This window comes from Flavobacterium odoriferum (genome assembly GCF_025499515.1).
Classification (GTDB): Bacteria; Bacteroidota; Bacteroidia; order Flavobacteriales; family Flavobacteriaceae; genus Flavobacterium; species Flavobacterium odoriferum.
Window position 1 is genome coordinate 1 of the sequence record NZ_JAMKFA010000010.1, and the last position, 230,686, is coordinate 230,686.

The 230,686-nt window shown below is 31.4% G+C and carries 217 protein-coding genes, 3 tRNA genes and 1 other RNA gene (1 of these 221 cut by a window edge); 124 read left to right on the forward strand and 97 right to left on the reverse strand.

What is annotated here, in order from left to right; genetic code table 11:
* On the reverse strand, positions 1 to 2,617 hold a 2,617-nt coding region (locus M9Q43_RS08460; RefSeq protein WP_262318500.1), incomplete at its 3' end, for an HYR-like domain-containing protein.
* Between the two features lie 16 nt (positions 2,618 to 2,633).
* Positions 2,634 to 3,101 (reverse strand): hypothetical protein, encoded by a 468-nt coding sequence (locus M9Q43_RS08465; protein ID WP_262318501.1) that lies wholly within the window; start codon positions 3,099 to 3,101, stop codon positions 2,634 to 2,636.
* Between the two features lie 317 nt (positions 3,102 to 3,418).
* Between M9Q43_RS08465 and M9Q43_RS08470 the strand changes: the two genes are divergently transcribed.
* From M9Q43_RS08470 to tnpA, 4 genes are all read left to right on the forward strand, one after another.
* A complete protein-coding gene (locus tag M9Q43_RS08470) occupies positions 3,419 to 3,910 on the forward strand; it encodes a SixA phosphatase family protein (protein WP_262318502.1) in 492 nt (163 codons plus the stop codon).
* Entirely contained in the window at positions 3,903 to 5,999 is a 2,097-nt protein-coding gene (gene ppk1, locus M9Q43_RS08475; protein WP_262318503.1) for a polyphosphate kinase 1, read from the forward strand. Before M9Q43_RS08470 ends, ppk1 begins: the two co-directional genes overlap by 8 nt.
* Positions 6,000 to 6,012: 13 nt before the next feature.
* Positions 6,013 to 6,903 carry a Ppx/GppA phosphatase family protein gene (locus M9Q43_RS08480; protein ID WP_262318504.1) on the forward strand — a complete coding sequence of 297 codons (891 nt, stop codon included), beginning with the start codon at positions 6,013 to 6,015 and terminating at the stop codon, positions 6,901 to 6,903.
* A 119-nt stretch (positions 6,904 to 7,022) separates the two neighbouring features.
* Positions 7,023 to 7,484: an IS200/IS605 family transposase gene (gene tnpA, locus M9Q43_RS08485; RefSeq protein ID WP_262318505.1), complete on the forward strand. Its 462-nt coding sequence runs from the start codon at positions 7,023 to 7,025 to the stop codon at positions 7,482 to 7,484.
* An 80-nt stretch (positions 7,485 to 7,564) separates the two neighbouring features.
* Here the strand turns inward: tnpA and M9Q43_RS08490 are convergent, their stop codons facing one another.
* The 3 genes from M9Q43_RS08490 to M9Q43_RS08500 form a co-directional block, all read right to left on the reverse strand.
* Positions 7,565 to 8,131, reverse strand: a complete 567-nt coding sequence (locus M9Q43_RS08490; protein ID WP_262318506.1) for a DNA polymerase III subunit gamma/tau — start codon at positions 8,129 to 8,131, stop codon at positions 7,565 to 7,567.
* Between the two features lie 122 nt (positions 8,132 to 8,253).
* The gene (dnaX, locus tag M9Q43_RS08495) at positions 8,254 to 9,327 is read right to left on the reverse strand and encodes a DNA polymerase III subunit gamma/tau (protein ID WP_111565815.1); all 1,074 of its coding nucleotides are present in this window, start codon (positions 9,325 to 9,327) and stop codon (positions 8,254 to 8,256) included.
* 114 nt (positions 9,328 to 9,441) lie between these two features.
* Entirely contained in the window at positions 9,442 to 9,750 is a 309-nt protein-coding gene (locus M9Q43_RS08500) for a hypothetical protein (protein ID WP_262318507.1), read from the reverse strand.
* Between the two features lie 117 nt (positions 9,751 to 9,867).
* Here M9Q43_RS08500 and rnpB point away from each other — a divergent pair.
* An RNA gene (rnpB, locus tag M9Q43_RS08505) (RNase P RNA component class A) lies at positions 9,868 to 10,191 on the forward strand.
* A gap of 8 nt (positions 10,192 to 10,199) precedes the next feature.
* Here rnpB and rsmD read toward each other — a convergent pair.
* Genes rsmD through M9Q43_RS08520 form a run of 3 tightly spaced genes read right to left on the reverse strand, consistent with a single transcriptional unit; the run spans position 10,200 to position 12,332 of the window.
* Complete coding sequence (rsmD, locus tag M9Q43_RS08510) at positions 10,200 to 10,778, reverse strand: 16S rRNA (guanine(966)-N(2))-methyltransferase RsmD (protein WP_133607069.1); 579 nt, start codon at positions 10,776 to 10,778, stop codon at positions 10,200 to 10,202.
* Entirely contained in the window at positions 10,775 to 11,587 is an 813-nt protein-coding gene (locus M9Q43_RS08515) for a DUF3822 family protein (protein WP_262318508.1), read from the reverse strand. The genes rsmD and M9Q43_RS08515 overlap by 4 nt, the downstream gene beginning before the upstream one ends.
* Positions 11,571 to 12,332 (reverse strand): hypothetical protein, encoded by a 762-nt coding sequence (locus M9Q43_RS08520; RefSeq protein ID WP_262318509.1) that lies wholly within the window; start codon positions 12,330 to 12,332, stop codon positions 11,571 to 11,573. Before M9Q43_RS08520 ends, M9Q43_RS08515 begins: the two co-directional genes overlap by 17 nt.
* A 123-nt stretch (positions 12,333 to 12,455) precedes the next feature.
* On the opposite strand from M9Q43_RS08520, the gene M9Q43_RS08525 reads away from it, so the two are divergent.
* Genes M9Q43_RS08525 through kdsB form a run of 3 tightly spaced genes read left to right on the forward strand, consistent with a single transcriptional unit; the run spans position 12,456 to position 15,219 of the window.
* Positions 12,456 to 13,880, forward strand: coding sequence for an ATP-dependent DNA helicase (locus M9Q43_RS08525; protein ID WP_262318510.1), 1,425 nt, complete (start codon positions 12,456 to 12,458; stop codon positions 13,878 to 13,880).
* A gap of 3 nt (positions 13,881 to 13,883) precedes the next feature.
* Positions 13,884 to 14,447 carry a DUF4126 domain-containing protein gene (locus M9Q43_RS08530; RefSeq protein WP_262318511.1) on the forward strand — a complete coding sequence of 188 codons (564 nt, stop codon included), beginning with the start codon at positions 13,884 to 13,886 and terminating at the stop codon, positions 14,445 to 14,447.
* A gap of 43 nt (positions 14,448 to 14,490) precedes the next feature.
* Positions 14,491 to 15,219 carry a 3-deoxy-manno-octulosonate cytidylyltransferase gene (kdsB, locus tag M9Q43_RS08535; RefSeq protein ID WP_262318512.1) on the forward strand — a complete coding sequence of 243 codons (729 nt, stop codon included), beginning with the start codon at positions 14,491 to 14,493 and terminating at the stop codon, positions 15,217 to 15,219.
* Here kdsB and M9Q43_RS08540 read toward each other — a convergent pair.
* Both M9Q43_RS08540 and M9Q43_RS08545 read right to left on the reverse strand, forming a co-directional pair.
* Complete coding sequence (locus M9Q43_RS08540) at positions 15,216 to 15,920, reverse strand: potassium channel family protein (RefSeq protein WP_262318513.1); 705 nt, start codon at positions 15,918 to 15,920, stop codon at positions 15,216 to 15,218. The two genes, kdsB and M9Q43_RS08540, sit on opposite strands and share 4 nt — an antisense overlap.
* Positions 15,920 to 16,582 carry a spermidine synthase gene (locus tag M9Q43_RS08545; protein ID WP_262318514.1) on the reverse strand — a complete coding sequence of 221 codons (663 nt, stop codon included), beginning with the start codon at positions 16,580 to 16,582 and terminating at the stop codon, positions 15,920 to 15,922. The genes M9Q43_RS08540 and M9Q43_RS08545 overlap by 1 nt, the downstream gene beginning before the upstream one ends.
* A gap of 55 nt (positions 16,583 to 16,637) precedes the next feature.
* Between M9Q43_RS08545 and M9Q43_RS08550 the strand changes: the two genes are divergently transcribed.
* Together M9Q43_RS08550 and M9Q43_RS08555 are read left to right on the forward strand one after the other, a co-directional pair.
* Positions 16,638 to 17,195: a 1-acyl-sn-glycerol-3-phosphate acyltransferase gene (locus tag M9Q43_RS08550; RefSeq protein ID WP_262318515.1), complete on the forward strand. Its 558-nt coding sequence runs from the start codon at positions 16,638 to 16,640 to the stop codon at positions 17,193 to 17,195.
* A 118-nt stretch (positions 17,196 to 17,313) separates the two neighbouring features.
* Complete coding sequence (locus tag M9Q43_RS08555; protein WP_262318516.1) at positions 17,314 to 18,351, forward strand: hypothetical protein; 1,038 nt, start codon at positions 17,314 to 17,316, stop codon at positions 18,349 to 18,351.
* A gap of 51 nt (positions 18,352 to 18,402) precedes the next feature.
* Here the strand turns inward: M9Q43_RS08555 and M9Q43_RS08560 are convergent, their stop codons facing one another.
* Positions 18,403 to 18,864 carry a helix-turn-helix domain-containing protein gene (locus tag M9Q43_RS08560; protein WP_262318517.1) on the reverse strand — a complete coding sequence of 154 codons (462 nt, stop codon included), beginning with the start codon at positions 18,862 to 18,864 and terminating at the stop codon, positions 18,403 to 18,405.
* A 301-nt stretch (positions 18,865 to 19,165) separates the two neighbouring features.
* On the opposite strand from M9Q43_RS08560, the gene M9Q43_RS08565 reads away from it, so the two are divergent.
* Genes M9Q43_RS08565 through M9Q43_RS08575 form a run of 3 tightly spaced genes read left to right on the forward strand, consistent with a single transcriptional unit; the run spans position 19,166 to position 21,410 of the window.
* Positions 19,166 to 20,320 carry a M14 family zinc carboxypeptidase gene (locus M9Q43_RS08565; protein WP_262318518.1) on the forward strand — a complete coding sequence of 385 codons (1,155 nt, stop codon included), beginning with the start codon at positions 19,166 to 19,168 and terminating at the stop codon, positions 20,318 to 20,320.
* A 57-nt stretch (positions 20,321 to 20,377) separates the two neighbouring features.
* A complete protein-coding gene (locus tag M9Q43_RS08570) occupies positions 20,378 to 20,857 on the forward strand; it encodes an Lrp/AsnC family transcriptional regulator (protein ID WP_262318519.1) in 480 nt (159 codons plus the stop codon).
* A 43-nt stretch (positions 20,858 to 20,900) separates the two neighbouring features.
* On the forward strand, positions 20,901 to 21,410 hold the full coding sequence (locus M9Q43_RS08575; protein WP_262318520.1) for a DinB family protein: 510 nt from the start codon (positions 20,901 to 20,903) through the stop codon (positions 21,408 to 21,410).
* Between the two features lie 39 nt (positions 21,411 to 21,449).
* Here M9Q43_RS08575 and M9Q43_RS08580 read toward each other — a convergent pair whose 3' ends face one another.
* The 4 genes from M9Q43_RS08580 to aroB form a co-directional block, all read right to left on the reverse strand.
* A complete protein-coding gene (locus tag M9Q43_RS08580) occupies positions 21,450 to 21,809 on the reverse strand; it encodes a DNA primase (protein ID WP_262318521.1) in 360 nt (119 codons plus the stop codon).
* 87 nt (positions 21,810 to 21,896) lie between these two features.
* Positions 21,897 to 22,871, reverse strand: a complete 975-nt coding sequence (locus tag M9Q43_RS08585; RefSeq protein ID WP_153200232.1) for a deoxyhypusine synthase family protein — start codon at positions 22,869 to 22,871, stop codon at positions 21,897 to 21,899.
* 11 nt (positions 22,872 to 22,882) lie between these two features.
* Entirely contained in the window at positions 22,883 to 24,292 is a 1,410-nt protein-coding gene (locus M9Q43_RS08590) for an arginine decarboxylase (protein WP_262318522.1), read from the reverse strand.
* A gap of 289 nt (positions 24,293 to 24,581) precedes the next feature.
* Complete coding sequence (gene aroB, locus M9Q43_RS08595; protein WP_262318523.1) at positions 24,582 to 25,649, reverse strand: 3-dehydroquinate synthase; 1,068 nt, start codon at positions 25,647 to 25,649, stop codon at positions 24,582 to 24,584.
* Positions 25,650 to 25,744: 95 nt separating this feature from the next.
* On the opposite strand from aroB, the gene M9Q43_RS08600 reads away from it, so the two are divergent.
* A complete protein-coding gene (locus M9Q43_RS08600) occupies positions 25,745 to 26,911 on the forward strand; it encodes a proline dehydrogenase family protein (RefSeq protein ID WP_262318524.1) in 1,167 nt (388 codons plus the stop codon).
* A gap of 20 nt (positions 26,912 to 26,931) precedes the next feature.
* Here the strand turns inward: M9Q43_RS08600 and M9Q43_RS08605 are convergent, their stop codons facing one another.
* Both M9Q43_RS08605 and M9Q43_RS08610 read right to left on the reverse strand, forming a co-directional pair.
* Positions 26,932 to 28,185 carry a DEAD/DEAH box helicase gene (locus M9Q43_RS08605; protein WP_262318525.1) on the reverse strand — a complete coding sequence of 418 codons (1,254 nt, stop codon included), beginning with the start codon at positions 28,183 to 28,185 and terminating at the stop codon, positions 26,932 to 26,934.
* A gap of 69 nt (positions 28,186 to 28,254) precedes the next feature.
* Positions 28,255 to 29,283, reverse strand: coding sequence for a formimidoylglutamase (locus M9Q43_RS08610; RefSeq protein ID WP_262318526.1), 1,029 nt, complete (start codon positions 29,281 to 29,283; stop codon positions 28,255 to 28,257).
* A 123-nt stretch (positions 29,284 to 29,406) separates the two neighbouring features.
* Here M9Q43_RS08610 and M9Q43_RS08615 point away from each other — a divergent pair, with 123 nt between their 5' ends.
* Complete coding sequence (locus M9Q43_RS08615; protein ID WP_262318527.1) at positions 29,407 to 30,285, forward strand: hypothetical protein; 879 nt, start codon at positions 29,407 to 29,409, stop codon at positions 30,283 to 30,285.
* Positions 30,286 to 30,343: 58 nt separating this feature from the next.
* Here the strand turns inward: M9Q43_RS08615 and crcB are convergent, their stop codons facing one another.
* Both crcB and hutI read right to left on the reverse strand, forming a co-directional pair.
* Positions 30,344 to 30,721, reverse strand: coding sequence for a fluoride efflux transporter CrcB (crcB, locus tag M9Q43_RS08620; RefSeq protein WP_262318528.1), 378 nt, complete (start codon positions 30,719 to 30,721; stop codon positions 30,344 to 30,346).
* 1 nt (position 30,722) lies between these two features.
* Positions 30,723 to 31,958: an imidazolonepropionase gene (gene hutI / locus M9Q43_RS08625; protein WP_262318529.1), complete on the reverse strand. Its 1,236-nt coding sequence runs from the start codon at positions 31,956 to 31,958 to the stop codon at positions 30,723 to 30,725.
* A 71-nt stretch (positions 31,959 to 32,029) separates the two neighbouring features.
* Between hutI and corA the strand changes: the two genes are divergently transcribed.
* Entirely contained in the window at positions 32,030 to 33,100 is a 1,071-nt protein-coding gene (gene corA, locus M9Q43_RS08630; RefSeq protein WP_262318530.1) for a magnesium/cobalt transporter CorA, read from the forward strand.
* A gap of 85 nt (positions 33,101 to 33,185) precedes the next feature.
* The gene (locus M9Q43_RS08635) at positions 33,186 to 33,356 is read left to right on the forward strand and encodes a hypothetical protein (protein ID WP_200778624.1); all 171 of its coding nucleotides are present in this window, start codon (positions 33,186 to 33,188) and stop codon (positions 33,354 to 33,356) included.
* 71 nt (positions 33,357 to 33,427) lie between these two features.
* Here M9Q43_RS08635 and M9Q43_RS08640 read toward each other — a convergent pair whose 3' ends face one another.
* The gene (locus tag M9Q43_RS08640; RefSeq protein WP_262318531.1) at positions 33,428 to 35,881 is read right to left on the reverse strand and encodes an outer membrane beta-barrel family protein; all 2,454 of its coding nucleotides are present in this window, start codon (positions 35,879 to 35,881) and stop codon (positions 33,428 to 33,430) included.
* A gap of 74 nt (positions 35,882 to 35,955) precedes the next feature.
* Positions 35,956 to 36,297 (reverse strand): arsenate reductase (glutaredoxin), encoded by a 342-nt coding sequence (gene arsC, locus M9Q43_RS08645; RefSeq protein WP_262318532.1) that lies wholly within the window; start codon positions 36,295 to 36,297, stop codon positions 35,956 to 35,958.
* A gap of 44 nt (positions 36,298 to 36,341) precedes the next feature.
* Between arsC and M9Q43_RS08650 the strand changes: the two genes are divergently transcribed.
* Positions 36,342 to 37,307, forward strand: coding sequence for a CPBP family intramembrane glutamic endopeptidase (locus M9Q43_RS08650; protein WP_262318533.1), 966 nt, complete (start codon positions 36,342 to 36,344; stop codon positions 37,305 to 37,307).
* Positions 37,308 to 37,333: 26 nt separating this feature from the next.
* Positions 37,334 to 38,389, forward strand: a complete 1,056-nt coding sequence (locus M9Q43_RS08655) for an AMP-binding protein (RefSeq protein WP_262318534.1) — start codon at positions 37,334 to 37,336, stop codon at positions 38,387 to 38,389.
* Here the strand turns inward: M9Q43_RS08655 and M9Q43_RS08660 are convergent.
* The 6 genes from M9Q43_RS08660 to prfB form a co-directional block, all read right to left on the reverse strand.
* On the reverse strand, positions 38,376 to 39,992 hold the full coding sequence (locus M9Q43_RS08660; RefSeq protein WP_262318535.1) for a M1 family metallopeptidase: 1,617 nt from the start codon (positions 39,990 to 39,992) through the stop codon (positions 38,376 to 38,378). The genes M9Q43_RS08655 and M9Q43_RS08660 overlap by 14 nt on opposite strands.
* A gap of 51 nt (positions 39,993 to 40,043) precedes the next feature.
* Positions 40,044 to 41,711 carry an RluA family pseudouridine synthase gene (locus tag M9Q43_RS08665; RefSeq protein ID WP_262318536.1) on the reverse strand — a complete coding sequence of 556 codons (1,668 nt, stop codon included), beginning with the start codon at positions 41,709 to 41,711 and terminating at the stop codon, positions 40,044 to 40,046.
* Between the two features lie 71 nt (positions 41,712 to 41,782).
* Complete coding sequence (locus M9Q43_RS08670; RefSeq protein ID WP_262318537.1) at positions 41,783 to 43,411, reverse strand: acyl-CoA carboxylase subunit beta; 1,629 nt, start codon at positions 43,409 to 43,411, stop codon at positions 41,783 to 41,785.
* 94 nt (positions 43,412 to 43,505) lie between these two features.
* Positions 43,506 to 44,504, reverse strand: coding sequence for a UDP-3-O-(3-hydroxymyristoyl)glucosamine N-acyltransferase (gene lpxD, locus M9Q43_RS08675; protein ID WP_262318538.1), 999 nt, complete (start codon positions 44,502 to 44,504; stop codon positions 43,506 to 43,508).
* Between the two features lie 111 nt (positions 44,505 to 44,615).
* Complete coding sequence (locus M9Q43_RS08680) at positions 44,616 to 45,884, reverse strand: PorT family protein (RefSeq protein WP_262318539.1); 1,269 nt, start codon at positions 45,882 to 45,884, stop codon at positions 44,616 to 44,618.
* A gap of 30 nt (positions 45,885 to 45,914) precedes the next feature.
* Positions 45,915 to 47,013, reverse strand: a protein-coding gene (gene prfB / locus M9Q43_RS08685; RefSeq protein WP_262318540.1) for a peptide chain release factor 2 whose coding sequence is annotated in 2 segments (ribosomal slippage) — positions 45,915 to 46,949 and positions 46,951 to 47,013 — 1,098 coding nt in all. Because the reading frame shifts where the segments join, the coding sequence is not laid out codon by codon here.
* 154 nt (positions 47,014 to 47,167) lie between these two features.
* Here prfB and M9Q43_RS08690 point away from each other — a divergent pair.
* Both M9Q43_RS08690 and M9Q43_RS08695 read left to right on the forward strand, forming a co-directional pair.
* The gene (locus M9Q43_RS08690; protein WP_262318541.1) at positions 47,168 to 48,193 is read left to right on the forward strand and encodes a threonine aldolase family protein; all 1,026 of its coding nucleotides are present in this window, start codon (positions 47,168 to 47,170) and stop codon (positions 48,191 to 48,193) included.
* Positions 48,194 to 48,271: 78 nt separating this feature from the next.
* The gene (locus M9Q43_RS08695) at positions 48,272 to 49,045 is read left to right on the forward strand and encodes a sulfite exporter TauE/SafE family protein (protein ID WP_262318542.1); all 774 of its coding nucleotides are present in this window, start codon (positions 48,272 to 48,274) and stop codon (positions 49,043 to 49,045) included.
* Here the strand turns inward: M9Q43_RS08695 and M9Q43_RS08700 are convergent.
* Positions 49,038 to 49,361 carry a YbaB/EbfC family nucleoid-associated protein gene (locus M9Q43_RS08700; RefSeq protein WP_262318543.1) on the reverse strand — a complete coding sequence of 108 codons (324 nt, stop codon included), beginning with the start codon at positions 49,359 to 49,361 and terminating at the stop codon, positions 49,038 to 49,040. The two genes, M9Q43_RS08695 and M9Q43_RS08700, sit on opposite strands and share 8 nt — an antisense overlap.
* A gap of 64 nt (positions 49,362 to 49,425) precedes the next feature.
* On the opposite strand from M9Q43_RS08700, the gene M9Q43_RS08705 reads away from it, so the two are divergent.
* Positions 49,426 to 51,561 carry a S9 family peptidase gene (locus tag M9Q43_RS08705; RefSeq protein WP_408611250.1) on the forward strand — a complete coding sequence of 712 codons (2,136 nt, stop codon included), beginning with the start codon at positions 49,426 to 49,428 and terminating at the stop codon, positions 51,559 to 51,561.
* Between the two features lie 138 nt (positions 51,562 to 51,699).
* Complete coding sequence (locus tag M9Q43_RS08710) at positions 51,700 to 52,740, forward strand: PLP-dependent cysteine synthase family protein (RefSeq protein ID WP_262318544.1); 1,041 nt, start codon at positions 51,700 to 51,702, stop codon at positions 52,738 to 52,740.
* A 70-nt stretch (positions 52,741 to 52,810) separates the two neighbouring features.
* Here M9Q43_RS08710 and M9Q43_RS08715 read toward each other — a convergent pair whose 3' ends face one another.
* The 5 genes from M9Q43_RS08715 to gcvT all read right to left on the reverse strand — a co-directional run bounded on the left by M9Q43_RS08715 (position 52,811) and on the right by gcvT (position 58,876).
* Positions 52,811 to 53,554, reverse strand: coding sequence for a hypothetical protein (locus M9Q43_RS08715; RefSeq protein ID WP_262318545.1), 744 nt, complete (start codon positions 53,552 to 53,554; stop codon positions 52,811 to 52,813).
* 67 nt (positions 53,555 to 53,621) lie between these two features.
* Positions 53,622 to 54,725: a protein kinase domain-containing protein gene (locus M9Q43_RS08720; protein WP_262318546.1), complete on the reverse strand. Its 1,104-nt coding sequence runs from the start codon at positions 54,723 to 54,725 to the stop codon at positions 53,622 to 53,624.
* A 127-nt stretch (positions 54,726 to 54,852) separates the two neighbouring features.
* A complete protein-coding gene (locus tag M9Q43_RS08725) occupies positions 54,853 to 55,572 on the reverse strand; it encodes a YebC/PmpR family DNA-binding transcriptional regulator (protein ID WP_262318547.1) in 720 nt (239 codons plus the stop codon).
* Positions 55,573 to 55,756: 184 nt separating this feature from the next.
* Positions 55,757 to 57,781, reverse strand: coding sequence for a S41 family peptidase (locus tag M9Q43_RS08730; protein ID WP_262318548.1), 2,025 nt, complete (start codon positions 57,779 to 57,781; stop codon positions 55,757 to 55,759).
* A gap of 12 nt (positions 57,782 to 57,793) precedes the next feature.
* Positions 57,794 to 58,876, reverse strand: a complete 1,083-nt coding sequence (gene gcvT, locus M9Q43_RS08735; RefSeq protein WP_262318549.1) for a glycine cleavage system aminomethyltransferase GcvT — start codon at positions 58,874 to 58,876, stop codon at positions 57,794 to 57,796.
* Positions 58,877 to 59,039: 163 nt separating this feature from the next.
* Here gcvT and hutH point away from each other — a divergent pair, with 163 nt between their 5' ends.
* On the forward strand, positions 59,040 to 60,542 hold the full coding sequence (gene hutH / locus M9Q43_RS08740) for a histidine ammonia-lyase (RefSeq protein WP_262318550.1): 1,503 nt from the start codon (positions 59,040 to 59,042) through the stop codon (positions 60,540 to 60,542).
* A gap of 40 nt (positions 60,543 to 60,582) precedes the next feature.
* On the opposite strand, the gene M9Q43_RS08745 is transcribed toward hutH, so the two are convergent.
* The 6 genes from M9Q43_RS08745 to M9Q43_RS08770 form a co-directional block, all read right to left on the reverse strand.
* Entirely contained in the window at positions 60,583 to 60,978 is a 396-nt protein-coding gene (locus M9Q43_RS08745; RefSeq protein WP_262318551.1) for a hypothetical protein, read from the reverse strand.
* Positions 60,979 to 60,982: 4 nt separating this feature from the next.
* Entirely contained in the window at positions 60,983 to 61,342 is a 360-nt protein-coding gene (locus M9Q43_RS08750) for a DUF1304 domain-containing protein (protein ID WP_262318552.1), read from the reverse strand.
* A gap of 2 nt (positions 61,343 to 61,344) precedes the next feature.
* Positions 61,345 to 61,926, reverse strand: coding sequence for a TMEM175 family protein (locus tag M9Q43_RS08755; RefSeq protein ID WP_262318553.1), 582 nt, complete (start codon positions 61,924 to 61,926; stop codon positions 61,345 to 61,347).
* The gene (locus tag M9Q43_RS08760; RefSeq protein ID WP_262318554.1) at positions 61,923 to 62,105 is read right to left on the reverse strand and encodes a GldL-related protein; all 183 of its coding nucleotides are present in this window, start codon (positions 62,103 to 62,105) and stop codon (positions 61,923 to 61,925) included. Before M9Q43_RS08760 ends, M9Q43_RS08755 begins: the two co-directional genes overlap by 4 nt.
* 1 nt (position 62,106) lies before the next feature.
* Positions 62,107 to 63,474, reverse strand: a complete 1,368-nt coding sequence (gene rimK, locus M9Q43_RS08765) for a 30S ribosomal protein S6--L-glutamate ligase (RefSeq protein WP_262318555.1) — start codon at positions 63,472 to 63,474, stop codon at positions 62,107 to 62,109.
* Between the two features lie 80 nt (positions 63,475 to 63,554).
* Positions 63,555 to 66,104: an ATP-dependent Clp protease ATP-binding subunit gene (locus M9Q43_RS08770; RefSeq protein ID WP_262318556.1), complete on the reverse strand. Its 2,550-nt coding sequence runs from the start codon at positions 66,102 to 66,104 to the stop codon at positions 63,555 to 63,557.
* A gap of 255 nt (positions 66,105 to 66,359) precedes the next feature.
* Here M9Q43_RS08770 and gyrA point away from each other — a divergent pair, with 255 nt between their 5' ends.
* The 11 genes from gyrA (at position 66,360) to M9Q43_RS08825 (ending at position 78,833) form a co-directional block, all read left to right on the forward strand.
* Positions 66,360 to 68,915, forward strand: coding sequence for a DNA gyrase subunit A (gyrA, locus tag M9Q43_RS08775; RefSeq protein ID WP_262318557.1), 2,556 nt, complete (start codon positions 66,360 to 66,362; stop codon positions 68,913 to 68,915).
* A gap of 55 nt (positions 68,916 to 68,970) precedes the next feature.
* On the forward strand, positions 68,971 to 70,077 hold the full coding sequence (locus M9Q43_RS08780; RefSeq protein ID WP_262318558.1) for a tetratricopeptide repeat protein: 1,107 nt from the start codon (positions 68,971 to 68,973) through the stop codon (positions 70,075 to 70,077).
* A 100-nt stretch (positions 70,078 to 70,177) separates the two neighbouring features.
* Positions 70,178 to 71,413 carry an HD domain-containing protein gene (locus M9Q43_RS08785; protein ID WP_262318559.1) on the forward strand — a complete coding sequence of 412 codons (1,236 nt, stop codon included), beginning with the start codon at positions 70,178 to 70,180 and terminating at the stop codon, positions 71,411 to 71,413.
* Between the two features lie 120 nt (positions 71,414 to 71,533).
* The gene (lpxD, locus tag M9Q43_RS08790) at positions 71,534 to 72,556 is read left to right on the forward strand and encodes a UDP-3-O-(3-hydroxymyristoyl)glucosamine N-acyltransferase (RefSeq protein ID WP_262318560.1); all 1,023 of its coding nucleotides are present in this window, start codon (positions 71,534 to 71,536) and stop codon (positions 72,554 to 72,556) included.
* 9 nt (positions 72,557 to 72,565) lie between these two features.
* Entirely contained in the window at positions 72,566 to 73,954 is a 1,389-nt protein-coding gene (locus M9Q43_RS08795; protein ID WP_262318561.1) for a bifunctional UDP-3-O-[3-hydroxymyristoyl] N-acetylglucosamine deacetylase/3-hydroxyacyl-ACP dehydratase, read from the forward strand.
* Between the two features lies 1 nt (position 73,955).
* Positions 73,956 to 74,741 carry an acyl-ACP--UDP-N-acetylglucosamine O-acyltransferase gene (gene lpxA, locus M9Q43_RS08800; protein WP_262318562.1) on the forward strand — a complete coding sequence of 262 codons (786 nt, stop codon included), beginning with the start codon at positions 73,956 to 73,958 and terminating at the stop codon, positions 74,739 to 74,741.
* A 41-nt stretch (positions 74,742 to 74,782) separates the two neighbouring features.
* Positions 74,783 to 75,349 (forward strand): elongation factor P, encoded by a 567-nt coding sequence (gene efp / locus M9Q43_RS08805; protein WP_262318563.1) that lies wholly within the window; start codon positions 74,783 to 74,785, stop codon positions 75,347 to 75,349.
* A gap of 100 nt (positions 75,350 to 75,449) precedes the next feature.
* On the forward strand, positions 75,450 to 76,391 hold the full coding sequence (locus tag M9Q43_RS08810; protein WP_262318564.1) for a UDP-3-O-(3-hydroxymyristoyl)glucosamine N-acyltransferase: 942 nt from the start codon (positions 75,450 to 75,452) through the stop codon (positions 76,389 to 76,391).
* Complete coding sequence (locus tag M9Q43_RS08815; protein WP_262318565.1) at positions 76,381 to 76,743, forward strand: hypothetical protein; 363 nt, start codon at positions 76,381 to 76,383, stop codon at positions 76,741 to 76,743. Before M9Q43_RS08810 ends, M9Q43_RS08815 begins: the two co-directional genes overlap by 11 nt.
* An 84-nt stretch (positions 76,744 to 76,827) precedes the next feature.
* Positions 76,828 to 77,700 (forward strand): succinate--CoA ligase subunit alpha, encoded by an 873-nt coding sequence (sucD, locus tag M9Q43_RS08820; protein WP_111565769.1) that lies wholly within the window; start codon positions 76,828 to 76,830, stop codon positions 77,698 to 77,700.
* A gap of 71 nt (positions 77,701 to 77,771) precedes the next feature.
* Positions 77,772 to 78,833: a hypothetical protein gene (locus M9Q43_RS08825; RefSeq protein ID WP_262318566.1), complete on the forward strand. Its 1,062-nt coding sequence runs from the start codon at positions 77,772 to 77,774 to the stop codon at positions 78,831 to 78,833.
* Positions 78,834 to 78,891: 58 nt separating this feature from the next.
* Here M9Q43_RS08825 and M9Q43_RS08830 read toward each other — a convergent pair whose 3' ends face one another.
* Positions 78,892 to 80,076 (reverse strand): cytochrome-c peroxidase, encoded by a 1,185-nt coding sequence (locus M9Q43_RS08830; protein ID WP_262318567.1) that lies wholly within the window; start codon positions 80,074 to 80,076, stop codon positions 78,892 to 78,894.
* Between the two features lie 135 nt (positions 80,077 to 80,211).
* On the opposite strand from M9Q43_RS08830, the gene fabG reads away from it, so the two are divergent.
* The 23 genes from fabG (at position 80,212) to hisIE (ending at position 105,971) form a co-directional block, all read left to right on the forward strand.
* Positions 80,212 to 80,958, forward strand: coding sequence for a 3-oxoacyl-[acyl-carrier-protein] reductase (fabG, locus tag M9Q43_RS08835; RefSeq protein WP_262318568.1), 747 nt, complete (start codon positions 80,212 to 80,214; stop codon positions 80,956 to 80,958).
* A 67-nt stretch (positions 80,959 to 81,025) separates the two neighbouring features.
* The gene (locus M9Q43_RS08840; protein WP_262318569.1) at positions 81,026 to 83,053 is read left to right on the forward strand and encodes a hypothetical protein; all 2,028 of its coding nucleotides are present in this window, start codon (positions 81,026 to 81,028) and stop codon (positions 83,051 to 83,053) included.
* 84 nt (positions 83,054 to 83,137) lie between these two features.
* On the forward strand, positions 83,138 to 85,096 hold the full coding sequence (locus M9Q43_RS08845; RefSeq protein WP_262318570.1) for an LTA synthase family protein: 1,959 nt from the start codon (positions 83,138 to 83,140) through the stop codon (positions 85,094 to 85,096).
* A gap of 134 nt (positions 85,097 to 85,230) precedes the next feature.
* On the forward strand, positions 85,231 to 85,668 hold the full coding sequence (locus M9Q43_RS08850; RefSeq protein ID WP_262318571.1) for a thioredoxin family protein: 438 nt from the start codon (positions 85,231 to 85,233) through the stop codon (positions 85,666 to 85,668).
* Positions 85,665 to 86,648 carry an FAD:protein FMN transferase gene (locus tag M9Q43_RS08855; RefSeq protein WP_262318572.1) on the forward strand — a complete coding sequence of 328 codons (984 nt, stop codon included), beginning with the start codon at positions 85,665 to 85,667 and terminating at the stop codon, positions 86,646 to 86,648. Before M9Q43_RS08850 ends, M9Q43_RS08855 begins: the two co-directional genes overlap by 4 nt.
* On the forward strand, positions 86,649 to 86,858 hold the full coding sequence (locus M9Q43_RS08860; RefSeq protein ID WP_262318573.1) for a DUF4266 domain-containing protein: 210 nt from the start codon (positions 86,649 to 86,651) through the stop codon (positions 86,856 to 86,858).
* Positions 86,859 to 86,867: 9 nt separating this feature from the next.
* A complete protein-coding gene (locus M9Q43_RS08865) occupies positions 86,868 to 88,199 on the forward strand; it encodes a DUF3570 domain-containing protein (protein ID WP_262318574.1) in 1,332 nt (443 codons plus the stop codon).
* 9 nt (positions 88,200 to 88,208) lie between these two features.
* Positions 88,209 to 88,874, forward strand: coding sequence for a response regulator transcription factor (locus M9Q43_RS08870; protein WP_262318575.1), 666 nt, complete (start codon positions 88,209 to 88,211; stop codon positions 88,872 to 88,874).
* 1 nt (position 88,875) lies between these two features.
* Positions 88,876 to 89,760: a cation diffusion facilitator family transporter gene (locus M9Q43_RS08875; RefSeq protein WP_262318576.1), complete on the forward strand. Its 885-nt coding sequence runs from the start codon at positions 88,876 to 88,878 to the stop codon at positions 89,758 to 89,760.
* A gap of 2 nt (positions 89,761 to 89,762) precedes the next feature.
* A complete protein-coding gene (locus M9Q43_RS08880) occupies positions 89,763 to 91,154 on the forward strand; it encodes a HAMP domain-containing sensor histidine kinase (RefSeq protein ID WP_262318577.1) in 1,392 nt (463 codons plus the stop codon).
* Positions 91,155 to 91,236: 82 nt separating this feature from the next.
* Positions 91,237 to 91,611, forward strand: coding sequence for a hypothetical protein (locus tag M9Q43_RS08885; RefSeq protein WP_262318578.1), 375 nt, complete (start codon positions 91,237 to 91,239; stop codon positions 91,609 to 91,611).
* A 91-nt stretch (positions 91,612 to 91,702) separates the two neighbouring features.
* Positions 91,703 to 96,040 carry a CusA/CzcA family heavy metal efflux RND transporter gene (locus M9Q43_RS08890; RefSeq protein ID WP_262318579.1) on the forward strand — a complete coding sequence of 1,446 codons (4,338 nt, stop codon included), beginning with the start codon at positions 91,703 to 91,705 and terminating at the stop codon, positions 96,038 to 96,040.
* A 7-nt stretch (positions 96,041 to 96,047) separates the two neighbouring features.
* Positions 96,048 to 97,160: an efflux RND transporter periplasmic adaptor subunit gene (locus M9Q43_RS08895; protein WP_262318580.1), complete on the forward strand. Its 1,113-nt coding sequence runs from the start codon at positions 96,048 to 96,050 to the stop codon at positions 97,158 to 97,160.
* Positions 97,161 to 97,198: 38 nt separating this feature from the next.
* Positions 97,199 to 97,900 carry a VIT1/CCC1 transporter family protein gene (locus M9Q43_RS08900; RefSeq protein ID WP_262318581.1) on the forward strand — a complete coding sequence of 234 codons (702 nt, stop codon included), beginning with the start codon at positions 97,199 to 97,201 and terminating at the stop codon, positions 97,898 to 97,900.
* Between the two features lie 32 nt (positions 97,901 to 97,932).
* The gene (locus tag M9Q43_RS08905) at positions 97,933 to 98,436 is read left to right on the forward strand and encodes a hypothetical protein (RefSeq protein ID WP_262318582.1); all 504 of its coding nucleotides are present in this window, start codon (positions 97,933 to 97,935) and stop codon (positions 98,434 to 98,436) included.
* Between the two features lie 254 nt (positions 98,437 to 98,690).
* The gene (gene hisG, locus M9Q43_RS08910) at positions 98,691 to 99,548 is read left to right on the forward strand and encodes an ATP phosphoribosyltransferase (RefSeq protein ID WP_262318583.1); all 858 of its coding nucleotides are present in this window, start codon (positions 98,691 to 98,693) and stop codon (positions 99,546 to 99,548) included.
* A 47-nt stretch (positions 99,549 to 99,595) separates the two neighbouring features.
* Positions 99,596 to 100,870, forward strand: a complete 1,275-nt coding sequence (gene hisD, locus M9Q43_RS08915) for a histidinol dehydrogenase (RefSeq protein WP_262318584.1) — start codon at positions 99,596 to 99,598, stop codon at positions 100,868 to 100,870.
* Positions 100,867 to 101,916, forward strand: coding sequence for a histidinol-phosphate transaminase (gene hisC / locus M9Q43_RS08920; protein WP_408611252.1), 1,050 nt, complete (start codon positions 100,867 to 100,869; stop codon positions 101,914 to 101,916). The genes hisD and hisC overlap by 4 nt, the downstream gene beginning before the upstream one ends.
* Positions 101,909 to 103,045 carry a bifunctional histidinol-phosphatase/imidazoleglycerol-phosphate dehydratase HisB gene (gene hisB, locus M9Q43_RS08925; protein ID WP_262318586.1) on the forward strand — a complete coding sequence of 379 codons (1,137 nt, stop codon included), beginning with the start codon at positions 101,909 to 101,911 and terminating at the stop codon, positions 103,043 to 103,045. Before hisC ends, hisB begins: the two co-directional genes overlap by 8 nt.
* The gene (gene hisH, locus M9Q43_RS08930; protein WP_262318587.1) at positions 103,045 to 103,626 is read left to right on the forward strand and encodes an imidazole glycerol phosphate synthase subunit HisH; all 582 of its coding nucleotides are present in this window, start codon (positions 103,045 to 103,047) and stop codon (positions 103,624 to 103,626) included. The genes hisB and hisH overlap by 1 nt, the downstream gene beginning before the upstream one ends.
* A 122-nt stretch (positions 103,627 to 103,748) precedes the next feature.
* Positions 103,749 to 104,474 (forward strand): 1-(5-phosphoribosyl)-5-[(5-phosphoribosylamino)methylideneamino]imidazole-4-carboxamide isomerase, encoded by a 726-nt coding sequence (hisA, locus tag M9Q43_RS08935; RefSeq protein WP_262318588.1) that lies wholly within the window; start codon positions 103,749 to 103,751, stop codon positions 104,472 to 104,474.
* A gap of 69 nt (positions 104,475 to 104,543) precedes the next feature.
* Positions 104,544 to 105,299, forward strand: a complete 756-nt coding sequence (hisF, locus tag M9Q43_RS08940) for an imidazole glycerol phosphate synthase subunit HisF (protein ID WP_262318589.1) — start codon at positions 104,544 to 104,546, stop codon at positions 105,297 to 105,299.
* Between the two features lie 72 nt (positions 105,300 to 105,371).
* On the forward strand, positions 105,372 to 105,971 hold the full coding sequence (gene hisIE / locus M9Q43_RS08945) for a bifunctional phosphoribosyl-AMP cyclohydrolase/phosphoribosyl-ATP diphosphatase HisIE (protein ID WP_262318590.1): 600 nt from the start codon (positions 105,372 to 105,374) through the stop codon (positions 105,969 to 105,971).
* 5 nt (positions 105,972 to 105,976) lie between these two features.
* Here the strand turns inward: hisIE and M9Q43_RS08950 are convergent, their stop codons facing one another.
* Both M9Q43_RS08950 and M9Q43_RS08955 read right to left on the reverse strand, forming a co-directional pair.
* Positions 105,977 to 106,393 (reverse strand): hypothetical protein, encoded by a 417-nt coding sequence (locus M9Q43_RS08950; RefSeq protein ID WP_262318591.1) that lies wholly within the window; start codon positions 106,391 to 106,393, stop codon positions 105,977 to 105,979.
* Positions 106,394 to 106,400: 7 nt separating this feature from the next.
* Entirely contained in the window at positions 106,401 to 107,051 is a 651-nt protein-coding gene (locus M9Q43_RS08955) for a hypothetical protein (RefSeq protein WP_262318592.1), read from the reverse strand.
* 72 nt (positions 107,052 to 107,123) lie between these two features.
* On the opposite strand from M9Q43_RS08955, the gene M9Q43_RS08960 reads away from it, so the two are divergent.
* Positions 107,124 to 107,513, forward strand: coding sequence for an acyl-CoA thioesterase (locus M9Q43_RS08960; protein WP_262318593.1), 390 nt, complete (start codon positions 107,124 to 107,126; stop codon positions 107,511 to 107,513).
* The gene (locus tag M9Q43_RS08965; RefSeq protein ID WP_262318594.1) at positions 107,513 to 108,184 is read left to right on the forward strand and encodes a DUF2461 domain-containing protein; all 672 of its coding nucleotides are present in this window, start codon (positions 107,513 to 107,515) and stop codon (positions 108,182 to 108,184) included. Before M9Q43_RS08960 ends, M9Q43_RS08965 begins: the two co-directional genes overlap by 1 nt.
* Here the strand turns inward: M9Q43_RS08965 and M9Q43_RS08970 are convergent.
* From M9Q43_RS08970 to M9Q43_RS08995, 6 genes are all read right to left on the reverse strand, one after another.
* Positions 108,181 to 108,576 carry a glyoxalase gene (locus M9Q43_RS08970; RefSeq protein WP_262318595.1) on the reverse strand — a complete coding sequence of 132 codons (396 nt, stop codon included), beginning with the start codon at positions 108,574 to 108,576 and terminating at the stop codon, positions 108,181 to 108,183. The two genes, M9Q43_RS08965 and M9Q43_RS08970, sit on opposite strands and share 4 nt — an antisense overlap.
* Before the next feature lie 89 nt (positions 108,577 to 108,665).
* Entirely contained in the window at positions 108,666 to 109,928 is a 1,263-nt protein-coding gene (locus tag M9Q43_RS08975; RefSeq protein WP_262318596.1) for an OmpA family protein, read from the reverse strand.
* A 69-nt stretch (positions 109,929 to 109,997) separates the two neighbouring features.
* A complete protein-coding gene (locus M9Q43_RS08980) occupies positions 109,998 to 111,245 on the reverse strand; it encodes a mechanosensitive ion channel family protein (protein WP_262318597.1) in 1,248 nt (415 codons plus the stop codon).
* Between the two features lie 3 nt (positions 111,246 to 111,248).
* The gene (locus tag M9Q43_RS08985) at positions 111,249 to 111,533 is read right to left on the reverse strand and encodes a DUF3817 domain-containing protein (RefSeq protein ID WP_262318598.1); all 285 of its coding nucleotides are present in this window, start codon (positions 111,531 to 111,533) and stop codon (positions 111,249 to 111,251) included.
* Complete coding sequence (locus tag M9Q43_RS08990) at positions 111,530 to 112,138, reverse strand: YqaA family protein (RefSeq protein WP_262318599.1); 609 nt, start codon at positions 112,136 to 112,138, stop codon at positions 111,530 to 111,532. Before M9Q43_RS08990 ends, M9Q43_RS08985 begins: the two co-directional genes overlap by 4 nt.
* Positions 112,139 to 112,251: 113 nt before the next feature.
* The gene (locus M9Q43_RS08995; protein ID WP_262318600.1) at positions 112,252 to 112,620 is read right to left on the reverse strand and encodes a hypothetical protein; all 369 of its coding nucleotides are present in this window, start codon (positions 112,618 to 112,620) and stop codon (positions 112,252 to 112,254) included.
* Positions 112,621 to 112,800: 180 nt separating this feature from the next.
* Here M9Q43_RS08995 and M9Q43_RS09000 point away from each other — a divergent pair, with 180 nt between their 5' ends.
* From M9Q43_RS09000 to M9Q43_RS09020, 5 genes are read left to right on the forward strand one after another with little or no spacing between them, the layout of a single operon-like run.
* Positions 112,801 to 114,720 (forward strand): DUF294 nucleotidyltransferase-like domain-containing protein, encoded by a 1,920-nt coding sequence (locus M9Q43_RS09000; protein WP_262318601.1) that lies wholly within the window; start codon positions 112,801 to 112,803, stop codon positions 114,718 to 114,720.
* A 3-nt stretch (positions 114,721 to 114,723) separates the two neighbouring features.
* On the forward strand, positions 114,724 to 115,332 hold the full coding sequence (locus tag M9Q43_RS09005; RefSeq protein WP_262318602.1) for a 3'-5' exonuclease: 609 nt from the start codon (positions 114,724 to 114,726) through the stop codon (positions 115,330 to 115,332).
* Between the two features lie 9 nt (positions 115,333 to 115,341).
* Complete coding sequence (locus tag M9Q43_RS09010) at positions 115,342 to 115,956, forward strand: GDSL-type esterase/lipase family protein (protein WP_262318603.1); 615 nt, start codon at positions 115,342 to 115,344, stop codon at positions 115,954 to 115,956.
* The gene (locus M9Q43_RS09015; protein ID WP_262318604.1) at positions 115,953 to 116,327 is read left to right on the forward strand and encodes a hypothetical protein; all 375 of its coding nucleotides are present in this window, start codon (positions 115,953 to 115,955) and stop codon (positions 116,325 to 116,327) included. Before M9Q43_RS09010 ends, M9Q43_RS09015 begins: the two co-directional genes overlap by 4 nt.
* 2 nt (positions 116,328 to 116,329) lie before the next feature.
* Positions 116,330 to 116,512: a hypothetical protein gene (locus M9Q43_RS09020; protein ID WP_262318605.1), complete on the forward strand. Its 183-nt coding sequence runs from the start codon at positions 116,330 to 116,332 to the stop codon at positions 116,510 to 116,512.
* 58 nt (positions 116,513 to 116,570) lie between these two features.
* Here M9Q43_RS09020 and acs read toward each other — a convergent pair whose 3' ends face one another.
* The 11 genes from acs to M9Q43_RS09075 all read right to left on the reverse strand — a co-directional run bounded on the left by acs (position 116,571) and on the right by M9Q43_RS09075 (position 128,745).
* Positions 116,571 to 118,478 carry an acetate--CoA ligase gene (gene acs, locus M9Q43_RS09025; protein ID WP_262318606.1) on the reverse strand — a complete coding sequence of 636 codons (1,908 nt, stop codon included), beginning with the start codon at positions 118,476 to 118,478 and terminating at the stop codon, positions 116,571 to 116,573.
* 110 nt (positions 118,479 to 118,588) lie between these two features.
* Complete coding sequence (locus M9Q43_RS09030; RefSeq protein WP_262318607.1) at positions 118,589 to 120,484, reverse strand: acetate--CoA ligase; 1,896 nt, start codon at positions 120,482 to 120,484, stop codon at positions 118,589 to 118,591.
* A 98-nt stretch (positions 120,485 to 120,582) separates the two neighbouring features.
* Entirely contained in the window at positions 120,583 to 121,257 is a 675-nt protein-coding gene (locus M9Q43_RS09035; protein WP_262318608.1) for a hypothetical protein, read from the reverse strand.
* The gene (locus tag M9Q43_RS09040) at positions 121,247 to 121,555 is read right to left on the reverse strand and encodes a hypothetical protein (protein ID WP_262318609.1); all 309 of its coding nucleotides are present in this window, start codon (positions 121,553 to 121,555) and stop codon (positions 121,247 to 121,249) included. Before M9Q43_RS09040 ends, M9Q43_RS09035 begins: the two co-directional genes overlap by 11 nt.
* Before the next feature lie 12 nt (positions 121,556 to 121,567).
* Positions 121,568 to 121,942: a response regulator transcription factor gene (locus M9Q43_RS09045; RefSeq protein WP_262318610.1), complete on the reverse strand. Its 375-nt coding sequence runs from the start codon at positions 121,940 to 121,942 to the stop codon at positions 121,568 to 121,570.
* A gap of 6 nt (positions 121,943 to 121,948) precedes the next feature.
* Positions 121,949 to 124,642 carry an ATP-binding protein gene (locus tag M9Q43_RS09050; RefSeq protein WP_262318611.1) on the reverse strand — a complete coding sequence of 898 codons (2,694 nt, stop codon included), beginning with the start codon at positions 124,640 to 124,642 and terminating at the stop codon, positions 121,949 to 121,951.
* The gene (locus M9Q43_RS09055; protein WP_262318612.1) at positions 124,635 to 124,829 is read right to left on the reverse strand and encodes a hypothetical protein; all 195 of its coding nucleotides are present in this window, start codon (positions 124,827 to 124,829) and stop codon (positions 124,635 to 124,637) included. Before M9Q43_RS09055 ends, M9Q43_RS09050 begins: the two co-directional genes overlap by 8 nt.
* 92 nt (positions 124,830 to 124,921) lie before the next feature.
* A complete protein-coding gene (locus M9Q43_RS09060; RefSeq protein WP_262318613.1) occupies positions 124,922 to 126,670 on the reverse strand; it encodes a sodium:solute symporter family protein in 1,749 nt (582 codons plus the stop codon).
* Between the two features lie 24 nt (positions 126,671 to 126,694).
* On the reverse strand, positions 126,695 to 126,955 hold the full coding sequence (locus M9Q43_RS09065; protein WP_262318614.1) for a DUF4212 domain-containing protein: 261 nt from the start codon (positions 126,953 to 126,955) through the stop codon (positions 126,695 to 126,697).
* Positions 126,956 to 126,979: 24 nt separating this feature from the next.
* Positions 126,980 to 128,227, reverse strand: a complete 1,248-nt coding sequence (locus tag M9Q43_RS09070; RefSeq protein WP_262318615.1) for a hypothetical protein — start codon at positions 128,225 to 128,227, stop codon at positions 126,980 to 126,982.
* Between the two features lie 98 nt (positions 128,228 to 128,325).
* The gene (locus M9Q43_RS09075) at positions 128,326 to 128,745 is read right to left on the reverse strand and encodes an IS1/IS1595 family N-terminal zinc-binding domain-containing protein (RefSeq protein WP_262318616.1); all 420 of its coding nucleotides are present in this window, start codon (positions 128,743 to 128,745) and stop codon (positions 128,326 to 128,328) included.
* Between the two features lie 244 nt (positions 128,746 to 128,989).
* On the opposite strand from M9Q43_RS09075, the gene M9Q43_RS09080 reads away from it, so the two are divergent.
* The 11 genes from M9Q43_RS09080 (at position 128,990) to M9Q43_RS09130 (ending at position 140,109) form a co-directional block, all read left to right on the forward strand.
* Positions 128,990 to 129,595 carry a flavin reductase family protein gene (locus M9Q43_RS09080; protein WP_262318617.1) on the forward strand — a complete coding sequence of 202 codons (606 nt, stop codon included), beginning with the start codon at positions 128,990 to 128,992 and terminating at the stop codon, positions 129,593 to 129,595.
* A 40-nt stretch (positions 129,596 to 129,635) separates the two neighbouring features.
* Positions 129,636 to 131,930 carry an oxidoreductase gene (locus M9Q43_RS09085; RefSeq protein WP_262318618.1) on the forward strand — a complete coding sequence of 765 codons (2,295 nt, stop codon included), beginning with the start codon at positions 129,636 to 129,638 and terminating at the stop codon, positions 131,928 to 131,930.
* A gap of 27 nt (positions 131,931 to 131,957) precedes the next feature.
* On the forward strand, positions 131,958 to 132,311 hold the full coding sequence (locus M9Q43_RS09090) for a four helix bundle protein (RefSeq protein WP_262318619.1): 354 nt from the start codon (positions 131,958 to 131,960) through the stop codon (positions 132,309 to 132,311).
* Positions 132,312 to 132,328: 17 nt separating this feature from the next.
* Positions 132,329 to 133,909, forward strand: a complete 1,581-nt coding sequence (locus M9Q43_RS09095) for an AMP-binding protein (protein WP_262318620.1) — start codon at positions 132,329 to 132,331, stop codon at positions 133,907 to 133,909.
* Between the two features lie 17 nt (positions 133,910 to 133,926).
* Entirely contained in the window at positions 133,927 to 134,346 is a 420-nt protein-coding gene (locus M9Q43_RS09100; protein WP_262318621.1) for an acyl-CoA thioesterase, read from the forward strand.
* A gap of 79 nt (positions 134,347 to 134,425) precedes the next feature.
* Positions 134,426 to 135,406, forward strand: a complete 981-nt coding sequence (locus M9Q43_RS09105; RefSeq protein ID WP_262318622.1) for a carbon-nitrogen hydrolase family protein — start codon at positions 134,426 to 134,428, stop codon at positions 135,404 to 135,406.
* A gap of 3 nt (positions 135,407 to 135,409) precedes the next feature.
* Positions 135,410 to 136,660: a serine hydrolase domain-containing protein gene (locus M9Q43_RS09110; protein ID WP_262318623.1), complete on the forward strand. Its 1,251-nt coding sequence runs from the start codon at positions 135,410 to 135,412 to the stop codon at positions 136,658 to 136,660.
* A gap of 24 nt (positions 136,661 to 136,684) precedes the next feature.
* The gene (locus M9Q43_RS09115) at positions 136,685 to 137,797 is read left to right on the forward strand and encodes a cupin domain-containing protein (protein WP_262318624.1); all 1,113 of its coding nucleotides are present in this window, start codon (positions 136,685 to 136,687) and stop codon (positions 137,795 to 137,797) included.
* Positions 137,798 to 137,882: 85 nt separating this feature from the next.
* Positions 137,883 to 138,791, forward strand: a complete 909-nt coding sequence (locus tag M9Q43_RS09120; RefSeq protein WP_262318625.1) for a fumarylacetoacetate hydrolase family protein — start codon at positions 137,883 to 137,885, stop codon at positions 138,789 to 138,791.
* 88 nt (positions 138,792 to 138,879) lie between these two features.
* The gene (locus M9Q43_RS09125) at positions 138,880 to 139,626 is read left to right on the forward strand and encodes a maleate cis-trans isomerase family protein (RefSeq protein ID WP_316044629.1); all 747 of its coding nucleotides are present in this window, start codon (positions 138,880 to 138,882) and stop codon (positions 139,624 to 139,626) included.
* A complete protein-coding gene (locus tag M9Q43_RS09130; RefSeq protein ID WP_262318626.1) occupies positions 139,627 to 140,109 on the forward strand; it encodes a HEPN domain-containing protein in 483 nt (160 codons plus the stop codon).
* A gap of 3 nt (positions 140,110 to 140,112) precedes the next feature.
* On the opposite strand, the gene M9Q43_RS14200 is transcribed toward M9Q43_RS09130, so the two are convergent.
* Positions 140,113 to 140,322: a matrixin family metalloprotease gene (locus tag M9Q43_RS14200; RefSeq protein ID WP_408611253.1), complete on the reverse strand. Its 210-nt coding sequence runs from the start codon at positions 140,320 to 140,322 to the stop codon at positions 140,113 to 140,115.
* A gap of 15 nt (positions 140,323 to 140,337) precedes the next feature.
* Entirely contained in the window at positions 140,338 to 140,730 is a 393-nt protein-coding gene (locus M9Q43_RS09135; RefSeq protein WP_262318627.1) for a hypothetical protein, read from the reverse strand.
* A 60-nt stretch (positions 140,731 to 140,790) separates the two neighbouring features.
* On the opposite strand from M9Q43_RS09135, the gene M9Q43_RS09140 reads away from it, so the two are divergent.
* Positions 140,791 to 141,366, forward strand: a complete 576-nt coding sequence (locus M9Q43_RS09140) for a Crp/Fnr family transcriptional regulator (RefSeq protein WP_262318628.1) — start codon at positions 140,791 to 140,793, stop codon at positions 141,364 to 141,366.
* Between the two features lie 67 nt (positions 141,367 to 141,433).
* Complete coding sequence (locus M9Q43_RS09145) at positions 141,434 to 142,156, forward strand: sterol desaturase family protein (RefSeq protein WP_262318629.1); 723 nt, start codon at positions 141,434 to 141,436, stop codon at positions 142,154 to 142,156.
* 188 nt (positions 142,157 to 142,344) lie between these two features.
* Here M9Q43_RS09145 and M9Q43_RS09150 read toward each other — a convergent pair whose 3' ends face one another.
* The 8 genes from M9Q43_RS09150 to M9Q43_RS09185 all read right to left on the reverse strand — a co-directional run bounded on the left by M9Q43_RS09150 (position 142,345) and on the right by M9Q43_RS09185 (position 148,517).
* The gene (locus tag M9Q43_RS09150; protein ID WP_262318630.1) at positions 142,345 to 143,442 is read right to left on the reverse strand and encodes a slipin family protein; all 1,098 of its coding nucleotides are present in this window, start codon (positions 143,440 to 143,442) and stop codon (positions 142,345 to 142,347) included.
* 344 nt (positions 143,443 to 143,786) lie between these two features.
* Positions 143,787 to 143,854, reverse strand: a tRNA-Leu gene (locus M9Q43_RS09155).
* A 506-nt stretch (positions 143,855 to 144,360) separates the two neighbouring features.
* Positions 144,361 to 144,434 (reverse strand) — tRNA-Arg (locus M9Q43_RS09160).
* A 5-nt stretch (positions 144,435 to 144,439) separates the two neighbouring features.
* A tRNA-Asn gene (locus M9Q43_RS09165) sits at positions 144,440 to 144,511 on the reverse strand.
* A gap of 747 nt (positions 144,512 to 145,258) precedes the next feature.
* Positions 145,259 to 146,146 (reverse strand): hypothetical protein, encoded by an 888-nt coding sequence (locus M9Q43_RS09170; protein ID WP_262318631.1) that lies wholly within the window; start codon positions 146,144 to 146,146, stop codon positions 145,259 to 145,261.
* A 12-nt stretch (positions 146,147 to 146,158) separates the two neighbouring features.
* Positions 146,159 to 147,217, reverse strand: a complete 1,059-nt coding sequence (locus M9Q43_RS09175) for a nucleotidyltransferase domain-containing protein (protein WP_262318632.1) — start codon at positions 147,215 to 147,217, stop codon at positions 146,159 to 146,161.
* Between the two features lie 8 nt (positions 147,218 to 147,225).
* Positions 147,226 to 147,981, reverse strand: coding sequence for a nucleotidyltransferase domain-containing protein (locus tag M9Q43_RS09180; RefSeq protein ID WP_262318633.1), 756 nt, complete (start codon positions 147,979 to 147,981; stop codon positions 147,226 to 147,228).
* Between the two features lie 68 nt (positions 147,982 to 148,049).
* Positions 148,050 to 148,517 carry a phosphatase domain-containing protein gene (locus M9Q43_RS09185; protein WP_262318634.1) on the reverse strand — a complete coding sequence of 156 codons (468 nt, stop codon included), beginning with the start codon at positions 148,515 to 148,517 and terminating at the stop codon, positions 148,050 to 148,052.
* Positions 148,518 to 148,634: 117 nt separating this feature from the next.
* Here M9Q43_RS09185 and M9Q43_RS09190 point away from each other — a divergent pair, with 117 nt between their 5' ends.
* A complete protein-coding gene (locus M9Q43_RS09190; RefSeq protein WP_262318635.1) occupies positions 148,635 to 149,648 on the forward strand; it encodes a helix-turn-helix transcriptional regulator in 1,014 nt (337 codons plus the stop codon).
* A gap of 13 nt (positions 149,649 to 149,661) precedes the next feature.
* Here M9Q43_RS09190 and M9Q43_RS09195 read toward each other — a convergent pair whose 3' ends face one another.
* Entirely contained in the window at positions 149,662 to 150,468 is an 807-nt protein-coding gene (locus tag M9Q43_RS09195) for an alpha/beta hydrolase (protein ID WP_262318636.1), read from the reverse strand.
* Between the two features lie 125 nt (positions 150,469 to 150,593).
* Positions 150,594 to 152,570 (reverse strand): alpha-ketoacid dehydrogenase subunit alpha/beta, encoded by a 1,977-nt coding sequence (locus M9Q43_RS09200; RefSeq protein WP_262318637.1) that lies wholly within the window; start codon positions 152,568 to 152,570, stop codon positions 150,594 to 150,596.
* A 488-nt stretch (positions 152,571 to 153,058) separates the two neighbouring features.
* Between M9Q43_RS09200 and M9Q43_RS09205 the strand changes: the two genes are divergently transcribed.
* From M9Q43_RS09205 to M9Q43_RS09260, 12 genes are all read left to right on the forward strand, one after another.
* The gene (locus M9Q43_RS09205; protein WP_262318638.1) at positions 153,059 to 154,012 is read left to right on the forward strand and encodes an isopenicillin N synthase family dioxygenase; all 954 of its coding nucleotides are present in this window, start codon (positions 153,059 to 153,061) and stop codon (positions 154,010 to 154,012) included.
* A gap of 231 nt (positions 154,013 to 154,243) precedes the next feature.
* Positions 154,244 to 154,639 carry a GxxExxY protein gene (locus M9Q43_RS09210; RefSeq protein ID WP_262318639.1) on the forward strand — a complete coding sequence of 132 codons (396 nt, stop codon included), beginning with the start codon at positions 154,244 to 154,246 and terminating at the stop codon, positions 154,637 to 154,639.
* A 151-nt stretch (positions 154,640 to 154,790) separates the two neighbouring features.
* Positions 154,791 to 155,123: a translation initiation factor gene (locus tag M9Q43_RS09215; protein WP_262318640.1), complete on the forward strand. Its 333-nt coding sequence runs from the start codon at positions 154,791 to 154,793 to the stop codon at positions 155,121 to 155,123.
* A gap of 64 nt (positions 155,124 to 155,187) precedes the next feature.
* Positions 155,188 to 156,054: a nucleoside phosphorylase gene (locus tag M9Q43_RS09220; protein ID WP_262318641.1), complete on the forward strand. Its 867-nt coding sequence runs from the start codon at positions 155,188 to 155,190 to the stop codon at positions 156,052 to 156,054.
* 99 nt (positions 156,055 to 156,153) lie between these two features.
* Complete coding sequence (locus M9Q43_RS09225) at positions 156,154 to 156,708, forward strand: GNAT family N-acetyltransferase (RefSeq protein ID WP_262318642.1); 555 nt, start codon at positions 156,154 to 156,156, stop codon at positions 156,706 to 156,708.
* Between the two features lies 1 nt (position 156,709).
* The gene (locus M9Q43_RS09230; RefSeq protein ID WP_262318643.1) at positions 156,710 to 157,207 is read left to right on the forward strand and encodes a hypothetical protein; all 498 of its coding nucleotides are present in this window, start codon (positions 156,710 to 156,712) and stop codon (positions 157,205 to 157,207) included.
* A 15-nt stretch (positions 157,208 to 157,222) separates the two neighbouring features.
* On the forward strand, positions 157,223 to 158,068 hold the full coding sequence (locus tag M9Q43_RS09235) for a substrate-binding domain-containing protein (RefSeq protein WP_262318644.1): 846 nt from the start codon (positions 157,223 to 157,225) through the stop codon (positions 158,066 to 158,068).
* Between the two features lie 27 nt (positions 158,069 to 158,095).
* Positions 158,096 to 159,025 (forward strand): transglutaminase-like domain-containing protein, encoded by a 930-nt coding sequence (locus tag M9Q43_RS09240; RefSeq protein ID WP_262318645.1) that lies wholly within the window; start codon positions 158,096 to 158,098, stop codon positions 159,023 to 159,025.
* A gap of 39 nt (positions 159,026 to 159,064) precedes the next feature.
* A complete protein-coding gene (locus tag M9Q43_RS09245; protein WP_262318646.1) occupies positions 159,065 to 159,646 on the forward strand; it encodes a hypothetical protein in 582 nt (193 codons plus the stop codon).
* A gap of 11 nt (positions 159,647 to 159,657) precedes the next feature.
* The gene (locus tag M9Q43_RS09250) at positions 159,658 to 160,200 is read left to right on the forward strand and encodes a hypothetical protein (RefSeq protein ID WP_262318647.1); all 543 of its coding nucleotides are present in this window, start codon (positions 159,658 to 159,660) and stop codon (positions 160,198 to 160,200) included.
* Positions 160,201 to 160,225: 25 nt separating this feature from the next.
* The gene (locus M9Q43_RS09255) at positions 160,226 to 160,648 is read left to right on the forward strand and encodes a VOC family protein (protein ID WP_262318648.1); all 423 of its coding nucleotides are present in this window, start codon (positions 160,226 to 160,228) and stop codon (positions 160,646 to 160,648) included.
* Between the two features lie 63 nt (positions 160,649 to 160,711).
* The gene (locus M9Q43_RS09260; RefSeq protein WP_262318649.1) at positions 160,712 to 161,455 is read left to right on the forward strand and encodes a DUF3667 domain-containing protein; all 744 of its coding nucleotides are present in this window, start codon (positions 160,712 to 160,714) and stop codon (positions 161,453 to 161,455) included.
* Positions 161,456 to 161,479: 24 nt separating this feature from the next.
* On the opposite strand, the gene ung is transcribed toward M9Q43_RS09260, so the two are convergent.
* Positions 161,480 to 162,142, reverse strand: a complete 663-nt coding sequence (gene ung, locus M9Q43_RS09265) for a uracil-DNA glycosylase (RefSeq protein WP_262318714.1) — start codon at positions 162,140 to 162,142, stop codon at positions 161,480 to 161,482.
* 83 nt (positions 162,143 to 162,225) lie between these two features.
* Here ung and M9Q43_RS09270 point away from each other — a divergent pair, with 83 nt between their 5' ends.
* The 3 genes from M9Q43_RS09270 to M9Q43_RS09280 all read left to right on the forward strand — a co-directional run bounded on the left by M9Q43_RS09270 (position 162,226) and on the right by M9Q43_RS09280 (position 165,050).
* Positions 162,226 to 164,394: an endonuclease MutS2 gene (locus M9Q43_RS09270; protein ID WP_262318650.1), complete on the forward strand. Its 2,169-nt coding sequence runs from the start codon at positions 162,226 to 162,228 to the stop codon at positions 164,392 to 164,394.
* Positions 164,395 to 164,410: 16 nt separating this feature from the next.
* A complete protein-coding gene (locus M9Q43_RS09275; RefSeq protein ID WP_262318651.1) occupies positions 164,411 to 164,833 on the forward strand; it encodes a thiol-disulfide oxidoreductase DCC family protein in 423 nt (140 codons plus the stop codon).
* Positions 164,834 to 164,906: 73 nt separating this feature from the next.
* Positions 164,907 to 165,050: a hypothetical protein gene (locus M9Q43_RS09280; protein ID WP_153208057.1), complete on the forward strand. Its 144-nt coding sequence runs from the start codon at positions 164,907 to 164,909 to the stop codon at positions 165,048 to 165,050.
* Positions 165,051 to 165,161: 111 nt separating this feature from the next.
* Here the strand turns inward: M9Q43_RS09280 and M9Q43_RS09285 are convergent, their stop codons facing one another.
* Entirely contained in the window at positions 165,162 to 166,040 is an 879-nt protein-coding gene (locus M9Q43_RS09285) for a T9SS type A sorting domain-containing protein (protein ID WP_262318652.1), read from the reverse strand.
* A gap of 140 nt (positions 166,041 to 166,180) precedes the next feature.
* Positions 166,181 to 167,245 carry a chorismate synthase gene (gene aroC / locus M9Q43_RS09290; RefSeq protein WP_262318653.1) on the reverse strand — a complete coding sequence of 355 codons (1,065 nt, stop codon included), beginning with the start codon at positions 167,243 to 167,245 and terminating at the stop codon, positions 166,181 to 166,183.
* Between the two features lie 123 nt (positions 167,246 to 167,368).
* Between aroC and M9Q43_RS09295 the strand changes: the two genes are divergently transcribed.
* Both M9Q43_RS09295 and M9Q43_RS09300 read left to right on the forward strand, forming a co-directional pair.
* Positions 167,369 to 168,181 carry a hypothetical protein gene (locus M9Q43_RS09295; RefSeq protein WP_262318654.1) on the forward strand — a complete coding sequence of 271 codons (813 nt, stop codon included), beginning with the start codon at positions 167,369 to 167,371 and terminating at the stop codon, positions 168,179 to 168,181.
* A 65-nt stretch (positions 168,182 to 168,246) separates the two neighbouring features.
* Positions 168,247 to 168,738, forward strand: a complete 492-nt coding sequence (locus M9Q43_RS09300) for a porin family protein (protein WP_262318655.1) — start codon at positions 168,247 to 168,249, stop codon at positions 168,736 to 168,738.
* Positions 168,739 to 168,777: 39 nt separating this feature from the next.
* Here M9Q43_RS09300 and M9Q43_RS09305 read toward each other — a convergent pair whose 3' ends face one another.
* The 14 genes from M9Q43_RS09305 to M9Q43_RS09370 form a co-directional block, all read right to left on the reverse strand.
* Complete coding sequence (locus tag M9Q43_RS09305) at positions 168,778 to 169,215, reverse strand: protease complex subunit PrcB family protein (RefSeq protein WP_262318656.1); 438 nt, start codon at positions 169,213 to 169,215, stop codon at positions 168,778 to 168,780.
* Positions 169,208 to 170,344, reverse strand: coding sequence for an N-acetyl-alpha-D-glucosaminyl L-malate synthase BshA (gene bshA / locus M9Q43_RS09310; RefSeq protein ID WP_262318657.1), 1,137 nt, complete (start codon positions 170,342 to 170,344; stop codon positions 169,208 to 169,210). Before bshA ends, M9Q43_RS09305 begins: the two co-directional genes overlap by 8 nt.
* Positions 170,345 to 170,346: 2 nt before the next feature.
* Positions 170,347 to 171,132 (reverse strand): DUF6090 family protein, encoded by a 786-nt coding sequence (locus M9Q43_RS09315; protein ID WP_262318658.1) that lies wholly within the window; start codon positions 171,130 to 171,132, stop codon positions 170,347 to 170,349.
* A 15-nt stretch (positions 171,133 to 171,147) separates the two neighbouring features.
* The gene (locus tag M9Q43_RS09320; RefSeq protein WP_262318659.1) at positions 171,148 to 171,603 is read right to left on the reverse strand and encodes a DUF1801 domain-containing protein; all 456 of its coding nucleotides are present in this window, start codon (positions 171,601 to 171,603) and stop codon (positions 171,148 to 171,150) included.
* 33 nt (positions 171,604 to 171,636) lie between these two features.
* Complete coding sequence (locus tag M9Q43_RS09325; protein WP_262318660.1) at positions 171,637 to 174,525, reverse strand: glycoside hydrolase family 3 N-terminal domain-containing protein; 2,889 nt, start codon at positions 174,523 to 174,525, stop codon at positions 171,637 to 171,639.
* Positions 174,526 to 174,607: 82 nt separating this feature from the next.
* Positions 174,608 to 175,090, reverse strand: coding sequence for an ABC transporter ATPase (locus M9Q43_RS09330; protein WP_262318661.1), 483 nt, complete (start codon positions 175,088 to 175,090; stop codon positions 174,608 to 174,610).
* Positions 175,091 to 175,092: 2 nt separating this feature from the next.
* Positions 175,093 to 175,704, reverse strand: a complete 612-nt coding sequence (locus M9Q43_RS09335; RefSeq protein WP_262318662.1) for a hypothetical protein — start codon at positions 175,702 to 175,704, stop codon at positions 175,093 to 175,095.
* 4 nt (positions 175,705 to 175,708) lie between these two features.
* Positions 175,709 to 176,365, reverse strand: a complete 657-nt coding sequence (locus M9Q43_RS09340; RefSeq protein WP_262318663.1) for a hypothetical protein — start codon at positions 176,363 to 176,365, stop codon at positions 175,709 to 175,711.
* The gene (locus tag M9Q43_RS09345) at positions 176,365 to 177,156 is read right to left on the reverse strand and encodes a (Fe-S)-binding protein (RefSeq protein ID WP_262318664.1); all 792 of its coding nucleotides are present in this window, start codon (positions 177,154 to 177,156) and stop codon (positions 176,365 to 176,367) included. The genes M9Q43_RS09340 and M9Q43_RS09345 overlap by 1 nt, the downstream gene beginning before the upstream one ends.
* A 41-nt stretch (positions 177,157 to 177,197) precedes the next feature.
* Positions 177,198 to 177,644 carry an LNS2 domain-containing protein gene (locus M9Q43_RS09350; RefSeq protein ID WP_262318665.1) on the reverse strand — a complete coding sequence of 149 codons (447 nt, stop codon included), beginning with the start codon at positions 177,642 to 177,644 and terminating at the stop codon, positions 177,198 to 177,200.
* Positions 177,645 to 177,666: 22 nt separating this feature from the next.
* Entirely contained in the window at positions 177,667 to 178,992 is a 1,326-nt protein-coding gene (locus M9Q43_RS09355; RefSeq protein WP_262318666.1) for a (Fe-S)-binding protein, read from the reverse strand.
* Between the two features lie 11 nt (positions 178,993 to 179,003).
* A complete protein-coding gene (locus tag M9Q43_RS09360; RefSeq protein ID WP_262318667.1) occupies positions 179,004 to 179,957 on the reverse strand; it encodes an MlaD family protein in 954 nt (317 codons plus the stop codon).
* Positions 179,958 to 179,991: 34 nt separating this feature from the next.
* Positions 179,992 to 181,107 (reverse strand): N-acetylmuramoyl-L-alanine amidase family protein, encoded by a 1,116-nt coding sequence (locus M9Q43_RS09365; RefSeq protein WP_262318668.1) that lies wholly within the window; start codon positions 181,105 to 181,107, stop codon positions 179,992 to 179,994.
* Between the two features lie 2 nt (positions 181,108 to 181,109).
* A complete protein-coding gene (locus tag M9Q43_RS09370; protein WP_262318669.1) occupies positions 181,110 to 182,198 on the reverse strand; it encodes an N-acetylmuramoyl-L-alanine amidase family protein in 1,089 nt (362 codons plus the stop codon).
* A gap of 86 nt (positions 182,199 to 182,284) precedes the next feature.
* Between M9Q43_RS09370 and M9Q43_RS09375 the strand changes: the two genes are divergently transcribed.
* Positions 182,285 to 184,954, forward strand: coding sequence for a putative LPS assembly protein LptD (locus M9Q43_RS09375; RefSeq protein ID WP_408611251.1), 2,670 nt, complete (start codon positions 182,285 to 182,287; stop codon positions 184,952 to 184,954).
* 24 nt (positions 184,955 to 184,978) lie between these two features.
* Complete coding sequence (locus M9Q43_RS09380; RefSeq protein WP_262318671.1) at positions 184,979 to 185,359, forward strand: RidA family protein; 381 nt, start codon at positions 184,979 to 184,981, stop codon at positions 185,357 to 185,359.
* A 36-nt stretch (positions 185,360 to 185,395) separates the two neighbouring features.
* Here the strand turns inward: M9Q43_RS09380 and glmM are convergent, their stop codons facing one another.
* Positions 185,396 to 186,793, reverse strand: a complete 1,398-nt coding sequence (gene glmM / locus M9Q43_RS09385; RefSeq protein WP_262318672.1) for a phosphoglucosamine mutase — start codon at positions 186,791 to 186,793, stop codon at positions 185,396 to 185,398.
* Positions 186,794 to 186,895: 102 nt separating this feature from the next.
* On the opposite strand from glmM, the gene M9Q43_RS09390 reads away from it, so the two are divergent.
* The 6 genes from M9Q43_RS09390 (at position 186,896) to M9Q43_RS09415 (ending at position 195,124) form a co-directional block, all read left to right on the forward strand.
* Positions 186,896 to 187,489 carry an acyl carrier protein phosphodiesterase gene (locus tag M9Q43_RS09390; RefSeq protein WP_262318673.1) on the forward strand — a complete coding sequence of 198 codons (594 nt, stop codon included), beginning with the start codon at positions 186,896 to 186,898 and terminating at the stop codon, positions 187,487 to 187,489.
* A gap of 49 nt (positions 187,490 to 187,538) precedes the next feature.
* Entirely contained in the window at positions 187,539 to 189,356 is a 1,818-nt protein-coding gene (locus tag M9Q43_RS09395) for a chloride channel protein (RefSeq protein ID WP_262318674.1), read from the forward strand.
* Between the two features lie 184 nt (positions 189,357 to 189,540).
* Positions 189,541 to 190,503, forward strand: a complete 963-nt coding sequence (locus M9Q43_RS09400) for a Fic family protein (RefSeq protein ID WP_262318675.1) — start codon at positions 189,541 to 189,543, stop codon at positions 190,501 to 190,503.
* An 82-nt stretch (positions 190,504 to 190,585) separates the two neighbouring features.
* A complete protein-coding gene (uvrA, locus tag M9Q43_RS09405; protein ID WP_262318676.1) occupies positions 190,586 to 193,420 on the forward strand; it encodes an excinuclease ABC subunit UvrA in 2,835 nt (944 codons plus the stop codon).
* A gap of 25 nt (positions 193,421 to 193,445) precedes the next feature.
* Entirely contained in the window at positions 193,446 to 194,120 is a 675-nt protein-coding gene (locus M9Q43_RS09410) for an alpha/beta hydrolase-fold protein (RefSeq protein ID WP_262318677.1), read from the forward strand.
* 278 nt (positions 194,121 to 194,398) lie between these two features.
* Positions 194,399 to 195,124, forward strand: coding sequence for an LOG family protein (locus tag M9Q43_RS09415; RefSeq protein WP_262318678.1), 726 nt, complete (start codon positions 194,399 to 194,401; stop codon positions 195,122 to 195,124).
* A 40-nt stretch (positions 195,125 to 195,164) separates the two neighbouring features.
* Here the strand turns inward: M9Q43_RS09415 and M9Q43_RS09420 are convergent, their stop codons facing one another.
* Both M9Q43_RS09420 and M9Q43_RS09425 read right to left on the reverse strand, forming a co-directional pair.
* Entirely contained in the window at positions 195,165 to 195,470 is a 306-nt protein-coding gene (locus tag M9Q43_RS09420) for a hypothetical protein (RefSeq protein ID WP_262318679.1), read from the reverse strand.
* A gap of 268 nt (positions 195,471 to 195,738) precedes the next feature.
* Entirely contained in the window at positions 195,739 to 197,724 is a 1,986-nt protein-coding gene (locus M9Q43_RS09425; RefSeq protein ID WP_262318680.1) for an endonuclease, read from the reverse strand.
* 256 nt (positions 197,725 to 197,980) lie between these two features.
* On the opposite strand from M9Q43_RS09425, the gene M9Q43_RS09430 reads away from it, so the two are divergent.
* The 13 genes from M9Q43_RS09430 to M9Q43_RS09490 all read left to right on the forward strand — a co-directional run bounded on the left by M9Q43_RS09430 (position 197,981) and on the right by M9Q43_RS09490 (position 215,587).
* Positions 197,981 to 200,704, forward strand: a complete 2,724-nt coding sequence (locus tag M9Q43_RS09430) for a gluzincin family metallopeptidase (protein WP_262318681.1) — start codon at positions 197,981 to 197,983, stop codon at positions 200,702 to 200,704.
* A gap of 183 nt (positions 200,705 to 200,887) precedes the next feature.
* Positions 200,888 to 203,290, forward strand: a complete 2,403-nt coding sequence (locus M9Q43_RS09435) for an alpha-ketoacid dehydrogenase subunit alpha/beta (RefSeq protein WP_262318682.1) — start codon at positions 200,888 to 200,890, stop codon at positions 203,288 to 203,290.
* Between the two features lie 206 nt (positions 203,291 to 203,496).
* Entirely contained in the window at positions 203,497 to 204,897 is a 1,401-nt protein-coding gene (locus M9Q43_RS09440; protein ID WP_262318683.1) for an anthranilate synthase component I family protein, read from the forward strand.
* 180 nt (positions 204,898 to 205,077) lie between these two features.
* Positions 205,078 to 205,641: an anthranilate synthase component II gene (locus M9Q43_RS09445; protein WP_262318684.1), complete on the forward strand. Its 564-nt coding sequence runs from the start codon at positions 205,078 to 205,080 to the stop codon at positions 205,639 to 205,641.
* 92 nt (positions 205,642 to 205,733) lie between these two features.
* Complete coding sequence (gene trpD, locus M9Q43_RS09450; RefSeq protein WP_262318685.1) at positions 205,734 to 206,726, forward strand: anthranilate phosphoribosyltransferase; 993 nt, start codon at positions 205,734 to 205,736, stop codon at positions 206,724 to 206,726.
* Between the two features lie 2 nt (positions 206,727 to 206,728).
* Positions 206,729 to 207,514 carry an indole-3-glycerol phosphate synthase TrpC gene (gene trpC, locus M9Q43_RS09455; RefSeq protein ID WP_262318686.1) on the forward strand — a complete coding sequence of 262 codons (786 nt, stop codon included), beginning with the start codon at positions 206,729 to 206,731 and terminating at the stop codon, positions 207,512 to 207,514.
* On the forward strand, positions 207,511 to 208,152 hold the full coding sequence (locus tag M9Q43_RS09460) for a phosphoribosylanthranilate isomerase (protein ID WP_262318687.1): 642 nt from the start codon (positions 207,511 to 207,513) through the stop codon (positions 208,150 to 208,152). The genes trpC and M9Q43_RS09460 overlap by 4 nt, the downstream gene beginning before the upstream one ends.
* A complete protein-coding gene (gene trpB / locus M9Q43_RS09465; protein ID WP_262318688.1) occupies positions 208,136 to 209,332 on the forward strand; it encodes a tryptophan synthase subunit beta in 1,197 nt (398 codons plus the stop codon). Before M9Q43_RS09460 ends, trpB begins: the two co-directional genes overlap by 17 nt.
* A gap of 105 nt (positions 209,333 to 209,437) precedes the next feature.
* Positions 209,438 to 210,199 carry a tryptophan synthase subunit alpha gene (gene trpA, locus M9Q43_RS09470; protein ID WP_262318689.1) on the forward strand — a complete coding sequence of 254 codons (762 nt, stop codon included), beginning with the start codon at positions 209,438 to 209,440 and terminating at the stop codon, positions 210,197 to 210,199.
* A gap of 83 nt (positions 210,200 to 210,282) precedes the next feature.
* Positions 210,283 to 210,840 carry an NfeD family protein gene (locus M9Q43_RS09475; RefSeq protein WP_262318690.1) on the forward strand — a complete coding sequence of 186 codons (558 nt, stop codon included), beginning with the start codon at positions 210,283 to 210,285 and terminating at the stop codon, positions 210,838 to 210,840.
* Positions 210,841 to 210,852: 12 nt separating this feature from the next.
* On the forward strand, positions 210,853 to 212,373 hold the full coding sequence (locus M9Q43_RS09480; protein WP_262318691.1) for a flotillin family protein: 1,521 nt from the start codon (positions 210,853 to 210,855) through the stop codon (positions 212,371 to 212,373).
* 85 nt (positions 212,374 to 212,458) lie between these two features.
* Positions 212,459 to 213,364 carry an ABC transporter ATP-binding protein gene (locus M9Q43_RS09485; RefSeq protein ID WP_262318692.1) on the forward strand — a complete coding sequence of 302 codons (906 nt, stop codon included), beginning with the start codon at positions 212,459 to 212,461 and terminating at the stop codon, positions 213,362 to 213,364.
* Positions 213,365 to 215,587: a redoxin family protein gene (locus M9Q43_RS09490; RefSeq protein WP_262318693.1), complete on the forward strand. Its 2,223-nt coding sequence runs from the start codon at positions 213,365 to 213,367 to the stop codon at positions 215,585 to 215,587.
* A gap of 68 nt (positions 215,588 to 215,655) precedes the next feature.
* Here M9Q43_RS09490 and yaaA read toward each other — a convergent pair whose 3' ends face one another.
* From yaaA to M9Q43_RS09520, 6 genes are all read right to left on the reverse strand, one after another.
* Positions 215,656 to 216,414: a peroxide stress protein YaaA gene (gene yaaA, locus M9Q43_RS09495; RefSeq protein ID WP_262318694.1), complete on the reverse strand. Its 759-nt coding sequence runs from the start codon at positions 216,412 to 216,414 to the stop codon at positions 215,656 to 215,658.
* Between the two features lie 97 nt (positions 216,415 to 216,511).
* Complete coding sequence (locus M9Q43_RS09500; protein WP_262318695.1) at positions 216,512 to 216,880, reverse strand: methylglyoxal synthase; 369 nt, start codon at positions 216,878 to 216,880, stop codon at positions 216,512 to 216,514.
* 85 nt (positions 216,881 to 216,965) lie between these two features.
* Positions 216,966 to 217,817, reverse strand: coding sequence for an N-acetylglucosamine kinase (locus M9Q43_RS09505; RefSeq protein WP_262318696.1), 852 nt, complete (start codon positions 217,815 to 217,817; stop codon positions 216,966 to 216,968).
* Between the two features lie 68 nt (positions 217,818 to 217,885).
* Positions 217,886 to 218,896 carry a type I glyceraldehyde-3-phosphate dehydrogenase gene (gene gap / locus M9Q43_RS09510; protein WP_262318697.1) on the reverse strand — a complete coding sequence of 337 codons (1,011 nt, stop codon included), beginning with the start codon at positions 218,894 to 218,896 and terminating at the stop codon, positions 217,886 to 217,888.
* Between the two features lie 27 nt (positions 218,897 to 218,923).
* Positions 218,924 to 219,910: a 6-phosphofructokinase gene (gene pfkA, locus M9Q43_RS09515; RefSeq protein WP_262318698.1), complete on the reverse strand. Its 987-nt coding sequence runs from the start codon at positions 219,908 to 219,910 to the stop codon at positions 218,924 to 218,926.
* Positions 219,911 to 220,044: 134 nt separating this feature from the next.
* Positions 220,045 to 224,493: a translocation/assembly module TamB domain-containing protein gene (locus M9Q43_RS09520; RefSeq protein ID WP_262318699.1), complete on the reverse strand. Its 4,449-nt coding sequence runs from the start codon at positions 224,491 to 224,493 to the stop codon at positions 220,045 to 220,047.
* Between the two features lie 159 nt (positions 224,494 to 224,652).
* Here M9Q43_RS09520 and tsaD point away from each other — a divergent pair, with 159 nt between their 5' ends.
* The 7 genes from tsaD to M9Q43_RS09555 all read left to right on the forward strand — a co-directional run.
* Entirely contained in the window at positions 224,653 to 225,675 is a 1,023-nt protein-coding gene (tsaD, locus tag M9Q43_RS09525) for a tRNA (adenosine(37)-N6)-threonylcarbamoyltransferase complex transferase subunit TsaD (protein WP_262318700.1), read from the forward strand.
* A 4-nt stretch (positions 225,676 to 225,679) separates the two neighbouring features.
* Positions 225,680 to 226,384: a 16S rRNA (uracil(1498)-N(3))-methyltransferase gene (locus M9Q43_RS09530; protein WP_262318701.1), complete on the forward strand. Its 705-nt coding sequence runs from the start codon at positions 225,680 to 225,682 to the stop codon at positions 226,382 to 226,384.
* Positions 226,377 to 227,015: a DUF4159 domain-containing protein gene (locus tag M9Q43_RS09535; RefSeq protein WP_262318702.1), complete on the forward strand. Its 639-nt coding sequence runs from the start codon at positions 226,377 to 226,379 to the stop codon at positions 227,013 to 227,015. The genes M9Q43_RS09530 and M9Q43_RS09535 overlap by 8 nt, the downstream gene beginning before the upstream one ends.
* A 281-nt stretch (positions 227,016 to 227,296) precedes the next feature.
* Positions 227,297 to 228,259, forward strand: coding sequence for a zinc metalloprotease (locus M9Q43_RS09540; protein WP_262318703.1), 963 nt, complete (start codon positions 227,297 to 227,299; stop codon positions 228,257 to 228,259).
* 75 nt (positions 228,260 to 228,334) lie between these two features.
* A complete protein-coding gene (locus tag M9Q43_RS09545) occupies positions 228,335 to 229,429 on the forward strand; it encodes an AI-2E family transporter (RefSeq protein ID WP_262318704.1) in 1,095 nt (364 codons plus the stop codon).
* A 2-nt stretch (positions 229,430 to 229,431) separates the two neighbouring features.
* On the forward strand, positions 229,432 to 230,610 hold the full coding sequence (locus M9Q43_RS09550; RefSeq protein WP_262318705.1) for a class I SAM-dependent methyltransferase: 1,179 nt from the start codon (positions 229,432 to 229,434) through the stop codon (positions 230,608 to 230,610).
* A 5-nt stretch (positions 230,611 to 230,615) separates the two neighbouring features.
* Positions 230,616 to 230,686: the start of a hypothetical protein gene (locus M9Q43_RS09555; RefSeq protein WP_262318706.1), read on the forward strand. The gene runs 499 nt beyond the window's last position; the window shows 71 of its 570 coding nt (coding positions 1-71); it begins with the start codon at positions 230,616 to 230,618; the stop codon falls past the right edge of the window.

Sequence of the window (230,686 nt, forward strand, 5' to 3'; positions counted from 1 at the left end):
TATAAGTATACGTTACATTTCCTTCACAAGTTGGATTAGCAGAAATCGAAGGAGCCGAAGCCACTAACACATTTCCACAATTATCAGTTACCACAGGAACCGAAGGCGCTACAATATCCGCAGCACAAGCCACAGTTGATGACGTATTTGCAGGAAGCGTGAAATCATTATTTTCGATAGTGAAAGTATGTACCCAATTGTGCGTATTTCCTTCACAATCTGTGAAAGTATAAGTATACGTTACATTTCCTTCACAAGTTGGATTAGCAGAAACCACAGGAGCCGAAGCCACTAACACATTACCACAATTATCCGTTACCACAGGAACCGAAGGCGCTACAATATCCGCAGCACAAGCTACAGTTGAAGCAGTATTTGCAGGAAGCGTGAAATCCGTAAGTTCAATTGTAAATACTTGATTTAAATTAACAGTAATACATGATGTAGAAACTGTATAATTTCTATTTACGATAGTTGGACAAGTTCCAGAAATTACATCTACATATGTTATATTGTAACTTAAAGCGTTATTTGAAACACTTCCACCGATGTTAATAAAATCTTGTAATGTTATTGTTACAGGAGTTGTGCTAAATGGCAATATTGTTATTGCACCTGTTCCACATCCATTAATTGTTGAAGAAGCAGGTGAAGTTATTGTAGGGATATCATCTATAACAATTGAAAATCTGTAATGACATCCATTTGAATTTGGTGGAACGGCATAGTAAATATTTGTCCCAATACTATTTGGAAATGGATTGCTTGAAGTATATTCAGTAGTTGAAGACGTTACAGGATATGAATTATAAAATTGTGTTCCATTTGGATAATTTGATGCAATCGAATTAAATGGAATTGTAACGGTGGTGCCACAATAATTAAATTCTAAAGACACATTTGTATTTTGGCAGTTTTGACTGATATAGTCAGTTGCATCAATACTAACTGAAATTGGATCAGTAATTGGATCACCCACACAAAGTCCTGAATTTACATATCCTTGAATAAAAGGTTGGTTTGTAATTGCAATTCCAGTAAGAGCACCAACTCCACTAATAAATCCTTGAAGTGTAGTGCTTGGAATACAGAATTGATTTTTAAGTAAAAAACAATCTTCTGTAATTTTTATTTTGTATTTTAATTCTCCAAGTATATCAGATGGACTAGCTGGAACGGGAAGAGTACCAATATCCCAAATTAAGGCTCCTGAAGGTCCTATTGCAGGATTAAAATATAAATTATTTGGAGTAGGTAATGGACTAAAATTAATTGTACCGCTTTGACTTCCATTTACAAAAGTCGACATATATGGAATCTCAATTCTTATTTGAGTATTATTAATTGCGTCTGTACCTTCATTTAAAATTTTAATTGAATATTCAATTTCTTCGCCAGGTAAAACAGTTGTTGTACTTGTTGCAGGTAATCCATTAATAGTTACCAATGACATTACACCTTCAGCTTCTGGAATATATGCATCTACTGCCATTGCAGCCATAAAAATTACATATGTATCCTGTGTTGAACCATACCTAAGTGTTGTTGATGTTTGATTATTAGCAATAACTGAGTTTCCTGGGTTAGGAATATTAAACATAGAAATATCTAATCCAGTATTGTTTGAAAGGTTCGGGTTTCTAGTATTTCCTCCAGTTTGAATTGATGAATTGAAAAAGTTATTTGTTCCATTTCCAGAATGATTTAATGCTTGCCAATTGTTATCACTTGATCGAAGAATGTTAAAATAATCACCACTAATACTACGATCACCTTCACCAGCCATTAATCCAAGTTTTACATTAACCTGACCGGTTTGTACTGCATTAAACCCAGAAATAGGAATTTGATGACTCACAGTTGTACTTCCTTGAACATAGGCGTGTCCATCAAAAACAGTAATATCACGCCATCTCATTTTAGAATTTTCATAAATAACAATAATTCCCCAACCACCATAATATCCAGTAGAACCACCATTCCCTTCGACAAGAGCAATATCTGCAACAGTATATTGACCTAGACCATTTGTTTTTACATATTCTGTAATTTCAGCAAAAGCAGAATACATAAAACCATCATTATTTTGTGGATAGTAGATATCGTTTGTACCTGCAGTAATTTCAGTATATGAGCTTGATAATGGACCTTTTAATTGTACTTTTCGTTTGTTAAATGTTTTAGTAATAGAATTTTTTGTAACATCAAAAGTATCAGGACTATTTGATCCATTTGAAGCTCTACCAGTCCAATATAATCCTGCAAAAACAACTTTTGAACATTCAGGAATTGCTCCATTTTCGTTTGAGAATGTTAAATTAGCTGAAGATGAATTAAAAGTATTAGCATCTCCATCCACATCCACATAGCGCATATTATTATTACTATTTGGCTCATTATCATCATAAGTGTTTAAGGTCAAATTCGTATTTCCAATTAATGAGAAATCTCCTTTAACATGATAAATAGATGTTGACGGACTAGCAACTGGTTCTCTTGGTGTAAAATTAACTCTTACTTGAGCCATTCCAAAGTAGCTAAATGACAAGAAGAACAAAGCACAAAACAATGCTTTATTTTCTGTCAATTTTTTAGAAACGTAGTTTTTTGGATACATGATATACTATATAAAATTATTCAGGAATGCTTATTTGATAAGAAATTAAAACTTGCGGATTATTCATTATAATCAAACTTGGAATATTTCCGTTGATTGCATTAGTTTCTATGATTAGATGAACAATTTCTAAATTTGAAAATTGATTTAAAGCATTCAAATTAATTGAAGAAATTGGTGTAGAAATTCGCACAATACAATTTTTAATATTTTGAATTTGTGCTTTATTTACTTGATTTAAATTTGAGAGATTCAAATAATCAATATCTAAAGTATTGCTGTCTTGGGATGTCTTGTTTAAAGTATGATTATTTGAAAACTGAATACTATTTGAATTTAAAATAGCACTAATTTTAGCTTTTTCTTTACTGTTTAACACGGATTCATTATAGTTATAAATCTCTTGAGCACTAGAAGTTTCATAACATACTAAGAAAAATAATGTCATTAAAAAATGACACTTGAATTTTGATATACTTTCCATAACACTAATTTTAAAATTAAGAATTATAGTAAGTCTTGTAAAAAGGTTAGATTGGGGTAGTAAAAAAATAGATTATTTAAGTAGTTAAGGGGTAACTATTTAAAAATCTTACACTTATGAATTTTATATATTAAATAAATGTAAGAATCTTATTAAATTCACATGGCTAAATTACTTAAAATCTATTATTTTCAAATATGTTGTAGTAGTTTTTCGACAAAGTGATTAAAATCATCTATAAAGTCACTTAAAATTCGTAGAAACGATTGCTATAACATAAAAAAAAATGATTAATTTAATCATCTAAATGGGATAATATGAAAAATTTAATTTTAATTAGACATTCAAAGTCAAGCTGGGACACACCTGTGCAAGATATAGACAGATCAATTTCAGCACGCGGCATTAAAGACGCACATTTAATTGCTTCAAAATCAGTTGATATTGTTCCGAAATCTTACATAGTTTGGAGTAGTAAAGCTAAACGCACTACTGAAACTGCCTATATTTTTTCACAATATCTTTCTATACCATTAGAAACGATACATTTTACAGCTGATTTATATACGTTTGATGATAAAAAATTGCATCAAATCATAAAAAAATGTAAAAATGAGCATGATAGCCTAATTCTTTTTGGACATAATGAAGCTATTACAAATTTTGTTAATAAATTTGGAGACCTTTACATAGATAATGTTCCAACATCTGGTTTGGTTGCTTTGCAGTTTGATTCTGATGATTGGGAAAATTTAAGTAAAGGAAAAACTATTACAACCTTATTTCCAAGCCAATTTAAAAATGACTAATACAGATTATAATTATATAGACCGCGAAAAAAGTTGGTTAACATTTAATGCTCGTGTACTTCAAGAAGCTAATGATGAAAACGTTCCATTATTAGATAGATTTCGATTTTTAGGAATTTTCTCCAATAATTTAGATGAATTTTTTAGAGTACGATATGCGGCAATTCGTCGTATGAGTCTTGAATCAACTGAAACAGAGAAAATTTTAGGTGTTCCAGCTGAACAATTATTGAAAGAAATTACAGAAATTGTCATTGAACAGCAATCAGAAAGTTTACGAATTTTAAGCGAAATCGAGAAAAAACTCGAAAAGGAAAATATTTTTATTATCAGTGAAAAAGATATTTCTAAAGATCAAGAAAACTTTATTCACGATTATTTCATTCAAAAAGTTAGTCCAGCTGTAGTAACCATAATGTTGAATGATTTGGAAGAATTTCCACTTTTAAAAGACACTTCGGGTTATTTGGCGGTTAAACTGATAATGAAATCTAAAGAAAAGTCAGATTTAAATTCCAAAGAAATTCGTTATGCAGTAGTAGAAATTCCTAATACAGTGAATCGATTTGTAGTGCTCCCTTCAAATTCTGAAAAGCAATACATTATTTTATTGGATGATGTTATTCGTTACAATTTAAACAATATTTTCAACATTTTTGATTACGAAAGCATCTCAGCACACATGATAAAAATTACACGTGATGCCCAGTTAGAATTTGATAGTGACTTGAGTAAGAGTTTGATTGAAAAAATTTCGTCTTCGGTAAAAGAACGTAGAGTAGGTGAGCCAGTTCGTTTTGTATATGATCAAGCAATTGGAAAAGATACGTTAGAGTTTTTCTTGAAAGGAATGAAAATCGATAGTTCTGATAGTATTATTCCTGGCGGAAGATATCACAATCGTAGAGATTATATGAATTTCCCAAATTTAGGAAGATACGATTTGTTGTATAGAGAAAATGTTCCGCTTCCGGTTCCAGGCTTATCGTTAGAAGGAAGTATTTTAGAGAAAATCAAGAAGAAAGATTACTTATTATACGCACCTTATCAATCGTTTTCATATATCATTAAATTTTTGCGTGAAGCCGCTTTAGATCCTAAAGTAGCTTCCATAAAAATTACATTATATCGTTTGGCTAAGAATTCACAAATCGTAAGTTCTTTGATTAATGCCGCTAAAAACGGAAAAAAAGTAACCGTTCAAATCGAATTACAAGCGCGTTTTGATGAAGAAAGTAATATTTCTTATTCAGAACAAATGCAAACCGAAGGAATTGAATTAATTTTTGGTGTTAAAGGTTTAAAAGTGCACAGTAAAATTTGTGTCATCGAACGCATTGAAGAAGGAAGAGTGAAACGTTACGGATTTATTTCAACTGGAAATTTCAATGAAAATTCGGCAAAAGTGTACACAGATGTTACTTTGTTTACAAGTAATACCGAGATTTTAAAAGATGCTGCAAAGATTTTTGATTTCTTTGATGTGAATTATCGCGTCCATCGTTACAAACATTTAATTGTATCGCCTCATTATACAAGAAGTCGTTTTAACAAATTAATTGAAAGAGAAATCTTAAATGCAATTTCAGGAAAAGAAGCATACATTAAGTTGAAAATGAATAGTATTTCCGACTTTAAAATGACGGATAAATTATATGAAGCTAGCAAAGCAGGAGTAAAAATTCAGTTAATTATTAGAGGAATTTGTTGTTTGAAACCAGGCGTAAAAGGTTTGAGCGAAAATATTGAAGCTATAAGTATTGTAGACAATTACTTAGAGCATTCGCGAATTTATATTTTTGGAAATAATGGAAATCCAGATGTGTTTATTTCTTCTGCTGATTTTATGACTCGAAATTTAGATGCAAGGGTTGAAGTAACTTGTCCTATTTATGATGAAGAGATTAAAAAAGAACTAATTGAAACATTCGAAATAGGTTGGAAAGCCAACGTTAAAGCTCGTATTCATTCAGATGATTTAAAAAATGTATATAGAAAACGCGGTGATGAAAAAACATTCAGAGCACAATTAGAAATGTACAATTATTACCAAAAAAAGCTTGATGTAATAGCCGAAAGCGTTCAATAATTACATAAATAATATGATTACAATAAAAAAATATGCGGCTATCGATATCGGTTCCAATGCCATGAGGTTGTTGGTAACTAATATCGTAGAGCAAGAAGGTTGCGCTCCTCAATTCAATAAAAGTTCCTTAGTTCGTGTTCCCATTCGTTTGGGTCAAGACGCGTTTACGGTTGGCGAAATTTCGGAAGAAAATATCGACCGAATGGTTGATGCCATGAAAGCTTTTAAACTATTAATGAAAGTTCATAAAGTAGAACAATATCGTGCTTGTGCCACTTCAGCCATGCGAGAAGCCTATAATGGAAAAGAAGTTGCCGAAATCATTAAGAAAAAAGCCGATATTAAAATTGATATTATTGATGGTAAAAAAGAAGCAGCTATTATTGCCGCTTCCGATTTAAAACAATTCATAACTTCTGATAAAGCGTATTTATATGTAGATGTTGGTGGTGGAAGTACCGAATTCTCTCTGTTTTTTGAAGGAAAAATTATTGCTTCGAAATCGTTTAAAAATGGAACCGTTCGTTTGTTAAATGAAATGGTGAACGATATCGTTTGGCAAGAAATGGAAAAATGGATTAAAGCCAACGTAGAACCATTCGAAAATATTACGTTAATTGGTTCTGGTGGAAACATCAACAAATTATTCAAATTATCTGAGAAAAACCAAGACAAACCACTGTCATACATGTATGTGCAATCGCAATATCAAAAGTTGAACAGCATGACATACGAACAACGTATTGCCGATTTAGGTTTAAATCCAGATCGCGCCGATGTAATTATTCCAGCAACACGTATTTATCTAAACGCCATGAAATGGAGTGGCGCAAGACATATTTACGTTCCAAAAATTGGATTATCAGATGGTATCGTGAAAGCGATGTATTATGGGAAGATTTAATTATTCACATCGGGACGACATATTGGTAGATAAAAAAATATAGAAATCAACACAAGTCCCGTAGGGACGACATATTGGTAGATTTTGGACAACAATCGGTAAATAATATTTATTTATTTATGGCAAACACATACACACAAATTCACATCCAATTTGTTTTTGCGGTAAAATATCGAAGCGGATTAATTCATTCGTCATTCAAAGATGAATTATATCAATATATTACAGGAATTATCAAAGCAAATAATCATAAGATGTTAGCCATTAACGGAATGTCAGACCACATTCATATTCTAATTGGAATGCGTCCAACACAATCTATTTCCGAATTAATGCAAATCATTAAAGCCAATTCATCTAAATGGATTAACGAAAAAATGTTTTTGAAAGTAAAATTTGAGTGGCAAGAAGGTTACGGTGCATTTTCATATTCTAAATCACATGTTCAAAATGTAATCAATTATATTCAGAATCAAGAAGAGCGTCATAAAACGAAATCATTTCAAGAGGAATATTTGGAATTTTTAGAAGCTTTTGAAGTGGATTATGATGAGCGTTACATTTTTAAAGAACCAATTTGATGTCATCCCTACGGGATTTTAGAAACGGTTAGTTATTAGTTACCAATATTTCATCCCTAACGGGATTTTTAAAAATTAAACTAAACATCCAAATCAAACGTCTTTCTCAACAATTCAATCGTAGGGTTAATTTGTTTTAAACGCTCAAATTTTTCTTGTGGTGTAAAAGCGTATTTGTTTTCAACCGTTTCATTTACAACGACTTCAATTGTAATATCGTGGTTGTGTAATTTTCCTCTTAAATAACCTATTAATTCATGGCAACCTGTTAAAAACTCCTCTTTTGTACTTTGATTAGGAAGTTCTAAAGTAATAGTGGTTCCGTTTAAGGTTGGATCGTTCATTTGCATGTAAGTCGCCATTAAACGTTTTCCGCTATCGGTCATTTTTTGAGCAAACTTGTTCCATTGCAACAACATATCAGTTTCGTTAAAAACTTCCGAAGGCAATTCTTCTTTGTGCTTTTGATGCTGATTTTGTTGTGCTTCTAAGTCTTTTTTAGCTTTTATACTCGCTAATGAAAGTGCCGAAACTTTAGTTCCCGTTGGATTTAAATTCGTTAAAACCGGTTTTGGAATTTCTGGAACAATTGGAGCAACTACTTCATTTTCAACTTGAGGAATTTCTGCAACGATAGGTTCGTTCACAACGGTTTCTGCAACTACAACAGGTTTTGATTCCTTAGTTGGAATTTGTGCTTTAATCGTTGGAACTTCAGTAATAGAGTAGGAGTTGTTCTTGTAATAAGTAGCTGGAATGATAAATTTAGCTACTTTTTTTTTTCTCCATCAAAAGTGATAGAGGCTAATTGCATCAAACAAAGTTCAACTAAAAGTCGCTGATTTTGACTGACTTTAAATTTCAAATCGCATTCGTTTGCCAATTCAATTCCTTTAATTAAAAAGTCATGCATAGCTTTGTGTGATTGTGCTGCATATAAGGCTTGTGCTTGTTCGCCAGCTTCTAATAAAGGTAAAGTAGCAGGATTTTTACAAACCAATAAATCTCTAAAATGCGATGCTAAACCTGCAATAAAATGATGACCATCAAAACCTTTTGCTAAAATATCATTGTAAGCAACTAATAAATCTGGAATTTTATTTTCTAAAATTAAATCGGTGATTCTGATGTAATATTCAAAATCTAATACGTTTAAATTTTCGGTAACGGCTTGTCTGGTAAGGTTTTTTCCGCAATATGAAACTACTCTGTCAAAAATTGACAAAGCATCACGCATAGCACCATCAGCTTTTTGAGCAATAATGTGTAATGCATCATCTTCGTAAGCAACACCTTGTTCTTTAGCAATTTCGGCTAAATGTTCTTTAGCATCTTTAACTGTAATTCTTTTGAAATCAAATATTTGACAACGCGATAAAATCGTTGGAATAATTTTATGTTTTTCAGTAGTCGCTAAAATAAAAATGGCGTGTTTAGGTGGTTCTTCTAATGTTTTTAGGAAAGCGTTAAAAGCAGCTTGAGAAAGCATATGCACCTCGTCGATGATATAAACCTTATATTTTCCAGTTTGTGGAGGTATTCTCACTTGGTCGATAATACTTCTAATATCATCTACACCATTGTTTGAAGCCGCATCTAATTCGAACACATTAAACGAAAAATCTTCATACGGATCATCATAACCTTCTTGATTGATTTTTCGAGCTAGAATTCGAGCACAAGTAGTTTTTCCAACCCCACGAGGTCCTGTAAATAATAAAGCTTGCGCTAAGTGATTGGTTTCAATAGCATTCAACAAAGTATTGGTAATAGCCTGCTGACCGACAACATCTTTAAATGTTTGCGGACGGTATTTTCTGGCAGATACTATAAATTGTTCCATACGAATTATTGATTTACAAATATAGGTTGTGAAATTCCAAAAAGCAAGTTCCAAATTCCAATTTGAAAAGAATCTTTATAAAAGTTATTCACAATTTACTAAGAAAAATTGGGATTATAAATGGGTGTCGTTTCTGTTTTTTATTACTAATTTTGAAATAAAATGTGCATTTTCATCTACTGAATTTGCAGAAGAACCTGTCACAAAAACACCTTTTAGTCCAAATTTTGAAACAATAGCATAAACAATTGAGCTATCATCTGGACTTGAATTTCCTTCGTATTGATAAATTTGATTTACAATATAATTTTCTGGATGTAAAATAATTTCTTCTGAATTTTGATTAAAATCGTATGTAAAACCTTCTTTTCTCAATTGTTTTAATGCAACTGAAACAGATGCGTACTTATATATATTTGTCATGATATTGATTGTTAAGGGCATATAAATTTACAGTTTTTAATTTGGGCAAATACCCTATAAAACGTTAAACTCTTTGAATAAAAGTTAAAAAACCAATATATTTTATTGTAAGTTTGCACCGCAGACCGCCTTATCGTTCCCGATTTATCGGGAGAGGAAAGTCCGGACACCAAAGAGTAGCATAGCGGGTAACGCCCGTCCGTTGAAAGGCGAGGACAAGTGCAACAGAAAGTATGTACAGGTAATGCTGTAGTGAAACCAGGTAAACTCTATGCGGTGAAATGTCAAGTATATCAGCAGTTTCTGAGTAATCAGAATAAGGGCGACTCGTCCGATGTTGAAGGGTAGGCAGCTTGAGCTAAGCAGTAATGTTTAGTCTAGATAAATGATAAGGCTCCGATTTATCGGAGACAGAATCCGGCTTATAGGTCTGCTTTTTTTTGAAGATTTTACCCTTCATCTTCCTCTTCAATATCTTCTTCTTCGTCGCTTTCAAATTCATAAAAAGAAAATACCGAACCACCATAACTTTTTGAAAAAGAGAAATTTGTTAGGTGTTCTAGTTTTGTATGTTTGGAATGTTCTACAATCAACATACCTTCTTCGTCTAAAATTTCGTTTTCAAAAATAAGTTGAATAATTTTTTCAAAATTTTCCTGACCTAAATCATAAGGAGGATCAGCAAAAATGATATCATAACTTGTTTTGCTTTTTTCTAAGAATTTAAAAACATCACTTTTAATGACGCTGATATCTAAATCTAAATCGGTTGAAGTTTTTTTAATGAAATTTACACAACCCATATCGCCATCAACACTTGTAATTGGTCCAGCACCACGAGAAGCAAATTCGTAACTGATATTACCAGTTCCAGCAAATAAGTCGAGTACTTTTAATCCATGTAAATTAAAATAGTTATTCAAAATATTAAACAACGATTCCTTACACATGTCGGTTGTAGGACGAACAGGTAAATTTTTAGGTGCAACTAATCTACGCCCTTTGTGTTTTCCGGAGATAATTCTCATGAATGGTATAATATAAAGTGATTTCTTAAAGCAGTAGGAGTTACTTCTAAAATTGAAGCTTTACTAGTAACATCTAATAAACTACAATTTCTAATGTATTGGAAAGCTATTTTAAAACAAGCGTCGTCTTCAGAACAATTTCCTAATATTTGAACCAAAATAGTTTCAGGATTTAGCTGTAATTGCTCACAAGTAAACAAAATATAGTAAATAAAATCTTCTGGTGTTTTGTATTGGAATGAATTAAAAAGAATCAATTGTTGATTTTTCACCACAATTAGTTCAAAGTGTTCTTTTTGTACGTGAACAAATACTTGCTTTTCTTCTTTATTTTTAGATAAATCTAATAGTTGTTTTACCAAAATAGAATTTGCATTTTGGTATTCAAAAGTTTCATATTGATCTAATAAGAAGTTGTTGATATTAACGAAAGGTACATAAATGTTATTCATTTCATAAGGAAAAACAACATCATAGGTAAAAAAATCGGTTTCAAAAACTTTGGTATTGTATTGCAAATAACTCGCTAAAAAGTCAGCATCAAATAATGAAGTTGGCACAAAGGTATTTAAGTTGTTGTTATGTAAAACAACAATTTCATCATATGGCTTTGTTAAAATTGAATTATCTACAAACGAACGCCAAAGTTGTTCTTCGACTACTTTGTTTTTCTCAAAAGCGATTTCGGCGGTGTGCAGAACTTTATTGGTAAACAAATCAAAGACACAAAAAGAAAGTCCACTCAAGGAAACCTGAATGGACAACTTTTTGTATGTTTTTTGAGTAATGTCGTTATTCGTTACTACCATATTTTTTTGGCCAGTTTCCTGTAAGACTAACTTCTTCTAATGAACCTAAAATGATTTCTTTACCATTAATTTCGTCAATAGATTCAACTTTATTTTCATTTTTAACTAACTCTTGATCTAAATCTTTTAATAAAGCATTTTTATCAATTTTGGCTTGAAAAACAGAAATATTCATATCGTTTCTATTAACTAATTTAGTTTTCATTGTAACAGGAACTTCAAAATCTCCAACTTTTACAATATTAAGTCTTTTGTAACGATCAGAATTTTTAAATAAAGAATCTTTTACAGAAACACTACCTAATTTTTCAGTAATTACAATGTCTTTATAAAAACCACCTACACCATCAGCACCAACAGTGATACCAAAAGCAGCATTTTTCGCAGCATCAATTACAGCAGTATCTCTACGAGAAATAATGTCAAATTTTTGAGTTTCCACAAATTTAACTAACTCATCAAAACTATCCGCATATTTACCATAAACAGATTTGTAGCCTAATTGTGTTTTTTTAATATCTAACATTGTGTTAACTGCAGTTTGAAATCTCTCTTCTTTTGTTTTATCAAAATTGATTGGTTTCATTACAGAAGCATAAATTAAATACACTAAGAAAAAAGAAACACCCCATAATAATATAGAAACTATCTTTCTACTTCCAGGAGTGACAAATTTATCAATTAGCTTAACCAACACAAGGATTAAAACAATCAATACGACTAAATAAATAGCAATTTCTAACATTTGATTCTAAAATTTTTTAGTTAAATAGGTACGCAAATCTACAATTTTTTTTTCTTTAGAAAAGAATTTCTTGTAAAAATCATCAGTATCTTTGAAAAATTAATATTAGCGAAACATTTTTTAATGACTTATAAGCTGTTTTACAATTTATTACGAGAAAATTTTTTATTTGAGCCTACTTTAAAGCAAGATATTTTTCTTCAAAAAATTGCCGATTTTTTACTTAATTCTACTCCAGATGACATTTTTGTTTTAAAAGGTTATGCCGGAACAGGAAAAACTACCATAATTTCTAACGTAATTAATTCTATTAGTAACGTAGAAATGAAGTGTGTATTGTTGGCACCAACAGGTAGAGCAGCAAAAGTCATCAGTAATTATTCCGGAAAACCAGCATTTACAATCCATAAGCGAATTTATTATCCTAAAAAAAATAAAACAGGAGGCATTAGTTTTACCCTGCAACAAAATAAATTTAAAAACACCTTATTTATAGTTGATGAATCTTCTATGATTTCAGACACTTCTCAAGATTCTAAATTATATGAAAATGGTTCCTTGTTAGACGATTTGTTTTTTTATGTAGAAGCTGGAAAAAATTGCAAATTACTATTAATAGGAGATACCGCTCAGTTGCCGCCCGTTAATATGACTATAAGTCCAGCTTTAGACATTGATTCACTTTCTTTACATTATCAAAAAAATGTACATCATATCGAATTTGATGAAGTAATGCGTCAATCTGAAAATTCGGGAATTTTATACAATGCTACGCAATTACGCGAATTGTTACATTCTCATTTTATTGATACGTTTCAATTTAAATTAAAAGGATTTAAAGATATTATCCGTTTGCAAGATGGATATGAAATTCAGGATGCGATTCATGGTGCTTATGATAATTATGGAATAGAAGACACTGTTTTTATTGTTCGTTCAAATAAAAGAGCAAATCAATACAATCAGCAAATTAGAACTTCAATTTTATCAAAAGAAAGCGAAATTTCTACAGGCGATTATTTAATGGTTGTAAAAAATAACTATTTTTGGTTGAAAGAAGAATCGGAAGCGGGTTTTATTGCAAATGGCGATATTGTTGAAATTTTGGAGATTAGAAAAATTCAAGAATTGTACGGCTTCAAATTTGCAACTGTAAAAGTTAGAATGGTTGATTATCCTAATCAAGCTGCTTTTGACACTATCATAATGTTAGATACAATTATGAGCGAATCACCTTCGTTAACGTATGAAGAATCAAATAAATTGTATCAAGAAGTGTTATTGGATTATGAAGACGAGCGTCAGCAATATAAAAAACTGCAAAAAGTAAAAGAAAATGAGTATTTCAATGCCTTGCAAGTTAAATTTTCTTATGCGATAACGTGCCATAAATCGCAAGGTGGACAATGGAAAACGGTTTTTGTAGAGCAACCTTATTTGCCAAATGGTATAGATATTGATTATGTGAGATGGTTGTACACTGCCATTACACGTGCAGAAGAAAAACTGTATTTAATAGGATTTAAAGATGAATATTTTCACAATTAAGCTATGTTAGAAACGATAATTAGTGTTTGTCTTGGGATAGGATTAGCCGCTTCGGCTGGTTTTAGAGTGTTTGTACCTTTGTTTGTACTAAGTTTAGCCACACATTTTGGATTCGTTCCTGTGGGCGATTCGTTTGTTTGGATTGGAAGTTTAACAGCAATTATTTGTTTGGGAATAGCCACAATTGTTGAAATTTTGGGTTATTACATTCCGTATATTGATAATTTATTGGATACACTTGCTGTTCCTTTGGCAGGAATAGCCGGAACGGTTGTGATGGCTTCCACTTTAGTCGATTTAGATCCTATGATAACGTGGGGATTAGCTATCATAGCTGGTGGCGGAACCGCTACAGCAATTAATTCGGCAACAGCAGTAACAAGAGCAACATCAACTGTAACTACTGGCGGAATTGGAAATCATTTAGTTTCCACAACAGAAACTGCAACTGCATCTTTTGTGTCGGTTTTAGCTATTTTCTTGCCTATTGTTGCTTTTATTGTGGTTATCCTTATTATTTTTGTCGGGATTAGATTGTTTAAACGATTTTTTGTTTCGAAAAAGTAACTTTTAAACTTCTAAACATTTAAACTTTTAACCTTTTATTCTAATGAAAATCATCGCTGTAATTCCTGCTCGTTATGCATCCACACGTTTTCCTGCAAAATTAATGCAAGATTTAGGTGGCAAAACGGTAATTCTTCGTACTTATGAAGCTGCAGTTTCTACCAATTTATTTGATGATGTTTTTGTGGTAACCGATTCCGATTTGATTTTCAACGAAATAATTTCGAATGGAGGAAAAGCCATCATGTCAGTTAAAGAACACGAAAGCGGAAGCGACAGAATTGCAGAAGCAGTTGAAAACATGGATATTGATGTTGTAATTAACGTGCAAGGCGATGAACCATTTATCAACAAAAAACCGTTAGAAGAGTTAATCGAAGTTTTTAAAAACGATACTGAAAAGAAAGTCGATTTGGGCTCATTGATGTTTCAAATTACTGATAAAGAAGAAATTAACAATCCAAATAACGTAAAAGTTATAACTGACCAACAAGGTTTTGCGTTATACTTTTCTCGCTCGGTTATTCCGTTTCCAAGAGAAGAAAATGCAGGTGTTCGTTATATGAAACACATCGGAATTTATGCTTTTAGAAAAGAAGCTTTGATGGATTTTTACCGTTTACCTATGTTATCATTAGAAGCTTCTGAAAAATTAGAACAGCTTCGTTATTTAGAATACGGAAAACGTATTAAAATGTTAGAAACTTCGCACGGAAGCATCGGAATTGACACTATTGAAGATTTAGAAAAAGCACGAAAGTTATTATCTTAAATTTCTTCGTCATCAAAATAGCCTTTACTTTTTACTTTTGTTGAGAAAAAATTTAAAAACAAAATTACAAACGATAAAAAGAACAACGCTTGAAGACTTACCAATACTTTTCCAAAAATGGTAATAGGGTAGTAATCTCCAAAACCAATTGAATTTGAGCTTATTAAACTAAAATAAACCGAATCAAACCAGTGTTCAAAAGGTTTGTTCATATTGTTTCCTAAAGTATATAAAACCGCAAAAGAAACCACAATTTCAATGTAATTAAAAAACAATAATAGCATTGAACGTTTATATGAACGAGGTCTAGAAAATAAATCGGATGCAAAAATTAAAGTTGGAATGTATAAAACAGTTTCTAGTAGTACAAAAACCAATACCCAAATCATATAATCATGATTTTGCCATCCATTTATCAAAATTAAAAAAGGAAACAATACCTTTGCCAAAACATATAAATCTAAAGCCAAATCTTGATATTCGTGACCTATTTTACAAGCAAAGTACTTGATGTAAATACCAGGAAATAATAACTGAGAAGACGATAAAAATAAACGAACAATTTTCTCAATACCATTATCATCTTGATGATCGTTGTTCCAAATAGATTTTATATTCAAAATTCGTTTTTGAATAGGGTTGTATTTTGGAGTGTAATTATGATTTACTTTACCAACTAATAATTTTTTAAAAAAGTTCATTAAGCCAATTTTTTAATGGTAAATAATTCGTTGTGTACTTCAATTTTTGGATACAATCTAACAGAATAGTTGTTGTCAAATTTACTTTTATAAACAGCGTTTCTTCTTCTGTCTTGGTAATCTAAAACCATAGTATTAAATAAGATAAAACCATTCACCTTAAGTAAAAAGTTAATTCGATTAATAAAAAAATCTTCAAATAAAAAATTAGGCATTGTAGTATCTTGAAAAATATCAATCACAATTAAATCATATTTTTCTTTGGTTTTTAAAACAAATTCAAACGCATCTTCAATTATAATTTCCACATTTTTATAGTTGTTTAAACCAAAGTATTTGTTGGCAATTTCTATTGCAGTAGCATCAATTTCAACTCCAGTAATTTTACCTTTAAACTTAATGTCATTTTTAATTGTTTCAATAACACTTCCGCCTGCAACTCCAAGAATTAATATGTTTTCAAATGTATTAATACGTTCGTAACCAATGTATTTTAAACCTTTTTTAAGCACACGTTGTAAGCTACCAAAAGAATAATTCGTGTTTTCAGAATCTAAAACTAAATATCCATTATTCCAGGTAACTTCCAGATTTTTACTGAATTCCGATTTCTTTTGATAGATTTTAACAGGTAAAATATAGCTTAATAAACGCTTTATCATTTGCTTTTGTTTGTAATCGTAAATATAATTTTATTTTTGTGTCAAATTAACTCAAATGAAACAAATTATATACAAATTTATTTTCTGTAAAATTTTCGGATGGAAAGTAGTTGGAACTATTGCTCCAGAAGTTAAAAAATGTGTATTAATAGCGGTTCCACACACTAGTTGGTGGGATTTTTTCCTTGGAATTTTCTCTCGTGGAATTCTAAATATTGAAATAAATTATGTAGCCAAAAAAGAGCTATTTGTGTTTCCATTCAATTATTTTTTCACTTGGACTGGAGGAACACCTTTAAATCGCCAAAAAAATGAGAACAAAGTAGATACAATCGCAAAAATATTTCAAGAAAAAGAAATTTTTAGATTAGCTATTGCACCAGAAGGTACTCGAAAAAAAGTAACCGAATGGAAAACAGGCTTCTATTACATGGCTTTGAAAGCAAATGTTCCAATTATTCCTGTTGCTTTTGATTATGGTAAAAAAGAAGTGGTTTATAACAAACCTTTTTATCCTACAGGAAATATTGAAGAAGATATTAAATTTTTAGAATCTTATTATGTTGGTGTAATTGGAAAAATTCCAGAATTAAGTTATGTTCCTAAAAAATAATTAAAACCAACTTATTGATTTACAGGTATTATTTAATAATTTTTTAAAATATTCATCTAATTTAAAACCAAGAATAATAGTTTTTCGTACATAAAAGAAATTCAAAAACTTTTAACAAATGAAAAAACTATTATTCCCTTTAGCAATTATTGCAATCTCATTTGCATCTTGTAGTGATGATGATTCTATGCCAACTCCAGTTGATCCAACACCTGTTGATCCAACACCAACACCAGCAGTAGAATTAAAACTTTTTACGTCAAGTAATACATCTGGTGCTATTTCATACACTGATTTATTAGCAACTACACCAACTCCAAAAAGTTTCTCAGTTTCTTCAACAGATTCTGATGGAATTTTTTACGATCCGTTTAAAGATCAAGTAATTCTTGCATCACGAACTAATAATAGAGTAGATGCTTACACTGGTTTTAGAAATTCAATTATAACTTCGTCTACAGCATTATCATTAGGATTTTCTTCTGTTTCAGATTTTACAAATGCTCGTGAAATTGCTGTTTCTGGTGATAAAGTAGTTGTTACACAAGATCAAAATGCTGGAAATGGAAATATCAGTAAATTTTATGTGTACCAAAGAAATACATCTGGTTTTACGCTTTTAAATACTTACACAGTAGATATTAAACTTTGGGGAATTCATTTAGAAGGAGAAACTATGTATGCAATTGCTGATAATACAAGTGATTTGGTTGTATATAACAATTTCTTTGCAAATGCTACAGGAACAATTACCGCTTCAAAAAGAGTTACTATCGAAGGATTGGTAAGAACTCACGGAATAACGTATTCAAATCAAGATAATGTAATGGTTTTATCAGATGTTGGCTTGGCTTCAAGTGCTACAGATGGTGGATTAATCGTAATTAACAACTTTTCTTCTGTTTTAAGTGCAACTGCTAATATGGGAACAATTGCTATGAGTAACCAAGTTAGAATTTACGGACCAAACTCTTTATTAGGAAATCCAGTTGACGTTGCTTACGATCATGTTACAAATGACATATATGTAGCAGAACGTTTAAATGGAGGTGGACAAGTATTGAAATTTGCTTTTCCAACAACTAATGGAGATTTTGCACCACAAACAGCGAGAAACGAAGCTGGCGTAACAGCAGTGTATTTATTGAGAAGATAATGTGTTGATTTTTAATTTGAATGTTAAAAGCTCTATTTTATAGAGCTTTTTTTATGGCATATAGTTTTTAAAAGTTCCGTCTTTGTAAAAAATCACAATGCGTTCGATAGTGCCAGAAGTATTTGCAGTAGGAGTGTGGTGATTAATTTCTGTGGGCTGTATTTCTTTTTCAAAATTTTTACTAGCTGTAGCCGAAAATAAATCAGGTGATTCTAATTCGGTTTGAATAAATGGAGTTTCAATTGGGGCTGATTTTACTTCTTCAAAATGATTTGAAGTATTTTCAGATTTTGGAAATGTACCTTTTCCGTTTAAAATCCAATACAAATCTACTTCCGGAAAAACCTCAATCACTTTGATAATAAAATCTAAACTTGGTTTATTTCTACCCGAGAGTAGGTGAGACAAACTTGAACGTTGCACACTGATTTTATCAGCAAAAGCAGAAGCAGATAAATTGTAATAATCGAGGATTATTTCCAAGCGTTTAATAAAGTCATCAATGTTTACCATTGTAAATAGGATTAAAATTTCAATCAATTACAAATGTAAACAAACAAGACTAATAAAACAAGTTTACAAATGTAAATAACGACATCTAAATTGAATATTAAGTTTAAGTATTAAATATTAAATCACTGATAAATAATATTTTAATCCTTACTTATATTAATTTACATTTTTGTAAACAAGCACAAGATATTGTACTTATCCTGGCAAAGAAAAGTGTTTACAAAAGTAATTTTAAGAATGATTTTAGTTGTTTACAATTGTAAATATAAAGTTGTTTACATTTGTAACACAATATAAAGCCATGGATAGTTTACAATTAGCAACAGAATATTTAGAACCAAAACTGAAAGGAAAATATATTCATTTAGATGTTATTTTTCCTTTATTAGAATCATTTAAAAATGTGTTTGAAATAACTGAAATTGGAAAATCAGTTCAGCAACGATCAATTTATCAAGTTCAAATTGGGACCGGAAAAACTAAGATTCTGATGTGGTCGCAAATGCACGGCAACGAACCAACAACAACTAAAGGACTATTTGATTTTTTTAATTTCCTTTCAAAGGATTCAGAATTAGCACAACAAATTAAAAATAAGTATACCTTATTATGTATTCCAATGCTTAATCCTGATGGTGCGTTTGCTTACACGCGTGAAAACGCTAATTCGGTTGATTTAAATAGAGATGCCTACTTGGCTTCACAACCCGAAATGAAGCTTTTAAGAATCTTATATGAAGAGTTTAAGCCTGATTATTGTTATAATTTGCATGATCAGCGCACTATTTTTGGTACTGAGGGTTTTAATCTTCCAGCTACAATGTCTTTTTTAGCGCCAGCTTTTAATAATGATAGAGATTATAATGAGGTACGAATGAAAGCTATCGTTATAATAAATAAGATGAATAGAGCATTACAAGAGTATATTCCTTATCAAATTGGGCGTTTTGATGATAGTTATAATGTAAATTGTACAGGAGATTATTTTACAACACAGAATACGCCAACAATTTTATTTGAAGCAGGATATTTTCAAATGGATTACGATAGAGATGAAAGTAGAAAATATGTTTTTATTTCGCTTTTAAGTTCGTTATTAGATAATTACGAAAACGTTATAGTTGATAATGAATTGGATAATTATTTAAGAATTCCTCAAAATAACAAAAGATTTTTTGATTTTATTTATAAAAATGTCAAAATTATTGACAATAGTGTTGAAAAAATAATTAACTTTGCCGCTCAATATGATGAAGTTTTAGAGAATAACGAAATTTATTTCAAAGCTAAAATTTCAAAAGTATCTGATTTAGAAGAATATTCTGGTCATACTGAATATGATTGTGAATCAATGCTATTTTCAGAAAATGGAATAAATATTCCTGAAATTGGAAAAGAAGCAAATTTTTATTTAAATAATTTAACAGAATTTAACAATGGTATGAAAATTATTTAATAAATTCGCATCAATATTGATAAAAAGTCAAATATTTAACATTTATTATAAGCACTTATGAGTAAGTTTCGTTTGGATGAAGTAGATCATCAAATTTTGGACATGTTAATTGATAACACAAGGGTTCCATTTACAGATATTGCAAAAAAGTTATTAATTTCTGCAGGAACTGTTCATGTCAGAGTTAAAAAGATGGAAGATGCAGGAATCATTCAAGGTTCTTCGTTGACATTAGATTATGAAAAATTAGGTTATTCTTTTATTGCTTACGTAGGTGTGTTTTTACATAATACTTCGCAAACTAAATTTGTTTTAGAAAGAATTAACCAAATTCCTTATGTGACTGTTGCTCACGTAACTACTGGAAAATTTAATATTTTCTGTAAAATTAGAGCAAAAGATACTAAACATGCTAAAGAAGTTATCTTTATGATTGATGACATCGAAGGTGTTTACAGAACAGAAACAATGATTTCTTTAGAAGAAAGTATCAACGATAAAAAACGTTTGATGCACACAATTTTTAAAGAACTTTAATATATCAAGCCTCTTACAGAGGCTTTTTTTATACCTTATAATAATGAAAAATTTACAAACAAACGAGTATGTTCCATATCAAATGAATTATATTAAATTGGTTTCGGATCAAAATATTTTAAAAGGTTTGATTAATCAAAAAGAAGAAATGATTCATTTTTTTAAATCAATTCCTGTTTTTAAACAAGAATATAAATACGAAGAGGGTAAATGGACAATCAAAGACCTTTTATTACATTTAATTGACGCAGAGCGAATTTTTACTTACAGAGCTTTGCGAATTGCAAGAAATGATACAACTGCTTTACCTGGATTTGAAGAAAATGATTACGTAATTAGTGCAAATGCTAATGAACGTGAATTTGAGAGCTTATTAAAAGAATATATTATTGTTAGAGAGGCTACAATTAGTTTGTTTGAAAATCTTTCAGAAACTGATTTGTTAAAACTTGGAACAGCTTCTAACGCGAGTGTATCTGCTAGAGGAATTGGGTATTGTATTTTAGGACACGAATTGCATCATAAAAATATTATTATAGAAAGATACTTATAGTAAAAAGGGAAATCATACTTTGATTTCCCTTTTTTTATATTAATCTTCATCGTCAATATCTTCTGGATCATCAGAATCGTTTACATTTTCTTCTTCCTCTTCATCCTCCTCGTCATCTTCAATATCAAGCTCTTTTAGACCAACAATTTTGTCTACTACAACTTCTTCTTCGATAATATCATCTTCGTCATAGTTTTCAATTCGGTCAGATAGTTTTGTACTTACTTTTACTAAAAATATAGTATCTGTTGTACGAACCTCTACAGCCTCAATTGTCTCATTTTTAGCGTTCTTAAAACGTATGATGTCTGAATCATCATATCCATCTGGAAATTTCTCAACTAGTAAGGTTAAGATTTCATTTGTTAATTTTGCGTAATCAACAATAACTCTTTTCATTGGGTAGTTTTTAATCTTGTATTTTGTTCAAATGTACTATCCTAAAACTATATTTTCAAACAATTTGAAATATTTTTTTCAAAAATTTTACCACCCTAAAATGTAAGCAAACATTAATGGTGCAACTATCGTAGCATCAGACTCTACGATGAATTTTGGTGTGTGAATATCTAATTTACCCCAAGTAATTTTTTCGTTTGGAACAGCCCCAGAGTACGAACCATAACTTGTTGTTGAATCAGAAATCTGACAGAAATAGCTCCAAAACGGCACATCATGCATTTCCATATCTTGATATAACATAGGAACTACGCAAATAGGGAAATCTCCTGCAATTCCTCCACCAATTTGGAAGAAACCAATTCCTTTTCCTGCACAATTTTTTGGATACCAATCTGCTAACCACATCATGTATTCAATTCCGCTTTTCATTGTAGTAGCTTTGAATTCACCTTTGATACAGTAAGAAGAGAAAATGTTACCCATTGTACTGTCTTCCCATCCTGGAACTACAATTGGTAAGTTTTTTTCAGCAGCAGCTACCATCCAAGAATCAGCAGGATCAATTTCGTAGTATTGTTTTAATACTCCAGAATTAATCATTTGGTACATAAATTCGTGTGGAAAATAACGTTCTCCTTTAGAATCTGCATTATTCCAAATATCAAATAAATGCGATTGTAATCTTCTAAATGCTTCTTCTTCTGGAATACACGTATCAGTTACACGATTATAATGATTTTCTAATAAATCCCATTCTTCTTGTGGTGATAAATCTCTGTAATTTGGAACTCTTTTGTATGAATTATGAGCTACCAAGTTCATGATATCCTCTTCTAAATTAGCTCCAGTACAAGAAATAATATGTACTTTATCTTGACGAATCATTTCGGCTAACGATTTTCCTAATTCAGCTGTACTCATCGCACCTGCTAAAGTAATCATCATTTTTCCGTTGTCTAATAAATGTTCTTCATATCCTTTTGCTGCATCTACTAAAGCTGCAGAGTTAAAGTGAAGATAATGTTTTTCTATAAACTGACTAACTGGTCCTTTGCTCATTATTTCTTATTTTATTGTTCTTTTCTTTTGTTGTAACCTAAAATTTCTAAAACGTCTTCTGCTTTTTGTTGTTCCGAAAAAACTTCGGTAGCTATAATTCCGTTTTTATCTTTATCAATTAAAATGTGTTTTGGTTGTGGTAAAATACAGTGACTTAATCCACCAAAACCACCAATTGTTTCTTGATATGCTCCAGTGTTAAAGAATCCGATATATAAAGGTTTCTCTTTGTTGTATTTTGGTAAATAAACAGCATTCATGTGTTGTTCTGAATTGTAATAATCGTCTCCATCACAAGTTAATCCTCCTAACAATACCCGTTCATAAGTGTCATTCCATCGGTTAACGGCTATCATTACAAAGCGTTTATTAATTGCCCAAGTATCAGGTAGCGTCGTTATGAAAGAAGAATCAATCATATTCCAGTTTTCACGGTCATTTTGTTTCTTTTGGTATAAAACTTGGTACAACGCACCGCCAGCTTCACCTACAGTAAACGAACCAAATTCTGTGAAAATATGTGGAACAGGAACTTCTGCTTCGTCACAAGCAATTTTGATTTGATTTAAGATTTCGTCTACCATATATTGGTAATCATAATCAAATGCTAACGAATTTTTAATTGGAAAACCTCCTCCAATATTCAAACTGTCTAAAGTTGGACATTCTTTTTTCAAAGCAATGTACACTTTCATACATTTTAATAATTCGTTCCAATAATATGCAGTATCACGAATACCAGCATTAATAAAAAAGTGAAGCATTTTTAATTCAACTTTCTTATTTTCAGCGATTTGCTTACGGTAAAACGGAACAATATCTTTATAACCAATTCCTAAACGAGACGTATAGAACTCAAATTTTGGTTCTTCTTCTGCAGCAATACGAATTCCGATTTTAAATTTACCGTCAATTTCTTCTTGTAATAAATCTAATTCTTCAAAATTATCAATTACTGGAATCGTATTTTTATGTCCGTTGTTGATTAAACGTGCAATATTAGTTACATACTGATCGCGTTTGAAACCATTACAAACAATAAAAGTGTTTTTATTGATTTTTCCTTCTTCCATTAATGTTTCTACAATATTAATGTCGAAAGCAGAAGAAGTTTCAATGTGAATGTTATTTTTTAAAGCTTCATTTAAGATAAATTCGAAATGAGAACTTTTTGTACAATAGCAATAGAAATATTTCGCATCATAATCGTGTTTTTCCATGGCATTTCTAAACCACATTTTTGCACGGTTGATGTTTTGCGAAATTTTAGGTAAATAAGTAAACTTCAATGGAGTTCCATATTCTTCAACCAATTTCATTAAATCAATACCATGAAATTGAAGTTCATCTTTATTTAGAGTAAATTCTTCTTGAGGAAAATAAAAAGTTTGATTAATTAAGTCGTAATATTTTGTGTTCATTTTGAAAATTTGGATTAAATTAAAAGTTACAAATTGGTTTTTAATCACAATTTTCAAACCCTAATATTGGCAAAGCGAATTAGTAATTTTTCACTAAAAGCCTTTGATATTTCAAACAAATCGATAATATGAAAACTAAAAATAGAAAAAAAGAATCGCCCAATTATAGAGATGTCAGCATTTCTATTATCGAGTGTTCTATTGAAATTTGATTGTTTTTTGTTTCCTTTCATTAGGGCAAAGTTAAAAAATAAAATGGCTAATAAATAAAGAAAAAATAAAAAAATAATTACACAGAATAATCTTCAAAAGCTTTGTAAATCAATTCGTTATCTGATTCTTGATTGATTTTAATTTTTCCAATTCCGTCAAGTAAGGCGAATTGAACTTTTCCAAACTCATTTTTTTTGTCAAAAATCAGCAGTTCAATGATTTTTTCGATATCGATTTGTGAGAATTCAACTCGTTCAAAAATATCATTAATAATGTATTTAATCTCCTGATATTCTTCTTTTGTTAGTAATTCTTTTTCTCTGGAAATAAAGCTTTCTAATATCATTCCAACTGCAATTGCTTCGCCATGAAGTAAACTTGTTTTGCTGTCATTTTCTAAGAAATAGCTCTCAATTGCATGACCTAAAGTGTGACCAAAATTCAATGATTTTCTAATTCCATTCTCAGTTAAATCTTCACAAACAATCTCGTTTTTTATTTGAATTGATTGGTGAATTAATTGGTTTAAATCCTCTGTTTGTAAGTTTTTTAGGTTTTTAAATTTATCCCAATATTTTTTATCGAAAATCAATCCATGTTTCAGCATTTCTGCTAAACCAGAACGCATTTCGTTTTGAGGTAACGTACTTAAAAATTGCGTATCAACAATCACAGCTTTTGGTTCTCGAATGATTCCAATTTGATTCTTTAAATTTCCTAAATCGACACCATTTTTTCCTCCAATTGAAGCATCAACCATAGAAAGTAAAGTTGTTGGAATATTAATAAAGTCAATTCCTCTTTTAAATGTACAAGCAACAAATCCACCCAAGTCAGAAATTACACCACCACCTAAATTAATAAGAATACTTTTTCTATCACCACCTAAATCCGACAAGGCGCCCCAAACTTCTGTACAAGTAGCAATGTTTTTGTGAATTTCGCCAACTTCCAATTCGATGATTTCAATTTCGATTTCAGTTGCCAAATTGTTTAACAAATGTGGTAAACAATATTGCGATGTATTTTCGTCAACTAAAATAAAAATCTTAGAATAGTGAGAAGGTTTTAGCATTTCTGCTAAAGTTTCATATCCTTTAGAATCAAAGTAAACACTATAATTGTTGGCTGTAATTGTTTGCATGTAAAAAGCTTGAATTTTATTGCAAAATAAGGCATTTTTTATTTAAAATTCGTAAAAACTGATGTATATTTGTGTCGCTTTTTATCAAAAATATCATGAATAAAATATTTGACAATACACAAGTTGCTTTTTCTTTAAAAAGTGATACCGAACTAGAAAGAGCTTACTTTCTTTTTAAATTAATTGCAAGTCAACCACTTGTAAAAATTGGAACTGCCGTTACTAATTTCGCACTAAAAGCCCATTTACCTGTTGAAGGATTAATTCGTTCAACTGTTTTTGATCATTTTTGTGGTGGTGTAAATGAGGTTGATTGCTTAAAAGTAGTTGATAATATGTTTACCAAAGGAGTTTCATCAGTTTTGGATTATTCTGTGGAAGGTAAAGAAGAAGAAGCTCAATTTGATGCAGCTTTAGAAATGACTTTAAAAACGATTGAATTTGCTAGAGAACGTGAAGCAATCCCGTTTGCGGTTTTTAAGCCAACTGGTTTTGGTCGTTTAGATTTATATGAAAAAGTAGGAGAGAAGACAGTTTTAACAGAAGCTGAACAACAAGAATGGAATCGAGTAATTTCACGTTTTGATTTAGCTTGTAAAACAGCACATGAAAAAGACGTTTTGTTATTAATTGATGCGGAAGAAAATTGGATGCAAGATGCTGCAGATGCTATTGTTGCTGACATGATGCGTAAATATAACAAACAAAAAGCCATTGTTTTCAATACGTTACAAATGTATCGTTGGGATAGATTAGACTATTTGAAAAGTTTGCACGATCAAGCAAAATCAGAAGGTTTTTACATTGGAATGAAATTAGTTCGTGGTGCTTATATGGAAAAAGAGAATGATAGAGCGGCAGAACGTGGTTTAAAATCTCCAATTTGTGTTTCTAAAGAAGCTACAGATATTAATTATGATGCAGCGGTTTTATACATGATTGAAAACATTGATAAAATGGCAATTTTTGCAGGAACCCATAACGAAGAAAGTTCTTATAAGTTAATGCAATTAATGGCTGAAAAAGGAATTGCGAAAAATGATAAACGCATCTTCTTTGGTCAATTATTAGGAATGAGTGATAACATCAGTTTTAATTTAGCTGAAAACGGTTACAATGTAGCTAAATATTTACCATTTGGTCCTGTAAGAGATGTTATGCCTTACTTAATAAGAAGAGCAGAAGAAAATACTTCAGTTGCTGGACAAACCAGTAGAGAGTTAACGTTGATTAAGAAAGAGAAGGAAAGAAGAAAGTTATAAATTAAAACAAAAAACGTTGGTTAATACCAACGTTTTTTGTTTTTCTTAGAAGCTTCCGATTTTCTTGAGTTTGAATTCGGATTCATTTTGTTTTTATTTCTTAAATCAGGCTTTGCATCTGGATTTATTTCTTCATCACGCCAAGTGTATTGATGGTCTGTTACCACTTTAACTTTCATGCGAATTAATTTCTCAATATCTAACCAATATGCTTTTTCATCTTTTCCACAAAAAGAAATCGCTAAACCTGAATTTCCTGCACGACCTGTTCGTCCAATTCTGTGTACATAGGTTTCAGAAATATTTGGAATATCAAAATTAATTACAAACGGAAGTTGCTCAATATCAATTCCTCTGGCAGCAATATCTGTAGCTACTAAAATATCAATTTCTTTATTTTTGAATTGTTCCAGAACTCGCTGACGCGCATTTTGCGATTTATCACCATGAATGGCTTCTGCTTTAATGTGTGCTTTTTTCAACACTTTAACAATATTGTCAGCACCATGTTTGGTTCTTGTAAAAACTAAAGCATTACTCAAACTTTCTTCAATAATTAATTGTTTTAATAACAATCTTTTATCGTCTTTATTTACAAAATATACTTTTTGAGATACATTTTCAGCTGTAGATGAAATTGGTGTTACCGAAATATATTTTGGTTTAGTTAAAAAAGTATCGGCTAATTCTCTAATTGCTAATGGCATCGTTGCCGAAAAAAGCAAGGTTTGTCTGTTATCGGGTGTTAATTTGATGATTTTTTTTACATCATTAATAAAGCCCATGTCTAACATTTGATCGGCTTCGTCTAAAACCAAATGGTGCATATGATTTAAATCGATAAACCCTTGTTTATGAAGGTCTAAAAGTCTTCCAGGCGTTGCTATTAAAACATCAATACCGCTTTTTAATTCATTTACTTGCGACATTTGATTTACACCACCAAAAATAACTAACGATTTAACATTAGTATATTTTCCGTAGGTTTTAAAACTTTCGTCAATTTGGATAGCTAATTCACGAGTTGGCGTAACCACAAGTGTTCTAATGTGCTTTGCTTTTTTTGCAGAACCAACTATGCGGTGAATTAAATTTAAAATAGGAATGGCAAACGCACCTGTTTTTCCAGTTCCTGTTTGAGCACAAGCCACTAAATCTTGTCCTAATAAAATTTCAGGAATGGCTTGTTCTTGGATAGGAGTAGGATTAGTGTATCCTTCTTCTTCCAATGCTTGTTGTATGTTGTTGTATAATTTTAAATCGTTAAATGTCATATAATATTATTAGTCCTATTGAACTTTCAATAAGAGTACAAAGGTAGTGTTTTAATTTTTGATGTAGAATTAAGCTTTTGCTTTCATAAAATCAGTAATCATTGAAGCAATTAATTTTCCTGTTAAATGATTATTTTTTGAATCATCAAGTTCAGGAGCACCTTCACAAATATGTAAATAAGAAGCGTTTTGATGTTTGCCAAAGTAGTATAAATAATGACGAGCTTTATCTACACTAAAACCACTCAATGTCATAGCACTTGAAGGAATGTTTGGAATAGCGTCTAAATCAAGTTCAATACCAAAAGGTTCATTTTTAATGAATTCTAATGCATTTTCAAGTTCGGTTTCAAAGTTTTTTTCGCGTTTTACTTCAATTTCTTCATAGGTAACAAATTTTACTCTTGAAGTTAATTCTTTCAATGTATTGAAAACACTTTTTGAAACAAAATTTTCATGCAAACCAAAAACGAAATATTTCTTTAAAAAACCATCTTCATAGGCGTAGCTAAATCCATTTCCTGAATGTCTTCCTTCTAAAATCCTAAAATCGGTATGGGCGTCAAAGTTAATTGCATTTACAGGTTTTCCTTTAGCAAGAGCTAATCCTTTTATGTTTCCATAAGCGTTATTGTGTCCACCACCAATAATAATTGGAATTTTTCCTGCTTTTACAATTTGGTGTACAACATGAGAAACTTCAGCATCAATTTTTTCAACTAATTTAAAAAGCTCTTTACGTTCTTCTTTAATTTTTGAATCTAACGATTGTGCCGCTTCAATTTCAGAAGTTATATCTAAGTGTCCTAAAACCAAAAGATTACTTCCTTTACAAAACTTATTATGTTGAATGTTTACTAAACTATTTAATGCACTTTGGTAGGCTGTAGCTGTTCCTGGTCTTCCTAAATTAGCTCTAACGCCAATGTCTTCTGTAATCCCAAAAAGCACAAATTTTGCTTCACAAGAAGCCATAAATTCTAAAATATTAGTATCTTTAGGAACAGTAATTATTTTTTCTCCAAACTTTATTTCACCACTTCTGTGATGTGTAATTTTTGCTAATTCATTTTGATTAAGCAAGATAATATTTTCCATAAAATGTTTTAAAAAGCCTTTCAAATGTACTATTTTAAAATAAATTTCGTTATATAAATACCAAAAATACTTTTTTTAGTCGTACTTTTGGTGAACAATTTAACCTACGAACAAACAATTACAATGGAAAACAAATCAAACAATTCAGGACTTAAAGCAGCGATAGTTGTTTTAGCTTTATTACTTTTAGGGAGCATTGGCTATATTTACAAGTTAACAACCGACAACAAAGAGACGGTTAACACCCTTACAACTGAAAAAGAAACATTAGCAGAAGAATTAAAAGCAAAAATTGCTGAGTATGATGTAATGATTGCCGATAATACTGCTTTAAAAGATGAGCTCCAAGCTGAACAAGCAAAAATGGTAGAACTTTTAGAACAAGTTGAAAAATCCAAGGGAGATGTGGCTGCAATGGCTAAATACAAAGCTTCTTATCTTAAATTAAAAGGTGAGATGGATAATTTAGTTGCTGAAAACAAACTTTTAAAAGAAGAAAATGTAACGTTGACTTCAAGTTTGGATAGTACAAAAGTGGTTTTAGATGATGCAAAAAAGTTTAATGACACTTTATTAGTTCAAAACGAAGGATTAACTAAAACCGTTGAAAAAGGTTCTAAATTGGCTGTTTTAAACTTAAAAGTTTTAGCAGTTAAAGAAAGAAGTTCAGGAAAACAAATTGAAACAGATAAAGCAGGAAGAGCAGATAAATTAAAAGTAAGCTTTTTAATTGCTGAAAATCAAATTGCTAAAACAGGAAACAGAGAATATTATGTTCAAATAATTGACAGTAAAAATAATATTTTAGGTGAAAAGAAAACAATTCCAGCAGGTGATAAAACTTTAACGTATAGTTTTATTACAACTGTAAAATACGAAAACAAAACAGTTCAAGTAAATGAAGAAGTTGCGGGTAAAGATTTTGCTGCAGGAACTTACTTTGTAAATGTATTTGATAAAAATTCTGAATTAGTATCAAAAACAAGTTTTAATTTGAGATAATATCCCCTAAATTTTCTCAATAGAAAATCCCGATAGAATTAATTTATCGGGATTTTTTTTATAAAAATTTTGAAAGATAATTACCAATTCCAACTGCGGTTATGGTTAAAATTATCGAAGTAATAATATATAAGTAAGCCATTACTTGTTGATTATTTTGAAATAAATTATAATTTTCAATTGCAAAACTTGAAAAAGTTGTAAATCCACCACAAAAGCCAACAATCAATAAAAATTTTAACGGATGATTTTCAGGAAAATATTTTGAGATATATCCAATAAATAATCCAATTAATAAACTTCCAAAAACATTCACCAATAAAGTGCTTATTGGAAATGAACTTTGAAAATATTTTGTGGTTATCCAATGCGTCAAATAGCGAAAAACACTCCCAACTGCACCGCCAATCCCAACAAATAAAATTGTTTTTAGCATATTAAATAAATTTTCCTTCAATCATTATTTTATCAATCAAATTTGTACCAAATGCATAAGGTAGTTGGTAAAAACTCATTATTGGTTTTGTAATAATAAGATTTGCTTTTTTACCTTTTGTGATACTTCCGTGAGTTTCTGAAATTCCCATAGCATAAGCTCCGTTGATAGTTGCAGCGTTGATAACTTCTTCAGGTGTCATTTTCATTTTGATACAAGCGGTTGCTACTACAAAATTCATATTTCCAGATGGCGTGGTGCCAGGATTGTAATCTGTAGCCAAAGCTAATGGCAAACCTGCATTCATCATTTTACGAGCTGGCGTGTAGGGAATACTAATAAAATAAGAACAACTTGGCAAAGCAACTGGCATTGTTTTACTGTTTTTCAACACTTCAATATCTTCATCGGTTACAATTTCTAAATGATCAACTGATAAAGCTCCATTTTCTACACAAGCTTTGATTCCTTCAATTGCTGTAAATTGGTTGACATGAATTTTTGCTTCGAGACCATATTTTCTTCCAGCTTCCATGATTTTTATTGTTTCGTCTACCGAAAAATAACCTGTTTCTAAGAAAGCATCAATATAATCAGCTAAATTTTCGGAAGCAATTTTAGGTAACATTTCATTGATAATCAAATCGATATAAGCCGAATGATTTTCTTTGTATTCAAGAGGAAAAGCATGTGCACCAAGAAATGTAGCTTTTATCGCAATTGGATAATTTTCTTTTAAACGTTTAATAACTCGAAGCATTTTCAATTCGCCTTCAACCGTTAATCCATAACCAGATTTGATTTCTACCGCACCAGTTCCTTGTTGCATAACTTCTTCTAAACGCAATTTTGATTGCTCGTAAATATCGTCTTCTGAAGTTTCGTTTAGGTTTTTAGCCGAATTCAATATTCCGCCACCACGATTGGCAATTTCTTCGTACGACAAACCATTAATTCTATCTACAAATTCTTGAATTCTATTTCCTGCGTAAACTATGTGAGTGTGACTATCTACCCATGTTGGTAAAACCACTTTACCAGTAAAATCAATAATTTCAGCATTTGGAATAGTCGGACAATTTTCCATAGGACCAAAATCGGAAATTAAATTATCATTAACTAGGAGAAAAGCATTGTCAATTTTAGGCAAAATAGCCATATCTGAACCAGAAATTTTGTCAATGTGATTTTCTCTAACTTGTAAAAGTTCTTTTATATTGATGAATAATGTTTGCATTAAAAATAAATTTGAGTAAAAATACTTCTCATTTTTAAAAACTCCTATCTTTATGTCAAAATTTATTTGTTTTGAGAAAAATTAAATATAAAAAAGGAAGAAAAGTTCATCCAAGTACATTGGAATATACTGGTAGTCATAAAGATACGCCAACAGAAATTCAGTTATTCGTTTATAATGCTGATGATGTTACCGAAATACAGCAACTTCATGTAGATGAAATTCAAGATACTATTGATACTTCCAAGGTTAATTGGCTTAACATTCATGGATTGAACGAACCTGAAATTATTGCAAAAATTGGTGAAAAATTTGAAGCTGATAGCTTTATAATTGGAGATATTTTGAATACTACTAAGCGAACAAAACTAGAAGAATATCACAATATTCTATTTTTTAATGTGAAATCGCTTTTGCCAATTGAAAATTCAGATAATATTAATTACGAACAAATTAGTTTTATTTTGAAAGACAATGTTTTGTTGTCGTTTCAAGAAAAAAGAAGTGATTTTTTTACTCATATTCGCGAACGAATTAGAACCAATTCGGGAGTGGTTAGAACCAAAAGAGCTGACTTTTTGTTGTATTTATTGTTAGATGCAATTATTGAAAATTTTTACATTACAATCGAAAGTGAAGAAGATAGAGTAGACGAAATTATAAATCTTTCAAAATCCAGCACAAAGCCGGAAGTTTTAGAATTGATTGAAAAACATCGGGATAATTTTAATTTCTTGAAACGCTCTATTATTCCTTTGCGTGATTCGTTATATTCGATTAAGAGCATGAAAGATGACGATGTGTTTAATGATATTCAGGCCGAAAATTATTCTTTTTTTTCAAGATTACATCAAAAATGTTTGGAACTTTTAGAACAAATTGAATCCGATTTAATTACGTTAGAAAGTGCATCGAGTTACTTTTTTTCGGCTCAAAATCATAAAATGAATGAGGTAATGAAATCATTGACAGTGGTTTCTATGTTTTTCTTGCCTTTAACGTTCATTGTAGGTGTTTATGGTATGAACTTTAAGTATTTTCCTGAGTTAGAGTGGGATAATGGTTATTTCATCATTTGGGGTGTTATGATATTAGTGGTTTTGTTCATGTTTGTTTATTTTAAAATGAAAAAGTGGTTTTAAAAGCTGTAAAATAATTAACGTTTATATTGTTCAAAATAAATATTCCACTTATCTTTGACAAGAATTCATAAATTCCGGAAAAATCATGTTTGAATTTCAACAGTACCTAGGTTTTTTACTTTTCTTAACCATTTTAACTATTGGTTTTTGGTTGATGATATTCTTAGTAGGATTTGTTCACTATTGGTTGGGCGGTGCTATCATGGAGTTGATTAAAGAGAAAAGAGCTAAAAGACAAGCTGAACTAGAAAATTAATTTTTTAGTTTTTAAAAATAAAAAGTCCCGAATTATCGGGACTTTTTTTTATTGCTTTTGTTGAGTAAAAATTAAGGTCTACCCATAAAATCACCATCACCACCATTGTCTTCACGTTTTGGTTGTCTGTCTCTTTCGTTTTTCTGTTTGTTAAAACGATACGTAAACGATAACATAATTTGACGTTCTCTCCATTGCATTTCGCTATATGAACTTACTACATTAGGAATCTCAGTTTCCATAATTCTTTTTCTTGAATTAAAAACATCACTAACATTTAATGCAATTGTTCCTTTGTCTTTTAAAATATCTTTACTAAAAGCTAGGTTCATTGAAGCTACACCTAAGGATTTTCCTTGTGCGTTTGATTGAGGTGCATTGTAAGTTCCGTTTGTTTGCCAATCAATTTTGTATGGTAATGTAACTTTAGAGCTAATTCTAGTAAACCAAGTTAAAGCTACATTGTCAAAATTTTGGGTAATTGTATTTCCTAAGTAATCAACATATGAATAATCTCCTTGTGTTTCATTTCTAAATGCATTGAAATTTCCATTCAATCTCCACCATTTGTATGGTGAGTAATTTACGTTAAATTCAAAACCTGCTCTGTATTCTTTTGCTAAGTTAATTGGCGTACTCAAAATTACCGGAACACCATCAACAAATAAACCAGATTCTTTTCTAATGAACTGGAATGAATCATTGGTAACATTAATATATGCAGAGGTGTTAAAGGTTACCTTGCTCCATTTTTTCAAATAACCTAAATCAATAGCATCTGTTAATGATGGATCAATATCTGGATTTCCTTGAAAAACATTGATATTACTTGATAATGAAGAAACTGGATTTAAGAAACGACCTCTTGGACGATTAATTCTTTTGCTGTAGCTTAAACTTAATGAACTACTTTCAGAGAATTCGTAGTTTAAGGTTGCAGAAGGGAATAAATTATTGTATTTTTTAGTGTTATAATCATTTAATGACAATGAATTTACTTCTATATGACTGTCTTCAAAACGTAATCCAAAGAAATAAGAAAACTTATTAATTTTTGAACCATATTGTGTGTAAAGTGCATTTACATTTTCTACATATTCTAATTTATTTGAAAAATCGGAATTATCTGGAGTTACTATAAAATCGGTTAAATTGTTTTGGAAACTACCTCTATAACCAGCTTCAAATCTTCCATTCTTCCCAATTGGTAATACATAATCTAATTGGAATAAGTTACGTTGTTGGTCATTTTTATTCGTAGTACCTTCTGTAGTTAGAGTAGAAGTATCTCCTAAAATTTGGTCATAAATTGTAGCATCTTCATTTTCTCTATTTTGAGAAATTGCAACATCTACAGTTAATTTGTGATCTTCTTTTTTGAAGTTTTTAGTAAAATTAGTTGAATATTCTATACTAAATTCATCACTGGTTTGATCATTTAAACGATTTCTAACAAATGTTGGGTTAAATGCTGCATCGTAATTATAGAAATATACATCATCTGGATTTTCACCTTTGTTTTTTCGAAAAGTAACTGCATTTGTCCATGTTGCCGATTTTGTAATATTCAAATCAGCACCAAAATTAACATTAAAACCTTTGCTTAATCTATCGTTTGTTCTTCTTTCATTGATAAATCGACTTGTTGAACCATCTGAATTGAAATATTCGGCATCCACCTTTGTGTTCCCAGGATTGGTTCTGTAGTTATATCCAATGTTTGAAAACAAATTAAAATTATCTGTTTTCTTGTTTAAATTTGCACTTACACCATAAGTTTCTGGATCACCAGCATTTACCATAATTGAACCGTTTAAACCATTGGCTTTCCCTTTTCTGATTACAATATTGATGATTCCACCACCACCTTCAGCATCATAACGTGCTGACGGATTGGTAATTACTTCTACTTTTTCAACAGCATCTGCAGGTAATAATTTTAAAGCATCAGCAATATTAATTCCTGCTAAACCCGATGGCTTTCCATCGATTAATATTTTTACATTCTCATTACCACGCAAAGCAACAGTCCCTTCAGCATCCACTGTTACTGATGGTACATTATCTAAAACATCACTAACCGTTCCGCCTTTGACCATCATGTCTTTACCGACGTTGTAAACGCGTTTGTCTAATTTTATTTCTACTGTAGATTTCTCAGCAATTACAACCACATCATCAAGTTGTGCAGCATCGGCTTCCATTGAAATTATACCTAAATCTGTATTTGAAGTAAACTCTTTTTGAGGAATATTTACATTTTTGAAAGAAATAAATTCGGCTCTTGCATTGTAACTACCGGCATTAATTTCAAATTTAAAATTACCATTTTCATCAGTAATTCCTCCTGATAATTGCTTGCTTTTTGCATTTTCAAAAATCACTGTTGCATATTCTAAAGGCTGGTTGCTTCCTTTTTCAATGACTTTACCAGAAATGGTGATTTTTTTTGATTCAGGTCTTTGTGCTAATACTATTGTACTTATAAATAAACTAAGTACCAATAAAAGGTTTTTCTTGTTCATAAAGGGTTTTTCTACTAAGACTGCAAAAATAGTCTTAGGTTTAAGCTTACTTTCCTAAATGTTTGTTAAAACTGCTATAGTAATTCGTTAATCTTTTCTTTTGGGCGTGCAATAATTGCTTTATTTCCAATTACAACAATTGGGCGTTCAATTAATTTTGGGTGTAATAATAAAGCATCAATAATTTCTTCATCTGTAAGTTGTTTGCCTTTGTAGTTTTCAATCCAAATGGTTTCTTTGGTTCTAACCAATTCTAAAGGTTTGATATTTAGTTTTTTGATAACTTCTTTCAGCTCATTTTTTGTAAAAGGTTCGTCTAAATATTTTTTGATTGTGAACGATTTATTCAAATTTTCAATTTCGCACAAACCTTCTCTCGATTTGGTGCATCTTGGATTGTGGTAAATGGTAATCATTTCGTATTTTTGTTTAGAATTACACAAAAGTAATCGTTTCTACTATGTTTATAGCACAAGGTTTTAAAAAAGATAGTGAGTTTTGGAAATATTTGTTAGGTTCTCTTATTGTCTTTATTGCTTCAATAATGGGACAAGTTCCTTTATTGTTGGCTATTTTAGTTAAAAGTTTTACTTCGAAGAAAATGCCATCTGCGGAAAGTGATATATATAAACTATTTGAACCAAATTTACTTTTGTTTTTAATACTGATTTCGTTTGTTTTTGCGCTAGTTGGTTTATACTTTGTTGTTAGGAAATTACATAATCAATCGTTTATTTCTGTTGTTACTTCGAGAAATAAAATAGATTGGAAACGCGTGTTTTTTGCATTTGGTATATGGGCTTTGTTTTCATCTTCAATGATAGTTACATCTTATTTTGTTGATCCTTCCGAAATAAAGTTACAGTTTAATTTGATTCCGTTTTTGATTTTAGCAGTAATCACTTTGGTTTTGATGCCCATTCAAACCAGTACTGAAGAGTTGGTTTTTAGAGGTTACTTGATGCAAGGTTTTTTTAATTTAGCAAGAAATAAATGGTTTCCGTTAGTAATGACTTCTGTGATTTTTGGAACGATGCATATTTTTAATCCCGAAGTGCAAAAAATGGGGTATCTAATTTTGGTATATTATATTGGAACTGGACTCTTTTTAGGAATTATTACTCTTATGGATGAAGGAACCGAATTAGCATTAGGCTTTCATGCAGCAAATAACATGATGGCAGCTTTGTTGATTACTTCCGATTTTACAGTTTTTCAAACGCATTCTGTGTTTAAAGATTTATCTGAACCATCGTTGGATTATGAAGCGTTTTTACCTGTGTTTGTAATCTATCCTCTATTGATTTTCTTGTTTTCAAAAGTTTATAAATGGAAGAATTGGAATGAAAAACTTATTGGAAATCATAAAAATTTACAGTTTCAAGAACTGGAACAAATTCAAGTTCAAAATCAAGAAAAAGAATAAAATTATACCACTTTTAACAATAGAAAATGATGCCAAACTATAAAAATATTCATAATAGATTTAAAATTAATGGTTTTCATTTAGACAAAGAAGCATTGTTTCAGTTAGCCTATAGCTATATTAAAGAAGGCGTTCAATTTGAAAAAGAATTTGGTGAATTTTTATTGGATTGGATTGATAATAAAGATACAATTGAACTGATGACTTCGGGTACCACTGGAATCCCAAAACTAATTACTTTACAAAAACAAGCAATGGTTAATTCGGCAATTGCCACAGCTGATTTTTTTAATTTGCGTCCTGGTGATAAAGTACTACATTGTTTGCCAACAAGATATATTGCAGGAAAGATGATGTTTGTACGATCAATTATTGTTGGTTTAGAAATGGATTTAATTGCTCCAACATCGCATTTAGATGATTTATTACCTTCAAAAAAATATGATTTTGTAGCTTTAGTTCCTATACAAGCGCAAGCGGGTTTAGATAAATTGAATCAGTTTAAGAAAATCATTATTGGTGGTGCCAAATTAACAGACACATTAGCGCATCAATTAAAAAGTTGCAATGCTGAAATTTATGAAACGTATGGTATGACAGAAACCATTACGCATATTGCCGCAAAAAGAATAGGAACTGAGTATTTTGAAACTTTACCAAATGTTTCTATTTCTAAAGATGATAGGAGTTGTTTGGTTATTCACGCGCCAAATATTGTTGCCTCAACAATTGTTACTAATGACTTAGTAGAAATTTGTAGTGAACACAAATTCAAATGGTTAGGACGTTTTGATAACGTAATTAATAGTGGCGGAATTAAGTATTTTCCTGAACAAATAGAAGCTAAATTGGCTTTAAAAATTAATCAACGTTTTTTTATCGCAGGATTACCAGATGATAATTTAGGGCAAAAGATTGCCTTATTTATTGAAGGTGAAGAATTTCCTTTGGAAGCTAATATTTTCAATGAATTAGAAAAATTTGAGCGCCCAAAAGAAATTCATTTTATACTTCATTTCATCGAAACGAATAATAAATTAAAACGTTTTGAAATGGTTGAAAATCAAATTAATTCGCTTTAATGTAGAATTGATCCGTTAGTACTTTCAAATCTTCAAAGCTTGCGATAACTTCACCTGCTTTTTTCCATTCGTTAGTAGCATTTAATCTTACTTTTTTGTCACCAATCATAATATCAACAGGCATTTCAAAATTTGGTTCTTCTGTTTTCCAACGGTATTGAAATCTGTTTTTGTAACCCTTAATTTCTAATTGAGGAATGCTTTTATAATTCAAATATTGATTAAAAATTGGTGTCAAGTTTCTGCCAGTTTCAGCATTAAAAAATGCAATAACTGTTGGTGTATCAATAATTTGTTTTTTATACGTTTCAGAATATTTCAACAATATTGCCCACCATTTTGTATCGTTATTTACTACGTGGCGCAATGTGTTTAACAGTAATGAACCTTTGTAATACATATCACCAGAACCTTCTCTGTTTACACCAAACTGACCAATAATAGGTTTGTCGTTTCTAACGTTTTTTGATTGCCCATTGATGTATTTCATAGCGGCATCATACCCTTGAGTACATTCTACAAAAACGGTTTCGGTATAGGTTGTAAAACCTTCGTGGATCCACATATCAGCAATATCTTTACTAGTGATACTGTTTCCAAACCATTCATGACCTGTTTCGTGAATGGTAATGTAATCAAATTTCATCCCAACACCTGTTCCTGACATATCAAAGCCCATGTAGCCTTTTTTATACTTGTTTCCATAAGCAACAGCACTTTGGTGTTCCATTCCTAAATATGGTGTTTCTACTAATTTATAGCCGTCTTCCCAAAAAGGATATTTTCCAAATTTAGATTGAAAGCAATCCAACATTGGTTTTACATCGTCTTCAAAATGCTTTCTAGCTTTTTCCTCATTTTCACGTAATACATAATAATCTAAATCTAAACCGTTGTGATTGTCATGAATGTGCACATAATCACCAATATTTAAGGTAATATTATAGGTGTTAATTGGGTTTTTTACTTCCCAATCCCAACGTGTGAAATTGTTTGCTAATTTCTCCGAACCTAAAAAACGTCCGTTTGAAACATTCATTAATCCATCAGGAACTGCAACTTTTACAGAAGCTCCATTGTCAGGTTCATCGGTTTGTGTGTCTTTTACTGGATACCATAAACTTGCACCAGTTCCTTGCACCGCAACTCCAATCCAAGGTTGTTTTTTTGTATCGGTAGAAAACACAAATCCTCCATCCCATGGAGCGTTTTTAGCAACTTTGGGGTTTCCTTGATAATATATTTTAATATTTTGTGTACTTCCTTTTGGTAATTCTGAAGGGAATTTCACAAAAACAGCATCAAATTCTCGCTTGTACGTGAGTTTTTTTGTATTCCAAACAATAGAATCAATCTGCATGTTTTCAAATAAATCAATTTGAATTTTAGATGTATTGTCTACAACTTTAAAAATAATTTCGTTGTTTCCTTCTATTTTTTTAGTTCTCGGTAATACTTGAATATCAAGATTGTAACGCTGTACATCAAAACAAGTTCTTTCAAAGCGTAATCCACCTTGCAAGGTATCTCTACGAGTAGTTTCTTGAGCTGAAATTTGTTGAAATCCTAAGCCAACAAAGGCTAACAAAAGTAGTTTTTTCATATTGTAATAGTTCTATTGTAAATATAAGTAGATAGAATTAGAAAAATGTTACTAAAATTCCGATTCTTTTTGAATTGTGAGTTCCTCTCTTGAAATTGGATGTATAAAAGTCAAACTTTCCGCATGTAAATGCAAACGATTGGCTTTTTTTCCATACAAATCATCACCTACAATTGGAGTTTTTAAACCCAATTCATGTGAAGCATGTACTCGTAATTGATGCGTTCTTCCCGTAATAGGATAGAAGTAAACCAGAGTTTGGTTATTTCTAACTTGAATTTTTTCCCATTTAGTTTGCGCTGGTTTTCCGTGTTCGTAACAAACTAATTGTCTTGGTCTATCGTCCAAATCTACGCGAAGCGGTAAATCGATAAAACCTTGCTCTTCAGTTAAAATTCCATCTAATAAAGCAACATAGCGCTTTTTAATAGTTCGTTTGATGAACTGACTTTGTAATTTTATATAGGTTTCTTCGTCTTTTGCAATTAACATCAAACCCGAGGTCGACATGTCTAAACGATGCACAATGAGAGGACCTGTTGCATTTGGATATAAATCTTTTATTCTTTGATAAACAGAATCAGATATAATTTTTCCAGGTACAGATAGAAATTCAGCGGGTTTGTTAATCACGGCTAAAACTTCATCTTCGTAAATAATCTCAATATTTTTTCCTTCCGCTGGATTTTCTTGAAATGGATTTGCTTCCATATCCAAACCATTTAGCATGTGTGACATTAATATTGGTTCGCACTTGCTTTTACAAGCTGGATAAAATTGTTTGTGCTTACGAATTTCCGATTTTGGCGATTGTCCCCACCAAAATTCAGCCATAGCAATGGGTTTTAAATTATGTTCGAAAGCGTAATGTAATAATTTTGGAGCAGCACATTCTCCAGCTCCAGCAGGTGGATTATTGTTGAAGATTTCTCCAATGCTTTTTCGTTCGCCAAATTGGTTTAAAAACGAATATTCAGCAAATAATTTTTGTTGCAAAGCACCCGATTTTTGTCGGCGCTCTTCTTTTAGTTGATTGATTTTATCTAAAAATAAATTGACTTCTTTTTGTGCCTTTTCGATTTGAAAATTCCAATATTTCGTCATTTTTTTGAGTAAAATGCTTTCTTTTTTACTTTCTTCCGAAAGTTCGAATTCTAATTGTTCGATTTCAGATGAAGATAAATTGGTGAATGAAATTCGTTTTTCATCACGTTCCAACTTTAATCTTTTGATTTTATCTTTCTGATTTTGAATATCGGTTAAAGCTTCAATTTTCGTAACGTCTAATTGATTTTTCTTATTATAAAGTTCGTCTGAATTTTCTAAAATTTCGATTTTACGATTGATTGCATTTAAAACTTCTTCTTCTTTTCGGAAAAAACCATTTTCTTGCAACATATCAAAAATCGTCGGGACAAAATAGGGAAGATGATTAACACCCGCCAATTTCCCAGAAAAAGCCCATAAATAGCCAATTTCATTTTCTTGATTCTGACAAACTAAAACGCCAAACATTTTTCCAATTACTAAACCTTCTTGATTTTCTTTCAATCCGAAATTATGTTCAAAATCAGATTGTGTTTCTAAATACGATTGCAATTCAGTTGCAGCAATCATGCTTAGTTCATGAGGTTCGTAATAAAAAGGGAACGTGAATTTTTCAGGTAAAGAAATACCTGAAATATTGGTTTTGAAAGATTGGAAAAATTTTTTTTTCATAAAAAAGCCACGAATGCACAAATATAAACATTCGTGTATTCGTGGTTATTAAGTTTTTAAATTTTTGTTTATTACACCTGAATTACTCCTAAATTAAATTGCTTTTCAATAGGAGCATGGTTAGCCGCTTCAATTCCCATAGAAATCCAATTTCTGGTTTCTAAAGGATCAATGATAGCGTCTGTCCACAAACGAGAAGCTGCATAGTAAGGTGAAACTTGTTCGTCGTAACGGGCTTTGATTTTATCGAATAACTCTTTTTCTTTTACTTCATCAATTACTTCGCCTTTTGCTTTTAAAGAAGAAGCTTCAATTTGTGCTAATACTTTTGCTGCTTGCGTTCCGCCCATAACGGCTAATTCTGCACTTGGCCAAGCGAAAATTAATCTTGGATCGTAGGCTTTTCCACACATAGCATAATTTCCAGCTCCGTATGAATTTCCGACAATTACAGTAAATTTAGGAACTACCGTATTTGCCATCGCGTTTACCATTTTAGCACCATCTTTGATAATTCCTCCATGTTCTGATTTGGATCCTACCATAAATCCGGTAACATCTTGTACGAATACTAATGGAATTTTCTTCTGGTTACAATTGGCAATAAAACGTGTTGCTTTATCAGCCGAATCCGAATAAATTGCTCCACCAAACTGCATTTCACCTTTGGCATTTTTCACAATTTTACGTTGGTTAGCAACAATTCCAACTGCCCAACCATCGATGCGAGCGTAAGCTGTGATTAAGGTTTTTCCGTAATCGCCTTTATATTCGTCAAATTCTGAATTATCTACCAAACGTTTGATGATTTCATACATATCGTATTGGTCAGCTCTTGATTTTGGTAAAATTCCGTAAATATCTTTTGGTTCTAAAGCTGGTTTTTCTGCTTTCACACGATTGTATCCTGCTTTATCGAAATCACCAATTTTGCCTACGATACTTTTAATTCTGTTTAAAGCATCTTTGTCATCCTTAGCTTTATAATCTGTAACACCTGAAATTTCGCAATGTGTTGTTGCTCCACCAAGCGTTTCATTATCAATAGTTTCTCCAATAGCTGCTTTCACTAAGTAACTTCCAGCTAAGAAAATACTTCCAGTTTTATCTACAATCATGGCTTCATCGCTCATAATAGGTAAATAAGCTCCACCAGCCACACAACTTCCCATTACAGCGGCAATTTGGGTAATTCCCATGCTGCTCATGATAGCATTGTTTCTAAAAATACGACCAAAGTGTTCTTTATCTGGGAAAATTTCGTCTTGCATTGGTAAATATACACCAGCCGAATCCACTAAATAGATAATTGGCAAGCGATTTTCCATGGCAATTTCTTGAGCGCGAAGATTCTTTTTTCCAGTAATTGGAAACCAAGCACCTGCTTTAACTGTAGCGTCATTAGCCACAACAATACATTGTTTTCCAGAAATAAATCCGATTTTTACAACAACTCCTCCAGAAGGACAACCACCGTGTTCTTTATACATACCGTCGCCAACAAAAGCACCAATTTCAATGCTTTTTGCTTTTTCATCCAAAAGATAATCGATGCGTTCGCGTGCTGTCATTTTTCCTTCAGCATGTAATTTTTCGATACGTTTTGGTCCGCCACCTAATTTAACTTGGGCGAATCGGTTTTTTAAATCGGAAAGTAAAAGTTTGTTATGATCTTCGTTTTTATTGAAATTAATGTCCATTTGGGTTTTGTTGTTTTATTGGTTGGCTAAAATACAAAATCCATCTGAAAAATAAATTCTTTAGATGGATTTAGTCTTAATTTTTAACTGATGTTTATTTTTTTGAATCGTTTACCATTCTTTTTAAAATTGCCCATTGTCTTAGTGCGTCTTTAGCATCAATTGCTGGATATCCTAACATTGTCTTACCTGCTTCAACATCGGCAGCAACACCAGAACCAGCGCCAATAATTGCGCCATCTCCAATAGTTGTATGGTCTTTAATAGAAGCGCTTCCTCCAATGATTACGCCATTTCCAAGTGTTACAGAACCCGCTAATCCACTATTTCCAGCCATAATACAGAACATTCCTAATTTAGAATTGTGTCCGATTTGAACTAAATTGTCAATTTTACAGCCATCACCTAAAATAGTTGAACTGAATTTACCTCTATCTACAGATGAATTAGCACCAATTTCTACATTATTTCCGATAATTACATTTCCAATTTGTGGAATTTTTACCAATCCTTTTTCAGGATCTGGTCGGAAACCAAAACCATCAGCTCCAATAGTTGCATTAGGATGAATAATACAATCGTTTCCAATATGACAACGTTCTCTGACAACAGCTCCTGGCCAAAGTGTAGTATTTTTGCCTATAGTACATTCGTCTAAAATGATTACATTTGGATACAAAATAGAATTTTCTCCAATTTTTACATTTGGACCAACATAACAATTTGCCCCAATTTTTGTACCATCACCAATTTGAGCAGTTTCGTCAATTGTTGCAGTAGGATGAATATCTGTTTTAAAAACGGGTGGAGGAGGAGCAAAAAGGGTCAAAACTTGCGACATTGCTAAATCGGCATTTTTTACTTTAATGAACGCTCTGTTTTCTTCTGGTTCGATTGAAATATCTTCGTTTACAACTGCTACACATGCTTTTGAAGTAGCCCAAAATTTCTCGTATTTTTTATTTCCAATGAATGATATTTCAGTTTCATTGGCTATTTCTAGTTTTTCGGGTGCTGTAATTTTTGTAGTTATTGAACCAACGATTGTTCCTTTAAGAACTTCATTGATTTCTTCAATTGTAAATTGTTTCATTAGTTAGTTTATTGGGTTTAGTTTTGCCGAATATATAAAAAGATTTTAGTTTTTTTTAATATTGTATAAAAAAATCCGAATTTCAACAACTGAAATTCGGATTCTTAAAAATCATAAAAATTGATACCTTAAGTTAAGTGAAAAATTTTTATAGTCAGCTTTATTTTCTTGATTTGCTTTCTCTAATATTTGAGTATTGCTAAATAGTCTTGATTCTATAGAGTATTTTTTATAGTTAAAGCCAATTCCAAAGGCTAAATTGTTTAGATTAGAAAACACATCCATATTTGCCGAAGTACTAAAACTATACTTAACACCATTAGTACCATTATTTATTTTTACATTGTATAGTCCATTTATAAAAATACTAAAATTATTATTCAAATAAAAATAATGTCTTAAACCAATTGGTATTTGTATATAATTATACTTTAATTCTACTTCTTGTTCATCTAAAGATGGAGAAAATTTGGCATAAAGTTTTTTTGATTTTTTATAGCTATTATAAGAAGGTTCAATTATTATTGACCATTTATTATTATTAAAAGGTAATATTAATTCGGCTTCAAAACCAAAACCTATACCATATAATGAACCAAAGTTTGCTGAGTAATCAGCACTTCCATATTTGGTTAAATTTGCTGAATGAAAATTATTAATAAGAGATGCTTTTAATTTGAATATTGGTTTATTCCCATTTTCAAATTTTTTAAAACTTGCATTTTCACATTCATTGTATTTTTCAAAGAAATTTGATAAAGTTGATTTTGAATACTCTAATTTACTAATATCATCTCTAGAATTATTGCAATTAACATTTAGGTTTAGTTGTTTTCTATAAATTCTATTGTAAAGTATTGTTGAATTTGGAATGATGTTATCAAGACCTTCCTTTTTATTAGCATTATAATCTTCTTCATCTGCTAAATAGGCTAAAAAGACCAATTGTTCTATATTAATTTTATCTGTTGAATAAAAGAACTTTTCAATCCCATTTTCATAAAAATAGTATAATGATGCTTTACCTTCGATTATTACTTTTAGAAGTACATCCTCACTTTTAAAATGAGGTGTTTTTGAATTATTTGTAAGTTGTCCAGATTTAACCGATGATTTTTCAATATCTACATTAAACCTTTTGAATTTTAACTTATTTTCAATCTCAAATTCTGAAATCTGAGAAGCATTTATTTCAATTGAATTTTCTTCTAAATTTGATTTAAAATCAATTGAATTTGGAGAGTTTTTCCAATCAGTATTCTTGATATAACCTTCTGTTTTTATACCATTTAAATTTATATAATATCCTTTTTCGAAATTTGTTTGTGCGGATAATAAACCACATACGCAAAGAAGAATTGTAATAAAGAGATGTTTCATTTTTTTATAATTTTTGAGTTTTTAAAAATTTTAGTTATCTTCTTTCTGTCCCATCATCATTAAATAGGCTTTTAAGAAATTATCGATATCACCGTTCATAATTCCCTCAACATCGCTGGATTCATATCCAGAACGAACGTCTTTAACTAATTTATAAGGATGCATCACATAATTTCTAATTTGTGAACCCCATTCGATTTTCATCTTACCAGCTTCGATATCGCTTCGTTGTGCTTGTTGTTTTTTTAGCTCAATTTCATACAACTGCGATTTCAACATTTGCATTGCTCGTTGACGGTTGTCTTGTTGCGAACGCGTTTCTGAACACTGAATTTGAATTCCCGTAGGCTTGTGGAATAATTGTACTTTGGTTTCTACTTTATTAACGTTTTGTCCACCAGCACCGCTCGAACGAGAAGTAATGATTTCAATATCTGCTGGGTTAATTTCAATTTCAATAGAATCATCCACCAAAGGATATACATAAACTGAAGCAAATGAAGTATGGCGTTTCGCATTACTATCAAAAGGAGAAATTCGCACCAAACGATGTACACCGTTTTCGCCTTTTAAATAGCCAAAAGCAAAATCGCCTTCGAATTCTAAGGTTACAGTTTTAATTCCCGCAACATCACCTTCTTGAAAGTTTAATTCTCTGATTTTATAGCCTTGTTTTTCGCCCCACATTAAATACATTCGCATTAACATAGAAGCCCAATCACAACTTTCGGTACCACCAGCCCCAGCAGTAATTTGCAGTACGGCACTCATGCTATCTCCTTCATCGGAAAGCATGTTTCTAAATTCTAAATCTTCAATGTGATTTAAAGTTTGTTGGTAAAGTGTTTCAACTTCTTCTTCGGTAACATCGCCTTCTTTGAAAAAATCCATCATAATCTGAAGTTCTTCAGAGAATTCTAATCCTTTGTTATAATCTTCCACCCATTTCTTTTTCGTTCGTAGGTTTCGGATAATAATTTCGGCTTCTTTGGCGTTGCTCCAAAAATCGGGAGCGAAGGTTTTTTCTTCCTCGTTAGTTATTTCAATCGTTTTGGCATCAATGTCAAAGATACCTCCTTAACGCACCAAGGCGATCAATAATATCTCTGACTTGTTCTGTATTTATCATAAATATTGTAGTTTTGTTTTGAAATGGGATGCCCTAGCCCCGATAGTAGTGGAAATCCTTTTTGTTTTTTCTAAAAAAAAATAAAAAGATTGCAACGGATAGCGGGAATTAGCTCCTAAAAATTTTTATCAAAAATAAGGTATCTGATTGATATATGGAAATAAATTTAGTGAGTGATACGGTAACCAAGCCTTCAGTGGAAATGTTGAACGTAATGTTTAACGCAAAAGTTGGTGATGATGTATATAAACAAGACCCAACAGTCAATGAGTTAGAGGAAACTTTGGCCGATTTGTTTGGAATGGAAGCTGCCTTATTTTTTCCTTCGGGAACTATGGCAAATCAGACAGCGATTAAGTTGCATACTCAGCCTGGCGAACAGGTAATTTGTGATAAATACTCGCACATTTATCATTATGAAGGTGGTGGCGCATCATTTAATAGCGGAGTTTCATGTTGTTTGGTAGATGGAAATCGAGGAATGATTACCGCCGATTTAGTTAAAAATGGAATCAACGATCCTGAATTTTATCACGCCCCATTAACTTCGTTAGTAAGTATTGAAAATACAACAAATAAAGGAGGCGGCGCTTGTTATGATTTACAACCATTACAAGAAATTAAACAAGTTTGCATCGACCATAATTTGAAATATCATTTAGACGGTGCGCGTTTGTGGAATGCTATGGTAGCAAAAAAACAACATCCGAAGCATTTTGGCGAATTGTTTGACACGATTTCGGTTTGTTTATCTAAAGGATTGGGCGCGCCAGTTGGTTCGGTTTTGCTAGGAAGTAAGGCGGATATGCATCGTGCTTTGCGTATTAGAAAGATTTTTGGAGGGAATATGCGTCAATCGGGATATTTGGCTGCGGCTGGATTATTTGCGTTACAAAATAATATCAGTCGTTTAGAAATTGACCATAGAAGAGCGAAAGAATTAGGAAGTTTGTTAGAAAAAATGCCTTGGGTTGCCAATGTGGAACCCGTGGAAACCAATATTTTGATTTTTGGTTTGCAACCTTTTGTAGATGAAAAGATTTTCATGGAAAAATTGAAACAAAAAGGGATTGCTATTAGTTCGATGGGACATGGAAAGCTAAGAATTGTAACGCATTTGGATTATAAAGAAGTCATGCACGAATATGTAATGGAAGTTTTCTCTAAACTAACTTTTTAATTTTTGGAACACAGATTTAAGAAATTAGAATAATTTGTAAAATTAAACCTGAAACTTGAAACCTGAAACAATAATTTTATGGAAATCATAATCATATCAATTGTTGCCTTTTTAACTGCTATTCTAACCTTTTTCTCAGGTTTTGGATTGGGAACTTTATTGACTCCGGTTTTCATGTTGTTCTTTCCAGTTGATATTGCGATTGGTTTGTGTGGATTAGTGCATTTTGCCAACAATTTATTCAAGTTTTTCTTGGTTGGGAAACACGCTAATAATGAAGTTTTACTAAAATTTGGAATTCCTGCAATTATTGCCGCTTTTGTGGGTTCTTGGTTGTTGTTGCAAATTTCCGATTTAGAACCTTTGTTTAGTTATTCCCTTTTTGGAAAAGAATTAGACGTTTTTCCAGTGAAATTCATCATTGCCATTTTATTAGTGATTTTTGCCCTTTTAGACTTGATTCCGTTTTTAAGTAAATTAGAATTTGGAAAAGATAAATTGCCTTTAGGTGGAATTTTAAGCGGATTTTTTGGTGGACTTTCGGGGCATCAAGGGGCTTTGCGAAGTGCGTTTTTGATTAAAGCCGGTTTATCCAAAGAAAGTTTCATCGCTACAGGAATTGTAGTTTCAATGTTTATCGATTTTACCCGATTGAGTGTTTACGCTTCTAAAATTACCACTTATACTTTGTATGAAAATAAAGTATTGTTGATTTCGGCTACACTTTGTGCTATTACGGGAGCGTATTTGGGTAACCAACTTTTAAAGAAAGTTACCCTAAAATTTCTCCAAGTTTTTGTAGCTGTTTTGTTGCTTTTAGTAGCAATCGCTTTAGGAATGGGAATTATTTAAACATATCCATTCCTGGAATGTTTGGCATGCCTTCTTTTGCCACAGCAGCTAATTCTGTTTCGTGAACGTTTGTAGCTTTTTCAATGGCTTTGTTTAAAACGTTAACTAAATAATCTTCAAGCATTTCCTTGTCTTGAAGTAAGTCATCACTTACGGTAATGTTTTTGATTTTTCGATTAGCTGTTAAAGTAACTTCTAGTAAGCCATCATTACTTTTTTCATCAATTAAAACAAAGTCTAAACGCTTCTTTGTTTCTTCTACTTTTTGTTGGGTTTCTTTAAGTTTACCCATCATGCCCATAATATCTCCAAACATAATTTTAATTTTTTTATTCCGACAAAAATACTAAATTAGCAGTTAATAATTATTGTAAAACTTCATGAAAAAAATCACGTATTTCCTTTTAGGTTGTGTTATTTTTGCTCCAGTTCACAGTCAAAATAAAACAAAAAAAATGTCTGATAAATTACAGCCACCAGTTGCTAAAATTGTTCCAAAAACATTAGAAAAGCACGGTGATAAAAGAATTGATAACTATTATTGGTTAAACGAAAGAGAAAACCCAGAAGTTATTGATTATTTGAATAAAGAAAACGAATATTACCAAAAATCAACGGCTCATACCAAACAATTACAAGACGAATTGTTCTTAGAAATGAAAGGTAGAATTAAGGAAGATGATAGTTCAGTTCCTTATTTTTATAACGGATATTACTACATTACACGTTATGAAACGGGTAAAGATTATCCAATTTATGCTCGTAAAAAAGGCAGTTTAGATGCTAAAGAAGAAATTTTGTTTGACTGCAATGAAATGGCAAAAGGACATTCTTATTTTAACTTAGGCGGTTTAAATATTAGTGAAGATAATAAATGGGCTGCTTTTGGAGTGGATTTAGTTTCGAGAAGACAATATACGATTCAAATTAAAAACTTAGAAACAGGTGAAATTCTTCCAGTGAAATTAGAAAACACAACAGGAGGTTCTACTTGGGCTGGCGATAACAAAACGTTGTTTTACACTCGTAAAGATGCTCAAACGTTACGTTCTGATAAAATTTACAAACATACTTTAGGAACTGATGCTTCGGCTGATACCATGGTTTTTCATGAAAAAGACGATACATTTGGCACGTTTGTTTACAAAGAAAAATCTAAAAAATATTTGGTGATTGGTTCTTCAAGTACTTTGACTTCTGAGTACCAAATTTTGGAATCTAAAAATCCTAATGGTGAATTTAGAATTTTCCAAAAAAGAACACGCGGATTAGAATATTCGATTTCGCATTATGGTGATAGTTTCTATATCGTAACCAATAAAGACAAAGCAACGAACTTCAAATTAATGAAAACACCAGAAACAGCGACTTCTGCTGAAAACTGGAAAGATTTAATTGGACACAGAAAAGATGTTTTATTAGAAGGAATCGAAATTTTTAAAGATTATTTAGTGGTTGAAGAACGTTCAAATGGTTTGAATAAAATTCAAATTCGTCCTTGGAATGGAAAAGGTGAGTATTATTTACCATTTGAAAGTGAAACCTATACAGCTTACACTACAACTAACGTTGATTTTGATACTGAAATTCTTCGTTATGGTTACCAATCTATGGCAACACCATCTTCTGTTATTGATTTCAACATGAGAACTCAGGAGAAAAAAGTATTGAAAGAGCAAGAAGTATTGGGTGGAAAATTCGACAAGAACAATTACATCGAAGAAAGAGTTTGGGCAACCGCAATTGACGGAACTAAAGTGCCAATCTCTATGGTCTACAGAAAAGGAATCAAAAAAGATGGTAAAAATCCATTGTTGTTATATGCTTATGGTTCTTATGGTGCTACTATGGATCCTTATTTTTCATCCACTCGTTTGAGTTTATTGGATAGAGGATTTATCTATGCGATTGCGCACATTAGAGGAGGCGAGGACTTAGGAAGAGAGTGGTATGAGAACGGAAAACTTTTGAAAAAAATTAACACTTTCACCGATTTTATTGACTGTTCGAAATTTGTTATTGCAGAAAAATACACTTCGGCATCACATTTGTATGCAGAAGGAGGATCGGCTGGTGGTTTGCTAATGGGAGCAATTGTTAATATGGCACCAGAATTATACAACGGAGTAATTGCACAAGTTCCGTTTGTAGATGTGGTTACCACCATGTTAGATGATACAATTCCGTTGACAACTGGAGAGTATGACGAATGGGGAAATCCGAACGAAAAAGTATATTATGATTACATGCTTTCGTATTCGCCTTACGACCAAGTTAAAAAACAAGATTATCCAAATATGTATGTGTCTACAGGGCTTCACGATTCGCAAGTGCAATATTTTGAACCTGCAAAATGGGTGGCAAAATTGCGTGTAATGAAAACTAATGACAAACAATTATTCTTAGATACTAACATGGATGCAGGACATGGAGGAGCTTCAGGACGATTTGAAGCACTTAAAGAATTAGCTAAAGAATTTGCATTTTTGTTAGATTTAGAAAAAATTAAGAAGTAGTTAAACTTTTTTTGTTAAATTTGCAAGGTTTTAGGAGTGCCAAAATAAGCCTTCTTATACAACCTAATTTTTATGAATAAGTAATTCAATTTGAGTTAACTGCCTCATATTCAATTTAAAAAACAAATATTATCTTCTATGAAAGATGAAATAAAAGCCTATAATAATGTTTTAGAATTAATTGGAAATACGCCATTAATTAAATTAAGTAAGGTTACAGCAGACATGTCTGGTGATTTTTATGCAAAAGTTGAAGCTTTTAATCCAGGACATTCTACAAAAGACCGCATCGCATTATACATTATTGAAGAAGCTGAAAAAAGAGGAATTCTAAAACCTGGTGATACCATTATTGAAACCACTTCTGGAAACACTGGATTTAGTTTAGCAATGGTAAGCATTATCAAAGGTTATGATTGTATTTTAGCTGTGAGTTCAAAATCATCAAGAGACAAAATTGATATGCTGCGTTCTATGGGTGCAAAAGTTTATGTTTGCCCAGCACACGTATCAGCAGATGACGACCGTTCTTACTACAATGTTGCTAAACGATTGCACGAAGAAACAAAAGGTTCGGTTTACATTAACCAATATTTTAATGAACTTAATGTAGATGCACATTACAAGTCTACTGGTCCAGAAATTTGGGAACAAACTGCTGGACAAATTACGCACTTAGTTGCATGTAGTGGAACTGGAGGAACTATTTCTGGAACCGCACGTTTTTTGAAAGAAAAAAATCCAAATATTAGAATTTTAGGAGTTGATGCTTTTGGTTCGGTTTTAAAAAAATACCATGAAACAAAAGAGTTTGACAACGATGAAATTTATCCGTACCGTATTGAAGGTTTAGGTAAGAATTTAATTCCAACAGCAACCGATTTTGATATCATTGATAAATTCATCAAAGTTTCAGATGAAGAAAGTGCACACACTACAAGAGAATTAGCTAAGAAAGAAGGTTTATTCGTAGGATATACATCTGGAGCAGCTTTTCAAGCGGTGAAACAATATGCTGAAGAAGGAGAATTTGACGAAAATAGTAAAGTAGTTATCATTTTCCCAGATCATGGTTCACGATACATGAGTAAAGTATTTAGCGATGATTGGATGAGCGAACAAGGTTTCTTTGATTCAGTAAATCAAGAAGCTGCTTTAAAAATTGAAATTATCAAGTAATTTGATTTTAGATATATAAAAAAATCCCAATTGCAAGATTGGGATTTTTTTTGTTTAGAGAATTTGAGTTCTATTTACTTTTCATAAACTGATTGATTAATTGTATTGTTATAAAAATAATAATATATATTACTATCCTTACCCAAGTTTTGTCTTTAGCGTTATTTCTTTTAATTTCTTCTACATAATCATCTACATCATAAACGCGAAAATTATAGGTCTTTAAAATTTCATCAGCTTCTTCCAAGTTCAATTCGACTCCTAATCTTCTTTTTGTAATACCAAAGGTAAATTCCTCCATTAAATTTGGCTCGCTATAATAATCATCTTCATTTCCTGTATGGTCTAAATCCCAAAATAATTCATCTTCAATTTGTATAGCATCTTTATAGAGTAGATTTTCTTCTTCAAATTTTTCTCCAAATTCTATTTTTTCTTCTTGAGAAACAATTTTTAATCTGGTTTTCTTTCCTTTTTGTATTAGACTGTATGCATGAAAGTCACTAACACTATGGCAAGCCACTGCTAAAATCTCAGAATTTAGAAACAAACTTGAAATATTCTTTTCACCTTCGGTAAGATCTAAGTTGTTGTTTTCTGATAAAAAGTATTCGGTTAATTTGTAGTCATCACAGATAACGATATTATCATTAATATTTCCAATACAAATTTTATTTTTTGTACCTAATGCTGTTTCAAAGTCAACAGTATCCACTTTCTTTATTGTACGAAATCCTGCTTTTTTAAGTAGTAATTCATCATTTGAAAACTTATTGTTGTTTTCTATTATGACTAATGATATTTTCCAACCCATAGTGTGGATTTTTTATTGTTTTTTGTTTTGTGGGCACGGAATGCAATTCTGTGCTATCGGGGTGTTTTTATTCTAACAGCAACTCTTCTAGCTCTTTATTGTTATCTTCAACAAAAGGCATTAATTCATCAATTTTTTTCCATTTCAAAAATTTAGAAGTAAACCAAATCCTAAAATTATATTCGTATGGACCTTCAAAAGTTTTTCCCGTATTTGTAATCCATAAACTCCAATCAAGAAGTCCAACTTGTTTTAGTGAAAAAAATTTTGGACTAAAGTGATTTTTTAAATCAGTTTCAATCTTTAATCTTCTTGTATCATGATATTGAATTTTTATTCCATTTTTAATGTTTTCAAGATATTTTTCTTCTTTTTCAGTAAGTTGAGAAATATGTTTATTTGGAATTTTTTGATTTTTACTTTCAATTGCCATATGCAACTGATTTAAAGTAGTTAATTTGAAAAGATTTGATAATACATTTAAAGATTTGTCATTAATCAATGATAGGTCAAAACTAATTTCATCAAACAATTCAATTTCTTTTTTTAAACCTTTAAATGTTTTGATAGATTGGCAATAATTATAAATAATTTCAAACCTTTTTTTGTCTGATTCTTTACATTTTGAATAAAATTCACCAACTATTCTCTTAAAATCATCAAGGTCTTTACTTTGGTTTATTGTTTTTGGTAAATTATAATCCCACCATAAAAAATCAATAATTTTTAAATAGCCAAAATCATTTATTAAAATATTCTCATTATGTAAATCACTATGAAATATTTCAAAATTGTGAGCTTTTTCCATTCCAGAAGCCAATTGTAATGTTAAATCTAAAAGAACTTCATAGATTATATATTCTCGGTTATCTAAAAAATTTTGAAGAGATTGTCCTTCAATAAAATCCATTATATAGCAGCTTTTTGTGGAAGTTGAAGTCTTACCGGTCGCAAGGTAGTAAACAGTAGCAATTTCAGGTTCTCCAGAAAGAAGTGCAAGTTTTTTGAATTCAGTTAGTAAATAAACGTCATCTGAATCATCATAATATGAAATAAATTTTGCAATTAATTTTTTACCTGTAGATTCATCTTTAAATTTATATGTAGTTTCTTCTTTAAGACATTCTACATTGTCTAATTGAAAAATTTTCGTTTGTCTAAAATCGTACATTTCGTTTTTTTAAAATTACGCCTAACTTGTAAATAGTATCACAAAATTATTACTTTTTATAATGCTAATATATAAAAAAATCCTCACAATTTCTTGCGAGGATTTCGTATATAAGATAGAAAAAGAATTACTCAGCGCTTTCTTGCATCGTGTGATATACGTTCATTACGTCATCGTCTTCTTCAATTTTTTCTAATAGTTTTTCAACATCCGCTACTTGGTCTGGTGTTAATTCTTTTGTTATTTGTGGTATTCTTTCAAATCCAGAAGATAAGATTTCTAAACCACGAGATTCTAATTCTTTTTGAATTGTTCCAAAGCTTTCAAAAGGAGCGTACATTAAAATACCGTCTTCGTCAGCAAAGATTTCTTCTACACCAAAATCAATCATTTCTAATTCTAATTCTTCCACATCTTGTCCTTCTGCCGGAATTCTAAAATTACATGTATGATCAAACATAAATTCAACCGAACCTTGTGTTCCAAACGTTCCGTTGCATTTGTTAAAGTAACTTCTAATGTTAGCAACTGTTCTGTTGTTGTTATCAGTAGCGGTTTCAATTAAAATCGCAATTCCGTGTGGTGCATAACCTTCAAACAACACTTCTTTAAAGTTAGCCGTGTCTTTATCCGAAGCTTTTTTAATAGCGCGTTCTACGTTATCTTTAGGCATATTAGCAGCCTTCGCATTCTGAATTACCGCTCTTAAACGTGAGTTGGTTTCAGGATTTGGTCCGCCTTCTTTAACGGCCATTACAATATCTTTTCCTATACGTGTAAACGTTTTAGCCATTGCTGACCAACGTTTCATTTTACGGGCTTTTCTAAATTCAAACGCTCTTCCCATTACTATATACTATGTTTCTTGTTAGAAATTATTTAATTAATTTTTTGCAAAATTAAACTTTTTTATCGGTTGAACAAGTATTAATCATTTGGAACATGACAAGAAATAAATTGTTCGCCAGTTGTGTTTCATTGATTAATCATGTTGTTTCTATCTTGTGTAAATTTGCTGTTGATTTATATTGCTAATGTGTTAAATCATAAATAATTGTAATGGCTTCAAAGACGCGAGCGTTTTTCTGCAATTCTTTCATTTTTTCAGCATTATTAGTTTTGAAATAGCTATCAAATTTTATTTTTTCGGCTTCAATCGAAGTGTTTTTAATTAAAAAACCAAACATCTTATCGTTGATTTTTTTCGTTTCTGTGTATAAATCATTAGAACGATGTACCTCATCAAAAACAGTATTAAAAGTTAATAGTAACGGTTTTCTTTCGGCTTTAATGAACGTTTCTAATTTGCCATTTAACGATTCAATTTCTTTAAAATATGCACTTTCGAGCACTCGATGTTTACTTTTTTGAATGATAGGCTCAAAGTTGTTGGTGTGTTTTTTAAAACTCAATTTTGGAACAATACTATCGTTTGCTAAAACTTGTTTGTATTGCGATTCTTTTGGCATGAAATTTTCAAACAATAACGGAAGTTTTACATCAGGAATTAATCCAGTGTTTTGATGACTTTTTCCTGTAATTCTGTAAAACTTTTGTCCTGTAATTTTGATGAAATCCTTATTTTCATACGAATCTTCAAATGGAATTATACTTTGTGTTGAAGCTTTTCCATACGTTTCATTTCCAATAATTATTCCTCTATTGTAATCTTGAATCGCATTTGCAAAAAATTCACTTGCCGAAGCAGAAAATCCGTTTACAATAACCACTATTGGACCACTATAAACCACTCCACGATTAAAATCTTTTAGTGTTTCAATGTTGTTATATTTATCATGAACTAAAGCAACTGGACCAATATCAATAAACATTCCAACCATTTTTATGGCTTCGGTAATGCTTCCGCCACCATTATTGTCTAAATCGATGATGATTCCGTCAACTTTATCTTCTTGAAGTTTGATGATTTCTCTAGCAACATCATTTGATAGATTATTGCTTCCTTCTTCATCACTATAAAAACTTGGAATTTTTATATAACCAACTTTAGCTTTGTTTTCAACAATGAAGCTATAGGCTAAATTTTCCTCAGTTTTCATTATCTTTTTTTCGAGCTTCGCATTAAAAATATCGCCTGTTTTTTTTCTGAACGTAAATTCTAAAATAGTATAATTATCTGAAGAAATTAACTCAGAAACTTTATCGATAGTTGCACAACTAATGGCAAAATCGTCTTTGTCGTGTTTAATTTTTAAAAGCTGGTCTCCGCTATCGATTTTTCCATATTCAAAAGCTGGGCTGCCTGGAATAATTTCGGCAACTAATAAATTTTCATTATCATCAAATTCAAAATTAATTCCCACAGAACTACTACTAGCTGTTACAGTCGACATAAAACTTTCTTTTTCAGAATAGTTAAAATAGGAGGTATGTGGATCAAAATAACTGGAATAGGCTAATAAAAAACTGTCATAAAAAGAATCATAAAATGAAGAATCATCTTTTATAAGGCTATTTAGAATACATTTTTTGTTTTCAAAAATTTTTGTTTTTGATGTTTCGGCAATTTTATCAAAATTATTTACTAGAGAATCTTTGTTTTTACTTTGCTCTGCAATATCAATTAGAATATCATAAGTAACACTTTTACGAATAAAATTTTTCATTCGCTCTTCGTTTTTGATATACTGTCTATTTTTACTGATAAAAAATAAAGTATCTTTTGTATTATAAACAATGTTTTGCTTTTCTAAAGCTTCAATCATTGCTAAATTTCGTTGTAATGCATTTTTGTAAGTAAGTGCAATTTCATCTAAGAATGAACAATCTTTTGCAGCAATATAGTTGTCTATTTTAAATTTATGACGACTTAGTTTTTTTTCTTCAGCAATTGTGAAAAAGTTTTTGTCTTGGTCTAAGATTTCAAAAAAAGCATCATAAACATTTGCCGATAAACTATCGTCTATTGGCTTCATTTTATAATGATTTACTTTAAGTAGAGAATTTATTTTTTTTATTTTTTCACAGGCTTTTCCAGCGTTTTGGGCATAAAGTCCACACTGAAAAAGCACTATGAAATATAAAATTTTATTCATCAACAAGCGTGACTATTTTTTATAAAATGGCATTTTAACCACTTTTGCTTTGATGTCTTTATTTCTAATTCTGATATAAATTTCAGAATCTGGCGTTGACAATTCTGTTGGAACATAACCCATTCCGATAGCAATTCCCATAGAAGGTGATTGCGTTCCAGAAGTTACAATTCCGACTACATTTCCATTAGCATCAGCAATTTCGTAATCGTGACGAGGAATTCCTCTTTCTACCATTTCGAAACCAACTAATTTACGAGAAACACCCGCTTCTTTTTGTTTCTTTAAGTTTTCTGAATTCGTGAATTCTTTGTCGAATTTTGTAATCCATCCTAAACCAGCTTCTAATGGAGAAGTTGTATCGTTGATATCGTTACCGTATAAACAGAATCCCATTTCTAAACGTAACGTATCACGTGCTGCTAATCCAATTGGTTTAATTCCGAAGGCTGCTCCAGCTTCAAAAACTTTGTTCCAAATGTATTCTGCATCTTCGTTTTTAAAATAAATTTCAAATCCACCCGAACCTGTATAACCTGTAGCAGAAACAATTACATCGCTTTTTCCAGCAAATTCACCAATTTGGAATGTGTAATATCCCATATTAGTTAAATCGATAGAAGTTAAGGATTGCATAGCCTCTGCAGCTTTTGGTCCTTGAATTGCTAATAAAGAATATCCTTCAGAAAGATTTTGCATATCTACACCTAAATCATTGTGTGAAGAAATCCAATTCCAATCTTTTTCAATGTTTGAAGCATTCACAACTAACATATAATGATTGTCAGCAATTTTATAAACGATTAAATCGTCAACAATTCCGCCTTCGTTATTTGGTAAACAAGAATATTGTGCTTTTCCATCAACTAATTTAGAAGCGTCATTTGAAGTTACTTTCTGAATTAAAGCCAACGCATTTTCTCCTTTTAAGAAAAATTCTCCCATGTGAGAAACGTCGAAAACACCAACGCCATTTCTAACGATTTCGTGTTCTGCATTTACTCCTTCATATTGCACAGGCATATTGTATCCTGCAAACGGAACCATTTTAGCTCCTAAACTTTCGTGAATGTGCGTTAACGCTGTATTTTTCATGATTTAGTGTTGAATATTTTAAGACTGCTAATTTATTGAAAAATCTTAAAAATAGCATTAGAATTGGTATAAATAGTAAGCAATATTTATTTTTTGTTAATATTGATAATAAATCTTGCATTTTAACAATTGTTTGCGGAATTTTGGACTTTAAATTTTTGACATGGAAACCATACATTATATAAGTTCAGATTTATTATCAATAGAAACTATTAACGAAGTTGTATTTCAAGGTAAAACATTAGCTCTTTCAGAAGAAGCTGTTGTTAACATTGAAAAATGCCGAAAGTATCTAGATGATAAGATGCAATCGAATTCTGATCCAATTTACGGTATTAACACTGGTTTTGGTTCATTATGTAATGTAAAGATTTCGAATGAAAACTTATCAAAGCTTCAAGAAAACCTTGTGAAATCTCACGCTTGCGGAACGGGTGAAGAAGTGCCTCATGAAATTGTAAAAATCATGTTGTTGCTTAAAATTCAATCGTTAAGTTATGGACATTCTGGTGTTCAGTTAGTAACCGTGCAACGTTTGATTGATTTTTATAACAATGATATTTTACCCGTAATTTATACGCAAGGTTCATTAGGAGCTTCGGGCGATTTAGCTCCGTTAGCGCATTTATCGTTGCCATTATTAGGAGAAGGCGAAGTGTATTTAGATGGTTTCAGACAGCCTTCAGCTAAAGTATTAGAGAAATTTGGTTGGGAACCAATCGTTTTACAATCAAAAGAAGGTTTAGCTTTATTGAATGGAACGCAATTCATGAGTGCTTATGGAGTTTATTGCTTAATAAAATCGCAAAAATTGTCTTATTTAGCCGATGTAATCGGAGCAGTTTCATTAGAAGGTTTTGATGGAAGATTAGAACCATTTACTGATTTGATTCACTTAGTTCGCCCACACAAAGGACAAATTCAAACGGCTGAACATTTTAGAGATTTATTAGAAGATAGCGAAATCATTGCGCAACCAAAAGTTCATGTACAAGATCCATATTCATTCCGTTGTATTCCACAAGTGCATGGTGCTTCAAAAGATACTATTGATTATGTAAAGAAAGTATTCCGTACTGAAATCAACTCTGTTACAGATAATCCAAATATTTTTGTTGGAGAAGATTTGATTATTTCAGGTGGAAATTTCCACGGACAACCATTGGCATTAGCTTTAGATTTCTTAGGAATAGCGTTATCAGAATTAGGAAGTATTTCGGAAAGAAGAACCTATCAATTGATTTCTGGATTAAGAGGTTTACCAGCGTTTTTAGTGAACGATCCAGGATTGAATTCAGGTTTTATGATTCCACAATATACAGCGGCAAGTATCGCTAGTCAAAACAAACAATTAGCAACTCCAGCAAGCATTGATAGTATTGTTTCGTCAAACGGACAAGAAGATCACGTGAGTATGGGAGCAAACGCAGCAACAAAAACATTAAGAATAGTTGAAAATATTGAGCGCATTTTAGCCATTGAGTTATTAAACGGTTCTCAAGCCTTAGAATTCAGAAGACCTTTACAATCGAGTGCATTTATTGAAAGTTTTGTGAAATCATATAGAGAAGAAGTTTCATTTGTGTCAGAAGATAGAATTTTACATTACGATATTGAAAAATCGGTTTCTTTTTTGAATAGTTTTCAAATTGAAATGGAAGATTAAGATAAAAAAAATGCTATTGGATAACAATAGCGTTTTTTTTTTATTCTAAAAGAAACAATTCACTTTCCATTGAAAAAGCTTTAATATCAGGAATTGTTGCTCGCATCACGTATGATTTTTCTTTGGTTTCGACAATTTCTACTTTAATTAAATATTTAAAATCGGCATTTCGTTTTAAAGTTTCTTCAGTTGCTTTTAACATGTAACTGCAATCGTCAATCCAATCAACTTGGAAAGAATACTTAGATTCAGCTCCTTCGATTTCTTCAGTTTGAATGGTTCCTTTTCGTTTAATGATGTATGTTGTTCCAGTAGTTTTGTCTACTAATTTGAATGTTCCGTTTTTAAATTTTTTGCAATCTAATTTTTGAGCAGAAGCTTCTTGTGGAGTAAAAATTAAAAAGATAAATACAAAAAAAGCGATTAATTTTTTCATTGAATTAAAATATAAGAGTTAAAATTGTGATAATTGCAGGAAGTGCTTGAATAAAAAATATTTTTTTAGAAGCAGAATAAGCACCATAAATTCCAGCTATTGTTACACAACTTAAAAAGAATATAGCTACATTTATGCTCCACATTTTGTTTGAAATAAATAGTGACCAAATTAACCCAGCTGACAAAAAGCCGTTATATAATCCTTGATTAGCTGCTAAAACTTTTGTTTTTTCGAATAAATCTTCGGGAATAGTTCGGAATACTTTTTTAGCTTTTGTGGTCCAAGCAAACATTTCCAACCATAAAAAATATAGATGAAATAAAGCTATAGTTGCAATGAGTATTTTACTAATTAAATACATAATTATTTGTTTTCGTTAAAAGTGCGTTCAATTCTTTTGTCGGGAATTAACCAAATTAAAGCCACTAAAATGTAAATCGCTCCAGAGATTTCAACTGAATATTTCGTTAGAAAAACAGCAATCAAATATAAAACTACCGATAATTTTCCTTTGTAATCTTTTCCGATAGCATTTGAAAGAGCTGAATCTTTTCCGTGGTCAATTAAAATTAATCGTTGTAGAATAAAGTAGGCGAAAGCATTCATCAATAATACAATTTCGTATAACATCATTGGGAAAGAGGCAAAATGATGTTCTCCAATCCAAGCTGTTGTAAAGGGAATCAAGGATAACCAAAACAGTAAATGTAAGTTTGCCCAAAGTATTTTCCCATTTACATTTTTCAGTGAATGAATTAAGTGATGGTGGTTGTTCCAATAAATTCCGACATATATAAAACTTAATATATAACTTAGAAACTTATGCGATAATTTAGTAACGGCTTCAAAGGTAGTATCATTAGGTACTTTAAATTCCAAAACCATGATAGTGATTATAATAGCTAAAACGCCATCGCTAAAGGCTTCTAATCGGTTTTTGTTCATTTTGTGTTTTTAAGTAAAACAACTATTAATGTAATTAAAGCAATAGCTTCGGTTATCATTCCAATGGTTAACATAAAGTTAGCTCCAGGCCAATGCGTAATTTTAAATAAAGAACCAATTATTGTAATCGCCATCCCTAAAAGGAATAAAACCAACGGAACTGTATATTGCTTTTTCATATTATTTCCATTTAAAGTTTTTCTCAATTGCTTTAATCATTTCGCCTGCAATGTCTTTTTGAGTTGCACCTTCAATTCCTTCTAAACCAGGAGATGAATTTACTTCTAATAATAAAGGTCCTTTTGACGAACGAATAATATCAACTCCAGCTACTTTTAAATTCATAGCTTTTGCTGCTTTAATAGCAATTCTCTTTTCATCAGAAGTAATTTTTACTACAGAAGCAGTTCCGCCCATATGAATATTAGCTCTGAATTCTCCTGGAGCGGCTTCACGTTGCATAGCGGCTACTACTTTTCCATCTACAACAAAGAGTCTCAAATCTTTACCATTCGCTTCTTTAATGAATTCTTGAACTAAAATATTAGCGTTTAAACTCTTGAATGCGTTGATAACGGATTCTGCCGCTTTTTTGGTTTCTGCCAAAACGACACCTTTTCCTTGTGTTCCTTCTAGTAATTTTACAATTAAAGGTGAACCACCCACCATTTTAATCAAATCGTCAGTATCTAAAGGCGAATTGGCAAATCCAGTCGTTGGAATATCAACTCCGTTGTTTAATAATAATTGTAGTGAAAACAGTTTATCTCTCGATTGTGTAATAGCAGAAGCGTTATTTAAAGCAAATACTTTTAAAGCTTCAAATTGACGCGTTAAGGCACAACCATAATACGTCATACTAGGACGAATTCTTGGAATTACGGCATCAAAATCGTTTAGAACTTTTCCTCCACGGTAATGAATTTCAGGTTTTGTTGCGTCTAATTTCATGTAGCAGTATTTCAAATTTAAGAAATGCATTTCATGACCTCTTAATTCGCCTGCTTCTAAAATTCGTTTGTTGCTATATAATTCTGGATTACTTGCTAATAAACCAATTTTTAAACCTTTTTTAGATTCATTAGAAGCGTAATAATATTCTTTTAGTTTTTCGGTTGTAGGTTGACCCAACAAATAACGTTGTTCAGGGTCAACTAAAACACGTCCCGACATCGCTTCACGACCTAATAACATTCGGAAACCCATAGAATCACGGTTGGTAAGAGTAACCTCGATTTCCCAAGTTTTTCCACCAATCTCAAGTTTGGTTTTGATTACATAACGTTGTTCTCTAAAACCGCTCGAACTTTTAACGACTCTTTTATCAATTAAAGGAGCTTCACAATGAATTACTGCTTTTGCATTATTTTGAATTGGGTTGATGTCAAATTTAACCCAACTCTCACTATCTTTTTCAAACGTAACAATATTGATAGCATGTAATGCTGATGTTTTTGCACCAGAATCAACACGTGCTTTAATTGTTGGGATTCCTAAAGTAGGGAAGGAACACCATTCTTCGCTACCTACAATAACTTTGTCTAACATTTTTAAACGAATAAATTAAGAATCTAATGTAGTATTTTTTTTAATATAATTTTAAAATTGCATAAAATAAAAAAACCAAGCTATGAGCTTGGTTCTTCTAATTTTTTAATTTCTATTTTGAGTTCTTGAGCTGTTTCATCTAAGTCCATGAAAATTTGATCGCCTTCATGAATTTTTTGAGTAATAATCTCTTCAGCTAGAGCATCTTCAACATATTTTTGAATGGCTCTTTTTAACGGACGCGCTCCAAATTGCTTATCAAAACCTTTTTCAGCAATGTAATCTTTGGCTGCTTCAGAAAGCTTTAATGTATAACCTAAATCTTTAACTCTTAAATATAATTTATCCATTTCGATATCAATAATTTTATCAATATCTTCTTTTTCTAGAGCATTGAAAACAATTACATCATCAATTCTGTTTAAAAACTCAGGAGCAAAAGCTTTTTTCAAAGCGTTTTCGATAATTCCCTTTGAATGTTCTTCTGTTTGTGCTTGTTTTGAAGCTGTTCCAAATCCAACACCGGTTCCAAAGTCTTTCAATTGACGAGCTCCAACGTTAGAAGTCATGATAATAATCGTATTTCTAAAATCGATTTTACGACCTAAGCTATCCGTTAAATGTCCGTCATCCAAAACTTGAAGCATCATATTGAAAACATCTGGATGTGCTTTTTCAATCTCATCTAGAAGTACCACGCAATATGGTTTTCTTCTAACTTTTTCTGTTAATTGACCACCTTCTTCGTAACCAACGTATCCTGGAGGCGCTCCAACTAAACGAGAAATAGCGAATTTTTCCATGTATTCACTCATGTCAATTCGAACCAAAGCATCTTCAGAATCAAACAGTTCTTTTGCAATAACTTTTGCTAATTGTGTTTTTCCAACACCTGTTTGACCTAAGAAAATAAACGAACCAATTGGCTTGTTTGGATCTTTTAAACCAGCACGATTTCTTTGAATAGATTTTGCAATTTTTAACACTGCTTCGTCTTGCCCAATTACCTTACCTTTAATTAGTTCAGGCAAGTGAGCTAACTTATTACTTTCAGTTTGAGCAATACGATTTACAGGAATTCCAGTCATCATAGAAACTACATCAGCAACGTTGTCTTCTGTAACGGTAACTTTATTGTTTTTAGAATCTTCTTCCCATTGTTCTTGAGCAATAGCTAAATCTTTTTCGATGCGTTTTTCATCATCACGAAGTTTAGCAGCTTCCTCATATTTCTGCTTTTTAACGACCGTATTTTTCAGTTCGCGCACTTCTTCCAATTGACGTTCTAATTCCAAAATTTGCTTTGGAACATCAATATTAATAATGTGGACACGAGAACCTGCTTCGTCTAAAGCATCAATAGCTTTATCTGGAAGAAAACGATCGGTCATGTAACGATTTGTCAATTTAACACAAGCTTCAATTGCTTCTGGTGTGTATAAAACGTTATGATGGTCTTCGTATTTTGGTTTGATGTTATTTAAAATGGTAATTGTTTCTTCAACAGATGTTGGTTCTACAATTACTTTTTGGAAACGTCTTTCCAAAGCACCATCTTTTTCAATATATTGACGATATTCGTCCAATGTTGTAGCTCCAACACATTGAATTTCACCTCTTGCTAAAGCTGGTTTAAACATGTTAGAGGCATCAAGCGAACCTGTAGCACCACCAGCACCTACAATAGTGTGAATTTCATCAATGAATAAAATGATATCATCATTTTTCTCTAATTCATTCATTACCGCTTTCATTCTTTCTTCGAATTGTCCGCGGTATTTTGTTCCTGCAACTAAACTTGCTAAATCAAGTGTAACCACACGTTTGTTGAATAAATTACGAGATACTTTCTTTTTAATGATTCGCAAAGCTAAACCTTCAGCAATAGCCGATTTTCCAACTCCAGGTTCCCCAATTAAAAGCGGGTTGTTTTTCTTTCTACGGCTTAAAATTTGAGAAACACGTTCGATTTCTTTCTCACGTCCCACAACTGGGTCTAGTTTCCCTTCTTCTGCCATTTCGGTTAAATCACGACCAAAATTATCCAAAACAGGTGTTTTAGATTTTTTATTCGTTTTATTTCCAGAAGGAGGATTGTTAAAACCGCTATCTTTTAGGCTGTCATCTTGTCCTGAATCATCATTAAAAGATTCAGCTTTTGGCAAATTTTCTAAGTAATCGTCTTCGTTTGTCATCATGGCTGTATATTGTTCTTTAACGGTTTCGTAATCAATTTTAATTTTATTCATTAATTTGGTAGTAGGATCATTTTCATTACGTAAAATACATAATAATAGGTGAGCGGTACTAATTTCAGAATTATTGAATAGTTTGGCTTCTAAAAAAGTAGTTTTTAAAGCGCGTTCGGCTTGTCTTGTTAAATGTAAATTTTTCTTTTCAATATTTTGAATTCCGTTAGGATTGGCAGGACTTAATATTTCTACTTTTTTTCTTAAGTGAGATAAATCTACAGCCAAATTATTTAAAATATTTATTGCTTTACCATTTCCATCACGAAGAATGCCTAGCATTAGATGCTCAGTGCCAATGAAATCGTGACCTAAACGTAAAGCTTCTTCTTTACTAAAGGAAATTACATCTTTTACTCTTGGTGAAAAATTATCGTCCATACTGCATTTATAATATTAGTAAAAGTACAAAATTGTATAGGTAAAAGCAAAAACTATACCTAATAAACATACTATGTTGCTAAATGACAAAAAATAAATGTAAAATAAAAGAAAAAAGACTTTGATTTATAAGCAATTTGTAAACAAAATTGTTAATAAAATGTCTAAATAAGTCTCTAAAAATTTGTTGTAAAAGTTCAAAAAGCCGTATATTGGCACGTTTTAGTAATAATCATAATTTTAATATAAATACTTATGTCAGAAGGAGAAAAGTTAATTCCTATTAACATTGAGGAAGAAATGAAGTCAGCTTACATCGATTATTCGATGTCTGTTATTGTGTCGCGTGCACTTCCTGATGTTAGAGATGGTTTAAAACCTGTACACCGTAGAGTTTTATACGGAATGTATGAATTAGGAGTTCTTTCGAACAGAGCCCATAAAAAATCGGCAAGAATTGTTGGAGAAGTTTTAGGTAAATATCACCCACATGGTGACACTTCAGTATATGATGCAATGGTGCGTATGGCTCAGGAATGGAGCTTACGTTACTTAATGGTAGATGGTCAAGGTAATTTTGGTTCTGTCGATGGTGATAGTCCAGCAGCAATGCGTTATACTGAAGCCAGAATGAAAAAGATTTCGGAAGAAATGTTGGCAGACATTGACAAAGAAACAGTCGATTTTCAATTAAACTTTGATGATACGTTGCAAGAACCAACTGTTATGCCAACTAAAGTTCCTACTTTATTAATTAATGGAGCTTCTGGTATTGCGGTAGGTATGGCAACTAATATGGCGCCTCATAACTTAACGGAAGTTATTGATGGTACATTAGCTTATATTGATAATAATGATATCGAAATTGATGAATTAATCAATTATATAAAAGCACCAGATTTTCCAACAGGAGGAATTATCTATGGTTACGAAGGAGTAAGAGAAGCTTTCAAAACAGGTAGAGGGCGTATTGTTATGCGTGCAAAAGTTGGTTTTGAAGAAGTAAATGGAAGAGAAGCGATTATTGTTACCGAGATTCCATATCAAGTAAATAAAGCCGAAATGATTAAGAAAACGGCTGATTTAGTTAATGATAAAAAAATCGAAGGTATTTCAAATATTCGAGACGAATCGGATAGAAATGGAATGCGTGTGGTATATGAATTAAAACGTGATGCAGTTCCAAATGTAGTTTTAAATACACTTTATAAATATACACAATTACAATCTTCGTTCAGTGTAAATAACATTGCGTTGGTAAAAGGGCGTCCACAAATGTTGAATCTTAAAGATTTGATTTATCATTTCGTTGAACACCGTCATGATGTTGTAGTTCGTAGAGCGCAATATGATTTAAGAAAAGCAGAAGAAAGAGCTCATATTTTAGAAGGTTTAATCATTGCTTCTGATAATATTGATGAAGTAATCAAAATCATTAGAGCTTCTAAAGATGGTGATGAAGCTAGAACGAAATTAATTGAACGTTTCAAATTATCAGAAATTCAAGCACGTGCAATCGTAGAAATGCGTTTGAGACAATTAACAGGTCTTGAACAAGATAAATTACGTGCTGAATACGAAGAAATCATGAAATTGATTACGTATTTGAAAGAATTATTGGCAAGCAAAGAAATGAGAATGCAAGTAATTAAAGACGAATTAACAGAAATTAGAGATAAATATGGAGATGAGCGTCGTTCGCAAATTGAATATTCTGGTGGAGACGTTAGTATCGAGGATTTAATTGCTGATGAAAGTGTTGTAATTACGATTTCTCATGCGGGTTATATCAAACGTACGTCATTATCGGAATACAAAACTCAAAACAGAGGAGGTGTTGGACAAAAATCGGCTGGAACTAGAGATCAAGATTTCTTGGAGCATTTATTTGTGGCAACAAATCACCAATATTTAATGTATTTCACGCAAAAAGGTAAGTGTTATTGGATGCGTGTTTACGAAATTCCAGAAGGAACCAAAACAAGTAAAGGTCGTGCTATCCAAAACTTAATCAATATCGAGCAAGATGATAAAGTAAAAGCATTTATCTGCACTCAAGACTTAAAAGACCAAGATTATATCAATAGTCACTATGTAATTATGGCTACGAAACAAGGTCAAGTTAAGAAAACACCTTTAGAACAATATTCACGTCCACGTCAAAACGGAATTAATGCTATTACCATTAAAGAAGATGATGAATTAATCGAAGCAAAATTAACTACAGGAAACAGTCAAGTGTTATTGGCAGTTAAGTCTGGTAAATTAGTTCGTTTTGAAGAAGAGAAAACACGTCCAATGGGAAGAACTGCTTCAGGAGTTAGAGGTATTACTTTAGCCGATGAAAAAGACGAAGTAATTGGAATGGTTTCAATTGATAAAAACGATGTAACAGAATCTCAAATCTTGGTGGTTACTGAAAATGGTTATGGAAAACGTACTAAATTAGTAGATGATGATGGAGAAGATGTATACAGAATTACGAATCGTGGAGGTAAAGGTGTAAAAACTCTTAATATTACTGAGAAAACAGGAGCTTTAATTGCTATTAATAATGTAACCGATGCTGATGATTTAATGATTATCAACAAATCAGGATTAACTATTAGAATGATGGTTTCTGATTTACGAGTAATGGGAAGAGCAACGCAAGGAGTTCGACTAATTAACATTAAAGGAAATGATTCTATTGCTGCAGTTACCAAAGTGCTTCGAGAAGACGAAGAAATAGTTTTAGATGAAAATGGAGAAATTTCTGATGTTGAAAATGGCACAGATATTGATTCATCAGATGAAGAAACACAAGAATAAATAGAATAAAGCCCAAATTTATTTTGGGCTTTTGTTTAACCCAGATTTTAAAACAATGAAAAAATTAGTATTAAGTGCAACTCTTTTATTGTCTGTTGCCACATTTGCTCAAAAAGATGAGCTAAAAACATTAAAAAAGATTTATGCTAAAGAAACTATTTCTGAAAAAGATTTAGAAACTTATAAATCTACAAGTGATGCTTTACAAACTTTAGCAACTGAAGAAGCTGACAAAGTTTATGCAAAATTTTATAAAGTAATGTATCCAACAGTTGTTTTAGCATCCAAAGGAGACAAAGCAACTATTCAAGATCAAATGAAATTATACAATCCAGAATTCATTAAAGAGTATGGAACTGTTATAGATGAAACAATTGAGTTTGAAAAAAAATCAGGTAAAAAAGTTTACACTGATGAATTAATTTTAGAAAAAGCTGATTTTAAACAAGGTATCAACACACTTGCTTTGTCATTAAATAGTGCATCAAAATTTAAAGAAGCTTCGGCTGCTTTTTACAGTTTGTATACTTTTGATCCCAAAAACGAAGGCAAATCACTTCAAAATGCTGCAATCTTAGCAGTACAAGCAAATGACTATAAATTAGGACAAAAGCTTTATGAAGAACTTAATAATTCTGACTATCTAAAAAATGGTGTAATTTATACAGCTATTAACAAAGCTTCTGGTTCAGAAGAAGAGTTTAATTCAAAGGAAGAAAGATCAAAATATATCTCTTTAGGAACTCATGAAAAACCTAAAGATTCAAAAGTAAGCGCTAACAAATCAGAAGTTTTAAGAATATTATCAATTCTTTACACTCAAAACGGAGAGTTAGCAAAAGCAAAAGAAACATACGCAGAAGCGAGAAAATTATTGCCTAATGATGAAGAATTAAAAACTGGTGAATTCAATTTATATTTTAATGAAGGATATGCTGGATTAAAAGAAGAAGATAGACTAGTTGCGGAAATTAATGCTTCAACAAGTGATATAAAAAAATACAACAAATTGATGGATGAGCGTAAAGCAATGTTTCAAAAAACAATTCCTTCTTTTGAAAAAGCGTATTCAATTAACCCAACTGATGCCAATACCAAAAGTATCTTAAAAATGGCATATGAAATCACAGGTCAAGTTGAAAAAGCTAAAACAATAAACTAATAAGTTTTCTATTATATTTAAGGTGTTGGATAAATTCTAACACCTTTTTTATTTAGTCCTATTTTAAAATTCCTACATTTGTTATTCAAAATTTAACCTTGTGAGACAAACTAATAAACTCAAAATATTTAACGATCCTATTTATGGTTTTATTACCATTCCTAATTCTTTAATTTACGATTTAATTCAACATCCATATTTTCAGCGTTTACGTCGTATTTCACAAATGGGAATGTCGTATTTAGTTTATCCAGGAGCTCATCACACGCGCTTTCATCACGCTTTGGGTTGCATGCATATTATGCAAAAAGCTGTTCAAACCTTAAAATTTAAAGGAGTTTCAATTTCTGAAGTAGAAGAAAACGCTTTATATATTGCTATTCTTTTACATGATATAGGTCATGGTCCATATAGTCACGCAATGGAACATAGCATTGTTGAAGAAGTGCATCATGAAGAATTGTCTTTACTTTTTATGGAACAATTGAATAAAGAATTTGATGGAAAATTAAGTTTAGCAATTCAAGTTTTTAAGGGAGAATATCATCGCAAATTCATGTTGCAATTGATTTCAAGTCAATTAGATATGGATCGAATGGATTATCTAAAACGCGATAGCTTTTATAGTGGTGTAGCTGAAGGAAACATAAATAGTGACCGTTTGATTCAGATGATGAATGTAGAAAATGATGTTTTGGTAATTGAAGAGAAAGGAATTTATTCTGTTGAAAAATTCTTGGTTGCACGACGATTAATGTATTGGCAAGCTTATTTACACAAAACAAGTGTTGTGGCCGAATTAATTCTGACAAAAATTCTAAAAAGAGCTAAAGAACTAACACAAAAAGGAGTGGTTTTGCCTTGCAGTGAATCGCTTCAATTTTTCATGCAAAATAAAATTTTATTGATTAATTTTGATAAAAACACATTAGATAAATTTTCTTTTTTAGACGATTACGATGTTATGGGAGCAATTAAATCGTGGCAATTTAATGACGATTACGTGTTGCAAAATTTATGCCGAATGATATTAAATCGTGATTTACTAAAGATTCAAATAACTGAAGATAAACCTAACAAAGAGAGATTATTAGATTTAAAAAATAAATTCATTAAAAAGGTAAACATTTCAGAAAAAGAAGCAGATTATTTTGTGTTTAAAGGCAAACTGAAAAATCAGGCATATAGTAAATCAAGTGAACCTATTTACATACTTAAAAAAGATAAAAGTGTTGAAGATGTTGTAGAAGTTTCAGACCAAATGTATTTAAAAGCATTATCTAAAGAAGTAACTAAATATTACATTTGTTTTCCAAAAGTAGTGTTAGAATCTTAACATTTTAATTTAATTTTATATTTTTGCCAATATAAAACACTCAAATTTGTATATTTGATAGTTTGAGTAATTTTATAATTATAATTTCGTTCGTTTAACGAAATAAATAGTATCATTTAAATGAAGTTTACAGCAGCGCAAATAGCAGGTATTTTAGAAGGTGAAGTAGTAGGTAATCCTAATGCAGAAGTATATAAATTATCTAAGATTGAAGAAGGCACCGAAGGTTCTCTAACTTTTTTAGCCAATCCAAAATATATTAATTTCATTTATTCTACAAAAGCAACAGTAACTATTGTAAATAATACTTTTGAGCCAGAACAGGAAATTACAACCACTTTAATAAAAGTTGAAGATGCTTACAAATCATTTTCAAAATTATTAGAATATTACAATCAAGTAAAATTAATGAAATCGGGCATTGAGCAACCTTCTGTAATTTCAGATGGTGTTACTTATGGAAACGATTTATATTTAGGTAGTTTTTGCTACGTTGGAAAAAATGTTATCATTGGAAACAATGTCAAGATATATCCAAATAGCTTTATTGGTGATAATGTAATTATAGGTGATAATTGTGTTTTCTTTGCTGGCGTTAGAATATATTCTGAAACAGAAATTGGAAATAATTGTATCATTCATTCAGGAACAATTATTGGTTCTGATGGTTTTGGATTTGCTCCTCAAGAAGATGGAACGTATTCAAAAGTACCTCAAATTGGTAATGTAATTATAGAAGATAATGTAGAAATAGGTGCATGTACAACTGTTGATAGAGCAACATTGGGTTCAACCATTATTAGAAAAGGTGTAAAACTAGACAATCATATTCAAGTAGCCCATAATGTAGAAATTGGCGAAAACACTGTTATTGCAGCACAAACTGGTATTGCAGGAACTACTAAAATTGGTAAAAATGGCTTGATTGGTGGTCAAGTAGGATTTGCAGGACACTTATTAATAGGTGATAATGTAAAAATTCAAGCACAATCAGGAATTGGAAAAAATTTAGCAGACGGAGAAGTTGTCCAAGGAAGCCCAGCTTTCAATTATGGCGATTTTGCAAAATCATTCGTGCATTTTAGAAACTTACCAAAAATTGTAGCCGATTTAGAAGAATTAAAAAACAACAACAATAAATAGAGTTAAATTATGGTTAAACAAACGACCATTGCCAGTGAAATTTCATTAACTGGAGTTGGATTACATACAGGACAAGAAGTTACAATGACTTTCAAACCCGCACCAATTAACAACGGATTTACATTTGTTCGTGTTGATTTAGAAGGGCAACCTATTATTGAAGCCGATGCAAATTATGTAGTTAATACACAAAGAGGTACCAATTTAGAAAAAAGAGGTGTTATGATTCAAACACCTGAACACGTTTTGGCAGCAGTAGTTGGTTGCGATTTGGATAATCTTATTATCGAATTGAATGCATCAGAATTGCCTATTATGGATGGTTCGTCTAAATATTTTGTTGAAGCTATTGAAAAAGCCGGAATTGTTGAGCAAGATGCAGAACGAAAAGTATATGTAGTTAAAGAGGTTATTTCTTATTTAGATGAAGCTACAGGAAGTGAAATCACAGTAATTCCAAGTGATAATTATTGCGTAACCGCTATGGTTGATTTTGGTACTAAAGTTTTAGGCACACAAAATGCAACAATGAAAAACATTGCCGAATTTAAAACTGAAATAGCTGATTGTAGAACTTTTAGTTTTTTACATGAATTAGAAAGTTTATTGAACAATGGTTTAATCAAAGGCGGTGACTTAAATAATGCAATTGTTTATGTAGATAAAGAAATTTCTGCAGAAACAATGGAAAATTTAAAGAAAGCATTCAATAAAGAAACCATTTCTGTAAAAGAAAATGGAATTTTAGATAATCTAACTTTACATTATCCAAACGAAGCAGCTCGTCATAAATTGTTAGATATTGTTGGTGACTTATCATTGATTGGAACCAAAATTCAAGGAAAAATCATCGCTAACAAGCCAGGACATTTTGTAAATACTCAGTTTGCAAAAAAACTCTCAAAACTTATCAAGTTAGAAGAAAGAAATAATGTTCCGTCATACGATATAAATAAGGAACCTGTAATGGATATTCATGGAATCATGGATTTATTACCACACAGACCTCCATTTTTATTAGTTGATAAAATTCTTGAACTTTCTGATTCACATGTTGTGGGGTTGAAAAATGTTACAATGAACGAAGATTTTTTTGTCGGACATTTTCCAGGAGCACCAGTAATGCCGGGAGTTTTACAAGTTGAAGCAATGGCACAAACAGGTGGAATCTTAATTTTAAGTACAGTTCCAGATCCAGAAAATTATTTAACATATTTCATGAAAATTGACAACGTTAAATTTAAAAATAAAGTCCTACCAGGTGATACCTTATTCTTTAAGTGTGATTTAATTTCTCCAATTAGAAGAGGGATCTGTCACATGCAAGCTTATGCGTATGCAAATGGTAAATTAGTTTCAGAAGCCGAATTAATGGCACAAATTGTTAAAGTTAAATAGTATGAATCAACCGTTAGCATATGTGCATCCAGGTGCCAAAATAGCAAGAAATGTTGTAATTGATCCGTTTACAACTATACATAATAATGTTGAAATCGGTGAAGGAACTTGGATTGGTTCTAATGTTACCATTATGGAAGGCGCACGAATTGGGAAAAATTGTAACATTTTTCCAGGTGCTGTAATTTCAGCAGTTCCACAAGATTTAAAATTTGGTGGAGAAGAATCATTAGCTGTTATTGGTGATAACACAACAATTAGAGAATGTGTTACTATTAACAGAGGAACAGTGGCTTCTGGACAAACAAAAATTGGAAAAAATTGCCTAATTATGGCTACGGCACATATTGCACACGATTGCCATATTGGAGACAATGCTATTATCGTAAATGGCGTTGCTTTGGCAGGTCACGTTACAGTTGGTGATTATGCTATTATTGGAGGTTTAGCTGCTGTACATCAATTTATTTCAATTGGTGAACACGCTATGATTTCTGGAGGAAGTTTAGTTCGTAAAGATGTTCCACCATTTTCAAAAGCAGCAAAAGAACCTTTATCTTATGTAGGAATTAACTCTGTAGGATTGAGAAGAAGAGGTTTTTCAACTGAAAAAATTAGAGAAATTCAAGATATTTACAGAATTCTATACCAAAAAAATTACAACACAACTCAAGCATTGAGCATTATTGAAGCAGAAATGGAAGCAACACCAGAACGCGATGATATTATTCAATTCATCAGAAATTCTTCTCGTGGAATTATGAAAGGTTATACGAGTTCAATGTAATTTTCAAATAATAATAAAACAAACATCAAATTAAAATAAAAATGGCAAGTACATCAGATATTAGAAACGGATTATGTATCAAATACAATAACGATATTTATAAAATTATTGAATTTCTTCACGTAAAACCAGGTAAAGGACCAGCTTTCGTAAGAACAAAATTAAAATCGTTAACTAACGGAAAAGTATTAGATAATACATTTTCTGCTGGACACAAGATTGATGAAGTACGTGTTGAAACACATACATTTCAATATTTATATGCTGAAGGTGATCAATTTCACTTCATGAACAACGAATCATTTGAGCAAATTACGTTAGATAAAAAAGTATTAGATTCTCCAGATTTATTAAAAGAAGGAACAAACGTAATGATTCAAATTAACGCTGAAACTGAAGCGCCTTTATCAGTAGATATGCCAGCTTCTATCGTTTTAGAAGTAACTTATGCTGAGCCAGGAGTTAAAGGAAATACAGCTACAAATGCTACAAAACCAGCAACTGTTGAAACAGGAGCTACTGTAAACGTTCCGTTGTTTATCAATGAAGGAGATAAAATCAAAATTGATACAGCAACTGGAAACTACATGGAAAGAGTAAAAGAATAATTGAAAGTAAAAATTGAAGAGTAATTAGTAAATAGCCAAGTAACTAATTACTCTTTTATATTTTACTAATCACTATTTACTATTCATTAATCACTTATACATGAAATTTCCAAAAGTTTATCCTCTAAAAGAAATCGCCAAAATTATCAATTGTAATTTTGTGGGTGATGCCGATTTTCCAGTTCACGGTATGAATGAAATTCATGTGGTAGAACCCGGAGATATCGTATTTGTAGATCATCCTAAATATTATGACAAAGCACTTCAATCGGCAGCTACTATTGTTTTAATTAACAAAGAAGTAGAATGTCCAGAAGGAAAAGCATTGTTGATTTCAGATGATCCTTTTAGAGATTTTAATAAACTTACGAAGCATTTCAGACCTTTTCAAGCTTCTAATGCAGCGATTTCAGATTCAGCTAAAATCGGAGAAGGAACGGTAATTCAACCGAATTGTTTCATTGGACATAATGTTCAAATTGGTAAAAATTGTTTGATTCATGCCAATGTTACAATTTACGATAACACTGTAATTGGTGATAACGTAATGATTCATGCTGGAACTATTTTAGGAGCTGATGCTTTTTATTATAAAAAACGTCCAGAAGGTTTTGACCAATTATTATCAGGTGGGCGAGTAGTGATTGAAGATAATGTAGGAATCGGTGCTTTATGTACGATTGACAAAGGAGTTACAGGTGATACTACAATCGGCGCAGGAACAAAAATTGACAATCAAGTGCATGTGGGGCACGATACTGTTATTGGAAAAAAATGTTTAATTGCTTCACAAACTGGAATTGCAGGCTGTGTAGTTATTGAAGATGAAGTAACACTTTGGGGACAAGTTGGTACAACAAGTGGTATTACTATAGGAACAAAAGCTGTAATAATGGGACAGACAGGTGTAACTAAATCAGTTGATGGTGGAAAAACCTATTTTGGAACACCAATTGAAGAATCGCGTGAAAAATTGAAACAATTAGCGAATGTAAAACGTATTCCAGAAATTATTGAAAAATTAAAGCAAAATGACAAATAGAGAAAAAATCGAATTTTTATATAAAGAAGATGGAATCAGAGATAAACAATTTTTGAATACTCTAATTCATGATGATTTTAGATTAGAATGGGATAGTTCTTCAGGAAATTCTATTTTAGATAAAAATTTTATTTTAAATCTTAGCGAGGTTATAAATACCAATTATGAAATCTCTTATTTCGAAATTTCTCATTTAATCGAAGAGAACAATCAAATAGTTGTCAAGTACAACCATAAAGTTGCAACAATAGAAAACCCAAAAGAAATAATGCTAATTGCTAAAGTTGTTGCGATTTGGTCCTTTCAAGAAGGAAAAATCATGGATGGATACCTAATTAGCAAACCTAATTAAAAAAATACAATAAAAAATATGTGATTATTTGGTAAAAAACTTACTTTTGCATCACAAATTTAAACACAATTTAATTCATATATCATGAGCGTTTTAGTAAATAAAAATTCAAAAATAATTGTACAAGGATTTACAGGTAGCGAAGGAACTTTTCACGCTTCACAAATGATTGAGTACGGAACTAATGTTGTAGGTGGTGTAACTCCAGGAAAAGGTGGTTCAACACATTTAGACAGACCAGTTTTTAATACAGTTAAAGATGCTGTTGAAAAAGCAGGAGCTGATACTTCAATTATTTTCGTTCCGCCAGCATTTGCTGCTGATGCAATTATGGAAGCTGCTGAAGCTGGAATCAAAGTAATCATTTGTATTACTGAAGGTATTCCTGTTGCAGATATGATTAAAGCTTATGATTATATTAAAGGAAAAGATTGTCGTTTAGTTGGTCCTAACTGTCCAGGTGTAATTACTCCAGAAGAAGCTAAAGTTGGTATCATGCCAGGTTTCGTTTTCAAAAAGGGAACAGTTGGTATCGTATCTAAATCAGGTACTTTAACTTATGAAGCTGCTGACCAAGTAGTAAAACAAGGTTTAGGAATTACAACAGCTATTGGAATTGGTGGTGACCCAATCATCGGAACAACGACTAAAGAAGCAGTAGAATTATTAATGAACGATCCAGAAACTGAAATCATCATCATGATTGGTGAAATCGGAGGTCAATTAGAAGCCGATGCTGCTAAATGGGTTAAAGCTGACGGAAACCGTAAACCAGTTGTTGGATTCATCGCAGGTGAAACGGCTCCAAAAGGAAGAACAATGGGTCACGCAGGTGCAATCGTTGGTGGAGCTGATGATACAGCAGAAGCTAAAAAACGTATCATGAGAGAAAACGGAATTCATGTGGTAGATTCTCCAGCAGAAATTGGCAAAAAAGTAAAAGAAGTTTTAGGGTAATCTTTACTTCTTAAAAATATAAAGTCCTGATAATTCAGGACTTTTTTAATATATAAATTAATTTATTTAATATGAAAAAAATTACGACTCTTATTGTAGTATTACTTTTCGGTTTTGCAATGCAGGCTCAAGTAGCTATTTCTAAAAACCCATATTATGCAAAACCTTCAAAATTTGAAATGGAGAGATTTGATGATTTTAAAAACACTACAACCATATTTGTTTTAAATAATTTATATGATAAAAAACAATATGAAGATATGCTCAAATCCTTTTGGACAATTACTCCATATGAAGTTGTAAGTCTAAAAGATTTTAAATATCAAGATTACATAAGCGACAAATATTCTTTTTGTGTCATATCTGGTTTTACAAGTATTCAACCTGAAGGTATTCGAACAATATTCTCAATTAATTTATTTATTTTGGATATGGAGAAAGTATCAAAAAAAATTAAAGATTTAAAGGATAATGATTATTTTACTTTTCTTGATGATAAGAAAAAGAATTTAGCTTACATAGAATTAATTCCAAACGATAAAATTTGGAATTTGATTGACAGAAATAGTAGTACAGCAAATACTTTTGGAAGAGATTTTCATAGTTATTCCTATTTTAAGTCTAAAAAAAGTGAGTATGAACAAATGGTTTCTGACAAAATTCATAATGAAAATGTTTTTCATAATTATAATTTAGTAATGTTGAAGAACAATTTTCAAAACGTACAAAAATTATTATCAAATAAAACTTTTTGTGGTTTTTACGAAGAAAAAGTATCCTCAGAAGTTAAACAATTAAAGAAACAAATATTGTATTTACCTGAACATTTAAAAAAGGAATATCATACAAAACCAATTGAATATAAAGAATATAGTAAAGAAAAATTAGATAAAATATTAAGTCCATATCCTTATAAAATAGAATTTATCTCTGAAAAGGAATTGGAAACAAAAATATTGAATAATGAAGAATTTTATTATTTGAATTTTGGTTATTACTTGCGTTATTTTCAAATTGTAAACAGTAAAACTGGAGAAGTAATTTATAAAGTTTATCCAAATGGAATGATGAAAGCTAATCTAAAAGAGAGTGATTTTAAAGATTTAGCAAAGGCTATCAATAAACAGAAATAAATTAAATTTAAAACAAGAAATCCTGCAATTTGCAGGATTTCTTGTTTTAATATCTTTTTCAATTAAAAGGATTACTCCATTTAGTATTCGTATAAACATCCGTTCCTGAAAGTGTTCTTAAAAATGCAATTACTGCATTAACTTCAGTTGCTGTTAAATTTAATTGCTGTCCAACACCATTTGGAGTCAATCTTGGGTCTAGGTTGTTATTTCCGGGTGCTAAATTTATAGTTCCATAATGCCCGATTGCTGCCTGTAAAGTGGTTATTACACCAGTATGCATCATTGGTCCGTTTTGAGTTCCATCAGTTCTAATTAAATCGCGTAGGGAAGGGGCTCTTGTATTTTTAGTATCAATTCCTGTTCCTGCAATTGTTCCAATAATTCCGTTATTCAAAGTATTTGGATCTATATCAAACTCAGGTGCTCTATGACAACCCGCACAACCTAACCCGCCAGAAGTTCTTACTCCACTAGCATTAAATACAGGTGGTGTCAAAAATAAATTTTTTCCTTGATTTTCTTGTGCTGTAAAATTAGAGAAAGGTTGCCCATCATTTGCTGCCAAAGCTCTACCAGCATCGTATTTAGAATCAAAAGATTGAATACTTCTTATAAATTGCGCTAATGCATTCTGAATTTTAGCTTCTGTAATTTCTTCTGTTCCATATACGAATTTGAAAAGTTCTTTATAATAGCCAATTGCACTTAATTTTGTAAGTAATGCATCAAAATTTTCATCTCCATTTTCACCGCTAAATCCCATTTCACCATGATCTTTTATTGGCATTGTTGTTTGCGTTTCTAAATTTAAAGCACGTTCATCCCAAAAGAATTTTGTTTCTGATGCAAATCTCGAATTGATCAAACGCATTGAATGTCTTCCTGTTGTTCCATTTACTCCTGTGCTTGCTACATTCGTATCACTAAAAGCAAATTCTTGTTTATGACAACTTGCGCATGAAATTGTATTGTTTGAAGATAAATTTTTATCATAAAATAAGACTCTTCCTAAAGTGGCACCTTTGTCTGTAATTGCATTTCCTAATGAATTGTCTTTAATTATGTAAGAAGGAATCGTTTGATTGGCATAATTGGCTAAATTTTCTAAATCAATCGATGAGCCAAATTCAGCTTCCACAAAAGGATATGTTGCAATTTCTTCATAATTTTCATCTGAATTATTACTACATGAAGATAGCATTAAAGCAATCATGCAAAGCATTACTAGTTGATTTTTCATGAAATTTGTTTTTAAGTTAGTTTTTGTAAGACATCAATTATTAAAAATGGTTTAATTAAAAACATCTTATTTTTTATACTTTAAAATATTCCTATATTTGAACTTTATTTATAAACAAACTAACTATAATATACAATGAAATTATTAGAAGGAAAAGTTGCCATTATTACTGGTGCGAGCCGTGGAATTGGTAGTGGAATAGCAAAAGTTTTCGCACAACAAGGTGCAAATGTGGCTTTTACATATAGTTCGTCTGCAGAATCTGCAATGGCTTTAGAAAATGAATTAAACGCTTTAGGTATAAAAGCAAAAGGATATCAATCAAATGCGGCAGATTTTAGTGATGCGCATAAATTAGTAGATGATGTAATTGCAGAATTTGGAACAATAGATATTTTAATCAACAATGCCGGAATCACAAAAGACAATTTATTAATGCGCATGTCGGAAGAAGATTTTGATAAAGTAATTGAAATCAATTTGAAATCGGTTTTCAATATGACAAAAGCAGTTCAAAAAATCATGTTGAAAAACCGCAAAGGTTCAATCATTAACATGAGTAGTGTAGTAGGTGTGAAAGGAAATGCAGGACAAGCAAATTATGCGGCATCTAAAGCAGGTATGATTGGTTTTACAAAATCTATTGCATTAGAATTAGGTTCAAGAAATATTCGTTGTAATGCTATTGCGCCTGGTTTTATTGAAACTGAAATGACAGCAAAATTAAATGAAGATGTGGTTAAAGGTTGGAGAGAAGCTATTCCTTTAAAAAGAGGTGGCTCGCCAGAAGATGTTGCAAATGTTTGTGTTTTCTTAGGCTCAGAAATGAGTGCTTATGTAACTGGGCAAGTTATTAATGTTGATGGTGGAATGCTAACTTAAAAAGTGATTAGTGAATAGTAATTAGACGGCTATTCACTAATTACTATTCACTAATCACTTAAAAAAAATGACAACAAGCACAATTTTACTTCTCATCTTATCAGTAATTATTGCTGCTGGATTGTCGTTTTATCAATACTTATACAAAGTCAAAAATCAATCAAAATTGTATTGGTTTTTGGCTTTTTTGCGTTTTATTAGTTTGTTTTCGATCTTTTTATTGTTGATAAATCCGATTATTAGCCGAAAAATCAATGAAATAAAAAAGACACCTTTACCGATAGTTGTTGACAATTCCAAATCCATTTCTGAATTAAAAGCAACTAAGGAAGCAAACGAATTGTATCAGGAAATAACTGATAATAAAGAAATTGCAGAAAAATATGACGTGCAATTATTTTCATTTGATAACGAATTTAAGTCTCTTGAACAATTAGATTTTAAAGGAAATCAATCGCATATTGATGGTGTTGCCAAAAATTTAAAACAGTTATACAGAAACACCAATTATCCTGTTGTATTGTTTACCGATGGAAATCAAACCATTGGAAATGATTATGTGTTTAGTTTTCAGGAAAATACAAGTGTTTTGCCAGTTGTTTTAGGCGATACAGCTACGGTTTTTGACTTGAAAATTAATCAAATAAACGTAAATAAATACGCATTTTTAAAGAATAAATTTTCAGTTGAAGTATTCTTGCAATACAATGGAAATCAGCCTATTTCAACGATTTTTTCGATACAGAATGGTAATCAAACTATTCATAAACAAACCGTTAGTTTTTCGAAAGATAAAAGAGCACAATCTATTTCGGTATTGTTAAATGCGGATAAGGTAGGGATTGCAAAATATAAAGCAGTAATTTCTTCTAATATAAAAGAAAGAAACACATTTAATAATAACAAAAATTTTGCAGTTGAAGTAATTGATCAGCGTAGTGAAATTGCTTTAATTTCAGCAATAAATCACCCAGATTTAAGCGCTTTAAAGCGAAGTATAGAAGTTAATCAACAACGCAAAGTAAGCATATTTAAACCAAACGAAATCAAATCATTACAAAATTATAATGTTTTGATTTTATATCAACCAAATACTACATTTAAAGCTGTTTTTGAACAAAACAAATCAGCTCAATTAAATACATTTATCATTACTGGAACGGCAACCGATTTTAATTTTTTAAATCAAGCTCAAAATGATTTGTTGTTTAAAATGTCGGCACAAAAAGAAGATTATTTAGCAACTTTTGAGTCGAACTTTAATTTGTTTTCGCAATCAAATATTGGTTTTGAAAATTTTCCACCTTTGGAACATAATTTTGGAACAATTGCTACAAAAAGCAATATAAACACAATGCTTTCGGCACGAATTAGAAATGTACAATTGCAAAACCCATTGTTAACTTTTACCGAAAATGGTAGTAAAAGAAACGCTTATTTATTAGGTGAAAACATCTGGAGATGGCGATTGGAAAACAACTTAAACAAAAAATCATTTGATGATTTTGATTTATTTACCGATAAAATTATTCAGTTTTTGGTAACAAATGCTTCAAAAAAGAATTTGAATGTTACTTATGAAAGTTTCTATAATTCGGGCGAAAGCATTGAAATTACAGCTGAATATTTTAATAAAAACTACGAATTTGACGACAAAGCTCAACTAACCATTCAGGTTGTGAATTCAAAAACAAAATTGTCTAAAAAATACGATTTACTTAAATCTTCAAATAACTTTAAAGTTAATTTAGATGGTTTGGAAGCAGGAAATTATTCGTTTAAAGTAACCGAAAAGCAATCAAACAGTAGTTTTTCAGGAAGTTTTGAAGTTTTAGATTTTGAAATCGAAAAACAATTCGTAAATCCGGATAAATCGCGATTAGAACAATTAGCTTCCAACACAAACGGAACCATTTTTTATCCCAACCAAATAAATAATTTAATCAAATCGTTGCTTGAAAATGAAAATTATATCCCTATTCAAAAGGCAACCATCAAGAAATCGCCACTTATCGATTGGATTTGGTTGTTAATTTTAGCAATAATAACTTTGGCTACCGAATGGTTCACTCGTAAATACAATGGTTTGCTGTAGCTTAAGCAAAATTTAAGAAGTAATTAAGTTACACTTAAGACAATTTACTTTGCTTAAATTCAACTTTGTATAAAATTAATTTTTATGCAAGTTGCTTCATATTTATCTAAAAGATATGCTCTTTTACTTGGTTTTTCAGGTTGGTTTCTGTTGTTTTCATTGCTACTTAGAATAGTATTTTTGGTTTGGCAATTAAATGATTTAGAGCTTTCTATATTTAGTTTAATCAAAATTTTAGGAATTGGATTGTTTTTTGACATTGGTGTGCTGTCGTTTTTGTTTGTAATTAGCACCTTTTATATTTTATTAATTCCTCAAAAATGGATAGGTAGTAGGCTAGATAAACTCCTAATTTATTCAGGTTTTTCTTTAACATTATTCATTTTTGTTTTTACTTTTTTTGCCGAAATCACATTTTGGGAAGAATTCAAATGCAGATTTAATTTTGTTGCAGTAGATTATTTAATTTACACATTTGAAGTCGTACAAAACATTCACGAGTCGTATCCATTATATGTATTAATTCCATCAATGCTTTTGATAACTGGAGTTATTTTTTTCTATTTCTGGAAAAAACAGTTTTTCATTGAAACATTTAGCTCTAGAATTTCTTTCAAAAAACGAATAATTCCTTTTGGGGTATCTATAATTGTGATGTCTTTTTATACATTATTCATTACTAATTCAAGCGCAGAATGGTCAACAAATCGTTACAATAATGAAATTTCTAAAGCAGGAGTTTACTCTTTCTTTGCAGAATTAAGAAATAATAAATTAGACTTTAAAACATTTTATACTTCAATTTCCGACGAAGAAGCATTTAAAATTGTTAGAACAAACTTACAAGAAGAAAATGCAAGATTTATAGCAAATGACTTTTCAATAAAACGAAAAATAACAGATAGTTTGGACACGAATAAAAAACCAAACGTAGTTTTTATTTTGATTGAAAGTATGAGCGGAAGTTTTATGAGTGAATTTGGTAACCAAGAAAAAATCACACCATTTTTAGATAGTATTGCCAACAAAAGTTTATTCTTTAAAAATCTATATGCAACGGGAAATAGAACTGTTAGAGGTATGGAAGCGGTAACCTTATCAATTCCACCAACACCAGGTCAAAGTATTGTAAAAAGACCAAATAATGCTAATTTATATACTATTTCAAATGTATTTAAAAGCAAAAATTATCAATGTAATTTCTTTTATGGTGGTGATGGTTATTTTGACAACATGAATGCCTTTTATGGCGGAAATGGTTTTGATATTTATGATAGAGGCAGAGGTAGCATTTTAAGTGATGCAATTAAAACTACACGTCATAATATTGAAGATAATGAGGTTACATTTGAGAATGCTTGGGGTATTTGTGATGAAGATATTTACAATAAAATGATTAAAGTTGCAGATGAATATCATCAAAAAAACAAACCTTTTTTGAATTTTATCATGACAACATCAAACCATAGACCTTATACCTATCCAAGTAATAAAATTGATATTCCTTCAGGAACAGGTAGAAATGGTGCTGTAAAATACTCCGATTATGCATTGCAACAAATGTTTGCCAAAGCAAAAAACAAGCCTTGGTTTAAAAATACAATTTTTGTTTTTGTAGCAGATCATTGTGCAAGTAGCGCTGGAAAAGACGAAATTGATGTCAAAAATTATCAAATTCCAGCAATTATTTATGGGCAAAATTTAATTCAACCCCAAAAAGTAACAAAATTATGCAGTCAAATAGATGTTTTTCCAACACTATTTGGTCAATTGCATTGGAGTTATAAATCAAACTTTTTTGGAACAAATATTTTAACAAATACTTATAAAGAGCGTGCTTTAATAGGAACATACTTAAAATTAGCATGTAAAACAAATAACAATGTTGAAATTTTATCTAATCAAAAAAAGAATGCAAATTATAAGTGGAATCCAGTTTCAAATCATTTGCTTTTATTACCTGAAAAAAAATCAAAACTTTATGAAACAATTGCATGGTATCAAACGGCTGATTATCTATATTTGAATAACAAATTGAAGTAAACTTAATATTTACTTAAACCCTAAACCTAAATACAATATGTAAACATTTTTGCTGTTATTTTGTAATAGTATTTAAAGTAAAAATTATAAAAGCTATTCTCCATATAGTTAATGAATTAAAAAGTATGAAAAAGATGAAAAAAATCGCAATAATAACTTTCGTTTTCTTATCCAGTTTTAGTTTTGCTCAAGAATGGCAAACTAATTTTGAAGAAGCAAAAAAAATAGCAACAGAACAAGATAAAAATGTAGTAATCGTTTTTTCAGGTTCAGATTGGTGTGCGCCATGTATCAAATTAGATAAAAATATTTGGCAATCAGAAGCTTTTAAAAAAGAGGCAAAAGAAGAATGGGTTTTAGTTAAAGCCAATTTTCCAAGAAAAAAAGCAAATGAATTACCAAAAGAGCAAACGGAACATAACAGAAAATTAGCCGAAAAATATAACGTAGAAGGTAGTTTTCCATTAGTTGTAGTTTTGGATAAAAATGGAAAAGTATTAGGAAAAATGGGATTTAAAAACGTTTCTCCAGAAGAATATATCAAAATGATTCACGCATTAGAGAAAAAATGAGAGTAGTAACGATTCTTTTATTTGCTTTAGCAACAAGTAGTTCATTTGGTCAACAAATTTTTAAGAAAAAACAAAATTTGTTAGGAAGTCCATTTGAAATTACGGTTGTTGCTTCCGATTCAATTCAGGGAAATCAATACACTGATTTGGCTATAGCCGAAGTAAAACGAATTGAAAATTTAATTTCTGATTGGATTCCAACAACTCAAATTTCAAAAGTGAATCAAAATGCTGGAATTACTCCAGTTAAAGTAGATAAAGAAGTATATGATTTGGTTGAAAGAGCTACAAAAATTTCTAAATTAACTTCAGGAGCATTTGATATTAGCTATGCATCAATGGATAAAATTTGGAAATTTGACGGAAGCATGAAGGAAATGCCATCTTCAGAAGCTATTAAAAAATCGGTTGAAAGAGTTGGTTATCAAAACATAATTCTAAATCCAAAAGACACCACAATTTTCCTTAAAAACAAAGGAATGAAGTTAGGTCTTGGTGGAATTGGTCAAGGTTATATAGCAGATAAAATTAAAGTTTTACTTCAAGAAAAAGGGTGTAAAAGTGGAATAGTCAATGTTTCAGGCGATATCAATACTTGGGGAAAACAACCAAGTGGTGAACTTTGGACAGTAGGAATTGTAAACCCAATGAACAAAAACAAAGTATTTGCCACGTTTCCATTAGATGATAGTGCGGTCGAAACTTCAGGAAGTTATGAAAAGTTTGTTACGTTCAACGGAAAACGCTATTCGCACATTATTGATCCAAGAACAGGTTATCCAGCAAGCGGAATTGTAAGTGTGTCTGTTTTTTCAAAACAAACTGAATTAGCAGATGCTTTAGCCACTGGAATTTTCGTTTTAGGAGTAGAAGTTGGTTTAGATTTAATCAATCAATTAAACGGAATAGGTTGCATTATTGTTGATGATAAAGGCACAATTCACGTATCAAAAAATATAGACATTAAAAAATATCAGTAAATGAAAAAGATAATTTTAGTTGTAATAGTTGTTTTTTCAGCTATTTCATGCAACACCGTTAAAGAGTACGATAAACAATATATCAATGATCCAGAAATGAAACTTTCTGCCAGAAGTTCAGAGCGTTTTGAAACTACATTCCAAGTGTATCGCGAAGCGGCTTCTGGAGCAAATGGCGGAAAAACAGGTGGTGGTTGCGGATGTAATTAATTGAGAAAAATGAAAAATAAAATAACCCTACTATTTGCATTTTGTTCGCTAATTGGTTTTTCTCAAGAGAAAGATTCAACTGATGTAGCGTATAAAAAACGTGTATTAGAATCTATCGAGGTCGATTTTTTAATGAGTTATTACAAACAAGATGGAATTCATTCAGCTGTTTCTGGTGGAAAAGGTATGGAAGAATTAACAAATCTTACACCAACATTTGTAGTAGCAATTCCATTAAATGATGATGACGTACTAACTGTTGATGCAGGAATTTCAGCCTATTCTTCGGCTTCGTCTGGAAATATTAATCCGTTTGATAGCAATACACCAAGTCCATGGCAAGCGAGTTCTGGAGCTTCGGCACAAGATGTTTTAACGTCTTTGGTTTTAAATTATAGTCACAGTTCTGATGATAGAAACACTATTTGGAATGGTCACATCTCGGGTTCAGTGGAATACGATTATTCATCCATTGGTTTTGGTGGTGGAGTTTCAAGATTATTCAATGGGAAAAACTCCGAAGTTTCAGTTGCTGCAAACGTTTATTTAGACACTTGGAAACCTATTTATCCAAAAGAATTGCAAGATTTTGCTGATTTCAATGGAACTATTGGAGGAATTTATAGCGATTTCGTAATTACACCAGGTCCAGACCAATCTCCATCAGAAGTTTACAACCCTACTAATTTTAAATTTCAAGATCAAAAAAATAGAAATTCATTTGCATTGAGTTTAGGTTTTTCGCAAGTGGTAACTAAAAAAATACAAGGTTCGTTTTTCTTAGATGTTTTATATCAAAATGGATTACTTTCAACACCATACCAACGTGTTTATTTTGCTGACAAAGGCGATTTCTTCATCAATGAATTCCAATTAGCAGACGATATTGAGCGTTTACCAGATTCGAGATTCAAATTACCAATCGGTACACGATGGAATTTCTATTTGAATGAAAAATTAACGTTGAGAACTTATTATCGTTATTATTTCGATAATTGGGATATTACATCGCATACGCTAAATATTGAATTACCTTATAAATTGACCGAGAAATTTACTGTAATTCCAATGTACCGTTACTATTCGCAACAAAAATCAAAATATTTTGCGCCATATAAAGGTCATGTTTCAACTGATGAATATTATACTTCTGATTACGATTTGTCAACATTTAAGGCACATCAATACGGAATTGGCATCAGTTATACTGACATTTTTACCAATGCAAAAATTTGGAAGTTTGGACTAAAAAATATCGATTTACGATTTAATCATTACGATAGAAATGATGGTTTAAAAGCAAATATTGTTAGTTTCGGAATTAAATTTGTACAACAATAACAAGTTATTATGCATATTTTAATTGTAGAAGACGAAAAAGGAATTGTAGATTTTCTAAAGCAAGGTTTAGAAGAGGAAAACTACACCATTTCTACAGCTTTTGATGGTGCTGATGGTTTAAAAAAAGCAATAGAACTTCCGGTTGATTTAGTTTTATTAGATTGGATGCTACCAAAAATGCAAGGAATTGAAGTATGCAAAAACATTCGAAATGAAAAATCAAATTTGCCTATTATTTTTTTAACGGCTAAAGACACGGTTCAAGAAACTATCGAAGGATTAAAGGCTGGTGCAAATGATTATATCAAAAAACCATTTTCGTTTGAAGAACTTTTAGAACGAATTAAAATTCATTTTAGAGCAAAAGACGAAGCAAAAATATTAACTTTGGGTAATATTACAATTGATAAATCTAAATTTCAGGTTTTAGTAGATAATAACGAAATTTCATTGACACAACGCGAATTTGAATTATTAGAATATCTAATAAAAAACAAAGGAAGTGTTTGTACAAGAAACAAAATTATTGAAGATGTTTGGGACATTTATTTTGAATACGACACAGGTGTTATTGATGTTTTTATGAATGCAATTCGAAAAAAACTAAACTTAACCAAAGATCAAGACTTAATTAAAACCATTAGAGGAGTAGGATATATCGCAAACGATAATTAGCATGTCAAAAACCGAAACAGCTGTAAAAGCCACTTATTTTAGCATTATTGGAAACACTTTATTAGCTTTAATAAAAGGAATTACAGGCTATTTTGGTAATTCTTATGCCATGATTGCTGATGCAATTGAATCAACTGCTGATATTTTTGCTTCGTTTTTAGTGCTTTTCGGTATCAAATATTCTAATCGCCCTGCCGATAAGAATCATCCGTATGGTCATGGTAGGGCAGAACCTTTAATTACGTTTTTAGTTGTTGGGTTTCTAATCACTTCGGCAACTGTTATTGCTTACGAAAGTTTTCATAACATTGGAACTCCTCACGAATTACCAAAACCATTCACACTTTTTGTTTTAGGAGCTATTATTTTGTGGAAAGAAATTTCGTTTCAAATTGTAATGAAAAAAAGCATTGAAACCAATAGTAGTTCCTTAAAAGCAGATGCTTGGCATCATAGAAGCGACGCCATAACATCGGTTGCAGCGTTTATCGGAATTTCAATTGCGTTGTATTTTGGAAAAGGCTACGAATCTGCTGATGATTGGGCGGCTTTGTTGGCTTCTTTTTTAATTTTGTACAACTCTTATAAAATTTTCAGACCAGCATTAGGTGAAATCATGGATGAACATTTGTATCATGATTTAGAAGCTGAAATAAAAAGAATTTCTCAAACTGTTTCTGGTGTAATTTGTATCGAAAAATGCTTCATCAGAAAAGCCGGAATGAAATACCACGTGGATCTTCATGTAATGGTTGATGGCAATAAATCGGTAAAAGAAGGTCATGATATTGCTCATATTCTCAAAGACACATTACGGGAAAAATTAATAGAATTAGGTCATGTTTTAATACACATTGAACCAAATTTTGAATCCATCGAACGCTAATTATGTTATCTTTTTCATTTAAAAATAGAATTGCTTTTAACTACATTCTTAGTAGTTCAATACTTATTGCAATTGTTTTTCTTTCAATTTTTACCATCGTAAAATATAGTGTAAATCAACATATTAATGAAGAAATTCAGGAAGAATTGTACAAACATTTAGACGATGTTTCTACCGATTCTAATGATACCTATTTAATTCAGGTAGATCAATGGCGTGCAAGAGAACACAATTCAATTAGTGTTAATCCTGTTTTTGTCGAATTTTATGATAATAATAAACAACTCATTGACAAATCTCCTAATTTAAAAAATTCAAATGTTGAATTATTAGAAAATAGTAAAAACAATAAATTTTCAGACACCAAATTAAACGGAATTCCTATTCGACAAATTCAAACTCCAATTATTAATAAAGAAAAGGTAGTTGGTTATTTGGTAGTTGCAATGTCTTTAGAAGATTTTGAGATAGTTCAAATTCTGAAAAACATCTTATTAATTTCGTATCCTTTAATTTTAATTTTGCTTTTTTTAATTGCTCGATTTTTTGCTGGAAAAAGCATTAAACCTGTGAGTACAATTATTGATACTTCAAGTCAAATTACAAAAGACAACTTAAAAACACGAATTCCGCTTCCTGTAAATAAAGACGAATTGTATGTTTTATCGCAAAACATCAATAATCTTTTAGATAGAGTTGAAAATGCAATTGAACGTGAAAAACAATTTACTTCTGATGCTTCACATGAGTTAAGAACGCCATTAGCTGTTATGAAAGGCACTATGGAGGTATTGATACGAAAACCAAGAGATCAAAAAGAATATGAAGAAAAAATCAATTTTTGTATTACTGAAGTCGATCGCTTGAATCATATGGTTGACCAATTATTACTTTTGGCACGATTTGAAAACCAAAAACAAAATATTAAAAACGAGACCATTTATTTAAATGCTATTATTTTAGACAATTTAACGCGTTTTTCAAGTAAAATTGAAAATAAAAAACTCAAAGTAAATACTGAATTTTCAGAAGATTTTTATATCCAATCAGACAATTATTTGGTTTCTATTGTAATCAGTAATTTGATTTCCAACGCCATAAAATATTCAAATAAAAATGGAGAAATAAACATCAATTTAGTAAACAACAACAATCAAATATCATTTTCAATTGCAGATAAAGGGATTGGAATTTCACCAGTAGATATTGATAAAATTTTCAATTCTTTTTATCGTTCTGATGTTACTAATCATGCAGAAATAAAAGGAACTGGTTTAGGTTTGTCTATTGTAAAACGACTTTGCGATTTATTGAAACTGGAAATCGCAGTTGAAAGCAAGCTAAATCAAGGGACCACTTTTATTTTAAGTTTCCCTTTAGCCAAACTTAAGTAGCTCTTAAGTTTTTTCCTTTTTATATTCTTTACATTTGTATTGTAGTTTTTAGTATTTTTATAAAATGCTCAAATTGTATAAGATGAACAAATTAATTGCCTATTTCCTAATTTCAGTATTTATGTGTGCCAACACATCGATAGGGCAATTATTGAAAGTTCCAAATTTAATAGAACATTACAACGAGCATAAAAATGAATTAACTACAGATTCAATTTCATTTATTGATTATATTGTTTCGCATTATTCTAAAAACGCTGATAATAATCATGATCACGAAGATTTACCCTTTAAAACATTGGATAATTCGTCAAGCACATTATTCGCATTTTCTATAATTACCTATCAAATTCAAGTTGTTAAGCCTTTAATTTCTACTCAAAAGAAATTCTTTTATAATAAATCTTTTAAATCCAATTTGATTGCTTCAATTTGGTTACCGCCTAAATTATTCTAATATTTTGTTTTAATAATTGATTCATTTATAATGATTCAGTTGTGTTTATCTAAAAAGATAAGTACTATTTTTAATTATAAAATTTACTAAAATGTTAGAAAAAATTATAGCCTTTAGTTTAAAGAATAAACTTATTGTCCTTTTGTTTACACTTGGTGTTGTTGGATTTGGTTTGTTTTCTGTTTTCCAAATTTCAATCGGAGCTGTGCCTGATGTTACTAATAATCAGGTTCAAGTAATTACAACATCTCGCAATCTTTCTACTCAAGATATCGAGCAATATATTACGTATCCTGTTGAAATTGAAATGGCGAATTTGCCTGGTGTAACCGAAATACGTTCAATTTCAAAATTCGGATTATCTGTGGTAACGATTGTTTTTGAAGAAGAAATCGGAACGTATTTACCTAGACAATTAATTGCTGAAAAAATTAAAACTGCTACCGAAAAAATTCCAGAAGGTTTTGGAACACCAGAAATGGGACCAATTACAACTGGTTTAGGCGAAATCTATCAATATACCTTAGAAGTAAAACCCGAATTCAAAAATCAATATTCAGTTACCGATTTGCGTACGATTCAAGATTGGGTCGTAAAAAGACAATTATCAGGAATCAAAGGTGTAGTTGAAATCAATACTTGGGGTGGCTTTTTAAAACAATATGAAATTGCTATCAATCCTGCTAGTTTAAAAGCAATGAACATTTCTACTACTGATGTGTTTACGGCTTTAGAAAAAAATAATAGTATTGCCGGTGGTTCATATATTGAAAAAACCAATCAAAGTTATTTCATTCGTGGCGAAGGAAAAGTAAATTCCGTCCAAGATATTGAAAATATTGTCGTTAAAAACGACTCTGGTTTACCAATATATATTAAAGACATCGCCAAAGTACAATTTGGTCATGCCAATCGTTTTGGAGCAATTACCGGAAATGGAGAAGGAGAGAAGGTTCTTGGTCAAGTGATGATGCTAAAAGGCGGAAACTCAAAACAAGTAATTGAAGATGTAAAACATAGAGTTACAGAAATTGAAAAAACATTACCAGAAGGAGTTTATATCAACGGATTTTTAGAACGAAGTGAATTAGTAGGAAAAACTACATTCACCGTTGCTGAAAACTTGATTTTAGGTTGCTTAATCGTAATTTTTGTTGTGGTTTTATTGCTCGGAAATTGGCGTTCAGGATTGGTTGTTGCATCCGTAATTCCACTATGTTTGTTATTTGCAATTTCCTTTATGAATATTTTCGGAATTGATGCCAATTTAATGAGTTTAGGGGCGATAGATTTCGGAATCATAATCGACGGAGCCGTTATTATTGTTGAATTCATTGCTTTCCAAATTGCTCATAAGTCCAGACATTTAGTCGGTTTAGCGAAAGAAGAACGTCAGTTAGAAATTGACCAAATTACCTATAAAAGTGCATCTAAAATGATGAATTCGGCTATTTTTGGGCAGTTAATCATTCTTATCGTATTTATTCCAATTCTTTCCTTATCTGGTGTGGAAGGAAAAATGTTCAAACCTATGGCAATGACATTTAGTTTTGCTTTAGTTGGTGCGATGTTATTCTGTTTTACTTACGTTCCTGTTGTGGCTTCATTGTTTTTAAAACCGCAAGAAGAAAACCCAAAATCAATTTCAAATCGGTTAATTAACAAACTGAATTCTTGGTATTTACCTGTAATTACTTGGGCTTTAGGCAACACTAAAAAAGTACTTTACGGAGCTGTTGGTTTATTGTTTTTAGCCGTTGGATTGTTTGCAACTATGGGTGGTGAATTCATTCCAACGTTAGACGAAGGTGATTTCGTAATTCAACCTGTTTTAAAAACAGGAACATCACTTTCTAAAACTATTGAAACGACTACCAAAATTGAAAAAATAATTCTTAAAAATTTCCCAGAAGTTTCACAAGTAGTCAGTAGAATTGGTGCTGCCGAAGTGCCAACCGATCCAATGAGTATGGAAGAAAGTGATATTATCGTAAAATTAAAACCAAAATCTGAATGGGTTTCTGCTGATTCTAAAGATGAATTAGCTGATAAAATCAAAGCGGCTTTAGAAGAGAAAATTCCAAACATGGAAATCGAATTTACACAACCTATTGAAATGCGTTTCAACGAATTAATTTCGGGTTCTCGTTCCGATGTGGCCATTAAAATTTTTGGTGAAGATTTAGATATTTTAGCCAAAAAAGCACACGAAATCGAAAAAGCAATTAAAAATGTGGAAGGCGCATCGGATATTATCATCGAAAAAACGGAAGGTTTACCTCAAATGTTCGTCCAATACGACCGAAGTAAAATTGCTCGTTATGGCTTAAATATTGCCGATTTAAACGAAATGATTGCTTTAGGTTTCGCAGGAAAAACCGTTGGAAATGTATTTGAAGGTGAAAAACGTTTTGATATGGTTATTCGATTAGATAAAACCAACAGAACCGATATTGAAGACTTGCGAAATTTATATGTTTCCACTCCAAATGGCGAGCAAATTCCGTTAAGAGAATTAGCGTCTATCGAATATACAGAAGGACCAGCTAAAATTTCAAGAGACAACACCAATCGAAGAATTATTGTAGGAATCAATGTAAGAAACCGCGATTTACAAAGTGTTGTTGATGATGTGCAGCAAATTATCGAAACAAAAATTGATTTACCAACAGGCTATCGCGTTACTTATGGTGGTCAATTTGAAAACTTACAAAGTGCAAAAGCCCGATTGTTAATTGCCGTGCCAATTGCCTTATTTTTAATATTTATTTTGTTGCATTTTGCCTTTGGATCCATCAAAGAAGCTTTAATGGTGTATTCTGCAATTCCTTTATCAGCAGTAGGTGGGGTGTTATTTTTATGGATGCGAGATTTACCATTTAGTATTTCGGCAGGCGTTGGATTTATTGCATTATTCGGAATTGCAGTGCTAAACGGAATTGTACTAATTGAACATTTTAAAGAATTGAAACATAGTGGCATGAAAGATATGAACGAACTAATTTTAAAAGGAACCACCGATAGACTTCGACCAGTTTTATTAACTGCTGCTGCCGCAGCTTTAGGATTTTTACCAATGGCAATTTCATCATCGGCAGGAGCAGAGGTACAACGCCCGTTAGCTACCGTAGTTATTGGCGGATTGTTCACAGCAACACTATTAACAATGATTGTATTGCCAATTTTATTCAAAGTTTTTGATGAGAAAGAATTCAAAAAACCAAAATTCAAAAAACATGTAAGCGGAACTTATATTTTACTATTCTTATTGGGTACAAGCTTTGGTTTTGCTCAAGAAAATAATGCTGAACTAGATTCAATTATGGCTAAAGCTTTGCAAAATAATAAATTAGTAAAAGCTGGACAATTGCAAATTGATAAAGCAAATGCAACTATAAAAACGGCTTATTCTTTTGATAAAACGAATGTGTATTATAGTTATGACCAAAATAATTTGGCGCTAAATAACGAACCCTTAAAAGTATTTGGAGTGCAGCAATCATTTGCTTTTCCAACGGTTTATGGTGCTCAAAAAAAGGTCTATAAAGCCGAATTAGAAAGTCAAAAGTCTTCTTTCGAATTGCAGAAAAACAAACTCAAATTGGAAGTTTCAAAAGTATATCATCAAATCGTATATGTGCAACATCAAGAAAAATTGTATTTTTATTTAGATAGTTTGTACCAAAATTTCTCTAAAGCAAGCGACAGAAGATTTGAATTAGGCGAAACCAATTACTTGGAAAAAATAACAGCTGAAGCAAAATTTAGACAAATTAGAACCAAACTTTCGCAATTAGATAAAGAGAAAAAAGCACAATTAGAAGTATTACAAACTTTAGTGCAATCTGAGGAGAAAATCAATGTAAAAACGAATGAAATTAAGCCAATAAAAAATGTAATAAACACTTCAAGTAAAGAATTGTATAATTCTTATTTAGAAAGTGTTACAAATAAATATAAATCTAGTGAAAAACTCCAAAAGCAGAACTGGTTACCCGATTTAAACGTGGAATATTTTCAAGGAAGAAATAGCGGAATTTCGCAATCTTTATATGGATTTCAAGTAGGTATTGCTGTTCCAATTCTATTTAATGGGAATGTTGCTAAATCTAAAGTTGCCAAATTAGAAACACAAGCATGGGAACAACAAAAACAACATGAACTAATTAAGATTGATGCACACATCAATCAGAAAAACAGCGAATTAGAGCAATATAACCAAGCAATCGATTACTATAATCAATATGGGAAAAAAGTTTCTCAAGAGATTATTAAAGTAGCCAACATGAGTTACAAGCATGGTGAAATTGATTTTTTTCAATTCATACAAAGTTTAGAAAATGCAACCACAATTCAGGTTGATTATTTAGATGCCGTAAATCAATACAACAAAACACAATTAGACTTACAATATGTTAACATACAATAATTTACAAATGAAAAAACTATTTTACATAGCAACAATAGCATCACTTTTATTTTCATGCAAACAAGAAGTTGCAGAAGAAAAAGTAATTGATGACGGATTGATTACACTGACTGAAGCCCAATTTCAATCTTCAAAAATGGAAATTGGTTCACCAATAGAACAAGATTTCGAAGTTACAGTCAAATCCTCTGGAAAAATTGATGTTCCACCACAATATAGAGCTAAAGTAACGACATTTTTAGGCGGTTATGTAAAAGCTACCAAATTATTAGTGGGTGATAAAGTTGCAAAAGGACAAGCTTTAATTACCTTAGAAAACACCGATTATCTAGATTTACAAAAGGATTATGTAGAAGTTGCCGAACAAATTAACTATTTGAAATCCGAATTTGAACGTCAGAAAACCTTGTACAATGAAAAAATCACTTCACAAAAAAACTATCTAAAAGCAGAAAGTGATTACCGACAAGCAAAAGGAATGTATCAAGGCTTACGCGAAAAATTAGTGTTGTTAAACATCAATCCAGCTAACGTTGAGCGTGGAAAATTTACTTCACAAATTACAATTTCGGCACCCATTTCAGGTGATGTAACAGTAATGAATGCAAATGTTGGCATGTTTATGTCACCATCAGATGTTATTTTAGAAATTGTAGACACCAATTATTTACACCTGAATTTAAGCATTTTTGAAAAAGACATTTTACATGTAAAACAAGGTCAAAAAATCAATTTTAAAGTACCCGAAGCAAGTAAAGAACAATTCAGTTCTAACGTACAATTAGTTGGAAAATCGATAGAAAGTAAAGACAGAACTATTTCGGTTTTTGGTACACTATCACCAGAAATAAAAGGAAAATTATTATCAGGAATGTTTGTTGAAGCTAACATAATTACAGATGCTAAAAAAGGATTTGGCGTTCCATCTGATGCTATCATTACAGAAAATGACAAACATTATGTATTGGTTTTAAACAGTAAAACATCAGATTATAAATTCAAAAAAGTTGCTGTTACGGTAGGTGAAAAATCAGAAAAATTCATTGAAATTATGCCTGATGATAATGTTAATACTGAAACAAAATTACTCACAAAAGGAGTATTTGATATAATTAATTAAAATTTCAATTTATTGCATAAATTTTAAAATCAAATCAAATGATAACAATAGATAATTATTTAGACAATCATTACATACACAGAAGTAATTGGTTACGAGCTGCAGTTTTGGGAGCAAACGATGGAATAATTTCTATTTCCAGTTTAGCAATTGGTGTTGCCGCTGCAAGTTCAACTAGAGAACCAATTTTATTAGCAACAGTTGCCGGACTAGTTGCAGGAGCATTATCAATGGCTGCTGGCGAGTATGTTTCGGTTAGTTCGCAAACAGATACAGAAAAAGCAGATATTGAAAGAGAAATTAAAGAATTAGCAGAAATGCCTGAAGAAGAGCTAAGAATATTAGCTCAAATATATGAAAAAAGAGGTTTAAAAAAGGAAACCGCAATGCAAGTTGCCATCGAATTAACAGAAAAAGATGCATTAGCGGCTCATATTAGAGATGAACTAGGAATTAACGAAATTAGCCAAGCAAATCCAATACAAGCAGCTATTTCATCTGGCGCAGCATTTACCGTTGGTGGTGTTTTGCCGTTACTAGTGATACTTTTTGCACCAATAAAAAACATGGAATATTGGTTGTATGCTTTTACAATTATTTTTCTAATAGTATTAGGAAGTATTGCTGCAAAAACAGGAGGCTCAAGTATTAAAACAGCAATTTTAAGAATAACAATTTGGGGAACAATTGCAATGGTTTTATCGGCACTTGTTGGCTATCTTTTTGGGGTTAGAGTATAACATAAACTAATAAACTTTTAAAACATTTATATATGAACGACGCACATTTACACATGGTAGTAAACCATTTTCCAATTATTGGGATAATTCTTGGATTTGGTATTTTAGTTACAGGATTATTTTTAAAAAATAATTCCGTAAAAAACACAGCATATTGCTTATTTATTGTAGGAGCAATTTTTGCCGCAGTTAGTATGGCAACAGGAGAAGGAGCAGAAGAAATTGCTGAAAAATTACCTTCTGTAACTGATCAAATTATTGAAACACACGAAGAAATGGCAGAAAAATTAGCTATTGTTTTATATGCATTAGGTGTTATCTCATTATTTGGCTTGTTTTTAAATTATAAAAGCCATACAAAAGCAATTTTTGTTTCCTACATAGCGGTTGTAGTTGCAATTGTGGGTATGTTTTTTGGAAAACAAACAGGAACTTCAGGTGGCGAAATTCGTCATACTGAGATTAGAGAAAACACTGTAAACACAGCATCTGACATTCAAAATGAAATCCAAATAGAAGAAGGCGATGATCATTAAACAAAATATAAATTTTTAAAAAGTTTTGTTTATTCGAAAATTAAGTCGTTACATTTGCAGTGTTAAAATAACAGAAATTATGTTTTTAAATCAATTACATCATCACCATCATACCTCCGCTCAAGCGAAGTAATGATGCTATGTAATTAATCCATATAAATCAGAAACCCGTTTGAGTACATCAAGCGGGTTTTTTGTTAGTTAGTATTTTAAAAATCCCTTGGTGTACTCATTTTAAAATTAAAAAAATTAAAATGAACACGTTAAAAATTGCTATTCAAAAATCAGGTCGCCTTCACGATGAAAGTATTCAAATCTTAAAAGATTGTGGAATTTCAGTGTACAATGGAAATGACCAACTCAAAGTTACCGCTTCCAATTTTCCTTTAGAAGTGTATTATTTACGTAATTCAGATATTCCGCAATATTTGATTGATGGTGTAGTAGATATTGCTATAGTAGGTGATAATTTATTGGTCGAAAAAGGTCAAAATATTCAAATTGCAGAAAAATTAGGTTTCTCCAAATGTAAAGTTTCGGTAGCGGTACCAAAGAATTTCAACTACAATTCTATTCAAGATTTAAACGGATTACGCGTTGCAACTTCTTATCCAAAAACGGTTGTGGATTACTTTTCTTCGAAAGGAATTGCTGTAGACATTCACCAAATCTCAGGTTCGGTTGAAATTGCCCCAAATATCGGACTTTCAGATGCGATTGTAGATATTGTTTCAAGCGGAAGTACTTTATTTAAAAACGGCTTGAAAGAAGTAGAAGTAATCTTAAAAAGTGAAGCTGTTTTAGCTGTTTCTCCTCAAATTTCAGAAGAAGCCAAACAAGTAGTATCAAAACTTCAATTCCGAATTCAAGCGGTTTTACGTTCAAGAAAATCAAAATATATTTTAATGAATGTTCCAAATAAAAAAATCGTAGAAATCAGTAAAATTCTTCCTGTATTGAAAAGTCCAACAGTTATGCCATTAGCAGAAGAAGGTTGGAGTAGTGTTCACTCCGTAATTGATGAAGATAAATTTTGGGAAGTCATCGACCAACTAAAAGAAGCTGGAGCCGAAGGGATTTTAGTTTGCCCAATTGAAAAAATGGTTTTATAAAATAATAATTGTCACACTGAGCCTGTCGAAGTGTTAATATAAAAGAAATGAAAAAAATATACAACCCACAACCTGAAACTTGGTCAGAAATTTGCAAAAGACCCACCCAAACGTTCTCTGATGTAGAAGAAACGGTAAAGCAAATCTTCAAAGAAGTACAACAAAAAGGAGACAAAGCAATTTCAAAATATGCATCTTTTTTTGATGGAGTAACTTTAGAAAATATTCAAGTAACTCCAGAAGAAATTGAAAACGCAAAAAATGAAGTTTCAGCCAAATTAAAAGATGCAATTCAATTAGCAAAATCGAATATTGAACAATTTCACGCAGCTCAAAAAACGGATAAAATTGTGGTAGAAACTACTATCGGAGTTACGTGTTGGCAAGAAAAAAGACCAATTCAAAAAGTAGGCTTATACATCCCTGGCGGAACTGCTCCTTTGTTTTCAACGGTTTTAATGTTGGCAGTTCCAGCAAAATTAGCAGGTTGTCAAGAGATTGTATTGTGTTCGCCATCGGATAAAAATGGTAAAATCAATTCCGCAATTTTATATGCTGCTGATTTGTGTGGCGTAACAAAAATCTACAAAGTAGGTGGAATTCAAGCTATTGCCGGAATGACTTTCGGAACAGAAACGATTCCTCAAGTATATAAAATTTTCGGACCTGGCAATCAATTTGTAACAATTGCGAAACAATTTGCATCACAGAATGGAGTCGCTATTGACATGCCTGCTGGTCCAAGTGAATTATTAGTCTATGCAGATGAAACCGCCATTCCAAGTTTCGTAGCTTCTGATTTACTAAGTCAAGCTGAACACGGAAAAGATAGCCAAGTGATTTTGGTAACTACTAACAAAAACATTTTAAACGATGTAGAAGAAGAAGTATACAAACAATTAAAAGAACTTCCGAGACAAGAAATCGCTCAAGTAGCTATTAATAATTCTAAATTAATCTTCGTTGAAACCGAAAAGACAGCTTTATCGTTAATTAACGAATACGGCCCAGAGCATTTTATCGTATGTTCCAAGAATGAAGATTATTTCGTTGATGGCATTCAAAATGCAGGTTCGATTTTTATTGGAAATTATACTCCAGAAAGCGCAGGAGATTATGCTTCAGGAACCAATCACACTTTGCCAACAAACGGCTATTCCAAGAGTTATAGCGGTGTAAATCTAGATAGTTTCTTAAAAGCGATGACATTCCAAAAAATATCAAATGAAGGAATTCAAAACATTGGAAAAGCAATTGAAACTATGGCAGAAGCCGAAGGTTTAGAAGCTCACAAAAACGCCGTTTCATTAAGATTAAAATAACAGCTATGAATTTAGAAAACCTAATCCGAGAAAACGTAAAAAAACTGAGTCCCTATTCCTCAGCGCGCGACGAATTTGAACAGTTTACCAAACCAATGATTTATTTAGATGCCAACGAAAATCCTTTCACAAATGGTATAAATCGTTATCCTGATCCACAACAAAAAGACTTGAAAGCTGTAATTGCAGATAAAAAAGATATTTATATTGAAAATATTTTATTGGGAAATGGAAGTGATGAAGTGCTAGATTTGATTTTTAGAACTTTTTGTGAACCCAATAAAGATAACATCATTACATTGCCACCAACTTACGGAATGTATGGAGTTTTAGCAAATATCAACGCAATCGAAAATCGTGAAGTATTATTAAATGAAGAATTTCATCCCAATGTAGATGCGATTTTAGATGCAGTTGATAGTAACACAAAAGTCATCTTTTTGTGTTCGCCAAATAACCCAACTGGAAATTCATTTTCAGACGAATCTATTATTAAAGTTTTGAATAATTTTAATGGCTTGGTCGTTTTAGATGAAGCATATATTGATTTTTCATCTAACAAAAGTTGGTTAAATGAATTAAACGATTTTCCAAATTTAATCATCACTCAAACTTTATCAAAAGCGTATGCAATGGCAGGTTTACGAATTGGAATTTTGTACGCTTCAAAGCCTATTATTTCAGTTTTAAGCAAAATAAAGCCACCTTATAATGTAAATATTCTTTCACAAGAAACTGCTGAAAAAAAATTATTGCAAAGCACACTAAAAGCTCAGGTTAGAAAAATTTTGGCAGAAAAAGAAAAACTCATAGTTGCTTTAAAATCTACTAAATTTATAGAAAAAATATTTCCTTCGGATGCGAATTTTATTTTAATAAAAGTAGATGATGCTAACTTCAGATACCAACAATTTTTAGATAATGGAGTAGTGGTTCGCAACAGAAGTAATCAGCCATTATGTGAAAATTGTTTACGCATTACGATTGGAAATAAAGAAGAAAACGAACGTGTAATTGAACTATTAAAATCTTTCAACAATGGCTAAAAAAGTATTATTCATCGACCGCGACGGAACAATTATAAAAGAAACTATCGACGAACAAATTGATGGTTTTGATAAAATGATTTTTTATCCAAAATGCCTTTCGTACTTGAGTAAAATTGCGAAAGAATTAGATTATGAGTTGGTAATGATTACGAATCAAGATGGCTTGGGAACAGCTAAATTTCCCGAAGAAACGTTTTGGCCAGTTCACAATTTCATCATGAAAACCTATGAAAACGAAGGTGTTATTTTTGATAAGGTTTTTATCGATAAATCATTTCCATACGAAAATAAAAATACCCGAAAACCTGGAACAGGTTTGTTAACTGCTTATTTTTCTGAGGAATATGATTTAGAAAATTCATTTGTAATTGGTGATCGACTTACCGATGTGGAATTGGCTAAAAATTTAGGTTCAAAAGCAATTTTTATAAACGATGAAACCCATTTAGGAACTGCCGAAATATCGGTTAAACAAGAAGAATTACAACCTATAATTGCTCTGGAAACAAACGATTGGCAACAGATTTATGAATTTTTGAAACTAAAAAACAGAACCGCTTCCATTTCCCGAAAAACCAATGAAACAGCTATTGGCATCACATTAAATCTAGACGGAACAGGAAAAAGCAATATTAATACTGGAATTTCCTTTTTCGATCACATGTTAGACCAAATTGCGCGTCATGGACAAATGGATTTAGATATTCAAGTAAAAGGGGATTTAGAAGTCGACGAACACCACACGATTGAAGATACAGCCATTGCTCTAGGTGAAGTTTTTGCAAAAGCATTGGGAAATAAATTAGGCATCGAACGTTACGGATTTTGTTTGCCAATGGACGATTGTTTAGCACAAGTAGCCATTGATTTTGGAGGAAGAAACTGGTTAGTTTGGGAAGCCGAATTTAAACGTGAAATGATTGGTCAAATGCCAACGGAAATGTTTTTTCACTTCTTCAAATCGTTCACAGATGGTGCCAAAGCCAATCTAAACATAAAAGCAGAAGGCACAAATGAACACCATAAAATCGAAGCCATTTTCAAAGCTTTCGCAAAAGCTATAAAAGTAGCGGTAAAACGCGATACAGAAAAAATGATTTTACCTTCAACCAAAGGAATGTTGTAATGAAAATAGCTATTATAGATTACGGAGCAGGAAATGTTCAAAGTGTTTTATTCGCTTTGGAACGACTTGGTTTTGAAGGAAATGTTACCAATGATTGGAATACCATAAAAACCGCTGAAAAAGTTATTTTTCCTGGTGTAGGCGAGGCGAGTAGTGCCATGGAAATGTTACATGAAAGTGGTTTAGATGCGTTGATTCCAACCTTAAAACAACCGGTTTTAGGAATTTGTTTGGGCATGCAATTGATGTGTAAACATTCGGAAGAAGGTAACACGAATGGATTAGGAATTTTTGATGTCAATGTGGTGAAATTCTCAAACGAAGTTAAAGTACCACAGATGGGTTGGAATACGATTTATAACCTAAAAACGCCATTATTTGAAGGAATTAAAGAAAACGAATTCATGTATTTGGTTCATAGTTATTATGCGTCTTTATCTGAAAACACGATTGCCACCACGAATTACGAACTCGAATACAGCACAGCATTGCAACGCGATAACTTTTTCGGAGTGCAATTTCATCCCGAGAAAAGTGGTGTTTTCGGAGAACAAATTTTGAAAAACTTTTTGAACCTATAATTTTAAAAATAGGAACACAGATCTAAGAAATACAAGAAATTTCAAAAATTTAAACTTAAACAAATGAAAGATTTTAAAGATTTCTTCAATTTTAATAATCTGTGTTCCAAAAAATATTGAAAATGAGAATAATACCCGCAATTGATATTATAGAAGGAAAATGCGTCCGACTTTCCAAAGGCGATTACGATACGAAGAAAATTTACAACGAAAATCCATTGGAAGTAGCCAAATCATTTGAAGCACACGGAATTGAGTATTTGCATTTGGTTGATTTAGATGGAGCAAAATCAGGCCAAATCGTGAATTATAAAGTTTTGGAACAAATTGCTTCGAAAACGAATTTAAAAATCGATTTTGGTGGTGGTTTGAAATCAGATACCAATTTAAAAATTGCTTTTGAAAGTGGCGCGAATCAAATCACAGGAGGAAGTATTGCCATCAAACAACCAGAGGTTTTCAAAAGTTGGATGCAGCAATACGGAACTGATAAAATCATTTTAGGAGCAGATGCTATGAATGAAAAAGTGGCGATTTCAGGGTGGTTAGAAGAATCGAAAGAAGAAGTTATTCCGTTTATTCAAAGTTATCAACAAGAAGGTATTCAATACGTAATTTGCACCGATATTTCAAAAGACGGTATGTTAGAAGGTCCAAGTTTTGAATTGTATCAAAGAATTTTAGAACAAACCAAAGATTTGAAACTTATCGCTTCTGGAGGCATATCCACATTTGATGAATTACCCAAATTAGCCGAATTAGGTTGTGAAGGCACCATCATTGGAAAAGCCATTTACGAAGGCAGAATTACTTTAAAGCAATTAGAAAACTATATTATTAATAAGTAAAAAGTGAAAAGGAAATAGTGAAAAGTTTGGAAAGCTAATCACTATTTACTTATCACTAATCACTAAATCATGTTGACAAAAAGAATCATTCCCTGCTTAGACATAAAAAACGGACGAACCGTCAAAGGTGTTAATTTTGTTGATTTAAAAGATGCCGGTGATCCAGTGGAATTGGCTAAGAAATACGCAAAAACCGGTGCTGATGAACTTGTTTTCCTTGATATTTCAGCTACAGAAGAACGTCGAGCGACATTAATTGGCTTGGTTCGAAAGGTTGCTGTTGCGATAAATATTCCGTTTACGGTTGGTGGTGGCATTTCATCTGTTGCTGATGTTGATATTTTGCTTCGCAATGGTGCGGATAAAATTTCGATCAACTCTTCAGCTGTTAAAAATCCTGATTTAATAAACGAAATTGCAGCAAAATATGGAAGTCAGTGTGTAGTAGTTGCCATTGATGCCAAACAAATCGATGGCGATTGGATAGTTCATTTAGTAGGTGGAAAAGTTTCAACGGAATTGAATTTGTTTGATTGGGCAAAAGAAGTAGAGCAACGTGGTGCTGGAGAAATCTTGTTCACTTCTATGAATAATGACGGAACCAAAAATGGATTCGCTAATGAAGCTTTAGCCAAGTTATCCGAAATCGTAAACATTCCCATTATCGCTTCTGGTGGCGCTGGAACTATGGAACATTTTGCTGAAACATTTATCAATGGAAAAGCTGATGCCGCTTTAGCCGCCAGTGTTTTTCACTATCAAGAAATCGAAATCCCAGAATTGAAACAGTTTTTAAAGAATCAAAATATTGCAATTAGAGTGTAACTTTTATGAACTTAAAGATGAACTCAATTTAACGAATCAACTTATATGACTTATATGTTTAAAAATAAAATTATGAATATCAATTTCAACAAAACCCCAGATAACCTTATCCCAGCCATAATACAAGATAACGAAACCAAAAATGTTTTAATGTTAGGCTATATGAATCAAGAAGCTCTTGACCAAACGTTGGCGACCAATAAAGTAACCTTCTTCAGTCGCACTAAAAATAGATTATGGACAAAAGGCGAGGAGAGTGGCAACTTTTTAGAATTGATTTCGATTAAAGAAGATTGCGATAACGATACGCTTTTAGTAAAAGTAAAACCTGTTGGCCCAACTTGTCACACAGGTTTAGATACATGTTGGCAAGAAGTTAACAATCAAGAGTTTAGGTTTTTATCAAAATTAGAAAACACGATTACAACACGCAAAGCAAATGCCGATGCAGAAAAGAGTTATGTAGCTTCATTATTTGCAAAAGGAATTAACAAAATCGCTCAAAAAGTAGGTGAAGAAGCCATTGAAGTAGTCATTGAAGCCAAAGACAACAACGATGATTTGTTCTTATCTGAAAGTGCCGATTTATTGTTTCACTACTTAATTTTATTGCAAGCGAAAGGTTTTCAGTTGCATGATGTAGTGGATGTTTTGAAGGGAAGGGAGAAGTAAGGTTCTTATAGTTTGGTTAAAAGCCAAATTCCTTGAGATGAGTTTTCAAAAGTACCAAATTCATCTGTTATTGTTTCAATGATAAACCAATTTCCATAGATTGAATTATTTTGTGCATCAACAATGCCTTCATGCTCAATTTCTAAAGAACCGCTTTCATAATTGATTGTAGTTGAATGTTCTACAATGATGGGTCTTTTTGGATATTTTTTGACAAAAGAAATAAAACCATCTTCAATAAATCCTTGTATTGTGGCTTCTAATTTAACAGAAAAAACAGAACCATCTTCTTCAATTTCTCCTGTAAACGAACCATTTAAATCAGTAATAGAAGCCTTTATATTCACACGTTGACCAAAATAAGGCAGTTCATAACCACTACCATATTCATAAAAGCCCTGCCAGTTCCCAGTTAGATTCATTTTAGAATTATTTAATAATCAAATCTTTAGGCACAACTAATTCTAAATCAAAATCTTCAAAATTTGTTAAAACAATTTCATTAGTAATTAAATCGTCTTTTTTTGTTCTTGATGTTTCTACTATTCCATCTATACTAAAATCCATTTCAGTCTTAAACTCAAATGTATGCATCGTACAAAATCGATACAAAGGAAAGTAATTTGATTTATCTTTTTTGATTTTTAATTCAATTTCATTTATTTTTTTATTCTTAGATTTATTTTTGTAAACAACTAATTTAGAATAATTATATAAACTATCATCATCTATTTTATTGTATTCAAAAAAGTAATTAGTATTATATTTTTCGATTACTGCCTTTGAATTTTTATATTTGAATGATATTTCATTTGAATCATCACCAATTGATTTTTTTATAACATCAAAATAATGAACTTTTTTATTTATAAGGTCATAAATTAAGGCTTCTTGTCCATGATAAGAATTTAATACTCTTAAGAAATAATTTGAATTATTTGAATTACAGTAAACATTCGATTCAATTGAATCCGTTAAATTTTGATATATTATAAATTTATCAAACTTATAACTTTGTGCGGAAGAAATAAAAGAAAAGAAAAAGATGTTTATTGTAAAAAGGATAATTTTAATTTTCATAATTGATTTAAAGTTTTCCCAAATATATCCAAATTTCTCCAAAAATTCTTACCTTTAAAATAAAAATTCAAGATGCGATTTCATACCAGAAAATGGGTAAAACCCGAAGATTTGAATGCAAACGGAACGTTATTCGGTGGTAAATTATTGGCTTGGATAGACGAAGAAGCTGCTTTGTATTCAATTGTACAATTGGAAAATCCAAAAGTAGTGACCAAGTTTATGAGTGAAATTAATTTCATGAGTGCCGCCAAACAGGGCGATATTGTTGAAATTGGTTTGGATGTGGCACATTTTGGAAAATCATCGTTAGTTTTGAAATGTGAAGTTCGTAATATGATGACACGCGAAAAAATCATCACGATTGATAACATCACCATGGTTAATTTAGATGAAAATGGAAAACCAAAACCACATGGTAAAACCCAAATTGAATTTATTGAAGACCGATTGAAAAAATAATGAATATGCTACAAAAATCAACCTTAGAATTTCTAACTCAACTCAAAGAAAACAACAACCGCGAATGGTTTACAGAAAATAAAAAACGTTTTGACAGCGAGCAAAAAACTACTAAAACTTTTTTTACACAAATACTAACCAATTTAGAAAAAATCGATAGTATCGAAAAAATGCAAATGCATCGCATTTATAGAGACATTCGTTTTTCAAAGGATAAAACACCTTATAAAAATCATTTTTCGGTAAGTTTTGATAGAACAAAACCTTTATTGCGTGGAGGTATGTATTTGCACATTGAGAATGATGCAAGTTTTGTTGGTGGAGGTTTTTGGGAACCCAACAATGAAGATTTATTTAGAATTAGAAAGGAAATCGAATTAGATGCTTCTGATTTAAAAGAGATTATTACTGATAAAACGTTTGTTTCCTATTTTGGAACATTAGAAGGCGAGGAACTGAAAACCGCACCTAAAGGTTTTGACAAAACACATCCAGACATTGAATTAATTAGAAAAAAACAATTTGTAATTAGAAGAAAGTTTTCAAATAAAGAAGTTTTATCTCCTAATTTTCAAGAAGAAGTTTTGGCTACATTCAAAGCAATGCGACCTTTTTTTGATTATATGAGTGATGTTTTGAGTACGGATTTGAATGGAGAATCGATTTACTAATTTTCTTCAAATAATTGAATTTGGCTTTTTAAACGTTCAATTAGTAAATTCATCATGCGTTTGTTAATGTTAGACGAGTTTTGAATGTAATCTTTATATTCGGAAATCGTAAACATGCCAATGATAATTCCTTTTAATGAATTTCTAAATTTGATATCACGCTGAATGGCATTTTCAATGTAAATCATTTTCTTTTCAGGTGTTAACGAAAAAAAGGCATTTTTTTGTTTAATGGCATAATTTCTAAAAACTTCGATAAATAAATCATTTTGAAACTTTAAAATAGGGCGAAGGGTTTGGTTTTGAAATTTTTCTTCAGAACTTGAGTTTTCAAAAATAGTTCCAATAGATTCACCTCTAATTTCTAAAATAGCTTCATCTTTAGTTTTCATGATGGTTTTCTTTATAGTTGATTAAAGTTAAAAAAAATAACCTCCAATTTCTTGAAGGTTATTTTAAGTTATTAAGAATCAGTTGTTAATTACTTTAATTTGAAAGTAACTCTTCTAACCAAACTTCTTGCTTCTTTAGAGTTAGCATCAACCGAATTATCTTCGCCTTGACCAATAGTATTTAATCTTGAAGCATTGATTCCAGCTTTTGTAATAATATCTTTTACATAAGTTGAACGAGCCACTGATAATGACTTGTTGTATTCAGAATTTCCAATTTCGTCTGCATAACCTATTAGGTCAACAGATGCATTTGGTTTGTTTCTTAAATATTGAATTACAAAATTAACTGCATCCATTGATTCAGACTTTGGTTTACTAGAATCAGTATCAAAATATACATTAATGTAACCACCATTGATTAAATCTTCGATAGATTGTCCGCCTTTAGTAGAAATGTTTGTATCACCTTTTTTCATTCTCTCAATATATGATTCAACTTCATCAGGTACACCATTACTATTCATGTCAATTCCACGACCTTTAGTATCAACTGAAATTCCACCCATAGTGTTAGGTTCCACATCTACATAATCAGCAACACCATCTCTATCAGTATCATTTAACATGATTTCTAACTGAGCAACACGTTGTTCTAAAGCTACTAATTCAGAATTATCGGCTACCCAATCGGCATGTTTACCGTTTTTACCAAGATAAATTGAAAATCCTAATGTTGCATTGTACATTGTACTATTAAAACCTCTGTCTTGTATAATTGGACCATCAACACCGCCAGTATTACCATCAAAAGTATAATGTTGCGAAATGTTGTTAATCATTGTAAAATCAGCATTTAAAGCTACTCTTTCAGAAATTTTAAATTGAGCTGTCAAACCAATTGGAACATTAGTCATTTCATCTTTTCCATCAAAAGCATCTGTTTGCAAATAAGAATAACCAAAACCAGCATGCAATTGCAAATTTAAACGTTGTGAAAAATCTTCAAAATTTAAAATTCTACCAACATTTACAACACCTTGAAGATTTGCTCTGTAATATTCACCTTTAAAAGGTAAACTGTTTTTAGATTGGTCATATTTGTCAATTCCAATATCAGCTTTTAAGCCAAATTTTGGATTAAACATATAACGTGCACCAAAATCAACGTGGAAAAAACTTAAATCTTCTACAAAATATCCTTGTGTAAAAGGAGTTGTAGGACGACTTAAACCAGCGTTAATATCGATAGACCATTTGTTATAATCGGTTGATATTTTTTCCGTTTTTTCTTGAGAATAAAGATTTAAAAAACCAGTTAGAGCAACTGATAAATAGATAATTTTTTTCATTTTAAAGTTAAAAATTAGAATTTTGGTCAAAAATAGCATTAAATATCTATTTTTTATAATAAAAGTAGCTTATAGCTCGAAATTATTCGTCTGTGTACTTACAACTTCAAAAACTTCTAAATCAAAATAAGGAATTGATGCCATAGTATGATCAAAAATATCAGCCATAATATGTTCGTAGTTTATCCATTCTTTATCTTTAGAAAAGCAATAAATTTCCAAAGGAATTCCTTTTTCTGTAGGTTGTAAATAGCGTACCATTAAAAGCATTTCCTTATTAATTCCGGGATGCGAAAGAATGTACTGATTGATATATTTTCGGAACAAGCCTAAGTTCGTCAAATTTCTACCATTAACAATATTAGATTTATCAATCTTATTTATGGTATTGTATTTATCAATATCAGCCTGTCTGTGAGCAATATATGATGCAATGTGTTGGATTTTTTTATATTTTTCAATTTCTTCTGGTGTTATAAACTTAACCGAATGTGCTTTAATTAATATATGCCTTTTTATACGACGACCATTTGAGTTTAACATTCCTCGCCAGTTTTTGAAACTATCTGAAATTAAACTGTAGGTAGGAATTGTTGTGGTTGTATTATCAAAATTACGAACTTTAACGGTTGCTAAATTAATTTCGATTACATCACCATCGGCACCAAATTTATCCATCGTAATCCAATCACCAATACGAACCATATCATTTACAGAAACCTGAATACTGGCAACAAAACCAAGAATTGTATCTTTAAAAATAAGAAAGATTAATGCCGAAATTGCTCCAAATGTTGTTAGTAATGTTTTTAATGTAAAATCAAACATTATCAATATAAAAGAAGTAATTCCAAAAATCCATAAAACAATCATAATTACTTGAATGTAACTATCAATTGGTTTGTCGCTAAAACGTGGTTTGTGCTTTAAATAATCTTTAAGTGCATTAAAAATACTTCTAGTAATCCAAAGTGAAAGAATAATAATGTAAATTTTTACACCTTTTTCAAAGAAGTCTTCCCAATATGTAAACTTACTTAAAATTACAGGAACCGTTTTATAAATAAATAAAAGCGGCATCAAATGAGCAATATATTTAGCCGTTTTATTAGCTACTAAAAAGTCATCAAAACTAGATTTTGTTTTTGCTGCAACAATGGCTAAAAAAACAATAAATATTTTTTTAAAAATAAAATCTAAAACATAGGAAACCACTATTAAAACAATAAGGTTTATGAACAAATTTAGATAAAGCGAAACATCTTCGCTAAAATCCCATTGTTTAAATAATTGGTATGCCCAGTTAAAAATTTTCAAGTTTTACACTTCTTTTGGTTGTAAATATTTTTTGTCAATATAAAAAGTTGCAAATGGAAATAATGAAGCTAAACAAATGATAGCAAATTCTTTAAGTGTCCATTTTTGAGACTTTTTATTCAAAATTGCAAAAGCAATATACAACATAAAAAGCACACCATGAGCCATTCCTATATTTTTTACATAAATAGGTTCACCTGCAATGTATTTCATTGGCATTGCAAAAAAGTATAATGCAAGAGTAGAAAGTCCTTCTAAAAGAGCAATTGATCTAAATGATTTCATCATGATAAAGCAGAATAAATTACAAATCCATAAATAGCAAAACGGAAGAAACGTAGTAAACCAAACAAGAAGAAATGTTTTCTTGAATAGTTAATCATTCCGGCAGCCAAACAAGCAATAGCAAAAGGTAACGGTAACAAAGCACCCACAGCAATTAAAAAGCCACCCCATTTTTGCATGTTAATTACGTGTTTTTGCATTTTTCCATACAAATATTTATTGACTGAAGGAATTGCAACAATAGCCATTCCCATAAAATAAGCAATTACACCTCCTAAGTAGGATAGAAAAGCTAATATGGATAGATAGAGTAGTGGTGATTCTGTATTTTTTGTCCAGGCTATAAAAATATCTGGTGGAATTAACCCTAAAATACTTTCTGAAGCTAAAAAGATTGAAAAAATAAATAAATCACTAAAATTTTGGGTAATATAAACCAATCCTTTATTAAGATTAATTACTTCATAATTTATATAAAAAAGTATGGCAACAACTATAACTGTTGGCAAAATTGCTTTTTTAACACCTTCCCAAATGAACCCATAAAAACCAGTGTATTTGTAGTATTGATGTAATAATTTGTATCTTGGTTTTTTAACTTTTGACATATCTTAAATTTTGGACAAAATTAAGTGAATAGAAATTAGAAATACGTTAAGAAAAATAAAAAAAATCGGTAAAAATACTTCTACCGATTAATATTATGTAAAATAGAAAAGAATTAGTATGCTAGAAAAGCTTTGTTGTATTCTTTTAAATCTAATACGTTATTTTTCTTGCTTAAATCAGTGAACAAAGAAAGGAAGTAATTAAAACTTTCAATATTATTTTCTTCTGATATATTTGCTTCGATTTCAGATTCTTTAGAATCAACAGGTTCGTCATCTGGAATTCCAATAAAAAAAGCATTATTTGAATCCAAATGCTCATAAGCTAAACGTAAGGCTTTTGTAACAACTGGATTATTTAATTCTAAAGTAATTTCTCTGATTTTTTTTAAATCTTCAACAATTTCAGAAACTACAAATTTATCTTGTAATAAATCTTTCTGAATCTTTTCAATTAATTTTAGGGCTTGTTTGTTTTCCATGATTTGTGTAATAAGCCACAAAATTACTATTTCTATAAGTTATACACAAACCTTTTTAAGAGTTATTTTAGCATATTTACAATTGAACTATAATATACATTATGTAAAATAGAATATTTATTAAACATCTATATTAACATCTTATAAATTTTGTATCTTCGTATGGTAAATGCACAAAATATGAAAAATCCAATTGCTGAACGAATCACAGATTTCTTAAAAAACTATCCTCCATTTTCGAGTTTAACCTATCAAAACTTGCTTACCATTGCAAAAAGTTGTCAAGTTTTATACCTAGAAAAAAATCAAACACTTTTTAAAATTAACGATGCGACACATTCATTTTTTTATGTTGTTGCTTCAGGCGCTGTTGGTTTGTCAGTAACTTCTGATGCAGATGATATTCTAATAGATAAATGTGACGAAGGCGATATTTTAGGATTACGACCATTTTTTGCAAAGAACAACTATTTAATGACTGCAAAAGCACGCGAAGAAAGTATTATTTATGCAATTCCTATCGAGACTTTTAAACCTTATGTGGCAGAAAACCCTGATGTTTTGAGCTTTTTATTAGAAAGTTTTGCTTCAAATACAAGAAATCCGTACGATAAAAACAATAAAGGAAAGTTAATTTCTGAAAATGTCATATATAACGATCAAAATGCTGAAATTCAATATTATCAACCTATAAAATATACCGCAAATCCAATTACCGCTTCACCCAACGACATTGTTCGCTTTGTAGCGCAAACAATGGCAAGTAGTAAAATTGGAAGTATGATTATTCATCAAGATAGAAAACCAATTGGCATTGTAACCGATAAAGATTTGCGTTCAAAAATTGCTACTGGATTATTTAGTATTGAAGTTAAGATTGACAAAATTATGTCATCGCCTGTAATTACTGTTGCCGATAATTTATCTATTGCCGAAGCACAAATTATGATGTTGAAACACGGTGTTTCGCATTTATGTGTTACAAAAGATGGTTCAAACGATTCTGAAATCACAGGAATTATTACTGAACATGATATTGTGGTTGCTCAAGCAAACAACCCGGGAGTTTTGCTAAAACAATGTAAAAGAGCACAAAAATCTGCTGATTTAAAAGAAGTAAGAGAAAAATTATCCGATTTAATTCAGCATTCTTTAGATAAAAACGTACCTATTAATCATATTTCTTCTATTGTTGGTGAAATCAACTTAGCCATAACAAGTAGAGCTATCGAATTGGCCGTTGAAAAAATTGGATCTCCTCCTCCAGCCCAGTTTGCTTGGTTAAACATTGGTAGTCAAGGAAGAAAAGAGCAATTACTAATGACCGATCAAGACAACGCAATTGTTTTTGAAGATGTTCCAGAAGATAAATACGATGATGTTAAAAAATATTTCATCGAATTAGCAGAAAAAGTTACTAAAACACTAAATAAAGTTGGGTATGAATATTGTCCCGCAGAAATGATGGCAAGCAATCCACTTTGGTGTAAATCAGTTTCCGATTGGAAAAACCAATACAAAGGTTGGATTACGGCTCCAGGAGAAAAAGGTATTTTGATGTGCACTATTTTCTTTGATTATGATTTTGTTTATGGAAATGAAACTTTAGTTGATGCAATTACCAAAACAATCCAAGAAGAAACCCACGATAATCAGTTGTTTTTTGCCTATTTAGGTGCTGATGCTTTGAAAAATCCACCGCCATTAGGCTTTTTCCGTCAGTTTTTAGTTGAAAGTGATGGCGAACATAAAGATACTTTTGATTTAAAAGGAAGAGCTTTAATGCCATTGATTGATGCAGCCCGAATTTTATCCCTAGGTAAAGGAATTAAGAATACTGCCAATACTATTTCTAGGTATGCTAAACTAGCAGAATTAGAACCTCAGAACGCTCCTATTTATGAAGCTTGTGGTGATGCTTTTGCTGAATTATTGAAGTTTAGAACGGAAGAAGGTTTAAAAAATGATTCTGATGGTAGGTATTTGAATTTAAGCGAGTTATCAAAGTTAGATAAAGTAAAACTTAAGAACGATTTTCAACCAATACATGACATTCAAGAAGTGATTAAAAATCGTTTTCAATTAACTTATTTCACTTAAGATATGGCGTTCAATTGGTTTAAAAAAATAGTTAAAGATCATCCTAAATTTTGGGAAACCTATCTTTCTTATTTTGATGAAAATCAAGATAAAAAGAAACGTTTTGTTGTTTTTGATTGCGAAACTACTGGTTTAGATTACAAATCTGACCGAATTTTATCTATTGGTGCAGTTGCTATTGAAAACAATCAAGTAATTGTTGGCGATTTTATGGAAGTGTTTTTACAACAAGACATTTTTAAAGCAGAATCGGTGCCTATTCATGGTATTTTAAAAGAAGGAAAAGAAGAAAAAATTGTCGAAGCCGAAGCTATAATTCGTTTTTTAGAATTTATAAAAGATGCCACTTTGGTTGGTCATCATGTTGATTTTGATATCGAAATGATTAATCAAGGTTTAGCACGATTAGACGTTGGAAAATTAAAAAATCAGGCAATGGATACTGATGTTATGTATCAAAAATTGAAATACTTACCGCAAGAACAACATAGTTCGTTAGATGAATTATGTGATATTTATAAAATTAGAAAATCGGACCGACATACTGCAAGTGGTGATGCTTTTATAACTGCTTTATTGTTTTTGAAATTAAAAAAGAAATTAGAAATTTAATTCCAAAAGATGCAAAACGATTGGGCTTACTTGGAAAAATATGCTTTAGAAAATCAGAAATTACTAAAACTGCATAATAATGGTAATCTAATTGTTTTCATTGGTGATTCGATAACCGAATTTTGGGAACGCTACGATTCGATATTCTTTTGTCAAAATGATTATATCAATAGGGGCATTAGTAGTCAAATAACTTCACAAATTTTGGAACGTTTTCAAAATGATGTTATTGATTTACAGCCTAAACGTGTAATTATTTTAGCAGGAATTAATGATATTGCTGAAAATAATGGTCCAATTTCATTAGAAGAAACTTTCCAAAATATAGTTTTAATGGTTAATAAAGCAAATGAAAATAACGTAGAAGCAATTTTGTGTTCTGTACTTCCTACAAATAGTTTTTATTGGAATCCAAAATTACAACCAATTGATAAAATCATGCAACTCAATCAAATGATAAAGGCTTATTCCTTAATCAATCAAATAAAATACGTTGATTATTATACTGAAATGATTGATGAAAATTTAGGTTTAGATACAAAATATTCAGATGATGGAGTTCATCCAAATTTAGATGGTTATTTAAAAATGAAAACTATACTTGAATTTTACATGAAATTATGAATCGCTTACTAAATTTAGGATTATTAATTGCTTTTCAATTTTGCTATTTGGAATGGCCAAATCATTCTATGTTTGTATTTGAGGCTGAATATGATATTTTTTCAAAGACAGAAAGTTTGTTTAATAATTTAATGCATCCAATTATATTATTAGGTTTAATTACTCAACTATTACTTTTACTGGGGTTTGTTTTGAAATACTTCAATAAAAAAATAAATAATATTGCTGTTTTATTATTGTCAATATTAGTTTTATTCATCTTTTTGATAGGAATTTTAGATTGGAATTATAAAATAATTACTTCCACTACTCCTTTTTTGATTTTAGCAGGAATTTATTTTACTAAATTGAGAAAAATAAAAAAAATATAATTATGAAAAAAAATGACGCACCAGTATTTATGTTAACAATTGTTGCAATAATTGTAGGAGTTGCCTTGTATAAACTAATAGACTTTAAAAATCTATCAGTTGAAAAACCAGCACTTGCTTCTATTTATTTGATTACATTTTTGTTTTCTCTATTTGTAATTATAAAGAATAGATTAAAAAAATAACAAAAATAAAAAAACTGCTCCAGAAATGGAGCAGTTTTTAACCAATAAAACTAAAAAACTAAAGCTTGCCATCTTTAATTTCATCCACTATTTCAGGATTTAATAAAGTTGAGATGTCTCCAAAGTTAGAGAAGTCTCCTTCAGCAATCTTTCTTAATATTCTGCGCATGATTTTACCCGAACGAGTTTTTGGTAAACCACTCACAAACTGTATTTTATCTAATTTCGCAATCGGACCAATTTGATCAGAAATCAATTGATTAATCTCTTTTGCAAGATTATTTTTATCACGACTTTCTCCTGTTTCTTTTAGAATTACAAAACCGTATAATGCATTTCCTTTAATGTCATGTGGGAAGCCTACAATTGCACTTTCTGCAACCGCTGGGTGTTCGTTGATCGCATCTTCAATAGGTGCTGTTCCTAAATTATGTCCTGAAACAATAATAACATCATCTACTCTACCTGTAATTCTATAATACCCAACTTCATCACGCAAAGCACCATCTCCTGTGAAATATTTACCTGGAAAAGCTGTAAAATACGTTTCTTTATAACGTTGATGATCACCCCAAATGGTTCTTGCCATTGACGGCCAAGGGAATTTAATACACAAAGCTCCTGTTACTTGATTCCCTTCAATTTCATTTCGCAATTCATCCATTAAAACAGGCTGAATTCCTGGTAAGGGTAATGACGCATACGTAGGTTTTGTAGGTGTTACAAACGGAATTGGCGAAATCATAATTCCTCCAGTTTCGGTTTGCCACCAAGTGTCTACTAATGGACATCGTTTTCCTCCTACATGGTCGTTATACCAGTGCCATGCCTCTTCGTTAATAGGTTCACCAACAGAACCAATTACTTTTAATGAACTCAATGGATGTTTTTGAACAAAATCTAAACTTTCTTTTGCCAACGCACGAATAGCTGTTGGAGCTGTATAAAACTGGGTGATTTTATGTTTTTCAATTACTTCCCAAAAACGACTAAAATCTGGGTAAGAAGGTACTCCTTCAAAAATTACGGTAGTAGCGCCATTTAAAAGTGGTCCGTATAAAATATAAGAATGTCCTGTAATCCAACCAATATCTGCAGTACACCAATACACATCATTTTCTTCATAATTGAAAACGTTTTTAAAGGTGTAAGCTGTGTAAACCATGTAACCAGCGGTTGAATGCACCATTCCTTTTGGTTTTCCGGTTGAGCCCGAAGTATATAAAATGAATAACGGATCTTCTGCATCCATAATTTCGGCAACATTATTTCCTAAAGAAGCATCTAAAAGAGGTTGTAACCACAAATCTCTGCCTTCTTTCATGGTTACTGCTGTATTGGTTCTATTAACGACCAAAACAGTTTCAACACAAGGACATTTGTCTAAAGCTTCATCAACAATTCCTTTTAAATCAATTGATTTATTACCTCTATAGCTTCCGTCAGAAGTAATTACCATTTTACATTCACTATCATTAATACGACTAGCAACTGCTGAAGATGAAAAACCAGCAAAAACAACTGAATGTATAGCTCCAATTCGAGCACAAGCTAAAACAGCTACGGCTAATTCGGGAATCATTGGCAAATAAATACAAACTCTATCGCCTTTTTTGATGCCTTGATCGCGCAAAACATTTGCCATTTTAGATACACGAACGTATAATTCGTTGTAAGAAATATGTTGTGCTGCTTCGCTTGGATCATTTGGTTCAAAAATAATAGCGGTTTTATCGCCTCTTTTTGCTAAATGTCTGTCAATACAGTTTTTAGTGATGTTAACTTTTGCATTTAAAAACCATTTAAAATTAGCTTCTTGCATGTCTACTTCAAAAACTTTATCCCATTTTTGATACCATACAAAGTTTTCATCAGCAATACGATCCCAGAATTTTCTTGGTTCGCGTACCGACTTCTTATACATTTTAAAGTAGTTTTCTAAATCGTGTATTTTATAATAACTCATTTTTTAGTTTATTTTTAATTGATAGTGTAAATATAACCAATCTATTTTTTGAAATTCATATTTTTTTGCTAAATAGATATAGTTAAGTGATTAGTGATTAACTATTAAATCTATTTAAAACAACCAATATTTGCATGTTCTAAAACTTCTCTGATTTCATCGATAATTGCTTCATCGTCAATTGTAGAAGGAACTTGAAATTGTTCACCATCAGCAATGCTTCGCATCATTTTTCGGAGAATTTTTCCAGAACGTGTTTTGGGTAAACGTTGCACAATAACTACATCGCGCAATGAAGCTACTGCACCAATTTGTTCACGAACCAAATGCACTACTTCATGTTGCAATTGGAAATGCTCAATGTCTTCTCCAGATTTTGCTACTACTAATGCCAAAGGAATTTGTCCTTTCAACTCATCATTAATTCCAATTACTGCACATTCTGCAACTGAGTGGTGTGAAGCTACAATTTCTTCCATTTCGGCGGTTGAAAGTCGGTGACCCGCTACATTGATAACATCATCTACTCTACCTGTGATGTAAATATAATCGTCATCATCTTTAAATCCGCCATCACCAGAGAAATAATACCCTGGGAATTTATTCAAATAACCTGCTTTAAAACGTTCGTTATCTTTCCATAAATCCAACAGTGTTCCTGGAGGCAATGGTAATTTGATTACTACGTAACCTTCTTCATTTGGACCTAATTCTTGTCCGTTTTCTCCAAAAATTCGGATATCGTAACCTGTAACTGCTTTTCCTGCTGAGCCTGGTTTTATTGGTAAATACTCCACTCCCATCATGTTAGCAATCATTGGCCAACCTGATTCTGTTTGCCACCAATGGTCAATAGCTGGAACTGGAATATGTTCGCGATACCATTCTAATGTCGCAACATCGCAACGTTCTCCAGCTAAGAATTGAATTCTTAAACTGCTTAAATCATATTGTTTGATGAATTCTCCGTTTGGATCTTCTTTTTTAATGGCACGAATGGCTGTTGGTGCGGTAAACATGATATTTACTTTATGTTCAGCAATTACGCGCCAAAATGTACTAGCATCAGGAGTTCGGATGGGTTTGCCTTCAAAAAGAATGGTAGTATTTCTATTCATTAAAGGTCCGTAAACAATATAACTATGCCCTACAACCCAACCCACATCAGAAGCTGCCCAAAAAACATCACCTTCTTTTGCATCGTAAATATGTTGCATTGAAAATTTAAGTGCGGTTGCATAACCTCCTGTATCTCTGACGATTCCTTTTGGTTTACCTGTTGTTCCGGAAGTATATAAAATGTATAAAGGATGAGTCGAATTTACAGGAATACAAGGTGTTTCTTCCGAACCATAAACCAATGCATCATAATCCACATCGTATTTTTTGAATGGAACTCTAGCACCTAATTTTCTATTGAAAACTACCACTTTTTCCGGTTTGTGATTGGCTAATTCGATAGCTTCATCTACTAAAGGTTTATAAGCAATTAATCGGTCGATTTCAATTCCTGATGAAGCGGTGATAATCGCTTTTGGTTCGCAATCATCAATACGAATGGCTAATTCATGCGGTGCGAAACCTCCAAAAACTACCGAATGTGTTACTCCTATTCGAGCACAAGCTAACATGGCAAAAGCCGCTTGAGGAATCATTGGCATATAAATTACAGTGGTATCGCCTTTTTCTAAACCAAGTGATAATAAACCGCCAGCTAATTTGGCTACTTCGGTTTTAACTTCGTTAAATGTATACTTTTTAACAGTTTGTGTAACGGGTGAATCGTAGATGATAGCCACTTGTTCGCCATAGCCATCTTGAATGTGTTTGTCAACCGCAAGGTAGCAAGCGTTTAAATTTCCATCAGCAAACCATAAAGGATAACCGTTTGTATCGGTTGATAAAATGTTGGAAGGTAAATTATACCATTCTAATTGATTGGCTTGTTCCTTCCAGAATTCTTCAGAAGAAGTAATACTTTTATTATAAATATCGCAATAATTCATTTGTATTATTCAATTTATGTGATTTATTTTCTTTAGTAAATGTAGAAAATAAAATAATGCTAAATGAATTAATATTGCTAAATAGATATAGCTAAAATTTAAATACTTTCAATAAATTTATTAATTGAATCTAAATTTGATTTAGTTGGATTATGAGTGTAAATTTTTAAAAGTTTGCCATAAATTTCATTTGAAGAATTGCTAACTTTTATTAAGTGAGTTGATACTATAACTGAACGATACTTAAACCTACTAATGTAATAATCTGATTTTGTAATTTCTAATTTAATTTTTTTAGCTATTTCATTCAATAAAATAACATTTGAATCAGAATTTGTAGTTAATAAAATAATTGAAAAATGAAAATGTCCAAACTTTTCAGTCATACAAATTTTTATAAAATTAAGTTCTTTACTTAACTCAAAAAAAGAATAACCACTAAACTCTTCATCCAAATATTTTTTTATATGTATTTCTTTATTTCTATCAACAATTTCAAAATCATTATGGTTTATATTTTTTAAATCATCTGAAATTAATTTAATTGTAGGTTCAAATCTACTTCTTATAGCACTTATGTTTTTCTTTTTTTCAACCAAATTTTTATTTTCATCTATTTTTGGTTTAACTTTAAAAATCCAGAATATAAATAAAAATGGGGCTAAAATACATATAACAATAAAGTATGCAAAAAAAGGAAAATCAAACAAATTAGAAATAATAAGAATGATTGATAATAATAACAATGCAAACCAAGGACTTTTATAATTCATAATCTATATTGTGTTTTTTTCTTATATCGTTAATTATTTCATCAGGATTTTCATTTGTTATAGGTATAATAAAAACATCTTTTACTTTATATCCGAAATAATCATCTTTTAATACAAAATTTGAACTATCATTAACAAATTTGATATAGAAATATTTTCTTAGTAAATTTTCTGAATCAGATGATGTATAAACAGTTGACAAAATACAAATTGATTTTCTAAAAGAAATTTCAAAAAATTCTTTTTTTGTATAAGCATATGCAAAATAATTTTTATTCTCTCCTGTAATTACTTCCATTTTACATATTTTTTAAATTATTTTATTATCCAACAACTCCTCCACTTTTTCCACCACTTTCTTAATTGAAAATGGCTTGGTCATATAAGCATCAGCTCCTAGAGCTAATCCCTTTTCAATGTCGCTTTCTTTATTTTTTGCGGATAGAAACATGACTTTCGTGTGTTGTAAATTAGTATCTTTTCTGATTTGTTCTAAAGTGGCAAAACCATCAACCATTGGCATCATGATATCCAAAATGATAACATCAGGGAAATTAGTTTTTAAAATATCTAAAGCTTCTTGTCCGTCGCGGGCTATGAAAACTTCGTAATTACTTTTCTTGAACGTATATTCAAGTGTCATTACGATGTTGGGTTCGTCGTCTACTATTAAAATCTTCTTCATTTTCTTTTAATTTTCAATATTTTTTATCGGTAACGTAAAAGCTATACAAGCGCCTTTTATACTTGGTTCTACCCAAATTTTACCTTTGTGATGTTCTATAATTTGTTTGCAAATGGCCAATCCTAATCCGCTACCAACGGGTTTTTTGAAATTCTGATTGGAAGCTTGATAAAATTTGTCAAATATAACGTCAAAATCGTTAGGATTGATACCTTTTCCGTTGTCTTGCACTGAAGTTTCTATAAAATTATCTTTCTTTTTGACTTGAATGGTGATTAAACCATCGGTTTCGGGACAGAATTTTATCGCGTTTGACAGTAAATTGGTAACCACTTGAATGATTCTATCTTCGTCATAATAAGCCAAAACGGTGTCTTTACTTTCGACATAAACGCTGATATTTCGGTTCTTTATCAATTGTTTTAGCGGTTCAATCGAATGTTCAATCGTAGCAATTAAGTTGTTTTGACTTGGATGAATGGTTTGTTTTCCAGTTTCGAATTTCTCTAAATCCAAAATTTTATCAATCAAACGATTCAATCTGTCGGACTCCGAAATGATATTTTGTAAAAATTGTTTTCTTAGTTCTTCGGGAATCTCATCATCATCGTGTAAAATCTCACTCGCAGCACGAATAGCGGTAATTGGAGTACGGAGTTCGTGTGTTACCGTATCTAAAAATTCATCTTTTTGAACGTCTTTTCGAACCAACGTTTCATTGGCTTTTTGTAATTCAGAAGTGATTTTTTGGAGTTGGTTTGAAGTTTCCGTTAATTTTTTATTGATGGTAATATTTTCTTTCGATTCTTCCAGAATTTTTAAAACTTCTGGCAAGGTTACTTTTTCTTCCTTAACCACACTCGAAATCAGAATTCGTGCTGAAGCTGTTCCAATGTGTCCTGTTAATAAATTTTCGGCGAATTTCACTAATCTGGCATCGGCTAATTCTTGATCTTTATCAACGTTGTACTTCACATTGAAAATATTCATCGCGCGTTTGGTACGTTCTTCGCCTAAAAATCGGATTAAGACTTTTTCGATATCGCGAGTGTAAGCGGTTCCTTTCCAAACGAATGCATTCTCGTGATTGGTACTGTATTTATCGATATCAACGTACATTTCGGCATAATTGCGTTCGCGATAATTTCCTTTAAAACTCACCGAAACCGCGAAATAAGTCAAGGTATTGAATAACATACTCCAGAATAATGCATGCGGAACCGGTTGTAAATAATCCAATCCGAAAAGTTGGAAAGGTTTTAATAAACCTATTTTCATAAAACCTTCTGAAACAAAAGAACTTTCGTTATTAGTCAACCCAATAGCATATGGCAATAACAAGGTATAAATGCAAATTAAAAATCCGATTAAAATTCCGTAAATTGCTCCTAATCTTGAACCTCTTCTCCAGAAAATGGCTCCGAAAAATGCTGGCGCTAATTGAGCAATAATCACAAACGAAATCAATCCGATAGAAACCAAACTGTAATCTAAAGCGAAGAATCTGTAAATGAAATAGGCAGCGATAATCAGTGAAAAAATTCCGATTTTACGAATATTGACAATCTTTTTATTGTTTATGATTTGTTCTTCGTTCTTTAATTTTCCTAAGAAAGTATACGGAATTAATAAATTGTTACTCAACATCGTAGACAAACTGATGCTCGAAACGACAATCATTGATATTGCTGCTGAAAATCCGCCAAGAAAAACTAAAACAGTTAAGGTTTTATTATCGAAAAATTGAGGAATTAAAAGCGAATACGTATCAGCATTTACATTTTGACCATCAAATAATACGTTTCCGCCCCAAGCAATTGGGTACACAAAAATATTGAACAACAATAAATACAAAGGAAACAACCAAATTGCCGTTTTAATATGACGTTCTCTATTATTTTCCACTACCGACATTTGGAATTGTCTTGGCAATAAGAAAATAGCAAAAAGCGAAACCATACTTAAAAAGAACCAGTTTAATCCTTGTTCTAATCCGCCGATGTTATTTTTTTCTTTGAAGTTCTCTAAAAGTGATGCTTTTGCATAAATATCATCGTATCCATCAAAAACGAAGAAAGTAACGTATACTCCAACAATTAAAAAGAAGACTAACTTCAGTATACTTTCTAAAGCTACAGCAGTTACAATTCCTTTTCTTTTTTCGGATGCATCAACATAACGTGTTCCATAATAAGAAGCAAATAATGCTAAAGCGATGGCGACATAAGTCGTGGTGTCATCAAAAATGTATGAACTTGTATTCGTTTTTGTTACAATATGAAATGTTTCTGAGATTGCTTTTAATTGTAAAGCGATGTATGGAGTAATTCCAGCTAAACAAACTACAGTAACTATGGCTCCTAAAAATCTACTATTGCCATATCGAAGAGAAATGAAATCAGCAATACTTGAAATTTTATTGACACGTGAAATGCGAATGATTTTCTTTAAAATTATAATCCATGCAGGAATTATAATAATGGGTCCGATGTAAATGGGTAAATAACCTAAACCCGAATTTGCTGCTACTCCAATACTTCCATAATATGTCCAAGCGGTACAATATACAGCCAAAGACAAAGAATAGATGTACGAATTATTAGTCCATTTGACATTTTCTTTTTTTTCTGCCCAATGTGCGATAAAAAAAAGAATACCCAAGTAGCCTAATAAAATAAGTAATAAAACAGCACTATTCATAATAACGTTGTACTACAATCCAAGACATTAAAACTGAAAACAACCAAACTGAAAAAATGTAAATGTAAATGACTGGAAACCCAAATACATTATCAGCACTATCAAATAGCAAAACGATTGGTAAATTGAGTACCAATAGCAACAAAACGGACAATACTACTAATTTTTGTTGATGTCTTTTTTTCATTTTGAAGGACTAATTTTATTTGAATTTTTAAAAATACAAACTCTGCTCCCGAAAAACAAGAGCAGAGTTGTAAAATTATATTTGAATCAGAATTAGTGTGCAGCTCCAGCTTCACCTGCTCCAGAAGGAATACGGATATTCTCTACAATATCTTGTACTTCTTGTGGTGGCGCTGGTGTAAACTTACTTACTACTAAAGCAACAATAAAGTTTGCAATCATAGCAACAGTTCCAAATCCCTCAGGAGAAATTCCAAACCACCATTCCGATTTGTCTGGCATTTCACCAATCCAGCCTAATTTGAATTTTGCCATGTAGTATAACATTAATGCCATACCAACAACCATACCAGCAACAGCTCCTTCTTTGTTCATTTTTTTGTGGAAAATACCCAAAATAATTGCTGGGAAGAATGATGCCGCCGCTAATCCAAATGCCAACGCTACAACAGCTGCAACGAATCCTGGAGGATTAATTCCAAAATAACCAGCAATTACAACAGCAACAGCGGCAGAAATACGAGCAGTCCATAATTCACCTTTTTCAGAAATATTTGGGTTAACCATCTTCTTGATTAAATCGTGAGAAACGGCCGCAGAAATTACTAACAATAAACCAGCAGCAGTTGAAAGTGCAGCAGCTAAAGCTCCAGCAGCAACCAATGCAATAACCCAGTTAGGTAATTTAGCAATTTCAGGATTAGCTAACACCATGATATCATTGTCAATATACAATTCGTTAGCACTTTCAGCATTTGGTTGGTCTTTTTGTGGTTTACCATCTTTCAATACAAAAGCATCTCCTTTTACATATTGAATTTTTCCATCTGCATTTTTGTCATTATAGATTAAAAGACCAGTTTTTTCCCAGTTTTTGAACCATTGAGGCATGTCTGCATAATTTTTATTACTAACTGTTTCGATTAAGTTAGTTCTTGCAAAAACAGATACTGCAGGTGCTGTTGTATATAAAATTACAATAAATACTAATGCTAATCCAGCAGATTTACGTGCATCTTTTACATTTTTAACCGTAAAGAAACGAACAATTACGTGAGGTAATCCAGCAGTTCCAACCATTAAAGCTAAAGTAATCGCCAAAACGTCAATCATTGATTTTGAACCATCTGTATATTCAGCAAATCCTAATTCTGTTGATAGACCGTTTAATTTATCTAATAAATATACATCTCCACCAGCAACAGTACTTCCCATTCCTAATTGTGGGATTGGATTTCCGGTCATTTGGATTGAAATGAAGATTGCAGGAACCATGAAAGCGAAAATTAATACACAATATTGTGCTACTTGGGTATACGTAATACCTTTCATTCCTCCTAAAACAGCGTAGAATAAAACAATTACCATTCCAATAATTACACCAGTGTTAATTTCAACTTCTAAGAATCTTGAAAATACAACTCCTACTCCACGCATTTGACCCGCTACATAAGTAAACGAAACAATCAAAGCACAAAAAACAGCTACTGAACGTGCAGTTTTTGAATAGTAACGATCTCCAATAAAATCAGGCACCGTGAATTTTCCAAATTTTCTTAAATAAGGAGCTAAAAGTAATGCTAAAAGTACATAACCTCCAGTCCAACCCATTAAATAAACTGCTCCATCATAACCTGCAAAAGAAATAATTCCTGCCATTGAAATAAATGATGCGGCAGACATCCAATCGGCAGCAGTTGCCATACCATTTGCTAGTGGAGAAACTCCTCCACCCGCTACATAAAACTCTTTAGTAGAACCCGCTCTTGTCCAAATAGCAATTCCAATGTAGATTGCAAACGTAATTCCTACAATAATATATGTCCAAATTTTTACATCCATGATTATAAATTTTTATCTTATTAATTAATCGTTATCAAAACCATATTTTTTATCTAATTTGTTCATTAAACGAACGTAGACAAAAATTAAGATTACGAAAACATACATTGATCCTTGTTGGGCAAACCAAAATCCCAGTGGAAATCCACCTAATTTGATTGTGTTTAATTGGTCTACAAATAGAATTCCTGCTCCATACGAGCATAGAAACCAAATGCTTAAAAGAATTAGAAGGTATCTTAAATTTTCCTTCCAATAAGCCGTAGCGTGTTTTTGATCACTCATTGTTTATTAGTTTTTGATTGTTTGTTAAAATGAATAGGCACATGAAATCATTGCTCTAAAATTACCAACATCTGTAGTGTTTCCACCAATCGATGCATCTGATTCTAAATCACCCCATGTAGCAGCAGTATACTCTAACTCTGGTGTAATTCTAAATTTATTTTGTTTGAAATCAACTCGTGCTGCTGCTCTCCATACATTATCAACTCCTCTTGTTCCAGAAGTTCCTCTCATGTATAATGCTGTTGCACCATCTTTTCCTGTTCCATCGTTTTTAGTATATCCAAAAAAGAATCCAGGTGCAATTTTCGCATTGTTACTAGCAATATCTAACCACAATGACGTTGTTTTTGTTGCTTCATATTTTTCAACTTGTCCTGGTGTTGTATATCCAGCAAAACCACCAAGCATTACTAAATTATACATGTTTTCACCTGTAATTCCGTAAGCTTTGATATGAAATTTATCATTATTGTATTTGAAATATCCTACAAATGATAAACTATTTACTTTTTCATCTGAAACTAAACCATTAGAAACAGTTAAAGGTTGTAAAGATTTAAATTCAGCTCCTAAACCTGCAATCCAATTTTTGTTTTTGAATTGAAATTGTCCGTGAAATGTTGGAATTGATGAATTAATTGAAGCAGAATTTTGGGTTCCTCCAGTTGCGGTTGCGGTTGTAAATTCTCTTTCTTTGTAAGCGGTTAATGCAAATGAAATATTGCTTGAAAGACTATGTTTTACTCTAATTTGTGATGCCCAACCAAATGGGTTAAATAAAATTCCTGTACTAAAGTTTGCTACTCCAGGAAAAACTTCAGGAATAAACGTTGGATACCAAGTTTGTCCCATTGTAACGGTGGTTTTAGACCATTCTAAACTTGCAAAAGCATGTCTTAATCTAAATTGACCAATAGAACCTTCAGTATTACCAAAGAAATCCCCTTCTAAAGTTCCAGAAGTTTTAGCTCCCCAAACATTTGGTCCTTTTGCTTTAACACCTAATCTTGAAACTACAGATAAAAAATTTGACGCACCTGCATCGTTAATATCTTTTCCGTTAGCATCAAAAACTTCATCTAAAGGATATAAATTTAAATTATATTCCCTTACTTGAGCTGATTTTCTTGTATCCCAAATATAATCAGTTCTAACGAAACCATAAAGATTTACGTCCCACTCCTTTTCTGCAGGTGCAGTTGTAGGAGCTGTTTGAGAATATCCTGAAAAGGATAAAGCTACAAACGATGCAATTAATACTTTTTTCATAATTTATGTTTTGGTTAGTGTTGCATTTCTGCTTGACCAAATTCTAAAATTATGTTAATGAAAAAAATTGTAATATATAATTTTGTAAAATAGTATAGTTAATCTTTAAAACGCTCCCATTTAATAAGCATAAACTTATCGCCAAGCTCTGTTATAATCATACCTGCACCAGACAATCTATCTTTATTTTGAAGGTATTCAACCAGCTCATTGTGCTTGAAAATCTTATAAGTTGGATGATAATTAGGATGTGGCGGTTTTTTGATTTTAAACTCTTTCACCCAATTGCTAATCGATACGTGCGAAACCCCTAAAATACGCTCAATTTCTCTAAAACTTAAACCTTCTAAATACAATTGTAATGCTTTAGTTACATAGTAATCATCTATCTTTTTACCTAATTTGTTGACAGTGAAATAATAATTACAAGATTTGCACAAATACCTTTGTCTATCTTTGATTACACCACTTTTTACAATTGAATCGCTTTGGCATTTGGGACATGATAAAATCTCCATATATATAATTTTTGCATAAATATACTAATTTTGCAAAATATACAAAAATATTGTTCGTAATTTTTCAAATATATTTTTTTACATATCACAATTATTTTTAATAAAAATTACACATAATGCAATAATAATCAAATACTAGCTTTTTTATGATTTTAGAATGTTCATAAAAATATTCAATTTTATCAAAAAAGTATAGTTATGACTTTAAATTATTTTACTTAATTTGTAGAAACAACACTAAACTATGCAATTCGATATTCAACATACCGAATCTTCCGCTTTATATAAGCTTTTAACAGGAACCGTAATTCCAAGACCTATTGGTTGGATTTCAACAATTGATGCCAATGGAATCAACAACCTTGCTCCATTTTCATTTTTTAATGTAGTAAGCGAAGATCCACCACACGTGATGTTTTCCACTGTTAGAACAGGAAACAAAAACAAAGACACCTTAAATAATATTTTAGATAACAAACAATTTGTTGTCAATTTAGTAACCGAAGATGTTGTAGAACAAATGAATACCACTTCTCAAAGCGTAGCTTCTGATATCGATGAATTTGAATTGGCTGGTGTTACTCCAATTGATGCTGTTTTTATCAACCCAAAACGCGTCAAAGAAAGCTTAGTGCATTTTGAATGTGAAATGGTACATCATTATTTTATTGAAAATCATCAAAATGGTGGTGCTTGCATTATTATTGGTAAAATAATCACCATGCATATTGACGATTCCATTCTAATGGAGAATCATAAAATCAATTTAGACAAATACAAGCCTGTTGCTCGTTTAGCAGGTTCAAATTATAGTAAATTAGGAGAAATTTTCTCCATAAAAAGACAATAACTAATTATCAATTATTCATTGTTAATTATCAATTAAAAAGATGAAAATAACAGTTATAGGTGGTGGTCCTGGCGGACTTTACTTTTCGATATTAACCAAAAAAGCAATGCCACATTGCCAAATCGATATTTACGAACGCAATAAACCCGACGATAGTTTTGGTTTTGGCGTAGTGTTTTCAGACGAAACCTTAGGGGAATTCCTAAAACGCGACATGCAATCGTATGAATTAATTCGTAGCAAATTTGCGTATTGGGACGATATTATTGTTGCTCGTGATGGAGAATCTGTTAATATTGCCGGAAATGGATTCTGTGGTTGTTCTAGAAAAACACTTTTACAATTATTACAACAAAGATGTATCGAAGAAGGTGTAAATCTGCATTTCGAGCAAAATGTAGATGATTTATCACAATTCGCCGATTCAGATATTATTTTAGCTTCTGACGGAATTGCAAGTGCTATTCGAACTCAATACCAAAAAGAATTTGGCACCAAAATCGAACTAAAGAAAAACCGCTTTGTTTGGTTAGGCTCTACAAAACCGCTGGATGCATTTACCTATTTCTTCAGAAGTACACCTCACGGAACTATAGTTGCTCACTCCTATCAATATGAAGAAGGTATGAGTACATGGATTTTTGAATGTTCAGATGAAACCTGGCAAAAACACGGTTTTGAAGTGACTAACGAAGAAGATACGATGACCAAAATCGCAGAAATCTTCAAAGAAGAATTAGATGGTCATCCGCTAATCTCAAACAAATCACATTGGCGTCAATTTCCGCATGTAACGAATCAAAATTGGCATCATAACAATATTGTTCTATTAGGTGATGCCAAAGCCACAGCCCACTACTCTATTGGTTCAGGAACAAAATTAGCTATGGATTGTGCTATCGGATTATCGGATGCCGTAATTGCTAATCCGAACAACGTGCAAGCGGCTTTTGAGCAATATGATAAAACCAGAAGAAATACAGTAGAAATGATTCAATATGCCGCAATCGTTTCTTTAGATTGGTTCGAAAATATGGATCGTCACATGCAACATTCCTTCCAACAATTTGCTTTTGGATGCATGACCCGTTCTAAAAAAGTGACATATGAAAATTTACGTTTGAGAGATAGTTCGTTTACGGATAAAGTTTTAGAAGAATTCAATGACAATTGCAATGTCAATATCAAAAATCAATCAGCAGCTTTTTCAAAATTCAAATTAAGAGAAATAGAGCTCCCAAACCGCATCGTTATGGCGCCAATGGGACAATATTCCGCTACAGACGGATTGGTTTCTGATTGGCATTTAGTGCATTACGGAAGTCGTGCTACCGGTGGCGTTGGGTTAATCATTGCCGAAATGACCGCAATTTCAGAAACCGGAAGAATTACAGAAGGTTGTGCGGGAATTTACAATGCAGAACAATTAAATCAATGGAAAAAAATTACCGATTTCATTCATAATAATACCGAAACAAAAATCGGAATTCAATTAGGGCATTCTGGAAGAAAAGGTGCTACTAAAAAACCTTGGGAAGGCAATGGACCAATGGAAACACCTTGGGATTTAATTTCCGCTTCTCCTATTGCGTTTAATGAAAATTTCTCCATTCCAAAAGAAATGACTTTGGAAGATATGGCGGAAATCAAAGCACAATTCGTTCAAGCAGCTAAAAATGCAGACGAAGCTGGATTTGATATGATAGAATTACAAGCGCATCATGGATTTTTATTAGCTTCTTTCTTATCTCCATTAACTAATATTCGTACGGATGAATATGGTGGAAGCATTGAAAACCGTTTGAAATATCCATTAGCAATTTTTAAAGCGATTCGTGACGTATTTCCATCTGAAAAACCTATTTCAGTACGAATTTCAGCAACAGATTGGGCAGAAAACGGAATATCAGAACAAGAAGTGCTTACTATTGCAACTGCTTTTAAATCTGCTGGAGCTGACATCATTAATGTTTCAACAGGAAATACTGTAGCAGGTCAAAAACCATTAACAGGTAGAATGTGGCAAACGCCTTTTTCGGATGCCGTTCGAAATACCATTCATATTCCAACCATTACTGCGGGCTATATTCAGGATATCGACCAAATTAATACCATAATTCTTAACAGAAGAGCCGATTTAGTCGCTTTAGGACGTCCTTTATTGTTGGATGCAAATTTTGTGAGAAATGCACAAGCTTACGAACAATTTCAAGCAAATGATATTCCAAATCCTTATAAAATGGGAGTTTCACATTTGTATCTGCTAAAAGCTTCTGAAAGAAAACAAGTGGAAACTATGAAAAAAGCATTAAAACCAAAAAGCAATAAGAAATAAATAATTACGAATTAGAAATTACGAATTATGAAAAATGATAACGTTGTTCAAATAAAAAGTTATGCTTTTGCTGTTCGAATAATAAAAGTTTTTAAATATTTATCTGAACAAAAAAAAGAATTTGTTTTAAGTAAACAGCTATTAAAATGTGGAACTTCAATTGGAGCTAATATTGAAGAAGCCATTGGAGGACAATCAGGAAAAGATTTTTTCGCCAAATTAACCATATCATATAAAGAAGCAAGAGAAACACATTATTGGATTAGATTACTAAAAGATACTGATTATTTATCTGTTGAGGAGGCTGATAGTTTGCTTAAAGATGTTGATGAGTTACTTAGAATAATTGGTTCTATTCAAAAAACGTTACGTAATTCGTAATTTAAAATTCGTAATTAATGAAGGATAATTTTGCACATATAAGTTTACCGAGTTCTGAGTTTCAACCAGAATATACCTTTTTGGATTTACCTCAATTTCAACATCCCGAAATGCTGAATTGCGTGGATAGATTGTTAGACAACCACATTCGTGAAGGTCGCGGAAATAACATTTGTATTCGCACATTTGAGGAAACTTGGACCTATCAAGATTTATATGAAAAAGCGAATCAAATTGCACATGTTTTGGTAGATGATTTAGGCTTACAATCAGGTAATCGCGTTTTGATTCGTTCGGCTAATAATCCGATGATGGTCGCTTGTTGGTTCGCCATTTTAAAAGCGGGCGGGATCGTTGTTGCCACCATGCCATTGCTTCGTTCCAAAGAATTAACTACAATTATAGATTGTGCTGAAATTTCGCATGTGTTGTGTGATAAGGAATTGGAAGAGGAAATCCATTTGGTAAAGTCTGATTTCTTAAAGCAAACTTGTTTTTACGGAAATTCGCAACTGGAAGAATTAATGGCAGATAAACCAAAAACATTCGACAATTATCATTCAAAATCTGATTCAGTTGCATTGATTGGATTTACTTCAGGAACAACAGGTTTGCCTAAAATGACCGCACATTATCACAAAGATATTTTAAATATTTGCGAAGCATTTCCAAACTATTCTTTGCAACCAACACAAAACGATATTTTCACAGGAAGTCCGCCATTAGGATTTACATTTGGTTTGGGCGGATTGGTTTTGTTTCCAATGTATTTCGGAGCTTCCACATTTCTAATTGAAAAACCAAGTCCAGATTTATTATTAAAAGCGATTCAAGATTTTAAAATAACGATTTGCTTCACTGCTCCTACCGCTTGGCGCATCATCACAACTAAAGTTCAAGAATACAATATTTCGAGTTTAAGAAAATGTGTGTCTGCCGGTGAAACTTTGCCATTGAAAGTCTGGCAAGATTGGTATGATGCTACAGGTTTAAAAATCATTGACGGAATCGGTGCTACCGAAATGTTGCATATTTTTATTTCATCCAATGAGGATAACATGAAACCGGGCGCTACAGGTAAAGCCATCACAGGTTACGAAGCTAAAATCATAGATAAACAAGGTGACGAAGTACCAAGAAACGAAGCTGGAAGATTAGCCGTTCGTGGAATTACAGGTTGCAAATACCTAAACCGAGAAGAAAAACAAAGAGAATACGTCGAAAACGGTTGGAACATCACAGGTGATATTTTCCGTCAAGATGAAGAAGGTTATTTTTATTTTGTGGCGCGTGGCGATGATATGATTATTTCTTCGGGGTATAATATTGCGGCAATTGAAGTAGAATCCGTACTTTTAACGCACGAAGATATTTTGGAATGTGCCGTAGTAGGTTTACCAGATGAAGAACGAGGAATGTTAGTTTGTGCGCATATTGTATTACACGATACAACTAAAGCGACAGATGTAATGAAGAATCGTATTCAACACTGGTTCAAAGAAGTAGCCGCTCCGTATAAATATCCAAGAGTAATTAATTTTGTGGAATGTTTGCCGAAAACTGAGACAGGAAAAATACAACGATTTAAGTTGAAATAAGTATCAAGTCATATATAATGAGTCAATTTACAAAACAAGAAAAAGTACGCTTCCAACATGTTGATTATGCTGGAATTGTCTTTTATCCCCGATTTTTAGAAATGCTAAACTGTTTAGTAGAAGATTGGTTTGAAGAAGCCTTAGATCGTCCTTTTTCAAAAATGCACGAAACTAATGGGATTCCGACGGTGGATTTAAAAATTCAATTCAAAAACGCTGCTAGATTAGGCGAAATCTTAACCAAAAAACTTTGGGTAAAAGAGTTAAAAAACTCATCCATACTTTGTGGTTTTCAATTTGTAAATGAATCTGAAAATACAGTTTTAGAAGGCGAAGTCACTTTAGTTAACGTAGCTTTCAACCCAGAAAGAAACGGCATCAAAGCAGAACCTTTCACAGAAGAAATGAAACAAAAAATAAAGCAATACGAATTATAAAACTAGGAACACGGATACAATAAATTATGTAAATTTTAAAAATTTCTACAATCCGTGTTCCAAAAAAAACAATTCACAAATGGAATTCAAAAAATTCAAAGCCGCAACCGTTCAAACGTCACCTGTATTTCTAAATGTAGAAAAAACAGTAGATAAAGCCATTTCTTTCATTAAAGAGGCAAGCAATAACGGAGCTAAATTAATCGCTTTTCCAGAGGTTTTTATCGCTGGATATCCGTATTGGAATTGGATTATGACTCCAGTTCAAGGTAGTAAATGGTATGAAGAATTGTATAAAAATTCGGTTGACGTAACGGGTCCAGAAATCAAGAAACTTTGCTTAGCTGCCAAAGACAATGACATTCATATTGTGATGGGAATCAACGAGCGAGGCAAAAGCTATGGCGAAATTTACAATACCAATTTAATCGTCGATAACAAAGGCGTTATCGTTGGAAAACACAGAAAGTTAGTCCCAACATGGGCAGAAAAACTAACCTGGTCTTCAGGTGATGGTTCTTCTTTAAAAGTCTACAATACAGAAATTGGACCTATTGGAACTTTAGCTTGCGGCGAAAACACGAATACTTTAGCGCGTTTTACGCTACTTTCTCAAGGCGAATTGATTCATATCGCCAATTATATTTCGCTTCCCGTAGCGCCACCTGATTACGATATGGCGGAGGCGATTAAAATTCGTGCCGCAGCACATTCGTTTGAAGGGAAATTATTTACGATTGTTTCTTGTTCGACTGTTTCACAAGAAATTAAAGATGCTTTACGTGCTGATGTGCCAAATGTAGATGAATTATTGGATAGAAAAAGTTCAGCTTTTTCAGGATTTATAGGTCCAAATGGCGCTGTAATTGGGCAACCGCTAATCGATGAAGAAGGTATGGTGTATGCCGAAATTGATTTAGCAAAGTGCATCCAACCAAAACAAATGCACGACATTTTAGGACATTACAATCGATTTGATATTTTCGATTTGCGGGTAAACACTGCTCCTACTCGAAAGATTACGTTTATTGATAATCACGAAGAGTTTAATAAGAGATAAAAAATGAAAAAAATAATCATATTTTTATTTTCGTTGCTTCTATATTCTTGTACTAAGAAGGAAAAAACACATTCTTCTGAATTTCTTTTAGCTCAAAAGGAACTTACAGAACAATTGACAAAAATTAGTAAGCAAACTGATTTTAATGGTTTTGGAGTAGCAATTGTAAACGAAAATGAAGTGTTATATCAAAATGGTTTTGGAATAGCTAATTTGGAACCCAAGCAAGAATATGACGAAAATACGGTTCAAAATATTGCATCTGTATCGAAAACATTTATTGGTATTGCCATACTTAAGGCACAAGAATTAGGGAAATTACAATTGGATGACCCAATTAACAAATACCTATCTTTCAAAGTTACCAATCCATATTATCCAAATATTCCAATTACCATTAGACAATTAACCACACATACATCTTCAATAAATGATAATGAAGTTTATATGAAAAAAACAATCGTATTAAACGACACTATTAATCTTAAACAAAATCTTGATATTGATATTTTACCAACAAAGTTTAATCCACCAGCGGCTAAAATAACTATAGAAGAATTTTTGAAAAACACATTGGATAATAGAGGTAAATGGTATTTAAAAGATGTATTTCTTAACAAAAAACCTGGTGAAATTTACAACTATTCTAACATTGGAGCAACGCTTGCAGCTTTAGTCTTAGAAAAAGCAACTGGTATTTCTTATGATAAATTCACAACAGAAAATATATTAAAACCACTTCAAATGAATTCGTCTGGATGGAGCTTTGATTCGGTTAATTATTCGAAATGCACAAACACCTTTCAAGACAAAAAAACTCCCTATCCATTTTATTCCTTAAATACCTATCCATATGGAGGACTACTAACAACTTCCAAAGATATGGGAAATTATATTAGCGAACTTTTGAAGGGATTTTTAGGAAAAGGTACTTTATTGAATAAAGAAAGTTATCAAGAATATTTTAGACCGCAACTTCAAGCTAAAAACTTCATAGATAGAGATACAAGCGAATATGGAGATTATAATATTGGTATTACCATGACTATTTTTCCATCGGGTAATTTTGGGCATTTTGGAGGAGATCCTGGACTTTTTTCCGTTATTCAATTTGATAAAAAGAAAAAAACAGCCAGATATTATATTATAAATACCAATCCAAGTGGACCAGAAACAAATAAATATCACAAGCAAATTAATGATGCTTTAGACATATATACAGAAAAACTAAATACATTAAGCAAATTAGAATAGTTGTATACGATTTAAAATAATATTATGGAAGAAAATAATTATTCAGACGATGTTTACGGAAGAGCTCGTGTTCAGGACTCTCCCGAATTAATAGCGTACTACAAAGAATTAGAAACACTTGGCGCTGGTGCATTGTGGACGGTTGCCAACGACATAGAACCTTGGGAACCACGCTCTTCTTCTGTTCCAATGCTTTGGAAATATGATGATTTACGCGATTTGGTTTTAAAATCATCCGAATTAGTAACACCAGAACAAGCTGGAAGACGTGTTGTTTATTTAGTTAACGACAAACGAAAAGACGTTTCAGCTGCTGTGGGTTGGTTGTATACCGGAATTCAAGTTACTCGTCCTGGAGAAAGTACTTCGGCGCATCGTCATCGTGCTTCTGCCCTACGCTTTATTATGGAAGGCGAAAAAGGATACACAGTTGTAGATGGCAATAAAATTATGTTAGAGGTGAATGATTTTGTAATTACACCAAATTCCACTTGGCACGAACATGGTGTTGAAGAAGGCGGAAAAACATGTATTTGGCAAGATGGATTGGATATTCCGTTAGTCAATGCTTTAGAAGCTAATGATTATGCGGTTTATGATGGGAAACAACCCTTAACAGCGCCACTGAATTTTTCTCCAATAACATATGGTTGTGCAGGATTAATTCCAGCCGATAAAACTTGGGATAAACCGTATTCTCCGCTCTTCAAATATTCTTGGAAAAATGTTTATCCAGCATTATTAGAAGCACAAAAAGTAAATGAAATCAATCCGTTTGACGGTATTTTTATGCAATATTCGAATCCTTTAACAGGCGGACATGTAATGCAAACTATGGGTGCAGCGATGCAATTATTACCCGCAGGATTCAAAGGAAAAGCGCATAAACATACGGGCTCGTTCGTGTACCAATGTGCGAAAGGAAAAGGCTTTACTATTATTAACGGAAAACGTTTTGATTGGAAAGAAAGAGATATTTTCTGTGTTCCGAGTTGGGCTTGGCACGAACATCACAACTTATCGGAAACTGAAGATGCTTGCTTATTCAATTTCAACGACTTACCAGTAATTGAAAAATTAGGATTATTCCAAGGAAGAGAATTAACAGACAACAACGGACACCAACAAATTCAATAACAATATCAAGTTCAAAAAATAATAATAATTAAAACTTTGCGAACTTTGCGTAAAACTTAGCGCTCTTTGCGTTTAAATAAAAAACATGAAACTACTTACTTACAAAACACAAGATACTGAGCCTCGTTTAGGCTTTATTCATAACAACCAAGTCATCGATATGCAAGATTTTGGAGATGTTTCCAATTTCCCGTTACCCAATGATATGTTGGAATTAATTGATATGGGATTTGAAATTATTCCAGAAATTACAGAAATGATTGCCGAAACACCTGAGAATTTTTTCGAAGAAATCGCTTATGAAATGGATGAAGTAACGATTTTAGCTCCCATCGAAAAACCAAGAAAAAATATAATCGGAATTGGTTTAAATTATACCGAACATGTGGCGGAAAGTGCTCGTACATTAGACACCACTGGAAAATTACCAACCAAACCAATTATCTTCTCAAAACCACCAACATCCGTTACAGCAACGAATACAGAAATTATCAAAAATACGAAGCTAACTTCGCAATTGGACTGGGAATGTGAATTAGCGGTAATCATCTCAAAGAAAGGAAAATATGTACCTAAATCGGAAGCTTTAGATTATGTATTTGGCTACACGGTTATTAACGATATCTCAGCACGTGATTGTCGCCGTGAAGGACAATGGATTGTTTCCAAAGGACAAGATACTTTCGCTCCAATGGGACCTGTTATAGTTACTAAAGACGAAATTGAAAATCCACACAACTTGAATTTATCATTAAAAGTTAATGGAGTTGAAAAACAAAATTCGAATACCAAATTCATGCTTTTCAACATCAACGATTTGATTGAAGATTTAAGCACCGTTTTCACTTTAGAAGCAGGCGACATCATAGCAACCGGAACTCCAGCAGGCGTTGGCGCAGGTCGTGACCCACAAGAATGGATGTACGATGGTGATGTGGTTGAAGCTACTGTGGAAGGAATTGGCACAATAGTAAATACAATTAAAGAAATATAATTACAAGGAACACGGATTAGAGAAATCTAAGAAATTTTTAAAATTATTTTAATTTTTTCAATCTGTGTTCCAGAAAGACACATTACAAATGAAATACAGAATAGGCCAAATAGTTCCATCCTCAAACGTAACGATGGAAACTGAAATACCAGCAATCTTCCGTTCCCGTGAAACCATTTTACCAGAACGATTCACCTTTCACAGCAGTAGAATGCGCATGAAAAAAGTAACCAAGGAAGAACTCGAGGCTATGGATGCGATGAGTTTAAAATGTGCGCAAGAATTATCCGATGCTCATGTTGACGTAATGGGTTATGCATGTTTAGTAGCCATAATGAGTATGGGACGCGGTTATCATTGCGTTTCGGAAGTGAATTTACACCAAGAAACGGTAGCGAATGACTTCCCTACTCCAATTGTAACTTCTGCTGGAGCTTTGATTAATGGATTAAAGGTTTTAGGTGCGAAACAAATTTCAATTATTACACCTTATATGCGTCCGTTAACGGATATGGTGGTAGATTATATCGAAAATCAAGGTATCAAAGTAAAACAAAGCATTGCGTTGGAAATTCCTGATAATTTAGAAGTAGCAGCTCAAAATCCGATGAATTTATTAGAAATCTACAAACAATTGGATTTAACCGATGTGGATGTTTTAGTGGCTTCAGCTTGTGTGCAAATGCCATCATTAGAAGCGATTGATTTAATTCAAGCAGAATGTGGCATTCCAGTTACTTCGGCAGCTGTTTGTACAACATATGAAATGATGAAAAAAATAGGAATCGAAGCAAAATCAGCTATTGGTGGCGAATTGTTGAGTGGGAAATATTAAATGATAAAAAAAATTCAACCGAAAGATATTTATAAGCAAGCTTTAGCATTTGAGAAATGTGCTAAAATTTTACATGATCATTATGATTTTTGGGATAACTCAACAAAAATTGGGGAGTTTATGAATGAATCTCTTTCGTTTGAACTTTATTTAAAAGCAATTTTACTTTTTGAAAAAAAAGAAATTAAAAGAACTCATCATTTTGATGAACTTTTTAAATTGCTATCTAAAGAATCTCAAGATGAAATAATTAAGTTTTTCAACAATAGTATAGATGAAGAAAAAGTTCAATTAAAATCATCATTAGAATCAATTTATAATTCAGAATTTACAAATGAATTAATTGAAATTTTACCACATTATAAGAATCTTTTTGTGGATGTTAGATATAAATTTGAAAAAGAACTAACTTATCCAATTATTTATTTACCAGAAGTTAGAGAAGCTTTAAAGAAGAGATGTAATGATTTAGGTATTTCCTAAAAACTAATTCAATTGCGCTTTACATTTCCCACACAACTTCAATTTAGCATTATCAATTGTTTTCACGCTTTCCACAGCATCAGTCATGACGCAAGTTTTATCAGGACAATGTGGTAAACCTAAATTATGTCCAAATTCATGAACGGCAACTTTTTTGAAACGTGTGAAATGTGTTTTTGAATTGGGATGTTGAATGCGAAAAGTCGAAACAATACAACTATTTCCTGGTCAATACGCCAAACCCATAATTCCCCAATCGGCATATTTGTAAGTTGGGGTTTTTATTTTTCCCAATTTGTCTTTTTTGGTTACCGAAATATCTTTAGTGGTTAATCCTAAAACAAAATCTAGCGAATCCACTTTATTTTTTTTCTGTAGATTAATCATTTTATCTGCACGATAACGTGGTGATTTAACTTCTGTAAAAGCTTCTTTATACAATTCTTTGGCTGGAAGCACAACTGTTTTAATCTGGTAAAAATCGGCAATTGTCTTAGCGATGGTATCGGTTTTATCTTCTGGAAATATGCCATAAGGTTGAATGCCAACGGTTAACTTTTCGGTTTCGTTGGATTGGCAACTAAAAAACAGAATCGCAAGAATAATTATAAACTTTTTCATACTTTTATGAAACGTGAAAACAATTAAAAAAGTATTTCTCAATTCAACTTCAATGACTTTATGCAAAATTCTGATATTCTTTTACAAACATTAAAACAGATTACTAATTTAGAAGCCCATGAAGAACAATTGTTCTTAGATGTTTTCAAACCTTACAAGTTGAAAAAGAATGAACACTTTTTACAAGCTACAGAAGTGTGTACTAAACTTGGTTTTTTGTGTAAAGGATTGGTTCGTTATTACGTTTTTAGAAATGATGAAGAAGCAACTTTGGAATTTACCAAAGAAGGCGAATTTGTTGCAGATTACGGAAGTTTTATTTCTAAAGAACCGTCAATACAAAATATTCAAGCATTAGAGGATTGTGAATTTTTAGTTATTGATTATGATAAATTACAAGAACTTTATAAAATTTCAAAAAATGCCAATTTATTAGGGAGAATCATCATTGAGCATCGATTTATTATAATGGTAAATCAATTGTTGACCGTTCATCGTTATAATCCAGAAGATCGTTATCGCTATTTTTTGGAACATTACAAGGATTTGACCCAACGTATTCCTCAATATTTAATTGCTTCCTACGTTGGAGTAAAACCACAATCGTTAAGCCGCATCCGAAAACGCATTTATTAACTTAGGTGCATCAATTGTATCTTTAGTGGATAGTAATTTTGGTATAGAAATCAATTAAAAAATTACTATGACACTTACCATCATCTTTATCGTTTTTGGAGGTTGCTTTTTATTAGAGCGATTAATTCCGGGTTGGAAATTGCCAGAAGTTCCTACTTGGACTATCAGAGTTTTAGCAGTAAACTTTATTCAATTAGGAGTTGTAACTTTAGCAGGTTATACTTGGGAAATTTGGCTTTCACAATATTCCTTATTCCATCTTTCAAATCATGTAAACCCATTTTTAGGTGGACTTATCGCCTACTTTATTGCAACATTTATCTTTTATTGGTGGCACAGATGGAGACACAAAATCGATTATCTATGGACACATTTTCACCAAATTCATCATAGTCCACAACGTTTAGAAGTTATTACTTCATTTTATAAGCATCCTCTGGAAATGACTGTAAATTCAATTATTGGAAGTCTATTAGTATTTACTACTTTAGGATTAGATGTTGAAGCTGGCGCTGTTTATACACTATTTACAGCTTTGGGTGAATTCTTTTATCATACTAATGTAAAAACTCCACAATGGGTTGGGTATATTTTTCAACGACCAGAAATGCACAGAATTCACCACGAATACAATAAGCATACGAATAATTATGGTGATATTGTTTGGTGGGACATGCTTTTTGGAACTTATGAAAATCCAAAAGAATTCAAATCATCATGTGGATTTGACAATGAAAAAGAACAACGATTATTTGAAATGCTTCAATTTAAAGATGTTCATAAAGAATAGGCTTAACATATAAAACCCTGAAAAATAATGTTCAGGGTTTTATTTTCAATCCAATTGACTCAAAACCATTGCTATTTTTAAAAAAAGGATAGCTACTTTTATCAAAGTCATTATCAATTCTTTATCATTTTCTTCTTTCATTTCTCTTAGTTTTTAAAAACCTCGAAAAATGAATTCCGAGGTTTTGATTATTTCACAAAAATGTCTTTCAACTGACTGATTACGTTACCACTTCCTGAAATGGTGATTTCACCAATTCGATCTGCGATTTTTTCCACGTATTCCATCTCTTTCAATTTCCACAACATTTCGTTTTCTTCCATTAATTTAGCGGTATTCAACATGCTACGCATCGCAGCTGTTTCTTCCCGTCTCATAATACTGTTGGCTTGTGCTTTTTTCTCTGCTACCAATACCTGATTCATGATTTCTTTCATATCACCTGGTAAAATAACATCTCTAATTCCAGCATCGGCAACACTTAAACCCAAGGCGTTGATTTTCTCCAACATGTTTTCCAAAATTTCTTTTGAAATTGTGTCTTTTTTGTTCAACAACTCATCTAAAGTGTAGCTACCAACTAAAGCGCGTAAAGCCAATTGCATTAACACGTACAACTGTTTGTCATATTCTTTGTTGTTTACCAAAGCTTTAACCGCGTCAATTACTTGAAAACGAACAAAGAAGTTAATCCGCAACGTTGCTTTGTCTTTTGTCAATAATTCTTGACCTGTAATTTCCATTTGTTGTTGACGAATATCTACGTTTTTAACTTCAATTGGAGTGGCGTTGTTCCAGAAATAGTAATTTCCAGCGGCCAATTCTTTTACAAAAGCACCATTTACAAACAACAAACCTTTTTCAAAGTTCAATACTTGATATTTTCTAGTGTACGCTCGCACTTTAATGTTTTCTAACAAAGCCACTGGAACCGCTTCTGTAATTTCTACCTTAGACAAATCAATTTTTGTAAATGTATTATCTAAATAACCTTTCCAAAACGCATATCTACCAGTAGTTAATACCTCTTTAAACATGCTATTTACATAGTATAAAGCGATTTCGTTATCGGTAATTTCTATTACTTCTAAAAGAGAAGCTAACTTTTCATTTTGCAATAAAATTGTTAATTCTATTGGTGCTACAAACGATTGTTTCATTTCATATATATGAACTTGTTTATTGCCAAAAATCCAATAAGAACCGGCTTCTAATACGTTAATTAATTTTCCTTTCTCAAATACCAAACCTACTCGGTATGCCTGAATTGTAATTCTGTTGATCATAATTTATATAGTTATCATTAAACATTCTATTAAAAAGAAAACCTTCAGTTCTTCGTCCAAAGTCCAAAACGGAAAAAAGTTAGTAATCAAAAGCATTCTAATGGGTTTCCATTCTATTTTGAAGTTAGCCGTAGCGAACAACAAGCAAATACAAAAGCAAAAGAACGGTTAGGAATACGAAGCCTTTTTCAGGTCTTTTCCTAAGTGTTTCTTTACGAACAAGTCGAGCAAAACTGACCAAGTCCGAAGATTTTCTTATGGTGCATCATTTTTAGGAGTGATGCCACTCGGCTACATTAAAAGTGTAGTGCTCTACCAACTGAGCTAACGCATCTTGAATTGCGTACGGGAATCGAACCCGCGCCAACTAACTGTTACAAGAACCTAAATCTTGCGCGTCTACCATTCCGCCATACTACTTTCGTAGCAGCAGGATTCGAACCTGCATAACATTTGTGATGATTTTTTGGAAAACCACCAAAACCTCCAAGCCAAGTTGAACAGTAAAACATCATTCGCAATTGCGAAACGAATACTACAATAGTGCTATACCGAAACACCCAACAAGACTCGCTTGATATTATTTATTCACCTAATTGTCATTTCGACTTAAGGAGAAACTTTAGTTCAGCGTAGCTAAATCTCATTATATTTATGAACTTCTTTATTGCTGAACAAAGATTCAAAACCTACTACGCAATTATTCTGCGTAGTAAAAATAATTTGTGGAAGTAGTAGGATTCGAACCTACTCAGTCAAAAGATAACGGTTTTACAGACCGCCCCAACTCTCCTACTTTGGCGTACTTCCATACATTAAGGCTTATTTTGAATGAATATTCAATTTCCCGAGAGACAGTCGGGAATCCCGATAATTATCGGGACCAATAAGCCTTGTTCCCTTTCTAAAGAACTCGTGTGATTTTGGAAGGACTCGAACCTTCAACCCTTTGCTTCGTAGGCAAATACTCTATCCAATTGAGCTACAAAATCAGTTGCGATTCTGGTAAGGTTCGAACTTACAACCTTTGAGTTAACAGCTCACTGCTCTACCCTTGAGCTACAGAATCAATATTTTTTGGCATAAAAAAAGCACCTTGTAAAAGGTGCTTCATATCATAACAATGGAATACTACTATCCCAAATGCCTATAAGTTTGCACCTGTTTATTCTTACATCCGAAATCATAATTCGGAGCTACATTACGTGAAGGATTAAAACAATCTATCATTGTTGTAATATTTAGTTTTTGAATGTTATTATATCGTGTTCTCATTTTTATTTGTTTTTAAAATCAACTCTGATTTCTGAATTCTGAATTCTTACTTCTAATTTTCTGTTGCAAAGATAAAGTCAAAAAAAAGTAACTTCCAAATCTTTTTTGAAATTATTTTACTGATAATCAATTAGTTATGTTTAATTTTTGGCAATAAAAATCCTGTCCGTTTTTCAACAGATAACTCGGATTTTTCAAATGACTGTCTCTCATTTGGTTACGCATTCACTCTTATTTTTTACTATCTCGTTTTATCATGAAATATTTTTTTACTTTTTTTTCGTTTTTATCATTTTATTTCTTCTTTTTTGTCACACTGAGCTTGTCGAAGTGTTTTATCATATTATTTTAAACAAAAAAACGCCCTTTTTGCAAAGGACGTTTCGTATATTTTGGTGTAATTTTACTAAAAACAATAACTATTCTTCATAAAAACACATACAACGTCCGTTAATCTCCATAGGAAAATCTATCGCAGAGCGATTTGAATTTAGACTAATATGTTGCTTTTGTGTTTTCATTTCGAGGGCAAAGATATAAACTATTCGTCTGCAATAAGAGTAAAATTTGAAAAATCAAAAAAATAATCTACTTCTTCATTATAAATATTAATTGCAGGGAAAAACATTTTATTCGATTGTTTTTCATTTTTGATCCAATCATTTAGCTTTTTAACATTATTTTCAAAACTCCCAACAATATTCTTATCATTAGAACGAGCATCTTCAATAAATATAGTTCCATCGATAGAAACCCTTAATAGTAATTTTATTTGTCGTTTAGAATCAAAGATTTTATCTAAATCTAAAATTTCATAAATTTTATTATTAAATGACATATAGTTAGAAACAAAATTCTCAACTGGTATTTCACTTAAATTGCTAAACATTGGACCTCTTAATATAAGTTCATTACGATTATATTTATCTTCATAGGTCTCCATTTTATAACTTATCGGTATTAAATAAACACCATCCAAATTTTTATTTAATGTTAAACTTTTGGCAGGGATAATTTTTTTTCCAATACTATCTAAATAATCAAAATGCTTTGTATATAAAGATGAAATTTCATTTATATAGCTTTTAAATGCCTTTCTTCTTGAATACAAATCTTTCAACTCAATTTTTCCATCACTAGTAATAACAACACGTGCTGTACCTCTATCAGCATAATACATTCTAATTTTATTATTTGAGATAAAAATTGAAGCATATAAGTTACTTAAAATTTTATCAATATTATCGTTATCACTTATACTTTTATTATAAGAATAGGGTAAAACTGGTAATGTTTGAATCTTTTCAAGACTATCTTTAGATATTATATTATAAACTTTTTTTTCATTAATTTTCAATGAATCTTTATCAACTTGTGAGTGTAGTTGTGAAATCATAAAAAATAGAAGTAGTATTAATTTTCTTTTCATTTTTAATTTGTTTTAATTATATAATTCTTTTCGCATTTCTACTAAAACAGCTATTAATTTCTCAACATCAGGTGTTTCAGGTAAAGTTGAAGTTGTGTATAAATGCTCAATCGAAGCAATCAAATCATCTGCTTTTTGTAATAACGCATCATATTCCATTTCACCCGCTTTTATGGCTAACAATTCGTCACGATTAGAAACTCGAATATTCAATGTTCCTGTAGACAAAATTTGCTCAGCCGTTTGCAGCAGTCGTATGGTATGCATCATGTTTTTGCTGTCGTAATTTTTACCGTGTTGCTGATTCGTATTGTAGCGCTCTTCGTTGCGTTTTTCTATCCAATCCCAATACTCTGCATATTCTTTACAATATTTGGAATAGCCTTCTAAATTGCACGATAAATAAGCTATTGGCTCAGCTCCTTTTGGAATGGAAGAAACCGAAACTTCATTAGACAATTCATTTTTGATGATGCCACGATACCCTAAAGTTGTATCGGAATCATAAAACACAGCATAAATTCCTTTGGCATTGGGAACATTGATTAAGCCACATTGTTCTTGAGAAAGGTTTTGTTCCATTAACCATTTAGATAACGGAACCGAATCATAACCCTTTAAAATAGCACAAAAATCCAATAAACTCTTGCGCTCTTTGGGTAATGGATTCAAGATTTTCTTATTTAAACCGCGGGCTTTTTTAATTTGCGTCATAGCATAACCTGCAAAACTATCTTTGCACAATTTTGACAAGAAATCTTGCAATTGCAAACGTTCCATTAACGGATGCTTGTACAAAATACAATCTGCTGGTGAAGCTAAAATTTCTAAAATATTGGGATTGTTTTTTAACAACAACTCCACAAAACTACCCAACTCATAATACACTTCATCATTGCTTTCATTGCTGATTTGCGGAATATAATGCAACCCATAAAACTGCGCTTTAGGCAAATAATAAACGCCTTTTATATCCGTATCTGAAGTTGGTGTGTTTAACCCAAACGACTTACTCCCCGAAATTACTTCGAAGAGGATTAGGTTTTGGGTATGGAGGTCTTGGATGGTCATTGTGTTTTTTAATGTTTATTTTGAATAACTCCCCTAAAAACCCCATCCAATTCCACAGCCATCTTCTTCCCACTTCTCAAATCTGCTGCATTTCCTATATTAAATTGTACCGTTTCTTTCAAAAAATCAGTAATCAATACTTCTTTTGGGTGTAAATAACTTTCGTCTTGATGGGCTTTTATTTGCATTAATTCCTTTATTTTTTCTTGTATGTTTTGTGGTGCAATAGGCAATAAATCCATAAAAGCTACTGGTGGAAAAGTATTGTTTTCAATAATCCATTTTCCTGCTAATGCCGTGCGTAAGGCATAAAAATAGCTTTTCAATTTTACCTCTTCTTGCTCGCAAACATCCATAAAATTCTTAGTCGTGCCCAAATAATGATGCAAACAAGCCACTGGCGAAAAACAGTCTTTTGCTAACGCTCGCATTTGGTTCATAAACGCTTCGTTTTCATAATACACCACTGGCGAATAAATCCACTCTAACAAAGGTGCATTACTTTTGGCTAGTAATTTTACGGTTTTCCGTAAATCCCAACCGCTGCCATCTAAATCGTCTTCAGTCATGAACTCAATTACATCGGTTTGTTCCCACAACGATAAATAATAATCCAAATCGTGCTTGTAGATAAAGCGTATGTCATAATCGCTATCTGGAGAAGCAAATCCCCAAGCTCTACTCCCCGATTCTACCGCATACAAGATTTCAACTCCTTTTTCGAGTTCGATTTGTTTGAGTTTGTTTTGTATTTTATCGTTCATAATTAGGTACTTATCAAATGTAATAAAAAAATCGTTTTATCTTTAGTTTTTGTAAGAATTTTATCGAATTAAAAATCCCCATAAAAAACTTGAAAACAAGGCAATCCCAATTCTTTTCGCCACATATCCACTACTTGGTTACGGTCGTCTAACACAAACTCTATGTAGTATTTGTCTTTTATTTGTTCGTTAAAAATTTCGGTTTTAATGATGGCATCTTTTCTAAAATCTTTGGTTTTTCGCATGATGAGTGCATCAAAAGCAATAGCATGTTTTTCCAAAAACAACAAGGTTTGCGGTTTAAACTGCTCTTCTCTTCCCGAAACCAAAAGGATTTGATAGCCTAACTTTTTATAGTTTCGCAACAGATTTCCAACAGGCTCATTTAATGTGTCATGTTCACAGCGTGCGGCATCAAATGGATTTCGTCCATTCATCAATGCTAATGTGCCATCTAAATCACAGATAATTGCTTTAGGTAAATCAGGATTTTGTTGGGTATATTTTGGTTCGTCTTTTAGGATTCTTTTTTTCATAATTATTTTCTTTGACACAAATATAGTTTTAGCACTACGCAATTATTTTGCGTACTAAAAAAAGAATTGTATTTTTGAAACTGAACACTGTAAACTGACCACTGAACACTTCAAAAAATGGCTCAAAATAAAAACGCTCTCATCCGCTACAAAACCATTGACAAATGTTTGCAAAACAACTACCGTCAATGGACCTTAGAAGATTTAATGAACGCTTGTAGCGAAGCTTTGTACGAATACGAAGGCAAGGAAAACCCTGTAAGCAAGCGCACCATTCAATTGGATATTCAGATGATGCGTAGCGAAAAGTTGGGCTACAATGCCCCTATTGAAGTCTATGACAAAAAGTATTACCATTATGCCGATGAAGATTTTTCCATTACCGATATTCCCTTAACCGAAACCGATATTAATGTCCTAAGTGAAACGGTTTCTATGTTGAAGCAATTCAAAGATTTTTCCTTGTTCAATGATGTTTCTGATATTTTACAACGCTTAGAAGATAAAATCTATGCCGAAAAATCACACACCCAGCCCGTAATTCATTTAGACAAAAATGAGAGTCTAAAAGGCCTGCATTTTTTAGATGAAATCTATCAAGCTATAGTTAAAAAAATAGTTTTAGTAATCACCTATAAGTCCTTCAAATCCAAAGAAGAAAATCAATTTTATTTTCATCCCTTCATTTTAAAAGAATTCAATAATCGTTGGTTTGTTATTGGTCGAAAAAAGGCCAGTCAACCCATCGCTAATTTAGCCTTAGACCGTATTATTAAAATAGATTATGATTTTCAAATGCCATTTTTGGAGCAACCTTTTAATCCAGAGAACTATTATAAAAATGTAATTGGTGTTACTGTAAACTCGGGCTTGCAACCCAGACCTATTCAATTGTGGATAGACCAATACAATGCACCTTATGTATTGACTAAACCATTACATAATTCACAACGCTTACTAAAAGAAAACGAAGACGGAAGCATCATTATCAACCTATTTCTAATCGAAAACTACGAAATGGAGCGCATTCTTTTAGGCTTTGGTGATGGCTTAGAAGTCCTAAAACCCGAACGTTTGCGATTGCGAATAAAAAGTATTTTAGAAAAATCTTTAAAAAGATATGATGACTGAAAAAAACAACTTCTTAATTCAAACTCCAAATCAACGCTTTTTCCTTAGTGACTCTAAAGATTGTATGATGTTCTTCTTTCTTTTCTGGGGAATAATTCCATTTTAAATTGGGAAGTGAATTTGAAGTTAAAATTTCAGCTAGCTTATTTGTATTACCAAAAATATCTTTAGCACTTGAACCTGCAAACCAAAACGTTTTAGAAGTCGTTGGAAATGCTTCTAAATAATTTGGACTATCTTTCAATAATTGCTTGTTATTCCACCATAAAGAAGGATCAAAAGCAATATAAAAATCAAACATATCTGGAGCAATTAGAAATGTTTCGGTTACAAATAATCCAGCTAACGATTCCCCAATAATGCCTTTCTTAGCCGTTGTTCTGTACTTTTTTTGGATTTCAGGAATCAATTCCGCTTGTATAAATTGTCTAAATGCAGCAGAACCTCCAACAACTGGCGCTATTTCTTTATCTTTTGCTACAGATGTTGGTGGTGTTAAATCGCGTCTACGCTGTGTGTTTTCGATTCCAACTAAAATGATTGGTTTAATTTTTTTTGCTTTAATTAGCTCTGATAATGTATTGGCAATATGTGGAAAATCTTCTTTAATTCCGCCATCAGGCATATATAAAACAGGTAATGAATCTGTTGAATTTTTATATTCATCAGGAAACCAAACAGTAATAACTCTTTTTTCATTGACATATTTTGAGTCAATTGTAAAGGTTTCATGATCGGGAATTGGATCGTTAGTTTGTTGGTTGTTAGAACAACTTAACAAAACGATAAAAATCATTAATAAAGAATACATTGATTTCATGCAATTAAAATTTAGAGATATAGAATTTTTCTTTTTTAAAAATCAAATATATCATTTTTACAGAAAAAAATAGCAAAACAAAAAAAGACACCCGAAAGTGTCTTTAAATAATTTATACTTATGAATTAATAAGCTAATAATTCTTTTAATTCGGTTTCAAATCTTCCTTTTGGTAAATATTGATCTTCTAACGATTTCATAAACGGAATTGCCGATTCTAAACTTCCAACTCTTCTAACTGGAGCATCTAAATGTTCAAAGCAGTTTTCCATAATCATTGCTGAAATATCGCTGGCAACACCACCAAACAAAGTATCTTCTTGTAAAATGATAACTTTATTCGTTTTCTTAACTGAAGCATAAATCGCATCCCAATCCATTGGTTGTAAGGTTCTTAAATCCAATAAATCAGCTTTAATTTCTGGGTTTTTAGTCAAAGTTTCTAAAGCCCAATGAACTCCTGCTCCAAATGAAATAATTGTTACATCAGTTCCTTCTTTAATCAATGACGCTTTTCCGAAAGGTAATGTGTAGTAATCTTTTGGTACATCTTGATACACACTTCTATACAATTGTTTATGTTCGAAGAACAATACTGGATTTGGGTCGTTAATTGCAGTATTCAATAACCCTTTTGCGTCATAAGGAAACGCTGGATAAACTACTTTTAATCCTGGTGTTTTGGTAAACCATGCTTCGTTTGTTTGCGAATGGAAAGGTCCGGCTTGAGTACCACCACCACAAGGCATACGTACCACTACATCTGACTTTTCTTGCCATCTGTAATGTTGCTTCGCTAATAAGTTTACGATTGGATTAAAACCGGTTGAAACGAAATCCGCAAACTGCATTTCCATCACAGCTTTAAATCCGTTTATAGATAGTCCGTTAGCTGCTGAAACTACAGCACTTTCACAGATTGGTGTATTTCGAACTCTTTCTTTTCCAAATTGCGCTACGAATCCGTCCGTAATTTTGAAAGCACCACCATATTCTGCAATATCTTGTCCCATGATGACCAAATTCTCATGGCGTTCCATCGACTGACGTAAACCATTTGAAATCGCGTCAATCACACGGATATTTTCCATTTCCGAAGAAGGATTGAATGCTTCAAATTCGTAAGGCTTGTAAACATCACCTAATTCTTCTTCCAAAGAAGCTACAATCTCTGGCTCTTCTTGAACTTTTGCCCAATCGGTATCGATTTCTTTCTTAATTTCAGCACGAATCGCTTCATCTTCTTCATCTGATAAAACCGCAGTAGCTTTTAAGTAATTTCTATAATTTTCAACTGGATCTTTCACCGCCCACATGTCCATCAATTCTTGAGGAACGTATTTCGTTCCACTCGCCTCTTCATGTCCACGCATTCTAAACGTTTTGAACTCCAATAACACAGGACGAGGATTTTCTACCATAGAAGCTTTTAATTCCGAAATCAAATGCACTACTTCTAATAAGTTATTCCCATCAACCACATGACTTTCCATTCCGTAACCTACACCTTTATCAGCAAGGTTTTCACAACGGTATTGCTCGTTTGTTGGAGTTGATAATCCGTAACCATTATTTTCAATAACGAATAAAACTGGTAATTCCCAAACAGCAGCAATATTCAAAGCTTCGTGAAAATCTCCTTCCGAAGTTGCGCCTTCTCCTGTGAATACAGCAGTGACTTTTCCATTTTTTCTTAATTTATTGGCTAAAGCGATTCCGTCTGCAATCCCTAATTGAGGACCTAAATGCGAAATCATTCCAATAATCTTATATTCTTGCGTTCCAAAATGGAAACTTCTATCACGACCTTTTGTAAATCCGTTTTTCTTACCTTGCCATTGCGAAAACAAACGGTGTAATGGAATATCACGAGTAGTAAACACTCCTAAATTACGGTGCATTGGTAAAATATATTCGTCTTTATCCAAAACCGAAGTGATTCCGACAGAAATGGCTTCTTGTCCAATTCCAGAAAACCATTTTGATACTTTTCCTTGACGGATTAGAATCAACATTTTCTCTTCAATCAAACGCGGTTTTAAGATTTTCTTATATAAATCAAGTAGTTGTGAATTCGATAATTCTTTTCTTTCAAAGTTCATGATGATGGAACGATTAAATTTTGCTCAAAAGTAATAAAAATAACATTTTGAAAGCGAATTGTTATAAAAAAAGATTGAGACAAATTTCAAGAGCAAGAACAAGTACAATTTCAAGTTTAAACGCAAAGGAGCAAAGTTTTTTCGCAAAGAACGCAAAAGGAATTAATTTAGAAATAATAAAATAGCTCCTTGTAATTTTTAACATATAAGCCATATAATGTTTTCAAGTTGAAATTCTTTACCTATAAAAGTTCATGAAAGATTATTTGATTATGTAAATTTCTTCAATCTGTGTTCCAAAAAAAAACGTTTAAATCAGCGCTTGAAAATCCGTTACATCAGCGCGCCAATGACTTCCATCTTCCAACTCCCTTCTTCCTACCTTCATCAATGTTAACAACTTTCCTTTTTTGAATTTAAAATATTTAATTACATTTGTATTTACTTGGGTTATAACCCATTTGATTTATTAACAATAAAGCTTAAGTATGCAACAAATTCCTAGTGTTGACTTACGTGATTTCCTGTCGGATGATCCGGCACGTAAACAAAAATTTGTAAATGAAATCGGAAAAGCCTACGAAGAAATCGGATTCGTAGCATTAAAAGGTCATTTTTTAGATGACAAATTAGTTGAAGGTTTGTATTCAGAAGTGAGAAACTTCTTTACACTTCCTTTAGAAACCAAGGCAAAATACGAAATCCCAGGTATTGGCGGACAACGTGGTTATGTTTCTTTCGGTAAAGAACATGCTAAAGGTCGCTCTGCTGGAGATTTAAAAGAGTTTTGGCATTTTGGACAATACGTTAGCGAAGGTTCAAAGTACGCTGGCGAATATCCAGATAACGTGGAAGTAACGGAATTACCTAAATTCAATGAAGTAGGTAAAGAAGCTTACCAAATGTTAGAAAAAACAGGTGTTTATGTGTTAAGAGCTTTAGCGCTTTACATTGGTTTAGACGAATTCTATTTTGATAAATACATCAAAGACGGAAACAGTATTTTACGTCCAATCCACTACCCACCTATCACTGACGAACCTAAAGATGGTGCCGTTCGTGCAGCAGCACATGGTGACATAAACTTGATTACCTTATTAATGGGAGCTCAAGGAAAAGGATTACAAGTACAAAATCATAACGGAGAATGGATTGATGCTATGGCACAACCAGACGAGTTGATGATTAACGTAGGTGATATGTTATCAAGGCACACCAACAACAAGTTGAAATCAACGATTCACCAAGTGGTAAATCCTCCAAGAGAATTGTGGGGTTCTTCTCGTTATTCAATTCCTTTCTTTATGCACCCAGTAAGTGATATGAGTTTAAATTGCTTACCAGAATGTATCGATGAAAACAATCCAAAACTATATGAAGATATCACCGCTGGTGAATTCTTACATGAACGTTTGGTTGAATTAGGATTGATTAAGAAATAAATAATTTTATAATAGATAGAAAAGGCATTAAGTTTTCTTGATGTCTTTTTTGTTTTTAAACACAATTACAGGTTTACCTTTGGAACACAGATTTAAGAAATCTTAATAATTTTAAAAATTTCTATAATTTAATTCAAAAGAAAAAAGATTATAAAGATTATTCCAATTTCTTAAATCTGTGTTCCTGTATTTTTTAGCAATTTGATAATTTAAACGCCATACAAAGTAATTATGAAAAATTTTCCACACCAAGAATTAACTAAATCTATAATTGGGATTTATTACAATGTTTACAATGAATTAGGTTTTGGTTTTTTAGAAAAAGTATATCATAAAGCATTACTAATCGAACTCAAGAATAATGGTTATAAAATTGATTCTGAGAAAAAAGTGAATGTATATTATAAAAATGAAATTGTTGGAGAATATATCCCAGACATAATTATAAATGATTCTGTAATTGTTGAATTAAAATGCGTTGAATACTTAACCGATATTCATGAAAATCAATTATTAAATTATTTAAAAGCAACCGATTGTGAAGTTGGCTTAATTTTAAATTTTGGGAAAGACCCACAATTCATTAGAAAAATTTTTACAAACGATTTAAAGAAGAAAAAAAGATAATTAAATTTGAATATTGATTATAAAGATTTTATTGATTTTTTAAGATTTCTCAAATCTGTGTTCCAAAAAATAAAATAATTAATTAAAATTACAACATTCAGATTATAGAGATTTTTAAAATTTTTCTAATCTGTGTTCCAAAAAATTAAAAATGGATTTAAGCGAACAATTAAAAAAACTATTCCCTAACCACGAAGTTTCTAACGAACCAGAAGCTATCGAAGAAACGCCTCACGAATTATTCGTTCAGGCAGCACCTATGATTTGCAAATATGAGAAACGTAAAGGAAAACCTACCACGATTATTTCAGGATATGAAGGCGAAGACGAAGATTTTAAAATCTTAGCGAAAGAAATCAAAAGCAAATTAGCCGTTGGTGGCACGTTTAAAGATGGAGAAATCATCATTCAAGGTGATTATCGTGACAAAATCATGAAAATACTACAAGACAAAGGATTCAAAACAAAACGCGTGGGCGGATAAATTTGTTTCAAATTTCAAGTTCAAAATTAAGAACCTGAAACCTGAAACTTTAAACTAAAAACAAATGATAGCAGCATCAGAATTAATATTAAATCCAGACGGAAGTGTATATCACATCAATTTAAAACCTGGACAAGTAGCTAACGATATTATCTTCGTTGGTGACCAAAACCGTGTAGAAAAAATCACAAAACACTTTGATTCTATTGAGTTCACCACTCAAAAACGTGAATTTAAAACCCAAACTGGAACGTATAAAGGCAAAAGAATTACGGTTATGTCATCAGGAATTGGGCCAGATAACATCGACATCGTAATGAATGAATTAGACGCTTTGGTAAACGTTGATTTAGCAACTAGAACGGTTAAAAATGAATTGACTTCATTGAATATCGTTCGTATCGGAACTTCAGGTTCATTACAAGCTGATATTCCTTGCGATAGTTTTGTAATGAGTCAGTATGGATTAGGATTGGATAACATGCTTCGCTCCTATTTAATTGACGAAATTTCGGAAACCGAAATGGAAGAAGCGTTCATCAAACAAACGAATTGGGACATGAGAAAAGGTCGTCCATACGTAATTGCAGGAAGCAAAACGTTAGAGCAAAGATTAGAAAGCGATAAAATTTTCAAAGGTTTCACTGGAACCGCTGGTGGATTTTACGGTCCACAAGGTCGTGTGGTGCGTTTAGGGATTCAAGATCCAGAATTAAATTCTAAAATGGATAGTTTCAATTTTAACGGAACGCGAATGACCAATTTAGAAATGGAAACTGGAGCAATTTATGGTTTGGGAAAACTATTAGGTCATAATTGTTTATCATTAAATGCTATCATCGCCAACCGTGCAACTGGAACTTTTAGTGAAGACCCGTACAAAGCTGTAGATGAATTAATTGAATATACTTTAAATAAGTTAGCTGAATAGCTGAAACTTCAAAATTCGTTAATCAAAATTGACTATTCCAAGTTTAAACGTTGAATATCGAATAACGAATGTTGAATGATGAAATTATAAAATTATAAAATGGATTTAATACTAGAAACACCACGATTAATCCTAAGAGAAATGCGTCATGAAGATGCAAATTCATTATTTGAAATGGATTGCAACACTAATGTTCATAAATTTTTATGGCAAAAACCAGTTGTTCATATTGACGAAGTTCACGCTTACATTGATATGGTTAGACAACAATACATCAATAACGGAATTGGGCGTTTTGTCGCTATAACTAAAGATACGAATGAATTAATCGGTTGGACAGGAATTAAATTTGTAAACGACCATGTAGAAAACGGAAATACCAATTTCTATGATTATGGTTATCGTTTAAATGAAAAATTTTGGAACAAAGGTTTCGCTACGGAAGCTTCAATTGCTTGGTTAGAACATGGTTTCAATCAAATGAAAATTAAAGAAATGAATGCTTACACCCATGCCGAAAACGGTGCTTCTAATCATGTGTTGCAAAAAGTAGGTTTCAATTTTATGGAAGATTATCCTGATGAAAATGGTGTAACTTGGAAATGGTGGCAGTTAAAAAATTTAGAAATTAGAAATCAGAATTTAGAACGTTAGAATGAATTTTGATGAACTAATAAATAAAGTAAAAAACATTCCTTATGGAAGAAATACTAATAGGTATGATTTTTCATTGGTATTATCTGAAAACAAAGGAACTTGTAGTTCAAAACACGCTTTTTTAAAGGATTTTGCGGATAAAAATGAGATTGAAAATGTAAAATTGTACATTGGAATTTTTAAAATGAATGAAGTAAACACACAAAAGCTAGGCGATTTACTCACAAAAAATAATATCAATTACATTCCTGAAGCACATTGTTATTTAAAGATTAATCAAATTCCAGTTGATGCTACTACTTCAGATTCTTTTTATGATAAAATAAAGCAGGATATTATGGAAGAAATCGAAATCCTTCCAAATCAAGTAAGTGATTTTAAAGTGGAATATCATAAGGCTTTTTTGAAAAAATGGATTAAAGAAACCAATCAAAATAATACCTTTGAAGAAATTTGGAGAATTAGAGAAGAATGTATCTCAAAATTATCTGAATAATCTAATAAAAACATAATGAAAACAATCAAAATAGCTGGGGTTCCAGAACATTTCAATTTACCTTGGCACATGTGTATCGAAGATGGCGAATTTGAAGCCGTTGGAATCGATTTGCAATGGAAAGATGTTCCAGAAGGTACAGGAAAAATGTGTCAAATGTTGCGCGATGGCGAAACCGATATTGCAGTAATTCTGACTGAAGGTATCATAAAAGATATTGCCGCTGGAAATCCGAGTAAAATTGTGCAAGTCTATGTGCAAAGTCCATTAATTTGGGGAATTCACGTTGCGGCTAATTCTAATTATAAAGCACTTTCCGATTTAGAACATAAAAAAGTAGCCATTTCTCGCATGGGTTCAGGTTCGCATTTGATGAGTATTGTGAATGCGCAAAATCAGAATTGGAACACTGAAAACTTACAATTTGAAATCGTTAACACCATTGATGGCGCAGTTGAAAGTCTAACTTCAGGAAAAGCTGATTATTTCATGTGGGAACGTTTTATGACACAACCATTGGTAGATAAAGGAATTTTCAGAAGAATTGCCGATTGCCCTACTCCATGGCCTTGTTTTGTGATTGCAGTTCGCAATGAAGTTTTGGAACAACATCCAAAAGTAATCGAACAAATTTTAGACATTATCAATACCACAACAGAAGAATTTAAAATGATTCCGAGTATTGACAGAACCTTAGCTTCTAAATACAATCAAAAAGTGGAAGCAATTCAAGAATGGTTAAAATTAACGCGTTGGTCGCAAAAACAAATGACGGGTCCAACATTGGATAAAATAATGGAACAACTTTTGAAGCTTCAAATTATCGATAAAAAATTGCCAAAAGAATCAATACTTAAATAATTCCGTATTTTTATCGTTTTAAACGAAATGACAATTAAAATTCCTACTATCGCTGAACTCAAAGAAAAGCTTTCTTTACCGAAGCCGTGGGATATTGTTGTCATTTTTTTATTGAATATATTAATAACAATACCTGTTTTTTTAATTGCACATCAAAATTTAATCGACTTAGATTGGATAATTCATTTAGACCGAATTATTCTCTTTATTTTTATTATCGCAATCATTCAGTTGCTTTTACGATTGGTAAAAACAATTATTATTTTAATTGTCTTTTTGTATTTGATTTCGCTGTTATTTGGAACTTTATTTGGAAATTATGGTTTTAACCGAGTTTTTGAAGATTATCGTTATATGATTTATTCTATGAAAGAAAATCCAAATCCACAAGATTTAATTCTTTCTAAACTTCTGCCATTTCCTAATAAATCTAAAATTATTGATGCAGTAGATTTTAAGAATCCAAAAGTTCGAAACTTTGCCTTAGCAGCAACTTCAAAACATTTCAAGAATGTAAAAAAATCAGGTGAAATTAGAACGATGATTCAATGTTTTGCAGTTTTTAAAGAAATTAGAAATAATTGGAATTATGTTAACGATCCAAAAGGTAGCGAATACATTGCAGATGCTTCTGAAAGTTTACAACATTTTTCGGGTGATTGCGACGATCACGCTATTTTAATGGCTGCATGTATCAAAGCCGTTGGTGGAACGCCAAGAATTATTCACACCGGAGGACATTTGTATCCAGAAATGCTAATTGGGACTCAAAAAGACTTAGAAACAGCTACCTATTTTATTAAAGAAATTCTTTTTGAGTCAGAAAGTTATAACCAACAAATTCATTACCACATTGATGAACGTGGCCAAATTTGGTTAAATTTAGACTATACAGCTACTTATCCTGGCGGAAGATTTATGAGTGAAGAAATTCTGGGCGCCTTAACTTTTAATTGATTATTTTGCTATATTTACGCAAATTAACAATTAAAAAAAATGAAAAAAATAAGCTTTTTATTTTGTTTCTTCCTTGCATTAGGTTCATTTGCGCAAACCAATTCAGATTCAATAGTTTCACCAATTGTAGCTAAAAAAAATGAAGTTAAAATCGACGCTTTGAATTTAATTTCAAATGGAAGGTTAGGCATTTCTTACGAACGTTTTTTAAATACTGATTTCTCTGTCGGAATTACAGGAATGTTCTTAAATAAATCAAGTAAAAAAGATGATTTTGCAACTGATGACACAAGAACTTTAATTGATTATCAAGTTATTCCTTATGTGCGTTATGCGTTATCAAAAAGTGCTGTAAACTTGTATTATGTTGAAGCTTTTTCATCAATTAACGGTGGACAATACAAAGAATTGGTAACACTTAATAATGGTTCTGCAGATTATGTTGTTACTTCGGTAAAAGATTATAATGATGTTGCACTTGGAGCTTCAGTTGGATATAAATTCTATATAAAAGAAAGTTTTGTGGTTGATGTAACCATTGGAATGGGAAAAAACTTATTTCATGCTGATAGTCCAAAAACCATTTCAAGATTAGGAATTAATTTAGGTTATAGATTTTAATAATAAACAACATGAAAAAATACATATATATTTTAACACTTGTAATTCCAGCTATACTTTTTACAAGTTGTACAGAAAGTGATGATGAATTTTTCGCATCAAAAATAGTTACTGCTAACAATTTAATTGATGTAAACACAACTGCCAACGATGTTACTGTTTCTTGCAATTTTGCGCGCTTACTACCTCAAGATACCAACCCTTTTGATTTGTATTTAACATCTACTTCAGAAGAATTTTTCTTTAATTATACTTTAGAAAAGAAAAACGCTTCTGGAAATTGGGAAATTGTTCCTGAATCTGGTTATTCTAAAAATGAAGTGTTAGGAACCAATCAAATTGGAGAATTTATTTCTGCTATTTGTCAATTAGATGTTTTGGAAACAAATTACCAATACGAAACTACAATTACACCATCAACACCAGGAGATTACCGAATTAGGCTAGATAATGAAATTGTTTCGTTAGGTTCTAAAGATGCAGTAACTGTAACAATTCGTACTACTGTAACTGGTGTTGATGCAAGCAATTCATTAGAATTTACCATTTTGTAATAATAGCTCAAAAGAAATTTAAATTATGGCTCTAATCAATCCACATGTAAACTTCAACGGAAATGCCGAAGAAGCTTTCAATTTCTATAAATCAGTATTTGGTGGTGAGTTTGCTAAAATTATACGTTTTAAAGATTTTTCAAGTCCTGAATTTCCTGTTTCAGAAAAGGAAGCAAATAAAATTATGCATATTGCTCTACCAATTGGTAATAATTTTTTAATAGGAAATGATGTTCCTGAATTTATGGGATTAACAAATGAAAACGAAAATAGAAGCAAAATTTCCATTAGTGCAGAAAGTATAGATGAAGCAATAAGATTATATGATAAACTATCTGAAGGTGGAAATATTGAAATACCAGTTGCAGACAATCCTGAGGAATCCTGTTTTGCAATGTTTAGAGATAAATTTGGAATTGAATGGATGATTAATTTTGATAAAAATTAAAAACTACCCTCACAATTGTAGTGAGTATTAATAACAAGAATGATTTTGAATTATTACTCTTAAATGCAAATAACTTGTAAAAATTGCAATAAAACTTATACCGGACACTTTTGTAATAATTGTGGACAACCTGCTGCTACACACAAGTTAAATTTTCATTTTATTTGGCACGACATTCAGCATGGGTTTTTCCATTTTGATAGTGGTGTTTTATATACGGCAAAAGAATTATATACCAAACCAGGCAAATCAATTCGAGAATTCATTGAAGGAAAACGTGTAAAACACTTCAAGCCAATTTCGTTAGTTATTATTTTAGCCACTTTATATGGTGTTTTACGACATTTATTTCATTTCAGTGTTTTAGATAAAAAAGTAGTTTCCGAAATCCAAGGTGTTGAATATGAAAGTTTAAACGAATGGATTTCACATCATTATTATTGGATAATTTTGTTGTCTATTCCTATGTTTTCATTAGCTTCCTATGTAGTTTTTAGAAAACAAGGTTATAACTTCATCGAACATATTGTTTTGAATACTTACATGGCTTCGCAACGATTAATTCTTAGAATTGTTATATTTCCAATAACCAAATATTTCACAGAATCTAGTTACAACAAGTTATTTGTTGATATTTTAATGTTGATGGATATTGTTTTGATTTTTTGGACATATATCACCTTTTTCAATAATTTATCAAAAATTAAAGCCTTCTTATATTCAATCTACAGTTATGTGTTGTTTTTAGCAATTTTCTTTATTTTGCTGCTATTGAGTGTTTTGATTTTTGATATTCATGTGAAATGATTGAAATGATTGTTGACTATTTTTTCACCACTCAATCTCACCTTTACCCTTTTCTCTTAAATATTCATTCGTCAATTTAAAATGATTATGTCCAAACCATTTTTTATGCGAATGTGCAAACGATGGATGTCCGCTTTCTAAAACCAAATGTTTTTCTCTATCAATAAGTTTTCCTTTTTTCTGTGCAAAACTTCCCCAAAGTAAAAAAACTACATTTTCAGATTGCTCATTAATCAAATCAATCACAGCATCAGTAAAAAGATTCCATTTTAAGTGTTTATGGCTGTTAGCTTCGTCCTTTCTAACTGTTAAACCTGCATTTAACAACAAAATGCCTTGTTTTGCCCATCGTTCTAAATTTCCTGAAGTTGGAAAAAGAATTCTATCGTATTCATTATTAATTTCCGTGTAAATGTTCTTCAACGAAGGCGGAATTGCTACACCATCATTCACCGAAAAACACAAACCATTCGCCTCGCCTATTCCGTGATAAGGATCTTGTCCAATAATCACCACTTTCGTATCTTGAAAATCAAATTGTTCAAAAGCTGAAAAAATCAGTTCTTTTGGCGGAAAACAAGTCGTGTTAGTGTATTCTTGTTCCACTTGTTGCATCAATTCAACAAAATACGGCTTCTGAAATTCAGTTGCTAATAAGGCTTGCCAAGTCTGATTTTTGATAAACATTTTATAATTTTTACCAAAAATATAAATTTCTGTTGCAATATGCATTCATTACTTTGTAACTTTGACCTAACAGAAAAAGAAAAATGATTTCGATTACCCAAAAAACACTACAAGATTTAGAATTTAATACCGTTTTAGAAACGATTGCTGGCCGCTGCAACACTGATATTGGCGAAGCAAAAGCTATGGCAATAACACCTTTCAAAAACAAAGAAGAATTGCTTATTAATTTGAAGCAAACTTCCGAATATTTGTCGTCGTTTTCCAATAATAACGCCATTCCGAATCACGGATTTGAAAATATCAACTACGAACTAAAATTCTTAGCTATCGAAGATAGTTTCTTGGAGGTAGGAAGTTTTAAAAAGATTGCCAACCTTTCGGAAACCGCAATTACTTTGATTCAGTTTTTAAAGAAATTCGAAGATTATTATCCAAATTTATTTCAAAAAGCTTCCCAAATTGACATTGTAAAATTGATTTTGCAACGCATTGACGAAGTGGTAGATAAATTCGGTATCATCAAAGACAACGCTTCACCTGATTTGATTGATATTCGAAGAAATATAAATCTGGTTCGTGGGAAAATCAACCAAAGTTTTGGTATGGCTTTGAGCCAATATAATTCGTTGGGCTATTTAGATGACATCAAGGAAACGGTAGTTGAAAATCGCAGAGTTTTAGCGGTTCTAGCCATGTATCGAAGAAAAGTAAAAGGCTCTATTCTTGGAAATTCTAAAACAGGAAGTATTGCTTATATCGAACCCGAAGCGGCGCAACGTTATTCGCGAGAATTAAACAATCTAGAGTTTGAAGAACGCGAAGAAATCATGCGAATTTTAAAACGTTTAACTAATGAAATTCGTCCATTTACCGAAACTATAGATGCTTATCAAGATTTTTTAAGTGATTTAGATGTGATTGCTGCGAAAGCGAAATATGCTTATAAAATCAATGGAATCCTTCCAAATATTATCGAAGAAAAGCGGTTGTTTTTTAGAGAAGCCTACCACCCTATTTTGTATTTAAACAACAAGGAAAAGAAAGCCGTTACCTATCCACAAACCATCGAATTACACAACGAAAGTCGCATTATTGTGATTTCAGGACCGAATGCTGGTGGAAAAACGATTTCTTTGAAAACTGTTGGATTACTGCAATTGATGTTACAAAGTGGGATATTAATTCCGGTTCATGAACGTAGCGAAACCTTTTTATTCGACAGAATTTTAACAGATATTGGAGATAATCAATCTATTGAAAATCATCTAAGTACATACAGTTACCGATTAAAGAACATGAACTATTTCTTGAAGAAATGTAACGATAAAACATTATTCTTAATTGATGAATTTGGAACTGGTTCTGATCCTGAATTAGGAGGTGCTTTGGCAGAAACATTCTTAGAAGAATTCTATGCTCGTGAAGCTTTCGGAATTATTACAACGCATTACAGCAATTTAAAAATATTAGCGAACGAATTACCTTTTGCTTCCAATGCCAACATGATGTTTGATGAGAAATCATTAGAACCCATGTACAAATTGATTTTAGGTCAAGCCGGAAGTTCGTTTACATTCGAAGTCGCGCAAAAAAATGGTATTCCATTCGGATTAATCAATCGTGCCAAAAAGAAAATTGAAGGCGGAAAAGTTCGCTTTGACAAAACGATTGCAACACTTCAAAAAGAACGCTCTAAATTGGAGAAAACGTCTTTAAATTTAAAAGAAGAAGAAACCAAAGCGCGTGAAGAAAGCAAAAAAATGGAAACCATCAATGCAAAAATTCAGGATAAATTAGAACGCTATCAAGAATTGTATGATGCTAACCAGCGTTTGATTTACATTGGACAAAAAATTGATGATATTTCGGAAAGTTACTTCAATAATAAAGACAAAAAGACGTTAATCGGCGAATTTCTGAAAATGGTTGAAATAGAAAATTCGAAACGTAAAAAGCTTTCGGTTAAAGAAAAGAAAGTAAAAGAAGTTATCCAGAAAAAGGTGGAAGAAGAAGTCAAGGTGATTGTGGAGGAGATTCGAGTAGTTAAAAAAGAAAAGAAAATCAAAGCCAAAATTGAAGAAGAAAACAAACCAAAAGTTACTTTAAAAGTAGGCGACAGAGTTCGAATGATAGACGGAAAAGCCATTGGAACCATTGATGTAATTGAAAAAACAAAAGCAACCGTTAATTACGGAATTTTTACTTCAAAAGTGAGCTTAGATCAATTAGAATACGTGCAACCTGCATAGCATTTAGAAACAGATTATGGAAATACAAGATTTACCACAGGATAAAAAAATCATATTGTTTGATGGTGTTTGCAATTTATGCAATTCATCAGTTCAATATGTGATTCAACATGATAAAAAAGATATATTTCGATTTGTTTCGCTTCAGTCGGAATTAGGACAAAAGATTTTAAAACATATTGGAATCAATCCTATTCATACTGATAGTATTGTTTTGTATGAACCTGGAATCTCCTATTATTACAAATCAACAGCTGCTTTACATATTGCCAAAGGTTTGAGCGGAATTTTTACTTTTGCAACAGTTTTTAAAATATTACCAACAGGTTTACGTGATGCTATCTACGATTATGTAGCAAAAAACAGGTACAAATGGTATGGTAAAAAAGATGCATGTATGATTCCAACTCCCGAATTAAAAGCTAAGTTTTTAGAATAAATTTATATGATAAATATCAGTTAATAAACAATTGTTAACGTTTATCTTTGTGTAAATTCTAACCTTTGTAACTATGGCAAATTTATTATTACCACTTTATTCTTGGGGAAATGGAGCATTTATTATGATTGCAATTTTTGCAATTGTTATTTTGGGCTTGGTTGGAGCTGTAATGCTAATGATGAATAGTGATAAAAAGAAAAAAAACGACCAGTAATCTGGTCGTGTTTTTTTTTTTATTAAAAAAAAAAATTAATTTTTTTTTTTAATAAAAAAAAAAACACGACCAGTAATCTGGTCGTTTTTTGTTTGTTATTCAACTAAGAGATTATTGTTTGATAAACTTCTTAGTTGATTTTCCTTCATCTGTTTCAATTGTTAAGAAGTAAACTCCTGAATTTAAATCAGAAACATCAATTTCAGAAAATGAATCACTTTGTATTTTAATTTTTCTACCATTTATATCCGTTACAAAAACGTTTCTTATTTCATAAATATTAGCATTTGAAATACTTAAAACAGAAATAACAGGATTAGGATAAAGTACTATTTTATCAAGACTATTATCTCCAAAATTTTCACTTGATAATGTTAAATTAGCATCAATCGTCATTGCAAAATTATTGGCTATTCCAAAATTTCTTGCACATCCATTATTGGTTCCAGAACTACCACAACGAGTTGCAAAACCAAATCCTGTTTCTCCAGCAGGCATACTACCAATAGTAGGTGTTTCACCTAATATCCAAAAGACATTTGCTCTACTTGCATTTATCATTACGGAAATTCCATTATCTGTTTGCCCTGATAAATCTAGACCGCTATAAGGAAAAACGACTTCGAAGACTGTTCCTAATGTTGCAGGTGGTGCAGTTACATTAACGGTAACTGAGGAACCTGGAATTAATGTACCTATTCCAGAACCACAAGCTCCAGCTCCAGTTACTGTTGGACAATCAGAATATAAAGTCATTGTAACAGAAAAAGGGGTTGCATCATTTAAATTAAACAAATCAACTGTTATAGAATTCAAATATCTTGCAGTTCCTCCTATAACTATTGCATCACCCATTTGACATGCTGGACCATTTGCTGTAGGTGTAATTTCGGCACCTGTAGTACCAGCGTGAGTAGTTTCATAAATTACTTCTTGTCCATAAAATGAATTTGAAGTGATTAATAAGATAGAGAGTAGAATTTTTTTCATATAAAGATGTTTTAAAGTTTAAACAAATTTATAAAAAAAATAATACTAAAATTAATTTTATACTGAAAATCAACGATTTAAATTATTACTAAAATATAAAAACTTTTAAATCTAATTATTTTAAACACAAAGAGTCACATTTAAATACTATAGACTTTATCTTGTAAAAAATAATCTGCAATTACTAAGGCGGTCATGGCTTCAACAATAGGAACGGCTCTTGGAACCACACATGGATCATGTCGGCCTTTTCCTTGTTGCTCAATGATTTCACCTTGATTGTTTAAAACTTCTTGTTTTTGAATCAATGTTGCAACTGGTTTAAAGGCAACTCTAAAATAAATATCCATACCGTTTGAAATTCCGCCTTGAATACCTCCTGAAAGATTAGACTTAGTGGTTCCGTCTTCGTTGTATAAATCGTTGTGTTCGCTACCTTTCATTTTGGATCCACAAAATCCACTACCAAATTCAAAACCTTTTACTGCGTTTATTGAAAGCATTGCTTTACCTAATTCGGCATGCAACTTATCAAAAACAGGTTCACCTAATCCAATTGGTACATTTTGAATTACACAAGTAATTGTTCCACCAACTGTGTCACCTTGTTTTTTAATTTCTTTGATATAATTTTCCATTTTTTCGGCAGTAGCCAAATCAGGACAACGAATAGCGTTGCTTTCAATTTTAGAAAAATCTAATTCTTGATAAGGTTTATCAATAAAAATTTCTCCTACAGATGAAACAAATGCGTTTATTTTAATTTCAGGAATAATTTGCCTTGCAATGGCTCCTCCTACTACTCTACTTGCTGTTTCACGTGCCGAACTTCTGCCACCACCACGATAATCTCGAATACCATATTTTTGTTCATATACATAATCGGCATGACTTGGTCGGTACGAATTTTTTATATCTGAATAATCATCTGATTTTTGATTGGTGTTTGGAATAATAAAACCTATTGGAGTTCCTGTCGTTTTTCCTTCAAAAATTCCAGATAAAAATTGAACTTCATCTTCTTCTTTTCGTTGAGTTACGATGGATGATTGGCCAGGTTTTCTACGTTGCATTTGTACTTGAATAAAATCAAAGTCTAGTCGAATTCCTGCAGGACAACCGTCTATAATTCCTCCCAAGGCTTCTCCATGAGATTCACCAAAAGTGGTTAACTTCAAAAACTTTCCAAACGTATTTCCTGCCATAGTTCTATTTTTTCTGCAATTACAAATTTAGTATATTTAGCTAACTAATTTCTTTCAAAATGTAAAAAAACTAAAAATCAATTGAAGAGTTTTCATATATTAGCCAAACTAAAACTATTTTTTATGAAAAAAATTCACTTTTTATTTATTTTTTCAGTTCTTATGTTGCTTTCATCGTGTTCAAGTGACGATTCTGTTGGTTCGAGCGAAACTTCAACTAATTATCTACCATTAACTAATGAAAATTATTGGACATACAACATAGAAAACGATAGCGAAGGGATGATTACAAATAGTAGAGATTCTCTTTATGTAAATGGAGATATTTTATTTTCTGGAGTTACATTTAAAAAAATGGAAACAGAATCACTACCAAATGGTTTTTATTCAAGTACTTTAAGAAATAATGGCTTACGAGTTGATGGAAGCTCGATTAAATTAAGTGGAAATGCAAGTTATGATTTGGGCTTAGGTACACCAATTAGTTTGGTAATTAATGATTTTATTATTTTAAAAGAGAATGCAGGAGCAAACGAAGTGCTAAGTACTATGAATGGTACTTTTTCGCAAGTTGTTTCTGGCTATGATTTAGATTTTACATATACATTAAAATCCTATAATGTTTCTAAAATTGCTACTTTTACTTCTCCAAATGGTGATTTGTATGAAAATGTTATAAAAACAAAAGTTGTATTAAATTTAAAAATCACAACTACACAAGAATTAGTTGTTGGTCTTCCTCCTGTTACAATTACGGTTTTGTCCCCTCAAGATGTAATTACTTCTTACCAATATTATTCTGAAGATATAGGTATGGTATACACAGATACAAATATTACATACGAAATAGAATCAATTCCTGGTGTTACATTACCAATACCAACAACAGGAAGTCAATCACAAGAAGAGTTTTTAGATACTTACCTAGTTAATTAGTCATTAAATGAGGTTTTGGCACAATCCTTGTAGAATTTTTTCTACATTTGTAAAAACACATTTATATGAAAAAAGTAATTTTATCAGCTTTTATGCTATTAGGTTTAGTATTCAGCACACAAGCACAGGACATTTCTAAAAACGCAATAGGTTTACGTTTAGGAGACAATGACGGTTTTGGAGGTGAGATTTCGTATCAAAGGGGTTTAAGTAAAAACAACCGTTTAGAACTAGATTTAGGTTGGAGAAACAGTAAGCATGTTGATGCTTTTAAATTAGCTGGATTATACCAGTGGGTTTGGAACATTGACGGAGGTTTTAATTGGTATGCCGGTGTTGGTGGTGGTGTTGGAAGTTGGAGTTATGACTACCAAGGTGTAGATGATAGTGGTGTAATTTTATTTGCTGCTGGAGATTTAGGTATAGAATACAACTTTGATTTTCCGTTGCAATTATCATTAGACATTCGTCCAGAGCTTTATTTTAACTCTGATGATTACAGAGAAGATAATTTTGGACCAGACATCGCATTAGGTGTTCGTTACAGATTTAACTAAATAATACAAAAAAGGCTCAAATTAAATTTGAGCCTTTTTTTATTGAATAATTCTTATATTTTTTGCTTTTGGAATAATTGTAATACAATATGGTGAAGTTAAAACCATTGTTACTATATCTCCTTTATTTGGTGCTATTTCTAACTTTTTTATCAAAAGTGTATCATTTTCCCAATTAATAGCTGCAACATCGATACTAAATCCACCTGATTTTTTTTGTCCTTGATTTAAAACTACAACATCGTTTTCTTTAAAATTAACAGTTACTAATTGATTAAATTCAGATTCATCAATTTTTAAGGTTTCGATAAATTTTATATAATCTTCATTATTTGTTATATGCAAATAACTTGCATTTTCAGCACCACCATTTGAGTTTTTATATATCGTAGAAAATGATGTGTTCAAAACTACTGGCTTTGGTGTTGTTGTACATGAAATTAGTAGTAAAACAATAAAAGATGTTATTTTAGTCATTTTTAGAATGTATTGCTTGATAATAAACTTGTTCATATAAAGGCATAATCTGTTGGATATCAAATAATTTTGCCGTTTCTAATGCATTAATTTTAAATTGTTTTAGTTTTTCTTTATCCTTTAATAATGAAATTGCATCGTGACTCATTTTTGAAACATCGCCTACATTACTTAAATAACCCGAAAAACCATCTTTATTCACTTCAGGTAAACCACCTGAATTACTTGAAATAACAGGAACTCCACAAGCCATAGCTTCTAATGCAGCTAAACCAAAACTTTCGGTTTCTGAAGGCAATAAGAACAAATCTGAAAAGCATAAAATTTTATCAATTTCATTACTATTACCAAAGAAAATAACTTTGTTTTGGATGCCTAATTGGCTGCATAAATACTCTGCATTTTCTTTTTCAGGACCTTCTCCAACCATCATTAATTTTGCAGGAACTTCTTTTTGAATCTCGAAAAATATCTTTACAATATCATCAATTCGTTTTACTTTTCTAAAGTTTGAAATATGTGTAACAATCATTTCATTTTCTGCTGCCATTAACGAGCGATGACAAGGTATGTTTTCAACTTGCTTTTCCTTAGTTAATTCGATAAAATTTGGAATAACAACAATATCTTTTTTTATCTCAAACAAACGATGTGTATCGTCTTTTAAGCTTTGGGAAACACTAGTAACAACATCAGATTTATTGATACTAAAACTTACTGCTGGCTTGTAAAATGGATGATTTCCAACTAAAGTAATATCGGTTCCGTGCAATGTAGTTACCATTGGAATATGAATTCCTTCATCAGCCAACATTTGCTTTGCCATGTAACCCGCATATGCATGAGGAATGGCATAATGCACGTGTAAAACATCAATTTTGTACAATTTAACCATATCAACCAACTTGCTAGAAAGCGCTAATTCATAAGGTTGATAGTGAAACAAAGGATATTCTGGAACGTGAACTTCATGATAATGTACATTTGGGTTCAACAAGGCTAATCGCACAGGTTGACTGTAAGTAATGAAATGGATTTCGTGACCTCTCTTGGCTAATTCCAAACCAAGTTCAGTAGCAACAACCCCACTTCCACCAAATGTAGGATAACAAACTATAGCAATTTTCATATTTATTTTTTTATTTCTTTTTCGATTAAATCTAAAATATTATTAATCTTCTTTTTTAGTGCTAAAGACTGTAAATTAGTAACATGATTAGCAGTAATTGCTCTTGAAATTATTGATTCAATCTCAGGGTTGTTCAATACACTTTCCACATTTACACTTCGCTTAGATTTTCCTATTTCTAATTTTTGACGAACGTTTTTATCAAGTATATAAATTGGAACTGATTTATTTTTATATTGATTATTTGCTAAATCTCTATAAATATTAAGCCTAATTATAAAAGGAAAGTTTACATTAAGTGTCATTTTTTGCCATTCTAACTCCATTTCTCTTAGTGACATTACATCTGATGTCCAATTTGAAAGGCTATTTTTTAATTTCAAATTATTAATTAACTGCAAATTTCCAGATACTATTAAATCGTTTGAAATAGGATCAAATGTTGGATCTAAAGTTAGTACACTCAAATTATTATACAAAGTATCTTTATTAACATTTAAAGGATTGTCAATCATTTTTAGAACTTTTTCAGACGAGTTGATAATTTGAGAACTTAGAACTATTTTTTCATCTAATTGAACAAGATTTGATTTAAATTCTGCTCTTAATTGTTTTAAAATAACTTGTTCTTTAATTAAATTTTTTCTGTTTTCATTCCAGTTATTGACTTGTAAAGCTATCAATATTCCTATTACAACTAGAAAAATTTCTCCAATTGCATAAATAGAATATTTTCCAAATTTTGATTGGATTAAATTATTTCTTTGCTTTTTTAAAAAATTAATCATTTAATATTTTTTAGTTTATTTTCTAAAAGCCGCTTCGTAAGTTGCTATCCATTGGTCTACAGAAATTTTTTTAACCAATTCACCAATCAATTCAAACGGAATATTATCAGGTTTTTTAAATCGGATACAACTTTTCCCCATATCTAATTTTTGCTTAGAATATTTTGGATATTCAGCCACAAACCAGTCGTGTAATTCAGGATTAGCATAAATACACATGTGATAAAAATTAATACTATTCTTTTGACTTGCAAACGACATAAATGGTAAAGGCAATTCTGGCGTACAATGATATCCTTTTGGATAAATAGAATGTGGCACAACATATCCAACCATTCCATAACTAATACATTCTTGAAAACCTTTTGGAAGGTTTTCTAAAATTATATTTCTTAATTTTTGCAACGCTTCTCTTCTATCTTCTGGAGCTTCGTTTATGTATTGATCTACTGTTGTTGCTTCTGATGTCATGTTTAGATTTTTAGAACGTTAGAATTTTAGTTATTATTCTATAATACTCTCATAAATCACTTTTTGAATATTTTCTCTTATATTTTCTTTAGATAATTTATTTGATGCATTTGAATCGGGAAATGTTCTGTTGGATAAAAAAACGTATACTATTTCCTTTTCTGGATCAGCCCATGTCATCGTTCCAGTAAATCCAGTATGTCCAAAACTTGTTAAAGATACACAACCACAAGTTGGTCCTTCATTTCCTAATTGCGGTTTATCAAAGCCAACTCCTCTTCTATTGCCATCTTTACAAAAATAACAGGTATTGAACTTTTGTAATGTTTCTTCTGTAATAAATTGTTTACCGCCATAGCTTCCTTTTTGCAGATACATTTGCATCACTTTTGCAATGTCTAAAGCGTTTGAAAATAATCCAGCATGACCCGAAATTCCGCCTTGCATTGCTGCTGCCATATCATGAACATATCCATGAACTTTTTGATATCTAAAGTAATTGTCATTTTCGGTAGGAATCACAATACTTTTATCAAATTTATGTAACGGATTATAGGTTAAAGAAGTTGCCCCTAAATACTTATAAAAATTGTTTTCTGCTAAATATTCTAATGATTTTCCATTTTCTCTTTCTAAATATTCTTTGAATAAAATAAATGAAAAATCACTGTATTTATATTGTTTTTTTGGCAAAAGCTCACTATTTGCAATTACTTTTAAAATAGTGTCGTTATAGTCTCTTCTCAAATATAAATCTTCGGCAACTTTTAACTGAAATTCAACTGTAGGACGCGTTCTATAATATTTTTCACTAGGTTTATTTAAACTATCCAAAGTTGCTTTATAAAACGGAATCCAAGGTTGAAAACGTGCTTGATGTGTTAACATATCCAAAACTGTTGCGTCTTCTTTATTTGAACCTTTAAAAACGGGTAGCATTGCTTTTAATTTGGTTTCCAATGTTAAATTACCTTTGTCAAATTCTTGCATTATATTTGGCAATGTTCCAATAATTTTTGTTAAAGATGCAATATCGAACAAATCAGTATTTTTTACTTTTTCAGCTCCTTCTTCATAGGTATGATTTCCAAACGATTTTTGATACACAACTTTTCCTTTTCGAGCCACAACAACTTGTAAACCTGGTGTCATTTTTTTATCGATAGCAAATTTAGCAATAGAATCTATTTTGGTTAAAATTTTAGAATCCATTCCCACATTTTCAGGTATTTCAAAACCTAATCTTTGAATGGCAAGCGTTTCTATTCCTTCATTTACTTTGAAGTGTTCTTCAATTGAAACTGGTAATTTTCCTTTAGAACCAATTGCACCAAAAATAATTTGTGGAACTACAGTTTGTGAAATAGCATTATTTTGATAACCAACAATGATTGTTTCAATTGATTCAAAATTTTTGATGGTCAACAATGAATAAGGTTTTGTAAAAAATGTTAAAATTACATCATTTTGTTTTCCAATTTGATTAATCCAAAGTAATTCTCTAAATGTCAAATTATGATTTCTCCACGCCCCATCAGATTTGTGATAACCTATAATTACTTTTGTATAGTCTTGCAATTCAACTAATACAGAATCTAAGTTTTTAGAAGTAATTTCAGTAACATTTGCATAATTTTTCAATTGAGTTAAAAACACATCTGAAGAATCATTTCCTAACTTAACATAAGCAATTTTTTCTTTATCTAATTGTGCTACTGGAATTGACTTTGTATCGTTTTTAATTACTGTAACCGCATTTTCATACAACTGATAATTCAATGCTTCAAATTCTACAGCATTCAAATCGTTATATAAATTTTCTAAAGCAATTGGCTGATAATTATGTAAATTTGCTTTGTATTTATAGGCTAAAATCTTCTTAACCGAATAAGCTAAACGTTCTTCAGTTAATCTGCCATCCTTTTTTGCTTCATTAAATTTTTTGATAGCAACCGGGACATTTTCGGCAAAAAGCAAAACATCGTTTCCTGCTAAAAATGCTTCCAAATCAATATCACCTGGTTTTTTAAAATTACTAGCACCTTTCATGTTTAGTGCATCGGTAAAAATCAACCCTTCAAATTGCAATTCATTTTTTAAAATATTTGTTACAACATTATATGAAATTGAAGTTGGATAATTTTCTCTTGGTTCAATGCTTGGTACGTTTAAATGCGCTACCATTACACTGGTTAATCCATTCTTAATTAATTCTTTATACGGATATAATTCAACATCATCTAATCGATTTTTGTCAAATTTCACCACTGGCAATGTATGATGAGAATCGGTTGAAGTGTCACCGTGTCCTGGAAAATGCTTTGCTGTTGCAAAAACACCTTCGTCCTGCAAACCTTTCATTAAAGCTAAAGCTCTGAGTGTTACATTTTCTTTTGTTTCACCAAATGAACGGTTACCAATAATTGGATTTTTTGGATTTGTATTAATATCTACAACCGGTGCAAAATTGAAATGAATTCCCATTCGTTTTGATTGTTTTGCCATCTGATTTCCTGCTTTTTCAATCAATTTCATGTCTTGAATGGCACCAAGTGTCATATTCCATGGGTAACGATAGGTTGAATCTAATCGCATACTCAAACCCCATTCGGCGTCAATACCAATAAACATTGGAACTTTTGATTTGGCTTGATAACGGTTTGTCAATTTTGCTTGACGTACTGGTCCTCCTTGAAAAAAGATTAAACCACCAATTTTATTTTCTTCCACCAATTTATCAATTGACTTGTTGTGTGCTTCATCTTTATTAGAATAAGCAGCGACCATAAACAGTTGTCCTACTCTTTCTTCAAATGAAAGTTGGTTATAAACGCTATCCACCCAAACTTCTTGTGAAAGATTAGATTTTTTTTGTGCAAATGAAACAACTGAAAAAAGTATAAAAATGAATATATATCGCATGAAATCAGGGTTTTGTATAATAAAAAAATCATCATTAAAATTGGTTTAATGATGATTTTCAAATATAGTTTAAATATTCGTTTTAGAAAAATCTATTATGCCAACTTTCGTTAGCAGGAACTTCCCAAAAATCTTGCCATTCTCCAACTGTGTTAACTAAATTATTAAAAACAATTGTGTTTCCAGAAACAGCTTTTTCTTTGGCTAATTTTTTAAATTCGATTAGTGGTTTAAATGCAACGTGTTCGCCCATTTTAAAGGTAACATTCATTTTGTCCAATAAATCAACTTCATATTTTTGTTCCAAATTTTGAATAAACTGAACAGAAGCATCAATAGAACAACCTGTAGCTGCTTGAGTTTCCTGATTTACTGCAATTATAATAAAACGATTGTATTTTGTTACAAAAGAAGCTTCTAATTGTTGTCCGTGTGCAGACCAATCTTCTAAAAAAGAAGTCAAATCTTTTTCAATTTCTTGAATTTCTTCATCAGAGAACTTTCTATTGGATTGGTAAATCCAAATTTTCGCATCTTCTGGTAATGTATCAAATGGTACGTACATTGTTATTTTTTTATAATATCTGTTACAACTTTATATGTAACAAACTTTGCTAATTTAGCATCAAATAATTCTAATTCGTAGTAATAAACTTCTAAGGCATCATTTGTTTTTAATACTTTGTCAGTTAGTAAAAATGCGTTATCAAAACCACTTAATAAAATAAATTGATTCATTTTTCCTGAAGCTTCTTTTACTGAAAACGTTAAAAATTGTTCTGATTTAATTTCAGTTAATTTACCAGAAATCATTGCATCTGGTTCGTCTTCTATATATTCTTCATCACCACTATCATCTGAATCATCCATCATAAATTTAAAAACTGTAGGACATTTTGTTCCCATTTTTAAACCAATATCATATCCTAATTGTTCCATTTTTTTATCGTCAGTGATAACATTTTTGCCATAATGTTTTTCAACATCTTTTTCATATTTATTCATAGCTTCTAAAATACACAAGCCTAAAGTCAACTCCATATTATCTTTAGTAATCTCTTGTTTAGAAGCACATTCGCAACCTACATCAGACATTTTATCGGTCAATTGTTCTTTAGTTAATTTTTGTGCAAAAATTGAACTTGATGTAAGTAATACTAGTAAAAGTAATTTTTTCATTTATTTATAATTTGATTAGATTAGTAATTATTTTAAAGGTTAAAAATTTATTTAATTTGAAATCATAAAGTTCAGTTATATAATAATATACCTTTACTTTATCGTTTTGTAATAATACATTATCTGTAATTAAAAACGAATTATCAAAATTATTTAATAAAACGAAATTATTAATTCTACCAGAATCTTCTTTAACCGTAATGTATAGATAACTTTCGATTTTGGTTTCGAAAAAAACACCTGTTATATTTGTATCTTCTTCAACTAATTCAACATCAGTTAAGTTGTTTGATGATTTAGATTCTTTTTTAGAATAATCTGAAATGATTTCTTGAACAAACTTTTCATCACTCATGATTAGCTCAAGTACTTCAGGACAAACATCCATCATTTCTTCTCCAACATCTTCTCCAACTTTTTCAATTAAATCTTTGTTTATTTTTTCTGATTTATATGCTTTTAACAACTCTGATTTGTGTGCATTCATTGCTTCAATTAGGCAAATTCCAAGACCAATTTTAACATTGTCTTTTTTAATTTCGCCTTTTGAAACACATTCACAAGTGTTTTTTGTTACTTTTTGTACCACTTCGTCTTTTTTTCTATCTTGAGCAAAAGAAAAAGAAATAGTAAACAAAAATAATATAATTATTTTATACATTATAAATCTTGAGCATTAGCGATTAATTCTGCAACGTCAAGAACTTTAACTGAAGCTTCTTTTTCTTTGTGCTTGATTCCGTCAGTTAACATAGTATTGCAAAATGGACAACCAGCAGCAATGATTTCTGGCTGTGTTTCTAAAGCATCTTCAGTTCTTTCAATATTGATGTCTTTATTTCCTTTTTCAGGCTCTTTAAACATTTGAGCTCCACCTGCACCACAACATAACCCATTTGCACGCGAACGTTTCATTTCTACTAATTCAGCATCTAATTTTTGAATTAATTCGCGAGGAGCTTCATACGTATTATTGGCTCTTCCTAAATAACATGGATCGTGAAAAGTAATTCTTTTTCCTTTGAATTGACCACCTTCGATAGCTAATTTGCCTTCATTTAGTAATGCTTTAATGAATTCTGTATGGTGTAAAACTTCGTATTTTCCACCTAATTCTGGATATTCATTTTTTAATGTATTAAAACAATGTGGGCAAGCTGTAACAATACGTTTTACTTCGTAGGCATTCATTACTTCAATATTAGTCATAGCTTGCATTTGAAACAAGAATTCATTTCCTGCTCTTTTTGCTGGATCACCTGTACAACTTTCTTCTGTTCCTAAAACAGCGAAAGAAACATTTGCTCTGTTTAATATTTTAACAAAGGCTTTTGTGATTTTTTTTGCTCTATCATCAAAACTTCCTGCGCATCCTACCCAAAACAAAACATCTGGTTGTTTGCCTTGTGCCATCATTTCGGCCATTGTAGGAACTATTAAATTTTCTGACATATTAGAATATGTTTAATTGTTAAATTGGGATTTACTTTTAATTATTCGTGATGTTCGTCGTCAAATACTTGTATGGTAACTTCTTTATCTACTAAATCGGTAAATTTTCCTCTGTAACGAGTTGCTTTAACCAAGTGATTGTCAATCCAGTGGTAGTTTCCTCCTCTTGGTTTTCCCATCAACATTCCGTGGTATTTGAATCCGTGTAATTTCAACCACGTTTCAGTTACTTCTCTGTGTGCTTCTGTTCTTGATGTAAAAAAGAAAATTATATGTCCTTCATCGTACCATTTGTTCAAAGTTACCAATGCATCTGGATATACGGCTGCAGTAACCATTCGCTCTGGTTCTTCATTTGGAATATCATCGCAGATAGTTCCGTCGATATCAATTAAGTAATTTTTTATTCCTTCAGGTAATATTGGACTCAATTGCTCTCCATTTACAGATATAGCCTGTAATTTCCCTTCGATTTCTTCTTGTTTCATTATTATTCTAAATAGTGTGTGTTTATTCTTCGTTAGCCCAGTTTAAGCGATCCATTTGGTTATATTGCCAAGGAGCACCATTGTTTTCAATATTTGTCATCACGTTGTTTAATTCAGTTGGAGCAGCACTTTGTTCCATTACTAAATAACGACGCATATCTATAATAATTGAAAGAGGACTAATATTAATTGGACATTCTTCTACGCAAGCGTTACAAGAAGTACAAGCCCATAATTCTTCGGTTGTGATATAATCATTTAATAATGATTTTCCATCTTCTACAAAAACACCTTTATTTAAATCGATATTTTTACCAACTTCTTCAAGCCTATCTCTTGTATCCATCATTATCTTTCTTGGCGATAATTTTTTACCGGTTTGATTTGCAGGACACGATGAAGTACAACGTCCACATTCGGTACAGCTGTATGCGTTTAATAATTGCACCCAATTTAAATCTTGCACATCTGAAGCTCCAAACTTAGCTGGAACTGCGTCTGGATTTGCTGGTGCAGCAAATGGATCGGCCGTTGGATCCATCATTAATTTTACTTCGTTTGTAACACTTTCTAAGTTATCTAATTTCCCTTTTGCATTCAAATCGGCAAAATAAGTATTTGGAAACGCCAATAAAATATGTAAATGTTTAGAAAAATATAAATAATTCAAGAAAATTAAAATTCCTATAATGTGTAACCACCAAGCTATTCTTTCGATAACAACTACCAAGCTTTCGCTCATTCCATTAAAAATTGGTGCAATAAATTGCGATATTGGAAAACTTCCTGCTTGATTATAATGGCCAATTCCTAAATTTTGCAAATGTAAATCGGCTGCATTCATCAATAAGAATAACGACATCAATACCATTTCAAAATATAAAATATAATTTGCGTCGTTCTTTGGTTTACCTTTCAAATCAGAACTTGTAAAACGAGCTAATTTAGTTACATTTCTTCTAATCCAAAATACAATTACTGCAACTAATACTAAGAATGCTAAAATTTCGAATGAACCAATTAAAATATCATAGAAAACGCCCATGAAAGAAAGTACTCGATGCGTTCCAAAAAGTCCATCAATAATAATTTCAATTACCTCAATATTGATAATTACGAAACCAACATAAACAATAATATGTAAAAAACCTGCAATTGGTCGTTTCACCATTTTAGATTGTCCAAGTGCAACCATAGTCATATTTTTCCATCGTTCAGAGGAATTATCGCTACGATTTACATCTCGCCCTAAATTAATATTTCGGATTAATTTTTTAACATTGATTGTAAAATAACCAATTCCAATTGCAAGTAGCAATGCGAAGAAAATATTATCTAAAAAGTTCATATTAAGTGTTTTTACTTTTTAATTGTATCGTTAATTGGTGCAACATAAGGTTTGTTTTTCTTTCCAAACAAAGAAACATTTACATATCTTGTTGGATTTAAACGCAAATCTTGTAACAATAATTCAAGTTCATTTGAAGCTTTAGAAAAATTATTATACATGGTTTCGTCTTTCATTAATTTACCCATTGTACCTTTACCTTGCTCCATTTCTGCCATTAATTTATCAACACTTGCCAAGGTTTTTTCCAAATTCTTAACTGTTTGACCTAAGTTAGCTTTTGCAAGTGAATCAGACATAACAACCAAATTTGCAGAAGTTTTGTCAAAATTTGAAATTACAGAACCTAATTTTGTTTTATTAGTTGCTACAATTTCATTAAGATTTTTTGAAACTGCACTAAACTCCGAAAGCGTATTATTTAATTCTGCAATACTGTTTTTTAAATTTTGCTTGGTTTGATTGTCTAAAATGCCATTAACATTTGTAAATAATACATCGGCATTATCTAACAATTTTTGAATTTTATCTTGTAATGGTTCTAACTGTTGTGCCAAAGCGTCTGTTAATCCTAATTTGCTTGAAGCTTGAAGATAATCACCCGATTGTGTGTAATTTTTATCTTGAAGATTAGGTTTAATAGCAATTTGTCTTCCTCCTACTAATCCTGAATCATAAATTTCAGCAATGCTAGATTTTGCAATAGGAAAATCTGTTGTAATGTGAAGTTCTACCAATAGTTTTCCGTCTGGATTAATGGTAATAGAATTTACTTTACCAATAGTTAAACCATTTAGTGTGACTGGTGCCGAAGTTGCTAAACCAGCAACATTCTCGTAAACTACGAATAATTTATTGCTATTATCAAATAGATTTTTTCCTTTTAGAAAATTGTATCCCCAAATAAATAAAATAATGGATACGATAACTAAAATTGCGGTCTTAATTTCTTTTGTTAGTTTCAAAGCAAATATTTTTTAACAAAAATAAACTTTTATTTTATTTAATAGCATCAGAAACGCTTATTTTTATTCCATCTTTATAAGCAACCACAAAGGCTGAAGTATAACCTTTTTGTTTTGCTTCTTCTAATCTTTTTTTAGAATCTTCGTATGATTTTTCAGAACCATAAAAATATTTATACAATTTACCAGATTGCTCTATCGAAATATTTTTTAATCCTTTAAAATTAGATGGTGTTGTCGCTAATTTTTTAGCACTTGCCGAAATTTGTACTTTAAAAATAACTCCTTTATTTGTTGTATTTTCAACTTGTTTTGGTTGTTCTTTTGGTGTAACTTTTTCTTCAAAAGGAGTTATTTTAACGGGTTCTTTTTCTTTAACCACTGGTTCGTTTGTTGGATTAAAAAATTCGTTTTTATAATCTAATATTGAACCTGCAATTGCTTCGGCTAATTTTTCTTGACCTTGTTCTGAATTTAAAAAAGCACCTTCTTCTTTATTAGAAACAAATCCCATCTCTATCAAAACACGAGGCATTGTTATTTGTCGTAATACTAAAAATCCTGCTTGCTTTACACCTCTGTTTTTGTTGTTTGTTTTTTTTGTAAAAAACTGTTGTACTCTTCCTGCTAATTCAATACTTTGATCTAAATGTTCTTCTTGCAAAATTGAAATTCCAATCACAGATTCTGGCGAATTTGGATCAAATCCATCATATTTTATTTTATAATCAGATTCTAAAGTAACTACTTCATTTTCCATTTTTGCTACTTCTAAATTTGAAGTATTTCGGGTAATTCCCATTACATAAGTTTCGTTTCCTGAAGCAGATTGATTTTTATTGGCGTTGCAATGCATTGAAACAAAAATACTGCCTTTTGATTTATTAGCAATGTTTGCTCTTTGCTGTAATTCGATAAAAACATCAGATTTTCTGGTATAAATTACGTCTATTTGTGGATCTTTCTCTAAAATTTCACCTACTTTTAAAACGGTTTTTAATGCAATATTTTTTTCAATATTTCCATGATATACTGCGCCATAATCTTTTCCACCGTGTCCAGCATCTAAAACTACTTTAAACTTTGCAGTTTGACTTTGAACATGTGAAATATTGAATAAAATTAGTACAACTAAAATCTTTTTTATCATTGTTATTTATTTTCAAAAGTTACAATATAAGCCGATTTATATCCTTTCTTTTTTGCTTCTTCCAATAGTTTTTTACATGATTCATAATCTGTTTCATTTCCATAAAAATACTTGTATAATTTATTTTCGTGTTCAACAGAAATATTTTTTAATCCTTTAAAATTGGCTGGTTTTGTATCTATATTCTTTGTTCCAGCTTCTAGTTGTACTTTATAAATTGTTTTCTTAGCAACCGAAACTTCCTCAACATTAGAATTACTTAATCCTGGTAAATCTTGATTAAGAATTGGTGCTTCTATAGTGCTATTTTCTATTGAGGCTGAATGAAAATTATTTTTATAGGTAATAATTGCCTCTGAAATAGATTTCGACATTTCTTCTTTTCCTTCCTCTGAACTAATATATTTTCCTTCTTCTGGATGTGATACAAAACCAAGCTCAATTAATACACCAGGCATAACAGTTGCATCTAATACCCAAATAGGTTGTTGCTTTACACCTCTTGAAAATCGATTATTTTTTGAAATAAAATTATTTTCAATTTCAGAAGCTAACTCGATGCTTTGCTCTAAAAATTCTTCTTGTAAAATTTTTAAGCCTAATAATGTTTCAGGGTTATTTGGATCAAAACCTTTATATTTTTCGTTGTAGTCTTCCTCCAAAAAGATTACACCATTTTCCTTTTTAGCAATATCTAAATTTGTATCTGTTCTAGACATTCCCATAACAAATGTTTCAGTTCCTTTTGCTGCTGTACTTTTTACTCCATTACAATGTACCGAAATAAACAAATTAGCTTTAGCTTTATTAGCAATATTTGCTCTTTCACGTAGTTCGATAAAAACATCAGTTTTACGGGTGTAAACCACTGTAATATCTTTATTTTGCTCTAAAATTTTTCCAATTTTAAGTACAACATCTAACACAATATCTTTCTCTTTTATGCTTCCACGCATGGTTCCTGGATCTTTTCCACCATGACCAGCGTCTAAAACTACTTTGAATTTTGGCGTATTTTGACCAAAATTAAGTACTGAAATAAACAAAAAAGCTAATAAAATTAAATATTTAGAGTGGTTTTTATATCGCATAAAGTTATTCCGAGAGATTATAAGTTATAATTTTATTAAAACGTTATTTTTGCAAAAAAATATATGTAAGTTTGACACTTCAAAAAGTGAGCCAAATTTTTACAAAAATACTATTAAAAGCATTGCATACAAAGTTATTTCATATCGTTTTTTCAGTAATTTTACTAACAATAGGAACAACATCTGTTTTTTCTCAAGAAATTAAGTTTACCGATTCTATAAAACTTAATTCTTCTGACCTTATAAAAGTTAAAGATTCTACTGTTCAAGATTCGTCTAAAAAGAAGAAACCTTTTTTAGATGGAATTGTGAATATGAAAGCTAAGGATTATGAAAAAATGGATCAGAAAAAGAAGCAACTTACTTTATACAATGAAGCTTCTATTAAGTATACCGATTTTGACATAAAAGCAGGAAAAATTGTTTATGACTTTGAAAAAAAGCAAGTTTATGCAGGTAGATTAAAAGATTCTGCTGGGAACTATATACAAAGACCCGTTTTTACTCAAGGCGCAAATATAATTGAACCCGATTCTATTGTTTATAACAATGTGAGTGGAAAAGCTTTAATTTGGAATTCAAGAACCAAACAAGGTGAAATGTTCATTAAAGCTGAAATTTCTAAACGTGAAAATGATTCTGTCGTTTTTTTAAAGAATGCTAGATTAACTACTTCAAAAAACATAGATGATCCCGAATATTATTTTTTAGTTCGTAAAGTAAAATTTGTTCCTAAGAAAAAAGTTGTTGCAGGATTAACTAATTTAGTAATTGCTGATGTTCCTACTCCTTTAGGACTTCCATTTGCTTACTTTCCAATGACTGAAGAAAGTGTTTCAGGATTTATCATGCCAACTCCTGGACAGAATAATCGTCAAGGATATTTTTTACAAAATGGAGGATATTACTTTGCATTAAGCGATTATTATGATTTAGCAATCTTAGGAGACTATTATACCAATGGTAGCTATGGATTACGCGCTGAAAGTAGTTATGCAAAACGATACAAATTTGGTGGGCGACTTAATTTTAGGTTTGAAAATAATATTCAAAGTGAGAAAGGTTTTCCTGATTATGTAAAATCAAAACAATACAATATTCAATGGTCGCATAGTCAAGATGCAAAAGCGGCCGCAAATTCAAGATTTTCTGCTTCTGTTAACTTAGGAAGTAGTCAATATTTCAGACAATCTATTAACATGAATAATGTTGGAGCGAGTTTAAACAACAACTTAAGTTCATCTGTTTCTTATTCAAAAACATTTCAGACAGTTCCACAAGTGAACATGTCATTATCTGCAACACATTCTCAAAATACAAATTCACAACAAATTGACATGACATTGCCTACATTTCAAGCAAGTGTTGACCGAATTTTCCCTTTTGCTCCAAAAGATGGAGTTAAAAAAGGTATCATCAAAAATATAAACTTTCAATACAATATAAGAGGTGAAAACAGAATAAAAACAACAGATTCACTCTTCTTTAAACCACAAATGTTTAGAGATGCAAAAACAGGGTTTCAACATAGCATTCCAATTAGTACAAACTTTAAAATTTTCAAATATTTTAGTGTAACTATGGGAGCAGCATATAACGAAGTTTGGGCATTTAATACCATTGAAAAATATTTTAGCACATCTGAAAATAAAGTAATTACAGAAGAACAAAAAGGTTTTGAAACATTTAGAACCTATAATTTTTCAACAGGAATTGGTACAACAATTTATGGAACATTTAATTTTGGTGAAGATAAAAAAATTCAAGCCATTCGACACGTAATGCGACCAAATGTTTCTTATGGTTATACTCCAAGCTTTGAACAATATTATGACACTTATGCTATTGATGCAACTGGATTAACAACTGCAGAATACACAAAATTTGAAAGCGGTTTATTTGGTGCTCCTGGTAACAACTATTCAAACAACTTAGGGTTTTCATTAAGTAATACATTTGAAGCAAAAGTTAAAGATGCAGAAAGTAAAAAAGGTGAAAGTAAAAAGGTAATGTTATTAAATAATTTAAACTTATCAACAAACTATAATTTAGCAGCTGATTCTTTAGCTTGGTCTCCAATTCGAATTTCTGGTGGAACAGAGCTTTTTAAGCAAAAAATGAATGTGAATTTTGCTACTACTCTTGATCCTTATGCGATTGATAATTCTGGTAGAAGAATTGAAAAATTTAATATTGATAACGGAGGTAGCTTGTTTAGAATGACAAGCGCAAACATGACAATAAACTATGCTTTTTCAAGTACAGATACCGAAAAGAAAACAAATCAGCAAAACCAGCAAAATGGTGGAACTGGTGATGATTTATTTGGTACAAGTACTGATTTGAGTGATTCAAGACAAAGTTTGTTTAAAAAAGATGATGAAGATAGTGAAAAAGAAACCTCTACTGAATGGTATGCAACAAAATTACCTTGGGACTTACGTTTAGCATATTCGGTAACTTATAATAATTCAAATCGTCAAAATGAAATTTCTTCAAATTCATTAATGGCTTCTGGAAATATTGAATTAGCCCCACGTTGGAAAGTAGGTTTTTCATCTGGTTATGATTTTAAACAAAAAGGGGTTACTTTTACTCAGTTGCGATTTGAAAGAGATCTAGAAAGTTGGCGCATGAGTTTTAACTGGGTTCCGTTTGGTACAAACACTTATTGGGGATTTTTCATAGGAATATCTTCTTCTGTATTGAGCGATATCAAATATGACAAACGTCAATTACCAGACAGAGTTTTTTAATAGAATTTTGAAATTGAAATAATTATGAAAAAAATAATTTATACCAAAAATGCTCCTGCTCCTATTGGCCCATACAATCAAGCGATTTTAGTCGGAAACACATTATATACATCTGGACAAATTGCCCTTAATCCACTAACAATGGAATTGGTTTTAGATGATATTGAAATAGAAACAAAACAAGTAATGGAAAACATGAAAGCTGTTTTAGCGGCAGCTGATATGACATTCGAAAATGTAATCAAAACTTCTATTTTTATAATGAATATGAACGATTTTACTCGAATAAATTCTATTTATGGAAGTTATTTTGATGAAGCAACTGCTCCAGCTCGAGAAACGGTTCAAGTAGCTTGTTTACCAAAAAATGTAAATATTGAAATTTCAATGATTGCCATAAAATAATAAAAAAGGTCAGATTTAAATCTGACCTTTTTCTTTTTAAATTCTTGCTATTTCTTTTAATTCCTTAACAAATCGTTCTGCTAAAATATCTGCTTCTGATTGTGTTGGTGCTTCTGTATAAATTCTAATAATTGGTTCTGTATTTGATTTTCTCAAATGTACCCATTCTGTAGGAAAATCAATTTTTACTCCGTCGATTGTTGTAATGTTTTCCGATTTATATTTTTCGGTTAACGTAGCTAAAACATGATCTACATCAATTTGAGGTGTTAATTCAATCTTGTTTTTACTCATGTAATATTGTGGATACGAAGCTCTAATTTCGGCAACCGTTTTATCTTGATTTGCTAAATACGTTAAAAATAAAGCAACACCCACCATACTATCTCTTCCATAGTGTGATGACGGATAAATGATTCCTCCATTTCCTTCACCACCAATAATAGCGTTGGTTTTCTTCATTAATTCTACCACGTTTACTTCACCAACAGCGCTTGCTTGGTAAGTTCCACCATGCTTTTCTGTAATATCTCGCAAAGCACGTGAAGACGACATGTTAGAAACTGTATTTCCAGGAGTTTTTGACAAAACGTAATCTGCAACAGCTACTAATGTATATTCTTCGCCAAACATTTCGCCATCATTTGAAATGAAAGCCAATCTATCTACATCTGGGTCAACAACAATTCCAAAATCGGCTTTTTCTTCTACAACTAATTTACAAATATCTCCCAAATGTTCTTTTAAAGGTTCAGGATTGTGTGGAAAATGCCCATTTGGCTCGCAGTATAATTTTACTACTTCAACACCCATTTGTTCCAATAAATTAGGGATAATAATTCCACCAGACGAATTCACACCATCAACTACTACTTTAAATTTCTTCGTTTTTACTAAATCAGCGTCAACCAAAGGTAATTCAAGCACTTCATCAATGTGAATATCCATGTAAGCATTGTTTTCAATAACTTCGCCTAAATTATCAACATCCGAAAAATCAAAAGCTTCGTTCTCGGCAATTTCTAAAATTAATTCTCCTTCTTTTCCACTTAAAAATTCACCTTTTTCGTTTAATAATTTTAGTGCATTCCATTGTTTTGGATTGTGAGAAGCAGTTAAAATAATTCCACCATCAGCTTTTTCCAATGGAACAGCAATTTCAACCGTTGGCGTGGTTGATAAACCCAAATCAATTACATCGATTCCTAATCCAACTAATGTGTTCATCACTAAATTGTGAATCATTGGTCCCGAAATTCGTGCATCTCTTCCAATAACTACTTTTAATCTTTCATTACCTTTTGAAGCATGTCTTATTTTTAAAAAAGAACCATATGCAGATGCAAATTTTACAGCATCAACTGGAGTTAAATTGTCGCCAACCGCACCACCAATTGTGCCACGAATTCCTGATATTGATTTTATTAATGTCATGTGTAGTTTTAATTTTGAAATACAAATATAAAAGATGTAGTTCGCAAAGACGCAAAGACGCGAAGATTTTTTTATATATTTACAAAAAGAACTTAGAAAAACATGAACTATCTCGCACATATTTACTTATCAGGAACTAACGATTTGCTAAAAATCGGGAATTTCATGGCAGATAGTATCAAAGGGCATGATTATGAAAAGTTCGATTCCGAAATTAAAAAAGGAATTTTATTGCACCGCCACATTGATAGTTTTACCGATATGCATCCTATTTACAGGCAAAGTAAACATCGTTTGCACGAAAAATACGGACATTATTCTGGTGTGATTATGGATATTTTATATGATCATTTTTTAGCAAAAAATTGGAGCAAGTATTCAAATGAAAAATTAGAAGATTATGCCAACGATTTCTACAAATTATTACAAAACAATTACGATATTTTAACTGAAAGAATAAAAGGAATGATGCCGTATATGATTGCAAGAAATTGGTTTGTAAGTTATGCTTCGATTGCAGGTTTGGAAATGATACTTTTTCAGATGGATTACAAAACAAAGCACAGAGCCAATATGCAAGAGGCGATTGTGGAATTACAAGATTTTTATACCGAATTTGAATCGGAATTTTTTCAGTTTTTTGAAGAATTAATAATTTCGTGCCAACAGAAAATTACTGAATTAAATAAGCTATAGTTTTTAACTTCTGATTTTAAAACTTAATTTCGCATTTAAATCATAGATAATGCCAAGAAAAAAAACGTTTTCTTTTAAAAACTTAATTCATAAGAATTTTAGACGTTTAGAACAGTTTATTTTTCTTTTGAAATCATTACTTACACCACGACAATTTATTTATTTATCGTGTGTTTTAGTAGGGATTTCTTCGGCTTTGGCGGTAATTATTCTGAAAACTTTTGCGCATTGGGTTTTTAAATCATCTCAAAAATTAGATGACATCTTACACCTTCCATTTAGTAATAGTACTTTACCCATCATCGGAATTATCATCACAGTAATCATCATTAAAAAAGTATTAGATGGTTCTATAGAAAAAGGAACTTCGCAAATTATGTATGCCGTAGCCAAAAAGCGAGGTATCATGCCCAGAAAACAGATGTTTGCCCAAATTATTACGAGTTCGTTTACCGTTGGTATGGGCGGAAGTGCAGGTTTAGAATCACCAATTACCATTACAGGAGCTGCTTTTGGAAGTAATTATGCACAAAATTATAGACTAAGTTATAAAGATAGAACACTTTTATTAGCATGTGGAGTTGCCGCCGGAATTGGAGCTGCTTTCAACGCACCAATTGCAGGTGTTCTATTTGCTATCGAAGTAGTTTTAGCCGAAATTAGCATTACAGCATTTATTCCAATTATGATTAGCGCTGCTACTGGAGCATTAATTTCTACAATCGTTTTGAACGACACTATTTTATTTTCATTTAAAAAAGTACAGTTTTTCGATTTTCACAATCTACCTTATTATATTTTATTAGGTGTTTTAAGCGGATTTGTTTCGATAAATTACGCCAGAACATTTCGAAAAATCGAACATTTTTTTGCAAGATTAAGGTTCAATTATATCAATAAAGCGTTATTTGGAGCGGGAATTTTAGGAATTTTAATTTTCTTTTTTCCATCACTTTTTGGAGAAGGATATGAAAGCATCAAACTTTTAGCCGATAATCAATCCGCAAAATTAGTGCAAAATACAGTCTTTGAACGCTTCCAAGATTCATCATGGATTTTGTTGATTTTTGTTAGTTTAACGATGTTGATTAAAGTGTATGCAACCAGTTTAACATTAGGAGCTGGTGGAAATGGGGGTAATTTTGCACCATCGCTATTTGTGGGTTCTTATTTAGGATTTTCTGTGGCTACATTTTTTAATTTAATTGGATTTACAAAACTTCCTGTTGGGAATTTTACTTTAGTTGGTATGGCTGGAATACTAAGCGGATTATTTCATGCACCCTTAACAGCAATTTTCTTAATTGCAGAAATTACAGGTGGTTACAACTTGATGGTTCCTTTAATGATTGTTTCATCAGTTAGTTTTGCCATTTCTAAACGTTTTGAGCCCTATTCATTTGACATTAAAAATTTAGCGGATAAAGGGGAAGTTTTTACAGATAATCGCGATACCAATATTCTAAATTCTATTGATGTTTCAAAGTTAATTCAAACTGATTTTAAAGCTATTTCTTTGAGCAATAGTTTAGAGGAATTGGTACAGAAAATTCAAGAATCTGATGAACATATTTTTCCTGTTTTAGACGAAAAAAACAAACTACTTGGAATTATTCATTTGGATGAAATTCGACCAATTGTTTTCTCTCAATTCAAAGTAAAATATACCGCTGTAGAAGAAATCATGCAACAACCAAAAGAAATTATCTTTTATGATGAAACACTTGAAACCATCATGGATAAATTTGATGCTTCTGAATGTAAAGTTTTACCAGTGCTAAAAAATGGAATTTTTCTTGGTTTTATACACAAACAATTAATTTTAGAAAAATACAGGCATCGCTTGAAATCGATGATTATTGAATAGTTTAATTTTAAGAACAATTTCAAAAATCAACTTCAATTTTTTTGAACACAGATTTAAGATATTTGATAAATTTTAAAAATATAATATCTGAAATGTAATTTCTAATATCAAAAATTTTAATATCGGATAAAATATTTTTTTATTCAAAACGATATCAATATCTTTGTGGTTTAAATGGAAAATTATGTGGAATATTGATTTATCATATCGAGAAGAATTTCAATCAACATTTGATAGATTGTATGATAAACTGGGTGTGCTCAATCAAAATAGACCACTTCCGTATTCTGCTATTTCAAAAATTAAAGAATCACTTTCCATCGAATGGACTTATAATTCTAACAGTATTGAAGGCAATACACTTTCACTACGAGAAACACAAATGGTGCTTCAAGATGGAATTACTGTTAAAGGAAAATCATTGCGAGAACATTTTGAAGCAAAAAATCATGAGCATGCGATTAATTATTTATATCAAATTATAAATGATGATTATGTATTACGAAGTATTGATATTTTATCGCTTCATGGTTTGGTGTTGCGTACTATTGAAGATGATTTTGCAGGAAGAATTAGAAATGCAGGTGTTCGAATAACCGGTGCTAATTTTGTTCCACCAAATGCTAATAAAGTTTCTGATTTGTTAGATGAATTAATTCAATTTGTAAACGAAAATCCTTTACAATTGAATGATATTGAGTTGGCTACTATTTTTCATCACAAACTAGTTTGGATACATCCTTTTTTTGATGGAAATGGAAGAACCGTTCGTTTAGCCATGAATTTATTGCTCATGCGAAGAGGTTTTCCGCCCGCCATCATCTTAAAAAACGATAGAAAAAAATATTACGACGCTTTAAATCAAGCAAATAATGGTAATTATCAGAAGTTAACGTTGTTAATGTGTCAGGCTTTGGAAAGAACCGTTAATATTTATCTAACTTCAATTCCAAGCGATAACGATGAAGATTATCAATCTATTGCTGATATAGTTAGTGAGCCAAATACTCCATACAGCCAAGAATACGTAAGTTTATTGGCGCGCCAAGGAAAAATTGATGCTTATAAAGAAGGTAGAAATTGGGTAACCACTAAAAAAGCAATTAACGATTATATCAATAACAGACAAAGAAAGCGTTTACTATAGCGCTTTCTTTTTTTATTTTCTTCACAATTGTCTGTTATAAAAATCGGTTTGAAATCAGTATCTTTGCGTTTTGCCAAAAATTATGCAACACACTACAGAAGAAACTATCGAAATTATTGGTGCTAGAGCCCATAATCTTAAAAATATTGACGTATCCATTCCGCGTGAAAAACTAGTGGTTATTACTGGTTTATCAGGTTCCGGAAAATCGTCATTAGCTTTTGATACCATTTATGCCGAGGGTCAACGAAGATACATCGAAACCTTTTCAGCCTATGCTCGTCAATTTCTTGGCGGATTAGAGCGTCCAGATGTAGATAAAATCGACGGACTTTCACCTGTGATTGCGATTGAGCAAAAAACCACAAGTAAATCACCTCGTTCAACTGTTGGAACTATTACAGAAATTTACGATTTCTTACGTTTGTTGTATGCAAGAGGAGCTGATGCTTTCAGTTTTAATACGGGCGAAAAAATGGTTTCGTATTCAGATGACCAAATAAAACAGTTGATTTTAGAGGATTTTAATGGAAAACGCATCAATATTTTAGCGCCAGTTGTTCGTTCACGTAAAGGACATTATCGCGAATTATTTGAGCAAATTGCGAAACAAGGTTTCTTGAAAGTTCGTGTGAATGGTCAGATTCGTGATTTAGAGTTTGGTATGAAAGTCGATCGTTATAAAACACATGACATCGAAATTGTTATTGATAGAATGGCAATTGATACCGAAGAAGATACCGACAAGCGTTTATCGGAAAGTATCAAAACCGCTATGTATCATGGTGATGACGTAATGATGGTGATTGAACAGGAAAGTCAAGAAGTGCGCTTTTACAGCCGTAATTTGATGTGTCCAACTTCTGGAATTTCGTATCCAAATCCAGAACCGAATAATTTTTCATTCAATTCTCCAAAAGGAGCATGTCCATGTTGTAACGGATTAGGAACTGTGAATGAAATCAATCTTCAAAAAATTATTCCAAATCCGAAATCATCGATTAAAAATGGTGGTTTTGCACCTTTGGGCGAATATAAAAGTTCTTGGATTTTCAAGCAATTGGAAATTATCGCACAGAAATACGATTTCAAAATAACCGATGCTATCGAAACCATTCCGCAAGAAGCGATGGATATGATTTTGTACGGAGGAAACGAAAAATTCTCTGTCGTATCAAAGGTTATGGGAATTACCAAAGACTATAAAATCGATTTCGAAGGAATTTCAAATTTTATCAAAAATCAATTTGATAATTCCGATTCAGCAAGTATCAAACGCTGGGCAAAAGAATTTATGGACGAAAATGATTGTCCAGAATGTGAAGGAACACGTTTGAGAAAAGAATCTTTATATTTCAAATTAAACGGGAAAAACATCGGTGAATTAGTCCAAATGGATGTTGCTGAATTATCCGAATGGTTTGCCGATTTAGATAATCATTTATCTGAAAAACAAAAAGTTATCGCAGTTGAAGTTGTAAAAGAAATTACAGCAAGATTGCAATTTTTGTTAGATGTTGGGTTGAATTATTTATCACTAAACCGAAGTTCAAAATCGCTTTCTGGTGGCGAAGCTCAACGCATTCGATTGGCAACACAAATTGGTTCGCAATTGGTTGGTGTTTTGTATATTTTGGACGAACCAAGTATTGGTTTGCACCAAAGAGATAACGAACGCTTAATTAAATCGTTAGAAAGTTTACGTGACATCGGAAATTCGGTAATTGTAGTAGAACACGACAAAGATATGATTGAACGTGCCGATTATGTGATTGATATTGGTCCAAAAGCAGGTCGTTTTGGTGGACAAATCATCAGTAAAGGAACACCGAAAGAATTATTACAAGAAGATACGATTACCGCACAATATTTAAACGGTAAAATGAAGATTGAAGTGCCAAAAACTCGACGAGAAGGCAACGGTAAATCCATCAAATTATCAGGTGCTACAGGAAATAATTTAAAGAATGTTTCGATTGAAATTCCTTTAGGAAAATTAGTTTGTGTAACGGGTGTTTCAGGAAGTGGAAAATCGACATTGATTAACGAAACCTTGTATCCGATATTAAACGCACATTTTTTCAATGCAGTTAAGAAACCACAGCCTTACAAGAAAATTGAAGGTTTAGAACATATTGATAAAGTTATCGACATCGACCAAAGTCCGATTGGAAGAACACCACGTTCTAATCCAGCGACTTACACCGATGTGTTTTCAGAAATAAGAAGTTTATACACACAAACGCCTGAAGCGATGATTCGTGGTTATAAGCCAGGAAGATTCAGTTTTAATGTTAAAGGCGGGCGTTGTGAAACTTGCGAAGGTTCTGGTGTGAGAACCATCGAAATGAGCTTTTTGCCAGATGTGTATGTAGAATGCGAAACCTGTATGGGAAAACGTTTCAACAGAGAAACATTGGAAATTCGATACAAAGGAAAATCGATTTCTGATGTGTTAAACATGACAGTAGATGAAGCAGTAGAATTCTTTGAAAATATTCCGAAAATCTATCGAAAAGTAAAAACCATTCAAGATGTTGGATTGGGTTATATCACATTAGGTCAACAAAGTACAACGCTTTCAGGTGGTGAAGCACAACGCATCAAATTAGTAACGGAACTTTCAAAAAAAGATACAGGTAACACCTTTTACATTTTAGATGAACCCACAACAGGATTACATTTTGAAGACATTCGAGTATTAATGGATGTAATTAATGTGTTGGTTGACAAAGGAAATACCGTTTTAATTATCGAGCATAATTTAGATGTTGTAAAACTAGCCGATTATGTAATTGACATTGGTTACGAAGGTGGAAAAGGTGGAGGAGAAGTGGTTGCAAAAGGAACTCCAGAAGAAATTATAAAAAATAAAAAAAGCTACACAGCACAGTTTTTGAAAAAAGAATTACTTTAGTTATCATTTTGAAATCAATTTAATAATGAATAAAAATATCATTTTACTATTTGTTTTTTTTAGCCTATTCATTTCTTGTCAAACTTCAAAAAATGTTACTTTAAATGAATCAAAATATTACACTGATTCTATTTATAGTAATTCTTTAGCTGAATATAGAAAGCACAACATATATTTACCAAAAGGATTCAATTCAAAAAACAATTATCCAATCGTTTATGCAACTGATGGTTTTGAAATAAAAGGAAAAAATTTTATTAAAAAGCCTTTAGATTCGTTAATTAATAACAATATAATAAATCCAATTATTTATATTGAAAGTCATTCAAATAATAAAATTGCAGATAGTACAAGTACAACTTTAGGCGATGGTACAAAAGTAAAACTTCAATTTAGAAACTTTGAATATGTTGATAATGATTCCAATACACAAGATTTGAAGCATTTGTCAAATAGGTTTAAAAACCATATGTCCTATTTTGAGAATGAATTAATTTCTTATATAGAAAAAATACTTAATCAAAAAAACACAAAAGAAAATAGATATTTTTATGGTGTTTCAAATGGTGCTGGCTTTGGAATGAGTTTATTGAATAAACATCCCGAATTAATTGGAACATATTTATGCTTTTCAACTTTTGGTGGAGATATACAAACTAATACTTGGAAAAAAGACTTCATTATCCAAATTTATACTTGATATATGGAATTCAAGAGCCTTTTTTCTTAAAAAGCGATGCAGATTTTATAAAAATAGTCTATCAAGATTCCAATTCTTTTGCAGAAATTAGATCATTCGATGGTGGGCATGATTATCGAATTTGGAATGAGGAATTAATAAAATTATTGACAAAATTATTTTCAACAAACAAATAATAAATTAGTATCTTAGCAACCTAATTACTACACACAACAACACTGCTAAAACTTTATTATTAACTCTAATAATTTGTTTTTCAACAAATAAATAAAATTATTATGGCAGCAGATCAATACGAAAACGACGATCACAGAATTCAAGAAAAATTCAAGCAAAAAACTTGGAACGAAATACGATCAAACGATTCTTGGGCAATTTTTAAAATTATGTCTGAGTTTGTAAATGGTTATGAATCAATGGGAAGAATAGGGCCTTGTGTATCTATTTTTGGTTCGGCAAGAACAAAACCAGATGATAAAAACTATTTATTAGCCGAAAAAATTGCATTCAAAATCAGTAAAGCGGGTTATGGTGTAATTACGGGTGGTGGACCTGGAATCATGGAAGCAGGAAACAAAGGAGCGCATTATGGTGGCGGAATTTCGGTAGGTTTAAATATCGAATTGCCTTTTGAGCAACACTTTAATCCGTATATAGATAAAGATAAAAACTTAAACTTTGATTACTTCTTCGTAAGAAAAGTAATGTTTGTAAAATATTCACAAGGTTTTGTGGTTATGCCAGGAGGTTTTGGAACATTAGACGAATTATTCGAAGCAGTAACGTTGATTCAAACTAAGAAAATTGGAAAATTCCCTATTATTTTAGTCGGAACCGAATTTTGGTCAGGTTTATTAGATTGGATTAAAACTGTGATGATTGACAAAATGAAAAATGCCAATCCAGAAGACATGAACTTAATTAAAGTAGTAGATACAGAAGATGAGGTATTAGAAGCATTAGATAACTTCTACAAAAAATACAATTTATCACCAAACTTCTAAAAATTAAAAAGGTCAGATTAAATAATCTGACCTTTTTAATTTATTTATCGTTTCCTTTTCCTTTATTTCCTTTTCCACGATTATCATTTCCTTTACCTTTTCTTCCATTATTATCATCTTTAAATTTTTGTTTAGATTTATAATTTGAAGGATTTTTTTGTTTCTTTTTATATTTTATCTTGTGATCTTTATTATAATATTGTGGGTAACTTCCATAATAATCTAACTGAATCTGAGTACTTTTCCCTAGATTAATTCCAACAAAAATTGAAGGCACTCTTGTACTTATACTCCATTTTTCGTTAGAAAAATAAATATAATTACTTTTTTGAATGTCGTAATACATATTTTGATTAGGAAAATAAATATGTCTTGTTTTGGCTCTATACCCGTGAGCTGGTGCCTATGGCGGTGGTCCTTGTGAAAATACATCAGCTGGTATTACCAACATAAATACTAAAATCAATGCTGCAATAATCGTAGCAGTTTTCTTTTGAATCGTTTTCATTGTACTTAATTTTAATAGTTATTTATAATGTAAAACAATAATACTGCCAAAGGTAATTTTAGCATATAATTTAACTTGTTTTAACACTTTTAGTAATTAAAAACTATTACTTAACAATAATTTTCTTTGTTGTAGATTGAAATCCGTTAGTTACTTTAACCAAATACATTCCAGCATTCAAATCTAGATTTATTTGAACATTGTTTTCAAAATTTTGAATTTGAACTAATTGACCTGTTATAGTGTAAATTTCTACTTTCGAACTTCCTTCTAAACCTGAAACTATCAAATATTCCGTTGCTGGATTTGGATAGACTACTACTCTATTTTCAATAGGATTTTGTGTAGATAACGTTGAAGACCATGGTTGACCAAAATTAGCTCCAAAAATATAATCCGCTAAATTAGGATAATCTATAAAAGGATTACGATTCATTTGCCAAGTATATATGTAATTATTTCGGTTCATTTCAAAATCGTCTCTTGGATCTGTTGTGTTCCAAGTTAGTAAAGATGCTAAATCACCAATGTTACCAGAAGAAATAGTTGTACTTGGTAAATATTCATTTGGATCTCCATTAACTACGTTTAAGCCATCAAATCGAACCGCCATATAAAATAACGCTCTTGCAACATCACCTCTCCATGAACCTTGAGTTCCAAAAGGACCAGCATAAACAGTTGAAGAATTTACGTTACCGTAATTTTTATTATTTCTTGAAGAATTTTCTTGACCATTTTCTGCTCGAATATGATGTGCGTCTGATACTCCATCTATTGTATTAGAAGCACTTGTTGGAAGCCAAATATTTATTCCATCAGCATAATCTCCATCAGCTACTTCAAAACCACCTCGTGATTGAGGAAAAATATGCTCTCTGTTCCATTTTCCAACAATACTACTTGTATTTTGCTGATCTAATTTTGACATTGGAACTTCAAGATACATATCCCATATTTGATTTGAATTTAGAGGGTTTTGATCTGCAGTTCTTATAATTTCCCAAATATCTGCATAACTATGTAAACGTACATTTGAGCTTGCAATAATATTTTGTAATTCTTGTTTTAAAGTATTACCTGATAGCCCTTCCAAAGAATCATAATATCCAGTTGGAATAGTTGGAGTTACTAATCCATAAGTTGGATTTAAGGGTGTGCCATAAGATTGTACTATATAATCATTATCATAAATTCTTAAAATTAAGTTATCATTGTTGATTACATAACCAGTTGGAACAGCTTGAATGTCAATTAACAATTCCTCATCACCTTCATCGGTAATATCATCAAATAATGTACAAGTATTTGATGCAGTTGATTGTCCTACGGGAATTAAAACTGTTAAATTAGTACTTGTGTAATCGTTAACCATAAAATTTCCATTCACTATAGTAAAATTAAACAGTAAATCTGAACCTGCTACTGGTTGACTTGTTGTGAAAACAAAATCAAAAATTTCACCTTCATTATAACTTGTTTGTGAAGTAGATACAGTAATATAGTTTAGGACTATTCCACTTCCATCATTAGGCATTCCAGGAGTTGGTGTTTTTACTTCATAAGTACCATCATTTTTGCGTTGTATTGATTGAGTTATTCCTAAGCTATTTACATTTTCATTGGTTGATATTGTGAGACCTAATGCACTCATTAAATTTGTAGCTAATGAAGAATTAGTTGCGTAAGCAATCGCATTTACTAAATTAGTTGAAGTTACTAAAGTTCCATCTGGAAAATCTGTAGCATTTGCTTGATAAAGTGCTATAACATCTGGACCATTTTGAATTTTACCATTTGGAAAAACAAGTGTTGGTGCTGGAGAAACCGCTGTATTTCCTGATAAAAAAATTCCATTAATATCAGTTGAATAACCGTCTAAATCAATCGAATAATAGCTTAATGAATTTGTTTCATTGAACAAAACAAGAACATATCCATCTAAAGAAAAGTTTGGAGTGTCTGATTTTAATTCAATTATTTCTTCAACATCTGAACCAGACATATCAACATCAATTTCATTAATTACAACTTGTGCCGATGAAATAAAACCAAAAAACAAAAATAATGTACTTAATATTTTTAAGGGCATAATAATTTTTTATCAAATATACCCAATTTATTAGGAAAGTAAAATAATTTTAAGTTATTATTGCGTAAATATTAACCTATTCTTAGTGAAATCATACTTGTTTTACATATTTTTATGAAAAAATTAGAATTTTCTTACGCAACCAAATTATTAAATAAATCATCTAATTGAAAAAATTCCCAAATTGAAGTTTAACATTTTATACATATTCATTTTCTTTTTTACGCTAACTGTATCAGCTCAACATTCCTCAAAAATGATTGTCAGACTGAACTCAGAAGATAAAACATTATTAATAAAACAAATTTTAACGTACAACAATACTTCAAACGATACGATTAAGCACATTATTTTAAATGATTGGAATAATGCCTATTCCTCAAAAACATCAGCTCTAGCAAAACGATTTTCAGATGAATTCATAAGAGCTTTTCATTTGGCAAGTGATTCTGATAGAGGAAAAACAACTATTAATTCAATTTCCGATTCTAATTTTGAAAATATTGCTTGGGAACGACCAAATGATATAGTTGATTTGTTAAAAATCAACCTAAACACCCCAATTCTTCCTTGCTCTAAACAGACTATAACACTTTTTTATACAGTAAAAATTCCGAATGCAAAATTTACAAGATTTGGTTTTTATGACAATAATAAATTTATTCTAAAACATTGGCATTTAGCACCTTCTCGTTATGAAAATAAACAATTTATTCAACAAAGCAATGAAAATTTAGATGATATTCCAAACTCATTTTCTGACTATGAAATTGAACTCGAAATTCCCGATAGCTTTTCTGTTTCAAGCAATTTAGTTTCTGAAAATAATAGAAATTTAATTGGTTACAACAAACCTGAAGTTACACTTGTGATTGAAACAAAAACTTCATATCAAAACTATAAAAATGATATCATTACGGTTAGTTGCGGTTTGCAAGACAATAAAATTAGTGAAATTGAAAAAGCTATCCTAATTGATAAAATTACTCGTTTTACAGCTTCAAAACTTGGAAATTCACTGACATCAAAAATAATCATAACACAAGAAGATTATCAACGTCAACCCTTTTATGGATTGAATCAATTACCAAGCTTTTTGAGCCCTTTTCCTGATGAATTAATGTTTGAATTAAAATTCTTAAAAACATATCTGAATAATTATTTAAAAGAAAATTTACAGCTCAATCCTAGAAAAGAATATTGGATTTACGATGGAATTCAGATGTTTTTAATGATGCAATACATCAACGAAAATTATCCCGATTTGACAATGACTGGGAATTTAGCCAATCTAAAGATTTTGAAATCATATCATTTTATCAATCTTCCATTCAATCAACAATATAACTATTTGTATATGTTGATGGCTCGAAAAAATCTAGATCAACCATTAAATGAACCAAAAAATAGATTAATTAAATTCAACGAACAAATTTCTAGCAAATATAGAGCTGGATTGAGTTTGAATTATTTAGACAACTATCTTGGTGAAAATATTGTTCTCTCAAGTATTCAAGAATTTATTCATGAAAATCAATACATTTCTTCAAATTCGCGACAATTTGAAACAATTTTTGAAAAAAATACTCCAAAAGACATCGATTGGTTTTTTAGAACTATGGTAGAAACCCGAGATTTAGTAGATTATAAATTTGGAAAAGTTTCAAAAACTAAAGATTCAATTTCAGTAAAAATCATTAACAAAACAAATACAAATGCACCAATTTCGTTATATCAACTAAAAAATAATGAAGTAGTTAATAAAATTTGGCTAAACAATATTTCAACAGATTCCACAATTGTAATTCCGAGATTAGAATCAGACAAATTGGTTTTAAACTACAATAATGAAGTTCCAGAATATAATTTGAGAAACAACTGGAAATCGTTAAAAGGTTTTTTCTTCAATAATCGACCAATAAAATTCAATTTTATGAAAGATCTAGAAGAACCACATTACAACCAGATTTTCTATGTTCCAGAAGTTGAATTTAATGCGTATGATGGAATTGCAATTGGTATGAAATTAAGCAATCGTTCAATGTTAAATAAGCCTTTCTCGTTTACAGCAACACCAATGTATTCGTCAAATACAGGAAAATTTGTTGGTAAGGCAACTTTTTTTATTGATGATAATATTAGAGACGAAGGTAAATTATACAACATTAGATACATTTTAAGAGGTAGCCAATTTCATTATGCACCAGACGCTACTTATACAAATTTAGTTCCAACCATTCAATTTTTCTTTAGAGATAAGAATTTGAGATCTAATAAAAATGAATTTATTCAACTAAGACAAGTTTATATCAATAGAGAAGCTTCACCATTTATAACAGAAAATACTGAAAATTATAATGTTTTTAATGCAAAATACGGCAACTTTCAATCAGAAGGAACCAAACATTTTTCATTTTCAAACGATTTACAAATTTCAAGTAAGTTTGGAAAAATTGCAACCGAAGTGCATTATAGAAAATTATTTGAAAACAACAGACAAATAAGTCTACGCTTTTATGCAGGAGCTTTTATGTTTAGCAGTACAAACTCTGATTTTTTCAGCTTTGGTTTAGACAGACCAAATGATTATATGTTTGATTATAGTTTGTTAGGAAGAAGCGAAACTACAGGAATTTATAGCCAACAATATGTTTATGCAGAAGGTGGATTCAAATCTAAATTAGATACAAGATTTGCCAATCAATGGATGACAACTGTGAACGGAACATTCAATATTTGGAATTGGATTCAAGTTTATGGCGATGCTGGAATGCTAAAAAACAAATACAGTAGTGCCGAATTTGTTTATGATTCGGGCTTACACCTAAACTTAGTTCCAGATTATTTTGAACTTTTCTTACCCGTTTATTCTTCAAATGGTTTTGCATTAGATGATGTTAATTATGGGCAACAAATTCGTTTTGTAGTTACTTTAAGTCCAAAAACATTAATTTCTTTATTTACCAGAAAATGGTTTTAATAGCTTTTTATCTATTTATTTGATAATTCAATAATTAAAAATCTTTTTTTAATGAATTCATTGCGTTTTTCAAATCAAAACTATTGATAATTTAATAATAATTAAAAAAATATCACTCCCTGTATTGTTTTATAAGTCGTTTTAATTAAATTTGTTGAATTATCAATTTCGTACAAACGGCTTATGAAAACAGCAACAACATCGGAAGTAGTTTCTTTTGAAGATTTCAAAAAAGAAGTCATTAACGATTATAAAATCGCCCGAATCAGTAGAGAATGTAGTCTTCTTGGAAGAAAAGAAGTGCTTACAGGGAAAGCGAAATTTGGAATTTTTGGCGATGGTAAAGAGGTGCCTCAATTGGCATTAGCGAAAGCATTTCAAAACGGAGATTTCCGTTCAGGATACTATCGCGACCAAACTTTTATGATGGCAATTGGTGCTATGAATATCGAGCAATTCTTCGCTGGATTGTATGGCCATACCGATATTAATTTTGATCCTATGAGTGCTGGTCGTCAAATGGGCGGACACTTCGCAACGCATTCATTAGACGAAAACGGAAATTGGAAAAACTTAACCCAACAAAAAAATTCGAGTGCTGATATCTCTCCTACTGCTGGGCAAATGCCACGTTTGTTAGGATTAGCTCAGGCTTCAAAAATATACAGAAATGTTTCTGGTATCAACCAAACCAACTTCTCTGAAAATGGAAACGAAGTAGCTTGGGGAACTATCGGAAATGCTTCAACTTCTGAAGGTTTATTCTTCGAAACTATCAACGCTGCTGGTGTTTTACAAGTACCAATGGTAATGAGCGTTTGGGATGACGAATACGGAATTTCGGTTCACGCACGTCATCAAACTACTAAAGAAAACATTTCTGAAATCTTAAAAGGATTCCAACGTGATGAAGAAAATAACGGTTACGAAATCTTACGCGTTAAAGGTTGGGATTACCCAGCTTTAGTAGAAACGTACCAAAAAGCATCTCAAATTGCTCGTGAAGAACATGTTCCTGTTTTAGTGCACGTACAAGAATTAACGCAACCGCAAGGTCACTCAACTTCTGGAAGTCACGAACGTTACAAAAATGCAGAACGTTTGGCTTGGGAAGCTGAATTTGATTGTGTGGCTAAAATGAAAACTTGGTTAATCGAAAACAATATCGCTACTTCAGAAGAATTAGAAGAAATTGATAATCAAGCTAAAAAAGACGTTTTAGAAGGTAAAAAAGCCGCTTGGACAAACTTTACAGCACCAACAAAAGCAGAACAACAAGAATTAGTTGGTTTACTAAATACCATTGCTTCACAAAGTGAAAACAAAGTATTTATTGAGAAAATTGCTAACGATGTTGCTTCAATAAAAGAACCAATCCGTAAAGATATTTTAGTTGCAGCTCGTAAAGTTTTGCGCATGATTATCAAAGAAAATTCGCGTGCTACTTTAGCGACTTGGATTGAAAATTATACTGAGAAAATCCAACCAAAATTCAGTTCGCACTTATTTTCACAATCGGATAAAACGGTTTTAAAAACCAAAGAAGTAGCTCCAACATACGATGCAACTGCTGAAGATGTAGATGCGCGCTTGGTTTTAAGAGATAACTTTGATGCTATCTTCTCAAAATATCCAGAAACATTAATTTTTGGTGAAGATTCTGGAAATATTGGTGATGTTAACCAAGGTTTGGAAGGCATGCAAGAAAAATACGGAGAATTACGTGTTGCCGATGTGGGAATTCGTGAAGCTACGATTTTAGGTCAAGGAATTGGAATGGCAATGAGAGGATTACGTCCAATTGCTGAAATTCAATATTTAGATTATTTGTTGTATGCTATTCAAATCATGAGTGATGATTTAGCAACATTACAATACAGAACGGCGGGTCGTCAAAAAGCACCGCTAATCATTAGAACTCGTGGTCATCGCTTAGAAGGTGTTTGGCATTCAGGTTCTCCAATGGGAATGATTATCAATGCGATTAGAGGAATTCACGTTTTAGTTCCAAGAAACATGACTAAAGCAGCTGGTTTTTACAACACTTTATTAGAAACTGACGAACCTGCATTGGTTGTAGAATGTTTGAACGGATACCGTTTGAAAGAAAAAATGCCAACGAATTTAGGTGAATTCAAAACACCAATCGGAGTAGTTGAAACCATCAAACAAGGAACGGATATTACTTTAGTTTCTTACGGTTCTACTTTACGTTTGGTAGAACAAGCGGCAAATGAACTAGAATCAGTAGGAATTAGCGCTGAAATTATTGATATTCAATCGTTATTACCTTTCGATATTAATCATGATATTGTGAAATCGGTAGCGAAAACAAATCGTTTATTAGTAATTGACGAAGACGTTCCTGGTGGAGCAAGTGCATACATTTTACAAGAAATTGTAGAAAATCAAAAAGCCTACCAACATTTAGATAGCGCACCGCAAACATTAGCTTCAAAAGCACACCGACCTGCTTATGGAACCGATGGAGATTACTTCTCAAAACCTTCTGCAGAAGATATTTTTGAGAAAGTATATGCGATTATAAATGAGGCAAATCCAACAAAATATCCAAGTTTATATTAAAAAATTTGTTTATTCGAAAATTAATTAGAAATATTTGCAACATACAATTAAGAATATGATTTCAATTTTAAACAATACTTGGTGGTGGTCTAACTTACGTCGAACTTCGTGAGCGAAACCTGCTATAGTATCATTTAAAACCAAATACATAGAAAAGGCTTGTCAATCACGACAAGCCTTTTTTTATTGCCAAAAATTAAACAAATATGAAAAAATACAAGTTACATACTAATTACAAACAAATTCTAGCTGACACTATTACGCCAGTGAGTGTTTACTTGAAAATTCGCGATAAATTCCCAAATAGCATCTTGCTAGAAAGTTCTGATTATCATGCGAATGACAACAGTTTTTCGTACATCTGTTTCAATCCGATTGCTTCTATTAAAGTGGAAAATCAAAAAATTGAAACAAATTTTCCTGATGGATTTTCAGAGATTATTCCAATTGATACTGGTGTTAACGTAGCAAAAGAAATCGAAAATTTCTCTAATCAATTTCAAACGGAAAAATCAGATTTTAAATTCATTACGCAAGGATTATTTGGCTATTTAGCTTATGATGCGATTCAATATTTTGAGAAAGTTTCGATTGCTGAAAAATCATTGGAAAACAAAATTCCTGAAATCTTTTACGCAGTTTATCAAAACATTATCGCCATCAATCATTTCAAAAACGAAGCGTATTTATTCTGTCATAGTTTTGATGGAAGCAATAATATCGCTGAAATTGAACAATTATTACAATCGAAAAATTTTGCCTCTTTTTCATTTCAAAAATCAGGAAACGGAACTTCAAACTTAACCGATGATGAATTCAAAAACTACGTTTCGTTAGCCAAAAAGCATTGCTTACGTGGTGATGTATTTCAATTGGTGTTATCTAGAAGATTTTCACAAGATTTTAAAGGCGATGAATTCAATGTTTATCGTGCTTTACGAAGCATAAATCCTTCACCGTATTTGTTCTTTTTCGATTATGGAAATTTCAAAATATTCGGTTCATCACCCGAAGCGCAATTGGTAATCAAAAATAATTTCGCCGAAATTCATCCCATCGCAGGTACATTTAAACGTACCGGAAACGACGAACAAGATGCCGAATTAGCTAAAAAATTGGGGGAAGACGCTAAAGAAAACAGCGAACACGTCATGTTAGTCGATTTAGCAAGAAATGATTTAAGCAGAAGCTGTAACGAAGTGAAAGTAGAAAAATACAAAGAAGTACAGTTTTTCTCTCACGTGATTCATTTGGTGTCAAAAGTATCCGGAAAATTAAAAGAAAATCATACTTTTATGGAATTAGTAGCCAAAACATTTCCAGCAGGAACATTAGCCGGAGCGCCAAAAGTAAAAGCCATGCAATTAATAGAAAACATTGAAAAAACCAACAGAAGTTTCTACGGTGGCGCCATCGGAGTATTAGATTTTGAAGGCAATTTCAATCATGCGATTATGATTCGTTCTTTTTTGAGTAAAAATCACACCTTACATTTTCAAGCAGGAGCTGGAATTGTAGAAAGTTCATTACAAGAAAACGAAATGCAAGAAGTGTACAACAAGTTAGGCGCATTACAAAAAGCCTTAGATATAGCAGAAAACATATAAAAATTCAAGAACAAGAACAAGAACAAGTGCAAGAACAAAAGCAAAAATCAAGAGCAAATTGTCAAGTCGAGCGTAGTCGAGACTTTTTTAAATTTATTTAATTTCTTAAATCTGTGTTCCAAAAAATGAGCTTGAATTTTGAAATTGAAATTGCCCTTGAAATTGAAAAAAATTAAAGAAATGAAAATAGCAGTTATAGACAATTACGACAGTTTTACTTACAATTTAGTCCACTATTTAGAGGATTTGAATGCGAATGTAACCGTTTTTAGAAACGACGAATTTGAATTGAATGAATTAGAAAAATTCGATAAAATTCTACTTTCGCCAGGACCAGGAATTCCAGATGAAGCGGGTTTGCTGAAAGAGGTTATCAAAAAATATGCTTCAAGCAAAAGTATTTTCGGTGTTTGCTTAGGATTGCAAGCTATTGGAGAAGTTTTCGGAGGTACATTAACCAACTTAGAAAAAGTCTATCACGGTGTGGCAACTAAAGTCACAAAAACCGAAGACGACTTTATCTTTAACGATTTACCTAACGAATTTGAAGTGGGTCGTTATCATTCTTGGGTCGTTTCCAATGAAAACATTCCTGCTGATTTAATCATAACTTCTGTTGATGAAAATGGTCAGATTATGTCGATGAAACATGCGCATTTTGATATTCGAGGCGTTCAATATCATCCTGAAAGTGTTTTAACTCCATACGGAAAAAAAATCTTAGAAAATTGGCTTAGCCATTAATTAGCAACAACATACACGCTTAATTTCTTGCTTTACTAACACAAAATCAGTGAAGTACAGCCCAACTTATGTCCAATTTTAAAATAAATGAAATGAAAAATATATTAAATCGATTAATTCAACATGAAATCTTAACTAAAGAAGAAGCCAAAGACGTATTGGTAAATATTTCTTCTGGAAGTTATAATCCAAGTCAAATCGCTGCTTTCATGACGGTTTATATGATGCGGAGCATTACTATTGAAGAATTAGCGGGTTTCCGTGAAGCTTTGTTAGAATTATGTATTCCTGTTGATTTTTCCGCTTACAATACGATCGATTTGTGTGGAACTGGTGGTGATGGAAAAGACACCTTTAATATTTCAACTTTAGCTTCTTTCATAGTAGCTGGAGCTGGAATTAAAGTCGCAAAGCACGGAAATTATGGCGTTTCCTCTATTTCGGGATCGAGTAATGTGATGGAAAAAATGGGTGTGAAATTTACGAATGATTCGGATTTCCTAACTAAATCGATCGAAGAAACAAATATTGCTATTTTGCACGCACCACTCTTCCATCCGGCTATGAAAAATGTAGGTCCGATTCGAAAAGAATTAGGTGTGAAAACGTTTTTTAATATGTTGGGCCCAATGGTAAATCCGTCGTTTCCACAAAATCAAATGGTTGGTGTTTTTAGTTTGGAATTAGCACGAATGTATGCTTATTTATATCAAAACACATCTACCAATTACTCCATTTTGCATGGTTTAAGTGGTTTTGACGAAGTTTCATTAACCGATGAAGTGAAAATCATTTCCAACACATCCGAACAAATTTTAAAACCATCTGATTTCAAACTACCCGAATGCCAATTAGCAACCATCAAAGGCGGAACAACCATAGATGAATCTGCTAAAATTTTCTACGATGTCATTTCTGGAAAAGGAACAACAGCTCAAAACAATGTAGTTTGTGCTAATGCAGCTATAGCCATTCAAACAGTGGAAAAATCGAATTATGATGAAGCTTTAGCAAAAGCGCAAGAAAGTTTAGCCAGCGGAAAAGCATTAGAAAAATTGAAAAAATTAATCACAATAAGTAATTAATCATGAACATCTTAGATAAAATTATTGCTGATAAAAAACGTGAAGTCGAACTAAAGAAAAGCATCATTCCTGTTTCGCAATTAGAAGCTTCTGTTTTATTCAATTCTCGAACCTATTCATTGAGTAAGTTATTAAAAAACAGCGTTTCAGGAATTATTGCAGAGCACAAACGTCGTTCGCCATCAAAAGCCATTATTAATAACAATCATTCAGTAGAAGATGTAGTTTTAGGCTACCAAAATGCTGGAGTTTGCGGGATTTCGGTTTTGACGGATGCTAAATATTTTGGTGGAAGTTTGGATGATTTGTTATTAGCAAAAGCTTCAGTAAATATTCCGTTGTTACGAAAAGAATTCATTATTGACGAATACCAAATTTTGGAAGCCAAAGCCCACGGAGCCGATGTAATCTTACTAATTGCAGCGGTTTTGACTCGTAGAGAAATAAAGCAACTTTCAGAATTTGCACAAAGTTTGGGTTTAGAAGTATTGTTAGAAGTTCACAATTTGGAAGAATTGGAAAAATCGATTATGCTAAGTTTAGATATGATTGGCGTAAACAATCGCAATTTAAAAACTTTTGAAGTGAGTTTAGATTACAGCAAAGAATTAGCTACTAAAATTCCAGACGAATTTGTAAAAGTTTCAGAAAGTGGCATTAGTTCAATTGAAGCAGTCAAAGAATTACAAAAATATGGTTATCAAGGCTTTTTAATGGGTGAACATTTCATGAAAACAGAAAATCCTGGTTCGGAAGCTCAAAGATTCATTCAAAAATTAGTGATATGAAAAACGTAAAACTAAAAATTTGCGGCATGAAATATCCAGAAAACATTGAGGAGATTTCAACTCTACATCCTGATTATTTAGGTTTTATTTTCTGGGAAAAATCAAGTCGAAATATGAATTTGGAAACAATTCCTGAGATTCCAAAATCTATTAAAAAAGTTGGAGTTTTTGTAAATGCTTCAATAAATGAAATTAACGAAAAAATAAAGTTTTTCCAACTTGATATTATTCAACTACATGGAAATGAATCTGTTATGTTTTGTAAAAATATAAAAAAATTTGATGTCGAAGTGATTAAAGTTTTTTCAATTTCTAATTCATTCGATTTTACAACAATTAAGGAGTTTGTTCCATTTGTTGATTATTTTCTTTTTGATACCAAGGGAAAATTACCTGGTGGAAACGGTATTACTTTCGACTGGAGAATTTTAGAAAAATACACACATGAAAAATCATTTTTCTTGAGTGGAGGTATAGGAAGAACCGAAATAGATAGCATTAAAGATTTTTTCAAAACTGAAGCATCAAAAAATTGCATCGCCATAGATGTCAATAGTCGATTTGAAACAAAACCAGCATACAAAAGTGAAATTAAACTAAGAAAATTTAAAAAATTGCTTTATGAAAACGAAATATAATGTTGATGAAAACGGATTTTATGGCCAATTTGGAGGAGCTTTCATTCCTGAAATGTTATACCCAAATGTGGAAGAATTAAAAGAAAACTACTTAAAAATAATGGCTGAACCTTCTTTTCAAGAAGAGTTTAACGACTTATTACAACAATTTGTAGGTCGTCCAACGCCATTATATTTTGCCAAACGGTTATCCGAAAAATACAATACCAAAATCTACTTGAAACGAGAAGATTTGTGTCACACAGGCGCGCACAAAATCAACAACACAATCGGACAAATTTTAGTCGCCAAGCGTTTAGGTAAAACCCGAATCATTGCTGAAACTGGAGCAGGACAACACGGTGTTGCTACGGCAACCGTTTGCGCTTTAATGGGATTAGAATGTATCGTTTATATGGGAGAAGTCGATATCAAAAGACAAGCACCAAATGTAGCTCGCATGAAAATGTTGGGAGCAGAAGTTCGTGCGGCAACTTCAGGTTCAAAAACACTAAAAGATGCAACGAATGAAGCCATTCGTGATTGGATTAACAATCCGATTGATACGTTTTATATTATTGGTTCTGTGGTTGGACCTCATCCTTATCCCGATATGGTAGCACGTTTTCAAAGTGTGATTTCCAAAGAAATTAAATCCCAACTTCTTACTCAAGAAGGCAAAGAAAATCCAGATTACGTAATCGCTTGTGTGGGTGGCGGAAGCAATGCTGCTGGTGCTTTTTACGAATTTTTAGATGAAGAATCAGTGAAATTAATTGCTGTGGAAGCCGCTGGACATGGCGTTGATTCTGGGGAAAGTGCTGCGACTTCGGTTTTGGGTAAAATCGGAATTATTCACGGAAGTAAAACCTTATTAATGCAAACCGAAGACGGACAAATCACAGAGCCCTACTCTATTTCAGCAGGATTGGATTACCCTGGTGTAGGACCACTTCATGCGCATTTACACGATACAAAACGTGCAGAATTTATCGCTATTACCGATGCCGAAGCCATGCAATCTGGATTAGAAGTATCAAAAACGGAAGGCATTATTCCTGCAATTGAAACCGCTCATGCTTTTTCAGTTTTGGATAAAAAACAATTCCACCCCAATGATATTGTGGTCATCAACTTATCTGGAAGAGGCGATAAAGATTTGAATACTTATATTGATTATTTTAATTTAAGTGATAAGTAATTAGTGACTAGTGATTAGCTTAAAAACTTATATGACTTTTATGTTTAATAAAACCATTGCGCACTTTGCGAAAAACTTTGCGTCTTTGCGTTAAAACCAAAAATTATGAACAGAATCAACCAAAAATTACAAGAAGATAAAAAACTGCTTTCCATATATTTCACTGCAGGATTTCCAAAAATAAATGACACTGTTTCCATCATTCAAGAATTGGAAAAAAACGGTGTGGATATGATTGAAATTGGGTTACCTTTTTCAGATCCGTTAGCCGATGGACCTACCATTCAAGAAAGTTCTACTATTGCCATTGAAAACGGAATGACGACTTCGCTCCTATTTGAACAATTAAAGGACATACGAGAATCGGTTCAAATTCCTTTAATCATAATGGGATATTTCAATCCGATGATGCAATTTGGAATGGAGAAATTTTGTCAAAAATGTGCTGAAGTTGGAATTGATGGATTAATAATACCCGATTTACCTTTATTCGTTTACGAAACCGAGTACAAAGCTATTTTCGAAAAATACAATTTGAAAAATATCTTTTTGATTTCGCCACAAACTTCAGTTGAACGTATACAACAAATTGATGCTATTTCTGATAGTTTTATCTATATGGTGAGTTCAGCTGCAGTTACGGGAAGTCAATCAGGATTTGGTTCAGAACAAATGGATTATTTCAAACGAATTGCTGATTTAAATTTGAAAAATCCACAAATTGTAGGTTTTGGAATCAAAGATGAAGAAACATTTCAACAAGCAACACAATATCAAAAAGGAGCGATTATTGGAAGTGCATTTATCAACTTTTTAAAAGAAAATTCGATTTCTGAAATTTTTAAATTTGTCAATAAAATCAAATAAATTTAAGAACGTTCGTAGTATTTTTTTGTAAATTGTAACTTTTTGTAAAAGTAATCGTATAATTACAAAACTAACTGACAACTATGAACTTTCTTGAACATTATGAGCCGCTACTCAAGGCTTTTTGGTACATTGCGTTACCTGTGAGTATCTTTTTTCTATTGCAAACCATTTCTACTTTCATTGGATTAAGTGGTTCGGAAACCGATGCCGATTCACACGATGGAGATGGAGATATGCCTTTTGAATTATTTACATTGCGCAACTTAATCAACTTTTTGTTAGGATTTAGTTGGACTGGAATTTCGTTTTATCAATCTATTGAAAACAAAACGATTTTGATTGCAATTTCTGTTTTAGTAGGATTGCTTTTTGTGGGTGTTTTTTTCTTCTTAATCAAACAAATTTTAAAACTTTCGGAAGACAATAGTTTTAAAATTGAAAATACCATCAACAAAACTGCCGAAGTATATTTGACAATTCCTGAAAACAAATCGGGAAAAGGAAAAATTCAAATCAGTGTGAATGGTTCGTTTCATGAGTTGGATGCCATTACCAATTCATCTGAAAAATTAACTTCAGGAAGCGCTGTAAAAGTAGTTGCTGTAGAACACAACTTAGTTATCGTAGAAAAAATCTAATCCTTTATTTATATGACACAAATTATCATTATTGTTGTAGCCGCTTTTGTGCTATTCGTTACTTTCGTGACTTTGATTTCACGATACAAAAGATGTCCTTCAGACAAAATTTTAGTTATTTATGGAAAAACTGGTGGTACATCTGCAAAGTGTGTTCACGGTGGTGGAGCTTTTATTTGGCCAGTAATTCAGGATTATTCATTTTTAGATTTAAAACCTATTTCAATTGAAGCCAATTTAACCAATGCGCTTTCGAGACAAAATATTCGTGTAGATGTTCCGTGTCGCTTTACCATTGCGATTTCAACTGAAACAGATAGTATGAATACAGCTGCTGAACGTTTATTAGGTTTGGCGCCAGAGCAAATTCAAGAATTAGCAAAAGATATTTTATTCGGACAATTACGTTTGGTTATCGCTACGATGACGATTGAGGAAATCAACTCTGATAGAGATAAATTTTTAGATAATATTTCCAAAAACGTAGATTCGGAATTAAAGAAAATTGGTTTAAAGTTAATTAACGTTAACGTTACCGATATTAAAGATGAATCAGGTTACATTGAAGCTTTAGGAAAAGAAGCCGCTGCAAAAGCGATAAACGAAGCTAAAATTTCGGTTGCGGAACAAGAGAAAATTGGAGAAACAGGTAAAGCAATGGCAGATCGTGAAAAAGACGTTCAAATTGCGGAAACTCACAGAGATCGTGACGTTAAAATTGCGATTACTAATAAAGATAGAGAAGTAAGTATTGCGGCTGCATTTAAAGATGAAAGTATCGGAAAAGCTGAAGCACAAAGAGATACGCGTGTAGCAACATCAGAAGCAAATGCGATTGCAATTCAAGGAGAAAATGAGGCTAAAATTGCCATTGCACAATCAGAAGCAGCAAGACGTGAAAAAGAAGCTGAAGCTTTACGTATTGCCTTAGCATCAGAAAAAGTACAACAAGCAAAAGCATTAGAAGAATCATACGTAGCAGAACAAAAAGCTGAAGCTGCTCGTGCTGAGAGAGAACGTTCTACTCAAAATGCGAATGTTGTTATTCCTGCTGAAATTGCAAAACAAAAAGCAATTATCGAAGCTCAAGCCGAAGCAGAAAGAATTCGTGAGCAAGCAAAAGGAGAAGCCGATGCTATCTTCGCAAAAATGGAAGCTGAAGCAAAAGGTTTATATGAAATCTTAACGAAACAAGCAGAAGGTTATAAAGAAGTAGTTAGCGCTGCTGGTGGTGACCCAACAAAAGCGTTCCAATTGTTATTAATTGAGAAATTACCCGAATTGGTTAAAACTCAGGTTGAAGCAGTTAAAAACATCAAAATTGACAAAATCACGGTTTGGGATTCTGGAAATAATACCGATGGCAATGGTTCGACTGCGAATTTTGTTTCTGGAATGATGAAAACCGTTCCGCCATTAAACGATTTATTTAATATGGCAGGTTTAAATTTACCCACGTATTTAAAAGGTGAAGATATGTCGAAAGATGCATCAAGTTCCACAGAAGTTACACCAACTGAAGAAGTGAAGTAATTTCAGAACCTAATATTATTAAATCCCAAATTTGTAATGAATTTGGGATTTTTTCTTACATTTACTTTTCTAACTACAGGTTTTAATGAAATACATTATACAAACTTCTAATTTAGACTTTCAATATTCAAAGAATAAAAAAATTCTAAATAACTTATCTATAAACGTTCCAAAAGGAAGTATTTATGGCTTTTTAGGTCCAAATGGCGCTGGAAAATCAACCACAATGCGATTATTAACAGGTATCATTCCAGATGATAGCAACTCCATTTTTTTATTTGAAAAACCCATTGAAAGTCAAATTCCTAACATTTTTGAAAAAGTTGGAGCTCTTGTGGAAAGTCCTGCACTATACTTACATCTTTCGGGTTATGACAACGTAAAATACATTGCACTTTTACGACAAGTTCCTTTGTCAAAAATTGATGAAGTTTTAGAATTAGTGGATTTAACTGCGTATAAAAGACAAAAGGCGAAACAATATTCGCTGGGGATGAAACAACGCTTAGCAATTGCAATGGCACTTTTAAGCGAACCTGAATTGTTGTTCTTAGACGAACCCGTAAATGGTTTAGACCCAAATGGAATTGTAGAAATTAGAAAGTTACTAGTTAAAATCAACAAAGAAAAAGGAGTTACCATATTTGTTTCGAGTCATTTATTAAGTGAAATTGAAAAAATGTGTACCCATATTGGAATTATCTCAAAAGGTACTTTAAAATATGAAGGTACTATGGAAGATTTATCCAGAAAATTTGAAACTTGTAAAATACAAATCACATTAGATGATGCTGAAAATTGGAAAGAAAAATTAAGTTTTAAATATGCCAATGTAGTATTAGATGAGCAAAACAAAATTACGATGAACTTAAGCCATACCTCTGAAATTCCAGATTTCGCTAAACAAATTATCCAAGAAGGTGCTCGCATTTACGAAATCAAAATTTTGGAAGGTTTAGAAGAATGGTTTATGAATTTAACTGAAAAGTAAATGAAACAATATATTTCAAATTTATTAATTGCTCTCAAAGCAGAACATTTAAAGAAAAAAGGAACTGGAATTTATTACACTTCTATAATTATTGGTGCCCTCTCTCCTATTTTATACTTTTTTTTTCAAATTGCTTCAGATGATAAGGTTGAAGCTGGAATGCCATACAATTATTATACTACATTTATTCATGATGTTATAACACCATTTGCTTACTTTTTATTCCCCATGATTATCATTATTCATGCGAGTAAAATGGCACAACTAGACCATAAAAATGGTGGTTGGCAGTTAATGGAAACACAACCCCTTCAAAAATTTTCAATTTACTTTTCTAAATATATTGTGCTCCTTATAAGTAATCTTTTAAGTATCATCAGCTTGTTTGGATTTAGTATTTTATGTGCCTTTGTTTTAAAAAATACGATTGAAATACCTGAAACAACCAATTTTTCGATTGAGTTTTACAATTTGTCAAACTTATTTGTACGAACTTTTGTAGCCAGTTTATTTGTTACCGCTTTACAATATTTTCTATCGGTGTTAATTTCAAGTTTTATTTGGTCGTTACTTATTGGTTTTTTCTCATTATTAGCAACCTCTTTTTTAACGAGTTTCAATTTAATTCCCGATTGGTATCCCTATGGGATTTTAAATAAAATTTCTGATTACAAAGAAGGAAGTGACATTGGAAACTATTTGTTATATACTGAAGTAATAGGTCTTGTTTTAAGTATATTTATTTTAACTGCCGGATTTTATTGGTATAAAAACAAGAATTTCATACGTGCGTTTGTAAAACCGTATTCAAAAATAATAATTTCTACATCTTTTACCTTATTGTTTGTTGTTATCGGGTATTTCATACTTATACCAAAGCAATATGAGCCTTTAGAAACTACCATTTTATGCGGTAAAATAGAGAGTTTATCAAAATTTAAAAATGGTTATTTAATTCATCCTACCATATCGGATACTATTGCAAGTTTTAAAATTATAAACAACGAATTTAAATTAAAAACTGATAAACCAATACCTCTTGATAAATATAAAATTATAGTTGATAATAGTTTTCCGGTTGGAGTTATAATGGCTTCAAAAGATAGCATTTATGTTTCAATTAAATATTTTAACAATGAAGTAACAACTAAGTTTACTGGTACACGTTTAGCTGAAAATCAATATAAATTAGATAAAAACTTTGATTGGAGTTATGTTTCATATTGTTTAGAACAAAATGAACTGATTGATAAACCAAACGATTTTTTTGATGAACTATACAAAGAATGGAATAAAAGATACAAAAAAGCTAATTCATTTAAAACTAGAGACAACTTCATTCCAAAAAAAGATTTCATCAACAGAGAAATGAAACTAGTTTGTATTGAATATCTAAACTATTTAAATTCATATTTGGATAAACGAAAAGCAATGTTCCCAAAAGATGAAACGATATTATCTAAAAACATTCTTGAAATAAAAAGTAAAATAAAATTAGATGATGAATCATTAATAAGTAATGAATCCTATTTAGAATATTTAAAACATGAACTTTGTAAAAACGATTCCCGTGATATTGATTCAAAACTGAAAGAAATTGAAAATATCACTAAACTAAAATCTAGTAATTTTAAAAATAGATTATTGTATTCAAATCTAAAAACAAATCTTGAAGAAGCTAGCAGTAGTTTAGAGCGTAATGAACTTATTAGTAACTATTCCAATTTCATAACAGATGAAAAATTAAAAGAAAACTTAATCAATCAATTCAAAATATACGAAAGATTAGGTAAAGGAAATGAAGCAAGGACAATACAAACTAAAGATTTAAATGGAAATCTTGTTGAAATTTCAAAATTCAAAGGAAAATTTGTTGCAATTGATGTTTGGGCAACATGGTGTGGACCTTGTAAATACGAGTCTCCTTATTTTGAAAAAATGGCAATAAAATATAAAAATGAAAATATCGTGTTTTTAGGTTTAAGTAGTGATCAGGATGCTAAGAAATGGTACTTAGATGCTAAAAACAAATCCAAATCGGTAACCCATTTACGCTTAGAAAATCCAGAATTATTTTCTAGTGACTATAATGTAAATAGTATTCCTCGATTTATTTTAATTGATTCTGAAGGAAAAATTTATAATTCTAATATGCCTAGACCAAGTGATTCTGCTTTTGAAATTATAATTAGAAAAGCATTAGGATTAAAGGAACTTGAATAAATAAAATCCCAAATTCATTAAAAATATTGAATTTGGGATTTTTAATATTATTTTATTATGAAATAATCCTACCTCGTAAAAACCATGATATTTCCTTTGCTCAAATTAGCATCAAAAGCATAGCCTTCGTAGTTAAAACCTTTTAAATCTTCAATGGTTTCAGCATTTGTATCGATAATATAGCGCACCATCATTCCTCTTGCTTTTTTTGCGAAAAAACTAATCATTTTAAGCTTACCATCTTTATAATCTTTGAATTCAGGAGTAATTACTGGAACTTTTAAAGCTTTTGTATCAACTGCACTAAAATATTCATTACTAGCTAAATTTAGAAACAATTCACCTTTTGAAAGTTCTTTGTTTAATGCATCGGTAATGGTTTTCTTCCAAAATTCATATAGATTTTTCTTTGTTCCAATTGCAATTGAAGTTCCCATTTCTAAACGATAGGGTTGCATTAAATCTAAAGGTTTTAAAAGTCCGTACAAACCTGAAAGAATACGTAATTTTTCTTGTAAAACAGCTACTTTTTCAGTTGATAACGAATACACATCTAATCCTGTATACACATCTCCATCAAAAGCATAAACTGCTGGACGCGCATTTTCGGGTGAGAAAGGAACACTCCATTCTTGATTGCGTTGCCAATTTAATTCGGCTAACTTCTCTGAAATATCCATAAGCTCCATCAATTGCTTAGGCTTTATCTTTTTCAACGTTTTTTGAATGGTTTCAGATTTTGATAAAAAAACAGGTTCGGTATAATTATCAAAAGGTAACTGACTTTCGTAGTTTAATGATTTAGCTGGTGAAATTACAATCTTCATGGTTTAATATTTTTTCAAAAATACGTTTTAAATAAAACTTTGGTTTTTAATTGGTATCAGAAATTTTTATTAACTAATTAGGCTTTATGATAGTATTTCAATCAACTAAACCTAACAACAATAATTGAGCTGTAGCTTCATTTGTAGCTAATGGAACATTATGTACATCGCAAATTCGTATTAACATATTAATATCTGCTTCGTGGGCATGACTCGAGTTTGGATCTTTAAAAAACAATACCATTTTGGTTTTTCCGATTGCAACACGTGCGGCAATTTGGGCATCACCACCCAATGGTCCAGAAAGCATTTTTTTAACTTTAAATCCAGCTGCTTCTGCCCTTCCACCAGTTGTTCCAGTGGCAATAATTTTAATATTTTCTTTTAAAAGAAGATTTTTATTTTTATTTAAAAACTGAACCATATCAGCTTTTTTTCCGTCGTGAGCTATGATTGCTATTTCCATAATTTTCAATTTCATTACAAAGATATAAATAAAAAATCCCAAATCATTTTCATTATTTGGGATTTAAAACTAACTATTTATTTTACTATTTATTCATAATATGATAAGCAATTAAGCCATCTATTGGTCTTCGTAAAACGTTTCCAATTTTAATTCCATGTTTAGATAAAACTGCTGCTAATTCATCTTTTAAGTAAAAGGCAATTGAACCTACGAAATGAACTGGTACTTTTTTACAATTTTCAAATTGCTCAATATAGTTTTCTACAAAACTTTCCATTTCTCTGTGAATGAATTTTTGGCAGAATTCGGTGTCTTTATGTTTGATTAAAAATTTTGCGAATGTAGCTAAATAAGCATTAGGATTGGGTTCTTTATACAAATTATGCTTAATGTAATCGGCATCTAGATTGTATTCTTCTTCAAATTCAATTGCTAATTCTTTTGGCATTTTATTAAAATAATAACCTCTTATTAAATGACGTCCAAAACGATTCCCAGAACAATCATCCATAGCAATATAACCCAATGATTGTACTTTTTGATGCAATACTTTTCCATCAAAATAACTGCAATTAGAGCCTGTTCCTAAGATACAAACAATCGCTTCTGCATCTTTTGGAGTAGTTGCATAAACTGCTGCGTAAGTATCTTCATGAACTACAACTGCAGCATTTTTAAAATACAATTGAAAAACATCTGATAGAAAATTCTTCATTCTATCGGTTCCACAACCAGCGCCATAAAAAAATAAATGCGTGGCTTTGTCTTTGTTGTGAGAAATATCAAATTTATCATCTAAACGATTGATGATTTCTTCTTTATCTAAAACTTCTGGATTTAGTCCTAAAGTTTGTGTTGTGAATAATACTTTTCCGGAATCATCAATAGCAATCCAATCGGCTTTAGTAGATCCACTGTCAACTAATAATTTCATTTGGTTGGTGTTAGTTTAGGGAACAAAAAATCCCGCACACAAATGTAACGGGATTTTTTTGAAATATATTATTTTAAACCAGCTACGTGAACTGATAAATCAATTAATTTGCTTGAATATCCATATTCGTTATCATACCAAGAAACAAGCTTAAAGAAGGTAGAATTTAATCCTATTCCTGCTTTTGCATCAACAACAGAAGTTCTTGAATCTCCAACGAAATCTTGTGATACTACATCGTCTTCTGTGAATCCTAAAATGCCTTTCATTTCGTTTTCAGAAGCTTTTTTCAAAACCGCCATAATTTCTTCATACGAAGTTTCTTTAGCTAATTTTACAGTTAAATCAACAACAGAAACATCTACCGTTGGAACACGAAATGACATTCCTGTAAGTTTTCCGTTTAATGCCGGAATTACTTTTCCAACTGCTTTTGCAGCTCCAGTTGAAGATGGAATAATATTTACACTTGCTGCACGTCCGCCTCTCCAGTCTTTTTTAGAAGGACCATCTGCTACCATTTGAGTAGCTGTTGAAGCGTGAACAGTTGTCATTAAACCTTCTACGATTCCGAAATTATCGTTAATAACTTTTGCTAAAGGCGCTAAACAATTTGTTGTACATGAAGCATTTGAAACAATTGTATCTGTAGGTTTTGCTTCGGTATGATTTACACCCATTACAAACATTGGTGCATCTGCAGAAGGAGAAGAAATTACCACTTTTTTAGCACCACCATCAATATGTGCTTGAGCGGTTTCTAAAGTGGTGAAAATTCCAGTACATTCTGCAACAACATCAACATCAATATCTTTGTCATCCCATTTAATTAATTTTGGGTCTTTTTCTGCAGTAACTCTGATAAATTTATCGTTTACATATAGTTTACCTTCTTTTACTTCTACTTTTCCTGCAAAACGACCATGAACTGAATCATATTTTAATAAGTAAGCTAAATGCCCAACATCTAATAAATCGTTGATTGCAACTACTTCTACATTATCTCTGTTAAATGTTTCTCTAAATACAATTCTTCCAATTCTTCCGAATCCGTTAATTCCTAATTTTACTTTTGACATTTTTCTTTTCTTTAATTTACTATTTTGTTATGATGATACGATATCGGATACTTTTACCAATTCCATATCGATTTCACTTTGTCCTTTAATGGCTTGTTCTAGCGGTGTTAAGGTTACTTTATCTTGATATAAACCTACCATAAAATTTGATTTTCCTTCTAATAAAGTTTCTACGGCTTTAACTCCTAATCTAGATGCTAAAACTCTGTCAAAACAAGATGGAGAACCGCCACGTTGCATATGTCCTAAAACCGAAACACGAACGTCGTATTCTGGCATGTTTTCTTCGATGTAATCTTTTAATTCGAAAACGTTTTTACCAATTTTATCTCCTTCAGAAACGACAACAATACTTGAAGTTTTTCCTGAGCCTTTACTTCTTTTTAAAGATTCAACTAATCGGTCTAAACCAAAATCTTCTTCAGGAATTAGAATTTCCTCTGCTCCTGCTCCAATACCTGCGTTTAGTGCTATGTGACCTGCATCTCTTCCCATTACTTCTACGAAGAATAATCGGTTGTGAGAGTTTGCGGTATCTCTAATTTTATCGATGGCATCAATTACGGTATTCAAAGCCGTATCGTATCCTAAGGTATGACTTGTTCCAAAAATATCGTTATCAATGGTTCCTGGAATTCCAATCACTGGAAATCCGTATTCTTCATTAAAGATTTCGGCTCCAGTAAAACTACCATCACCACCAATTACTACAAATGAATCAATTCCAGCAGCTACCAAATTGTCGTATGCTTTCTTTCTTCCTTCAGCTGTTCGAAAATCTGCCGAACGAGCCGATTTTAAAATAGTTCCTCCTTTATTAATAATGTTTTTCACATCACGAGGTCCCATTTCTTTGAAGTCTCCTTCTATCATTCCTTGGTATCCTCTATAAATACCAACACATTCAACATTATAATATGCACAAGCTCTAACAACTGCTCTAATTGCTGCGTTCATTCCAGGTGAATCACCACCCGATGTTAAAACACCTATTTTTTTAATTTTTGATGTCATTTTATTGTTTGTTTATGTAAAGTTAATAAACGAAAATGTAAAACAAGAGCAATTTTGCTTACTATTTAATTATAGTGGCAAATTCAAACGTTTTCGTTAATAACTTTTTAATTTTATTACTAAAAATTGAAGAATTATTCTATTTCTGGAACTTTTAGTGGTTCTGTTTTTGGAGTTTCTGCCTTTTTAGGCCTTCTCTCATTTATATACTCTAAATATTCAGGTGGAAGATCTGAATCAGTATCTGGAGCATTATTATTCTTATTTGATGAATCTGAAGTTTGTTTTTTACGTGTAAATATTTTACGAATCATTTCTTTAAAGGTATCAAATTCCACATTATAAGTCAAACCTAAACCTTGTGTATATCCAATTCCTTCTCCAATATAATTGATGTCATTTTCACGATTAAACACATGTGCATTTAACGTTCCATCATCATTTAATTGCATCAAAATTTCTACATTTCCAACAATTACTGATTCGGTTACACCACCTACTGGAACTCCTACTTTTCCATTAATTGAAATTCTATCATTGATTTGTGTACTCATAGTTACACCTACTCTTCCTGAAATTTCATTTAATCTATCTGCTTGCGAATAATCTACACCTAATTGAAGTTTACTGTCTTCATCGGCAAATAAACTATTAATTAACGAACCAGCTCTTTCGAACAATGGTCCGTAAGCAGCATTTCCAGCCGTTTCAGCCGTTACAAATGAACCCGTTGCTAACAGTGCAAAAGCCTGCGTTTGACGGGCATCTTTATCTTGTAATTTATAATCAATCTCACTTTTTAAAACCGAACTCACATTAGGAAAATCAATATTAAAATCAGGTTCAGGATTGCTTAAGTTACCGTTTAACAAAATAGAAACATTTGTATCCACTTTTTTATTAAACGAAGCGCTTTCTAATAATACAGCAGGATTAGCAGTAGTTTTATAAGTTGCGACTAAATCTAAAACAGCATTCATAGGATCGCCATCCCAACGAATTGTCCCACCTTTTTCAACCTTAAACTTTTTATCAATTAATCCGCCATACATGAAATTATATTCTCCTTCTTGAACAATAAAATCACCTGTCATTTCAAATTTTCCGAGTGTATTAATGTTCATTTGCATTGAGCCAACACCGTTTCCTTTCATGGCATGACCTGTTGAGCGATCTAAAATAATTTCAATATTTGCATCTTGATCAATATCAAAATCAAATTCTAATTCAATTCCTTGATATTTGTTTTTTTCTACAACTTTACCTTCTTTTATTTTTTGATATTCTTCTTGTGTCATGAATTTAATGAAAGAGTTATCGCCAACATCTTCACTATCATTGATAGGAATTTTAATTGAAGTTCCCTTTTCCGATTCGCCAGCCACTTTGATATTTAAAGCATCAACACTTCCTGTTATACTTGCTTTACCTTTCATAAAAGCAGTTCCAAAATAGTAAGCATCCTCATTATCTTCGGTATCTAAGGCTAAAATATTGTTAGAGTCTAGGTGTAAGTCTAATTGCCAATCACCAAATTTTTTATGACGAATACTTCCATCTAAAACACCTTTTGTATCATATTTTGTATCAGAAACTTCTACTTTTCTAAAACTAAATTGATGTTCTGTTACATCAATTATTGCGTTTTTTTCAAAAGCATAATCAACATTAAGATATGGAACTCGCATTCCCGCATCGTTTAAATAAAGTCTTCCATCTATTTCTGGTTCAGATAACGAACCTGCAATTGTTGCTCTACCAGTAGCATTTCCTCTTACATCTGAGAGTACGCTTCCTAATAGAGGTCCAAAAGGAGCCAAATCAAATTTATCAAAACCAGCTTCTAAAGCTAAAGCTGATTGCTGCCCAACAAAATTTACATCTCCATTTAAAAAGAAGCGTTCGTTTCCATCTTGCTTTAAAGCAGATTCAACATTAAATTGATTAAATTTTTCATTTCCTTTAATTGAAAATTCTAAATCACCAAGTAAAATTTTATTAATTTGGAGACTATCAATTGTAATATCTGAAACAGGATCATAAACATTCTTATCTTGTTTATATTTCACGTTACCATTTAATTTTCCTCCAAAAGATAAACTATCTAACGATGGTGTTACTTTTTTTAAATCAACATCATTAAATGTAAGTTGAAAATCTTTAAAAGTAGAATCGCGCATGGTTCCAAAGAAATCCATTTTTTGATCGTTGTGTGACAAACTTATTTTTTGAAAATCAAAATTTTTAAAAAATTTATCAAACACAATTTTATTGTCATTGGTTTCATTTTCATTGATGAACCAAGTATATTCTTTAAATTTAACTTCCGATTTCTTAAAACCAACAACAGATTGCTTTTGTTCATCAATTGTGTGATATAAGTTTAAATCATAACTATCCTGACTCTGATTTCCACCTTTGAACTCAGAACGAACAAACAAAGTATCATTAAGTGTTAAGTTAATCAAATTAAAATCGGCAATTTTATAATTTTTATTTTTTATGGTATCAACAGAAATATAGGTATTGTATAACGGATTTTTATTGTCGATATCAATCTTAATGTTTTGAATTTGATTTTCGAAAGCAATAATATTTGGCGAAGTAAAATCTAATTCAAATTTTCCTTCATCTGCATTAATTTTTCCTTTAAAACGGGTGTTTTCAGAAATTTTAACTTCCGGAATAAACACTTCTACGATTTTATCATAAATTGTAAAATCAAAATTTAAAAATTGTCCTTTTCCTAATTTGTTTGGAGAATAATTGGCATATAAACTACCTAGAGCATTTTCAACAATTTTACGAACTTCCTTGACTTTATATTTTCCAACTACTTCTCCACTAATAATATCAGGTGAATTTATTGCAATAGTTCTAACATTATTTTCATCAAAAGTTGAATTTATTTCGAAATCATCAAAGAAATAAAAATCTTTACTGTTTTGATATGATACATCATGTATTTCAAGTTTTCCAGCTAAATCATCAATCGAATTTCCTTTAGCTTTAAAATTGATATTTCCTTTAAAAATAGCTAACGAGTCTTTTCTGTAAAAATTTAAAACATACAAATCAGCATAATCAATTTGGGCTTTAAAATCATAGTTACTGGCTTTGTTACTCAAATCTATTACGCCATCAAAATCCATTTTTAAATTTGGATCATTACTATTAAAGTACCCTTTGTAATAAGGCATTTTCATACTTCCATCAACTGTAACATTTTGGTAGTTATAACCATTATAATAGAACTTTTTAATGGTTCCTTCAATAGAAGTATTTAGCAATTTTTGAGTAAAGCCTTTTCCGTCAACATTTAAATCAAGAGTGGTTTTGCCTAAATCTTTTTCAGAAAGTAATGTTCCTAAATCAAAATTATCTAACTTGATATTTCCTTGATACGATGCATTATCAATATTGTCAATGTTTTGAATAGCCAAATCGCCGTCTACAATTCCAAGTTTTGATAATAAATATACATTTGCATTGATGTATTTTTGAGTCAACTCAACATCTCCATTTAAGTCAACACGTCCAAGTTTTGCCAATACTGATGGCAAATTTTTACCTAAAACCCTTGGCATTATTATTTTTAAAGCTTCATAATCAGAAGTAATTCGATCAAAACTACCTTTCATGTAGAACTCTTGATTTCCTTTTCCAAAAAGATTTTGAAAATTAGCTGTTCCTATAATTTCTGATTGATTTTTATCGGTCAATTTTAAATTATGGGTTGTAAAATTATTCAGTGTTCCAACTAAATGTGTATCTACATAGAAAATATTATTTTTACCAAATTCGTTATAAAAAAAGTTTAAATCATTTGAAGCGATTGAAGCTTTATCAAACTCAACATCAAAAACAACTTTATTATTAAAGTCTGAAAAATCTTTTCGATCATATTTTAGCTCTACTCTACCCTTCATTTCAGAATTTGGCGTATTCATTGCCAATTGTTCTAGTAAAATATTCTTTTTGGTATATGTAAAATCGGCAGTTAATTTTTTTACTTCTAATCCTCTATGATCTTTAAAAGTTAATTCATCTATAAAAGTGGTAACGTTTGCTCCTTTTATAAAAAAGCCTTCAATTTTAGCGTTAAGACTTGTGAAATCTAATACTTTTGGCGATTTCAAGTTTTCATCAATATACCTAAAACGACTATTAAAAACGGTCATTTTATTCGCTTTCATTCTAAATTTTCCTGAAGAAGGCGACCCATCATCAAAAGCCTCAATAAATTTATCTAAATTGGTATAATCTTCATTTTTATAATTTACAATTCGTGCATCTAAACCATGCATTACAACATCTTTCAAATAAGGATGTCCAGGATCATAAATTTTCTTAAAGCTTAAAATAGAAGTATTTAATTTTTTTATGTAGAACAAAGTATCTTTGTGATGATCCAAAACTAAAACCTCACCAAGCTTCACACTTCCAAAAGGTGTTATTGCAACTGTTCCAATCGAAAGATTTGTACCAAAAGATTTGTTGATTTCATCAGTGGCATATTTTCCTAAATAAGTTTGAACCGAAGGCAACGACAAAAGCACACTCAATAAGAGCAGTAGTAACAAAATTCCAATTAAGGAACGAAATAGTATTTTTTTAAATTTTTTGATACGTTCTTTTGTTTTAAATTTGCCTAAATTTAATTCATTTGGGTTTAACCCAACAAAAATAAGGATTTTTGTAAGATATTTTACTATATCTTTAATTCAAATTTCGTGCCTAAAATGTTAGACAAAAAAATATATACTTTAGCTATTGAAAGTTCGTGTGATGACACGTCTGCAGCCATACTTTGTAACGATGTTGTACTATCAAATATTGTAGCCCGACAAGCTATTCATGAAGAATATGGTGGTGTTGTTCCTGAATTAGCTTCAAGAGCACATCAACAAAATATTGTTCCTGTAGTAGATGTTGCCATTAAAAAAGCAGGAATTACAAAAGAAGATTTAGATTGCATCGCTTTTACACAAGGCCCTGGATTAATGGGTTCGTTACTAGTTGGAGGTTCGTTTGCAAAGTCAATGAGTATGGCTTTAGGCATTCCATTGATTGCTATTAATCATATGAAAGCCCATATTTTAGCACATTTTATTTCAGAAGAAGGTTACGAAAAACCAACATTTCCGTTTATTGCATTGACTATTTCTGGCGGTCACACGCAAATTGTAAAAGTGAAAAGTTTTTTCGAAATGGAAATTATAGGAGAAACAACTGATGATGCCGTTGGTGAAGCATTTGATAAAAGTGCAAAAATTTTAGGACTTCCCTATCCTGGCGGACCTTTAGTTGATAAATTTGCACAAGAAGGCAATCCAAAAGCGTTTCCATTTACCAAACCAAAAGTTCCGGATTTGAATTTTAGTTTTAGTGGTTTAAAAACCCAAATTTTGTATTTTATTCAGAAAAATGTTGCGATAAATCCAAATTTTGTAGAAGAAAACAAAGCAGATATTTGTGCTTCTATTCAATATACAATTATTGAAATTTTAATGGATAAGTTAAAATTAGCGGTTGCTGAAACGGGAATAAATCAGATTGCAATTGGTGGTGGCGTTTCGGCAAATTCAGGAATTAGATCTACCTTAAAAGAAGCTGAAAAAAAATACGGTTGGAAAACGTATATTCCTAAATTCGAATACACAACAGATAACGCTGCAATGATTGGAATTGTAGGCTATTATAATTTTCTAGAGAAAAACTTTAGCGATGCTGATGTGGTTTCTAAAGCACGAATTGAATTTTAAAACTATGCAACTATTCTATAATTCTGAAATAAAAAATGGTGATTCAACCTTCTTTTTTGATAAAGAAGAGAGTAAACATATAGTTAAAGTATTACGTAAAAAAGAAAGTGATAAAATATTTATTACAAACGGATTAGGTTACTTATTTGAATCAGAAATAATTCTTGCTTCGGAAAAAAAATGTGAAGTAAAAATCATAAAAGAAACCTTTCAACAACCCGATACTTTTTACACACACATTGCCGTTGCTCCAACCAAAATGAACGACCGATTAGAGTGGTTTTTAGAAAAAGCTACCGAAATTGGTATTCACGAAATCACACCAATTATTTGCGATCATTCGGAACGAAAAATATATAAAATTGATCGAGCCGAAAAAATCATTCAAGCCGCAATGAAGCAATCGTTGCATTATTATTTACCAAAAATAAACGAGCCTATTTCGCTTTCTCATTTTGTAAAATCGAATATCGACGGACAAAAATTTATTGCACATTGCGAAGAAACCGACAAAAAATCGTTTCAAAAAGAAATTGCTAAAAATGAAAAAGTGACTATTTTAATTGGTCCAGAAGGTGATTTTTCTACAAAAGAAATTAATTTAGCTATTGCTAATCAATTTATTCCTGTAACTTTGGGAAACACAAGATTACGAACAGAAACCGCAGCATTAGTTGCTTGCCATACAATTGCATTACTGAATGAATAAACTATTAGTTGGATTTATATTGCTATTGAATTTGGGCTTTGCCCAAGAAGTTGCTGTTGCCAAATATTCTGGTGGTGGTGATTGGTATGCAAATCCGACATCTTTACCTAATTTGGTTAAATTTTGCAATCAAAATATAAATACCACAATTAATACAAAAGTAGCTACAGTTGAAGTAGGAAGTGCCGAAATTTTCACTTACCCATTTGTTCATATGACTGGGCACGGAAATGTGGTCTTTAGTGCAAATGACGTCATAAATCTTAGAAATTATCTTACTTCTGGAGGATTTTTACACATAGATGATAATTATGGAATGGACGAATTTATTAGAAAAGAAATCAAAAAAATATTTCCAGATAATCCGTTGACTGAAATTCCTTCAAATCATCAAATTTTTCAAGAACCTTATTCATTTCCTAGTGGATTACCTAAAATTCATGAGCACGACAACAAGAAACCACAAGCCTTTGGGGTGTTTATTGAAGGTAGAATTGTACTGCTTTATACTTATGAAACAGACTTAGGTGACGGTTGGGAAGACACAGAAGTACATAATAATCCTCAATCAACAAGAGAAAAAGCACTTAAAATGGGTGCAAATATCATCAACTACGTTTTTAAAAATTAGATTTTTCACGCTAAGAATTCTCTAATTAATTATTTATTTTTTTATTAATTTCTATTTTATTTTTAAAAATATCAATAAACACTGGGAAAAAAATATTAAAATGTACAGAAAATCTGTAGCAATAGTTCTACAAAAGTTATTTAGTTTTGAAATGAACATTTAGCAGATTTAATATTGATGAATTCCTTTTTACAGAAACTTTGATTTACTGTAAGAAAATAAAAATTAATACCGCTGGTAATTTGTTCAAACAACCAAAACTAACTTAATTTTTATTTTTTATGAAAAAAATCATTTTATCAGCATTTGCTTTATTGTTTTTATTTTCATGTAGTAACGATGAAACTTCAACACCTACTGAAGAAAAATCTCAATTAACTCACGATCATCACAGAGGTTGTGCTTCACATGAAGTTTTAGAAGAGCAACTTAGACAAGATCCTTCCTTAGCACAACGCATGCAGCAAATTGAAAAATTTACTACTGAAGCAATAAGAACAGGCAAATTGGTGAACGGAAAAATTCAAATTCCGGTGGTAGTAAATGTTTTATACAAAACAACTGCTGAAAATATTTCTCTAGCACAAATACAATCACAAATAGACGTTTTAAACAAAGACTTCAATGCAACTAATTCCGATTTTAATCAAGTTCCTGCGACATTTTCTGCTGTAAAAGCAAATGTTGGAATCTCTTTTGTACTAGATGCTGTTTACAGAAAATCTACTACAAAATCATCATGGGGAACAAACGATGCGATGAAAAAAACTTCGACAGGAGGAATTGCACCAACATCGCCAACTACTAAATTAAACCTTTGGGTTTGTACAATTGGTGGTGGAATTTTAGGTTATGCTCAATTTCCAGGCGGTTCATCTGCAACTGATGGAGTTGTAATCGATTCTAAATATCTAGGAACAACAGGTAGAGCTACTGCACCTTTTAACAAAGGAAGAACTGCTACTCACGAAGTTGGTCACTGGATGAACTTAAGACATATATGGGGAGATGCTACTTGCGGAAGCGATTTAGTATCAGATACACCTACTCACAATACTGCAAATTATGGTATTCCTGCATTTCCACATTATTCAACATGTTCTGGAACACCAATCGAAATGACAATGAATTACATGGATTACACAGATGATGCAGGTATGTACATGTTTTCAAATGGTCAAAAAAATAGAATGTTATCCATTTTTGCTTCTGGTGGTGCAAGATTTTCTTTTGCACAGCCTTAATTTTAATTAATTGTTTATTTGAAGAAACTCGCTATTTATTGGCGAGTTTTTTTTATTTTAGCCAAAACAAAAATAATGACTTCAAAAGATATATCTCTCGGAATAGTAAAGGCAGTTGCCATATTAGTTGCAAGTTGCTTAGCATTATTTTTTCTATACCAAATAGCAACGGTAATTGTTTATTGCATTATTGCAATAGTGATTTCTTTACTATTAAACCCTCTAGTAACTTTTTTAAAAACAAAACTCAAATTCAAAAACACAATAGCGGTTATTACCTCTTTGCTGTTAGCTTTTCTCGTAATTTCCGGGTTTGTATTACTTTTTGTGCCGCTGTTATTGGCTCAAGGCGAAAACTTATCGCTTTTAGATATTAGTTCTTTGGAAAAAAATTATCATTTGTTATTGGAAAATGTCACTGTTTTTTTAGATTCATATAATATCAATACCAAACAACTTATTCAAAGTAGTAAATTATCTTCATTTGCAACTTTTGAGTTTATTCCAAACTTTTTAAATAGCTTTTTAAGCACGTTAGGAAATTTTAGTATGGGATTTGCTTCAGTGCTTTTTATTACATTCTTTCTTTTAAAAGAAAAAGATGTTTTATATCTAAAATTTAAAAGATTATTACCCGAAAGTCAAAAGGAAAAAGTATTAAATTCTATGCAAGATATCAATCGTTTATTATCGCGCTATTTCCTTGGTTTACTACTACAATTGACTATTATCATGCTTTTATACTTAATTGTATTTATCATTTTTGGTGTAGAAAATGCTATTATAATTGCCTTATTGTGCGCTATTTTTAACATTGTACCTTATGTTGGTCCACTAATTGCATCTGTAGTTGCCGGTTTATTAATTATGACTAGCGGAATTGGCTCTGGTGCTGATTTTGCCAGCGAAACACTTCCAACAGCAATTTATGTGTTAATCGGAATGTCTTTAGTACAAGTAATTGACAACAATTTTAGTTCGCCACTTATTTTTTCTAAAAGCACGAATTCACATCCTTTAGAAATTTTCTTAGTAATTTTAATTGCTGGTATTTTATTCGGAATCACTGGAATGATTATAGCTGTGCCATTTTATACTTCATTAAAAGTCATTGGAAAAGAATTTTTACCAGACAACAAAATCATTAAAGCACTTACAAAAAATTTGTAGTTTTGAATATTGAGCAACTTTTACATATTGAAATTCAAGATTTTATTGCAGAAAATTTAAGTTCTGATAGTACAAAATTAGCGTTAAAGAAAAATCCTTTCGCAGAAATCAATTATACCGAAATCATCAATCAAATTGTTTCCAAAAAGAAAGCAAAAGATAAATTACCAACTTGGTTTTTAACGAAAAATATCATTTATCCTGAAAAAATTTCAATTGAGCAAACTTCTTCAGAACTTACAGCAAAGTATAAAGCTTCGTTGGTTTCTGGCAAAAATTTAATCGATTGCACTGGCGGATTTGGTATTGATGATTATTACTTTGCACAACAATTTGAATCGGTTATCTATTGCGAAATTAATCCAGAATTATCAAAAATTGTACAGCATAATTTCAAACAATTAAAAGCCGAAAATATGACTTGTATTTCTGGTGATAGTGCTGATATTTTAAAACAATTAAATCAACGTTTTGATTGCATTTATATTGATCCATCTCGGCGAAATGATGCCAAAGGAAAAGTATTTTTATTAGCCGATTGTTTACCAAATGTTGTTGATTTACAAGAATTTTATTATCAATTTTCAGATACTATTTTAATTAAAACTGCGCCAATTTTAGACATTCAAGCTGGTTTAAACGAATTAAAAAACGTTGCTTCTATTCATATTGTTGCAGTTGAAAATGAAGTGAAAGAATTGCTTTGGGAAATCAAAAAATCATTCAACGATAGTCCGAAAATTATTGCGGTTAATATTGAGAAACAGCAAACCGTTTCTACATCAATTGAACTTTCAAAAAACTATCAAGCAACCTATAGTTTACCCAAAAAATATCTTTATGAACCGAATGCTTCATTATTAAAATCAGGTGGTTTTGAAGCAGTTTCTGAATTGTTTGCATTGGATAAATTGCACCAACATTCGCATCTATATACTGCTGATGAAATTAAAGATTTTCAAGGAAGACGATTTGAAATTACGCAAGAAATTCCGTTTCAAAAAAACGACTTAAAAAAGTATATTCAAAATCAAAAAATGAATGTCACTACACGAAATTTTCCTTTAAAAGTAGAAGACATCAAAAAGAAATATAAAATTAGTGATGGTGGCACATTGTTTGCTTTTTTTACAACAAACCTTAAAAACGAAAAAATAGTTTTACTTTGCACAAAAATTTAGAATCCATGAACAAGATACTTGCCCTTTTACTTTTTATTCCGGTATTTGCCTTAGCACAAATAAAAGATTGCGCCTA

Coding starts and splice junctions, on each gene's coding strand:
- M9Q43_RS08465 (WP_262318501.1), bottom strand. CDS start 3,101: ATGGAAAGTATATCAAAATTCAAGTGTCATTTTTTAATGACATTATTT.
- M9Q43_RS08470 (WP_262318502.1), top strand. CDS start 3,419: ATGAAAAATTTAATTTTAATTAGACATTCAAAGTCAAGCTGGGACACA.
- ppk1 (WP_262318503.1), top strand. CDS start 3,903: ATGACTAATACAGATTATAATTATATAGACCGCGAAAAAAGTTGGTTA.
- M9Q43_RS08480 (WP_262318504.1), top strand. CDS start 6,013: ATGATTACAATAAAAAAATATGCGGCTATCGATATCGGTTCCAATGCC.
- tnpA (WP_262318505.1), top strand. CDS start 7,023: ATGGCAAACACATACACACAAATTCACATCCAATTTGTTTTTGCGGTA.
- dnaX (WP_111565815.1), bottom strand. CDS start 9,327: ATGGAACAATTTATAGTATCTGCCAGAAAATACCGTCCGCAAACATTT.
- M9Q43_RS08500 (WP_262318507.1), bottom strand. CDS start 9,750: ATGACAAATATATATAAGTACGCATCTGTTTCAGTTGCATTAAAACAA.
- rsmD (WP_133607069.1), bottom strand. CDS start 10,778: ATGAGAATTATCTCCGGAAAACACAAAGGGCGTAGATTAGTTGCACCT.
- M9Q43_RS08515 (WP_262318508.1), bottom strand. CDS start 11,587: ATGGTAGTAACGAATAACGACATTACTCAAAAAACATACAAAAAGTTG.
- M9Q43_RS08520 (WP_262318509.1), bottom strand. CDS start 12,332: ATGTTAGAAATTGCTATTTATTTAGTCGTATTGATTGTTTTAATCCTT.
- M9Q43_RS08525 (WP_262318510.1), top strand. CDS start 12,456: ATGACTTATAAGCTGTTTTACAATTTATTACGAGAAAATTTTTTATTT.
- M9Q43_RS08530 (WP_262318511.1), top strand. CDS start 13,884: ATGTTAGAAACGATAATTAGTGTTTGTCTTGGGATAGGATTAGCCGCT.
- kdsB (WP_262318512.1), top strand. CDS start 14,491: ATGAAAATCATCGCTGTAATTCCTGCTCGTTATGCATCCACACGTTTT.
- M9Q43_RS08540 (WP_262318513.1), bottom strand. CDS start 15,920: ATGAACTTTTTTAAAAAATTATTAGTTGGTAAAGTAAATCATAATTAC.
- M9Q43_RS08545 (WP_262318514.1), bottom strand. CDS start 16,582: ATGATAAAGCGTTTATTAAGCTATATTTTACCTGTTAAAATCTATCAA.
- M9Q43_RS08550 (WP_262318515.1), top strand. CDS start 16,638: ATGAAACAAATTATATACAAATTTATTTTCTGTAAAATTTTCGGATGG.
- M9Q43_RS08555 (WP_262318516.1), top strand. CDS start 17,314: ATGAAAAAACTATTATTCCCTTTAGCAATTATTGCAATCTCATTTGCA.
- M9Q43_RS08560 (WP_262318517.1), bottom strand. CDS start 18,864: ATGGTAAACATTGATGACTTTATTAAACGCTTGGAAATAATCCTCGAT.
- M9Q43_RS08565 (WP_262318518.1), top strand. CDS start 19,166: ATGGATAGTTTACAATTAGCAACAGAATATTTAGAACCAAAACTGAAA.
- M9Q43_RS08570 (WP_262318519.1), top strand. CDS start 20,378: ATGAGTAAGTTTCGTTTGGATGAAGTAGATCATCAAATTTTGGACATG.
- M9Q43_RS08575 (WP_262318520.1), top strand. CDS start 20,901: ATGAAAAATTTACAAACAAACGAGTATGTTCCATATCAAATGAATTAT.
- M9Q43_RS08580 (WP_262318521.1), bottom strand. CDS start 21,809: ATGAAAAGAGTTATTGTTGATTACGCAAAATTAACAAATGAAATCTTA.
- M9Q43_RS08585 (WP_153200232.1), bottom strand. CDS start 22,871: ATGAGCAAAGGACCAGTTAGTCAGTTTATAGAAAAACATTATCTTCAC.
- M9Q43_RS08590 (WP_262318522.1), bottom strand. CDS start 24,292: ATGAACACAAAATATTACGACTTAATTAATCAAACTTTTTATTTTCCT.
- aroB (WP_262318523.1), bottom strand. CDS start 25,649: ATGCAAACAATTACAGCCAACAATTATAGTGTTTACTTTGATTCTAAA.
- M9Q43_RS08600 (WP_262318524.1), top strand. CDS start 25,745: ATGAATAAAATATTTGACAATACACAAGTTGCTTTTTCTTTAAAAAGT.
- M9Q43_RS08605 (WP_262318525.1), bottom strand. CDS start 28,185: ATGACATTTAACGATTTAAAATTATACAACAACATACAACAAGCATTG.
- M9Q43_RS08610 (WP_262318526.1), bottom strand. CDS start 29,283: ATGGAAAATATTATCTTGCTTAATCAAAATGAATTAGCAAAAATTACA.
- M9Q43_RS08615 (WP_262318527.1), top strand. CDS start 29,407: ATGGAAAACAAATCAAACAATTCAGGACTTAAAGCAGCGATAGTTGTT.
- crcB (WP_262318528.1), bottom strand. CDS start 30,721: ATGCTAAAAACAATTTTATTTGTTGGGATTGGCGGTGCAGTTGGGAGT.
- hutI (WP_262318529.1), bottom strand. CDS start 31,958: ATGCAAACATTATTCATCAATATAAAAGAACTTTTACAAGTTAGAGAA.
- M9Q43_RS08635 (WP_200778624.1), top strand. CDS start 33,186: ATGTTTGAATTTCAACAGTACCTAGGTTTTTTACTTTTCTTAACCATT.
- M9Q43_RS08640 (WP_262318531.1), bottom strand. CDS start 35,881: ATGAACAAGAAAAACCTTTTATTGGTACTTAGTTTATTTATAAGTACA.
- arsC (WP_262318532.1), bottom strand. CDS start 36,297: ATGATTACCATTTACCACAATCCAAGATGCACCAAATCGAGAGAAGGT.
- M9Q43_RS08650 (WP_262318533.1), top strand. CDS start 36,342: ATGTTTATAGCACAAGGTTTTAAAAAAGATAGTGAGTTTTGGAAATAT.
- M9Q43_RS08655 (WP_262318534.1), top strand. CDS start 37,334: ATGATGCCAAACTATAAAAATATTCATAATAGATTTAAAATTAATGGT.
- M9Q43_RS08660 (WP_262318535.1), bottom strand. CDS start 39,992: ATGAAAAAACTACTTTTGTTAGCCTTTGTTGGCTTAGGATTTCAACAA.
- M9Q43_RS08665 (WP_262318536.1), bottom strand. CDS start 41,711: ATGAAAAAAAAATTTTTCCAATCTTTCAAAACCAATATTTCAGGTATT.
- M9Q43_RS08670 (WP_262318537.1), bottom strand. CDS start 43,411: ATGGACATTAATTTCAATAAAAACGAAGATCATAACAAACTTTTACTT.
- lpxD (WP_262318538.1), bottom strand. CDS start 44,504: ATGAAACAATTTACAATTGAAGAAATCAATGAAGTTCTTAAAGGAACA.
- M9Q43_RS08680 (WP_262318539.1), bottom strand. CDS start 45,884: ATGAAACATCTCTTTATTACAATTCTTCTTTGCGTATGTGGTTTATTA.
- M9Q43_RS08690 (WP_262318541.1), top strand. CDS start 47,168: ATGGAAATAAATTTAGTGAGTGATACGGTAACCAAGCCTTCAGTGGAA.
- M9Q43_RS08695 (WP_262318542.1), top strand. CDS start 48,272: ATGGAAATCATAATCATATCAATTGTTGCCTTTTTAACTGCTATTCTA.
- M9Q43_RS08700 (WP_262318543.1), bottom strand. CDS start 49,361: ATGTTTGGAGATATTATGGGCATGATGGGTAAACTTAAAGAAACCCAA.
- M9Q43_RS08705 (WP_408611250.1), top strand. CDS start 49,426: ATGAAAAAAATCACGTATTTCCTTTTAGGTTGTGTTATTTTTGCTCCA.
- M9Q43_RS08710 (WP_262318544.1), top strand. CDS start 51,700: ATGAAAGATGAAATAAAAGCCTATAATAATGTTTTAGAATTAATTGGA.
- M9Q43_RS08715 (WP_262318545.1), bottom strand. CDS start 53,554: ATGGGTTGGAAAATATCATTAGTCATAATAGAAAACAACAATAAGTTT.
- M9Q43_RS08720 (WP_262318546.1), bottom strand. CDS start 54,725: ATGTACGATTTTAGACAAACGAAAATTTTTCAATTAGACAATGTAGAA.
- M9Q43_RS08725 (WP_262318547.1), bottom strand. CDS start 55,572: ATGGGAAGAGCGTTTGAATTTAGAAAAGCCCGTAAAATGAAACGTTGG.
- M9Q43_RS08730 (WP_262318548.1), bottom strand. CDS start 57,781: ATGAATAAAATTTTATATTTCATAGTGCTTTTTCAGTGTGGACTTTAT.
- gcvT (WP_262318549.1), bottom strand. CDS start 58,876: ATGAAAAATACAGCGTTAACGCACATTCACGAAAGTTTAGGAGCTAAA.
- hutH (WP_262318550.1), top strand. CDS start 59,040: ATGGAAACCATACATTATATAAGTTCAGATTTATTATCAATAGAAACT.
- M9Q43_RS08745 (WP_262318551.1), bottom strand. CDS start 60,978: ATGAAAAAATTAATCGCTTTTTTTGTATTTATCTTTTTAATTTTTACT.
- M9Q43_RS08750 (WP_262318552.1), bottom strand. CDS start 61,342: ATGTATTTAATTAGTAAAATACTCATTGCAACTATAGCTTTATTTCAT.
- M9Q43_RS08755 (WP_262318553.1), bottom strand. CDS start 61,926: ATGAACAAAAACCGATTAGAAGCCTTTAGCGATGGCGTTTTAGCTATT.
- M9Q43_RS08760 (WP_262318554.1), bottom strand. CDS start 62,105: ATGAAAAAGCAATATACAGTTCCGTTGGTTTTATTCCTTTTAGGGATG.
- rimK (WP_262318555.1), bottom strand. CDS start 63,474: ATGTTAGACAAAGTTATTGTAGGTAGCGAAGAATGGTGTTCCTTCCCT.
- M9Q43_RS08770 (WP_262318556.1), bottom strand. CDS start 66,104: ATGGACGATAATTTTTCACCAAGAGTAAAAGATGTAATTTCCTTTAGT.
- gyrA (WP_262318557.1), top strand. CDS start 66,360: ATGTCAGAAGGAGAAAAGTTAATTCCTATTAACATTGAGGAAGAAATG.
- M9Q43_RS08780 (WP_262318558.1), top strand. CDS start 68,971: ATGAAAAAATTAGTATTAAGTGCAACTCTTTTATTGTCTGTTGCCACA.
- lpxD (WP_262318560.1), top strand. CDS start 71,534: ATGAAGTTTACAGCAGCGCAAATAGCAGGTATTTTAGAAGGTGAAGTA.
- M9Q43_RS08795 (WP_262318561.1), top strand. CDS start 72,566: ATGGTTAAACAAACGACCATTGCCAGTGAAATTTCATTAACTGGAGTT.
- lpxA (WP_262318562.1), top strand. CDS start 73,956: ATGAATCAACCGTTAGCATATGTGCATCCAGGTGCCAAAATAGCAAGA.
- efp (WP_262318563.1), top strand. CDS start 74,783: ATGGCAAGTACATCAGATATTAGAAACGGATTATGTATCAAATACAAT.
- M9Q43_RS08810 (WP_262318564.1), top strand. CDS start 75,450: ATGAAATTTCCAAAAGTTTATCCTCTAAAAGAAATCGCCAAAATTATC.
- M9Q43_RS08815 (WP_262318565.1), top strand. CDS start 76,381: ATGACAAATAGAGAAAAAATCGAATTTTTATATAAAGAAGATGGAATC.
- sucD (WP_111565769.1), top strand. CDS start 76,828: ATGAGCGTTTTAGTAAATAAAAATTCAAAAATAATTGTACAAGGATTT.
- M9Q43_RS08825 (WP_262318566.1), top strand. CDS start 77,772: ATGAAAAAAATTACGACTCTTATTGTAGTATTACTTTTCGGTTTTGCA.
- M9Q43_RS08830 (WP_262318567.1), bottom strand. CDS start 80,076: ATGAAAAATCAACTAGTAATGCTTTGCATGATTGCTTTAATGCTATCT.
- fabG (WP_262318568.1), top strand. CDS start 80,212: ATGAAATTATTAGAAGGAAAAGTTGCCATTATTACTGGTGCGAGCCGT.
- M9Q43_RS08840 (WP_262318569.1), top strand. CDS start 81,026: ATGACAACAAGCACAATTTTACTTCTCATCTTATCAGTAATTATTGCT.
- M9Q43_RS08845 (WP_262318570.1), top strand. CDS start 83,138: ATGCAAGTTGCTTCATATTTATCTAAAAGATATGCTCTTTTACTTGGT.
- M9Q43_RS08850 (WP_262318571.1), top strand. CDS start 85,231: ATGAAAAAAATCGCAATAATAACTTTCGTTTTCTTATCCAGTTTTAGT.
- M9Q43_RS08855 (WP_262318572.1), top strand. CDS start 85,665: ATGAGAGTAGTAACGATTCTTTTATTTGCTTTAGCAACAAGTAGTTCA.
- M9Q43_RS08860 (WP_262318573.1), top strand. CDS start 86,649: ATGAAAAAGATAATTTTAGTTGTAATAGTTGTTTTTTCAGCTATTTCA.
- M9Q43_RS08865 (WP_262318574.1), top strand. CDS start 86,868: ATGAAAAATAAAATAACCCTACTATTTGCATTTTGTTCGCTAATTGGT.
- M9Q43_RS08870 (WP_262318575.1), top strand. CDS start 88,209: ATGCATATTTTAATTGTAGAAGACGAAAAAGGAATTGTAGATTTTCTA.
- M9Q43_RS08875 (WP_262318576.1), top strand. CDS start 88,876: ATGTCAAAAACCGAAACAGCTGTAAAAGCCACTTATTTTAGCATTATT.
- M9Q43_RS08880 (WP_262318577.1), top strand. CDS start 89,763: ATGTTATCTTTTTCATTTAAAAATAGAATTGCTTTTAACTACATTCTT.
- M9Q43_RS08885 (WP_262318578.1), top strand. CDS start 91,237: ATGAACAAATTAATTGCCTATTTCCTAATTTCAGTATTTATGTGTGCC.
- M9Q43_RS08890 (WP_262318579.1), top strand. CDS start 91,703: ATGTTAGAAAAAATTATAGCCTTTAGTTTAAAGAATAAACTTATTGTC.
- M9Q43_RS08895 (WP_262318580.1), top strand. CDS start 96,048: ATGAAAAAACTATTTTACATAGCAACAATAGCATCACTTTTATTTTCA.
- M9Q43_RS08900 (WP_262318581.1), top strand. CDS start 97,199: ATGATAACAATAGATAATTATTTAGACAATCATTACATACACAGAAGT.
- M9Q43_RS08905 (WP_262318582.1), top strand. CDS start 97,933: ATGAACGACGCACATTTACACATGGTAGTAAACCATTTTCCAATTATT.
- hisG (WP_262318583.1), top strand. CDS start 98,691: ATGAACACGTTAAAAATTGCTATTCAAAAATCAGGTCGCCTTCACGAT.
- hisD (WP_262318584.1), top strand. CDS start 99,596: ATGAAAAAAATATACAACCCACAACCTGAAACTTGGTCAGAAATTTGC.
- hisB (WP_262318586.1), top strand. CDS start 101,909: ATGGCTAAAAAAGTATTATTCATCGACCGCGACGGAACAATTATAAAA.
- hisH (WP_262318587.1), top strand. CDS start 103,045: ATGAAAATAGCTATTATAGATTACGGAGCAGGAAATGTTCAAAGTGTT.
- hisA (WP_262318588.1), top strand. CDS start 103,749: ATGAGAATAATACCCGCAATTGATATTATAGAAGGAAAATGCGTCCGA.
- hisF (WP_262318589.1), top strand. CDS start 104,544: ATGTTGACAAAAAGAATCATTCCCTGCTTAGACATAAAAAACGGACGA.
- hisIE (WP_262318590.1), top strand. CDS start 105,372: ATGAATATCAATTTCAACAAAACCCCAGATAACCTTATCCCAGCCATA.
- M9Q43_RS08950 (WP_262318591.1), bottom strand. CDS start 106,393: ATGAATCTAACTGGGAACTGGCAGGGCTTTTATGAATATGGTAGTGGT.
- M9Q43_RS08955 (WP_262318592.1), bottom strand. CDS start 107,051: ATGAAAATTAAAATTATCCTTTTTACAATAAACATCTTTTTCTTTTCT.
- M9Q43_RS08960 (WP_262318593.1), top strand. CDS start 107,124: ATGCGATTTCATACCAGAAAATGGGTAAAACCCGAAGATTTGAATGCA.
- M9Q43_RS08965 (WP_262318594.1), top strand. CDS start 107,513: ATGAATATGCTACAAAAATCAACCTTAGAATTTCTAACTCAACTCAAA.
- M9Q43_RS08970 (WP_262318595.1), bottom strand. CDS start 108,576: ATGAAAACTAAAGATGAAGCTATTTTAGAAATTAGAGGTGAATCTATT.
- M9Q43_RS08975 (WP_262318596.1), bottom strand. CDS start 109,928: ATGAAAAAAATTATCTATTTATCAGTTGCTCTAACTGGTTTTTTAAAT.
- M9Q43_RS08985 (WP_262318598.1), bottom strand. CDS start 111,533: ATGATGAAATCATTTAGATCAATTGCTCTTTTAGAAGGACTTTCTACT.
- M9Q43_RS08990 (WP_262318599.1), bottom strand. CDS start 112,138: ATGTCAAAAGTTAAAAAACCAAGATACAAATTATTACATCAATACTAC.
- M9Q43_RS08995 (WP_262318600.1), bottom strand. CDS start 112,620: ATGGAAAACAAACAAGCCCTAAAATTAATTGAAAAGATTCAGAAAGAT.
- M9Q43_RS09000 (WP_262318601.1), top strand. CDS start 112,801: ATGAAAAATCCAATTGCTGAACGAATCACAGATTTCTTAAAAAACTAT.
- M9Q43_RS09005 (WP_262318602.1), top strand. CDS start 114,724: ATGGCGTTCAATTGGTTTAAAAAAATAGTTAAAGATCATCCTAAATTT.
- M9Q43_RS09010 (WP_262318603.1), top strand. CDS start 115,342: ATGCAAAACGATTGGGCTTACTTGGAAAAATATGCTTTAGAAAATCAG.
- M9Q43_RS09015 (WP_262318604.1), top strand. CDS start 115,953: ATGAATCGCTTACTAAATTTAGGATTATTAATTGCTTTTCAATTTTGC.
- M9Q43_RS09020 (WP_262318605.1), top strand. CDS start 116,330: ATGAAAAAAAATGACGCACCAGTATTTATGTTAACAATTGTTGCAATA.
- acs (WP_262318606.1), bottom strand. CDS start 118,478: ATGAGTTATTATAAAATACACGATTTAGAAAACTACTTTAAAATGTAT.
- M9Q43_RS09030 (WP_262318607.1), bottom strand. CDS start 120,484: ATGAATTATTGCGATATTTATAATAAAAGTATTACTTCTTCTGAAGAA.
- M9Q43_RS09035 (WP_262318608.1), bottom strand. CDS start 121,257: ATGAATTATAAAAGTCCTTGGTTTGCATTGTTATTATTATCAATCATT.
- M9Q43_RS09040 (WP_262318609.1), bottom strand. CDS start 121,555: ATGGAAGTAATTACAGGAGAGAATAAAAATTATTTTGCATATGCTTAT.
- M9Q43_RS09045 (WP_262318610.1), bottom strand. CDS start 121,942: ATGAAGAAGATTTTAATAGTAGACGACGAACCCAACATCGTAATGACA.
- M9Q43_RS09050 (WP_262318611.1), bottom strand. CDS start 124,642: ATGAATAGTGCTGTTTTATTACTTATTTTATTAGGCTACTTGGGTATT.
- M9Q43_RS09055 (WP_262318612.1), bottom strand. CDS start 124,829: ATGAAAAAAAGACATCAACAAAAATTAGTAGTATTGTCCGTTTTGTTG.
- M9Q43_RS09060 (WP_262318613.1), bottom strand. CDS start 126,670: ATGGATGTAAAAATTTGGACATATATTATTGTAGGAATTACGTTTGCA.
- M9Q43_RS09065 (WP_262318614.1), bottom strand. CDS start 126,955: ATGAGTGATCAAAAACACGCTACGGCTTATTGGAAGGAAAATTTAAGA.
- M9Q43_RS09070 (WP_262318615.1), bottom strand. CDS start 128,227: ATGAAAAAAGTATTAATTGCATCGTTTGTAGCTTTATCCTTTTCAGGA.
- M9Q43_RS09075 (WP_262318616.1), bottom strand. CDS start 128,745: ATGGAGATTTTATCATGTCCCAAATGCCAAAGCGATTCAATTGTAAAA.
- M9Q43_RS09080 (WP_262318617.1), top strand. CDS start 128,990: ATGCAATTCGATATTCAACATACCGAATCTTCCGCTTTATATAAGCTT.
- M9Q43_RS09085 (WP_262318618.1), top strand. CDS start 129,636: ATGAAAATAACAGTTATAGGTGGTGGTCCTGGCGGACTTTACTTTTCG.
- M9Q43_RS09090 (WP_262318619.1), top strand. CDS start 131,958: ATGAAAAATGATAACGTTGTTCAAATAAAAAGTTATGCTTTTGCTGTT.
- M9Q43_RS09095 (WP_262318620.1), top strand. CDS start 132,329: ATGAAGGATAATTTTGCACATATAAGTTTACCGAGTTCTGAGTTTCAA.
- M9Q43_RS09100 (WP_262318621.1), top strand. CDS start 133,927: ATGAGTCAATTTACAAAACAAGAAAAAGTACGCTTCCAACATGTTGAT.
- M9Q43_RS09105 (WP_262318622.1), top strand. CDS start 134,426: ATGGAATTCAAAAAATTCAAAGCCGCAACCGTTCAAACGTCACCTGTA.
- M9Q43_RS09110 (WP_262318623.1), top strand. CDS start 135,410: ATGAAAAAAATAATCATATTTTTATTTTCGTTGCTTCTATATTCTTGT.
- M9Q43_RS09115 (WP_262318624.1), top strand. CDS start 136,685: ATGGAAGAAAATAATTATTCAGACGATGTTTACGGAAGAGCTCGTGTT.
- M9Q43_RS09120 (WP_262318625.1), top strand. CDS start 137,883: ATGAAACTACTTACTTACAAAACACAAGATACTGAGCCTCGTTTAGGC.
- M9Q43_RS09125 (WP_316044629.1), top strand. CDS start 138,880: ATGAAATACAGAATAGGCCAAATAGTTCCATCCTCAAACGTAACGATG.
- M9Q43_RS09130 (WP_262318626.1), top strand. CDS start 139,627: ATGATAAAAAAAATTCAACCGAAAGATATTTATAAGCAAGCTTTAGCA.
- M9Q43_RS09135 (WP_262318627.1), bottom strand. CDS start 140,730: ATGAAAAAGTTTATAATTATTCTTGCGATTCTGTTTTTTAGTTGCCAA.
- M9Q43_RS09140 (WP_262318628.1), top strand. CDS start 140,791: ATGCAAAATTCTGATATTCTTTTACAAACATTAAAACAGATTACTAAT.
- M9Q43_RS09145 (WP_262318629.1), top strand. CDS start 141,434: ATGACACTTACCATCATCTTTATCGTTTTTGGAGGTTGCTTTTTATTA.
- M9Q43_RS09150 (WP_262318630.1), bottom strand. CDS start 143,442: ATGATCAACAGAATTACAATTCAGGCATACCGAGTAGGTTTGGTATTT.
- M9Q43_RS09170 (WP_262318631.1), bottom strand. CDS start 146,146: ATGAAAAGAAAATTAATACTACTTCTATTTTTTATGATTTCACAACTA.
- M9Q43_RS09175 (WP_262318632.1), bottom strand. CDS start 147,217: ATGACCATCCAAGACCTCCATACCCAAAACCTAATCCTCTTCGAAGTA.
- M9Q43_RS09180 (WP_262318633.1), bottom strand. CDS start 147,981: ATGAACGATAAAATACAAAACAAACTCAAACAAATCGAACTCGAAAAA.
- M9Q43_RS09185 (WP_262318634.1), bottom strand. CDS start 148,517: ATGAAAAAAAGAATCCTAAAAGACGAACCAAAATATACCCAACAAAAT.
- M9Q43_RS09190 (WP_262318635.1), top strand. CDS start 148,635: ATGGCTCAAAATAAAAACGCTCTCATCCGCTACAAAACCATTGACAAA.
- M9Q43_RS09195 (WP_262318636.1), bottom strand. CDS start 150,468: ATGAAATCAATGTATTCTTTATTAATGATTTTTATCGTTTTGTTAAGT.
- M9Q43_RS09200 (WP_262318637.1), bottom strand. CDS start 152,570: ATGAACTTTGAAAGAAAAGAATTATCGAATTCACAACTACTTGATTTA.
- M9Q43_RS09205 (WP_262318638.1), top strand. CDS start 153,059: ATGCAACAAATTCCTAGTGTTGACTTACGTGATTTCCTGTCGGATGAT.
- M9Q43_RS09210 (WP_262318639.1), top strand. CDS start 154,244: ATGAAAAATTTTCCACACCAAGAATTAACTAAATCTATAATTGGGATT.
- M9Q43_RS09215 (WP_262318640.1), top strand. CDS start 154,791: ATGGATTTAAGCGAACAATTAAAAAAACTATTCCCTAACCACGAAGTT.
- M9Q43_RS09220 (WP_262318641.1), top strand. CDS start 155,188: ATGATAGCAGCATCAGAATTAATATTAAATCCAGACGGAAGTGTATAT.
- M9Q43_RS09225 (WP_262318642.1), top strand. CDS start 156,154: ATGGATTTAATACTAGAAACACCACGATTAATCCTAAGAGAAATGCGT.
- M9Q43_RS09230 (WP_262318643.1), top strand. CDS start 156,710: ATGAATTTTGATGAACTAATAAATAAAGTAAAAAACATTCCTTATGGA.
- M9Q43_RS09235 (WP_262318644.1), top strand. CDS start 157,223: ATGAAAACAATCAAAATAGCTGGGGTTCCAGAACATTTCAATTTACCT.
- M9Q43_RS09240 (WP_262318645.1), top strand. CDS start 158,096: ATGACAATTAAAATTCCTACTATCGCTGAACTCAAAGAAAAGCTTTCT.
- M9Q43_RS09245 (WP_262318646.1), top strand. CDS start 159,065: ATGAAAAAAATAAGCTTTTTATTTTGTTTCTTCCTTGCATTAGGTTCA.
- M9Q43_RS09250 (WP_262318647.1), top strand. CDS start 159,658: ATGAAAAAATACATATATATTTTAACACTTGTAATTCCAGCTATACTT.
- M9Q43_RS09255 (WP_262318648.1), top strand. CDS start 160,226: ATGGCTCTAATCAATCCACATGTAAACTTCAACGGAAATGCCGAAGAA.
- M9Q43_RS09260 (WP_262318649.1), top strand. CDS start 160,712: ATGCAAATAACTTGTAAAAATTGCAATAAAACTTATACCGGACACTTT.
- ung (WP_262318714.1), bottom strand. CDS start 162,142: ATGTTTATCAAAAATCAGACTTGGCAAGCCTTATTAGCAACTGAATTT.
- M9Q43_RS09270 (WP_262318650.1), top strand. CDS start 162,226: ATGATTTCGATTACCCAAAAAACACTACAAGATTTAGAATTTAATACC.
- M9Q43_RS09275 (WP_262318651.1), top strand. CDS start 164,411: ATGGAAATACAAGATTTACCACAGGATAAAAAAATCATATTGTTTGAT.
- M9Q43_RS09280 (WP_153208057.1), top strand. CDS start 164,907: ATGGCAAATTTATTATTACCACTTTATTCTTGGGGAAATGGAGCATTT.
- M9Q43_RS09285 (WP_262318652.1), bottom strand. CDS start 166,040: ATGAAAAAAATTCTACTCTCTATCTTATTAATCACTTCAAATTCATTT.
- aroC (WP_262318653.1), bottom strand. CDS start 167,245: ATGGCAGGAAATACGTTTGGAAAGTTTTTGAAGTTAACCACTTTTGGT.
- M9Q43_RS09295 (WP_262318654.1), top strand. CDS start 167,369: ATGAAAAAAATTCACTTTTTATTTATTTTTTCAGTTCTTATGTTGCTT.
- M9Q43_RS09300 (WP_262318655.1), top strand. CDS start 168,247: ATGAAAAAAGTAATTTTATCAGCTTTTATGCTATTAGGTTTAGTATTC.
- M9Q43_RS09305 (WP_262318656.1), bottom strand. CDS start 169,215: ATGACTAAAATAACATCTTTTATTGTTTTACTACTAATTTCATGTACA.
- bshA (WP_262318657.1), bottom strand. CDS start 170,344: ATGAAAATTGCTATAGTTTGTTATCCTACATTTGGTGGAAGTGGGGTT.
- M9Q43_RS09315 (WP_262318658.1), bottom strand. CDS start 171,132: ATGATTAATTTTTTAAAAAAGCAAAGAAATAATTTAATCCAATCAAAA.
- M9Q43_RS09320 (WP_262318659.1), bottom strand. CDS start 171,603: ATGACATCAGAAGCAACAACAGTAGATCAATACATAAACGAAGCTCCA.
- M9Q43_RS09325 (WP_262318660.1), bottom strand. CDS start 174,525: ATGCGATATATATTCATTTTTATACTTTTTTCAGTTGTTTCATTTGCA.
- M9Q43_RS09330 (WP_262318661.1), bottom strand. CDS start 175,090: ATGTACGTACCATTTGATACATTACCAGAAGATGCGAAAATTTGGATT.
- M9Q43_RS09335 (WP_262318662.1), bottom strand. CDS start 175,704: ATGAAAAAATTACTTTTACTAGTATTACTTACATCAAGTTCAATTTTT.
- M9Q43_RS09340 (WP_262318663.1), bottom strand. CDS start 176,365: ATGTATAAAATAATTATATTATTTTTGTTTACTATTTCTTTTTCTTTT.
- M9Q43_RS09345 (WP_262318664.1), bottom strand. CDS start 177,156: ATGTCAGAAAATTTAATAGTTCCTACAATGGCCGAAATGATGGCACAA.
- M9Q43_RS09350 (WP_262318665.1), bottom strand. CDS start 177,644: ATGAAACAAGAAGAAATCGAAGGGAAATTACAGGCTATATCTGTAAAT.
- M9Q43_RS09355 (WP_262318666.1), bottom strand. CDS start 178,992: ATGAACTTTTTAGATAATATTTTCTTCGCATTGCTACTTGCAATTGGA.
- M9Q43_RS09365 (WP_262318668.1), bottom strand. CDS start 181,107: ATGATAAAAAAGATTTTAGTTGTACTAATTTTATTCAATATTTCACAT.
- M9Q43_RS09370 (WP_262318669.1), bottom strand. CDS start 182,198: ATGCGATATAAAAACCACTCTAAATATTTAATTTTATTAGCTTTTTTG.
- M9Q43_RS09380 (WP_262318671.1), top strand. CDS start 184,979: ATGAAAAAAATAATTTATACCAAAAATGCTCCTGCTCCTATTGGCCCA.
- glmM (WP_262318672.1), bottom strand. CDS start 186,793: ATGACATTAATAAAATCAATATCAGGAATTCGTGGCACAATTGGTGGT.
- M9Q43_RS09390 (WP_262318673.1), top strand. CDS start 186,896: ATGAACTATCTCGCACATATTTACTTATCAGGAACTAACGATTTGCTA.
- M9Q43_RS09395 (WP_262318674.1), top strand. CDS start 187,539: ATGCCAAGAAAAAAAACGTTTTCTTTTAAAAACTTAATTCATAAGAAT.
- M9Q43_RS09400 (WP_262318675.1), top strand. CDS start 189,541: ATGTGGAATATTGATTTATCATATCGAGAAGAATTTCAATCAACATTT.
- uvrA (WP_262318676.1), top strand. CDS start 190,586: ATGCAACACACTACAGAAGAAACTATCGAAATTATTGGTGCTAGAGCC.
- M9Q43_RS09410 (WP_262318677.1), top strand. CDS start 193,446: ATGAATAAAAATATCATTTTACTATTTGTTTTTTTTAGCCTATTCATT.
- M9Q43_RS09415 (WP_262318678.1), top strand. CDS start 194,399: ATGGCAGCAGATCAATACGAAAACGACGATCACAGAATTCAAGAAAAA.
- M9Q43_RS09420 (WP_262318679.1), bottom strand. CDS start 195,470: ATGTATTACGACATTCAAAAAAGTAATTATATTTATTTTTCTAACGAA.
- M9Q43_RS09425 (WP_262318680.1), bottom strand. CDS start 197,724: ATGCCCTTAAAAATATTAAGTACATTATTTTTGTTTTTTGGTTTTATT.
- M9Q43_RS09430 (WP_262318681.1), top strand. CDS start 197,981: ATGATTGTCAGACTGAACTCAGAAGATAAAACATTATTAATAAAACAA.
- M9Q43_RS09435 (WP_262318682.1), top strand. CDS start 200,888: ATGAAAACAGCAACAACATCGGAAGTAGTTTCTTTTGAAGATTTCAAA.
- M9Q43_RS09440 (WP_262318683.1), top strand. CDS start 203,497: ATGAAAAAATACAAGTTACATACTAATTACAAACAAATTCTAGCTGAC.
- M9Q43_RS09445 (WP_262318684.1), top strand. CDS start 205,078: ATGAAAATAGCAGTTATAGACAATTACGACAGTTTTACTTACAATTTA.
- trpD (WP_262318685.1), top strand. CDS start 205,734: ATGAAAAATATATTAAATCGATTAATTCAACATGAAATCTTAACTAAA.
- trpC (WP_262318686.1), top strand. CDS start 206,729: ATGAACATCTTAGATAAAATTATTGCTGATAAAAAACGTGAAGTCGAA.
- M9Q43_RS09460 (WP_262318687.1), top strand. CDS start 207,511: ATGAAAAACGTAAAACTAAAAATTTGCGGCATGAAATATCCAGAAAAC.
- trpB (WP_262318688.1), top strand. CDS start 208,136: ATGAAAACGAAATATAATGTTGATGAAAACGGATTTTATGGCCAATTT.
- trpA (WP_262318689.1), top strand. CDS start 209,438: ATGAACAGAATCAACCAAAAATTACAAGAAGATAAAAAACTGCTTTCC.
- M9Q43_RS09475 (WP_262318690.1), top strand. CDS start 210,283: ATGAACTTTCTTGAACATTATGAGCCGCTACTCAAGGCTTTTTGGTAC.
- M9Q43_RS09480 (WP_262318691.1), top strand. CDS start 210,853: ATGACACAAATTATCATTATTGTTGTAGCCGCTTTTGTGCTATTCGTT.
- M9Q43_RS09485 (WP_262318692.1), top strand. CDS start 212,459: ATGAAATACATTATACAAACTTCTAATTTAGACTTTCAATATTCAAAG.
- M9Q43_RS09490 (WP_262318693.1), top strand. CDS start 213,365: ATGAAACAATATATTTCAAATTTATTAATTGCTCTCAAAGCAGAACAT.
- yaaA (WP_262318694.1), bottom strand. CDS start 216,414: ATGAAGATTGTAATTTCACCAGCTAAATCATTAAACTACGAAAGTCAG.
- M9Q43_RS09500 (WP_262318695.1), bottom strand. CDS start 216,880: ATGGAAATAGCAATCATAGCTCACGACGGAAAAAAAGCTGATATGGTT.
- M9Q43_RS09505 (WP_262318696.1), bottom strand. CDS start 217,817: ATGAAATTATTAGTTGACAGTGGATCTACTAAAGCCGATTGGATTGCT.
- gap (WP_262318697.1), bottom strand. CDS start 218,896: ATGTCAAAAGTAAAATTAGGAATTAACGGATTCGGAAGAATTGGAAGA.
- pfkA (WP_262318698.1), bottom strand. CDS start 219,910: ATGACATCAAAAATTAAAAAAATAGGTGTTTTAACATCGGGTGGTGAT.
- tsaD (WP_262318700.1), top strand. CDS start 224,653: ATGTTAGACAAAAAAATATATACTTTAGCTATTGAAAGTTCGTGTGAT.
- M9Q43_RS09530 (WP_262318701.1), top strand. CDS start 225,680: ATGCAACTATTCTATAATTCTGAAATAAAAAATGGTGATTCAACCTTC.
- M9Q43_RS09535 (WP_262318702.1), top strand. CDS start 226,377: ATGAATAAACTATTAGTTGGATTTATATTGCTATTGAATTTGGGCTTT.
- M9Q43_RS09540 (WP_262318703.1), top strand. CDS start 227,297: ATGAAAAAAATCATTTTATCAGCATTTGCTTTATTGTTTTTATTTTCA.
- M9Q43_RS09545 (WP_262318704.1), top strand. CDS start 228,335: ATGACTTCAAAAGATATATCTCTCGGAATAGTAAAGGCAGTTGCCATA.